This is a genomic window from Curtobacterium sp. MCPF17_031 (assembly GCF_003234035.1).
GTDB lineage: Bacteria > Actinomycetota > Actinomycetes > Actinomycetales > Microbacteriaceae > Curtobacterium.
This window is the reverse complement of the sequence record NZ_QKSG01000009.1, coordinates 1-176,435: the sequence shown is the minus strand read 5'-3', so window position 1 is coordinate 176,435 and position 176,435 is coordinate 1. Positions and strand designations below refer to the sequence as shown.

Sequence of the window (176,435 nt, the reverse complement as noted above, 5' to 3'; positions counted from 1 at the left end):
ACGGGAATCGAGGATCGGCGCTGTGCCGGTTCGCGTCTGTTGAGGGGATGACGTGAATCGAGGATCGGCGCTGTGCCGGTTCGCGTCTGTTGAGGGGATGACGGGAATCGAGGATCGGCGCTGTGCCGGTTCGCGTCTGTGGAGGGGATGACGTGAATCGAGGATCGGCGCTGTGCCGGTTCGCGTCTGTTGAGGGGATGACGGGAATCGAACCCGCGTAGCCAGTTTGGAAGACTGGGGCTCTACCATTGAGCTACATCCCCGCGCCTGCGCACATGTCGCAGCCCCACCACCATACCGGACGAACGACACCCCCATGATCCTGCCGCCGCCGGACGAGTCGTCGCAGCGCACGATCAGGCGCTCCCGGGTGCTGTCGTACGTGCTGGTGGCCGTCGCCGCGGTGGTCCTCTCGCTCCGCCCGGAGTTGTTCGGCGACCCGCAGGCGCAGCCCTGGCATGCACTGCTGCACGTGTGGCGGATCGTCGTCGGGCTGCTCCTCGGGGTGGCCGCCCTGGCCGTCCAGGTCGTCGTCGGCGTGCAGTGGCGTCGGGGTCTGCGGCAGTCCGCGGACGGATGACTTCCCACAACCCGCGGTCCTCCCGGGCGGCGCGCACCTGGAGCCCGCTAGACTCGTCGAGGTCGCTGGGTGGGATTCGTCCTGCCCGCGCGCTGAACGGCGCACGCGACGATCCTGGCCCTCGTACCGGGGCGTAGCTCAGCTTGGTAGAGCGCCCGCTTTGGGAGCGGGAGGTCGCAGGTTCAAATCCTGTCGCCCCGACCAGGTCACATCGAACGTCAACCAACAGGAGAACATCCCTTGGCCACCAGCACCGTCGACAAGGTGAGCGACACCCGCGTCAAGCTCACCGTGAACGTGACGCCGGACGATCTCAAGCCGAGCATCGACCACGCGTACAAGCACATCGCAGAGCAGATCAACATCCCCGGCTTCCGCAAGGGCAAGGTCCCGCCGGCGATCGTCGATCAGCGCGTCGGTCGCGGCGAGGTCCTGAACCACGCCGTCGGCGACGCCATCGACACCTTCTACCGCCAGGCGGTGGACGAGCAGGAGCTGCGCATCCTCGGCCGCGCCGAGGCCGACGTCGCCGAGCTCCCGAACGTCAAGGACTTCTCGGGCGACCTCGTCCTCACCTTCGAGGTCGACGTCCGTCCCGAGTTCGCCCTGCCCGACTACGGCTCCTTCGAGCTGACGGTCGACGCGGTCGAGGTCTCCGACGACGAGATCGACGAAGAGCTGCAGAACCTCCGCACGCGCTTCGGCACCCTCGTGACCGTGGACCGTCCGGCCACCTCGGGCGACTTCGCCCAGCTCGACCTGACCGCCACCATCGGTGACGACGAGGTCGACTCGGCCACCGGCGTCTCCTACGAGATCGGCTCGGGCGACCTGCTCGAGGGCATCGACGAGGCGCTCGAGTCCCTCACCGCAGGCGAGTCCACCACCTTCGAGTCGAAGCTCGTCGGTGGCGACCGCGAGGGCGAGACCGCTCAGATCGCCGTCACCGTCACCGCCGTCAAGGAGCGCGAGCTCCCCGAGGCCGACGACGAGTTCGCCCAGATCGCGAGCCAGTTCGACACGCTCGACGAGCTGAAGGCCGACCTCAAGGAGCAGATCGCCAAGTCGAAGACCTTCGGCCAGGGCGCTGCGGCACGCGACAAGCTCGTCGAGCAGCTCCTCGAGTCGGTGGAGATCCCGATCTCCGAGAAGCTCATCGAGGACGAGGTGCACCGTCACCTCGAGCAGGAGAACCGTCTGGAGGACGACGAGCACCGCAAGGAGGTCGCCGAGTCCAGCGAGAAGGCCTTCCGCTCGCAGATCCTCCTCGACTCCATCGCCGAGAAGGAGCAGATCCAGGTCTCGCAGGAAGAGCTCACGCAGTACCTGATCCAGGCCGCCGCGCAGTACGGCATGGAGCCGGCCGAGTTCATCAAGGTCATCGACCAGAACGGCCAGATCCCCGGCATGGTCGGCGAGGTCGCTCGCTCGAAGGCCGTCGCCACGGTGCTGTCGAAGGTCACCGTGAAGGACACCGCCGGCAACCCGGTCGACCTCTCCGCGTTCACCGCGGGTGTCGCCGAGGGTGACGACGTCGAGTCCGACGAGACCGACGACGAGTCCGCCGAGGCCGACGCGAAGTAGTCGGGAGCCATTCCGCAACAGGAGGCGCGGTGCCAGCTGGCACCGCGCCTCCTGTGCGTCCGCGGTCGGTTTGCGGTCGACCGCATTGCCGACAGCGAACAGGCGCGACCGCGTGCGTTGCAACCGATAAGTTCGACAACAAGCGACAACTGAACGGGAGCTTTTCCATGGCCGAAGCAACACTGAACCCCAGTGTTTTTGACCGCCTTCTGAGAGACCGGATCGTGTGGCTCGGCTCCGAGGTCCGCGACGACAACTCGAACGAGATCGCAGCCAAGCTGCTGCTGCTCGCCGCCGAGGACCCTGAGAAGGACATCTACCTCTACATCAACTCGCCCGGTGGCTCGATCACCGCCGGCATGGCGATCTACGACACGATGCAGTTCGTGCCGAACGACATCGTCACGGTGGGCATCGGCCTCGCCGCCTCGATGGGGCAGTTCCTGCTCTCGTCCGGCACGCCCGGCAAGCGCTACATCACGCCGAACGCACGCGTGCTCCTGCACCAGCCGTCCGGTGGGTTCGGTGGCACCGCTGCCGACATCCAGACGCAGGCGAAGGTCATCCTCGACATGAAGCAGCGGATGGCCGAGCTCACGGCGGAGCAGACCGGCAAGTCCATCGAGCAGATCCTCAAGGACAACGACCGCGACAACTGGTTCTCGGCGCAGGAAGCCCTGGAGTACGGCTTCGTCGACCACCTCCGCGCCTCGTCCGCCGAGGTCGTCGGTGGTGGCGGAACCGTCAACGACGGCGAGACGCAGACCCCTGCGGCCGAGCCCGACGCCCAGTCCTGATCCCCACCGAAGAAAAGGAAACGAGAATGCATCTCCCCATGCTCGGTGGCGCGCAGAACGTCCCGGCCCCCTCTGATCGGTACATCCTCCCGAGCTTCGAGGAGCGCACGGCCTACGGCTACAAGCGGCAGGACCCGTACGCGAAGCTCTTCGAGGACCGCATCGTGTTCCTCGGTGTCCAGGTCGACGACGCGTCGGCCGACGACGTCATGGCCCAGCTGCTCGTGCTCGAGTCGATGGACCCCGACCGCGACATCGTCATGTACATCAACTCGCCCGGTGGCTCGTTCACCGCGATGACGGCGATCTACGACACCATGCAGTACATCCGTCCGCAGATCCAGACGGTCTGCCTCGGTCAGGCGGCCTCGGCCGCGTCGGTGCTCCTGGCCGGCGGTACGCCGGGCAAGCGCCTGGCGCTCCCGAACGCCCGTGTGCTCATCCACCAGCCCGCCGTCCAGCAGGGTGGCGGTCAGGCGTCCGACATCGAGATCCAGGCGGCGGAGATCCTCCGCATGCGGACCTGGCTCGAAGAGACGCTGTCGAAGCACTCGAACAAGACGCCGGCCGAGATCAACCACGACATCGAGCGCGACAAGATCATGTCGGCGCAGGAAGCCGTGGAGTACGGCCTGATCGACCAGGTCCTCACCAGCCGCAAGAACGTCCCCGCGCTCGTCAAGTAGCACCCGGACACACGACGGCCCCGCACCTCATCGGTGCGGGGCCGTCGTCGTTCCCGGGGACCGGCCGTCGTCCCCGGGGTGAGCGGATCTGCCGCGGCGACGCCCCGTTCACCTTCGCCGGGCGGTCACGTGTCGTCGGTACGACGGGCCGAGAACGACCTCTTGTGACCACTCGATGACGGGGCGCGGGAGTGTCAGACGAGCCTTCGAGGCGTCGGCGGCGGACGGGAGGCTCGTCGCGCCTCCGCATGTCCGCAGCCGTCCGCCAGCTGGTCACGACCCACCGCACGCGTTTCGCCGAGTGGTCACGAACGGTCGCTCTGGCGAGACCAGTCCGACGATTCGTGACCGCTCGGGTACCCGGGTTCGGGCACGGCGAGCGGGGTGTGGCGACCGCTCGGGACGAAGCCGGTCGGCCGGCCTGTCAGTCCTCGTCGGCGTCGTCAGCGGCGGGAGCCGGGCGACGACGGACGAGCAGCAGGACGGCGACGATCGCGGCCACGACGACGAGTCCGCCGGCGCCGATCCACAGGGCGTCGGACGCCGCGGACGCCGGTTCGCCGGACTCGGTGCCCGTCGTGCTCGCCGCGGCGGTCGAGCCGTTGCCGGCGTTCGCGCAGGTCGGCGGCTTCGTGGTGCCGGTGGCCGGGGTGAAGCCCGCTGGCGCCTTCCACGTGAAGTCGTACGAGTCGGAGACGGTGTGCCCGTCGGCCGAGATGATCTGCCACTCGGCCTGGTAATCGCCGGACGCGCCGAGGGCCGCCGTGGTGGACATCGTCGGGCCGGTGACGTCGACGCACCCGTCCTCGAAGTACTTCCCGTCCGGACCGACGATCCGGAACGCGAACCCGGAGTCCGTGTCGCCGATGTCCAGCAGTCGGTCGTTCGTGGTGATCGCGAACGTCTTCGGCAACGCGGTCAGCGTGCTGTTCGCCGCCGGGGTCGCCGACACGACGTAGTTGTGCGCGCTGGCCGGTGCCGCGAGGCCGAAGACCGCACCACCCACGAGCGTGAGGGCGGCGAGCGTCCCGGCACCGAGCCTCCCGGTCCGGATCCGGCGGCGCACCGCCGGACGTGCGCCCGGCTGCACGCCAGGCTGCTCGGCGCCCGTCGTCACTTGCTGCTGCCGCGGCGGCGCGTGGCGGCCACCGAGACGACCAGCGCGACGGCACCCAGGAGCAGGCCGCCGAGGCCGAGGAAACGGCCGACCAGGTCCGGGTCCGCCGGGGCTGAGGACGACGAGCCGGAGGCCGTGGTCGCGGTCGACGTGTCGGACTCGGTCGACTCCGTGGTGCCGTGCTCGTCGTCGCCCGATGCGGCGGCGGTCAGGGTGATCGTGGGTGCGGGGTGCTCCGGCTCGGCCTGACCGGCCTTCGTCGCCTGGTCCCACTCGGTGGAACCCTGCTCGCAGGTCTGCGTGACCGGCATCGACACGGTGTCTCCAGCCTTGCCGCCGGGCAGCGCGAACGAGAGCGAGAAGGTGTCGCGCTCGTCGGCGGGCAGCGGGGTCTTCGCGGTGTAGGTGACGCTGGTGACGCGCTCCGCGGCCGCTTCCGCCGCGTCCTCGTCGGATCCGGCCGCGGAACTCGGGGCCGTGTACGGCTCGGTCGCCTTCGTGATCGTCCAGTTCGGGTTCACGGTCGGCGTGACCTCGATCACGGACTCGGGGACGTGGAACTGCAGCTTCGTGGTGGGGGAGCCGTCGCAGCCGTGCGGCACGGAGAACGTGACGGTGGTGTACGAGTTGACGGCGGTCGACGACGCTTCGGCCTCGACGTGGGCGCTGACCGAGGCCGCGGTGCCGAGGACGATGGCGGCGGCGACGCCGAGGGTCACGACACCGCCGGTGACGAGGCGCTTCTGCATGGTTCCTCCAGGAGCCGTTCTCTACAACTTGTAGAGCAACGCCGCTCACGCTACCAGGCCGACCACGCCCTGGGCGAACGAGGCCGGAGGTCCCCGACTGTGTCACCGGGAGCGGTTAGGCTCGGTCCACGACGACCTCGTGGACCGCACTGGCGGTGCACGTCGACCAGGGAAGGCCGAGAGCATGGCACGCATCGGAGAGAGCGCCGACCTCCTGAAGTGCTCCTTCTGTGGGAAGAGCCAGAAGCAGGTACAGCAGCTGATCGCCGGACCCGGCGTCTACATCTGCGACGAATGCGTCGAGCTCTGCAACGAGATCATCGAAGAGCGCCTCGCCGAAGCGGGTGAGGACACCGGCAGCGGTGAGTTCGACCTGCCGAAGCCGCGCGAGATCTTCGACTTCCTGCAGGAGTACGTCATCGGGCAGGACCCGGCGAAGCGCGCTCTCGCGGTCGCCGTCTACAACCACTACAAGCGGATCCGGGCACAGGGGCAGATCACCGCCGCCGAGGACCGCGACGACGTCGAGATCGCGAAGTCGAACATCCTGCTCATCGGCCCGACCGGCTGCGGCAAGACGTACCTGGCGCAGACCCTCGCGAAGCGGCTCAACGTGCCGTTCGCCGTCGCGGACGCCACCGCCCTGACCGAGGCCGGCTACGTCGGCGAGGACGTCGAGAACATCCTCCTCAAGCTGATCCAGGCGGCCGACTACGACGTCAAGCGTGCCGAGACCGGCATCATCTACATCGACGAGGTCGACAAGATCGCGCGGAAGGCCGAGAACCCCTCGATCACGCGCGACGTCTCGGGCGAAGGCGTGCAGCAGGCGCTGCTCAAGATCCTCGAGGGCACGGTCGCCTCGGTCCCACCGCAGGGGGGTCGGAAGCACCCGCACCAGGAGTTCATCCAGATCGACACGACGAACGTCCTGTTCATCGTCGCCGGTGCGTTCGCCGGGCTGGAAGAGATCGTCTCCTCGCGCGTCGGCAAGCACGGCATCGGCTTCGGTGCCCAGCTGCACAGCCCGACCGACCACCAGGACCTGTACTCGGAGGTCCTGCCGGAAGACCTGCACAAGTTCGGCCTGATCCCGGAGTTCATCGGTCGTCTGCCCGTCGTCACCACGGTGTCGAAGCTCGACCAGGCTGCGCTCATGCAGATCCTCACCGAGCCGAAGAACGCCCTGGTCCGTCAGTACCAGCGGATGTTCCAGATCGACGGCGTCGAGCTCGAGTTCGACCACGCTGCACTCGAGGCGATCGCCGACCTGGCCGTCCTGCGCCAGACCGGTGCCCGTGGCCTCCGCGCGATCATGGAAGAGGTCCTCGGGCCGATCATGTTCGACGTCCCCTCGGACGACGACGTCGCCCGCGTCGTCGTCACCCGGGCCTCGGTGCTCGAGAACGCGGCGCCGACGATCGTGCCGCGTTCGGCGCCGAAGCGCGTCGAGAAGTCGGCGTAGCCCAACGCACCCCGAACACAGGAGCGCGCCCCGTCCTCGACGGGGCGCGCTCCTGTGTCGCGTGGCGACCGCCCGCGCTACTCCAGCCCGCGGCGACGCAGCAGCGGGCCGACCTCGGCGTCGCGGCCGCGGAACTCGCGGTAGGCCTCGAGGGGGTCCTTCGCGCCGCCGACGCCGAGCAGCAGCCGTGCGAAGCGTTCGCCGGCCTGGCGGGACAGCCCGCCGTGCTCGCGGAACCACTCCACGGTGTCGGCGTCGAGCACCTCGCTCCAGATGTACCCGTAGTAGCCGGCGTCGTACCCGCCGGAGAACGTGTGCGCGAAGTAGGTCGACGAGTAGCGGGGCGGGACGGCCGGGGCGTCGATGCCGGCGGCGACCAGGGCCTCCCGTTCGAACGCCTCGACGTCCGTGACCGCAGCGGCGTCCGCGGCGCTCAACCGGTGCCACGCCTGGTCGAGCAGCGCGGCGGCCAGGTACTCGGTCGTGCCGAAGCCCTCGTTGAACCCTTCCGAGTTGCTGAGGCCCAGGACGAGCTCTGGCGGCATCGGCGCGCCGGTCTCGTGGTGCCTGGCGTAGTTCGCCAGGACCGACGGCCACGTGACCCACATCTCGTTCACCTGCGACGGGAACTCGACGAAGTCGCGCTCGACGTTCGTGCCGGAGAACCGGGGGTACGTCGTGCGGGCGATCAGCCCGTGCAGGGCGTGGCCGAACTCGTGGAACAGGGTCTCGACCTCGTCCTGCGTCAGCAGCGTCGGCGAGCCGACCGCGGGCTTCGGCACGTTGAGGTTGTTCACGACGACCGGCAGCGTGCCGAGCAGGTGTGACTGCTCCACGACGGGGTTCATCCACGCACCACCGCGCTTGCCGTCGCGCGTGTACAGGTCGAGCAGGTACAGCCCGACGGGGGCGTCCTGCTCGTCGACCACCTCGAAGACGCGGACCTCGTCGTTGTAGCCGTGCAGGTCGGGACGCTCGGTGAAGCGCAGGCCGTACAGGGCTCCTGCGGCATGGAAGACGCCGTCGACCAGGACCCGGTCGGCCTCCAGGTACGGACGGAGAGCACTGCTGTCGGCGGCGAACTGCGCGCCCCGCAGCACCTCCGTGGCGTAGGCCCAGTCCCACGACTCGACCTCGAAGCCGACGGTGCGGGAGCGAGCCTCGCGCTCGTCGCGTGCGTTCGCGACGGCGGCGGTGACGAGCGAGGACAGGAGGCCCGCCACGGCTTCCGGGGTACGGGCCGTCTCGTCCGCGGTGACGACCGACGCGTGGTCGCGGAAGCCGAGCAGCTCGGCCCGTTCGGCTCGGAGGCGGACGATGCGGAGCAGGACCGCCCGGTTGTCGAACGCGTTGCCGCGGCGGCCGCGAGAGAGCGACGCCTCCATGATCCGCTGGCGGAGGCCGCGGTCGGTGAGGGTCGCGAGCCACGGGTGCCCGGTGTACAGCGGCAGGGTGACGAGCCACCCCTCGAGACCACGGTCGGCGGCGGCTGCCGCGGCGGCGGACTTCGCACCGTGGTCGAGGCCGGCGAGTTCGGCTTCGTCGGTGACGTGCACCGCGGCGTCGTTGGTGTCCTCGAGCAGGTTGCGTTCGAACGTCGTCGTCAGCGACGACAGTTCCTGGTTGATCGCGGTCAGGCGCTCCTTGCCGGCGTCGTCGAGCCCTGCACCGGCCAGGGTCATCTCGGTCAGCGTGCGTTCGGCCAGGCGGCGGTCCTCGTCGGAGCGACCGGGGGTGGCGTCGAGCGTGTCGTGCACGGCGCGGACCCGGGCGAACAGGCGGCCGTCCAGGACGATCGCGTCCCGGTGAGCGGCGAGGAGCGGGGAGAGCTCGGCCTCGAGGTCGCGGAGCTCGTCGGTGGAGTCGGCCGAGGTGACGGTGGAGAAGACCATCTCGACACGCTGCAGCAGCTGTCCGGCACGCTCGAGCGCGACGAGGGTGTTCTCGAACGTCGGCGGTTCGGGGTCGGTGGCGATCGCCTCGACCGCTGCGCGGTGTTCGGCCATGCCCGCGTCGAAGGCCGGCCGGTAGTGCTCGGTCCGGACGTCGTCGAACGGGGGGAGGGCGTAGGGGAGGGTGCTCGGTCCATCGAACGGAGTGGCCATCGCCCCAACCTAGCGACGTGAGGGCCGCGCCGGGCGCGCGAGCCCCTCGGTCCTAGTGCGCCGCTGCGTCGATCAGCACCGCGGCTGCTCGGCGTGCGTGCACTGCCGCCTCGGTCGTCCCCGCGATCGCCGCGGTGGTCTGCGCTCCCTCGGCGAGCAGGGCCAGCTGCGACGCGAGTTCCTCCGCCCGGTCGGCGTCGGGGACGGCCCGCGCGGTGATCTTGGCCACGAACCGCTGGAACGAGTCCTTGTGGTCGCGGGCGATCTCGGCGATCGCGGGGGAGGTCGCGCCGAGCTCCCCGAAGGCGTTGATGAATCCGCACCCGCGGAACGTCTCGTCCCCGAACCAGGACTCGAGGAAGTCGTACACGGCCAGCAACTGCGCGCGCGGACCGTCGGCGGCGTCGACCGCGGCCCGGATGCCCTGCTCCCAGAACTCGTGGCGGCCGGCGAGCACGGCGGCGATGAGCTGCTCCTTGCCGGGGAACGCGGCGTAGAGCTTCTTCAGCGAGACACCGGCGGTCGAGCGGATCTCGTCCATGCCGACCGCCTGGATCCCGCGCGTGTAGAAGAGCGCGTCCGCCGTCTCGACGATCCGCGCTGCCGTCTCGGCTTCGACCGTGCTCGTCGCCATGTGCGTGCTCCGTCCGCTCAGTGTCCACCGGCATCGGAGTTGCGCCGGGAACGATCGTTCTCTAGTGTAGGCGAAACCACCGGAGAACGCCCGTTCTCCACGGGGCTCAGTGCACTTCACCAGGAGGAACACCATGGGATCCATCACCGTCGGTACCGAGAACAGCGTCGACATCGCACTGCACTACGAGGACAAGGGCGAGGGGCAGCCGATCGTGCTGATCCACGGGTTCCCGCTGGACGGCAACTCGTGGGAGGGCCAGGTCCCACCGCTGCTCGATGCCGGCTACCGGGTCATCACGTACGACCGTCGCGGGTTCGGGCAGTCCTCGCAGCCCTCTACCGGCTACGACTACGACACTTTCGCCGACGACCTGCACACCGTCCTCGAGACCCTCGACCTGCAGGACGTGATCCTCGTCGGCTTCTCGATGGGCACCGGCGAGATCGCCCGCTACATCGCCCGTCACGGTGAGGACCGGATCGCCAGGGTCGCGTTCCTCGCCTCGCTCGAGCCCTTCCTCGCCATCACCGACGACAACCCCGACGGTGCCGCGCCGATGTCCTTCTTCGAGGGTGTCGCCGCCGACGTGCAGCAGGACCGCTACGCGTACTTCACGAACTTCTACCAGGACTTCTTCAACCTGTCGGAGAACCTCGGCACCCGCATCTCCGAGGAGCAGGTCCGCAACGCCTGGAACATCGCGGCCGGCTCCGGCTCGATCGCGTCCGCGGCCGCACCGCTGACCTGGCCGACGGACTTCCGGAAGGACATCCCGGAGGTCACCGTTCCCGCGCTGATCGTGCACGGCACGGCAGACAACATCCTGCCGATCGATGCCACCGGCCGGCGCTTCACCAAGGCCCTGCCGGCTGCGAAGTACGTCGAGATCGAGGGCGCGCCCCACGGCCTCCTCACCACGCACACCGCCGAGGTCAACGCGGTGCTGCTCTCCTGGCTCGCCGAGTCCTGATCCCTCGGCGATCCCGGACGGGCGTCGGCGCCTGACCCGAGACCGAGCCGGCCTGCACCACGGTGGTCCCGTGCTGCAGGCCGGCTCTCGTCAGCATGTGAGGCGCTCAGTCCTCGGACCCCGCGTCGTCCGGGTCGGCCACCTGCGCGTGCCCGAGCGGGTCCAGGTGGATCGACGTCCCGTCGTCCAGCTCGACCATCGGCTTGCCCTCCAGGAACGTCAGCGTCCAGCGCCACGTCGAGGCGTCGACCGAGCCGGCGGCCAGTTCGTCCTCGACTCCGCGCACGGCGACGACCATCGTCTCGGGCAGTCGCGCGGGTGGTTCCGCGCCGACGTTCCATCTCGTACCCAACTGCATGCGAGCCTCCAGTCCGTGTCGGGGGAGGGCACCGCAACGACGGACGCCCCGCCCGTGTCTCCACGGTAACGGGGCGTCCGGTGTCCGGTCCGGGTCGACTAGGCCGAGGGCTGCTCCGCCAGCTCGATCTCGACGACGGCGAACTCGTCGCCATCGACGAACGACAGGTCCTGGATCCGGCCGACGGCCGCCAGGTCCACGGCAGCCCGCTCGACGAGTTCACGGACGGCGGCGGGCGCCTGCACGACGGCCCGGGTGACCGGCGTCTTCTGGGACGCCTTCGCCGCGGTCTTCGCACCACGGATGCCGATCAGTGCCTGACCGACGGCGGCCAGCAGCCCGGTCTCGGCCTGGTCGACCGGCAGGTCGGCACGGACCGGCCAGGAGGCCCGGTGCACGCTGGTGTCGTGGGTCCAGGCCCACACTTCCTCCGTCGCGTACGGCAGGAACGGCGCCAGCAGGCGGAGCAGCACGTCGATCGCGCCGCGGAGCGCGAGGACCGCGCTCGCCTGCGTCTCGTGGACCGAGTCGGGGGCGGTGCCGTAGGCACGCTCCTTGACGAGCTCGAGGTAGTCGTCGCAGAAGGTCCAGAAGAACCGCTCGGTGATCTCGAGCGCCCGGGCGTGGTCGTAGGCGTCGAACGCGGCCGTGGCCTGGTCGACGACGGTACCGAGCGCGGCGAGCATGTCGACGTCGAGCGCCTCGGTGACCCGGTGGGCCCCGGTGGGCAGTTCGAAGCCGTAGACGAACTTCGCCGCGTTGAGGACCTTGATCGCCAGTCGTCGACCGACCTTGATCTGCTTCGGGTTCTGCGGGTCGAACGCCGCGTCGGTGCCGAGCTTCGACGAGGCCGCCCAGTAGCGGACCGCGTCGGCACCGTGTGCCTCGAGGACGGACAGCGGTGTGACGACGTTGCCCTTCGACTTCGACATCTTCTTGCGGTCGGGGTCCACGATAAAGCCCGAGATCGACGCGTTCTTCCACGGCACCACGTCTGCCTCGAGCTGGCTGCGGAGGACGGTCGTGAACAGCCAGGTCCGGATGATGTCCTGCGCCTGCGGGCGGACGTCGTACGGGTACACCAGGTCGTAGAGCGCCGGGTCGGTCTCCCACTTGCCGGCGAGCTGCGGGGTGAGGGACGAGGTCGCCCAGGTGTCCATCACGTCGAGTTCACCCTGGAAGCCACCGGCGACACCGCGCTGTGACTCGTCGTACCCGGGGGCCGGGTCGGACGACGGGTCGACGGGCAGCTGCGCCTCGGTCGGGACGATCGGCTGGTCGAAGACCGGGTTGCCGTCGGCGTCGAGCGGGTACCAGACCGGGATCGGCACGCCGAAGAAGCGCTGGCGGGAGATCAGCCAGTCGCCGGACAGGCCGCCGACCCAGTTCTCGTACCGGACCTTCATGAAGTCGGGGTGGAACGCGATCTGGTCACCGCGCTCGAGCAGCGTCTTCTTGAGCTGCTCGTCGCGGGCACCGTTCACGATGTACCACTGGCGGGTGGAGACGATCTCGAGCGGCTTGTCGCCCTTCTCGAAGAACTTCACCGGGTGGTTGATCGTCTTCACGTCGCCGACCAGCTCGCCGGACTCGGTGAGGGCGTCCACGACGACCTTCTTGGCGGAGAACACCGTCTTGCCGGCCATCTCGGCGTAGAGCGCACGGCCTTCCGCGGACTCGATCCAGTCCGGCTCGTCGGAGCGGATGCGACCGTCGAAGCCGATGACCGAGCGGTTCGGCAGCTGCAGTTCGCGCCACCAGACGACGTCGGTGGTGTCACCAAACGTGCAGATCATCGCGATGCCCGCGCCCTTGTCCTTCTGCGCGAGGTGGTGTGCGAGCACCGGGACCTCGACGTCGAACAGCGGGGAGCGGACCGTCGTGCCGAAGAGGTCCTGGAACCGCTCGTCGTCCGGGTGCGCGACGAGGGCGACGCACGCCGGCAGCAGTTCGGGGCGGGTGGTCTGGATGACGACGTCGCCGCTGCCGTCGCTCTTGTGGAAGGCCAGACCGTGGTACGCGCCGGGCATCTCCTTGTCCTCGAGCTCGGCCTGCGCGACCGCGGTCCGGAACGTGACGTCCCAGAGCGTCGGGGCGTCGGCCTGGTAGGCCTCGCCGCGCTCGAGGTTGCGGAGGAAGGCACGCTGCGCGCTGGCCCGGGAGGTCGCGTCGATCGTGCGGTACGACTGCGTCCAGTCGACGGAGAGGCCGAGGGTCCGGAAGAGCTCCTCGAACTGCTGTTCGTCCTGCACGGTCAGCTCGTCGCACAGCTCGATGAAGTTGCGGCGCGAGATCGGCAGCTGGTCGGCGGCCTTGCTCGACTTGCCGTCACCGCCGGCGAACGGCGGGGTGAAGTCGGGGTCGTAGGGGAGCGACGGGTCGCAGCGGACGCCGTAGTAGTTCTGCACGCGACGCTCGGTGGGGAGACCGTTGTCGTCCCAGCCCATCGGGTAGAAGACGTGCTTGCCGCGCATCCGTTCGAACCGGGCCTTGAGGTCGGTGTGCGTGTACGAGAACACGTGACCGATGTGCAGCGAGCCGGAGGCGGTCGGCGGCGGGGTGTCGATCGAGTAGACGGCGGACCGGTCACCCGCGGCGTCGCGGTCGAACCGGTAGGTGCCGTCCTGCTCCCACTGCGGCCCCCAGACCTGCTCGAGTCCGTCCACCGATGGCTTGTCGGGCATGGGCTTGGTCATGGCTGCGCCTTCCGTTCGTATGTGCGGCACCGAGTCCGTGATGAGGTGCCTGAGTGTCCCCGCGTGGTGCGGGTGCGATCCTCAGCGTACCGGTGGACCCGCGCTGGACAGCCCACCTGCTAGGCTTCCGGGGTTTGTCCGGCGAGCGCGGTTCGCAGGACGCCAGTGTCGCTGTCTCGCCGGAAGCCCGGCCGTCCCGCCGGGAGCCCGAAGGACGCCACAGCACACCGGAGGAACACCTTGCCAGCCAACGACACACCGAAGCAGCAGCAGGCGGACCGCCCGCTGCGGACGAAGGGCGCCGTGCGGACGAAGGGGGCCGTGAAGCGTGCCCGACGGAAGCTGACCGAGGACGACGTCACCGTCGTCGAGGAGTCGATGCTCAAGCGTGCCGTCGCCGCCGCGGCCCTCGGCAACGCGATGGAGTGGTTCGACTTCGGCATCTTCGCCTACCTCACGGTCACGATCTCGCAGGTCTTCCTGCCGGAGGGTGACCCGGCGTCGAACGTCGTCGCGACCTTCGGCTTCTTCGCGGCCGCGTTCATCGTCCGACCGATCGGCGGCGCCGTCTTCGGTCCCATCGGCGACAAGATCGGCCGTCAGAAGGTCCTCGCGCTGACGATGATCCTGATGGCCGCCGGCACGCTGATGATCGGCCTGATCCCGTCGTACGACACGATCGGCGTCTGGGCCCCGATCCTGCTGCTCGTCGCCCGCTTCGTGCAGGGCTTCTCGACCGGTGGTGAGTACGGCGGCGCCGCGACGTTCATCGCCGAGTACTCGCCGGACAAGCGGCGCGGGTTCATGGGCTCGTGGCTCGAGTTCGGCACGCTCGCCGGGTACGTGCTGGGCGCCTCGATCGTCACCGGCCTGCAGTTCGGCCTGTCCGAGGACGCCCTGCTCAGCTGGGGTTGGCGCATCCCGTTCATCATCGCCGGGCCGCTCGGCCTGATCGGCCTGTACCTGCGGCTGAAGCTCGAGGAGACCCCGGCGTTCCAGAAGCAGCAGGAGCAGGCCGCCGAGCGCGAGTCGCAGAAGACGCCGTTCCTCAAGCTCTTCGCTGAGAACTGGCGTGCCCTCGTCATCTGCATCGGGCTGGTCCTGGTCTTCAACGTGACCGACTACATGCTGCTGTCGTACATGCCGACCTACCTGGAGCAGAACCTCGGCCAGAACGCCACGTTCGGGCTCATCCTGATCGTCGTCGTGATGCTGCTCATGATGGTCGTCATCACGTTCGGCGGTCGGCTGTCGGACCGCTTCGGTCGTCGTCCGGTGCTCGCCGCCGGCTGCATCGGCTTCTTCCTCCTGTCCTGGCCGGCGCTGGAACTCGTCCAGACCGGCACCGGCGTCGGGGTCTTCTCCGGCCTGCTCATCCTCGGCGTGGTCCTGGTGACCTTCACGTCGACGATGCCGTCCACCCTGCCGGCGCTGTTCCCGACGATCATCCGCTACGGCGCCCTGGCCATCGCGTTCAACGTGTCGGTGTCGCTCTTCGGCGGGACCACCCCGCTCGCCACCGCCGCACTCATCAACTGGGCGAAGGACGGCGGCTACGGCTGGGCTGAGGACATCCCCGCCTTCTACCTCATGCTGGCGGCCGTCATCGGGCTCGTCGCGGTGTACTTCACCAAGGAGACCGCCGCCACGCCGCTCATGGGCTCCGGCCCCACTGTCGGGTCTGAAGACGAGGTCGCCGGCGTCATCGACGACTACAACGACCCGACCTCGGAACTCGCACGGTCCGACTGGGCGAAGGAGTTCTCGACGAGCCAGATCCCGGTCGTGACCGCGGACGGTCCGGTCGGCGACGGCGCGCAGGACAGGGCGCCCGCGGGATCCTGACCCGCACCACCCGGCCTGGAGGCCCGACCCGCGTCACGTGGGTCGAGCCTCCGTCGCGTGGGTGGTCGGGTCCGGCACCCGCGCCGACGGCGTGCCCGTCAGGCGGACGGGCCCGCTGCCAGCCGTCCGGCGGCACGGACGAGCCGCTGCGTGACGGGGTGCTCCGGACGGCCGAACACGGCCTCGGCCGGGCCGCGCTCGACGACGGTGCCCTCGTGGACGACGAGCACCTCGTCCGCGAGCCGCCGGACGGCTCGCAGGTCGTGTGACACGAAGACCATCGCGACGCCGGTGTCGTCGCGGAGCCGTTCGAGCAGGCCCAGCACGGCGTCCTGCACGGTGGCGTCGAGGGCGGTCACCGGCTCGTCGAGCACCAGGACCTCCGGCTCGGTGGCCAGCGCGCGGGCGATCGCGAGCCGCTGCCGCTGACCGCCGGACAGGGTGCGGGGCGACCGGGTCCGGAGGCTCGTGTCCAGGTCGACCTGTCGCAGTGCGGCCTCGACACGGTGACCCAGGGCACCGGTCGCACGCCGGGCACGGCCCCCGCTCAGGGCGTCGGCGAGCACGCGGTCGACGTTCCACCGCTCGTCGAACGTGGCGCCCGGGTCCTGGACGACCGCGGCGATCCGGTGTCGCCGGGCACGACGCTCGCGCTCGGGGAGCGGTGCCCACGCCTCGCCGTCGAGCGTGACCGTCCCGGCGTCCGGCGTCTCGAGCCCGAGGAGCATCCGCGCCACCGTCGTCTTGCCGGAGCCCGACGCCCCGACCACGCCGAGCACCCGGCCCGGCGCGACCCGCAGTGCGACGTCGGTGACGGCGGCCACTCCCGGGTAGGAGCGCACGAGGCCCTCCGCGGCGAGCACCGGCTGCTCCGATGCGGACGGGACGCCCACGGCACGGACCGCCGTCGTCGACCGTGTCGCGCGCACCAGGGCCTGCGTGGCGGGGTGGACCGGGGCCTCCAGGACGGTGGCGGTCGGACCCTCCTCGACGATCCGGCCGGCGTCCATCACCGCGACCCGGTCCGCCCAGCCCGCGACGAGTCCGAGGTCGTGCGTCACGACGAGCAGCCCGGTGCCCCGTTGTTGCGCAGCCCGCAGCTGCTCCATCACGCGGAGGGCGATCCCGGCGTCGAGGGCCGTGGTCGGTTCGTCCGCGACGAGGAGCCCGGGCCGGCCGATCGTCGCGGCGGCGATGAGGGCACGCTGTCGCATGCCGCCGGACAGCGTGCCCGCGGTCCGGCCGTCGGTGGCGAGCGCGGGGTCGAGCCCGACGGCCTCCAGTTCGGCACGGACCGCCTCGACGCGGTCGCGAGCCGACAGGTCGGTGTGCAGGCGGAGGGCGTCCGCGACCTCGCGCCCGACCGGACGGAGCGGGTCCAGCGCACCCAGGGCCTCCTGGCCGACGTAGCCGACGTCACGACCGCGGACCGCGCGCCACCGGCGTTCCGACAGGCCACGGACGTCGTGGTGGGCGACGGCGAGCCGGTCGGCCGTCACCACCGCACCGGTGGCGGAGAGGCCGAGTGCCGCCCGGACCGTGACGGACTTGCCGGACCCGGACGCGCCCACGAGCGCGACGCACTCGCCCGGGGCGACGCGGAGCGTGACGTCGGAGACGAGGGGGAGGCCGTCGATCGTGACGGCGAGACCGGCGACCTCGAGGGCGAGGTCGTCGCCGTGCCCGCTCCCCGCGCCGCTCCCCGCGCCGCTCACCGCGCCGCTCCCGCGCGGCGGAGCGCCCGGCCGAGCACCGTCACCGCGGTCGCGAGCACCACGATCGCCAGCCCCGGGAAGGTGCTCATCCAGGGTGCGGTCTGCAGGTAGGTGCGGCCGTCGGCGAGCATCGCACCCCACTCGGGTGCCGGTGGCGGTGTCCCGACGCCGAGGTAGCTCAGCGCCGACGCCCACACCACGGCCTGGCCGATGCCGAGCGTGCCGACCGCGACGACCGGCCAGAGCGCCGCCGGCAACACGTGGCGGAGCACGATGGCGGCGGGGGAACGGCCGAGCAGCACTGCGGTCTCGACGACCTGGGACGACCGCGCGGTGCGGACCAGGCCGCGGACGATCCGGGCGTACCCGGGGGCGGTCGCGAACCCGACCGCGAGCATCGCCGGCACCGGTCCGGGCCCGGTGACGGCGATGACGACGAGTGCGACGAGGAGCAGCGGCAGCGCGAAGGCGACCTCGGTGACCCGCCCCACGACGGCGTCGACGACCCGACCGCCGAGCCCGGCGAGGACGCCGAGGACGACGCCGGTGCCACCGCCGACCAGCGTGGCGACCACGCCGACCAGCAGTGACGCGCGCGTCCCCGCGACCACCCGTGCCAGGACGTCACGTCCGGACTCGTCCGTGCCGAAGGGGTGGTCGGCGCCGGGCGGCAGGAGCGCCTCGGTCGGGTGCACCGCGAGCGGGTGCGACCCGCCGAGCAGCGTCGGCCACAGCGCCGCCACGACGGCGACGGCCACCACCGCCGCGGCGACGGTGCCTGCCGGGCCGAGCGTCCCCCCACGGAATCGCTCGGACCGGCGTCCGGCGCGGGCGGCGCCGGGGTCCTGGGACGGCGTGCTGCCGGGCACGCCGTCGATGCTGCTGCGTCCGGACGGAAGGCTCGGGTCGACGATGCCGCTCACCGCGCCTCCGCCTCGTCCGACGTCGTGCCCCGCGGGTCGACCGCCCGCTCGACGAGGTCCGCCGCGGCGAGCACCACGACGTACGCCGCCGCCGAGACCAGGGCGATCCCGGCGACGAGGGGCATATCCCGCTGCGTCACGGCGGTCACCAGCGCCCGCCCGATGCCGGGCAGCGCGAACACCGATTCGACGACCACGGCCCCGGACACCAGCGACCCGAAGGCCCAGGCGGACAGGGCGATGCCGGGCAGGGCCGCGTGCCGGAGCAGGTGCCGCCCGAACAGCCCCGCGCGGGACTCGCCCCGACCCCTGGCCGCGAGCGCGAACGCCGAGCGCTGCGCGTCCACGACGCCGTCGCGGATCGTCTCGGCCAGGTACCCCGCGACCGGGACCGCGACGACCAGCACCGGCAGCACCCACCCGCGGACGGTCCCGTCGCTCACCGCGGGCACCCACCCCAGGCTGCCGGCGAAGACGACGATGAGCACGCTGCCGAGCCAGAAGTGCGGCATCACGCTCGCGGTCACCGACAGCCCGGTGGTCAGCAGCGCCGCCGCGCGCCCGCGCTGCGTCGACCACCACGCGGCGACGACCGCGAGCACCCAAGCGACGACCAGCCCCGCCACCGCGAGCGTCAGCGTCACCGGGAGCTCCTGCGTCAGCAGCGTCGACACCGGCGTGCGGAACGCGTACGAGTCGCCGAGCTGCCCGGTCGCCAGGCGTCCGAGGAACACCGCGTACTGCGCGAGCACCGGGCGGTCGAGGCCGTACTCGGAGCGGACCTGCGCCACCGCCTCGGCCGAGGCCTGCGAGCCCGGTCCGCCGAGGATCGCGAGTGCCGGGTCACCGGGGATCAGGCGGATCGCGACGAACACGATCGTCGCGACCGCCCACAGGACGCCGACCCCGCCGAGCAGCCGGCGCACCGCCCAACGCGCCCACCGGACGGCGGGCGAGTGGCGTGCCGGACGGGTGCCGGGCCTCCTGGTCGTCGCCACCGGTGCGTCAGCGGGCGAGCCACGCCGTCCCGAACCACGGCGTGGAGACCGACGTGGTCGAGATGCCGTGCACGGCCGAGCGGTACAGGAAGTGGTTCTGCTGGTCGTAGAGGGGCAGCACGGTCCGGCTCTCGAGGATCGTCTTCTGCGCCTGTTCGACCAGGTCGGCACGCTCCGACGAGTCGGCGGTCTGCGCCGCCTGCTCGAGCAGCCGGTCGAGGGCCGGGTCGTCGAGCTGCGCGAGGTTCGCGAAGTACCCGGACGGCGCCGGTGTGATCGACGCGGAGTCGTAGAGGACACGGAGGACGTCCGGGCCGACCTTCGTGTACGGCGCGCTCACGACGTCGTACTGGTTCTCCGCCAGGGCGGCGTACCAGCTGGACAGGTCGAGTTCCTCGAGCTCGACGGTGATGCCGACCTTCGCTTCGGAGGCCTGGATCTGCTGGAAGAGGCTGCGCTCAGCCGGCACCGACTGGTTCGTGGAGACCGGGAACGTGACGGTGAGGGGCTCGCCGTCCTTCTCGCGGGCGCCATCGCTGTTCGTCTTCCAGCCGGCGGCGTCGAGCAGCCGCTTCGCCTCGGACGGGTCGTACGCGAAGAGCGACTCGTCGGAGTACGAGGTCGGCTCCACACTGGACAGCACCGAGTACGAGCGCTTCGCGGTGCCGAGGAACAGGGACTTCAGGCCCGGGTCGATCTCGGCAGCTGCGATGAACGCCTTGCGGACGGACTCGTCCTGGAAGACCCCGTGGCCGGAGTTCAGCTCGAGCCGGTTCGACGCGCCGGGACGCGGGGCATCGAGGTCGCGGATCGCGGCCTTCGACGACGCGGCCCGCAGCTGGTCCGGCTGGGCGTTGTCGATGACGTCGACCTGCCCGGACTGCAGTGCCGCGTAGCGGGAGGTCGAGTCCGGCAGGAACCGCCAGGTCAGACCGTTGAGCCGGGGCTTCGTGGTCGAGTCGCCGAGCGGCGTGTAGTCGGCGTTCTCCGTCAGGGTGACGCGGTCGCCGTGCTTCCAGTCGGTGACCTCGAACGGGCCGGTGCCGACGGGGGACTCGCAGTTCGTGGCCTGCTTCCGCTGCAGGGCCTTCGGCGACTCCATGCCGACCCAGGGCTGCGAGAACGACTCGAGGAGCGCGGCGTCCGGCCGGCTGAGCGACAGGGTGACCGTCCGGTCGTCGGTGGCCGTGGCCTCCTCGATCGACTGCAGGGCGAGGTACCCGGTGCTGGAGGCCGTGGCGGGGTCCTGCACGTGCTCGATGTTCGCGACGACGGCCGCGGCGTCGAACGGGGTGCCGTCGGTGAACGTCACGTCGTCCCGCAGGGTGAAGGTGAGGGTCTTGCCGTCATCGCTCGTCGACCACTTCGTGGCCAGTTCGGGTGTGGGCTCACCGTCGTCGAGACCGACGAGTTCCTCGATGTACTGCGTCGCCAGGAGCGCCTGCGGGTAGTTGCCGCCGACGTGCGGGTCGAGGCAGGTCGGTTCCGCGTCGCCCGAGGCGTACGTCAGCGTGCCCCCACGGACCGGGGTGCTGCTGTCGCTGGGGCTGCCGCCGCCGGAGCAGGCGGCGACGGCCAGGAGGACCGTGGCCGCGCTGGCGACGCCGGTCACGATGCGCCGCAGCGCCGGGCTTTTCTGTACTGGGTCCAAGATCATGGCTCGACGAGTCTAGCGGTTTACTGGAGGGCATGGACCAGCCAACCCGCCGAGGCGGTCGACCGCGACGATCGAGCGCCGAGGTGCTCGCCGACGCCGCTGCCGAGCTCTTCCTCGAGCAGGGGTACGCGAAGACCACCGTGGACCACATCGCCGCCCGCGCCGGTGTCAGCCGCGCGACCTTCTTCAACTACTTCGCCGCGAAGTCCGACGTGATGTGGCTCGACCTCGACGCCGCGGTGGCCGAGTTCCCGCAGCACCTGGCGTCCTCCGCCGAGACGAGCGCCGTCCGCGCCGTGGAGGACGCCCTGCTCGCCACCGCCCGCGCCCACGATCCGGACCGCGTGCCCTGGGCCATCAGCCAGGCCGAGGTGATGGACGTCGGTGCCGAACTCGTCGCGAGCGGTGCCACCCGGGTCACGGGGCAGCACCAGGCGATCGCGTCGTTCGTCGCCGGGCGGACCGGAGAGCACCCGGCGTCGCTCTGGCCGCAGACCGTGGCGGGGTCGATGCTCGGGGCGGCTGCCGCTGCCTTCGGGGTCTGGGTGACCGACGGGGTCGCGCGACGTCCACTCGTGGAGTACGTCGCCGCCGCGCTGACGCCGGTGGTGGCGGGGCTCGACTCGCGCTGACCCGGTGTCGCTCCGCTGGTAGGTTCTGCGTGCGCCGTCCGAGGGGGACGGCCGATGACTCCAGGGGGATCCGTGTCCGAGACACCCGAACAGCAGCCGTCCTCGTCCGGAACGGGTGGTCCGGACCCGGAGCGCCACGAGCCGGACGCCGCGCAGGCCCCGCAGTACCCGGCGCAGGCGCCGCAGGACGGCGGTCAGCCGCAGTACCCGGCGGAGGCGCCGCAGGACGGCGGTCAGCAGACGCCGCAGTACCCCGCGCAGGCTCCTCAGTACCCGGCGGGCCAGCAGCAGCCGCCGCAGTTCGGCGGTCAGCCGCCGCAGTACCCCGGCGCCTCGCAGGGCCAGCAGCCCTGGCAGGGTGCCGGCGCCCCGATGGTCCAGCCCGGGGGAGCCGCAGCGTACGGCGGCCGCCCGCAGCAGCCCCGGGGCCGTCGGGTCCTGGTGGCCGTGGTCGGCATCGTGGCGTTCCTCGTCGCCGGTGCCCTGGTCCGTTGGGGCCTGTCCTCGATCGGCGGCCCGTCGAAGCAGGAGCTCGTCGACCAGGGGGTCGAGAAGATCACCGAGCAGACAAGCTTCCCGAAGCAGGTCGACGAGATCACGACCTGGACCGGGGTGGATGCCGAGGACGAGGCGATCCACTACCGCTACAGCGTCACCGCCGACCCGACCGCGATCTCCGAGCGGGCGATCCGCAGCTCCGTGCTGTCGAACCTCTGCTCGACGACGGCGACGCGTGACATCCTCGAGGAGGACATCGCGATGCGGTACTCGTACGTCTTCCCGGGCTCGACCAAGACCGTCGACCTCGAGTTCACCGACGCCGACTGCTGACGCCTCGGCCGTCAGGGTCGCCCGGGTCGCCCAGGTCTCGCAGGGCGCTCAGGGCGCTCAGGCGCGAAGCGTCCCGGCGCCTCCGGCGGCGACGTCCTCGACCGTCCCGTCCTTGACGACCTCGGGGATCTCGTTGCCCGTCGGCTTCAGGACCGCGGCACCGGGCACGGACAGCGTGAGCACGGCCTCCTCGACGTACTGGCTGTCCTCGAGCGACTGCTCGATCTTCCGGAGCCGGCCGGCGACGTGCTCCTCGGTGTCGTTCCCGACCAGGTCGACCGCGGCGACCATGTACACGCGCGACGGGCCGACGAACTCCAGGTGCAGGTAGCTGACGCTCTCGACCTGCTCGCGGGCGAGCAGTTCGACGAGCACGGCGTTCTCGAGCTCGGGGGAGGTGCTCTCCCCGAGCAGGAACCGGCGGTTGCGGTCGATGAGGACGACGGCGACGACCCCGAGCAGCAGGCCGACGGCGATCGACCCGATGGCGTCGAACACGGCGAGCCCGGTGACCTGGTGCAGGAAGACACCGAGGAACGCGATGACCAGGCCGACGAGCGCGGCGGCGTCCTCGGCGAAGACGGCTCGAAGCGTCGGGTTCGACGACTGCAGCACGTGCCGGAGGACCGGGACGCGGCGCTTCGTCGCGGCACCGTGGGCCTGGCGGAACGCCTGCAGGAAGCTCGTCCCCTCGAGGAGGAACGACACCCCCAGCACGATGTAGTTGAGGACGACGTCCTCCGCCGGCCCGGTGTCCCCGAGCTCGGTGATGCCGTGGTAGATCGAGACGATCGCGCCCGCGGTGAACAGCCCGAACGCGGCGAACATCGACCAGATGTACGTCTCGCGGCCGTAGCCGAGCGGGTGGCGTGCATCGCGCTTCCGGGCACCGCGTCGTTCGGCGATGAGCAGGAAGATCTCGTTCCCGGTGTCCGCCCACGAGTGCGCGGCCTCGGCGACCATCGACGCGGAGCCCGTCAGCATCGCGGCGACGGACTTGGCCACCGCGACGAGCAGGTTCGCGCCGAACGCGATGAGGACGGTGAGCAGGGACTCCGGCTTCGCTTTCGCGCTGCCGGCCAAGGCGTCCGGAACGGTCTCGGGGGTCTGGGATGACGACGACGAGGGCATCGCTCCAGCATGCTCCCGTCCGGTAGACTCGGGCGCACAGGCATCGATCCGGCCATCACCGGGGAGTCATCCGGAAGAACGCGGCACCCGTCGGGGGTCGTCAGTAGAACCGGACGGGTTCGGGACCGTCATCATCCCCGACGCAGAGTGGTCACGAACAGGCGGTCGCGCCGGTCCGAGGCAAGCGAGGTGGTACCGCGGAGCGCAGGCTCCGTCCTCGTGGTCCAGTTCCACCGACCTCCAGGAGCCATCCGGTGCGTTACCCCCTGAACCGCAAGTCCCCGAACGGCGACGTGTCCGCGAGCGGTGCGGGCGTGAACCCGTCCCCGTCCTTCCCCGCGGTCGAGCGGGGGATCCTCGCCTTCTGGAAGGGCGACGACACGTTCCGCGCGTCCATCGCCGAGCGCGAGGGCTGTGACGAGTGGACCTTCTACGACGGCCCGCCGTTCGCGAACGGCCTGCCGCACTACGGGCACCTGCTGACCGGCTACGCCAAGGACGTCTTCCCGCGCTACCAGACCATGCGTGGCAAGCAGGTGCACCGTCGCTTCGGCTGGGACACCCACGGGCTGCCCGCCGAGCTCGAGGCGATGCGCCAGCTCGGGATCACCGAGAAGCACGAGATCGACGCCATGGGCATCGACGTCTTCAACGCGGCCGCGCGCAAGTCGGTGCTGCAGTACACCGACGAGTGGCAGCAGTACGTCACCCGGCAGGCGCGCTGGGTCGACTTCGAGGACGACTACAAGACCCTCGACGTCACCTACATGGAGAGCGTCCTGTGGGCGTGGAAGACCCTGTGGGACAAGGGCCTGGCGTACGAGGGCTTCCGGGTCCTGCCGTACTGCTGGAACGACCAGACGCCGCTGTCGAACCACGAGCTGCGCATGGACGACGACGTCTACAAGATGCGCCAGGACCAGTCGGTGACGGTCTCGTTCCCGCTCACCGGTGCACGTGCACAGGAGCTCGGACTCGACGGCGTCCGTGCCCTCGCCTGGACCACGACCCCGTGGACGCTGCCGACGAACGCCGCGCTCGCGGTCGGTCCGGCGATCGCGTACGCGGTCCTGCCGGCCGGGCCGGGAGGCGCGGCTGACGGGTCCGACGCCGGTTCGGCCTCCTACCTGCTCGCGGCGGACACGGTCGCCGCGCACGCCAAGGACCTCGGGTACGCCTCGGCGGAGGACGCCGTGGGCGCCGTCACGCGGACGATCGAGGGCCGGGAGCTCGACGGCGTCACCTACGAGCGCCTGTTCGACTTCCTCGCGGAGACCGAGGGCATGGAGAACGCCTGGAAGGTCCTGGTCGCCGAGTACGTCGAGACCGGTGAAGGCACCGGCATCGTGCACCAGGCCCCGGCCTACGGTGCCGACGACCAGGAGGTCTGTGCGGCCGCCGGCATCCCCGTGGTGCTCTCGCTCGACGAGGGCGGTGTCTTCACGTCGCAGTTCCCGCTCGTCGCCGGACAGCTCTGGATGGACGCCAACAAGCCGCTGACGAAGGCCGTCCGCGACGCCGGCCGACTGCTCCGCCAGGCGTCCTACGAGCACAGCTACCCGCACTGCTGGCGCTGCCGCAAGCCCCTGATCTACAAGGCCGTCTCGTCGTGGTTCGTCCGGGTGACCGACCTCCGCGACCGCATGGGCGAGCTCAACCAGGACATCAACTGGGTGCCGGACAACGTCAAGGACGGGCAGTTCGGCAAGTGGGTCGGCAACGCCATCGACTGGTCGGTGTCCCGCAACCGGTACTTCGGCACGCCGATCCCGGTGTGGCAGTCCGACGACCTTGAGTACCCGCGCACCGACGTGTACGGCTCGCTCGCGGACATCGAGCGCGACTTCGGCCGACTGCCGCTGAACGCCGATGGGCAGGTGGACCTGCACCGTCCCTTCATCGACGACCTGACCCGTCCGAACCCGGACGACCCGACGGGTGCGTCCACCATGCGGCGGATCACCGACGTGTTCGACGTCTGGTTCGACTCCGGGTCGATGCCCTACGCGCAGGTGCACTACCCGTTCGAGAACGCCGAGTGGTTCGACGCACACAACCCGGCGGACTTCATCGTCGAGTACATCGGGCAGACCCGCGGCTGGTTCTACGTCATGCACGTGCTCTCCACCGCGCTGTTCGACCGGCCGGCGTACACGAACGTCATCAGCCACGGCATCGTCCTGGGCTCCGACGGCCAGAAGATGTCGAAGAGCCTGCGGAACTACCCGGACGTGTCCGAGGTCTTCGACCGCGACGGCGCCGACGCGATGCGCTGGTTCCTGATGTCGTCGTCGGTGATCCGCGGCGGCAACCTCGTGGTCACCGAAGAGGGCATCCGCCAGGGTGTCCGCGAGTTCCTGCTGCCGCTGTGGTCGACGTACTACTTCTTCACCCTCTACGCGAACGCGTCGGGGGAGTCGGGCTACCAGGCCGCCCGCAGCACCGCGAGCACCGACGTGCTCGACCGGTACCTCCTCGCGAAGACGCGCGTGCTCGTCGCCGACGTGACGACGCACCTCGACGCGCTCGACACCCCGCTCGCCGCGCAGGCGATCCGTGACTTCGCCGACTTGCTCACCAACTGGTACGTCCGCCGGTCGCGGGACAAGTTCTGGGCCGGTGCGGAGACCTCCGCGGAGGCCCGTGCCGCGTTCGACACGCTGTTCACGGTCCTCGAGACCCTCGCCCGGGTGGCGGCGCCGCTGGCACCGCTCGTGACCGAGGAGGTCTGGAAGGGCCTGACCGGTGACCGCAGCGTCCACCTGACCGACTGGCCGGACGCGTCCGAGTTCCCCGCGGACGACGCCCTCGTCGACGCAATGGACCGCGTGCGGGACGTCGCCTCGAAGGGGCTCGCGCTCCGCAAGTCGACCGGCAAGCGCGTCCGGCTGCCGCTCGCGACGCTGACGCTCGTCGTGCCGGACCCCGCAGCGGTCGAGCCGTTCGCGGACATCCTCCGCGACGAGCTCAACGTCAAGCGGGTCGTGCTGGAGGCGCAGGCCGAGGAGTCCCTGGCGCAGTACGGCATCGAGCGGAAGCTCACCGTGAACGCCCGCGCTGCCGGCCCCCGCATCGGCAAGGCCGTGCAGCAGGTCATCCCGGCCGCGAAGAAGGGCGACTGGGCCGCGACCGAGACCGGCGTCACCGTCGGTGGCGTCGACCTGGTCGAGGGCGAGTTCACGCTCGACCTCACCGTGGCCGACACGTCGAAGGCCGTGGCGTTCCTGGACGGCGGCGGGTTCGTCGTCCTCGACACCGTCACCACGCCGGAGCTCGAGGCCGAGGGCATCGCCCGCGACGTCGTCCGTGCCGTGCAGCAGGCCCGTCGCGATGCCGGTCTCGACGTCGGCGACCGCATCGACCTGACGCTCCGAGCGGACGAGACGGCCGCTGCCGCGATCGTCGTGCACGAGACGCTCATCGCGAACGAGACCCTCGCCAGCGGAGTACAGGTCGTGCCGACGGCGTTCGGTCAGGACGAGGACACCGTCGCGGTCGGCGACGGAGCGAAGGTGACCGTGGAGGTCCAGCGCGCATGAGCGACAGCAACGAGTACGACGCCCCGGCGGACGACGCGGACGGGATCGAGATCCCCGTCGGCCCGACCGGTGACACCGCTCCCGGCGAGGAGCTGCCGTACGGCGGGGACGACGACGAGGTCCGCCGTGTCGAGGCGGCGCTCATGGCCCGGATCGGTGAACAGTCGCCCGAGCACCGCCTGACCGCGACCCGACGTGCCGTCGAGCTCCTCGGCGACCCGCACCTGGCGTACCCGGTCATCCACATCACGGGGACGAACGGCAAGACGTCGACCGCCCGGATGACCGAGAGCATCGTCCGTGCCCACGGTCTGCGCACCGGGCTCATGACCAGCCCGCACCTGGTGTCGATCCGGGAACGCATCGTCATCGACGGCGAGCCGATCGAGCCGAGCCGGTTCGTCGAGAACTGGGACGACATCACCCCGATCCTCGAGATGACCGATGCCGAACTCACCGCGAAGGGCGAACTGCCGCTGACGTTCTTCGAGGCGCTGACCGTCCTGGCGCTGGCGTGCTTCGCCGAGGCACCCGTCGACGTCGCCGTGATCGAGGTCGGCATGGGCGGCGAGTGGGACTCCACCAACGTGGTGCAGAGCCAGGTGCAGGTCTTCACCCCGATCGCCATCGACCACGCGAAGCAGCTCGGCAACACGGTCGCCGAGATCGCGCGCACGAAGTCCGGGATCATCAAGCCGTCCTCGTCCGTGGTCACGTCGGCCCAGGTGCCCGAGGCGCTCGCCGAACTCGAGCGGGCCGCCGAGCTCACCGAGTCGACGCTGGCGGTCGAGGGAACCCGCTTCCGGGTGACCAGCGACACCCCGGCGGTCGGGGGGCAGCTGATCAGCGTGCAGGGCATCGCCGGGACCTATGACGACCTGTTCGTACCGCTGTTCGGCGCCCACCAGGCCCGCAACGCGGCGGTCGCGATCGCCGCGGTCGAGTCGTTCCTCGGCCGGGGCAGCCAGGCACTCGACGAGGACGTCCTCAGCGAGGGGTTGGCCAACGCGACGAGCCCTGGGCGGCTCCAGCCGATCGCGACCGGTCCGACCGTCGTCGTCGACGCAGCGCACAACCCGCACGGCGCGAAGGCACTCGCCGACGCGCTGCCCGTGGCGTTCCCGTCCGGACACGTCGTCGGCGTCGTCGGGATCCTCCGCGACAAGGACGCGCGCGGGTTCGTCCGTGCCCTCAAGGACACCGTCGCGACCTTCGTCGTGACACAGCCGCCGGGGGAGCGGGCGCTCGACGCCGACGAGTTCGCCCGGCTCGTCGTCGACGAGGTCGGCAACGACCGGGTCGTCGTCGAGCCGTCGCTCGCCGGCGCCCTGCAGGAAGCCCGTGACCTGGCCGACGACGCCGACGCCGAGGACGCGATGGTCTTGGTCGCCGGCTCGATCGTGATGGTGGGTGCCGTCATGGAGATGGTCCACCGCGAAGGCGGAACGAAGTGACGGACGCACCACGGGCCTCCCGTCCGCCCCGCACGCCCCGGATGCGACGTCCGCGTCGGGACCGCGGGGCCCGCGAGAGCCTGCTGTCGATCACCCTCGTGCTCGAGGCGATCATGTTCTTCTTCCCGATGCTCGTCGTCTACGGCAAGCACACCCTGCCGGCCGGACTGGCGTTCGGCGGTGGCATCGCTGCGATCGTCATCCTGGCCCTGGCGTCCCGACTGACCGGCTCCCGTGCCGGTGTATGGTTCGGGTGGCTGCTGCAGGCGGCCATCCTCGCCACCGGGTTCATCGAGCCCTTCATGGTCGTGGTGGGCGTGGTGTTCCTGGCGCTGTGGGTCTTCTGCTTCGTCAAGGGCGGTCAGCTCGACCGTCAGAACGCCGCCCGCCGAGCCGCACTCGGCGAGGACTGACCCACCACCACCTCGAACCGCAGGGAGTCCCGCTGTGTCCGAACTCGAAGAGACCCTCGTCCTCGTCAAGCCCGACGGCGTCGCCCGCCAGCTCACCGGTGAGATCCTCCGCCGCATCGAGGCGAAGGGGTACGAGATCGTCGACCTGAAGATGCTGACCGCGCCGCGCGACCTGCTCGACAGCCACTACGAAGAGCACCAGGGCAAGCCGTTCTTCGAGCCGCTCGTCGAGTTCATGCAGTCCGGTCCGCTCGTCGCCGTGCGCGTCGCGGGCAACGGCGTCATCGCTGGGTTCCGCTCGCTCGCCGGGACCACCGACCCGACCTCGGCCGCTCCCGGCACCATCCGTGGTGACCTGGGCCGCGACTGGGGTCTCAAGGTCCAGCAGAACCTGGTGCACGGCTCGGACTCGGCGGAGTCCGCCGCCCGTGAGCTCGGACTCTGGTTCGCCTGATCCGGTACGACGAAGGCCCCCGCACTCTCGAGTGCGGGGGCCTTCGTCGTCGTGCCGGCGACTACTTGCCGGAGCCGCCGTTCTGCTCCACGAAGGAGGCGAAGGCCTGGGCGTCGGACCAGGCGTTGGTGCCGGTTCCGTTGTACTGCTTGCCGTTCACGAGGACGGTGGGAGTCCCGGTCAGCTTCGGCAGGTCGGAGTTCGGCAGGGGCTCGGTGAGCGCACGGTTCGTGGCGTCGGCGACCCAGCCTGCGAACCGCTGGTCGGTGATGCAGGACTGCACCTCTGCGTTCGTCGCGCCGGCCTTCTTCGCGATGTCGGCGAGCTTGTCGTTCGTCAGACCGCGGGTGTTCTCCGACGGCTGGTTCTCGTAGAAGGCGCTGTTGACGTCGAGGAAGGCGTCGGGATCGTAGTTCGCGACACAGGCGGCCGCGGCGGCCGAGCGGGTCGAGTACTTCGAGCCGAGCGAGGCGCGGTCGAGCAGGTTGAACGGGCGCACCTCGAGCGTGGCGGTGCCGTCCTGCACCCACTGCTTGATCTGGGACATGTTGCCCGTCTCGAACTGGTTGCAGATCGGGCACATGTAGTCCTCGTACACGGTGATGTTCGCGACCGAGTCGTCCTGCTTCGTGGCCGTCGGCTTCCCACCCTCGGGGATGCCCTTCGTCTCGACCGGGACGATCTTGCCGTTCTGCCCCGTGAGCACGATGCCGTCGCTCGCCATGTTCTTCGGTCCGGGCCCGACGGGCTGGATCGAGTTCGCGACCACGAGCACGACGATCGCGACGACCGCGAGCGACGCCACGATGATGCCGCTGATCAGGAACGTCTTGTTCCGACGTCGGCGGGCCTGCTCCTTCTGGCGGGCCTCGCGGGCACGCTCGCGCGCGGCGTTGCGGCGCGCCTTCTTGCTCTCGTTGTCGCTCATCGGGATCGAGCGTAACGGCTCCGACCGCCGGGACCGGGCCCATGTGCTGGGAAGACCCCAGGAATCAGGTGACACGTCACCACCGTGGGCTCAGTCGCGGAGTTCAGAGGGTGGTCAGGAGCGTCGGGAACTGAACGAGGATCACCACGACGATGAACAGGTAGTTCGCGAGCGGGAACGCCCAGCAGAACGGCAGGAGCGCTCGGCCGATCCGTCGTCCCCCGGTGCCGAACGGCAGGTTCCCCTTCGCCAGGTTCCAGATCGTGAAGATCCAGAACAGCGGGATCGTCATGGCCCAGACGAGCATGCACCAGAGGCAGAGGTACCCGATGAACCAGACGGTCTGGGTGAACAGCCAGGTGACGAAGACCCAGGCCAGGAAGAGCCCGGCGTTGAACAGCGTCCAGAACCACTTCGTACCCCGGAACCCTGCCAGCAGCGCGATGCCGACGGCGATCGGTGCCACGAACCCCATCATCCCCAACAGCGGGTTCGGGAACCCGAAGAGGTGCCCTTGCCACGTCGTCATGACGTTCGAGCAGTTGAGGAAGGGGCTGACGTCACACGTCAGCACCTTCTGCGGGTTCTCGTACTTGGCGAACTCGTCGAGCACCAGACTGAACGCCGCGTACAGCCCGACCAGTCCGGTCACGAGCAACAGGATCGCGACGGCGACGGGACGGCGGGGAGCAACAGGCGTCGAACTCACGGCGTCATCTTCGCACGAGGCTCCCGGCGTTCTCCGCGACCGCGTGCGATGATGGACCAGTCACCCGGCCGATCCGGGCGACGACGAGAACTTGCCGGGCCACCGCCCGGACGTGATGGTGTTGTGACAGAGCACCGTGACCGGACGACGCGTCACCTCCGACGCCGAGCCGCCGTGAGCCGGGTGCCCACGACGACCGGGCGTGGACGAGACGCCGGATCGGTCACTGACAGCAGCGAGCGCGGGGGCGGAGTCGCCGCCCGCACCGATACGAGAGAATTCCCGCCACCCACCGGGTGCGTGCGGGGTCGAGGAGTGCACCAGTCCATGGTGGAGCAGAACGAGAACCAGAACCAGAACACCGACGACGCGCCGAAGCGCCGGACCCGCCTCTTCGGCGGCCGTCGCGCCCGGTCCGGCGGCCTGGAGGCGCCTGACCCGTCCGACACGTCGACCGACGCCGTCGAGACGGTCGGGTCCGACGAGCAGGTCGAGTACGACGAGCAGGTCGGGTCCGACGAGCAGCTCGATCCCGACCGGTCGTCCGACGTGGTCGAGGCGCTCGATGTCGCGGACACGGTCGACGCCTCCGACGGTGCCGACGTGAGCGACACCGCTGACGTCACCGACACCGCCGAGGCAGACGTGAGCGACACGACCGAGGTCGAGCAGTCGCCGGACTCGGAGACCGTCGAGGTCGTGGTCGACACCGCGACCGGCACGGTCTCCGTCGTGGTGGAAGCCGCCTCGGGTGCGGGAACCGCGCCGGAGGACGTCAGCACCCTGACCGGTGACCTGCCGGCCGTCGGCCAGGACGAGGTCGGGACGCAGGGCGCGGCGGACGCGAGCGACGTGCCGGAGGCGCGACGGGCCTCCCGTCCGGACGCGGCGTCGGCCCCGGCCGAGCCGTTCGTCCCGAAGGCGACCAGCACGCTCAGCCTGATCTTCCACGCCCCGGTGCTGCCGGAGCTGCCCGCCCGATCTGACCGTGACCGTGATCGGAGCGACCGGTACGACCGTCCGGACCGAGCCGAGCGCTCGGGACGCGGCTCCCGCTCCGGCCGGAGCGACCGGTACGACCGTTCGGACCGGTACGACCGGTCCGACCGTGACGACCGCGACGACCGCCCGGAGCGCGACGAGCGCACCGATCGGGTCGACCGTTCTGACCGTTGGGATGACGAGGACCGCGACGAGCAGGGTGGCAGCCGCCGCCGCACCCGCCGCCGGGGCAGCAGCAGCGACCGCGAGCAGGCCGAACCGCGTCGCCGCGAGCCCGAGCTCATCACCGAGCCGCAGCGCATCAAGGGCTCCACCCGTCTCGAGGCCAAGAAGCAGCGCCGTCGTGACGGCCGTGACGCCGGACGTCGTCGCCAGGTCGTGACCGAGGACGAGTTCCTGGCCCGCCGCGAGAGCGTCGACCGCCAGATGATCGTGCGGTCGAGCTCCTCGACCATCGAGATCGGCGTGCTCGAGGACGGCGTCCTCGCCGAGCACTACGTGACGAAGTCGCAGAACGTCTCGCTCATCGGCAACGTCTACCTCGGCAAGGTGCAGAACGTGTTGCCCTCGATGGAGGCCGCCTTCGTCGACATCGGCCGCGGTCGCAACGCCGTCCTGTACGCCGGCGAGGTCGACTGGAACTCGGTCGACACCAGCCACGGTCGTCGCATCGAGGCCGCGCTCAAGCCGGGTGACAAGGTGCTCGTGCAGGTCACGAAGGACCCGGTCGGCCACAAGGGCGCGCGTCTGACCAGCCAGGTGTCCCTGCCGGGCCGTTACCTGGTCTACGTGCCCAACGGCTCGATGAACGGCATCTCCCGCAAGCTGCCGGACACCGAGCGCGCCCGTCTCAAGAAGATCCTCAAGGAGGTCCTCCCCGAGCACGCCGGCGTCATCGTGCGCACGGCCGCCGAGGGTGCCACCGAGGACCAGCTGACGCGCGACGTGCAGCGCCTCACCAGCCAATGGGAGGCCATCGAGAAGAAGGTCCAGAGCGGCCAGGCGCCGGTCATGCTGCACTCCGAGCCGGACCTGCTGGTGAAGATCGTCCGTGACGTCTTCAACGAGGACTTCACGAAGCTCATCATCGACGGCGAGTCCGCTCGACAGACCATCGACGAGTACCTCAGTGCGGTCGCGCCGGACCTCAAGGACCGGGTCGAGCTCTACCAGGGCCCGGACTCGTTCGAGGAGTACCGGATCAACGAGCAGATCGAGAAGGCCCTCGACCGCAAGGTCTGGCTGCCCTCCGGTGGTTCGCTCGTGATCGACCGCACCGAGGCCATGACGGTCGTCGACGTCAACACCGGGAAGTTCGTCGGCTCCGGGGGCAACCTCGAGGAGACCGTCACGAAGAACAACCTGGAGGCCGCCGAGGAACTCGTCCGCCAGCTCCGTCTGCGGGACATCGGCGGCATCATCGTCGTCGACTTCATCGACATGGTGCTCGAGGAGAACCGGGACCTCGTGCTCCGTCGCCTCATGGAGTGCCTGAGCCGCGACCGGACGAAGCACCAGGTGGCCGAGGTCACCTCGCTCGGCCTCGTGCAGATGACCCGCAAGAAGATCGGTGTCGGTCTGCGCGAGTCGCTCGACGAGGTCAACGCGCAGGTCAACGACAACAACGCGGACCCGGGGCCGACCAAGGGCCGCCGCAAGGCCCGTGGCGGCAACGGCAACGGTGGAGGCACGAACGGCAACGCCGTCGCGGCCGAGTCGAAGTCGTCGCAGGCGCACCAGATCACCGACGACGTCAAGCACGCGTTGTCGCGGATCGCCGCGTCGACCATCCCGCACGAGCAGTCCGACGTGCCGGTCACCGGCGTCGCCGGTGCCGCGTCGCCGGTCACGGCGGCGTCGCCGACGTCGCCGGTCGCCCCCGCGGCCGAGGCGCCGAGTGAGCCCACCGGTGGCTCGAAGCGTCGTCGCCGTCGTGGCAGCCGGGCCGGTGACGCGCAGCAGGTGTCGAGCGACGCGCAGCAGGTGTCGAGCGACGCGCAGCAGGCGTCGAGTGACGCGCAGCAGGGGTCCGCCGAGCAGCACACGTCGCTCGCGACGCCCGCCCCGGAGGCGGTGCTCCCGGGGACGACGACGGGTGTCCACACGCGGTCAACGCGTCCGGAGTCGGCACCGGCGCAGTCGGCCGCGGCTGTCGCTGAGCAGCCCGCCGCCGAGGTGGCGCCGAAGGAGCGTCCCGCCGGTCGCCGTCGGGTCAGCTCGTCGGCCCCGGTCACGCCGGCCGACACCACCGTCGCCATCCTCGACATCCCGGTCGGCGTCGCCAAGCGCGAGCCGCGTCGGGTGAGCGAGGAAGCGGCGGAGTCCCTCCTCGACTCGGTGCTGCAGGCGCTGCCGGAGCCGAAGCAGCCCGGCCAGGGTCGTGCGCGTTCGCGTCGTGTCTCGTCGGGGAGCATCAGCGCCCCGGCGAACCCGACGGCCACCGAGGACGACGGCACCGTCATCCTCGGGCAGTGATGTGACGGACGAGCAGCGTCCGGCTGGTCGTGACCCGGTACCGGGTCATGACCAGCCCCGGACGGGCTGGGGAGCCGTACCACCGCCGGGGGCACCCCCGTCGGCGGTGCCCCCGCTGGATCCGGCCGGTCCTGGTCGGGCCGGTTCGGGTGCTGGTTCTGCTCGGGCTGGGTCTGGTCGGGCCGGCGTGCCCGTCGCCACGTCCGTCCTCGCGCCCGAGGTCTCCATCGTCGCCACGACGGGCGCGGCCATCACCGTGGTCAGCGTCGTCCTGGTCGAGTTCCTGGCGGGCCTGATCGGGCTGCTCGGCACGAGCACGATCGTCGGCCCCTTCCGGAGCCACGGTGGGACGAGCCTGGTCGAGGCCTTCGTGCAGAACGTCTTCGTCGCGCGCTCCCCGTTCGCCCTCGCGGCCTTCCTGGTGCTGGCCTTCCTGGTGCCGGTGGTGCCGCGTGCCCCGCTGCCCGTCGTGCTCCTGCGGAGCGTCCTGGCGGGTGCTGCGGGCACCGTGGCACTCGCCCTGGTCGGCATCGTCACCGCGGTCCACGACGCCGTCCAGCAGGGGAGCGTGGGGCAGGGGCTCGGGCGTCTGCTCGTCGACGTCGTCACCACGCCGCTGCAACTCGGGCTGCCGATGACCCTGATGCTGCTCGGGTCGGCTTCGGCCGCGTGGCTGTGGGTCGGCCGGCATCCGCGCTGACGTCCCGCGACACGCCCGTGTGTGCCCTCCCGGTGACGGATCCGGTCGACGTTCCCGGTGCCGCGGTCAGTCCTGGTCGCGCGCCGTCTTCCGCTTGTCGCGCTGCGGCACACGGAGTCCGCTGGCGATGAGGCGCAGCACCAGCTCGCGCCCGGTCACCGGGGCGGCCCCGGAGGCCACGAGTTCGGCGTACCGGTCCTGCGGCACGTCGTAGTGGTCGTGGTCGAACGCGCGCCGTGGGACCCCCGCCCGGTCGGCGAAGGCATGCAGCTCGTCGTAGGATGAGTCACTGACCAGGTGTGACCAGAGCGTGTCGTGTGCGGGCCAGGCCGGGGGATCGATCAACACGGTCATCCCCCCATGGTACGTGTGTCGGCGTTTGACCCGCCTGGTCGGATCGAGTATTCTCGATCCCTGGTGTCAGCGGGCCGTTCTGCCTGCGTCGCCGATCGTCCCGGGGCAACCCAGGGCGCTCGCGCAGAAGTGGGCACCCGAGACTTCCCTCAAGCAGAGTTACGTAAGGATTCCACGTGGTTTACGCAGTAGTGCGCGCCGGCGGCCGTCAGGAGAAGGTCGAGGTCGGCTCGATCATCACCATCGACCGCATCAAGGCCGACGACAATGGCAACATCGACCTCGCGCCGGTGCTCCTCGTGGACGGGGACAAGATCACCTCCGCCGCGTCCGAGCTCGCGAACGTGACGGTCACCGCCGAGGTCCTGGCCGACCTCCGCGGCCCGAAGGTCGTCATCCAGAAGTTCAAGAACAAGACCGGTTACAAGAAGCGCCAGGGCTTCCGCGCGGATCTCACGCGCGTCAAGGTCACCAAGATCGCATAAGGCGGGAGCAGAGACATGGCACACAAGAAGGGTGCGAGTTCCACTCGCAACGGTCGCGACTCGAACGCACAGCGCCTCGGCGTGAAGCGCTTCGGTGGCGAGGTCGTCAACGCCGGTGAGATCATCATCCGCCAGCGCGGCACGCACTTCCACCCGGGCGCCAACGTCGGCCGCGGTGGCGACGACACGCTGTTCGCCCTCTCGGCCGGTGCGGTCGAGTTCGGCACCAAGGGTGGCCGCAAGGTCATCAACATCGTCAACGCGTAGTCGCTGACGATCAGCTTCAGCGGGAGGGGCGGGCCGTGTGCCTGCCCCTCTTCTGCATTTCCCGAACACCTACAGGAGTGACCCCATGGCGACGTTCGTCGACCGCGTGACGCTGCACCTCACGGCAGGCAACGGCGGCAACGGCTGCGTGTCCGTCCGTCGCGAGAAGTTCAAGCCCCTCGCGGGCCCCGACGGCGGCAACGGCGGTGACGGCGGCGACATCGTCCTCGTCTCCGACCCGCAGGTCACCACCCTGCTCGGGTACCACCGCTCACCGCACCGCTCCAGCCGCAACGGCCAGCCCGGCATGGGCGACCACCGCAGCGGGGTCAGCGGTGACACGCTCGAGCTCCCCGTCCCCGTCGGCACGGTCGTGTACGACGAGAACGGCGACGTGCTCGCGGACCTCACCGAGCCGGGCATCCGCGTGGTCGTCGGTCCCGGCGGCCAGGGTGGCCTCGGCAACGCCGCGCTCGCCACTACCAAGCGCAAGGCCCCCGGCTTCGCGCTCCTCGGCACCGACGGGTGGAGCGGCGACGTCAGCCTCGAGCTGAAGACCATCGCGGACATCGCCCTGGTCGGGTACCCGAGCGCCGGCAAGTCGTCGCTGATCGCCGCGATCTCGGCTGCCAAGCCGAAGATCGCCGACTACCCGTTCACGACGCTGACCCCGAACCTCGGCGTCGTCGAGTCGGGCAGCACGCGCTTCACCGTCGCCGACGTCCCGGGTCTGATCGAGGGCGCGTCCGAGGGCAAGGGGCTCGGCCTCGAGTTCCTCCGTCACGTGGAGCGCTGCGAAGCCCTGCTGCACGTGATCGACTGCGCCACGCTCGACGCCGGCCGTGACCCGATCAGCGACCTCGACGTGATCCTCCGCGAACTCGAGCAGTACCCGGTCCCCGAGGGGCAGGTCCCGCTGCTCGATCGCCCGCAGCTCATCGCGCTCAACAAGATCGACGTGCCCGACGCCGCGGAACTCGCGGCGTTCGTGACCGCCGAGTTCGAGTCCCGCGGCTACCGCGTGTTCCCGATCTCCACCGCGTCGCACAAGGGCCTGCGTGAGCTCACCTTCGCCCTGGCCGACGTCGTCGAGCAGGCCCGTGCCGAGCGGGCCGCCGAGCCCGAGGTCGAGCGCATCGTGCTCCGTCCGAAGGCCGTCAACGAGAAGCCGTTCACGGTGCGTGCCGAGGGCGGCGAGGAGCACCGCTTCTACCGGGTCCGTGGTGCGAAGCCGGAGCGCTGGGTGCAGCAGACCGACTTCACCAACGAAGAGGCGATCGGCTACCTGGCCGACCGGCTCGCCAAGCTCGGGGTCGAGGACGGCCTGTTCAAGGCCGGAGCCGTCGCCGGGTCCACCGTGGTCATCGGTGGCGACGGCGGCATGATCTTCGACTGGGAGCCGACCCTGACCTCCACCGCGGAGCTCATCACCAGCGCTCGCGGGACGGACTCCCGGCTCGACCTCAACGCCCGACCGACGCGCAACGAGCGTCGTTCGGACTACTTCGAGCGGATGGACGGCAAGGCCGCCGCACGTGCCGAGCTCGAGCAGGAGCGGATCGCCGGTCTGTGGGCGGACGACGACGACGCCGAGTCCGACCCGGTCGAGCCGACGACGTCCGAGCGCGACTGAGCGCCGTGGTCGGACCGAACACCGTCGCGGAGCGCGCGGACATCCCGCGCGCCCGACGGATCGTGGTCAAGGTCGGCTCGTCCTCGGTCAGCGGGGACAACGCGTCGCAGATCGGCCCGCTCGTCGACGCCCTGGTCGGCGCGTACCGTCGTGGGACCGAGGTCGTCCTGGTGTCGTCCGGCGCCATCGCCACCGGCTTCCCGTTCCTGGGGCTCGAGGGACGGCCGGAGGACCTCGCCACGCAGCAGGCCGCCGCCGCCACCGGGCAGGCGGTGCTGGTCTTCCGGTACCAGAAGGAACTCGACCGGCACGGGGTCACGGCGGCGCAGGTCCTGCTCACCGCGGGTGACCTGCAGAACCCGACGCACCGGGTAAACGCGCGGCGGGCGATGAACCGGCTGCTCGAACTCCGGGTGCTGCCGATCGTCAACGAGAACGACACGGTCGCCACCCACGAGATCCGGTTCGGTGACAACGACCGGCTCGCCGCGCTCGTCGCCCGGCAGGTCGAGGCGGACGCCCTGGTGCTGCTGTCCGACGTCGAAGCCCTGTACACGAAGCCGCCGGAGCAGCCCGGTGCCACCCGCATCGACGAGGTCCCGTTCGGCGACGAGCTCGCGGGGGTGACCTTCGGCTCGATCGGTGCTGCCGGGGTCGGTACCGGGGGAGCCGGCACGAAGGTCGCGGCCGCCCGCCTCGCGGCCGAGGCCGGCACGTCCGTGCTCGTCACGGCGACGGCCCTCGTCGACCGTGCGCTCGGTGGGGAGCACGTCGGTACCTGGTTCCGGGCCGCACCACGCGCCTGACCGGGGCGGCCCGTCGGACGGGAGGCACGCCTCCCGTCACAGAGGCGCCGCCGACTTAGAATCGGGTCATGTCCCTCACCGCTCCCGCGCAGGCCCAGGCGGGTACGCCGCTCGTCGACACGCTGACGGCTGCCCGCGCGGCCGCGACGGTGCTGGCGACCACGACGACGGCCGTCAAGGACGCCGCCCTGCGGGCGATCGCCCTCGGGCTGCGCGCCGGGACGGCGGAGATCGTCACCGCGAACCACGAAGACCTGATCGCGGGTCAGGACGGTGGACTGTCGTCGGGCCTGCTGGACCGACTGCGTCTCGACGTCGACCGCGTGGACGCTCTGGCCGACGCGGTCGAGCACGTGGTGGGGCTGACCGACCCGGTGGGGGAGCACGTCCGCGGCTCGGTCCTGCCGAACGGGCTGCAGCTCGCGCAGGTGCGGGTGCCGTTCGGGGTGGTCGGCGCCATCTACGAGGCACGTCCGAACGTCACCGTCGACATCGCCGCCCTGGCGCTGAAGTCGGGCAACGCCGTGGTCCTCCGCGGCGGGTCGGCGGCGCTCCGCACCAACGCCGTGCTCGTGCGGCGGATCCAGGACGCGATCGCCTCGGTCGGGCTGCCGCGCGAGCTCGTGCAGACGATCGACCCGCTCGGACGCGCCGGAGCGACCGGTCTCATGCGAGCCCGCGGCCTGGTCGACGTGCTCATCCCGCGCGGCAGCGCCTCCCTCATCCAGACCGTCGTCACCGAGTCGCAGGTGCCCGTCATCGAGACCGGCGCCGGGGTCGTGCACGTCTTCCTGGACGAGTCGGCACCGGTCGACCGTGCCGTGGACATCGTCCTCAACAGCAAGGTGCAGCGGCCGAGCGTCTGCAACGCCCTGGAGACGCTGCTCGTGCACGAGCGGGCGGCCGAGCGGCTCCTGCCGGTGTTGGCCGACCGCCTCCGGGCCGCCGGCGTGACCCTGCGGGGCGACGACGCCACCCGGACCATCGTCCCCGGGGTGCTGCGTGCGACCGAGGCCGACTGGGCCACCGAGTCGATGGACCTCGATCTCTCGATCCGTGTCGTGCCCGACGTCGACGCGGCGATGGCGCACATCGCGCAATGGTCCACACACCACACCGAGTCGATCGTCACGAACGACGTCGACACGGCCGAGCACTTCCTGGCGGGCGTCGACTCGGCGGTCGTGATGGTGAACGCGTCGACTCGGTTCACGGACGGCGGGGAGTTCGGGTTCGGCGCCGAGGTCGGGATCTCCACGCAGAAGCTGCACGCGCGGGGCCCGATGGGGCTGCCTGAACTCACGAGCACCAAGTGGCTCGTGCGCGGGCAAGGACACATCCGCGGCTAGGATGGTCTGGAGTCTTCCTCGATCGATCGGAGCACTGCCAGATGTCACTCCTCGCTGAAGCCGCAGAACATGCGGCCGGCGTCCCCGCGATCGTCTTCCCGATCGTCGCGGCCTGCGTCTTCACCCTCCTCGGCTTCGTCACGTGGAGCTTCCGCGACGTCGCCTACCGCCACTCGCACAAGTTCCAGGCCACCCGGCAGCACGAGACCGGTGTGGACGAGTTCGGCCACTCCAAGATCTGATCCGCCACCCGATGCTCGAGAGCACGGGTCGGCCGCGCATCGGGGTGATGGGCGGGACGTTCGACCCGATCCACCACGGTCACCTCGTGGCGGCGTCCGAGGTCGCGAAGCACTTCGACCTGGACGAGGTCGTGTTCGTCCCCACCGGCCAGCCGTACATGAAGTCCGAGGTCACCGACGCCGAGCACCGGTACCTGATGACCGTGATCGCGACCGCCTCGAACCCGATGTTCACGGTCAGCCGCGTGGACATCGACCGGCCCGGCCCGACCTACACCGTCGACACCCTCCGCGACCTGCACGAGCAGCGGCCCGACGCCCAGCTCGTCTTCATCTCCGGGGCGGACGCCGTCCAGCAGATCGTCGACTGGAAGGACCACGACGGGCTCTGGGACCTCGCACACTTCGTCGCCGTGACACGACCGGGACACCAGCTGAGCATCACCGGACTCCCAGAACGGGACGTTAGTGTGCTCGAGGTCCCCGCGCTGGCGATCTCCTCGACCGACTGCCGTGACCGGGTGCGGAGCGGGTCCCCCGTCTGGTACCTCGTGCCCGACGGCGTCGTCCAGTACATCTCGAAGCACCATCTGTATCGGAGCGTTGCATGAGTCCGTCCGACGCGCAGCCGCCGCTGTCGCGGCGCCAGATGCGTGAGCGCGAGCGCGCCGCCTCTGGCGGTGCCCAGCCCGCGACGCCGCCGCCGACCGTCGCCGCCCCCGCCACACCGGAGGCCCGTCGTCGCCCCGGTTCGCACGTCGCCCCCGGTGCGGCCACGGCCAACCAGGCGGCACCGCGATCCGCGGGAGCCGCCACCGGCGTGTCCGACGTGCCCCCGGCCTCCGCGACCGAGATCGTCCCCGGCACCGGCGGGATGTCCCGCCGACAGCTGCGGCTGCTGCGCGAGGCGCAGCAGCAGGGTGGCCGTCCCGTCCCGCTGCAGAACCCGACCCCGCAGTCGTCCGACCGCACCGTGCAGGACGTCCTCGGCACGCTGACGGGCCCCTCGTCCGTACCCGCACCGGATGCCCAGGTGCCGCCGTTGTCGACCCCGGTCGAAGCCGCTGCCGCCGGCATCGGGGCGCAGTCCTCGCCGCTCGTGCCCCTCGGGTTCGACGCGCCGACCGACGAGCGGTCGACTGACGCCACTGGCGCCACTGACCCCACTGACCCCACTGACGACACTGACGCCGGGGCTGGAGCCGGGGCCGGGCTCGGCGCTGGGGCCGGGCTCGGGGCGACGGAGGTCGCCGACGCTGACGCCGACGCCGACGCTGTTCAGGTCGATGGCGGGTCCGACGACGACGCCGTGCAGAGCCGGGCCGCCGAGGACGACGAGTCCTCGCACTGGCAGGACCCCAACCCGGAGCTCACGCACCTGGAACCCGCCGCTGTCGAGCAGGCCACCGCCGCTGACGGTTCGCCGGACGCCATCGAGCCCCTGGAAGAGGCGGCTGCGCACGGCGAGGAACCCCGCCAGCACCGCACGACCTGGGCGCCGCACGACGCCGACCCCGACGCGATCATGGCCGCGACCGACGACGTCGCCGCGCCCGCCAGCGAGCTGCCCGCCGCGGCTCCCGGCGTGTTCCCGCTCGACCTGGACGACGACGACACGAACGAGGTCCCGGTCGTCGTGCCGGCAGATGCGCCCGTCTCGGGACCGACATCCGCAGCGCAGCCGGGATCGACCCCGCGTCCGACATCCTCGGATGCGCCGCGCGAGCCGAAGCCCGTCACCACGGCGTTCCAGCCTCCGGCCGGCCACTGGTCGACCTTCGCCCACGACTCGAACGACGCCGAGGTGCACGACGAGGAGACCGGCACGCGCCGTGTCGCCGAGTCGCACACGAACGCCCTCATCCTGCCGAACTCGGCGCTGGCCGACCCCACCGGTGCGCTCAACGCCACCGGCGAGGTCATCCTCACCGGTTCGATCGACCTGCCCTCATCGCTGTCCTCGACCGGGTCGCACCGGCCGATCGACGGCGCAGAGGTCGACCGCCTCCTCGAGCAGCACGACGAGCAGCCGGACACGGACGCCAGTCCGGTCCGCGCGAGCCGTGCCGTGTCGAGCCACACGTCGACCCGCCAGGTCGTGCTCGCCGCCGCCAAGCCGAAGGACTCCAAGACGCCGGTCGTGCTGGCCGTCGCCGCGAGTGCCGTCGGTGTCGTCGCTGCCGGTGTCATCGTCGTCGCACTCGTCGCGACGAACTTCTTCGGCTCCTGAGCGAGCCTCGAACTCCGTGGGCATGGCCCGCGTCAGCGGTCTGACCTATGATCGTGACCCACATGAACATCCGGACGCACGCGTCGGGATGACCACCGGAAGGAATCCGTGACCGCCTCCGCTCGCGCACTCGAACTGACGCAGATCGCCGCTCAAGCGGCCGACTCCAAGCAGGCCGAGGACATCGTCGCCCTCGACGTCACCCGACCACTCCAGCTCACCGACGTCTTCCTGCTCGCCACCGGCCGCAACGAGCGCAACGTGCTCGCCATCGCCGATGAGATCGAAGACCGCCTGCTCCAGGTCGGTGCCAAGCCGCTTCGTCGTGAAGGCCGGAGCGAAGGCCGCTGGGCTCTGATCGACTTCGGGGACATCGTCGTGCACGTGTTCCACGAGGAAGAGCGCCAGTACTACTCCCTCGAGCGCCTCTGGTCGGACTGCCCGGTCATCCCGCTCGAGTTGCCGGCCGATCAGTCGCAGGGTGCCGAACAGTCGGCCTGACGCGGGTCTCAGCGCGACGCGCCCGGGTGGCGGTGACGATTTCGTCACCCGGTGTTCGCGTGGTGTACGCTGTACTGGTGCCTCCGGGGAACCGGGGGAACAGAAACCGGCCTTCGGGTCGTTTCGTTCTGGGTCTGTGGCGCAGCTGGTAGCGCACCTGCATGGCATGCAGGGGGTCAGGGGTTCGAGTCCCCTCAGATCCACCAGAAGCAAGGACACCACGAAGAAGCCCCGCCGCTCATGGAGCAGCGGGGCTTCTTCGTGTCGGGGCTTCTTCGTGTCTGGGCTTCTTCGTGTCTGGGCTTTGCGTGCCTGTGCTCGCGTGCCTGTGCTTGCCTGTTCGGGCATGCGGTCCGCGTGCTATCGGAGCCGGAGCCGGAGCCGGAGCCGGAGCCGGAGGCGGGCAGCCGGTCGCCGTCCGACTCGGTGCGTCCCGTTATCGGGCTGGCAACGAGACGCACCGAGTGATCCGCTGGTGACCGTCAGACGCGGCGCCGTGCGCGGGCGAGGGCTCGGAGTCCGAGACCGGCCATCAGCAGGAGGAACGCGCTGATGGCGGCCGCAGCGGTCCCTGTTGCTCCGGTGAAGGCGAGGGCGTGCCCGCGTGAGCCACCCGGATGCGCAGTCGTGTCGCCGTGGTCGTCCGGACCGCTGCCCGTCGACCCGCTGCTCCCGGACCCACCGTCTCCGGACCCGCCGACTCCGGGACCGCCGCTCCCCGCGCCGTCGCCCGGCTCGGGAGACGATGACGGCAGGACGCCGGCATCGATGCGGTCGTTCCGTTCGACGCCCTCGAGCGCCCCGTCCGGGCCCGTCCGCCGGGTGATCGTGATCGGTGCTGTCCGTCCGTCCGCCGCGACGTCGGAGTCGCGGGCGTCGTCGTCACCGACCGAGGGCATCGTGAACGTGCGATCCGGCACCGGTGCGACGGAGACGACGTAGTCGCCAGGGCGCAGGTCGTCCACGCCGTAGTGCCCCTCCCGGTCCGTTCGGGCGACCCGATCGACCTCTCGCCCCCGGTCGTCGGTGCCGTGCAACCGCACCGGGACGTCCGGGATCCCGGGCTCACCCGGGTCCTGTACGCCGTTGCCGTCCGAGTCCGTCCAGACCAGGTCACCCACGGCGCCCGACACGACCCGGACGGTTGCGGGGTTCGACCGGACCGGCAGCGCGAGGTCGGCGGAGCGGACCCCGAAGCGGTTCGTGTACCGGTCACCGTCCCGCTGCCCGTGGGTCGCGATGGACACACGGTGGGACACGGTCTCCCCGGGAGCGATCCCGTTCGGGTCGTCGATCCGGATGGCAGTGACGTCGGCGAGGGTGTCCGGACACCCGGCGCTGCCGAACGCGGTCTCCGCGCACCACGTCGTCGAGCCGCCGGGCTGGTTCGACTCGTCCGCGGGGTCGAGCGACACCGCCTCCGGGTCGGCGGCGGTGTAGACGACGGACTCCGCCGGGCCGGCATCGACGGGACGGGCCAGTTCGACTGCGCCGTGGAACGACGATCCGTCGCCGGCGTGCGGGAGGACGTCGACGAGCTGTACGTCGCGGACGGGATCCGTGTCGGTGTTCGTCGTGTCGAGCGACCACACCAGGTCGTCTCCCGTGACGACGACGGGGGCTTCCGCCCGCTTCTCGACGCGCAGGCCACCACTCGTCACGACCTGGACGGCCCGCGCGGCGGACCGGTACTCGGACGGAGACCGGTCCGTCGGAGCCGAGACCTCGACCCGGTTCTCCAGCGGCCCTGCCGGAGCATCCCGTGCGACGACGGCGGTGTAGGTGATCGGCGCGATGCGGGTGTTCGGCGTCACGTCGTCGATCGCCCAGGTCAGTCGCTGGTGCTCGGTGCCGTCGTCGTCGTCCCGGACCGTGTCGACCGCCGGCTCGACGGACGCGCTGCCCGGGCTGTACGCCATGTGTGCCGGGAGGACGTCACGGACCGTCACCAGTCGTGATCGCCCCGTCGTGTTCCCGTTCGTGAGCGACGGCGTGAGGACGTAGTCCACGGCGTTGCCGGGCACCACGGGAACCGGTGTGTCCGTGTCGCCCGCCGTGGCGGTCGAGGAGCTGGCACGCACCACGGTCTTCCCGATCCGGGCCAGGTCCTCGGTGACGAGCACGCTGTCGGACAACCCTCCGGCGCCGAGTTCGGGGTCGGAGCGGGTGTCGTGCACCCAGTCGGGGTGACGGTCGCTGAAGCGCACGTGCCCGAAGTCGTAGGCACGCGTCCCGTCGGCGACCTCGCGGACCGAGACGAACGAGGACAGCGCGGCAGTGGTGCCACCGACGACGTCACCGCGGGCACGGACGGCGCCGACGGCGTCGATCCCGCCCGGCACCTCCGCCGGGTCCGTGAACCAGGGACCGCGATCGTCGTCACAGGTGGCCCGGCGCTGCCCGTCCTCCGGACCGTCCATGTCGTACGCGGCGTACTCGACCCGCGCCTCGCGCAGCCCGCTGGTCCGGGCCGACGTCCCCTGCACCCGCGTCAGACGCTGCGTGTGCCGGTCGAACGTGTCGCACAGCACGGTGTTCCGGAACGTGTCGAGTCCGGGGTTCGAGGCGCTCACGTCGCTGCGGAGCACCGACCCGGGCGTGCTCCACGGATCACCCCGACGCGCCGAACCGTCGCCGGTCCGACCGCTGTCGTCCAGCACCCTGAGGAGACGCTTCCCCGCGGTCCCGACGGCGTCCGCCACGATGTTCCGTGTCGCCCGGTTGTCCGCCACGGGTTCGGCGTCCCCTGGGAAGTTCGGTGCCCCTGACGCCGCGTGCGTCACGACGTCGCGGAACGTGTTCACCGATCCGAGACTCGTGCCGGCGGGTGGGTTCGGCACCCAGAACGAGATGTAGCCCGAGACCACGAACCCGGGGGTGTTGCCGACGACGGGGCCGCCGAAGGCGTTCTGCGTCGGCATGCGTGACGCGTCGGTGACGGTCCCGGTGATCGCCACGGAGACGTCCTGACCGGCACCGGACTGCTCGCACGTGAACCGGCCGGAGCCGGCGACCGCCCGGGGGCCACCACCGCTCCCCGCCGGCAGCGAGGCGAACCGGGACGAGACGGACGGGTCGTTCGGACCGCACGGCGGAGCGTCCCCGTTCCAGAGCACCGCGCCGGACGGCAGGTCACCGCGCAGCTGCGAGACGTCGTCCGTGAACGTCATCCGCCCGTCACCTGGAGCGAACCCGAGCAGGCCCTGCCCGGGGACGACCGGCTGCCAGTCGACGGCGATCGGGAACACGAGTTGGAAGCCGCGTGTGCCGTCGGGTCCGGTGACGTCCGGGCGCAGCACGGAGCCGACGACCCGCTTGCTCAGGTTGTAGCGGGCCGCCGCCGAGACGGTGAGCCGCGGCGCGGTCGCCGAGACCGGTGCGTCCGCGTCGTCAGCGGTGGCGGTCCCCGTCACGATGACGGCGTCGCCGTCGTCGAGCCCGGCGGAGACGTCGAGGACGACGGGCACCGCGACCACCTGGCCTTCCGCCACGTCCCCGAGGACGCAGGTGAGGTCGCGGCCGTCGATGCCCGAGCCGGACGCCGAACAGCCTTCGGGCAGAGCCGCCCACGACGTCCCGGTCGGCGCGGTGACGGTGAAGCGTTGGCGATGGCCGACACCGCCGTTCGCGTTCACGGTCACCCGGTACGTGACCGAGTCGAGGGTGCGGACGACACCGTTCGTCGGCCCGCTGTCGCCGCCGGGTCGGTCATCGGGGCTGAACGGCCCCGCGCCGTCCGCCAGGACGTCGATCGCCAGCCCGACCTGCGGACGCCCGGCCGGACCCGGGGGAGCGGCGGTCGCTGGTGCGACCGTTCCGATCGCGATGCTGAGCACGGCCGTCGACGCGACGGCGATGCGTGTGGTGATGCGGTGACGCATGAGGATCCTCCGATGGTCAGCCGTCCCTGTTCCCCGTCCCCGTCCGGGCGGTGGAGGTGGTGACGGCGCAGGGAACGTAACCGGACGGCACCCCGGGCACCCAGTACTCGGTATTCCGTACTCCACTGGCGTCCCGATCGCCGCCCGGACGCGGTGCCCCGCTACGCTGAGCGCATGAGCAGCGCTGCGCCCCGGTCCGGAACCCAGACGTCCATCGCCTCCGACGGGTACACCGCCGAGATCGCGAGCGTCGGAGCCACCCTGCGCGCACTGCGGCACGACGGCCGAGACCTCGTCACCACGTTCGACGCCGACGACGTCCGCCCGGTCTTCCGCGGCGCCGTGCTCGCCCCCTGGCCGAACCGCGTCGTCGACGGCCGGTACACCTTCGACGGGGTCGAGCAGGAACTCGCGCTGACGGAGCCGAAGCGCGCACACGCCCTGCACGGTCTCGTGGCCTGGACCGACTTCGCCGTGCTCGAGCAGGACGCCGACCGGGTCGTCCTCGCCACCACCGTGCAGCCTCAGGAGGGCTACCCCGCCCGCGTCGAGGTGCGGGTCGAGTACCGCCTGGACGCCGACGGTCTGCACACCACGATCACCGGGACGAACACCGGGGACGACCGGGCACCCTGGGGGACCGGTCCGCACCCGTACCTCGTCGCCGGCGCGGGCACGGTCGACGACTGGACGCTGACGCTCCCGGCAGCCGAGGTGCTCGAGGTCACCGAGGACCGCCTGATCCCGACCGAGCTGGTCCCCGTGCACGACGAGTTCGACCTCCGCCTGCCGACGGCGATCGGCGCCCGCTTCATCGACCACGCCTTCACCGGCTTCGACCGTGACGCCGAGGGCACCGCCACGATCACCGTCACCGCGGCCGACGGGCACGGCGTGCGGGTCGCCTTCGGCAGGGACTGCGGGTGGGCGCAGGTGCACACCGCCGACCACGTCGTCCCCGAGTACCACCGCTCCGGCCTCGCCGTCGAGCCGATGACCTGCGCCCCGAACGCCTTCAACGCCGACGCCTTCGCCGGTGACGTGGACGCCGGACTCGTCGTGCTCGAGCCCGGCGACGCGCACGCTGCCGCGTGGACGATCTCGGCGGTCTGAGCGTCACGGTGGACCGTCCCGCGGGCGTACCGCGGATCGCGGTCCAGCGGCTCGCCGACGTCCCGGACCTCGGCGAGCTCGCCCGTCGCAGCACCGCCGACCTGGCCTGGCTGGACTCGGCGCTGCCGGTCGACTCGCCCGCAGCGGCGGCCCGCCGTGCGGCGTGGTCGGTCCTCGCCGTCCCGGACGGCCCCTTCGCCGCCTGCCTCCGGCACGAGGACCGGATCGCCCACGTCACGGTGTCGGGGTCGGCCGCCCGGTGGTTCGGGTCCAGCCGGGTCGAGAGCCGACCGGCCTTCGCCGTCCTCGACGAGCTGCTGCGCCGCACCCCGACGCTCGACGAGCCGTTGCCGGGGTGTGCGTTCGCCCTCGGCTGGGTGGGCTTCCTCGGCTACGAACTCGGTCGCGAGGTCGACGGACCCGACCGGACCGCTGACGGACACCCCGACGCCGACCTCCGGTTCGTCGACCGGGCCGTCCTGGTCCACGCGGACGGCTCCTCCTGGGCGATCGCGCTGGTGGACGACGACGCGCCGACTGCCTCGGATGCGAACCGGGCGTGGCTGGCGGAGGTGCGCGCGTCGGCGACGCGAGACGACGTCACGGTGGCACGCCCGGGCCTCCCGGCCGGGGACACGGTCGTCGTCGGGCGCGTCCTGGAGGCCCGTGGTCGCGTCCGCCGCGTCGCCCACGAGCACGCGGTGGACGTTTGTCGACACGAGATCCGCGAGGGCAACGCGTTCCAGGTGTGCCTGACGACCGCCTTCTCGGTGCCGGACGCCCGACCGAGCCGCGACGGCGATCGGTACCTGGCGGAGTACCGGCGCGTGCGCGAGGGGGACCCGGTCCCGTTCGGCGCGTACCTGCGCTGGGGCGACCTGCGGATCGCGAGCCGTTCGCCGGAGCGGTTCCTGCGGATCGACGCCGACGGGAGCGTGCTCGCCGAACCGATCAAGGGCACCCGTCCCCGTCACCCGGACCCGGTGGCGGACGCCGCGACACGCGCGGAGCTCTCCGACAGCGCGAAGGACCGCGCCGAGAACGTGATGATCGTCGACCTGCTGCGGAACGACCTGCTGCGGACGGCACGCCCGGGCACGGTGCGCGTGGAGCGGCTCTGCGACGTCGAGACCTACGCCAGCGTGCACCAGCTGGTGTCGACGGTCGCCGGGGTGCTGCCGGAGGGCACCTCCCGGGCCGAGGTGGTGCGTGCCGCGTTCCCACCGGGGTCGATGACCGGCGCGCCGAAGCGCAGCGCGACGGCGATCGCGGACCGCCTCGAAGCGGCGCCGCGCGGGGTCTACTCGGGGGCGATCGGGTACTTCTCGGCGAGCGGAGCGGTCGATCTGTCGGTGGCGATCCGGACACTGGTGACGGTCCTGCACCGGGACGGCCGCGTGCGGTCCCGGTCCCTCGGGGCCGGCGGCGCGGTGACGTGGTCCTCCACGGCGGCGGACGAGGCGGACGAGGTCGAGACGAAGACCCTGTCGGTGCTCGGGGGGATCGGGGCAGTGGCGCGCTGGTGATCGTCGGGTCCTGAACCGATCGAACGGGTGTTCGAGCGGTTGTCCACCGGATGTCGGTGCCGGTTGACAAGATCGAACACATGTTCGAATATGAGGGCATGCAGACGGCGGCGGCACTCCGGTCGCCCGATGAGCGTGGTGACCGCGGACGCGGGGACCGGGAGCACATCGGGCGGAACGGTGCTGCCCGGGCTTCCGACCACGTCGGTGCAACTCGTGCGGCGCTCGATCGGATCACCGCACTGCGCTCCCGGGTCGCCGACATGGAAGCGACCCGCGTGGACACCGAGGGGCTGCCCACGGCCGATGCCCTCGCGCCGCTGTTGCCCGGCGGCGCCATCCGCGCCGGTGGCACGTACTCCGTGCCGGAGTCGGTGCTGCTCGCCCAGACCATGCTGCAGGCGGCCTCCGCGGCCGGAGCCTGGTGCGCCGTGGTCGGGGTGCCGTCCTTCGGCGTCGAAGCCGCCGCCGCGGCCGGCATCGACCTGGAACGACTCGTTCTGGTGCCGGACCCGGGCGACCAGTGGCTCGCGGTCACCGCGGCGCTCGCCGACGTCGCGCAGATCGTCCTCACCCGGCCGCTCGGCCGCGTGGTGCCCGGTGACGTCGCCCGGCTCTCCGCACGCCTCCGCCAGCGCGGGGCCGCCCTCGTCGCACTCGGTTCCTGGCCCGGCGCGGACGTCACCCTGCGGGTCGCCGAGTCGCACTGGAGCGGCATCGGCCAGGGACACGGGTACCTCACCGAACGCCGGGTGACCGTCACCGCCTCGGGTCGGGCCGGAGCAGTCCGGCCGACCAGCACCGAACTGCTGTTGCCCGCGGCGGACGGGTCGGTGCGTGCGGCGGTCCCGGTGGCGGCCTCGGCCGGTGGGCGGGCCCTGCGTCCCGTGGCGGTGGCATCGTGAGCCCCCGCGGACGTCGGGCTCTGGCCGCCGGCCCACGTGGTGGTGCCGTGCTGCCGAATGTCGGGTCGTCCGGGGTGGGGCTGCCGGGTGCCGGAGCCGTCCGGGCCGACGCGCTCAGCCGTGGTGCCGGTCTGCCGGAACCCCCGCCGACCCGGACGATCGTGCTCTGGTGCCCGGACTGGCCCGTCATCGCCGCTGCCCGGGCTGCGGGCACCCCGCCCGAACAGCCGTTCGCCCTCATCGCGAAGGGCCTGGTCTTCGCGAGCTCCGCCTCGGCTCGACAGGTCGGCGTGGTGCGCGGACTGCGGGTCCGCGAAGCACAGGCACGTTGCACCGACCTGGTCACGCAGCCCTACGACGACGCACTCGACCACCGGGCGTTCGAGCCCGTCATCCGCGCGATCGAAGCCGCCGCGCCAGGGGTGGAGGTCCTGCGCCCCGGGACGATCGCGCTGCGTGCCCGCGGCCCGGCGCGCTACCACGGCGGCGAGCGGGCGGCCGCGACGATCCTGGCGGGCATCGCCGCCGACCACGGCGCACCCGGCGTGCGTGCCGGTGTGGCGGACACCCCGTTCGCGGCGGAGCAGGCTGCCCGGGCACGGCCGACCCGGCCGGGAGAGCGCGTCCGGATGGTGCCGGTCGGTGGATCGGGCACGTTCCTCGCCCCGCTGCCGCTCGGGGTGCTCAGCGACCCTGACCTCGCGATGGTGCTCGGCCGCCTGGGCCTCACGACGCTCGGCGACTTCGCAGCCCTCACCGACGAACAGGTGCGCGACCGCTTCGGCGTGCCCGGGGCATTCCTGCACCGGCTCGCCGGGGGTCGCGACCCGCGGGAGGTCTCCGCGCGGGACGTCCCACCCGACCTCGAGGTCCAGGCGTCCTTCGAGCCGCCGCTCGACCGCGCCGACCAGATCGCCTTCGCCTTCCGTCGTTCCGCCGACGAGTTCGCCGCGAAGCTCCGGGCGGCGGGGCTGGTGGCGACGACCATCCGCGTGGGCATCGTCGACGAACGGGACGTCCTGCTCGAACGGGTCTGGGCGCACCCGCGGTGGTTCGACGCCGCGGACGTGGTGGACCGGGTGCGCTGGCAGCTCGCCGGTGGGGTCGACCCGACCGGGCTCGAGGCTCCCGTGACCACGGTCGTGCTCGAACCGGTCGCGGTGGACGACCTGGCGAACCACGAGCGCGGGCTCTGGGGTTCCGGACCGGACGAGCGGGTCCACCACGGGCTGGCCCGGGTGCAGGGCATGGTCGGACACGACGGGGTCGTCACGCCCCGGATCGGTGGCGGGCGCACCCTGGCCGAGCGCATCGTGCTCGTGCCGTGGGGAGACACGCCGGTCGGTGGCGAGCGTGCCCTCGCGGTCGTGCGGGACCGTCCGTGGCCGGGAAGGCTCTCCGGGCCCCCGCCGGCGACGGTCCTCGAACGACCCCGGCCGGTGGACGTCGTCGCGGCGGACGGCGGATCCGTGGACGTCGACGACCGTGGCACCCTGACCGGCGAACCCGAGCAGTTCCGCTCCGACGGCGACCGCGGGGGACGGTTCACCGCCGTCACGGCCTGGGCGGGACCCTGGCCACTGGTCGTGCGCTGGTGGGAGTCCGGCGGGCGACGGCTGCACCGGTTGCAGCTCGTGGACGCCGACGGGCGTGCCTGGTACCTGGTCCTCGCCGACCACCGCTGGTGGGCAGAGGCGATCGCGACGTGAAGGACGGTTCCTGATGGGGTACAACAACCCGCCGATCCCGTGGTCGCAGTTCGAGCGCGCCCTCTCCGACAAGCGGAGCCCGGGCACGACCCCCGAGGGCGACGGTGGTGACAGCCCGGCCTGGTCGCGGAAGCGTGCGCCCTACCGACCGGCGGACCTCGCCGCGCCCGACGCGCCCCCGGCTGTCCCGTACGCCGAACTCCACGCGCACTCGACCTTCAGCTTCCTGGACGGCGCGAGCCCGCCCGAGCACCTGTTGGAAGAGGCTGCACGACTGGGCCTCCGTGGACTGGCGATCACGGACCACGACGGCTTCTACGGGGCCGCCCGGATGGCCGAGGTTGCCGAGACGTACCCGAGCATCACCACGGTCTACGGTGCCGAGCTGTCCCTCGGCCTCACCGAACCACAGAACGGCGTCCCCGACCCCGAGGGCTCGCACCTGCTGCTCCTGGCCGACGGGCAGGACGGGTACCACCGGATGGCCGGCGCGGTGACGGCCGCGCACCTCGCCGCGGGCTCCGAGAAGGGTCGGCCGCGGTACGACCTCGACGACCTCGCGGAACGCTCGGCCGGCCGGTGGCGGGTGCTCACCGGCTGTCGGAAGGGCAGCGTCCGTCAGGCCCTCGAACGCGGCGGTGAGAGCGCTGCCGAGCAGGCCCTCCGCGCACTGCTGGACCGGTTCGGCACCGGCAACGTGGTGGTGGAGCTCTCCGACCACGGTGACCCGCTCGACAGCGCCCGGAACGACGTCCTCGCCGTCCTCGCCGACCGGCACGCGCTGCCCGTCGTGGCGACCGGGAACGTGCACTACGCGACCCCGGACCGGTTCCCGGTCGCGACCGCCCTCGCCGCGGTCCGGGCCCGCCGCAGTCTCGACGAGATCGACGGGTGGTTGCCGGCAGCCGACACCGCACACCTCCGTTCCGGTGCCGAGATGGCGCGGCGGTTCGCGCGGTGGCCCGGAGCGGTGGAGCGGAGCGTGGAGCTCGCCGACGAGCTCGGGTTCGCGCTACGGACGGCGAAGCCCGGCTTGCCCGACCTGGACGTGCCGGACGGTCACACCCCGATGAGCTGGTTGCGAGACCTCACATGGCGCGGTGCGCGCCGGTTCTACCCCGGGGACGCCGACGGGGTGGACGCCCACAAGCGGGAGCGCATCGAACGCGAACTGTCCGTCATCGAGGACAAGGGGTTCCCCGGTTACTTCCTCATCGTCCGGGACATGGTGCAGTTCGCCCGGAGCCGGGGGATCCTCTGCCAGGGACGCGGGTCCGCGGCGAACTCGGCGGTCTGCTTCCTGCTCGAGATCACCGCGGTCGACTCGATCCGGTACGGCTTGCCGTTCGAACGGTTCCTGTCGTCGATGCGCGACGAGGAACCCGACATCGACGTGGACTTCGACTCCGACCGGCGGGAAGAGGTGATCCAGTACGTCTACGACAAGTACGGCCGGTTCAACGCCGCACAGGTCGCGAACGTCATCACCTACCGGCCCAAGGGCGCCGTGCGGGACATGGCGAAGGCGCTCGGCCACAGCCCCGGCCAGCAGGACGCCTGGTCGAAGCAGGTCGAGCGGTGGGGCTCGGTCACCGAGAGCCAGGACCACGACATCCCGGAACCCGTGGTCGACCTGGCGCAGCAGGTCCTCGGGTTCCCGCGGCACCTCGGCATCCACTCGGGCGGGATGGTCCTGACCGACCGGCCGGTGGGCGAGGTCGTGCCGATCGAGCACGCCCGGATGGACGGCCGGACCGTCCTGCAGTGGGACAAGGACGACTGTGCCTACATGGGGCTCGTGAAGTTCGACATGCTCGGGCTCGGCATGCTCGCCGCGCTGCAGTACTCGTTCGACCTGGCCGCGGACCACTGTGGGGAGCGGTGGGACATGCACGCCATCCCGAAGGAGGAACAGGGCGTCTACGACCAGCTCTGCCGCGCGGACACGATCGGGGTCTTCCAGGTGGAGTCCCGTGCGCAGATGGGCACGCTGCCCCGGCTGCTGCCCCGACGGTTCTACGACCTGGTCATCGAGGTCGCCCTCGTCCGCCCCGGGCCGATCCAGGGCGGCGCGGTCCACCCGTACATCCGACGCCGCACCGGCGAGGAACCGGTCACCTACATGCACCCGGCCCTCGAACCCGTGCTGGAACGGACGCTCGGCGTGCCGCTGTTCCAGGAACAGCTCATGCAGATGGCGATCGCGGTCGGCAACTGCTCCGGGGACGACGCCGACCTGCTCCGCCGCGCGATGGGGTCCAAGCGTGGCCTCGAGAAGATCGACCGGCTCCGGGACAAGCTCTACCGGGGGATGGCGGAGAACGGCATCCTCGGCGAGGACGCCGACGCCATCTACGCCAAGATCCAGGCGTTCGCGAACTTCGGCTTCGCGGAGAGCCACTCGATCAGCTTCGCGCTCATCGTCTACGCCAGCGCGTGGATGCGCCTGCACTACCCGGGAGCGTTCCTGGCGGCGCTGCTCCGGGCGCAGCCGATGGGCTTCTACTCACCGCAGACCCTCGTCGCCGACGCCCGGCGGCACGGGGTCCGTGTGCTCCGGCCGGACATCCTGCGGTCCGAGGTCGACGCGACCCTCGAGCCGATCGACGACCCCGACCACCCCGATCGCCCCGACCGTTCCGCCGGTCACACGGGTCTCGCGGGTTCCGCCGCTCACGCCGCCGGCGGCCTGGGGGACGCGTGCCTGGCGACGGAGCAACCGCCCGTGCTGCCCTTCGACCGGGACGCCGAGGACGACACCGCCGCCCACCGACGGGACGGCGCGTTCGCCGTGCGACTCGGGTTGGCCGAGGTCGCCTCGCTCGGCCGACGCAGCGCCGAGCGCATCGTCACCGAACGGCGGGCGAACGGGCCCTTCACCGACATGTCCGACCTGGCCAGGCGGGTCGGCCTCACCACGGCACAGCTCGAGGCCCTCGCCGCCGCCGACGCGTTCGAGTCCCTGGGCATCGACCGCCGGGCCGGCATGTGGTCCGCAGCGCAGGCGGCGGCGGAGCGGGCCGACCAGTTGCCGGACACTCAGGTCGTCGTGCAGCCGCCGCTGTTCGGGCAGATGACGAGCGGGGACGTCCTCATCGCGGACATGTGGTCGACGGGCATGTCAACCGACGACCACCCGATGGGCCACCTCCGTCCGGAGCTGTCCGACCGTGGGGTGCTCAGCGTCGAGGACACCCGGACGGCGGAGACCGGTCGGCGCGTCGAGGTCGGCGGCATCGTCACGCACCGGCAGCGTCCGGCGACGGCGTCGGGTATCACGTTCCTCAACGTCGAGGACGAGTCCGGGCTGGTGAACGTCATCTGCAGCGTCGGCGTGTGGGGGCGGTACCGGCGGGTGGCCCGGGAGTCGCCGGCGGTCATCGTGCGGGGGATCCTGGAACGCTCGCCGGACGGCGTCGTGAACCTGGTCGCGGACCGGATCGAGCACCTGCCCCTCGCGGTCCGGACCCGGTCCCGGGACTTCCAGTGAGCGCGGCACTTCCCGTGAACGCGGAGCTCCCCGTGAGCGCGGGAGGCCCCGTGAGCGCGGCACTCCCCGGATTCGTCAGCGCGGAGGGTTCGGCGTGACCCGCACCTCAGGGACGCGGATGGTGACCTCGAGCCCGCCGGTCGGGACGTTGCGGAGGGTGGCCGAGCCTCCAGCCCGTTCGGCGACCGCGCGGACGATCGCGAGTCCGAGTCCGGAGCCGCCCGGCATCGGGATGCCGGGCACTGCGTCCGGGTCGCGTCGTGACGTGCGGGCCTCGTCGGGCCGGGTGAAACGGTCGAACGCGACCGGTACGAAAGACTCGGGGACGCCGGGGCCGTCGTCGGTGATCTGCAACACACCCTCGCCGGGGGTGGTCCGCCAGGTGACGACGACGCTGCCGCCGCGGGGGAGTGCGGCGACCGCGTTGCCCGCGGTGTTCGTGACGAGTTGCGCCATCCCGCCGGTGTCGAGCCGGTACCGCGGTTCCACCGTGCCGCCGCCGATGCCGGGGCCCGAGCCACCGACTGCGACGGGCGGGTCGAGTTCGAAGTCGACCGTGACGTCCTTGGCGCTCGCGATGAGCCGGACGCGGTCGACGGCGGCCATGACCTCGTCGCCCAGGTCCGACCATGCGGTGGCCGTCTGCGGGGCGCCGTCCGCCGATCGGCGTTCCGACTCCTCGATGCGGGACAGGGTGAGCAGGTCGTTGGCGAGCCTCGAGAGCCGGGCGACGCTGTTCTTCGCGCGTTCGATGTGGGCGGCGAGGGCCTGGGCGTCGTCCCCGTCCAGGGACGCCAGGTCGAGCTGGGTGGTGAGGATCGCGAGTGGGGTGCGCAGCTCGTGGCTGGCGTCCGAAACCATCTGGCGTTCCCGCTCGGTGGCCTGGCGGGTCCGCGCGAGGAAGGCGTTCAGGGTCGTGGCGAGGGACGCCAGCTCGTCCTGCGCGGGGCCGACCGGCAGCTCGGCGCGCTCCGGGGCGACGGAGAGCCGTTCGGCCTCACGACGCATCCGGTTGACGGGACGCAGCGCCGTGGTCGCGAGCACCCACGAGGCGACGCCGAAGGCCACCAGGATCGCCAGTCCGGTGAAGGACAGCGTCGTGGTCAGGTCGTCGACGACGATCGCCTCGGCCTGCGAGTTGCGGGCGGCGACCACGGTCCAGCGTCCGGCCTGGTTCACCGGGTGTTCGACGACGACGCGGTACTCGGAGTCGCCGACGTCGATCACCGAGGTGCCGGCCGGGGTGGAGCGGAGACTGCCGAGCGCCTGTTCGAGGCGTCCGGGCATCGACGACAGGGTGATGTCGCCCGTGGGGGAGACCACCGCGACGAACTGGGCGTTGCCGGGCGGGGAGAGGTTCGGGTTGCTGTCGACCTCGAGCGTGGCGACGTACGGGTCAGTGTCGGCGTCGAGCAGGGTCTCGGTGGCCCGTGCGACGACGCTGACGACCTGCAGGCGCATCACGAGCACGAGCAGCGCGATGACGACGGCCGCGATCACCGTCGAGCCGATGGTGATGCGGGAACGCAGCGAGAGCGATCGCAGCGTCCACCGGGTCCGCCGCGCGGGTGCTGCCCCGTCCGACCGCGTCACGCGGTCGTCACGCGCCGATGAGGTCGAGTCGGTAGCCGCGGCCACGGACCGTGCTGATGGCGACGGTCGCCTCCTGCGCGACGAGCTTCTTCCGCAGGTACGAGATGTACTGCTCGACGACGTTCGGGTCGACGTGCTGCGAGCCGTCCCAGACCTCTTCGAGGATCTTCGGGCGGTCCACGACCGTGCCGACCGAGCGGGCGAGCAGCCGCAGCAGCGCGAACTCGGTGGGGCTCATGGCGACGCGCTGGCCCTTGATGGACACGCGGCGTGCTTCGGAGTCGATCGAGACGTCGCCGACCTCGATGGTGCGGGGAGCACCGACCGGTTCACGGCGGCCGAGCGCACGGAGCCTGGCGGTGAGTTCGGCGAACGCGAACGGCTTGGTGAGGTAGTCGTCGGCGCCGGCGTCGAGTCCGAACACCCGGTCGTCGACGGCGTCGCGTGCGGTGACCAGGAGGATCCGGACCGGGTCCTCCCGTTCGCGGACGCGTCGAGCGAGCTCGAACCCGGACATGCCCGGCATCATCACGTCGACCACGGCGATGTCGTAGGCCTGCTCACCGAGGGCGATCAGTGCCTCCACGCCGTTCTCGACCGCGGTGACGCGGTACCCCTCGGCAGCGAGCCCGCGCTCCATGAGCGCGCGCATCTCGTCATCGTCCTCGACCACCAACAAGCGCATCTGGACCTCCCGCGACCATCGTGGCACCGAACGGGGTCCGGCGGGCGGATCGGCGGGCGGCAGGCCTGAACACCGTCACAGCACCGACGGCGTCCGTTGCGTCCGGTGGACAGCTCGAGACCGACGGGTACTGGCCGGGACCATCGCCTTGCTATGCTCCGGCCCGGACGCTGTACCCGACAGACCGTCCTGTACTGGGGGGCACCATGCACGACCCGGACCATCCGGAGATCGTCCGCCTGCGCGCCGAACTCGACTCCGCCCGGGAGGGCGTCGTCGGTCTCGGTCCGCTCGACGGACCACATCGCGACCGCGTCGTCGCCGACCTGCTCGCCGCCGTGCTGGACGGTGCCGGCCGTGCCGCGCGCGCAGCCGGCCAGGAGGCCGTGGTCGCCGAGATCCGTCGGTTCGCCGACGTCGAGGTGGTCACGTCCGACCCGTCGTGGCCCGCGGCGGGGGTGTGGGCGGACCTCCTCGAGGCGGCGCACCAGGCGGCGTGCGGCACGGACGAACCCGTCCGCTGACCCGACGTCGGAGCAGGCCGCTCAGTCGTCCTCGCCGAGCAGTTCCTCACGGACGCGACGGACGTCCTCCAGCAGTGCTCCGATGAGCACCCAGTGCCGGGAGTTCGGCCGGACGACCGCGAGCGGCGCGGTCAGCGCGTGCTCGACCGCGGTCTCCTCCGGTCCCTCGGTGAGCTCGCCCGGCGTGAGTCGTGCCGACTCGACCTGCGCGCCGAGGCGGCGGACGTCGGAGCCGATGCGGGCGACCTCGGTGGCGATCCGCCCCACCATCGGGTCGGCACGGAGGTCCGGGGCGGTGTTGTCCCGGACGGCACGTGTCATGCCCGTGACCCGGGTGACGAGGACGCGCAGGTGTTCGGCGACGGCGACGTCCCGCTCGAGGACGGTGTGGTGCCGACCACCGCGGGGGTTCATGGCGAGTGAGTCGCGAGCCGAGGTCAGCGCGGCCTCCGTCCGGCCGTGCTGCTGCCGGAGCGCCCGGGCCTGCAGCAGGGCCGCGTCCCACTGCTCGTGGTCCCACCCCTCGGTCAGACCGACGGCGATGCGTTCGAACGCGGCGGCGGTGTCCCGGGCGAGCCGTGCGACGGCCAGGTGCGCGGGTTCGAGGAGGACCGGCGGCACGATGACGGCGTTCACCACGAGCGCGACGACCGCGCCGATCACGGTCTCGAGGATCCGGTCGGCCGAGTAGTTCGGCGTGACGACCCCGGCGGTCAGCACGAGCATCCCGCTGATGCCGACCTGCGTCGCCGAGGTCGGGGTCAGGCGCAGTGCCCAGGCGAGCAGGATCGCCAGGACGACCACGAGCAGCACGATCCACACCGCGTCGCCGAGGAGCAGGTGCACCCCGGTCGCCAGGACCACGCCGAGCAGGACCCCGGCGCTGCGCTCCAGGCCCTTCACGAACGACTGGTTGATGCTCGGCTGCACGACGAGCAGGGCGGCGATCGCGGCGAAGGTCGGGAACGGTCCACGGATCAGGAGCTCGCACAGCAGCACCGCCGCGACCACCGCCACCGCGGTCTTCACGACCTGGAGGAACGGGGTGCGGCTGGAGCTGCGAAGGCGCCTGACCGGGTTCACCCCTCCACGCTAGCCAGGAGCGGCACGCCGAACCGCTCGGCAACGCGCCGAATCCCCGCACACACGGTTGACTGTGGCCGTGTGGCCCAACCATGAGCGTGTCATCCCCGAGGCCTTCGCCGGGTCCGGGACGTCCGTCGTGGCCGCGCGTGCGCACTCGGTCGAGCCCTCGGGCAACGGCTACCTCTACGGGTACGAGGTCGACACCCTCGACCGGAACGGCCAGCGTGCCACCGTCCTGACGTACGTCGACACCGGCGGCGCCCACGACCAGAACAGCGCCATCGTCACCGACCCCGCGACGGGGGAGCCGGTGTCGGTGTGGGCCTACCCGAACGACCCGGGCCTCCCGGTGCTGCCGCAGGTGACCTACCGGGACGCCGTCGCCGAACTCCTGACCACGCTCGGCATGCCGGTGACGGACCCGACCCTGACGGTGGCCGCCTACCGGCCCGGCAAGCGCGCCGTGGTCCGCGTCGACGCGCCCGAGCGCATTCTCTTCATCAAGATCGTCCGGCCGCACCGGGTCGCACCGATCGTCCGCACTCACGAGCAGTTCGCGGCGGCCGGGCTCCCGGTGCCGCGCGTGCTCGCGAGCCGCGGTGACGGGCTGCTCGTCCTCGAGCTGGTCCGGGGCGTCCCGGCCGGCAGCCGGATCACCGAGATCGCGGACGACCCGCGCTTCGTAGCGTCCCTCGCGGCGCTGACCGGCCGCATCGCCGCGGTCCCGATGACGCAGCAGGCGCGAGCGGACGCGATGGACCACGCGGATTGGCACCGCCGTACCCTGACGACCGCGCTGCCCGCGGACGCCGAGGAGATCGACCGCCTGTACGACGCGATCGGGCGCCGGTCGATCGGCTGGAACGCCGCGCAGAAGCAGGTGGTGCACGGTGACCTGCACCTCGAGCAGGTCTTCGTCGACGAGGACGAGCCGTGGCGCATCTCCGGCCTGCTCGACATCGACACCGCCGGTTGGGGGTACCCGGTGCGGGACGTCGGCGCGGTCGTCGCGCACCTCGTCGTCACCGGGCTGTGGCACCGCTCCCGTGGTGACGTGGACCGCGGTGCCGCCGCCGAGCGCCTCGCGGACGCCGTCGCCCGGGACTGGGCGGCCCGGAACCCGCAGGAGGCCGAGCGCCTCGGGCCGGCGATCGGTGCACAACTCCTCGCGCATGCGGGCGGGCAGGCGACCACCGGGTCGGTGAACGGGATCGCGACGGCGGAGCAGCTGCTCGCGGCGACGCGTGCCGCCCTGGCGGAACCGGCCCCGAGCCTCCCGTCCGGTGCCGGCCGGCCACGCTCCGCACCGCACCTCTGACGCCCGTCCCGTGCGCCCTGCCCGTGACGCGGCGTCCCGGCCGGGAGGCTCGCCACGCGCGGGGTGTGGAGAGTCGCCTCCGTCGGTGCCTGGGGAGTAAACTGACGGCGCACGCACGGCGTGCTCGCATGTCGCGTCGATCCCTGCCGCGACGACCGGTCGCTGGCCGGTGCGGGCCGCAGCCGCGTCGCCTGGTAGGTCAGACCTCCAGGACGTTCTCCGGAGGACCTCCTCCGGGATGGGTGGCGTGCGTGAGACGCCGCCGGACTCCCGAGCAGACCGTCACATCGACCACCGGCCCGCACCTGGGCCCCCGATGCGTCCTGCCGGAACGTGCCGGCGTGCTGCGGGCCACGGCGGCCCGTGGTGGACACCGGTGCGACGGCCACGACACACGGCAGCCGCACCACACGACTTCCGCCCGTACCGGGTGGCTCGCCCCGACGAGGGCGGAACAGGAGGAGCTTTGGCTCGATCAGGTACCCGTCGCGCTGCCGGTGGCACGCGGACGGCTGCGCGCCGGACCCGACCGCTCGACAACGACGGCCTCATCCCCGTCCTCGCCCGCGCCGTGCGCGAGGTCGAAGCCGCCGCGCAGCGAGGCCCCCTCAAGGCGACGAACCGCACGAAGTTCCAGGCTGTCGCCCTGCTCATGCGCGAGGAGCGTGCCCGCGTCAAGGCGGACGCGACCCTCACCGACTCGCAGCGTGCCGAGCAGTTGAAGCGCCTCGACGGAGTCGCCACGATCCTCGCGAAGACCGCTGCGCGGGACACCAGTGTCATCCAGCTCCTCACCGAGGAGGCCTCCGTCTCCGAGGCCACGCGCACGGTGAAGCGCGACATGATGATCGCCGCCGGCATCGAGCTGCAGCCCGAGGACCTGGTCATCGCAGCCGAACCGACCGCTGCGGTCGAGACGCCCGAGCGGTCCGTGGTGCCGCAGTCCGTCGTGCAGCGGCAGCTCGCGAACCCGTTCCTGCCGCCCGACTTCGCGCTCGCCGACCAGCCCGTGGCGCACCCGCGTCGTCTGGCGAACTGGGAGCTCTTCGGTCCGCTGTTCAAGTCCTTCGAGTACGGCGCCGGCGGCGGAGTGGCCTCGATGCCGCTGCCCGAGCCGGCGACGCTGCACACCCCGGCCGGTGCCTCGCTGATGAAGCACCAGGCGGAACTCGTCACCTCGGCGGCGCAGGGGCACCGCACCTTCCTGCTCGCCGACGAGCCGGGCCTCGGCAAGACCGCGGAGTCGCTGCTCGCTGCCGACGCCGCGAAGGCGTTCCCGCTGCTCGTCGTCGTCCCGAACGTCGTCAAGACGAACTGGGCTCGCGAGGCCGAGCGCTGGGTGCCGAACCACCGTGCCACGGTCATCCACGGGGACGGCCAGGACCTCGACGGGTTCGCCGACATCATCATCGTCAACTACGAGATCCTCGACCGGCACGTCGGTTGGCTCGGGACCTTCGGGTTCAAGGGCATGGTCGTCGACGAGGCCCACTTCATCAAGAACAAGGACTCGCAGCGCTCGAAGTTCGTGCTGCAGCTCGCCGAGAAGATCCGCGAGCGCACCGCGAACCCGCTGCTGATGGCCCTGACCGGGACGCCGCTCATCAACTCGGTCGAGGACTTCCGCACGATCTGGGAGTTCCTCGGCTGGATCGACGACAAGAAGCCCCGCGCGCAGCTCATGAACGAGCTCGAGGAGATCGGGCTGACCCCCGCCGACCAGGGCTTCTTCACCGAGGCGCGCAAGGCGGTGATCGACCTGGGCATCGTCCGTCGCCGCAAGGTCGACGTCGCCGCGGACATCCCGGCCCGCCGGATCGCCGACATCCCCGTCGAGCTCGACGGTGACGAGGGTCGTTCGATCCGCGACGCCGAGCGCGAGCTCACCGCGAAGCTGGTCAAGCGGTACCACCAGGCGCTCGCTGCCCGCACCGGCCAGGCGCCGGTCGACGGCATCGACGAGAAGCTCGTCCGCCAGGTCGCCCGCTGGGAGCTCGAGGACCAGGACGCCTCGTCCACCGGGGAGAACGTGTTCTCGATGGTGCGTCGCATCGGTCGTGCCAAGGCGCAGCTCGCGGCGGACTACGCGGCGCAGCTCGCCTCGAACGTCGGCAAGGTCGTGTTCTTCGCGAAGCACCTCGACGTGATGGACCAGGCGGAAGAGGTGTTCGCCCGCCGGCACCTGCGCACCGCGACGATCCGCGGCGACCAGACGCCCGCGCAGCGCACGGCCGAGATCGACTCGTTCGTGAACGACCCCGACGTCGCCGTCATCGTCTGTTCGCTCACCGCGGCCGGCGTCGGCCTGAACCTGCAGGTCGCCTCCAACGTCGTCCTCGCCGAACTGTCGTGGACGAGCGCCGAGCAGACGCAGGCGATCGACCGCGTGCACCGCATCGGTCAGGAAGAGCCGGTCACCGCGTGGCGCATCATCGCCGCGCAGACGATCGACACCAAGATCGCCGAGCTCATCGACTCGAAGGCCGGCCTCGCTGCCCGCGCGCTCGACGGGTCGGACGACGAGGTCGTCGACTCCGGTGACATCCAGCTCGACGCGATGGCGTCGCTGCTGCTCGACGCGCTCTCGCGGTAGGGCGCGGCCGGCCGGCTGGCGGGCGCCGGCTGGCTGGCTCCGTTCGGCTGCGCACAACAGGAACCCGCTCGAACCAGGGGAGTCCGTGGTTCGAGCGGGTTCCTGTCGTGCGGGTCCGGCTTGCGCCGGGCGCAGGGGCGCCGCCGCGGGTCAGACGCGCGACTGCACCTCGGCCAGGGACGGGTTCGTCGCCGTGCTGCCGTCGGGGAAGACCAGCGTCGGCACGGTCTGGTTGCCGCCGTTGACCTCGGCGACCAGCTCGGCCGTGCCGGGCGTGTTCTCGATGTCGACCTCGCGGAACGGCACGCCCGCCTTGGTCATCTGGTTCTTCAGCCGGGCGCAGTAGCCGCACCAGGAAGTCGTGAACATGGTGACGCCGCCGGCCTCGGGCACGAACGCGTCACGGGTGATCGTCTCGCTCATGTGCTCACGGTAACCCCGGTTCCCGGGAGGCGCGTCCGACCCCGCCTCCGACCCTGCCTCCGGCCGCGGCTCCCTGACGAGGCACGACGGCCCGCCGCCGACCCACCCGTGGTGAGGACCACGCCGCCACCCTGGTAGACAAGACCGTGTGAGCGACACCCACCTCGAGATCGAGCGCACCTACGACCTGCCCGACGGCGCCGCACTGCCCGACCTGGTCGGCGCCGGCGGGATCATGCAGACCGACGTCCAGGAGCCCTTCGAGCTCGACGCCACCTACTGGGACACCCAGCGGTACGACCTCGTCGCCGCGCACGTCACCGTCCGACGGCGCACGGGCGGACACGACGCCGGCTGGCACATCAAGCGCTCCGAGTCCGACACCGTCCGCCACGAGCAGCACTTCCCGCTCACCGAGGACCCGGACACCGTGCCCGTCGAGGTCCTCGCCGCACTCTTCACCGAACGCCGCGGCCGCGGACTCCACCCCGTCGTCCGCATCACCACCACCCGCACCGTCACCCGCCTGCTGGACGAGGACGGCGACCAGGTCGCCGAACTCGCCGACGACCAGGTCGTCGCAGAACGCCTCGACGACGACGCGCCGGCGGACCCGAACACCTGGCGGGAGGTCGAGGTCGAAGCCGTCGAGGGCGTCGACCCGCAGATCGCGCACGAACTCTTCGCCGCCCTGGACGGCCGGTTCGCCGCCGTCGGCGCCGGCCCTGCCGCCGTCGCGTCCAAGCTGGCACGCGGGCTGGCGGGGGCACCGGCACCGCGCCTCCAGACCGAGGAGAAGCCGCACAAGGGCACCGCGGCCCGCGCACTCACCAAGCGCCTGCGGAAGCTGCGCGGCACGCTGCTCCGCCTGGAGGCCGGACTCCGGTCCGGCGCACCGACCGACCTGGCCGAGACGGCGGAGACCGCGCTCGGCATCGCCGCCGTCCTCGGGTCGTACCGGCCGGCCTTCGCCGACGGGGACGAGATCGACCGGGCCGCCGCCGCGGCCGACGCACTCGCAGCCGTCACGGCACGAGCCGCGCTCGCCGAGTACCTGGTCGACCGACTGTCGCATGCGTCGAGCCCGGCGCAGGAGGCGCTCGTCGACTCGATCACCCGCGAACGCGTCCTCGCCGCCACTCGCCAGCGCCGCGACGACGCCACCCGCGAGGTCGTCCTGTCCCTGCACGAGGAGTCGTTCCTCGAACTGCTCGACGCCCTCGACGACGCCGTCGAACGCCCCCGGCCGACGGCGTGGGCGCTCCGCGATCCGAAGCGGGTCGCGCAGGACGTCTCGGCGATCGAGAAGCCGCGCGTCCGCGACCTCGTCCGCGTCGCCGTCGGGGACGACCCCGCCGACGAGGCCGGGGACCGCGAGGCGACCCAGCGTGCCTGGCACGCGACGCTCCGCGCCCGGATGGCGATGGACGTCCTCGGCGACGACGCGTTCCCGCACGCGCTGTGGAAGCGCATCGGCACCGCGGCCGACGTGCTCACCGAACGTGTCCGGTCGCTGCACGCGCTGGAGCAGCTGCGCGTGCAGGCGGGCATCGCGGAACGCGCCGGCGAGGGCACCTTCGGGTACGGGGTCCTCGCGGGCGACCGGGTCCGCGTGGCCGAGGAGTCCTACGACGAGGCGGTGCACGCGCTCAACCGCGTGTGACGGCGAAGGCCGGGAACCACGACGGCGCGCACCCTGATCGGGTGCGCGCCGTCGTCGTCGGTCCGGACCGGGTCCGTGCTCCGGGTCAGCCCGCGGCGATCGGGTTCGCGCTCGCGGCTGCGGGGGAGACGTCAGCCAGTCCGAGCACGTCGAGCAGCCAGGCCAGCTCGGACGCACGCTCCTTCCACGAGTCGTACCGACCGCTGACACCACCGTGTCCGGCGGACATCTCGGTCTTCAGGAGCACCGGGGCGCCGACCTCGCGCAGCTTCGCAGTCCACTTCGCCGGCTCGACGTAGAGCACTCGGGTGTCGTTGATCGAGGTCACGGCGAGGATGCGCGGGTACTGCACGTCGTCGCGGACGTTCTCGTACGGCGAGTACTCGCTCATGTACCGGTAGACCTCGGGGTCGTGCAGCGGGTCGCCCCACTCGTCCCACTCGATGACGGTCAGCGGCAGGTCCGGGTCGAGGATGCTGGTCAGCGCGTCGACGAACGGCACCGCGGCGAGGATGCCCGCGAAGCGTTCGGGCGCCAGGTTCGCGACTGCGCCCATCAGCAGACCGCCGGCGCTGCCGCCCTCGGCCACCAGACGCTCGGGCGTGGTCCGGCCGCTGTCGATGAGGTGCTCGGCGACGGCGACGAAGTCCGTGAACGTGTTCTTCTTCGTCAGGGTCTTGCCGTCCTCGTACCAGTGCCGGCCGAGTTCGCCGCCACCGCGGACGTGGGCGACGGCGAAGACGACCCCGCGGTCGAGCATCGACAGGCGCATCACGCTGAAGCCCGGGTCGATCGAGTGCTCGTACGAGCCGTACCCGTACAGGTGCAACGGGGCCGGGGTCTCCGCATCGACGGCGTCCCGGCGCCACACGAGCGAGATCGGGACCCGCGTGCCGTCGGACGCGGTCGCCCAGTCGCGCTCCTGCACGTAGTCGGCCGGGTCGTAGCCGCCCAGCACCGGCTGCCGCTTCAGCACGGTGACCTCGCCGGTCGCCAGGTCCAGGTCGCTGACCTCGGACGGGGTGACGAAGGACGTGTACCCGAGGCGGAGCGTCGGCTGGTCCCACTCGGGGTTGCCACCGAGGCCAGCCGAGAACAGCGCCTCGTCGAAGGGGACCTCGTGCGCGTCGCCGTAGCCGTCGCCCTCGATCGGGATGATCGCGATCCGGGGCAGCGCCTCGGACCGGTACTCGAGCGCCAGGTGTCCGGCGAAGGCGTCGACCGACTCGATGCGTCGCTCGGCGTGGTGCGTGACGACGACGCGGCGGTCGGACTCCGAGGTCGGGTCGTCGGCGGGGACGTCCACCAGCTCGAAGTTCTCGGCGCCGTCGTTGTGCAGGACCAGCAGTCGGTCGCTGCCGCCGACGATCGCGTGCTCGATCTCGTACTCCACGCCCTCGCGACGGGGCCACACCACACGGAACTCACCGGTCGGGTCGGACGCGTCGAGGACGAGCGCCTCGGAGGTGATCTTCGACCCGAGCTCGATGACGATGTACTGCGACGAGCGGGTGACGCCCACGCCGACCCAGTAGCGGTCGTCCGGCTCCTCGAACACCACCACGTCCGCGTCCGCGGACGTACCGACGGTGTGGCGCCAGATGCGGTCCGGTCGCCACGAGTCGTCGACGGTCGGGTAGAAGACGTACCGGCCCGAGGGGTCGAACGTCGCGCCGGCTCCGGTGTTCGGGATCGTGTCGCCGAGGTCCTGTCCGGTCTCGAGGTCCCGGACCGCCAGGGTGTAGCGCTCGTCGCCCTCGACGTCGACGCCGTAGACCAGCCGGCGACCGTCGTCGCTGATGTCGTAGGTGCCGAGCGAGAAGAAGTCGTGCCCCTCGGCCAGGGCATTGCCGTCCAGGACCACCTCTTCCCCGGGCAGGGTGCCGGCGCCCGTCGGCGAGTCCTCGGCTGCCGCCTCGAGCGACGGCGGGGTCCAGTCGTCGGGTCCGCTGATCGGAGCGCGGCACTGCACGCCGTACTGGCTGCCCTCGCTCGTCCGGGTGAAGTACCACCACTGGCCCATGCGGACGGGGACCGAGAGGTCGGTCTCCTGCACGCGGGTCTTGACCTCGTCGAAGAGCCGCTGGCGGAGCCCGCCGAGGTGCTCGGTCTGCCCCTCGGTGTAGCGGTTCTCGGCTTCGAGGTACGCGATGGTGTCCGGGGACTCCTTGTCGCGCAGCCACTCGTAGTCGTCGACGAAGTCGATGCCGTGGTGGGTCCGCGTCCGGGGCCGCTTGGCGGCGGTCGGCGGGATGGTCACGTCGTGCTCGCTGGTCACCTGGCCCACCCTATTCGCTCGGCATGGATGACCGACCCGGCCCCGCCGCTCCGCCCACCGCCTCGGCATCCACCGCCGAGTCCGCCGGCACGGCCGCCGAGGTCGACGACACCACGGCCGCCCGGATGCGTTCCGCGAGCGCGTCGAGCTCCGCCAGCACGTCCGACGCCACCCAGGCCCGGTCCCGTCGCCGCTCGGTGACCGGCCGCAGCACGCCCGCGTCGACCAGGTCGTCGATCACCGCGTCCGTCCAGGGCAGGTCCGGCGGCAGCGCGGCACTGATCGCCGCCTCGGTCAGGACCGGGTCCGCGAGCAGGACGCGGAGCACCGCGGAGTCGTGCGTCACCCGCGGTCCGCAGCTCGTGCTGTGCACCGCGGCACGCTCGTGTTCGATCTCGTCGAGGCGGAGTGCCGCGTACTCGACCTCGTCACACACGGTGCCGATCGCCGCGGCGACCAGGGTCACGACACCGTCGACGTGCCCGTCCCGGTACCGGACGAGTTCGGCGAAGTACCCGGCCCGGTCCGCGACGAGTGCCGCGGCCACGGGGACCACGAGCGAGGACGTCAGACTGCGTCGTCGGAGCACGGCGTTGACGAGGGCGCGGCCGATCCGCCCGTTGCCGTCGGTGAACGGGTGGACGGACTCGAACTGGGCGTGGGCGATCGCCGCCTGGACGATCGGGTCGAGGTCGTCCCGCGACAGGAAGGCGAACAGGTCGTCCATTGCCTCGGCGACGTCGTCGGCCGGCGGCGGGACGTACGCGGCGTCCCGCGGGGACGCTCCGCCACCGATCCAGTTCTGCACCTGCCGCCAGCGCCCCGCGACCGGGCCGTCGACGGGGTCGTCCCGCATGAGCACGGCGTGCGCGTCGAGCACCGAGCGCTCGGTGATGCCGCCCCGGCCGGCGTCGTCGATCATCGCCCTGAGCGCCGAGGTCGCGCCGACCATCGCCGTCGCGCTGCCGTTCGCGCGGATGCCGACGAGGGCTCGGGCGTAGTCGTCCAGCGTGGCGTGCTCGTCCTCGATCCGGGAGGACGAGACGGCCTCGGTCCGGGCGAGCAGCAGGTCGAAGGTCGCGGTGCGGTCACCGAGGCGTCGGTCGAGCTCCGTCAGGCGCTCGGTGACCCGCGACACGAAGTCCGCCGTGGTCGGGGGTGCGGTCCAGGTGCGGTGGGCGATGCGGGGCGGCAGCGAGCACCGGACCGAGCGGACCATGCGGTCGGCTCGGGGCGGTCGTCCACTGCTGCGCCACGGTCGGGTCGCTGTGCGGTGCGCCGGCCAGTCAGGCCGGGGCGACCGGGTGTCGTGGTGGTGCATCCTGCCTCCGCTCGTCGGGTCCCCAGAAGGTACCCACGCACCGTCCTCCACCGCGAAGAACCCGTATGTCGTGTACGAAGACCGAGGCGTCCGCCGATGGGATCGGTACCGTTGTGGAATGACTGACAACTCGTTCGTGATCACCGGTGCCCACGTCGTCCCCGTGGACGGGGCGGAGTTCGACGGGGGAGCGGTCGTCGTCCAGGACGGCCGGATCACGGCCGTCGGACCCGACGTGACGCCTCCCGACGGACTGCCCGTGATCGACGCCGCCGGCGCCTGGCTGCTGCCCGGCTTCGTCGAGGCACACGGCCACGTCGGCATCCACGAAGAGGCGAACGGCTCGGCCGGCAACGACACCAACGAGATGACCGGCCCGAACATGGCCGCCGTCCGCGCGATCGACGCGGTAGACATCGACGACGAGGGGTTCCGCGACGCCCTCTCCGGCGGCATCACGAGCATCGTGGTGAAGCCCGGCTCCGGCAACCCCATCGGTGGGCAGACGGTCGCGATCAAGACCTGGGGTGGCCGGACCATCGACGAGCAGCTCATCTCCGACGCGGTGAGCATCAAGAGCGCCCTCGGCGAGAACCCGAAGCGGGTCTACGGCGAAAAGGGGCAGACCCCCTCCACCCGCCTCGGCGTCGCGAAGGTGATCCGCGAGGCGTTCGTCGCCGCGCAGGACTACCGGGCCGCCCGTGACGCCGCCGCACGGAAGGACGAGCCGTTCACCCGGGACCTCACGAAGGAGGCCCTGGTCCGCGTCCTCGACGGCGAGCTCGCCTGGGACCAGCACACCCATCGCCACGACGACATCGCCACCGCGGTCCGTCTCGCCGAGGAGTTCGGCTACCGCCTGGTCGTCAACCACGGAACCGAGGCCCACAAGATCGCCGACCTGCTGGCCGAGAAGGGCATCCCGGTGATCTACGGGCCGCTGTTCACCAGTCGTTCCAAGGTCGAGCTGCGCGACCGCGGCATCCCGAACCTCACCACGATCGCGGCAGCCGGTGTCCGCGTCGCGATCACCACCGACGCGCCCGTCGTCCCGATCAACATGCTCGTCACCCAGGCGACGATGGCGGTGCGTGACGGCCTGCCGCGGCAGACCGCGCTCGAAGCGATCACCTCGGCCCCGGCCGACATCCTCGGCTTCGGGGACCGGGTCGGGCGCATCGCCGAGGGGCTCGACGCCGACCTGGTGCTCTGGGACGGCGACCCGCTCGACGCCACCAGCCGCGCCCAGCGCGTCTGGATCGAGGGCGAGCAGGTCTTCCGCTACGTCGACGGGCAGGGCGTGACGACACCGCGCTGGTGACCAGCCCGGTGTCGGTGACCGGCTGACGGACGGGAGGCTCGGTGCGGCGCCGCACCGAGCCTCCCGTCCGGCGTCGGGTCCGGCCGGTTCAGTCCTGACGCGACAGGAGGAAGTCGTTGATGCGCTCCGTCATGCCGAGGTCCATCTCCTGCGGAACGCCGTTGACCGTGTGGATCGGAGCGGCCTGCCGGATGCTCGACACCAGCCACAGCGCGTCCGCAGTCCGCAGGTCGTCGAGGGTGACGAGTTCGTAGGCGGTCTCGATGCCCTCCTGCTCGGCGAAGCGGAAGACGTCGGCCTGCGTGGTGCCGTCCAGGATCCCGATGTCGGTCCGTGGGGTGACGAGGCGGCCACCGACCGCCATGATGAGGTTCGCGCGGGTGCCCTCGAGGACGTAGCCGTCGGTCGAGACGAAGAGCGCGTCGTCGGCACCGCGGCGGACGGCCTCGCGGAGGGCGGCCATGTTGATCGCGTACGACAGCGTCTTCGCGCCCTGCAGCAGCCAGGGCGAGGTCCGCTCGACGTCGTGCCGGTAGCCGCGGTCCAGCGTGACGACCCCGATGCCCTCGGTGCGGTCGCGGGTCTGGTCGGCGGAGGGGGCCGCGTAGACCCAGCCGGTCGGACGGCCGAGGCCCTCGACCCCGCGCGTCAGGACGGTCTTCGCGTACGCCTCGCGCACCGGGTCCAGGCGTGCGCAGACCGCCTCGATCGCCTGTCGCCAGGCGTCGAGGTCCGGCTCCGGCAGGTCGAGCTTGGCGGCGGACCGACCGAAGCGGGCGAGGTGCGCCTCGAGTGCCTGCGGACGACCGTCGATGACCGTGATCGTCTCGAACACACCGTCACCCCGGGTCAGGCCGAGGTCCATCACCTGGATGTGCTCCTCGAGCGGCTTCACCCACGTGAAGGCCTCCGCCTCCGGGTCGTGCGGCGCGGCGGCGCGGGAGGGCTGGTTCAGGACGGCGAGGACGGTGTCGGTCATGCCCCCATCCAACCCCAGGCGGGCGTCAGCGACCACCGGGCAGTGCGTCCATGAGCTTCCACACGGCCTCGGTGAGTTCCGGGTGCTGGAGCGCGATGCGGCGGAGGCGGTGGTACTCCTCGCCGTGCTCGGTGCCGTGCCCGGATGCCGGGTGCGACGACCACTGTGCGCTGCGCTGGCCGATGCGGACGTCGAGTTCCATCGCCTCGGCGCGGAGGATCAGCACGACCTGCTCGTCGACGCTCGGCAGCGTGTGCATGAAGTCCCAGGGATCGTCACCCTGCCGACACCGGTGTTCGACGATGACCGAGATCTCCTCGGCGGCTTCGGCGCGCAGCACCTCGAGGCTGCGCCCCGTCCTGCGAGACTCAGCCATGACGCCCCCACAGCACGCCTGCCATGCATCGAGCGTACGTCATCCGATCGGCCACACTGGACACATGACCGAGCGCGACGAGAGCAAGTCCCAGCACCCGGCCGTCGTCGTCGTGTACCTCCTGCGGGACGGCGCGGACGGGCCGGAGGTGCTGCTCGGCGAGAAGCGGCGGGGCCTCGGCACCGGCCGCGTGGTCGGACCGGGCGGCAAGCGCGAGGGTGTCGAGACAGCGGTCGAGACCGCCGTGCGCGAGGTGGCGGAGGAGGTGGGCCTCCGCATCGACCCGGCCGACCTGGAGGCCCGTGGCACGTTGGACTACCGGTTCCCGTTCCGCCCCTCCTGGTCCCAGGTCTCGGACGTCTTCGTCTGCCACCGCTGGCAGGGCGACCCGTCGGGCGGTGACGAGTTGGAGCCCAGCTGGGTGCCGGTGGGCGCCGTGCCGTACGACGCGATGTGGGACGACGCGCGCTACTGGCTGCCCGGGGTCCTGGCTGGCGGGCGGGTCGATGCGCGGGTGGTGTTCGCGGAGGACAACGCCTCGGTCGCCGGGTTCACCGGGACGGGGATCGGCGAACCGGCCTGATCGCGCTGCCCGGTACCGCCGTCCTGACGCTCTGACCGCCGGCGCTCGTCAGCGTGCGCGCTGCGTCGGGGTGTTGCCGGTGCGCGCGGCTTCGGCCTCGGCCATCACGTCCGCGTCCCCGCTCTGTCCGCCGAGCGGCCGGACGAAGAAGTCGACGACGCCGAACACGATCGCGGCGACGAGCGCGAACATCGCCCAGCCGTCCCAGAGCCCGGCGACGCTGCGGCCACCGCTCGGCGCGAGCACGATGCTCGTGACGTAGGACAGCGCCGCGATGACGAGGAAGACGACGACGATCGTCATGAGGAGGCGGTGCCAGGCGGTACGGGTCATGATCGGATCAGGATAGCCCTCGCTCGGGCGCTCATCGACGTGGGTTCAGCGGCTGGTTCTCGAGCCCGTCGCGGCCGCCCGTGAAGACGTCACCGGCGGCGCGTTCGTCCTCCCAGTCGTCGTCGCGCAGGACCTGCAGCGTGCCGGTCTCGGTCGAGATGAGGCCGTTCCGCTCGAGCTCGGCGTCACGCTCACGGCCCAGGAACTCGCGGTTCGCGGTGTTCGCGTCCTGGAACATCGTGGTCCGGCCGGTGACGATCGCGCGGATCCGGCGGCGTTCCCACCACTTCTTGCCGAGGAACATCAGGACGAGCCCGGCGGCGGCGTAGCAGCCCATCGTGACCAGGCCGCGCTCCGGGCCCGGGCCGACGCCGTAGAGCTGGTGCTTGATCATGTCGACCATGCTCGAGCCGACCACGACGTTGTTGAGCCACGCGAACGGCTCCGGCATGAACCACTTCGGGTAGGCGCCACCGGAGGACGGCATCGACAGGAAGACGAAGCAGATCATGGCCGGCGCGGCGATGAACCGGCCGACGAAGTAGCTCAGGCCGTTCACCGCCAGGCCGATCGCCACGATCCAGCCCCAGGCGATGAGGACGAGCGGGATGAAGTGCCCGTGGATCGCGCCGACGACGGGGCCGGCGAGGGTGTTCGTGATGAGCGAGATGACCAGCCCACCGGTGACGATGACCGTCATGCGCGTCCGGTGACGCAGCGGGCCGCCCATGATGCCGATGAACATCGCGACCATGTAGCCGCCGATGCACCACGCGAGCATCACGTACATCGCGACCGTGCCGTACTCGTCGTAGGCCGGCAGGGGAGCGAGCTCGGTCACTCGAGGGGCGGCCAGTCCCGCGCCGGTGAGCACCGCGGTCAGCGTGGCGGGCACCAGGCTCGCGACCTGGAACTGGTGCGCGCTGGCCTTGAACAGCTCGTTGGCCGACGGGTCGTAGGCGACGGCGATCGTCCCGGCGACGACGTCGCGCTTCGCGCCGGCGAGCGAGTCGTAGGACGAGAAGAGGTACTCGCCGGGGAGCGCCTTCTGCACGGCCCCGATGAACGTCTGGTCGCTGCCGACGATGCCGATCGGGACGTCGTGCGGATGCGGGGCGTGGAACGCGAACACGTAGCAGAGGCAGAACCCGACGATGAAGAACAGCGGCATCCACAGCTGGAGCCCGATGAGCTGCAGCGACGGGTGCAACGTGGCGTACCAACGGCGGTAGCGGCCGATGTGTTGCTTCGGAGGCGGAGTGGGGCGCGCCTCCCGGCCGGGGCGGTGGACCGGCCGTGACCGCTCGTGCGCGACCCGCGCTGTGTCGTCGGCGCTGCGCGTCGGGAGGTCGTTGTTCCTGCGTGCTTCGTTCCGCGGCGTGCTCACTCGGCGGTGCGCTCCTGTCTCGTCGTCTGGCGTTCCAGGGTACGCCCGGGCGCCAGGGTGCGGGCAGGTCAGGAACGGCTGCGGGACGCCTGCGCCGAGTCCATCGCGAGCTCTTCAGCGTCGAGGGTCACGAGCACGCGGCGCATGACCTCCTCGTCGAGGTTGCCCTTCTCGCGTTCCTCGAGGACGATCTCGCGTCGGCGGTCGAGCAGCTCGCGGCGGATGTCCTGGATCTGCGTCCCGCGGAGCCGAACCGAGGTCCTGCGGTCCTCGGACTCCTCTTCTTCTGCGTCCTGCCGGAACGTCTCCGCCTGGCGTTCGAGACGGGCCTTCAGACGGGCGAGGACCTTGTCGGTCGCTTCCGGACCGTACCGGGTGCCCCACTCCGGCCGACGTCGGTCGAGCAGCTCGATCGCGGCGACGGTCGTCCGCTGGTTGAGCAGCATCTCGCTGCGTCGGTCCTTGTCGTCCTCGGCCGGGTCCTGCACCCTGAGGGCGCGGATCACGAACGGCAGCGTCAGCCCCTGCAACAGGAGGGTGCCGACGGTGACGATGAACGCGATCACGAAGATCGTGTCCTGCGCCGGGATCTGCGTCGGGCTCGCGACGACGGACACGGCGGCGGCGAGGGTCACCACCCCGCGCATGCCGGTCCAGGAGATCACCGTCAGCTCGCGCCAGTTCAGTCTCGGTTCCGCCGTGCCGCGGATCCAGCGCAGGGAACGGTGTCCTCGGGACAACCGGACGCGCAGGGGACGGATGAAGCGGCCGTGGAGGCGGTTCCGCGCGTACGACTCGAAGATGAACAGCGGTCGGACCAGGATCACGACCGCGAGCACGACGGCAGCGGCGGTCAGGGTCTGGCCGAGGCTGCGTTCACTCTCCACCAGGTCCTGCACGACCGTGTTGAGCTGCAGTCCGATCAGTGCGAAGACGAAACCCTCGAGGATGACGTCGATGCTCGTCCAGAGCGGGCGTTCCTGCAGTCGGGTCGCGTACCCCTCCTTCGGCGAGTTGTAGCCGATGTAGAGCCCGGCGGTGACGACCGCGATCACGCCGGAGCCGGACAGCTCCTCGGCCAGGATGTACGCCACGAACGGCAGCAGGATGCTCATGATCGTCTCGACCACCGGGTCGTTGATCCGCATCCGGATCCAGTGCACGAAGACGCCGAGGACCCCGCCGACGACGAGTCCGACGCCGATCGCGAGGCCGAAGATCGCGAGGTCCTGCCAGATCGTCAACGAGGCCCCGGCGATGATCAGCGTGAACACCCGGACCAGCGTCAGGGACGCCGCGTCGTTGATCAGGCTCTCGCCGGAGAGCACCGTCATCACGCGTCGGGGGAGCCCGAGCTTCCGTCCGATGGCCGCGGCGGACACCGCGTCCGGCGGGGCGACGATGGCGCCCAGGAGGATCGCGGCGGGCCACGTCATGTCGGGGATGATCAGGTACGCGGCCAGCCCGACCGCGAGCGCCGTGACGATGACCAGGAAGATCCCGAGCCGTCGGATCTGCTTGATCGAGCCGCGGAAGCTCTGCCACGACACGTCGAGCGCCGCCGAGTAGAGCAGTGGCGGCAGGACGACCGTGAGGATCACCTCTGAGTCGATCTCGATGTGCGGCAGTCCGGGGATGAACGACACGCCCAGGGCGACGGCGGTGACGAGCAGCGGTGCCGGGAGTCCCCAGGCCCGAGCGAACCCCGTGACGGCGAGTGATCCGACCAGCAGGATGAGCAACTCGGCGATGTCCACGGGGCCATCTTCCCATCCCGGAGCCGCGGACCTGAGCGAACGTGAAGGCCAGATGAACGACAGGTGTCCGTTCGGCTTGCTCGATGCCCGCTCGCCTGGGACACTTGCCCGCGGTGGACATCACGCTCATAGTCGTCCTGGTCATTGCGTTGGCCCTCTTCTTCGACTTCACAAACGGTTTTCACGACACCGCCAACGCAATGGCGACCCCGATCGCGACCGGCGCCATGAAGCCCACGGTGGCGGTCTCCGTCGCAGCGGTGCTCAACCTCGTCGGGGCGTTCCTCAGCACTGCTGTGGCGACGTCGATCTCGCACGGGCTCATCAACGAGGGACCCGGTGGCGTCGCCATCAGTCCGGAGATGATCTTCGCGGGACTGATCGGCGCGGTGGTCTGGAACATGATCACCTGGCTGCGCGGCCTGCCGTCGTCGTCCTCGCACGCGCTCTTCGGCGGCCTCATCGGCGCCGCCATCGTCGGGGCCGGCTTCGACTCGGTGAACTACGCGGCGCTGCTGACGGTGGTGATCATCCCCGCCTTCCTGTCGCCGGTGATCGCGTCGCTGGTGTCGCTGCTCGCCACGCGGATCGCGTACCGGATCACGCGGCGTCCGGTGTTCCCGAACGAGCGCGGCGGGTTCCGGATCGGCCAGATATTCACCTCGTCGATGGTGTCGCTCGCACACGGCACGAACGACGCGCAGAAGACGATGGGCGTCATCACGCTCACACTCATCGCGTCTGGTGCGCAGTCGGCGGACCAGGGCGTGCAGTTCTGGGTCGTCGTGGCCTGCGCGCTCGCGATCGCACTCGGTACCTACACCGGCGGGTGGCGGATCATCCGGACCCTCGGTTCCGGCATCACCGAGATTCGTGCCACGCAGGGGTTCGCGGCCGAAGCCTCGACCGCTGCGACGATCCTGGCCTCGAGCCACCTCGGCTTCGCGCTCTCCACCACGCAGGTGTCCTCCGGGTCGATCATCGGCGCCGGACTCGGTCGGCGCGGGTCGAAGATCCAGTGGTCGACCGCGGGCAAGATCGTCATCGCCTGGTTCATCACCCTGCCGGCGGCGGCTGCGGTCGGCGCGGTCGCGTCGGGCATCGCCCGCTTCGGCGTGATCGGCCTGGTGATCGACGCGGTCGTCGGTGCGATCGTGATCCTCGGCCTGTACCTTTGGTCGCTCCGCAAGCCGCACGAGCACGCTTCGGCCATCGAGATCGACGTCGCCGCGAACGCCGTGCTGACCCGCAAGGAGCAGCGCGGACTGCAGCGCAAGAAGCGTGCCGAGGCCGTCGCCGCCCGCCGCGCCGAACTGAGCCGTGAGCGGACGCTCCGCCGCATGGCCGGACGCAAGGGAGGCCGTCGCTGATGGGCATCGCCACTGACGGACGCCGCGGGGCGTTCCGGCTTGGAAGGACCTGCTGATGGGCATCGCCACTGACGGACGCCGCGGGGCGTTCCGGCTTGGAAGGAGCTGCTGATGGGCATCGCCACTGACGGACGCCGCGGGGCGTTCCGGCTTGGAAGGACCTGCTGATGGGCATCGACTGGGGGGCGTTCCTCCTCGTGGCACTCGTCGCCGTCGTCTCGGCGTGCTTCGTCGTCTCGGTGTACTCCGTTGGCCTCCGCTTCTGGAGCGCCGCCGACACCCGGGCCGGCAAGTACACCGTGAAGGACGACGGCACGATCGGCCCGGCCACCGCAGGATTCCCGGACCCGAACGCTGCGGCGTCGGCCGTCCGGATGCTGCGGGCGCTCGCCGTGGTCTGCTTCGTGCTCTGCGGTGCGGCCGTGCTCTACGGCATCTACCTGATCGTGCCCGCCTTCCACTGAGGCACCGCGCGACCCATCCGACTGCGGTCGGCCTCCGGGCCGGCCGCTGTCGCGTTGCCGGCCGCTGTCGCGTTGCCGGGTGTGCCCGTCCGCTGGGGGCGAGCGGGCGGAATGTCAGGGTGCCTCACCGTCGTACCACGCGTTCCCGCCCGCTCGTCGTCTGCCGGACGGAGGCGGCTGGCGGCCTGGTCCCGCGCCTCCCGTCCGCTCTCGGGCGTGAGCGGGCGGAATGCCAGGGTGCGTGACGGTCGCACCACGGGTTCGTGCCCGCTCGCCGTCTGCCGGACGGGAGGTACGCGGCGGGCTGGCCACGCGCCTCCCGTCCGGCTCACGCGAGCGGGCGGAGTACCAGGGTGCGTCGCGCGCACACTCTGCTCTTGCGCCCGCTCACCAGATGGACTCCGCCTCGAGTGCGAGCGGGCGGAAAGGCGGCGCGCACGCCGTACGCGCGCCGCTTTGCGCCCGTTCGCCTGCCGCCCACTGGGCAGCTGGCGGCCCGGAGGCGCGTGGCGGCCTGGCCCCGCGCCTCCCGTCCCCCGCACGCGAGCGGGCGGAAACGCACTGCCGCGGCGAATGGCACCGCCCGTTTCCGCCCGCTCATCGGAGCGGGCCCCGTTCGAGTCAACACGCGGGTGCGAGCGGGCGGAAACGCGCCGCCGCGGCGAATGGTACCGCCCGTTTCCGCCCGCTGGTCGGAGCGGGCCCGGTTCGAGTCAACACGCGGGTGCGAGCGGGCGGGAACGCGCCGCCGCGGCCGATGGCACCGCCCCTTTCCACCCGTTCACCCCAAGGCGGACAGGAGGCGCGTGGCGGCCGGGTGGTGCGCCTCCCGTCCCCAGGACGGCGAGCGGGCGGAACTCCGTGGCGGGCGGGGAGAGGACCGTTGCATTCCGCCCGCTCGCCCCGTTCCGCACCGGCCGGACGGTCGCGGGCTACCCTCGGAAGGTGACCCGCGACGGAGAGGAACACAACGTGACGAGCGCTGCCACCCGCACCGAGACCGATTCCCTGGGCTCGAGGGAGGTGCCCGTCGACTCGTACTGGGGCATCAACACCCTCCGGGCGATGGAGAACTTCCCGATCGCCTCCGTGCCGATCGCGGTGTACCCGGACCTCGTCGCAGCGCTGGTGACGGTGAAGCAGGCGGCGGCGCGCGCGAACCGGGCGATCGGGGTCCTCGACGACGAGCGCACCGACGCCATCGACCGTGCTGCGCAGGAGGTCCGCGACGGCGCCCTTCGCGACCAGTTCGTGGTCGACGTGGTGCAGGGTGGCGCGGGCACGAGCACGAACATGAACACGAACGAGGTCCTGGCGAACCGGGCGCTGGAGCTGCTGGGCCGCGAGAAGGGCGACTACGCGTACCTGCACCCGATCGACCACGTGAACCGCAGCCAGTCGACGAACGACACGTACCCGACGAGCATCAAGATCGCGATGATCTACGGGGTGCGTCGCCTGGCCGACCAGCTCGAGCAGCTCTCGGCCGCGTTCGCCGAGCGGGGGAACGCCTTCGCGGACGTCCTCAAGGTCGGTCGAACGCAGCTGCAGGACGCCGTGCCGATGACCCTCGGCCAGGAGTTCACGGGTTTCGCGCACACCATCCAGGAGGACGTCGTCCAGCTCCGCCGGGTGGTGCCGCTCCTCTGCGAGATGAACCTCGGCGCGACCGCGATCGGCACGGGCATCACGGCGGACCCGCTCTACCGCGACGAGGTCCGCAGGCAGCTCGCCGACGCGTCCGGCGTCGACGTCGTCACCGCGCCGGACCTCATCGAGGCGACGAGTGACGCCGGGGCGTTCATGACGCTGTCCGGCACCGTGAAGCGCAGCGCGATGAAGCTGTCGAAGATCTGCAACGACCTGCGACTGCTGGCGTCGGGTCCGCAGGCGGGCCTCGGCGAGATCACCCTGCCGCCCCGGCAGGCGGGGTCCTCGATCATGCCGGGCAAGGTGAACCCGGTGATCCCGGAGGTCGTGAACCAGATCGCGTTCGCCGTCGCCGGCGCGGACACCACGGTGACGATGGCAGCGGAGGGTGGGCAGCTCCAACTCAACGCCTTCGAGCCGATCATCGCCCACTCGATCCTGCAGTCGCTGCAGTGGATGGCCCGCGGGTGCGCGACCCTCCGCGAGCACTGCGTCACCGGCATCCAGGCGAACGAGGCCAAGCTCGCCGCGCAGGTCGACACGAACGTCGGCGTCGTCACGGCGCTGACGCCGTACATCGGCTACGCGGCGGCGGCGTCGATCGCGCACACGGCGCTGACGACCTCGACCCCGATCTCGACGCTGGTGATCGCGGCGGGCCTGATGGACGAGCACCAGGTGCACCGGGTCCTCAGCCCGGCGCGGCTGTCCGGCATCGAGCTCGCGACGGGCGCGATGCCGGTGATCACCGAGGCGATGCTCGAGCAGCACGCCCGCGACGTCGCACCGCGTCCGCCGCAGGTCTGACGGCGGGACTCACCGGACGGGAGGCTCGTGGCGACGCCGCCACGAGCCTCCCGTCCGTCAAGCGACCCGACGGGCTGCTCCCGCCGACGCGCAGCTCACGGCATCGGCCGCTCGCCCGCGCGCACCTGCCCTGCCACCCGCCGGAGCTCCTCGTCCCGCGGGGAGCCCTCGTCGTCGGGGAGTTCGGCCGCCGCGGCCCGCACCTGCGCCGCCGCCGCGATGTCCTGGTCCCGCCACCGGGCGAGTGTGAAGTTCCGGGTGACGTCGCGGAGCGGCAGGCGGATGGTCTCGTCGGCCTCGATGCCGGCGAGCAGCTGGCGCATCCGGATCACCTCGGAGTCGAGTTCCCCGCCGACGACGAGCACGAAGTTCGAGATGTACAGGTAGACGAGCAGCAGCAGCGCACCGCCGAGCCAGCCGTACGCCCGGTTGCCGCCGCCGATCGTCTCCACGTACAGCGCGAAGCCGACCGTGGCGAGCGCCCAGGTGCCGATCGCGAAGCCGGCACCGGCGGACACCCACCGCAGCTGCGGCGTCTTGACGTTGGGCGTGGCGGTGTAGAGCACGGCGACCATGACGACCAGGTCAGCGGCGAGCACCGGCCACTTCACCACGTTCCAGACGTCGTCGGCCCAGGACGGCCAGCCGACCTGTCGCACGACGGCGGCGGAGATCATCGGGGTGCCGAGCAGGATCACGAGCGCGACGGCACCGCCGACCATGACCAGCAGCGTGACGAGGAGCATCATGCCGCGGAACTTCCAGATCCGCCGGCCCTCCTCGACCTCGTAGGCGGTGTTCATCGCCCGGCCGAACGCGGTCGCGTACCCCGACAGTGACCACAGCGTCAGGACGAGTCCGACGGTCGCGCCGAGCCACGGGTTGTCGAGCGTCAGCAGCTGCCGGAGCGGGGTCTCGAGGTGCTCGGCGGTCTCCGGTCGCACCAGGACACCGAGGACGCCGACGATGTCCGCCACGCTGTCGCCGCCCTGGTCGACGACCGCGAGGAGCGACACCACGGTCAGCGCCGTCGGGAACACGGTGAGCACGGCGAAGAACGTCAGCGACGCGGCGGAGTCGACGACCCGGTGCCGGATGACCGAGTGGTACGTCCGACGCACCACCGCCCGGACCTCCGAGCGGCGCAGGTCGCGTTCTCGGCTCGCCGGCATGGGTCGACGGTACCGGCTCCGTCAGTTCGCGTTCGGGTGCAGGGCGTCGTACCGCCGGAACGACGGCACCAACCGGAGCAGCAGGGCGACCAGCGCGATGATGAGGACGCCGCCGATGACCGGCGGGTAGGCGAACCCGGCCGCGACGACGAGGCCGGCGTACAGGTCGCCGACGCGCGGGCCTCCCGTGACGACGACGATGAAGATCCCCTGCAGTCGTCCACGCATGCCGTCGGGCGCCGCGGCCTGGAGGATCGTCCCGCGGAACACGCTGCTCACGTTGTCCGCACCGCCGGCCACCGCGAGGAACAGCGCGCACAGCACCAGCGCCGGCAGGATGCCGGTCGAGAAGGTCTCGGACGGCCGCCCACCCAGGAGGTGCGCGCAGGCGACGACGACACCGAACGCGGCGATCGCCCCGCCGTAGACGGTGATCGCCCAGCCGACCGCCTCGCCCTGCCGTCGGACGTGGCCGAGCGGACCGGAGAAGATGCCGGAGAGCAGCGCACCGATCGCGTACGCCGCGGTGAGCGCACCGACGGTGATGGACCCGCCGCCGACCACGAGGGCGCCGATGGCGGGGAACAGCACGCGGGGCTGCCCGAACGTCATGGCGATGATGTCGAGCACGAACGTCATCGTGATGTTGCGGGAGCGTCGGAGGAACTTCGCCCCCTCGATCAGCGACGACAGCCCGGGGCGCAGCGCGTCGTGCTCGGGAGCCATCCGCGGCAGGGTGATGACCCCGAGGAACGCCGCACTGAACAGCACGACGTCGACCGTGTAGGTCGGCGCGAAGCCGAACGCGGCGACCAGCACGCCGCCGACCGCCGGTCCGACGGTCACCGAGAACCCGGCGCTGATGCTGTTCAGGGCGCTCGCCGCCGGCAGGAGCTCGATGCCGACCAGGCGCGGCACGATCGCCGCGCGGGAGGCCCCGATCACGGTCCCGGCGACGGCGTTCACGGTGACCAGGACGTACAGCAGCACGACGCTGTCGAGTCCGAGCCAGGCGTGAGCGGCGATCATCGCGGTGGACACCCACGCCAGGACGGCCGAGACGAGGGCCACCGTGCGGCGGTCGAACGCGTCGGCGAGCATCCCGCCGTAGAGACCGGCCAGGATCATCGGCACCAGGGAGATCACGCCGACGAGCGACACCATGAAGGTGGAGCGGGTGATCTCGTACACCTCGAGGCCCACGGTGACGCTGGTCATCATGGTGCCGATGCCGGCGATCGAACTGCCGATCCACAGGCGCGCGAACGCGGGGGAGCGGTGGAGGGGGGTGAGGTCGGCGAACAGGGAACGGTGGGGCTTCGTGGGGGCGTCCACGGGGGCTTCTGGTGTCACGGTGGAACCATTCTGTGGCCTGGAGGCCGCCTGCGGGGCCGGGTTTCGTTCTCTGGTTGACTGACGAGCATGACTGACCTGAACAGCAAGCCCGAGTTCGACGCCCCCGAGGGCCCGGCGCCCACCGACCTCGTCATCACCGACATCGTCGAGGGCGACGGCGCCGTCGCCGAGTCCGGCTCGACCGTCAAGGTCCACTACGCGGGCGTCGAGTACGAGTCCGGCGAGGAGTTCGACAGCTCCTGGGGCCGTGGCGAACCGATCGACTTCCCCCTCGCGGCGCTCGTCCGCGGCTGGCAGGAGGGCATCCCCGGCATGAAGGTCGGCGGCCGTCGCAAGCTCGTCGTCCCGCCGGAGCTCGCCTACGGCCCGGCCGGCGGCGGACACTTCCTGTCCGGCAAGACCCTGATCTTCGTCATCGACCTGCTCGGCGTCCGCTGATGGCGGGCGTCCCGGAGGTCCCGACCCTCGAGCTGAACGACGGGCACCGCATCCCGGCGCTCGGCCTCGGCACGTACTCGCTCGACGGCGACGAGGGGATCGCCGCGGTCGGTGCGGCGATCACGAGCGGGTACCGCCTGCTCGACACCGCGCTGAACTACGGCAACGAGGACGCCGTCGGTGCAGCGGTCCGCCGCGCCGAGGTCCCGCGCGACGAGTTCGTGGTGACGTCGAAGCTGCCGGGACGCCACCACGGCTACGACGAGGCGCACCGATCGGTGGACGAGACCCTGGCGAACCTGGGGCTCGACCACCTGGACCTGTACCTGATCCACTGGCCGAACCCGTCGGTGGGCAAGTTCGTCGAGACCTGGAAGGCGTTCGTCGACCTGCGGGACAGCGGCAAGGTCCGCTCGATCGGTGTCTCGAACTTCACGCCGGAGCACCTCGACCGCATCATCGACGCCACCGGGGTCGCACCGGCCGTCAACCAGGTCGAGCTGCACCCGTACTTCCCGCAGGCGGAGCTCCGAGCCGTGCACCAGCGGCTGGGCATCGTCACCGAGAGCTGGAGCCCGCTCGCGAAGCAGTCCGAGCTCCTCACCGAGCCACCGGTCACCGCCGCGGCCGGCGCGCACGGGGTGTCGGCCGGCCAGGTCGTGCTCCGCTGGCACGTCCAGCTCGGTGCCGTCCCGGTGCCGAAGTCGGGCGACCCGGACCGGCAGCGCGAGAACCTCGACGTGTTCGGCTTCACGCTGAGCGACGACGAGGTCCAGGCCATCTCCGCGCTCGAGCGCGGTCGGCTCTGGGACGGCGACCCGGACACGCACGAAGAGATGTAGTCGCGGGCGGTCGCGGTCGCGGCTGCGATCGAGTCGAAGCCGACCGGGGCGGGGGGATACGATTGGTCCCCCTGTCCCGAAGGGTTGCGAGTGTCCGAAGCGCGTGTTTCCGAACCCACCGAGATCGACCGTGAACGCGGTTACGTCGACGGTCTGTTCCACCGACTCGACGAGCTGACGGCGGAGGCCGCCCAGCGACTCGCCGAGACCCGTCGACAGACCGTCGGCGGCAACCACCAGAGCCGCAGCGAGCGGGACGCGTTCGCCCGGCTCTACGAGGACACCGTCGCGACGCTCGAACGCGTCGGCGACCGGCTCGTCTTCGGCCGCCTCGAGGTCCAGGACCCGCCGGCCGACGAGGACGCCTTCCGCTACATCGGTCGCGTGGGTCTCCGTGACGCCGACCACCGTCCGCTGCTGCTCGACTGGCGGGTGCCCGGTGCCAGTGCGTTCTACCAGGCCACCGCGGCCCATCCGATGGGCATGCGCGCCCGCCGGCACCTGACGCTCGAGGGCCGAACGGTCGTCGGCGTCGAGGACGAGGTGTTCGACGCCACCCTGTACGACGACGAGCGCACCCACCTGCAGGGCGAGGGGGCGCTGCTCGCCGCGGTCACCGCCGAGCGCACCGGTCGGATGACCGACATCGTCGCCACCATCCAGGGCGAGCAGGACCGCATCATCCGCTCCCCGCTCGAGGGCGTGCTCATCGTCCAGGGTGGGCCCGGGACCGGGAAGACCGCGGTGGCGCTGCACCGCGCGGCCTACCTGCTCTACTCGTACCGTGAGCGGCTCCGGGGCTCCGGGGTGCTCGTGGTCGGCCCGTCCCCGGCGTTCCTCACCTACATCGAGCAGGTCCTGCCGTCCCTCGGCGAGACCGGCGTGGTGATGGCCTCCCTCGGTTCGCTCTACCCGGGGCTGCACACCACCGTGCACGACAGGCGCGACGTCGCCGCCGTGAAGGGCTCGGGCGAGATGGCCGACCTGCTGCGCCGGGCCGTGCGTTCGCGCCAGGTCGTCCCGACCGAGTCCGTCACGCTCGACGTCGAGGGCGAACGACTCGTCGTCCCGCCGCAGCTCGTCGCCGAGGCGATGCGTCGCGCCCAGGACCGCGGCAAGCCGCACAACGTCGCCCGGGTGTCGTTCAACAAGAACGCGCTCGATGCCATGACCCGCCTGCTCGCCGAGCAGCTCCGGCAGCGCGGTACGACGGTGGACGAGGCCGACGAGAAGGTCCTCCGCGAGGACATCCGCAGCTCGTACGACGCCCGCGTCCTGCTCAACACCGCGTGGCTGCCGCTGCCGGCCGAGAAGCTCGTCGAGGACCTCTTCGCCCGTCCGAACTGGCTGGCGTCGCTGACCCCCAACTGGTCCCCGGAGCGCCGGGAACTGCTCCGACGCGAGCGTGGTGCCGCCTTCACGGTGGAGGACGTCCCGCTCCTCGACGAGGCGGCCGAGCTCCTCGGCGAGTTCGACCCGACCGGCGGCGCGGCGAAGCGCCAGGCCAAGGCGAGCCGGAACCGCGACATCGAGAACGCCCGCCAGGCGATCGAGAACATGGGCGTCGAGGGCATCGTCAGCGCCGAGCAGGTCGCCGGGGCCTTCGCGGAGGGCGGCGACCCCCGCTCCACCGCCGAGCGCGCCGCCGAGGACCGCGAGTGGACCTACGGGCACATCGTGGTCGACGAGGCGCAGGAGCTCTCGCCGATGCAGTGGCGGATCCTCGCCCGACGGAACCCGCTGCGCTCCTTCACGATCGTCGGCGACATGGCGCAGGGCTCCTCGCCGGGAGCCGCCCGGACGTGGGACGACGTCCGCGGCGCGCTCTCCCGCCGTCGCCGGGGTCGTGCGCCGCAGGTGCCGCTGGACTCCCGGCTCGAGGAGCTCACCGTCAACTACCGCACGCCGCGCTCCATCGTCGAGGCCGCCGGGGCGTTCGCCGCCTCGGCCGGGCTGACGGTGACCGCGAACGAGGCGGTCCGCGACGGTGACCCGGTCGAGCGGCTGCACGTCGACCGAGCGGACCTGCTCGACACCGTCGCCCGCCGGGTCGACAGCGAGCGTGACCTGATCGGTTCGGGGACGATCGGCGTGATCGTGCCGGAGGCCGACGTCGCCGCCGTGCGCGCGCGGTTGGCCCGCACGGAGGCCGACGTCCGCGGGCTCGGTTCTCCGCGCCCGGGCTCGGTGACGGTGCTCACCGGTGCCGATGCGAAGGGCCTGGAGTTCGACGGCGTGCTGCTCGTCGACCCGGACCGCGTCGGGTCCGACGCCGCCCGTGCGGCTGCGGCGGTCTACGTCGCGATGACCCGCCCCACCCGCCGCCTGACGGTCATCGACGTCGCCTGACGGTCATCGACGTCACCTGAGGAGCACGACGGGCGACGTGGCCGGGAGGCCCGGCCTGCGTCCGTCAGGCCGGCTCGCCCTGGTCCCGCACCTGCGCCACGAGCGTCGCCCAGGGCCCGTCCAGTCGACGACCCGGGATGGTGACCGTGGTCCGGGCGACGGTGACCGTCCAGACGAAGTCGTCCCGGACGGCGTCACCCGCAGCCGGGTCCGTCGCCGGTGCCTGGTCGCGGGGGAGCGCGCCGACGAGCTCGGCCCACCGGTCGGCGTCCGGCCGGTCGTCGGTGTCGAGCCGCCAGGCCCGGGTCATGCCGGCGAACCCTCCGCTGCGGCGCACGACGATCTGCATGCCCCGCAACGTACGCCCTCCGTGCCCGCACCCGCACCCCCGCCGCAGCGTGTGCCGCCCCGCGTCAGGACAGGACGCCCACCGAGCGCCAGGCGTCTGTGACCGCGGCGCGTTCGCGCGAGTCCGCCCCGAAGCGGGTCGCCGCGGCCCGTACCGTGACGGCCGCGAACCCGGCGAAGTCGATGGACGCCGACACCTCGGCCGACGTCAGGGCGTCCCACCACACCTGCCCGGCGCCGACCCAGGCCGGGCCGCCGATCGTGGTCGCGGCGAGGAAGAAGGCGTGGTTCGGGATGCCCGAGTTCAGGTGCACGCCACCCTGGTCCTCGGTGGTCTCGACGTAGTCGGCCATGGTCGCCGGCTGCGGGTCCTTGCCGAGCACCGGGTCGTCGTAGGCGGTCCCCGGCGCACGCATCGAGCGCAGCGCGACCCCGTGCACGGCGTCGGTGAAGAGCCCCTCCCCGATCAACCAGGTCGCCTGCTCGGCGGTCTGCCCGGCCGCGTACTGGGCGACGAGGGAGCCGAAGACGTCGCTCATCGACTCGTTGAGCGCCCCGGACTGCCCCTGGTAGACCAGGTCGGCGGTGTACTGCGTGACACCGTGGGCGAGCTCGTGGCCGATCACGTCGACCGCGACGGTGAAGCGTCGGAAGACCTCGCCGTCCCCGTCCCCGAAGACCATCCGCTGCCCGTCCCAGTAGGCGTTGTCGTACTCCTGGCCGTAGTGCACGGTGGCCTCGAGGGGCAGCCCGGCACCGTCGATGGAGACCCGTCCGAAGACGTCGAGCCAGAACGCGTGCGTCGCACCGAGCCCCGCGTACGCCTCGTCGGTGGCGGCGTCCCCGGTGTCGCCCTCGCCCTCGCGTCGGACGACCGTGCCCGGCAGGGTGGTCGTGCCGGCGGCGGTGGAGATCGTCCGCTGCGGCGAGGCGTCGGGCGTGCCGGCGGTCCGGGGCGCGCGGAGGCCGGTGACCTGCTTCGGCTCCTGGACGCGGTCCATCGAGGCGAGCGCGGTCCGTGCCGCCGAGGCGGCGCGTGGGAAGCGGTCCGCCGGCGCGGCCGCGACGGCGCGCAGCAGGTACGGCGGGACGACGGAACGCAGGTGGCGGCTGGTCATGGCGACATGCAACCACCGGCGGCCGACAGCCGGACCGGTGTCGGGCCTCCCGGCCGTCGTCCGCGCGTCAGCCGCGCTTGCGGTTCGCGACCAGGGCGAGCGCGTACGACTCCCACCACTGACCCGCGGCCGGTCCGCCGTTGCAGCTGCCGTCGCTCAACCCGGGTGTCTTCACCCAGAGCAGCGCGTCGAGCCTGGTCGTGCCGAGCGTGACGTGGGGGAGCTGCCCGAGGCCGGCGCCCCCGGGGTTGCACCAGTCGCCCCGCCAACCCCGGCCGTTCCGTGAGACGTCGATGACGAAGTGCGGGTCCCCGCCGATCGCGTCGGCGAGTTCGTCGGCGTAGGCGCGCTCCTGGTCGACCCGGTAGAAGTTCGACACGTTCGTCGCGAAGCCCTGCACACGGTCGACGCCCGCGCGCCGCAGCCAGTCGGCCATCGTCGCGACCGGCACCCGGTTCTCGTTGCCGCCGTCCAGGTACACCGTCAACCCGTGGCCGGTGAGCGCCGCCACCGCCTTGCGGAGGAGCGGCAGCCGCGTGTCCCGCAGCCGCTCGCAGACCGCGATCTGCGCGATCGAGTCCGGTTCGACCAGGACGACCGCATGCGAGCCCGCGAGTGCCCGGACGACGGCACGGACCCACGGCAGGTAGGCGTCCTCCGCGGTACCGCCCCGTGACCAGTGCCCGCAGTCGCGGTCGGGGATCGCGTACAGCACGAAGACCGGGGTCTTCCGCTGCTCGCGCGCCGCCGCCAGGACGCTCCGCACGGTCGCGACCGTCTCGGGGACGGACGCGCTCGTCAGCCAGGTGGCGATCGGCTGGTCGGCGATCACGGCGAGACGGTCCGCGGTGGAGGCCCGACCCGCCTTCCGCGCGGCCGTCTCGTGCCAGCGTGCCTGGTTCGCGGTCGAGGGCTGGCGGGCGAGGCCGCCGGGCCAGGCCTCGGCGACGCTCCGGCGGTGCGCGACCGGACGGTCTCCGGCGTGCGGCAGCACCACGCTCACCGCCACGACGACGGCGACGACGAGCGCGCCGACGACCCCGATCCAGACCCACTGGCGCGTGGACGAGGTCCGTTGCGGTCTCGGCATCGGCCGTTCCTCCCTGTCGCGCGTCGCCCCCGACCCGCATCCGCTGCTGCCGTCATGTTCCCATCCCATCGTCATGCGATGCCAGGGTGCTGCCCAGCAGTCGTGCCCCAGACTGACCGGATGTTGCGGAAACTCCTCCTCCTGGCCCTGACGGGCGGCTACGCCTGGGTGATCTGGCGGATGACGCTGACCCCGCACGTGTTCACCTCGGCCGAGAACTCCCTCGTCCTGCACGCCGTCGCCTGGGTGCAGCACCTGCCGCACGGTGCCTGGTTCACGTACGACCGCACCGAGTTCCTGGCGAACGTCGCGATGTTCGTGCCGGTCGGGCTCATCGCCGCGCTGTGGCTGCCCCGTCGCTGGTGGATCCTCGGCGCGCTGATCGCCGTCGGGCTGTCGGTCGGGATCGAGTTCGCACAGGCCGAGTACCTGCCGTACCGCGTGGCCGATCCCCGCGACGTGCTGTCGAACGGCATGGGCGGCCTGCTCGGGGCGACGCTCGTCGGGTTCGTGCGGAGTCTGCTCCCGGAGCGTCGTCGGCGCCGCCGGCCTCTGCGGGCGCGGACCGTCTGAGCGACCGGGTCCCGTCGACGCGTTCCTGCTCTGGTATGCTCGTGCGGTTGCCGTCGAACGGCCGCGGATCAAGAGCGCTCACGCATCAGGTGTGGGCACCGCGCAACGGACAGAGCTCTCACGCAGAGCAGGAAAGGGGATCCTCCATGGCACTTGACGCCAAGATCAAGCAGGAGATCATCGAAGAGTACGCGACCCACCCGGGCGACACCGGATCCCCCGAGGTCCAGGTCGCCGTTCTGACGCGTCGTATCAACGACCTGAACGAGCACCTCAAGGAGCACAAGCACGACCACCACTCGCGTCGTGGCCTGCTCCTCATGGTCGGTCAGCGCCGCCGTCTCCTCGGGTACCTCTCCGACGTCGACATCGCCCGCTACCGCACGCTCATCGAGCGTCTCGGCCTGCGCCGCTAGTCGTACCAGGAGCGCTGCCGTCGTGCAGCCCTGCTGATCGGAAGCCCCGTTCCTCTCCGTGAGGGACGGGGCTTCTGTCGTTCCGCGTGCGAGCACCACGGGAATGCGCGTCGGCCTCCTCGGGTTCCTGCTACTGTTCATGCAAACGCATCGAAAGTCGGGAATCTCCATGACCACCATCGCCGTCGTCTCCGCCGGTCTCTCCGAGCCCAGCTCGACCCGCCTGCTCGCCGACCGCCTCGGCGCCGCGACCGTCGAAGCGCTGTCGACCGCCGGCCGCTCCACCGGCGAGCCGGTCGAGCTGCGGAACGTCGACCTCCGACCGCTCGCGCACGAGATCACCGATGCCATGCTCACGCGCTTCGCCGCCCCCGCCCTGGCCACCGCGATGGCGACGGTCGTCGAGGCGGATGCGGTCGTCTTCGTCACCCCGGTCTTCACCGCCGGCATGAGCGGCCTGGCGAAGTCCTTCCTCGACGTCCTCGACAAGGACGCGCTCACCGACATGCCGGTGCTGCTCGGGGCGACCGGCGGCACCGCTCGCCACTCGCTCGCCCTCGAACACGGCATCCGCCCGGTCTTCGCCTACCTCCGTGCCGCGGTCGTGCCCACCGGGGTCTTCGCGGCGACGGACGACTGGGGGAGCGACGACGCGGGCACGCTCGACGCGCGCATCCGCCGGGCCGGAGCCGACCTGGCGTGGATGATGCGGGCCTCCCGTCGTCATCCGCAGCAGGCGGACGCCCTGCCCGAGGTCGTGGACTTCGCGTCGCTGCTCGGCGGGATGCAGCGCCAGCAGTAGCCGCACTGCGTCGGGGTCAGTACCAGTGCGGGTCGACGCTCATCTCGTGACCCCAGGCACCGCACGGCGTGCCGTAGCTGCTCTTGATGTACGCGAGGCCCCAGTTGACCTGGGTCTGCGCGTTCGTCCGCCAGTCCGCACCGGCGGCGGCGAGCTTCGACGCGGGGAGTGCCTGCGGGATCCCGTAGGCACCACTCGACGAGTTCAGGGCGTTCGCGCGCCAGCCGGACTCCTGCGTCCACAGTGACACCAGGCAACCGAACTGGTCGTCGCCCCAGCCGTAGCTGCCGAGCACGCTCCGCGCGTAGGCCTGCGCGCCGGCCGGGTCGACCGTGACCCCCTCGGTGCTCGGGTAGGCGTTGCCGGCCGAAGCCGAACCCCCGGTCGAGGTGGGTGCCGCCGCGGCTGCCGCTGCTGCCCGAGCGGCGGCCCTCGCTGCCGCGGCTTGTGCTGCCGCCTGTGCGGCGACCGCCTGTCCGACCTCGTAGCGACGCTGCGTCTCGGCCGTCGAGTCCCGGAGTGTCGCGAGCTGCGCGTAGAGCTCGTCACTGTGCGATTCGGTCGACGCGACCGCCGCGTCCGCGCGCTGCTGCGCCGCCTTCGCCGTCGCGGCCTTCGCCTCGGCGTCCGCGGCGAGCGAGGCGCGCTCGTCCTCGGCCCGGGCCGCCTGGTCGTGCAGCGAGGACGCCGTCTTCGCCGAGACGGCGGCGTCGTCCAGCACGCCGGCCCAGGTCGTGGACAGCTGGTCGAGCGCGCCCAGCTGGTAGAGCAGGGCGTCCGGGTTCCCCGTCGTCGCGATCCGGGTGGTCATCTGATCGGTCGACCCGTCGCGGTACAGGTCCGCGGCCAGCCGTCCCGCCCGTGTCTGCGCGCGCTCGGCGGTCGCTGCGGCCTGGCGGGCGTGGGCCTGGAGGCTCGTGGCCGTCCGGGTGGCCTCGGCCAGGTCCGCCTCGGCCTGCGTCGCCTCCGCGGACCGGTCGAGGGCGACCTGCGACTTCGCGGCCGCCTCTGCCTGCACCGACTCCAGGGCCGCCTGGACCTTCGCGACCTCGGCTTGCTTGGCCTGCTCGTTCCCCTCCGCGCGCTGCACGTCCTGCCACGTCGGGTAGTCGGTGGCGGACGCCGGTGCGGAAGTGACCACCGGGACGACCAGGGCCCCTACGAGCACGGTCACGGCGAGGAGGACGTGCCGCCCGTGCGGCCGACGGACGAGGGCAGGGTTCCGACGCATCCCTGCAGGCTAGGCGAGGACACGCCCGTTCGCCTGGAGCACCGCCGCTCGTCCATCGCGGAATGCTAAGGTCGCCTGGTCTGGGGACCGTTCCCCGAGACGAATCACGACATCGCACGCAGACCGGCACGAAGCTGGTCATCGGTGGTGGCGTCCGGGCCGGTCCTCGTCCCGTGTGCTTCTACTGCTGGCCAGACATGCGTTCCGCGTCGTGGAGCGCACGTGCACGAGTGTGCCCGAGGCCTGGTCTGCTGCACCACACACGCAAGGAGGCATCCTCTATGGAGGGTCCCGAGATCAAGTTCGCGGAAGCGACCATCGACAACGGTCGCTTCGGCACCAGGACGGTCCGGTTCGAGACCGGTCGTCTCGCGCAGCAGGCACAGGGTGCCGTCGCCGCGTACCTCGACGAAGAGACCATGCTGCTCTCGGCCACCAGCGCCGGCAAGCACCCGCGTGAGGGCTTCGACTTCTTCCCGCTGACGGTCGACGTCGAAGAGCGCTCGTACGCCGCCGGCAAGATCCCCGGCTCGTTCTTCCGCCGCGAAGGCCGTCCCAGCACCGAGGCGATCCTCGTCTGCCGCCTCATCGACCGGCCGCTGCGCCCGTCGTTCGTCGACGGCCTCCGCAACGAGGTCCAGATCGTCATCACCGTCCTGAGCATCGCGCCGGACGAGTTCTACGACGCGCTGGCCATCAACGCCGCATCCGCGTCGACGCAGATCTCCGGTCTGCCGTTCTCCGGCCCGATCGCCGGTGTGCGGCTAGCGCTGATCCCGGGCGCGAACGGCACCGACCAGTGGGTCGCGTTCCCGAAGGCCTCGCAGCTGGCCGAGGCCGTCTTCGACCTCACCGTCGCGGGCCGCGTCGTCACCGACGAAGCCGGCAACGAAGACGTCGCGATCATGATGGTCGAGGCCGAGGCCACCGAGCACAGCTGGGACCTCATCCAGGGCGGCGCCACCAAGCCCGACGAGTCCGTCGTCGCGCAGGGCCTCGAAGCGGCCAAGCCGTTCCTCAAGGCCCTCGTCGAGGCGCAGGCGAAGCTCGCCGCGCAGTCGGCCAAGGAGATCCAGGACTACCCGGTCTTCCCGCCGTACGCCGACGAGGTCTACGCGGCCGTCGAGTCCCTCGCGCTCTCCGAGCTCGGTGACGTCTACAAGATCGCCGGCAAGACCGAGCGCCAGGACGCCGACGACGCGCTCAAGTCGCGTGTCAAGGCCGCCATCGCCGAGCAGGTCTCCGCGGGCACGCTGCCCGAGGTCGCGAACAGCCAGGTCAGCGCCGCGTACAAGTCGGTCACGAAGAAGGTCGTCCGCGGCCGCATCCTGACCGAGCAGGTCCGCATGGACGGTCGTGGGCTCGCCGACATCCGTCCGCTCGACGCCGAGGTCGCCGTGATCCCGCGGGTCCACGGTTCCGCGGTGTTCCAGCGCGGCGAGACGCAGATCCTCGGCGTCACCACGCTGAACATGCTCAAGATGGAGCAGCAGATCGACTCGCTGTCGCCCATCACGAAGAAGCGCTACCTGCACCACTACAACTTCCCGCCGTACTCGACCGGTGAGACCGGCCGTGTCGGTTCGCCGAAGCGTCGCGAGATCGGGCACGGCTTCCTCGCCGAGCGCGCCCTCGTGCCGGTGCTGCCGTCGCGCGAGGAGTTCCCCTACGCGATCCGTCAGGTCTCCGAGGCGCTCAGCTCCAACGGTTCCACCTCGATGGGATCCGTCTGCGCCTCGACCCTGTCGCTGCTCAACGCCGGTGTGCCCCTCAAGGCCCCCGTCGCGGGCATCGCGATGGGCCTGGTCTCCGACACCGTCGACGGTCAGACCCGCTACGCGGCGCTGACCGACATCCTCGGTGCCGAGGACGCACTCGGTGACATGGACTTCAAGGTCGCCGGTACCTCCGAGTTCGTGACCGCCATCCAGCTCGACACCAAGCTCGACGGCATCCCGTCGTCGGTGCTCGACGCCGCGCTGAAGCAGGCCAAGGAGGCCCGCTCGGCCATCCTCGGTGTGCTCAACGAGGCCATCGACGGCCCGGACGAGATGGCCGACACCGCCCCGCGCGTGATCTCGGTCAACATCCCGGTCGACAAGATCGGCGAGCTGATCGGCCCGAAGGGCAAGACGATCAACGGCATCCAGGACACCACGGGCGCCGACATCTCGATCGAGGACGACGGCACGGTCTACATCGGTGCCGTCGACGGTCCGTCCGCCGAGGCCGCGCGTGCGCAGGTCAACGCGATCGCGAACCCGACGAACCCGGAGATCGGGGACCAGTTCCTCGGCACGGTCGTCAAGATCGCGACGTTCGGTGCCTTCGTGTCGCTGATGCCGGGCCGCGACGGTCTGCTGCACGTCTCCGAGGTCCGCAAGCTCGCCGGTGGCAAGCGCGTCGAGAACGTCGAGGACGTCCTGGGCGTCGGCCAGAAGATCCTGGTCGAGGTCACCAAGGTGGACGACCGCGGCAAGCTCTCGCTCGCCCCGGTCGTGGCCGACGAGGTCGACACCGAGGGTCGCGACGACCACGGTACCCACACCGAGGTCCCCGCCGAAGGCTGATCCCTGATCAGCTCGAGCGCCACAACGGCCGCCGTCCTGCTGGACGGCGGCCGTCGTCGTGTGGTGGGGCGGGTCTCCCGGCAGTGCTGGCCGGACCGGACTCGCTCGGGTCAGGACGCGGGGGTCTCCTGGACGCCCACGAGTTGCGCGCGGCCGAGCAGGTGCTCGCGGAACATGAAGCCGACGACGGCGGGGGTCGCCTCGGCGGGCACCTCGAGCGTCGGGACGTCGAGCGCGCTGAGCGTGAAGAAGTAGCGGTGTGGGCCGTGGCCAGCGGGCGGAGCCGCACCGAGGAAGGTGTCCGTGCCGAACTCGTTCCGGCGACGCGTGGCACCCTCGGGCAGCAGTGCGTCATCGGTGCCGGCGCCCTGCGGCAGCGAGGTGACCGAGGCGGGGATGTCCGACAGGGCCCAGTGCCAGAAGCCGGAGCCGGTCGGTGCGTCCGGGTCGTACACGGTGAGGACGAAGCTCCGGGTGCCCTCCGGTGCGCCGGACCAGGCCAGCTCGGGGGAGCGGTCGGCACCGCCGGCGTCGCCGCCGCGGGCCTCCTGCGGCAGGGCGCCGCCGTCGGTGAACTCGGGGCTGGTCAGCTCGAAGGTGGGGACGTCCGGCAGGTTCCAGTTGGGGTCGTTGGTCATGCTCCGAGCCAACACCCGCTGACCCGACGGAACCGGGGAACGTCCGGTCGGACTGCTCAGGCGGCGAGCACGCGTTCGGCCACGCGACCGAGGGCGGCCGTCGCGGCGATCGCGTCGCCGGCGTAGGCACCGCTCATCGCGCCGTCGCGCGCGAGCATGAGTTCGTCGGCGCCGTCGCCGGGAAGCGGGTGACCGGCGTCCTGCAACAGGTCACCCAGTCGCTCGGTGTACCAGTCGCGGTGCATGGCGACGACCTGACGGACCGGGTCGCGGGGGTCGTGGTACTCCGCCGCGGCGTTGAGGAACGCGCAGCCACGGAACTCGGCCTGGTTGACCTCGGTCGCGAGGGCGTCGACCCAGGCGCGGACGGCGGACTCGGGCGCGTCCGCACCGGCGACGATGCGGTCCATCACGGCCTGCTCACGGGCGTGCTGCTCGTGCATGTAGGCGAGGATCAGGTTGTCCTTCGAGCCGTAGTGCTTGTAGAACGTCGCCTTCGTGACGCTCGCCTCGGAGATGAGCCGGTCGACGCCGACGCCGCGGATGCCCTCTTCGTAGAACAGTCGGAGGGCCGTCTCGAGGATGCGGACCTTCGCGCCGCCGGAACGGGGAGCCGGGGGGACGCTCGACCCGTCCGGCGACGGAAGGTTCTGTGTGCTCAGGGCCGGTCCTTGCAGACGCTGACCCAGGAGACGCTGGACGGTCGGTTGGGGGGAATCGACCGTCACAGCGTGGCTCTCCTTGGGTCATCGGCTCCGCGGCGGAGTGGGGGGACTCGTTGCCGCGCAGGACTGATGTCCCGAGCCACCGGATCGGGATCTAGGGGGGCTCTCGATCCGGTGACACCACAGTAGCACAAGGAGGACAGACAGACGAGTCGGTCTGTCCACATTTCTTGTCCCCCATAATGAGTGACGTTCCCCGCCGGGTTGTCAAACTGGGCGACGGGTGTCCGCACTTCAGTAGAGTCATGACGATGAACCGCCCAGTGCCGCTGCCGCTCGAGGCTCCGGAAACGTCCTTCGTGACGTCCGGTGGAGCCCTCGTTCGGCGCACCGTTCTCGCCTCGGGCGTCCGTGTGCTCACCGAATCCGTTCCGTCCGTCCACTCCACGAGCATCGGGTACTGGGTCGGTGTCGGCTCCCGAGACGAACGGGCCGGACAGTTCGGTTCGACGCACTTCCTCGAACACCTGCTCTTCAAGGGCACGACCGAGCGCAGCGCGCTGGACATCGCCGTCGCGTTCGACTCCGTCGGTGGCGAGCACAACGCCGCGACGGCCAAGGAGTACACCTGCTACTACGCCCGGGTGCGGGACACCGACGTCCCGATGGCCGTGGGCGTCATCGGCGACATGGTCTCGAACTCCACACTCGAGTCCTCGGCGTTCGACATCGAGCGCGGGGTCATCCTCGAAGAACTCGCGATGGCCGCGGACGACCCGGCCGACGTCGCGGGCGAGGCCTTCTTCGCCGCCACCTTCGACGGGCATGCCCTGGGACGCCCGATCGGTGGCACCCCGGAGAGCATCCGTGAGGTCCAGCGTGACGAGGTGATGGCGCACTACGCTGAGCACTACGAGCCGAACGGCATCGTCGTCACCGCCGCCGGTGCCGTCGACCACGACCACTTCTGCGCCCTGGTCGAGGCCGTCTTCTCCGACGCGACCGCGGCCGGCCCGCTCGCCCGACGCGAAGCGCAGCCCGCCGCCGACCCGGTGGAGTCGTCGCTCCGGGTCGTGCACCGCCCCACCGAGCAGGTCAGCATGCTCCGTGGCTCGCAGGGGCTCGACCTGCGGGACGACCGCCGGCCGGTGCTCAGCGTGCTCAACGCCGTACTCGGCGGCGGCATGAGCTCCCGACTCTTCCAAGAGGTGCGCGAGCGCCGCGGTCTGGCGTACGCGGTGTCGTCCTTCGCTCCGGCGTACCTCGACAACGGCGCCTTCGGGGTCTATGCGGGCTGCGCGCCCGACAACGTCGCCGGTGTGATCGACATCATCGACGGGGAGTTCCGCCGGATGGCCGACGACGGCATCACGGACGAGGAGCTGCGCCGTGCGAAGGGCCAGATCGAGGGCGCGCTGACGCTCTCGCTCGAGGACTCCGACGCCCGGATGACCCGCCTCGGCCGGGCCGAGCTCGGCACGGGGGAGTTCACCGACCTCGCCACCGCCCTCGAGCGTGTGGACCGCGTGACCGCCGCCGACGTGCTCGACCTGTCCCGCGACCTCCTCACCCGACCGACCGTGACGGCCGTGGTCGGGGACGTCCAGCGCGAGCGCCTGGCAGTGGCGCTCGGGATCGACGGTTGACCTCCACGATGTCGCACTACCTCTACCTCGTCCGGCACGGCGAACACCAGGACGCCGAGCACGGTCTGCGCGACGGCAAGCTCTCGGAACGCGGCAAGCGACAGGCCATGCTCATCGCCGACCGACTGGGGGGCGTGCCCTTCGACGGCGTCTGGCACTCCCCGCTCGACGCCCCGAGCGAGACCGCGTCCTTCCTGCAGCAGCGCCTCCCGGCCATCCAGCCCGAGCCGTCCACGTTGCTGTTCGACTGCATCCCCTCCGGCCCGACGCCCGACATGCCGCACGCCTACAAGGGCTGGTACGGCGGCGTGACGGAAGAGGAGATCGCCGCCGGGCAGGCACAGATGGAGGACGCCGTCGCGGAGTGGTTCACGCCCGCGATGGAGGACCGGCACGACCTCCTCATCACCCACAACGCCGTCATCGGCTGGTTCGTGCGCGAGGTCTTCCAGGCCCCCGAGTGGCGCTGGATGGGCACGAACGTCGCCCACAGCTCGCTGACGATCATCCGGATCCGGTCGGCGAAGCCCGCCGAGCTCGTCACGCTCAACGACCTGGCGCACCTGCCGGTCGAACTCCGCACCGGCCTGCCGGTGCCGCAGCCGCTCTAGACGGAGCCCGTCCGTCGGCGCGACCGGCGCGGTGGACCGGCACCGTGCCTCCCGGGAGGCCCGTGGTGCGTCAGCGGACCGGCTTGCGGTACCAGGCGGTCGCGTTCGGGTTGTCGTTGAAGGCCGGCACGCGGTCGTAGCCACGGCTGCGGTACATCGCACCGGCGGCGACCAGCGCGTCGTTCGTGTCGAGGACGATGCTCGTCGCGCCGAACGCCGCCGCGGCCTGCTCGAGGACGTCCATCACGGCGGTCGCGACACCGTGCCCACGGCCCTCGGGCAGGACGAAGACGTGCTTGACCTCGAACCGGACCTCGTCGCCGTCGTCCGCGATGCGGCGGAGCCCGCCACAGCCGACTGCCGTGTCACCGTCGTACGCGACCACGAAGGTGCCGTTCGGGGGCGTGAGCTCGACGGTCGGCGTGCGCTTCCGGGTGTACGAGCCCTGCGCGCTCGGGAAGGTCGCCGCACGCTCGTCGAGGTACCGGTCGAGCAGGGCGTCGACCTCCGGGGCGTCGGCGGGGACGGTGCGGACGGTGACCTGGCTGCGATCCTCGGGCATGCCCCGATCCTAGGATGGGGGCATGGTCACTCCCGTCGCCGTCGTCGGCGCCCCCGGTCGGCTCGGTGCCCTCGTGGCCGCCGTCGTCGAGGAACTGCCCGACTTCGAACTCGTCGCCCGACTGTCGTCGCGGGACCGCGCGCACGAGGCCGACGGTTCGGTGTTCGCCGGGGCGCGGATCGTCGTCGACGTCACCGTCCCCGCGCTCAGCCCGGCGATCGTCGAGAACGCCCTGGGCACCGGCGCGAACGTCCTGGTCGGTACCTCCGGCTGGTCGGGGGAGCGGCTCGGGAAGCTCCGCGCGTCGCTGGAGGGGCGGCCCGATCAGGGCGCCTTCGTCGTCTCGAACTTCTCGGTCGGCTCCGTGGTCGGCACGCACCTGGCCACGATCGCGGCGCCCTGGTTCCCCTCGGTCGAGATCGTCGAGAGCCACCACGCCGGCAAGATCGACTCCCCGTCCGGCACCGCGGTGCGCACCGCGGAGCTCATCGCCGACGCCCGTCGTGACGTCGGCCCGGTGGAGGCCCCGCACGTGGACCAGCGCGCCCGCGGGCAGCAGGTGGCCAGCGTCCCGATCCACTCGCTGCGGCTCCCCGGCGTGAAGGCCGTGCAGGACGTCGTGCTGAGCGGCCCCGGCGAGACCCTGACCATCCGCCACGACACCGGCGACGACACCGCTTACCTGCCTGGCATCCGTGCGGCGCTGCAGGCGGTCGGGTCGATGCGCGGGCTGACGGTCGGGCTCGGCTCCGTCCTCGGCATCGGGTAGGGGCCGGCCGTGCGAGGCCTCCGGTCACCGCTCTGGGGCGTGCTGCTGATGACCGTCCTGCTCGTCGTGTACATCGTGCTCGTCGGGCAGCGTGCGGTCGCGTTCCTGTCGACGGGGATCCCGGTCGGCATCGGCATCGGGATCGCCCTCGTCGTGATCGCCCTGGTCGGTGCGCTGCTCCTCGTGCTGGAACTCCGCTTCGGGCTGGGCATCACCCGACTCGGAGCCCGGCTCGAGCGCGAGGGTGGTGCCCCGGAGGACGTCGTCGACGTGCGGCCATCGGGACGGCCAGCCCGAGCGGCTGCGGACGCGGTGTTCCCGCGCTACCGCGCCGCGGTCGAGGCGGCACCGGACGACTGGCGCGCCTGGTACCGCCTCGGTGTGGTCTACGACGCGGCCGGCGACCGGAAGCGGGCCCGGGCCGCGATGCGGACGGCGCTCACGCACGCACGCTGACGGTCGTCGCTCAGAACGCGGCGTCGACCGCGTCCTCGGCCCGGGTGTAGCGGAACGCGTAGCCGGACTCGAGCAGCTTCGTCGGTTCCATCCGCTGGTTCGACAGGAGCATCTCGTCGGCCGCGTCCTTGAGGACCGCCCGGAGCGCGAACGCCGGCACGCGGAACAGGTAGGGGCGGTGCAGGTCCTCGGCGACGCGCCTGGTGATCCGTTCGGCCACGGCGGGCTCGGGACCGGCGAGGTTCACCGGGCCGGAGACGTCGTCGGCGGTGGCGAGGTGCACGATCGCGCCGACCTCGTCCTCCAGCGCGATCCACGGCCAGTACTGCCCGCCGGTGCCGAGCCGACTGCCGACGCCGACCTTCGTCAGGGGGACCAGCGGCGCGAGGGCACCACCGCCCTGACCGACGACGATGCCGGTGCGGAGCAGGACGACGCGGACGCCCTCGGGTGCCCGCTCGGCCGCGGCCTCCCATGCACGACACACGTCGGCGAGGAACCCGGTGCCGACCGCCGCGTCGTCACCGAGCACGTCGACGGGACGGTCGCCGTACACGCCGGACGCGGAGCCGGACAGGAAGACCTCCGGCGGGGTGTCCGCGGCACGCATCGCCTCGACGAGTGTCGTCGTCGAGTCGATCCGGGAGGCCCGGATCGCACGACGGTACGAGGCCGTCCAGGGGAGCTTGCCGAGGCTCGCGCCGGCGAGGTTGACGACGACGTCGGCACCGTCCACGACCGCCGGGTCGAGCAGCCGTTCGCCGGGCGACCAGCGGAACTCGGTCGGGGTGCGCGGTTCCCTCCGGACCAGCGTCGAGACGTGGTGGCCGGCGTCACGGAAGGCACGGACCAGGGGCGTCCCGATGAAGCCGGATGCGCCGGCGACCAGGATCGAGAGCGGCTGTTGCGTCATGCCGCCACGGTACCCAGTCAGCTGACCGCGGGCCCGGCGCGGTGTCGCTTAGGCTCGACGTCGTGACCGAGAACCCCACGCCGTACGAAGACCTGCTGCGCCGAGTGCTCGAGGAGGGTTCGCCCAAGGGCGACCGGACCGGCACCGGGACCCGCAGTCTGTTCGGCGCCCAGCTGCGCTACGACCTGTCACAGGGCTTCCCGCTCATCACGACGAAGCGCGTGCACATGAAGTCGATCGCGTACGAGCTGCTCTGGTTCCTCCGCGGCGACTCGAACGTGGGGTGGCTGCAGGAGCACGGCGTGCGGATCTGGAACGAGTGGGCGGGCGAGGACGGCGACCTCGGACCGGTCTACGGCGTGCAGTGGCGTTCCTGGCCGACCCCGTCGGGAGAGCACGTCGACCAGATCGCCCAGGTGATCGAGCAGATCCGGAGCAACCCGGACTCCCGCCGACTCATCGTGTCGGCCTGGAACGTGGCGGACATCCCCAGCATGGCGCTCGCCCCCTGCCACGCCTTCTTCCAGTTCTACGTCAACGACGGCAAGCTCTCGTGCCAGCTGTACCAGCGGAGCGCGGACATGTTCCTCGGCGTCCCGTTCAACATCGCCTCGTACGCGCTGCTGACTCACATGGTCGCGGCGCAGACCGGGCTCGAGGTCGGTGACTTCATCTGGACCGGCGGCGACTGCCACGTCTACGACAACCACGTCGAGCAGGTGCAGGAGCAGCTGTCCCGCACGGCGTTCCCGCTGCCGACGCTCGAGCTCGCCCCGCGCGACTCGATCGACGACTACGAGTACGAGGACATCACCGTCGTCGGCTACGAGCACCACCCGGCGATCTCCGGCAAGGTCGCGGTCTGATGGGCGCAGCCGGGGACGGCACCGCGGTCGGTACGGTCTCCGTCGGTCTCGTCTGGGCGCGGTCCACCGACGGTGTCATCGGTGCCGACGGCGGCATCCCGTGGCACGTCCCAGAGGACCTCGCCCACTTCCGTGCGGTGACCGGCAGCGGCACCGTCGTGATGGGCCGACGCACCTGGGAGTCCCTGCCGGAGCGGTTCCGACCGCTGCCCGGCCGTCGCAACGTCGTGCTCACCCGTGACCCGGACTTCCGCGCCGACGGCGCCGAGGTCGTGCACGAGCTGGGCCCGGCGATCGAACAGGCTCGGGCGTCCGGTGGACCCGTCTGGGTGATCGGCGGTGGTGCCGTCTACCGGGACGCACTCGCACTCGCCGACCGGGTCTCCGAGACGATCGTCGACGTGCAGGCTGCAGGGGACACCGTGGCACCTTCGATCGACGACGCGTGGGAGCTCGTCGACGACGGCCCGTGGCAGGAGTCCCGGACCGGTACCCGCTACCGCTTCCTGGAGTGGCGCCGCCGCTGACCGTCCGGGCGGACGGACGCCGGGAGCGCGCGGGCCGGTACGCTGGTGTCCGTGTCCACGCGTGAGAATCCCTTCGGCCAGGTCCTCGTCGCGCTCGTGACCCCGTTCACCGCCGACGGCGAAGTGGACTGGCCGGGCGTCGAGCAGCACATCGACGACTGCATCACCGCGGGGGCCGACGGCATCGTCGTCACCGGCACCACCGGCGAGACGTCCACCCTCACCGACCCGGAGAAGCTCCGCCTGGTCGAGGTCGGCAAGTCCGTCGCCGCGGGCCGCGCGAAGATCATCACCGGCGGTGGCTCGAACGAGACCGCCCACGCGATCCACCTGTACAAGCAGAGCGAGCGCGCCGGCGCCGACGGCGTCATGATCGTCACGCCGTACTACAACAAGCCGACCCAGGCCGGTGTCCTGACGCACTTCCGGATGATCGCCGACGCGACCGACCTGCCGGTCATCCTGTACGACATCCCGGGCCGCACCGGCATCCCGATCACGTACGACACGATCCTCCGGGCGTCGAAGCACCCGAACATCCTCGCGGTGAAGGACGCCAAGGGCGACTTCGCCGAGGTGTCCCGGGTCCTCAACAACACCGACCTCATGTACTTCTCCGGCGACGACACGAACGTGCTCCCGCACCTGTCGATCGGCGCGACTGGACTCATCGGCGTCACCGCGAACATCACGAGCGCGCCGTACCGCGCCATCGTCGACGCCGTGAACCGCGGGGACCTGGCGACCGCGACCGCCGAGCACAAGCGCCTCGAGCCGCTCGTCCGCGCGATCATGACCCACGTGCCGGGCACCGTGGCGGCGAAGTACGTGCTGCACGGACTCGGCCGCATCGGCAGCCCGCGCGTCCGGCTGCCCCTCGTCGGCCCCGAGGACTCCGAGGCGTACGCCATCGAGACCTCGCTCGAAGCGGTCCACGACGTTCCGGGCGCCGACTTCTCCAACTTCCGCCCCGACCGCAACGCAGCGGCCGGCGGTGCGCTACCGAAGGTGCCAGGCACCACCCGCTAGACGAACACCGCGGCGCACGACGTGCGTCGCCCGAATCCGTAGGACCGAATGCCCACACAGATCTCCGCACCGCAGCCGCTCGAACCCGGAACCCTCCGAGTCATCCCCGTCGGGGGACTCGGCGAGATCGGTCGCAACATGACCGTCTACGAGTTCGAGGGCAAGATCCTCATCGTCGACGCCGGCGTCCTCTTCCCCGAGGAGCACCAGCCGGGTGTCGACCTCATCCTGCCGGACTTCACGCCAATCCGAGACCGGCTCGACGACGTCCTCGGTGTCGTGCTCACGCACGGCCACGAGGACCACATCGGCGCCGTCCCGTACCTGTTGAAGCTCCGCGGCGACATCCCGCTGATCGGTTCCACGCTGACCCTCGCGCTCGTCGAGGCGAAGCTCAAGGAACACCGGATCAAGCCGTACACACTGAACGTGGCCGAGGACCAGACCGAGCAGATCGGTCCGTTCCACCTCGAGTTCGTCGCGGTGAACCACTCGATCCCGGACGCCCTCGCCGTCGCCATCACCACGCCGGCCGGCCGCGTCCTGCACACGGGTGACTTCAAGATGGACCAGCTGCCGCTGGACGACCGGATCACCGACCTCCGAGCCTTCGCCCGTCTGGGCGAGCTCGGCGTCGACCTGTTCCTGCCGGACTCGACGAACGCGGACGTGCCGGGCTTCACCGCCCCCGAGCGCGACATCGGCCCGGTGCTCGAGAACATCATCACGCGCGCCCGCAAGAAGGTCGTCGTGGCGAGCTTCTCGTCGCACGTGCACCGCGTCCAGCAGGTCCTCGACGCCGCCGCTGCCGCGAACCGCAAGGTCGCGTTCATGGGCCGGTCGATGATCCGCAACATGACGATCGCCGCCGAGCTCGGGTACCTCCGCGTGCCGGAGAACGTGCTCATCGACACCAAGAAGGCGAAGAACGTCCCCGACGACCAGATCGTCTACATGTCGACCGGGTCCCAGGGCGAGCCGATGGCGGTCCTGGCGCGGATGGCGAACCTCGAGCACCAGATCGAGATCGGCGAGGGCGACACCGTCATCCTCGCCTCGTCGCTCATCCCGGGCAACGAGAACGCCGTCTACCGGGTCATCGACGGGCTGACGAAGCTCGGCGCCAAGGTCGTGCACAAGGGCAATGCCAAGGTGCACGTCTCCGGGCACGCTTCCGCCGGCGAGCTGCTCTACTGCTACAACATCCTGCGTCCGCGCAACGTGATGCCCGTGCACGGCGAGCACCGCCACCTGTTCGCGAACGCCGACCTGGCGATCCAGACGGGTGTCCCGCCGCGCAACGTGATCCTGGGCGAGGACGGTACGGTCGTCGACCTCAAGGACGGCCAGGTCACCGTCGCCGGCCAGCTCGACATCGCGTACGTCTACGTCGACGGCTCCACGGTCGGCGAGATCACGGACGCCGACCTCAAGGACCGCCGCGTCCTGGCCGAAGAGGGCTTCATCACCGTCTTCTGCGCGGTCGACTTCACGACGGGCCAGTGCGTGATCGGGCCGGAGATCCAGTCGCGCGGGTTCGCCGAGGACGACTCCGTCTTCGACGAGGTCCGCCCACAGATCGCGAAGGCCCTGGCCGAGGCCGCCGCCAACGGCACCCGGGACACCCACGCGTTCAGCCAGGTCGTCCGCCGTACCGTCGGCCGCTGGGTGAACACGAAGCACCGACGTCGTCCGATGATCGTGCCGGTGGTCATCGAGGCGTAGGCACCGTCGTCTCGTCCTGGAGGCCCGCCGTCACGTCCGCCACGGACGCTGCGGCGGGCCTTGCGTCCATCGTCGTCGGCTGGCGTTAGGGTCGACCCCATGGCCGGAGGCACCAAGTCGACCACGCGCACGCGCGCGTCGTCATCGTCGACCCGTGGAGGCGGGCCGCGCGGGACGTCGCGTACCCAGGCCACGACGAAGAAACTGCCGCAGGCGGCACCGTCGCCGGTGTTCCGCGAGCAGAACCCGCTCGTGACCGCGTGGCTGGGCATGGCGCACGGCGTCGGTGCCGGCTTCCGGCTGCTCGGCAAGGAGTCGCTCGAGAAGGACCAGCGCCGCGACGGCTTCCCGTTCCTGCTGTTCGTCCTGGCGATCGCCGGTGCCGTGGTGGAGTGGCTCAACCCGACCAACGCGGTCTCCATCGCACTCGACGCGTACACGTTCGGCGGCCTGTTCGGTCGACTGGCGTTCGCACTCCCGGTGATCATGGTCGTCTTCGCCGGTTGGCTCTTCCGGCACCCGGCGTCCGTGCACGACAACACCCGGATCGGCATCGGTCTCGGGTTGCTGCTCGTCTCGATCGCATCGCTCTGCCACGTCTTCGGCGGCCAGCCGAGCGCAGTGGACGGCATGCCCGCCCTCGCTGCCGCCGGTGGCGTGCTCGGCTGGGTCGTCATCGGGTGGCTCGTCGCGGTCGCCACCGCCTGGGTGGCCGTGCCGGTCGCGATCGTGCTGCTCGCACTGTCCCTCTTCATCATCACCAAGACGCCGCCGAACAAGCTCGGTCGCCGTCTGCACGAGCTGTACGCCTACCTGTTCGGCGCGCCCGGCCCCGCAGCCGAGATGACCGAGGACGACGTCGACGCGGCCGCTGTCGCCACGAAGCCGACCCGGAAGCGCGGTGGGAAGGGTCAGTCGCAGGACTTCCCGCTGTTCGAGGACCTCGGGTTCGACGAGGACGGTGCCCCCGTCGAGCCGGGGGCCGACGAGCACCTGCCCTGGTGGCGGCGAAACAAGTCCGGGCGTGAAGAGGACCCGGCGTACGACAGCCCGGTCATCCCGCCGGCCGGTGCTGCCGCGGTCGGTGCCGGCTCCCGTGCTGCCGGTACCGCCGGGCTGCGCGACCTGACGCCGGCCGAGCCCGAGTCGGTCAACCTCAACGACTCGATCGAGCAGGACGTCGCCGACGACCTCGACCGGGCCGAGCAGGCGCTCCGCGACTTCGGCTCACCAGCGCCGGCAGCGCCGACCGAGGCGTTCCGACCGGACCGTGACGTCGCGGCGGCCGTGGCCACGGGCCTCCCGTCCGCCGCAGCCGTGGCCGCACCCGCCATCGCGCCGGTGCCCGTCGTCTCCGTGCCCGTGGTGTCCGTGCCCGTGGTCTCCGGTGAGTCCGACCTCGGCGAGGTCGGTGTCGAGGACGAGCCCGAGGGACCGTCGCCCGTCGCCGGTGCCGAGGACCCGGCGCAGCCGTACCGCCTGCCCGCCGCGACCACGCTGAGCGCCGGCACGCCGTCGGTCGCCCGCAGCCAGGCGAACGACGAGATCGTCGCGGCGATCACCGGTGTCCTCACCGAGTTCAAGGTCGATGCGAAGGTCACCGGGTTCTCGCGCGGACCGACGGTCACGCGCTACGAGATCGAGCTCGGCCCGGGCGTGAAGGTCGAACGCGTCACCGCGCTGTCGAAGAACCTGTCGTACGCGGTGGCCTCGAACGAGGTCCGCATCCTCTCGCCGATCCCCGGCAAGAGCGCGATCGGCGTCGAGATCCCGAACAGCGACCGCGAGATCGTGTCCCTCGGCGACGTGCTGCGCTCGAGTGCCGCCACCAAGTCGAAGCACCCGATGACGATCGGCGTCGGCAAGGACGTCGAGGGCGGCTTCGTCGTCGCGAACCTCGCGAAGATGCCGCACCTGTTGGTCGCGGGCTCCACCGGCTCGGGCAAGTCGGTGTTCATCAACTCGATGATCACCTCGCTGCTCATGCGGGCGAAGCCGTCGGAGGTGCGGATGGTCCTCGTCGACCCGAAGCGCGTCGAGCTGTCCATCTACGCGGGGGTCCCGCACCTGATCACCCCGATCATCACGAACCCGAAGAAGGCGGCCGAAGCGCTGCAGTGGGTCGTGAAGGAGATGGACATGCGGTACGACGACCTGGCGTCCTTCGGGTTCCGCCACGTCGACGACTTCAACAAGGCCGTCCAGAACGAGGAGATCGTGCTGCCGGCCGGCAGTGAGCGGAAGCTCAAGCCGTACCCGTACCTGCTCGTCGTCGTCGACGAGCTCGCGGACCTCATGCTCGTCGCCCCGCGCGACGTCGAGGAGTCCATCGTCCGCATCACCCAGCTCGCCCGTGCCGCCGGCATCCACCTGGTGCTCGCCACGCAGCGCCCGTCGGTGGACGTCATCACCGGGCTCATCAAGGCGAACGTGCCCTCCCGGATCGCGTTCGCCGTGACCAGCGTCACCGACTCCCGCGTCATCCTCGACCAGCCCGGGGCGGACAAGCTCATCGGCCAGGGCGACGGGCTCTTCCTGCCGATGGGGTCCTCGAAGGCCGTCCGCGTGCAGGGCGCCTGGGTGCAGGAGGGCGAGGTCGCCGAGGTCGTCCAGCACGTCACCCGGCAGGCCCAGCCCGAGTACCGCCAGGACGTCGCTGCCGTGGTCGAGCGCAAGGAGATCGACGCTGACATCGGCGACGACCTCGAACTGCTGCTCGCGGCGGTGGAGCAGGTCGTCTCGACGCAGTTCGGCTCGACGTCGATGCTGCAGCGCAAGCTCCGCGTCGGCTTCGCGAAGGCCGGGCGCCTCATGGACCTCATGGAGTCCCGCGACATCGTCGGACCGTCCGAGGGGTCGAAGGCGCGCGACGTCCTCGTCACCGGGGACCAGCTGCCCTCGGTGCTCGCGAAGCTCCGGGGCGAAGAACCCCCCGCTGCGCCGGCCCCCGTCGCTTCGACAACCGTCGCTTCGACACCCGCTGCGCCGGCCGGTGCTCCGTCCGCCCCCGCTGGCGCGGCAGTCGGGTCGGACGACCGGTACGGCAACGACCCGGTCGCCGGCATGACGCGCGGGTACGATGAAGAGGAAGGCGACACCGACGAGGACGCCTGGGGCCTGACGGGCAGGGAGTGAGACCATGACCGCCTCCGACGGCACGACGAACCGGTTCCCGTGGCGCGGCCGGATCCTGCGCAAGGGTCCCGGCCCCGCGTCGACCGCGAACGTCGCCAACATCATCACCGTGGTGCGCATCCTCATGGCGCCCCTGTTCTTCGTCCTGCTCCTCGCCGACGCCGGCTCCGACGGACCGGTCCGCATCTGGGCCGCCGTGCTCTTCGTCGTGGCGATCGTCACGGACAGCGCCGACGGCATCATCGCCCGCCGGCAGAACCTGGTCACCGACTTCGGCAAGCTCGTCGACCCGATCGCCGACAAGGTCCTGATCGGCGGCGCGCTCGTCGCCCTGTCGATCCTCGGCGAGTTGCCCTGGTACGTGACCGTGCTGATCATGATCCGCGAGATCGGGATCACGGTCTTCCGCTTCGCGGTGCTGTCCGACCGGGTGATCCCGGCCAGCCGCGGCGGGAAGATCAAGACCGTGCTGCAGGCCGTCGCGATCACGCTCGCGCTGTTCCCGTGGTGGAACCTCGTCGGCGACCTCGCGCACTGGGTGAACGGCATCCTCATGACCGCGGCGTTCGTCGCGACGGTCGCCAGCGGGGTGGACTACCTCGTGCAGGCCTGGAAGCACAACCGGACCGTAGCGTGAGCCTCCCGGTCGACGGAGGTCCCGCAGACGGCACCGACGTGGCTGACGTCGCTCGGGCGCTCGTCGCGGAGCTCACCGCGCGAGGCGAGACGGTCGCGGTGGCGGAGTCGCTGACCGGCGGGCTCGTCGTCGCGGAACTCGTCGGCGTCCCGGGGGCCAGCGCCGTCGTGCGCGGGGGAGTCGTGGCCTACGCGACCCCGGTGAAGGCGACGGTGCTCGGCGTCGACGCCGACCTGCTCGCCGAGCGCGGTGCGGTCGACCCGGAGGTCGCGCGCCAGATGGCCGCTGGTGTCCGGATCGCGCTGGCAGTCGACGACGTCCCGGCGACCTGGGGGATCAGCACGACGGGTGTCGCCGGTCCGGACCCACAGGACGGCAAGCCGGTCGGTACCGTGTTCATCGGCATCGCGGGCGGTTCCGGCGCGAAAGCGGTCGAACTGCACCTGGACGGGGAGCGCGGGACGATCCGACGGGCCGTCGTCTCCGAACTCCTGACACGACTGCGATCCAGAGTCCGGGGCGTGGAATAGGTGGCGTGACCGTCAGGTTACATCTCACGCAATCTCCAGCAGGACGGCAGCCGTACTGGCTACCATGCTGCAACCGGCAACGTCACGGTTGCTGAACCCGAGCTCGGTCATCCCGACCGAGCGGGCGCGGAGATGACAGGAAGGAGGAGTTCTCATGGTTCTCGTTCGTCAGGAAATCGGCGATGTGCTGCGGGACTTCCGCTTGCAGAAGGGCCGGACCCTCCGTCAGGTCGCGTCCAAGGCCAGCGTTGCCCTCGGGTACCTCAGCGAGGTCGAGCGTGGTCAGAAAGAGGCCAGCTCGGAGATCCTCGCTTCGGTTGCGGATGCTCTCGACACTCCCATCTCGACGATCATGCGCGAAGTGGGTGACCGTCTCGCGGTGGTCGAAGGACTCACCCGGGTCCCGGACACGCTTCCCGATGAACTCGTCGCCGAGTTCGACAACGACCTCGCGGTGCGCTGACACGTATCGCACGAACGAACGCCCTCGCCGGTCCGCCGGCGGGGGCGTTCGCCGTTGTTAGGGTGGTCCGATGCGCGTGAGTGAGTTCTGGCGAGCCGTCGACCAGGTGTTCGGGGATGCGTACGGGGCGGTCGTCGCGCGGGACGTCGTGCTCGAGCAACTCGGAGGGCGCTCGGCGGCGGACGCTCTCGATGCCGGGATCGACGCACGGACGGTCTGGGAGGCGCTGTGCGACTCGCAGGACGTCCCCGAGGAGCGTCGGCACGGGCGTGGCCTGCAGGAGCCGCGGAGCTGACGGGCTCCCGCGCGCGAGGCGAACGTGTGTTCGGCGTGTCGCTCGAACACGTGTTCGGTCGGTGCTACGTTCCTGCACAGCGACGTTGACCGGATGCTCCATCCACAACCCACGCTCGCCCGGCCAGTGATGTCGGTGGGCGGCCGTAGGTTCATGGACATCGGAACACGTCCGAAGCCTTGTCGCAGAACGAGTGGCCTTGCACCATCGGCCGGTCCGGACGCGACAGCCTACAGGCGGCCGTCACCAGCACGAAGGAGCATCCCATGCCATCAGCAGTAGACCGCGAGAAGGCCCTCGAGACCGCACTCGCCCAGATCGACCGTCAGTTCGGCAAGGGTGCCGTGATGCGCCTCGGGACCGACGAGCGTGCTCCGGTCGCCGTCATCCCCACCGGCTCCGTCGCGCTGGACGTCGCGCTCGGCATCGGTGGACTTCCCCGTGGCCGCATCATCGAGATCTACGGTCCGGAGTCCTCCGGCAAGACGACCTTGACGATCCACGCCATCGCCAACGCCCAGCGGAACGGCGGCATCGCCGCGTTCATCGACGCGGAGCACGCGCTCGACCCCGAGTACGCCAAGAAGCTCGGTGTCGACATCGACGCGCTCCTGGTGTCGCAGCCCGACACGGCTGAGCAGGCCCTCGAGATCGCGGACATGCTCGTCCGTTCGGGCTCCATCGACCTCATCGTCATCGACTCCGTCGCAGCCCTCGTGCCGCGTGCCGAGATCGAAGGTGAGATGGGTGACTCGCACGTCGGTCTGCAGGCACGCCTCATGTCGCAGGCCCTCCGCAAGCTGGCCGGTGGCCTGAACCAGACGCAGACCACGATGATCTTCATCAACCAGCTGCGCGAGAAGATCGGCGTGTTCTTCGGTTCGCCGGAGACCACGTCCGGCGGTAAGGCGCTGAAGTTCTACGCCTCCGTCCGCCTCGACATCCGCCGCATCGAGACACTGAAGACCGGTACCGAAGCAGTCGGCAACCGCACCCGCGTCAAGGTCGTGAAGAACAAGATGGCGCCGCCCTTCAAGCAGGCCGAATTCGACATCCTGTACGGCGTCGGCATCTCCCGCGAAGGCTCGCTGCTCGATTTCGGTGTCGACCACAACATCGTCAAGAAGTCCGGTGCTTGGTACACGTACGACGGTGACCAGCTCGGCCAGGGCAAGGAGAACTCCCGTGCCTTCCTGATCCAGAACCCCGAGATCGCGGCCGAGATCGAGGGCAAGATCCTCGCCAAGCTCGGTGTCGGTGGGGCCAAGGAAGCGGCACCGGTCGAGTCGATCGCGCCGAAGGTCGCGAAGGGCGCGTGACGGCCGGAGAGGACGACGCGGACCTCGCACCCGTCACCGACCTGTTCGGTGCGCGGTCCCGTCGGGGCTCGTCCGCTGCGGCGCCGCGGACGGCTCCTCCACAGTCGGCTGGCCCCGAGGACGCCCCCGAGGCTGACAGCAGCGCCGGCGCCGACCGTCCCGACGCAGACACCCCGGTGCCGCTGCCGATCCGCGGCGTGCAGTCCGAGTGGCTGTCGCCCGTGGTGGGGGACGGCTCCGGACGCACGACTCGTGCCGAGCAGAGCGGGTACGACGGGGAGGAAGCCGATGCCCCGACCGCGTCGGTCTTCTCGATCACCGGCGGGGAGATCGATCCCGCCGACGCACCGCGGCCGCTCGACGAGCAGCGTGCTGACGCCGAGCGCATCAGCATGCGAGCGCTGAGCCGTCGTGGCGTCAGCACCTCCGAACTCCGGGCGATGCTCGTCAAGCAGGACGAGTTCGACCCGGACGTCATCGAGCACGAGATCGAGCGGCTGACGCGGGTCGGGCTGCTCGACGACGTCGCGTTGGCCACCGACCTGGTCGACCGGATGCACTCGCGGAAGGGGCTCGGGCGGCAGGCGATCGTCGCCGACCTCCGTCGTCGGGGTATCGACCAGGCCGCCATCGACGCCGCCCTCGAAGCGGCCGCCGACGACGAGGACGACGAGTTCGTCCGGGCCCTCGAGCTGGCTGCGAAGCGTGCCGGACAGATGCGCGGCCTCGACCGGGCGACCGCAGAACGCCGGCTGTCCGGGTTCCTGATGCGCAAGGGCTACAACGGTGGTGTCGTCCGCGTCGCCGTCGAGCGTGCCCTGGACGGACCGCGACGTCCGACGACCGGGGGCGGGACCGTCCGCTTCGAGTGACGGACGAGTGATGCCTGCCGCGTGACGTGTCAGGAACGGGCCGGAGCGGACGCGCTCCGGCCCGTTCTCGCGCTCCCGGTGCCTCCGCGCGGACGTCCCGGCGCCGCCGCCGGGGTCCCCGAGTCCGGACCTACACTGGACGATCATGGACACCGTCGCCTCGCGCCCGCGTACCTACGAAGTCCGCACGTACGGGTGCCAGATGAACGTGCACGATTCCGAGCGGCTCAGCGGTTCGCTCCGCGCCGCCGGGTACGTCGCCGCCGGATCCTTCGGGTCCGAGGACGAGCAGGCTGACGTCGTCGTCATCAACACCTGCGCGGTCCGCGAGAACGCCGACAAGCGTCTCTACGGCAACCTCGGGCGCCTCGCGTCGATCAAGCGCGACCACCCGGGCATGCAGATCGCGGTCGGCGGCTGCCTGGCGCAGAAGGACAAGGACGTCATCCTCGAGAAGGCACCCTGGGTGGACGTCGTCTTCGGTACGCACAACATGGGATCGTTGCCGACCCTGCTCGAACGAGCGCGGCACAACGGCGAGGCGCAGCTCGAGATCCTCGAGTCGCTCGAGGTCTTCCCGTCGACGCTCCCCACCAAGCGGGAGTCGACCTCCAGCGGCTGGGTGTCGATCTCCGTCGGCTGCAACAACACCTGCACGTTCTGCATCGTGCCCTCCCTGCGTGGCAAGGAGAAGGACCGCCGTCCCGGCGACGTCCTCGCCGAGATCCAGGCGCTCGTCGACGACGGGGCGATCGAGGTCACCCTGCTCGGCCAGAACGTGAACTCCTACGGCGTCGAGTTCGGCGACCGCCAGGCATTCGGCAAGCTCCTCCGCGCCACCGGGCAGATCGCCGGTCTGGAACGCGTCCGCTTCACGAGCCCCCACCCCGCCGCGTTCACGGACGACGTCATCGCCGCGATGGCCGAGACGCCGAACGTGATGCCGCAGCTGCACATGCCGCTGCAGTCCGGGTCCGACCGGGTGCTCAAGGCCATGCGTCGCAGCTACCGCAGCGAGCGGTTCCTCGGGATCCTCGACCGGGTGCGTGCCGCCATCCCGCACGCGGCGATCTCCACGGACGTCATCGTCGGCTTCCCCGGCGAGACCGAAGCCGACTTCCAGGACACACTCCGGGTCGTCGAACAGGCCCGCTTCGCGACGGCGTTCACGTTCCAGTACTCGATCCGTCCTGGCACCCCGGCCGCGACGATGGACGAGCAACTGCCGAAGCAGGTCGTGCAGGAACGGTACGAGCGACTCATCGCGCTGCAGGAGCGCATCACCGCCGAGGAGAACGCCGCGCAGGTGGGTCGCACGGTCGAGGTCCTGGTCGCCACGGGTGAAGGCAAGAAGGACGACGCCACGCGCCGGCTCTCCGGCCGCGCGGAGGACTCCCGCCTGGTGCACTTCGCCGTCCCGACCGGCTCCGAGGTCCCGCGGCCCGGCGACGTGGTCTCGGTGGACATCACCAGGTCGGCACCCCACTTCCTCCTCGCGGATTCCGACGCTCCGTTGCGCATCCGTCGCACCCGGGCCGGCGACGCCTGGGACACCGCGCAGGCCGAGTCCTGCGGCGTCCCGACCCCGACCGTGCCCGGCGAGGGCGCCCGCCCGGTGTCGCTCGGCCTCCCCACGCTCCGTGTCGGCCGCTGACCTGATCGCCGTCGTCGCCGTCGTCGGGGCGACCGGCACCGGCAAGTCCGAACTCGCCCTCGACATCGCCGAGCGGCACCGGGCGCAGGGCCGACGGGCGGAGATCGTCAACGCGGACGCCATGCAGCTCTACCGCGGCATGGACATCGGGACGGCGAAGGTCCCGGAGTCCGAACGGCGTGGCATCCCGCACCACCTGTTCGACGTCCTCCGAGTGACCGACGAGGCGAGCGTCGCCGCGTACCAGCGCGACGCCCGAGCCGTCATCGCGGACATCACGGCGGACGGCGGGGTCGCGGTCCTCGTCGGCGGCAGCGGGCTGTACGTCTCGGCGGTGCTGTTCGACCTCGCGTTCCCGGGCACCGACCCGGTCCTCCGCGAGCAACTGGAGCGCGAGCACCGCGAACTCGGCCCGAACGTCCTGCTCGAGCGGCTCCGCGCGCTCGACCCCGAGGCCGCCGCCGTCATCGACGCGCGGAACCCGCGTCGTCTGGTCCGCGCCGTCGAGATCGCGAGCCGGTCAGACCGTGTCACGCCGAGCCTCCCGTCCGCCCCGCGGTCCTGGCGACCCGCGCAGGTCCTGCACCTGCGTCGCGACCGTGAGCAGCTCGTCGACGCCCTGCGCGTGCGGGCCGAGCGGATGTTCGCCGACGGGCTCGTCGACGAGGTCGCGCGCCTCCGCGACGAGGGGCTCGAGCAGGGCCCGACGGCCCGTGCCGCGATCGGCTACGCGCAGGCGCTGCAGGTCCTCCGCGGCGAGGCGAGCACCGAGGAGGCCGTCGAGGCCACGAGCATCGCCACGCGCAAGTACGCCCGTCGGCAGGTCTCCTGGTTCAAGCGCTACGCCGACGGTGACACGACGCACGTCAGCACGCTCGACGTCACCGGGGCCGGCACGGCGGAGCTGTCCGACCTGGCCCGTAGGATCGTCCCGTGACCGAGCTGCACTTCACCAAGGGCCACGGGACCGGCAACGACTTCGTCCTGTTCGCCGACCCCGACGCCACGGTCGACCTGACCCCCGACCGGATCCGCGCGATCGCCGACCGTCGGTTCGGGGTCGGCGCCGACGGCGTCATCCGTGCCGTGCGCTCCGACGCGATCCCGGAAGGACGGGCCATCCTCGACGAGGACCCCGATGCGACCTGGTTCATGGACTACCACAACGCCGACGGCTCGGTCGCGGAGATGTGCGGCAACGGCATCCGCGTCTTCGCCCGGTACCTGACCGAGGCGGGGCTCGTCGACCTCGAGCCCGGGCGGACGCTGACGGTCGGCAGCCGGAAGGGCGTCGTCGACATCCAGCGCTCCACGAACGGGTTCGCCGCGGACCTCGGGCGCTGGGGACTCGGCATCGACGGCGGGGGAGCGGACGACGTCCTCGTCCGGGCGAAGGACCTGGACAACGCGCGTCCCGGTCTGGGCATCGACGTCGGCAACCCGCACGTCGTCGTCGCGGTGGCCAGCGAAGCGGAGCTCGCGGGCATCGACCTCACCTACATCCCGGTCCTCGACCCGGCACCGGCCACCGGTGCCAACGTCGAGTTCGTCCTGCCCGGTGACCCGCTCGTCACCGACGGCGTCGGCGAGATCACGATGCGCGTGCACGAGCGGGGCAGTGGCGAGACACTGTCCTGCGGCACCGGCGCGGTGGCGGCCGCCCTCGCCACCCGGCACTGGGCTGGAGCCTCGGCACCGAACACCTGGCGCGTCCGCGTGCCGGGTGGCGTGCTCACCGTGCGCATGACGGCGACCGAGGACGGCGAACACGTCTCGCTCGCCGGTCCGGCCGAGCTCGTGTTCTCCGGAGACCTGACGGTCTGAGCGGGTGCGCCGCTCCCGGTGAGGGTGAGGGTGAGGGTGAGGGTGACGGTGCCGTCGGACGGGAGGCCCGGATCACCGGGCGGACGTCGGTGCGGCGATCCGTGCCTCCAGGCTGAGCAGCCCGCGTCTCCATGCCATGACCGCGCACTCCAGCCTGACCGCGCTTCCCGGATGACCGCGCGAGCGCGCTCGTCAGGCTGTGCGGTGCACCCGGATGACGCGGAAGCCCTTGTCGGTCGTCGCCCGCACGACGGTGAAGCCGTCCCCCAGCATCTGCTGCAACCAGCGTTGCAGGGAGTCGCCCCCGAGGTCCTTCGAGACGACCAGCCAGGCGTCGCCGCCGACCGCGAGCCGCGGGATCCAGGTGCGGAGGATGTCGTGCAGTTCGTCCTTGCCGACCCGGATCGGTGGGTTGGACCAGATCGTGGCGAACGTCGTGTCAGCGGGGATCTCCGCGGGCAGTCCGACCGCGACGTTCTCCGCACCGGCGGCGGCCGCGTTGGTCCGGGCCAGGTCGAGCACGCGCTCGTTGACGTCGACGCCCCACACGTGGGCGTCCGGGGACTGCAGCGCCATCGTGATCGCCAGCGGCCCCCAGCCGCAGCCGACGTCGAGCAGGTTCCCGTCCGGCGCGGGAGCGGGGACGTTCTGCAGCAGCACGCTCGTGCCGCGATCGACGCCGTCGGGGCTGAAGACACCCGCCGCGGTGGTGAGCTCGAGCGTCCGACCGGCGAGGGTCACCCGGATCTGCCGCGGTCGCGCCGCGCTCTCCGGGGTGGCCGAGAAGTAGTGGTCGTTCGCCATGGAAGAACCGTACCGGGAACCCCGTGTGTCCTGAGACGTCCGGAGGTAGCCTGTGGACAGCATGACGGATACCCATCAGCAGGACGAACAGACCATCCACGACGACAGCGCAGACGGTGTCGTCGAGCGAGTGCTGCGCAACGCCGACAAGCGCGCCGCCTCCTCCATCTTCGCGCCGGCACAGGCGATCCAGACCCGCTCGGTCGACGAGCAGGGCTGGGACGGCGACGGCGAACAGTACGACCGTGACGACCGCGCGGCGCTCCGCCGGGTCGGCGGTCTCTCCACCGAGCTCGAGGACGTCACCGAGGTCGAGTACCGGCAGCTCCGACTCGAGCGGGTCGTCCTGATCGGCGTGTACGCGCAGGGCGACGCCTCGGACGCCGAGAACTCCCTCCGCGAGCTGTCGGCCCTCGCCGAGACCGCCGGCGCCGTGGTGCTCGACGGGCTCCTGCAGCGCCGTCCGAACCCGGACCCCGCGACCTACCTCGGCAAGGGCAAGGCCCAGGAGCTGGCGATGGTCGTCAAGGCCACCGGGGCGGACACGGTGATCGCCGACACCGAGCTCGCGCCCTCACAGCGCCGTGCACTCGAGGACGTCGTCAAGGTCAAGGTCATCGACCGCACGGCCGTGATCCTCGACATCTTCAGCCAGCACGCCTCCACGCGGGAGGGCAAGGCGCAGGTCGAGCTCGCGCAGCTCCAGTACCTGCTGCCGCGTCTGCGTGGTTGGGGTGAGTCGATGTCCCGACAGGCTGGTGGTCAGGTCTCCGGCGGTGCGGGCATGGGTTCCCGTGGCCCGGGTGAGACGAAGATGGAGCTCGACCGCCGCAAGATCCACACCCGGATGGCGAAGCTCCGTCGGCAGATCGCCGGCTTCACCCCCGCCCGCGAGGCCAAGCGTGCCGAGCGGAACCGCAACGAGGTCCCCAGCGTAGCGATCGCCGGCTACACGAACGCCGGCAAGTCGTCGCTGCTCAACCGCCTGACGAGCGCTGGAGTGCTGGTGCAGAACCAGTTGTTCGCGACGCTGGACTCGACGGTCCGCAGAACGAGTACCGCGAAGGGTCGCGAGTTCACGTTCACCGACACCGTCGGGTTCGTCCGCAACCTGCCGCACCAGCTGGTCGAGGCGTTCCGCTCCACCCTCGAAGAGGTCGGCGACGCCGACGTCATCGTGCACGTGGTCGACGGCTCGCACCCGGACCCGGCGGCACAGCTGGCCACGGTCCGCGAGGTCATCGGCGACGTCGGCGCCCGCGACGTCCCCGAGGTCGTCGTCTTCAACAAGTCCGACCTGGTCGACGACACGCAGCGGATGCTGCTCCTCGGGCTCGCGCCGGACGCCGTGTTCGTCTCCGCCCGCACGGGCGAGGGCATCCCGGAGCTCCTCGACGCCATCGAGGAACGGCTGCCGGAACCCGACGTCGAACTGACCGTGGTCCTGCCGTTCTCGCGCGGAGACCTGGTGTCGCAGCTGCACGACTCCGGCGCGGTCGAGTCGCTCGACTACGTCGAGGAAGGCACACGCCTGCGGGTGCGGGTCTTCCAGCGCGAGGTCGCCGAGCTCGACCCGTACGTGGTCGCGCCCACGCCGTCCGCCTGACGGCTGGTCCGACGGGAGGCGCGGTGCCGGCTGGCACCGCGCCTCCCGTCGTTCGCGCTGCCGGCCGGACGCGATCCGCAGAACGCAACGAGGGCGGCTCCCCGCAACGTGATCCCTTTGCGAGGAGCCGCCCTCGTTGCGTGTTGCGGGGTCAGAGGGAGCGGAGGACCGCCACCACCTTGCCGAGGACCGTCGCCGCGTCGCCGAGGATCGGTTCGAACGCGGTGTTGCGGGGGAGCAGCCAGGTGTGGCCGTCGCGCTGCCGGAAGACCTTGACCGTGGCTTCCTCGTCGAGCATCGCGGCGACGACGTCGCCGTTCTCGGCCGTCTGCTGCGACCGGACCACGACCCAGTCGCCGTCGCAGATCGCGGCGTCGATCATCGACTCGCCGACGACCTTGAGCATGAAGAGGTCACCCGTACCGACCAGCTGACGGGGAAGCGGGATGATCTCGTCGACGTGCTGCTCAGCGGTGATCGGGACACCCGCGGCGATGCGTCCGACCAGGGGGACGAGGGTCGTGGCGTCGACGTCGGGGCCGTCGGAGTCGGGGGTCGGCTCGTCGACCAGGACCTCGAGCGCGCGGGGGCGGTTGGGGTCTCGGCGGATCCAGCCGCCGAGCTCGAGTTGCCCGAGCTGGTGGGACACGCTGGACAGTGAGGACAGGCCGGCTGCGTCGCCGATCTCGCGCATGCTCGGCGGGTAGCCCCGGCTCGCGATCGACGCTCGGATCGCGTCGAGGATCGACTGCTGCTTCGCCGTCAACGGTTTCTGTCCGCGCAGTTCGTCCGCCACGTCTCGCCCTTCGTCCGGAGTGGAACCGGCCTCGCGGGAATGTCAGTGGTCCCGGCGAGACTTGCTCCAGTCGATCGAAACAGTATCCGACCGTGACATGTCGGACAAACACCTGTTCGAGCGTGTCGCAAGAAAAACCCCCACGAATCCCTCCCGAGGGGTTGTGCATCCTCCGAGTCGAACGTATGTTCGGTACACGGCTTCGGACGGCCACGACGGTCGACCGACACCAAGGCAAGCAGGAAGGCAACGACATGAGCACCAACGCCATCGCGGACGTGCAGCACACCGCAGCACCCGTCGCGCACACGCGCCTCCGTCTCACCCGTCGCGGGCGAGTGGTCTTCACCACCCTCGCGGCTGTCCCCGTCCTGCTCTGCGTGGGCATCGCGATGTTGAACGGCGGCCAGGCCTCGGCCGGTGACCGTGCGGCGAACGTGCACTTCGACACCGTGACGATCCAGCCCGGCGAGACGCTGTGGCAGGTCGCCGAGGACACCGCGCCGAACTCCGACCCCCGTGACTTCATCCAGGACGTCGTGAGCCTCAACGCCCTGAACGGGTCCGCCGTGCAGGCCGGGCAAGAGATCTCGATCCCCACGCAGTACGAGCACTGACCCGGTACTGAGGGGTCGGGCATTCCGCGGGCGTTCGCCCGTGGCGTGACCGTCCGGACGGCCGGTCAGCATGCGGGCAGTGCGGCCTACGATGGATCGGTGGCAACCACGCTCGAAGACCTCCCCATCCGAGACGACCTCCGCGGGCAGAGCCCCTACGGCGCCCCGCAGAAGCACGTCCGCGTGCAACTCAACGTCAACGAGAACACGCATCCGGTGCCGCAGGACGTGGCCGACGACATCGTCGCATCGATCCGTCAGGCGCTGGCGACCGTCAACCGCTACCCGGACCGCGAGTTCACCGAGTTGCGGGAGTCCCTCGCCGGGTACCTCGGACACGGCCTGGGCGCCGAGTCGATCTGGGCGGCGAACGGCTCGAACGAGGTCATCCAACAGCTGCTCCAGGCGTTCGGCGGTCCGGGGCGCAGCGTGCTCGGGTTCCCGCCCACCTACTCGATGCACTCGATCATCGCCTCGAGCACGGGCAGTCGATGGATCGCGGCCGAGCGGGACGCCGAGTTCCGCATCTCTCCCGAGACCGCGGTCGCCGCGGTGCGTGCGCACCAGCCCGACCTCGTGTTCCTCTGCGGGCCGAACAACCCGACGGGCACGCCCCTCGCCCTCGCGACCGTCGAAGCCGTCTACGAGGCCACCGACGGCATCGTGATGGTCGACGAGGCCTACGCCGAGTTCATGCCCGCCGGCCAGCCGACGGCCCTCACACTGCTGCCCGGACGCCCGCGCCTGGTCGTCTCGCGGACCATGAGCAAGGCCTTCGCGTTCGCGGGCGCCCGGGTCGGGTACCTCGCCGCCGACCCGGCCGTGATCGACGCCCTGCGCCTGGTTCGCCTGCCGTACCACCTGTCCGCATTGACACAGGCCGCCGCGGTCGCCGCCCTCCGTCACGCCCCGGAGATGCTCCGCATGGTGGACGACATCCGCGGGCAGCGCGACCGGATGGTGACGGAGCTGCGGGCCATGGGGTACCAGCCGCACGAGACGTGGTCGAACTTCGTCCTGTTCGGCGGCGTCGCCGACCCGCGTGCTGCGTTCGAGTCCCTGCTGGAGCGGGACGTGATCGTGCGTGACCTCGGCATCCCGAACCACCTGCGTGTCAGCGCCGGCACGGCTGAGGAGACCACCGCGTTCCTCGACGCCATGCGCGAGGTCGCCGCCGAGCAGCCGCCCGTTAGGGTTGCAGCATGACCGCGCGCACCGCCGAGATCACCCGCTCGACGAGTGAGTCGACCGTCTCCCTGTCGCTCGACCTCGACGGCACCGGCACGTCCGAGATCTCGACGAGCGTGCCGTTCTTCGACCACATGCTCACCGCCTTCAGCAAGCACTCGCTGATCGACCTGCGCGTGCAGAGTTCGGGCGACACGGACATCGACGTGCACCACACGGTGGAGGACACCGGCATCGTCCTGGGCCAGGCGCTCCGTCAGGCCCTCGGTGACCGCGCGGGCATCGGCCGTTACGGCGACGCCCTCGTGCCGCTCGACGAGGCACTCGCCCAGGCCGTCGTCGACGTGTCCGGTCGTCCGTACCTCGTGCACACCGGAGAGCCCGCCGGCTTCGAGTTCCACCGGATCGGCGGACACTTCACCGGGTCGATGGTCCGGCACGTGTTCGAGGCGATCACGATGAACGCGGGCATCACGGTCCACCTCCGCGTCCTCGACGGCCGCGACCCCCACCACATCGCGGAGGCCGAGTTCAAGGCCTTCGCCCGCGCGATGCGCCGCGCCGTCGAACTCGACCCGCGCGTCGACGGCATCCCGTCCACGAAGGGCACGCTGTGAGCACCACCCGCCCGAACGTCGTCGTCCTCGACTACGGCTCCGGCAACGTCCACTCGGCGGCGAAGGCACTCGAACGTGCCGGGGCCGACGTCACCCTGTCGAACGACAAGCAGACGGCCCTGGCGGCCGACGGTCTGCTCGTTCCCGGGGTCGGCGCGTTCGCCGCGGTCGTCGATCAGCTCGAAGGGGTGCGCGGCGGCGAGATCGTCGACCACCGCCTGGCCGGTGGCCGTCCCGTGCTCGGCATCTGCGTGGGCATGCAGGTGCTCTTCGCCCGTGGCGTGGAGCGCGGTGCCGATGTCGAGGGCCTCGGACAGTGGCCGGGTGTCGTCGAGCCGATCAAGGCCGACGTCCTGCCGCACATGGGATGGAACACGGTCCAGGCGCCCGAGGACTCGGTGCTCTTCGACGGCCTCCGCGACGAGCGGTTCTACTTCGTGCACTCCTACGGGGTCACCGACTTCCCGCTCGACGCCTACGGTCCGTTCCGCGCCCCGAAGCTGACGTGGGCCGAGCACGGGGAGCGCTTCGTCGCCGCCGTCGAGAACGGCCCGTTGAGCGCCACGCAGTTCCACCCGGAGAAGTCCGGCGAGCCGGGCATCCGCCTCCTCCGCAACTGGGTCTCGTCGCTGTGACCCCCGATCCCGACGGGACCATGACCGAGCTCTCCACCACCCAGCCCCTCGTCCTCCTGCCCGCGGTCGACGTCGTCGACGGCCAGGCGGTGCGCCTCACCCAGGGCGAAGCCGGCAGCGAGACGGGGTACGGCGACCCGGTCGCTGCCGCGCGCACCTGGCGGGACCAGGGTGCCGAGTGGATCCACCTCGTGGACCTCGACGCCGCGTTCGGCCGGGGTGACAACCGACGGGTCATCGCCCACGCCATCCGGGAGGTCGAGGGCGTGTCCGTCGAGCTCTCCGGCGGCATCCGCGACGACGCGTCGCTCGAGGCCGCTCTGGCGACCGGTGCGGCCCGGGTCAACCTCGGTACCGCCGCGCTGGAGAACCCGGACTGGGCGGCCCGTGTGATCGGGCAGTACGGCGAGCAGATCGCCGTCGGGCTCGACGTCCGCGGGACCACCCTGGCCGCCCGCGGGTGGACCGAGGACGGCGGGGACCTCTGGGAGGTGCTCGACCGGCTCGAGGACGCCGGATGTGCCCGGTACGTGGTCACCGACGTGACGAAGGACGGCACCCTGCAGGGTCCGAACGTCGACCTGCTCCGCCAGGTCTGCGACCGCACCGACCAGCCCGTGGTGGCCTCGGGTGGCATCTCGACGCTCGACGACCTCCGCGCGCTTCGTACGCTCGTGCCGCACGGGCTCGAGGGCGCGATCATCGGCAAGGCCCTGTACACGGGCGCGTTCACGCTGCCGGCCGCACTCGACATCGCGTCGGAGTAGTCCCGTGGCGGGCATCTCGAACGGTCGGGGTGCCGGCCCTGACCCAGACGAGCAGGCAGCAGACCGGCAGGCAGCAGACCAGCAGGCGGCGCACGACCACGCTGGCGACTCCGCCGGCAACCCGTGGGCCGGCCGCACGTTCGACGCGCACGACACGACCTTCACCGAGGACGACGGCCTGGCCGATCCCGCCGTCGTCGCCGCGATCACCGCGGTCGCGTCCGGAGGCCCGCACGGCGCGGTCGTCGACGCCCTCCGCACCGCACGGCTGCTCATCCCGCTCGTCGCCGAGGCCGGTGACGTCGGCGAGACGCCGGACGGCCGCATCGTCGACAAGACCCAGGAGCTCTCGATCGTCACGGTCGCGGGCCCCGACGGTCGTGCGGTGATGCCGGCGTTCACCTCGGTCGAGGCGATGCGCGCCTGGGACGTGGACGCCCGACCCATACCGGTCGAGTCGCGCCGGGTCGCGATGGCCGCCGCGAGCGAGGACACGCAGCTCGTCGTGCTCGACCCGACGGCAGCGACGGAGTTCGTGCTCCGCCGCCCCGCGGTGTGGGCGCTCGGACAGGACCTCCCGTGGACGCCGTGCTCCGAGGACCCGGAGGTCGCGCAGGCCTTCGCCGGCACGATCGAGACCGAGCCGGCCGTGGTCCGCGTCGAGCTGTCGCCGGGGGACCCGCTGTCGCGGTTCGCCGGGCCCGAGTTGACGGTCGGCCTCCGACTCATCGCCGGCCTCGACCGCGAACAGATCACCGACCTCGTCGGGCGCCTGCAGCAGCGGTGGGCCACCGATCCGGTCATCGCGGAACGCGTCGACAGCATGCGCGTCGCCCTCCGCGCCGCCTGATGCCGGCTCTCCGACGGCCGGGAGGCCCGTGGCCCGTCCGCCTCGTCGGCCACCGCCCGGCGGTGCGGCCCGGTCCGGCGCGACTGCGCCGGTACGATGGCCCGGTGAGCAGCATCCCGACGACAGCCTCCGGTACCGGCGACATCGTCACGGGTCCGACCGGTCGGCCCGTGCGGTCGTTCCCCGTGCCGGAAGAGCTGGACGGCCACGGTCCCGCCCGCATCATCTCCCTGTGCAACCAGAAGGGCGGGGTCGGCAAGACCACCACCGCCATCAACCTCGGTGCCGCGCTCGCCGAGTACGGCCGCCGTGTCCTGGCGGTCGACTTCGACCCGCAGGGCGCCCTGTCCGCCGGTCTCGGTGTCCGGACGCACGACATCCCGACGGTCTACGACCTGCTGATGGGTGCCGTGAAGGACCCGAACCAGGTCATCCAGCCGACGAACGTGCCGCTGCTCGACGTCATCCCGGCGAACATCGACCTGTCCGCGGCCGAGGTGCACCTGGTCAACGAGGTCGCCCGCGAGCAGATCCTGGCGAGCGTCCTGCGGAAGGTGTCGAACGACTACGACGTCATCCTCATCGATTGCCAGCCGTCCCTCGGGCTGCTCACCGTGAACGCGCTCACCGCGGCGCACGGCGTGCTCATCCCGCTCGAGTGCGAGTTCTTCGCGCTGCGCGGTGTCGCGCTGCTCATCGAGACGATCGACAAGGTGCGCGACCGGCTGAACCCGGCGCTGGTGCTCGACGGCATCCTCCCGACGATGTACGACTCGCGGACGCTGCACTCGCGCGAGGTCATGGAGCGTGTCGTCGAGACGTTCGGCGACAGCGTCCTCGACACCGTCATCGGGCGCACCGTGAAGTTCCCGGACGCGACCGTCTCGGCGCGACCGATCACGCAGACGGCTCCGGACCACGCTGCGGCCCATGCCTACCGGCAGCTGGCCCGAGAGCTCGTCCAGCGTGGCGCCGTCGCCTGAGGACCCGGCCACGAGCCTCCCGTCCGACGCAGCCGGACACGCCGAGAGCGCGACCGACGCGCCGGTCGGCACCACGACCGCACCCGGGTTCCGGGTGCGCCTCAGCAACTTCGACGGGCCGTTCGACCTGCTGCTGTCGCTCATCACGAAGCACGAGCTCGACATCACCGAGGTCGCCCTGAGTGCCGTCACGGGCGAGTTCATCGCGTACGTCCGGCAGGCCGAGTCGAGCGACGAACTCGACGAGGCGAGCGAGTTCCTGGTCGTCGCCGCGACGCTGCTCGACCTGAAGATCGTCGGGCTGCTGCCGCAGGGCGAACTCGTCGACGCCGAGGACGTGGCCCTGCTCGAAGCCCGCGACCTGCTGTTCGCCCGACTGCTGCAGTACCGGGCGTTCAAGCAGGCCGCGGAGTGGTTCGGTGACCGCTGGGGCGCTGAGTCGCGACGACACGTGCGGAGCGTCCGGCTCGAGGAACGGTTCCGTGCTCGGACGCCCGAGCTGGTGTGGACCCTGTCCGTGCAGGACTTCGCGGCGATGGCGGCGCTGGCCTTCGCACCGCGCGAGATCCCGACCGTCGGCCTCGACCACCTGCACGCCCCCGCGGTGAGCATCCGGGAGCAGGCCGCCATCGTGGTGTCGGTCCTCCGCACCCGCGCCGACGAGGGGTCGCCGGACGTCACGTTCCGCGAACTCATCGCCGGGGTCGACCAGGCGGGTATCGTGGTGGCTCGTTTCCTCGCGATCCTGGAGCTGTACCGGAACGCCTCCATCTCGTTCGAACAACTCGAACCGCTCGGGGAACTCGTCCTCCGGTGGACCGCGCTCGACTGGACGGACGAGAGCCTCGCGAACCTGGGAGCCGACTATGACGGATGACGTGCACGCGCACGGCGCTCGGTCGCGCGCCGGAGGATCAGCCGAGCCGGGCGGTGCGGACGAGATCGAGGACGCCCGCGCCCTCGAGTCGGAAATCCGTGCCGCGGCCGCGGAGCGCTCACCTGACACCTCGCCCGTCGACGTGCCGCCCGTCGCGGCGCCGGTCGACCGGCAGCTCGAAGCCATCCTGATGATCGCCGACCAGCCGCAGTCCCTCGTCGCGCTCGCCGCCGCCGTCGGCGCGCCGGTGCCCGTCGTCCGACAGGCTGTCGACCGCCTCGTCGCGGACTTCGACGGCGTCGAGGGGACGGTCCGCCGCGGCTTCGAGCTCCGCGAGGTCGGCGGTGGTTGGCGGTTCTACGTCCGCGCCGAACTCGACGCCGTCGTCGAGCAGTTCGTCGAGGCCGAGCGCCCCGCCCGGTTGTCCCAGGCGGCGCTCGAGACCCTCGCCGTGGTCGCCTACAAGCAGCCGATCACCCGCTCCCAGATCGCCGCGATCCGGGCCGTCAACGTCGACGGCGTGGTCCGGACGCTCGTCGCGCGCGGCCTCATCGAGGAGTCGTTCACCGACTCCGAGACCGGCGCCATCAACTACGTCACCTCCGAGCTGCTGCTCCAGCAGCTCGGCATCAACTCGCTCGACGAGCTTCCGCTCATCTCGCCCCTCCTGGAGGACGGCGCGGACGGTTTCGGGCAGACCGAAGGGATCCCCGATGGCCGGGTTTGACCAGAACGACCGTGCACGACGAGACGACGACCGCCGCGGCGGGGGTCGCCCGGGCGGTGACCGGCCGGGAGGCTCGGGTCGCCGTGACGACGCACCCCGCGGACGCGACGGGGCCGGCTCCGGCGGGTACCGCGGACGCGACGACCGGGCCGCGGGCGGCGACCGTGGCGGGTACCGCGGCGGGGACGACCGTTCCTCCGGGGGGTACCGCGGGCGCGATGACCGGGCCGGCGGCGGCGACCGTGGGGGGTTCCGCGGGCGTGACGAGCGTGGTGGGGACCGTCCGACGGGTGGGTTCCGCGGGCGTGACGAGCGTGGTGGGGACCGTCCGACGGGTGGGTTCCGCGGGCGTGACGAGCGTGGTGGGGACCGTCCGACCGGAGGGTTCCGTGGCGGCGACGACCGGAGCAGTGGCGGGTACCGCGGTCGTGACGACCGTTCCTCCGGCGGGTTCCGTGGACGTGACGAGCGTGGTGGGGACCGCCCGACCGGCGGGTTCCGCGGCCGCGACGAACGTGGCGCAGATCGGCCGACCGGTGGCTACCGTGGCCGCGACGAGCGCGGCACGGGTGACCGTGGGTACCGCGGTGGCGACGACCGCGCCAGCGGTGGGTACCGCGGGCGGGACGACCGTCCCTCCGCCGGGTACCGCGGCAACGACGACCGCACCAGTGGTGGGTACCGCGGACGTCCGGACCGTGACACGCGCGGCGCCGACCGACGCAGCGACGACCGCGGTGGCTTCGTGAGCCGTGACGACGACCGCGGCCGATTCGTGCGCCGCGACGACTCCGGCGACCGCCGCACCGGCGGACGCGACGACCGTGGCGGGTACCAGGGACGCGATCCCCGTGGTGCTCGCGACGACCGAGGTGGCCGTGACGAGCAGCGTGGCGGGTACCAGGGACGCGACTCCCGTGGTGCTCGTGACGACCGAGGTGGCCGTGACGAGCAGCGCGGCGGGTACCGCGGGCGTGACGACCGCGGGGCCTCCCGCCGCCCGGACGACCGTGGAGCCGAGCGTCGCAGCGACCCCCGCCGCGAGGACCGCCGGAGCCCGGACGGCGCCCCGAGCAGCGTGTGGCACAACGGCCGCCGCTACGTCGGTGGCACGACGAGCCCCCGCAACGACCCGGCGCGCAAGAGGACCACGCCGCTCCCGGCCGGGGAGCGCGACGACGCCGGTCGCCCCGCCGAAGGCACGCCCGAACGCCCGATCATCCCCGACTGGGACCCGGCGGACGGGACGGCGACCGACGGGGGCGAGCCGGACCTCCAGGAAGGCGGTGAGCGCCTGCAGAAGGTGATCGCCGCTGCGGGTGTGGCGAGCCGACGGGTCGCCGAGAACCTGATCTCTGAGGGCCGCGTCACGGTGAACGGCGAGGTCGCCGACATGCTCGGACGCCGCGTCGACCCGGACACCGACGAGGTCGCGGTCGACGGTGTGCCGGTGCAGACCGACACCTCTCGGCGGTACGTCGTGCTCAACAAGCCGACCGGTGTGGTGTCGAGCATGCAGGACGAGCACGACCGTCCCGACCTGTCACAGTTCGTCGACCAGTTCGAGGAGCGGCTGTTCAACGTCGGCCGTCTCGACTTCGACACCGCCGGGCTGCTCATCCTGACCAACGACGGCGGGCTCGCCCACGTCCTGGCACACCCGTCCTTCGGCGTGACGAAGACCTACGTCGCGAAGGTCGACGGCAACATGGTCCCCTCCACGCTGCAGCTGCTGCTCGACGGCATCGAGCTGGAGGACGGCCAGATCGCCGCCGACAAGGCACGGCTGCTCGAGTCCTCGCGCGGGGAGTCGCTCGTCGAGATCACGCTGCACTCCGGCCGCAACCGCATCGTCCGCCGCATGCTCGAAGCCGTCGGACACCCGGTGCTCGAGCTCGTCCGCCGGTCGTTCGGACCGCTGCAGCTCGGCAGCCTGGCGCCGGGGGAGGTGCGCGAGCTGACCACGGTCGAACTCGGCAAGCTGCTCGGCATCGCCCGGACCGCGGACACCCGCACCGGGGACGACGACGCGGAGAGCACCGACTGACCGTCGCGGACCGACAGCGACACGGACGGCGCCGGGACCGGTGGGGACTTCTCCACAGGCCCGGCGCCGTCCTGCTGCCCGGCACCCGCGCTCGATAGGCTTGCCCGGTGACCGACGCCAGCACGACCGCGACCGACAGCCGCCTGTCGCGCGCCGAGACCGACCGGCGCGTCCGCGGGCCGGTGCGGATCGTCGGGGCCGGACTGCTCGGCGCCTCCATCGGACTGGCGCTGCGCGACAAGGGCGTGGACGTCGTCCTCGACGACGTCTCCCCGGCCGCGCTGGCGCTCGCCGTCGACTACGGCGCCGGACGACTCCCGGCAGCGGGTGACGACCCCGAACTCATCGTGGTCGCCGTGCCGCCGGACGTCACCGCGACCGTCGTGGAACGCGAACTCCGCGCGCACCCGGACGCCGTCGTCACCGACGTCGCGAGCGTCAAGTCCGGGCCGCTCGACCGACTCCGCGCCGCCGGAGCGGACGTCTCCCGGTACATCGGCTCGCACCCGATGGCGGGCCGCGAACGCAGCGGTCCGACCGCCGCCCGCGCCGACCTGTTCATCGGTCGCCCCTGGGTCATCGCCGGACACGACGACATCAGCCACCAGCGCGCAGCCGTGGTCGAGCACCTGGCACTCGACCTCGGCGCGACCGTCGTCCCGATGGACCCCGAGTCGCACGACCGGGCCGTCGCCGTGGTGTCGCACGCGCCCCAGCTGGTGGCGACGCTGATGGCCTCGCGCCTGCGGGACGCCCCCGGCGAAGCGCTCGGTCTGGCGGGCGGCGGCGTCCGAGACGTCACGCGCATCGCCGCGAGCGACCCCGGGCTGTGGGTGCAGATCATCGGAGCCAACGCCGAGCACATCCGGCCGGTGCTCGCCGACCTCCGCGACGAACTCGACCGGGTGCTCATCGCGCTCGCCGACCCAGCCGCAGCCGGGTCGCCTCGGGCGATCGCCGAGACCATGGCCTCGGGCAACCGCGGGGTCGAACGGCTGCCCGGCAAGCACGGGTCCACCGCACGGTTCGCCCAGGTCGTCGTCCTCATCGACGACCGACCCGGGCAGTTCGCCGAACTCCTCACCACCATCGGGGAACTCGGCATCAACCTCGAGGACCTGCGCCTCGAGCACTCGCCCCGGGCGCAGATCGGCATCGTCGAGGTGTCGGTCGTCCCGGAGCACGAACAGCGACTCGTCGAGGAACTCGAGGGTCGCGGATGGAGGATCGCAGCAGCATGGGCCTGAACGACAACGACACCACGCTCGAGTCCGGCGTCACCGGCGGCCCGGACGCCCCCGACTCCGGACTGCCGAGCCCGACGGACCAGCCCGGGCCCCTCGGCGGCGGCGACGTCACCGGCGGTCCTGACGGGCAGGGTGCGGGCGAGCTCGGTTCGACCCGCGACCCGATGCCCGCCGGCCTGCCCGCCGGAGCGTTCGTGGCGAAGTTCGTCATCGCCGTGGACGGCCCTGCCGGCAGCGGCAAGTCCAGCGTGTCCCGCGCGGCGGCCCGTGCGCTCGGCTTCGGCTACCAGGACACCGGCGCCGCCTACCGCGCGCTCGCCTGGCACGCGCTGCAGCAGGGCGTCGACCTGGACGACCCGGTCGCGGTGGTCGCGGCCTTCGACTCCTTCGACTACGCGATCGGCACCGACCCCGACGACTACTTCGTCCGCGTCGGCGGTGTCGACGTCACCGACGCCATCCGGACGCCGGAGGTCACCGCGGCCGTGGCGCACATCGCGAAGCTGCCGGAGGTCCGCGCGAAGCTCGTGTCGCTCTTCCGCAAGGTGATGCGGATGGCAGACGGACAGGGCATCATCACCGAAGGACGCGACATCACGACGGTGGTCGCTCCGGACGCCGAAGTCCGGATCCTGTTGACCGCCGACGAATCCGTTAGGATGGCACGTCGGTCGGCGGAGGTCACGACGCAGTCGGCCGAAGAGACCTCGGCCGCCCTGGCCCGTCGGGACGCTGCGGACGCGAAGGTCGTCGACTTCATGAACGCCGCCGACGGCGTCACCACCCTCGACTCCACCGACCTCGACTTCGACCAGACCGTGCAGGCGGTGGTCGACCTGGCCCGCTCGGCCACGAACTGACGACAACCCGGCCACACGGCCGCACCTGAACCACGAACACGCGGCCCACCGGCCGCCGGCAAGGAAACCACCATGGCGCAGCTGGACGACCGAAGTGACGACGACTTCCCCGAGTACGACGACTCGCTCGGAGAGCGGCTCGCCGGCATTGACGACGCCGAAGCGGACCAGCGTGCAAGCGCGCTCCGCGCCGGCCTCGAGGACTACGACCTGGACGACGAGGACCTGGCACTCCTCGAAGCCGGCAAGCTCGGTGTCGACGGCGTCGCGTACCTGCCGGCGCTGCCGGTGCTCGCGATCGTCGGCCGTCCGAACGTCGGCAAGTCGCAGCTCGTGAACCGCATCCTCGGCCGCCGCGAAGCCGTCGTGCAGGACACCCCCGGTGTCACCCGCGACCGCGTCAGCTACAAGGCCGAGTGGAACGACAAGCGCTTCACGATCGTCGACACCGGCGGGTGGGAGCCCGACGCGAAGGGCATCAACGCCTCGGTTGCCGCCCAGGCCGAGGTCGCGATCGACCTCGCCGACGCGGTGCTGTTCGTCGTCGACGTCACGGTCGGCATCACCGCGACCGACGAGCACGTCGTCAAGATGCTCCGCGGCACCGACCGCCCGGTCATCGTCGCCGCCAACAAGTCCGACGACGAGCGCCGTGACCTCGAGGCGTACGCGCTGTGGAACCTGGGCCTCGGTGAGCCCCACCCCGTGTCGGCACTGCACGGCCGTGGCGTCGCGGACCTCCTCGACCTCATCATCACGACGCTGCCCGACGTGTCCGCGGTCGCCAAGCAGGAGATCGGCGGCCCGCGTCGCGTCGCCATCCTCGGCCGTCCGAACGTCGGCAAGAGCTCGCTGCTCAACAAGGCCGCCGGTGAAGAGCGCGTCGTCGTCAACGAGCTCGCGGGCACGACCCGTGACCCGGTGGACGAGCAGATCGAGCTCGGCGGCAAGACCTGGCGCTTCGTCGACACCGCCGGCATCCGGAAGCGCGTCCACCTGCAGCAGGGCGCCGACTTCTACGCTTCGCTCCGCACCACCGCCGCGCTCGAGAAGGCCGAGGTCGCGGTCGTCGTCCTCGACGTGACCGAGCCGGTGTCCGTGCAGGACCTCCGCATCATCGACCTGGTCCTCGAGTCCGGTCGTGCCCTGGTCCTGGCGTACAACAAGTGGGACCTGCTGGACGACGAGCGTCGCCGCTACCTGGAGCGCGAGATCGAGCAGGACCTGGCGCACGTCGCCTGGGCCCCGCGCGTGAACATCTCCGCCCGCACCGGCCGTCACCTCGAGAAGCTCGTGCCGGCCCTCGAGACCGCGCTCGAGTCGTGGGACACCCGCATCCCGACGGGCAAGGTCAACGCCTTCGTCGCCGAACTGGTCCAGGAGCACCCGCACCCGGTCCGCGGCGGCAAGCAGCCCCGCATCCTGTTCGCCACGCAGGCGTCGAGCCAGCCGCCGACGTTCGTGCTGTTCACCTCGGCGTTCCTCGACCCGCAGTACCGCCGGTTCATCACCCGCCGTCTGCGCGAGGTCTGGGGCTTCGACGGCACGCCGATCGTCGTCAACATGCGAGTGCGCGAGCGCCGGAAGCGCTGAGCCGTCATGTCCGTGCCACGAGGGGAGCGATCGACGTCTCGACGTCGATGGCCTCTCGTGGCCGGGCTGGTGCTGCTCGTCGTGGTAGCCGCCGGCGCGGTCGTGCAGTGGTCGGCTGCGGACGGTGCAACGAAGTCGGCGTCGGTTCCTGACCCGTCCCCGAGTGCGGACGACGCCGGGATCTCGATCGGCCACGGGTTCATCCCGGACGAGCCGACCACGGGCGCCACCGGCGAGGCTCCGATGATCGATGCCGCGACCGGGCTCCCCGTCGACGACGCGCAGGCGTCGGGTCCGTGGTGGCGACGGGCACTGCCGATCGCCGGCGACCTCGTCCCCATCCGTGGCGAGGTCCGCGGGAACGTCCGCCTCGAGGACGTCGGCGAACAGGTCGTCCAGATCACCCTGACCGGCGTGCAGGTGACGGCAGGGTCCGGTACGACCGGGTCGCACGTCGGTGCGGTGCGGGTCCAGCTGTCCTCGGGCGACGTCCTGGGGAGCGAACGAGCGCAGTGGACCGGCGACGACGTCCCCGCTGACTTCGGCTCGTTCACACCGGACGGCGAACACCCCGTACTGGTCATCGTCCACTCGCAGGACCTGCCGCCGGTGGTGCACTCCGTCCTGTTGGTCGATGCCGACACCGGGGACCTGCTCGGCGGCGCCGAGCTGCTCCCCGTCTTCTGACCGGGTGAGCACGGCGGGGGAGGGCGTGCCTCCCGGCAGACCGCACTCCGGCAGACCGGACTCTCAGCCGCGTCGGTGGCCCGAGGCAGCAGCGAGCCGTCGGGTACGGCACGATGGGACGGTGACGCAGCGACCATCCGGCCTGGCAGCGACCGCTGACCGGGCGTGGAACCGGCTCCGCTTGGACCGCCTGGCCGGCGGCCGGCAGGGCGGCTACGTCATCCGCGAGGACATGCTCGCCCATCCCGACACGGTCCGCTCGTTCCGGTGGATCCGGTGGCTGCTCGTTGCCGAGACGATCGTCGGACTGACCGCGATCGTCGTCGCCGTGCTGCTGACCCGTGCCGGGGAGGTCGTCCCGTGGGCGGTGTGGTTCCGAGCGACGGTCGTGCTGCTCATCACCCTGACGCTCTACGTGTTCGCGTGGCGCGCGCAGCTCGGGTACTACTGGGCGTACCAGCGGCTGCGGCTCTTCAGCCGGGTCTTCCCGATCGTGACGCTGGTGATCGCGGCGATCCCGGGCCTCTACCCGTTCTGGATGGTCATCGAGCAGATCCTGTTCTCGGTGCTCATGGTCGGGATCGGCGACGTCCTGACGAGCGACCACATGCGACTCACGTTCCCGAAGCCGGTACGTCGGACTGTTCGGTAGCGGAGTGCGCTGCCGCCGTCCGTGTCGCGGCGAGCGAACCGAGCAGCGCGAGCCCGCGTGCCGACGGCGAGCCCGGCTCCGCGTGGTGCACGACGAGCAGCTGCCCGTCGGTGCCGCCGACGGCCAACTTCTCGCGGCGGAGTTCCAGGTCGCCGACCTCCGGATGCCACATCCGCACCGCGCCCCCACCGAGGGGCCGCACGTCGTGGCGGGCCCAGAGTCGCCGGAACTCCTCGCTGCCGAGGGACAGCTCGCCGACCAGCTGGACGACGTCCGGGTCGTCGACGTCCGCTCCGATCGACGTCCGGAACGCGGCGACCATCCCCGCCCGCTGCTGTGGCCACTCTGGGTACCGCTCGACCTCGTCGTGGTCGAGGAACATCGTCCGCAGTCGGTTCTCGCCTGCTCGGAGGCCCGGGGCGAGTTCGGTCGCCAGGCTGTTCGCTGCGAGGATGTCGAACGCCCGGTTCTCGACGAACGCCGGCAGCCCGATCACGTCGAGGAGCTGGCGGGTGCCGGCCGGCACCACCTGGCGGTGTGGGCGGGAGCGTCTGGCGGGGACGGTCGGGCGGATGCCAGCCAGGCCGAGCAGGTACGCGGTGGCGGTCGTGTCGAGCCCCAGGACCCGGGCGAGCGCCTCCAGGACCTGCGGTGAGGGGTTGCGGTCCCGCCCCTGCTCCAGGCGCAGGTAGTAGTCGGCGCTGACACCGGCGAGCGTCGCGACCTCCTCCCGGCGGAGGCCCGGGGTGCGTCGGACGCCCGTCACGCGGATGCCGACGTCCGCCGGCTGCACCAGCTCGCGGCGGGCGCGCAGGTGGTCGCCGAGGGGGTTGTCGCTCACGGTGCCGATCGTAGGCGCAGTGCCGGGGTCCGGTCCTGGTCCCCGTGGTCCCAGGATCGTCGGGGATCTGGGCAGCACGGGTGACGGGGAGCATCGTGGAGGCCATGACCACGACATCGCTCCCCGGCGGCACGTTCCGCCTCGCCGACGACCTCGAACTCACCCGCGTCGGGTACGGCGCCATGCAGCTCGCCGGACCGCACGTGTTCGGTCCTCCGGCCGACCGCGACGAGGCCGTCCGGGTGCTCCGGACTGCCGTCGAGCTCGGCATCACGCACATCGACACCGCTGAGTTCTACGGCCCGCACGTCACGAACGAACTCATCCGTGAAGCGCTCTCGCCCTACGAGGACGACGTGCACATCGTGACGAAGGTCGGATCGGTGCGGGATGCCGAGGGCAACTGGGTGCCGACCCGGCAGCCCGACGACCTGGTGGCGCAGGTGCACGAGAACCTCCGCACCCTGGGGCTCGAGCAGCTCGAGGTCGTGAACATCCGGATGGGCGGCTTCGATGCTCCGGAACCGGGCTCGATCGCCCCGCAGGTCGAGGCGCTCGCGCGCCTCCAGGCGGACGGGCTCGTCCGCCACATCGGTCTGTCGACCGTCAGCGCGGAGCAGCTCGCGGAGGCGCAGAGCTACGCACCGATCGTCTGCGTGCAGAACATGTACAACGTGGCACGCCGCGAGGACGACGCCCTCGTCGACCTCACCGCGTCGCAGGGCATCGCCTACGTGCCGTACTTCCCGCTCGGTGGGTTCTCGCCGCTGCAGTCCGGGGCACTCGACCGGGTCGCGGAGCGCCTGGAGGTCTCGCGCCTGACCGTCGCGCTGTCGTGGTTGCTCCAGCGCTCGCCGAACATGCTGCTGATCCCGGGGACGTCGTCGGTCGACCACCTGCGGGACAACGTGGCGTCCGCGGGCTTCGTGCTGCCGGACGACGCCGTCGCCGAGCTCGACGCGATCGGTTCGGCCGAGTAGTCCGACCGGGATCGACCCGGCCTCGGTCCCGCCGACCCGGTCCCGCCGGCCGAGCGGGCGGGACCGGGCGAACTGTCAGGCCACGGTGGCGAGCGCGAACGGCAGCACGGCCGACACCCCGGCCCGTCGGAGTTCCCGCCCGGCGACGGTCATCGTCCACCGGCTGTCGACCAGGTCGTCGACGAGCAGGACCGGCCCCGCGTGCGCCTGCAGCGCCGCCGCGAGCTCCGGTCCGACGACGAACGTGTCCCACACGCCGGACAGCCGGTAGGCGCTGTTCGTCGCACCGTCACCACGCGGCACCCCGCCCTCCCGGTCGAGGGTGCCGAGGTGCTGCAACCGACCGATCGAGGACAGCGCCTGGGCGAGCGAGGCGACGAGCTGCGGGCGGGAGCGCGAGGACATCGCGACGACACCGGTCGGTCGGGTCTCCCACGGCCAGTCCTTGAGCGCACGGACGCAGCCGTCGACGAGTTCACGGGACACCGGTGCGTCCGGGGTCCCGTTCGCGAACAGGGCACGCAGCGGACCACCCCAGCCGAGGTCGGTGAGCCGGGCGACGGCCCGACCCGGAGCGACGAGTTCGCCGACCGGGATCTTGCCCTTGACCGCGACGCCCAGCGAGGACATGCCCGAGGGCCACTGCGCACGCGGGGCGATCTCGACGCCGACCTGGTCGAGGGCGTTCGCGGCACCCGTGCGGTCCGCGTCCGAGACGTCCGTCGGGTACCAGGCGCCGGCGCAGTTGTCGCACCGGCCACAGGGTTCCGCGGTGGGGTCGTCGAGGTCCTGCTGGAGCAGCTGCATCCGGCACGCGCTCGTGGACTCGTAGGTGAGCATCGACGCGGCCTCGGCGGCACGGGCGGCCGCGACCCGCTCGTAGCGGGCGGCGTCGTACTCCCACGGCCGACCGGTGGCGACCCAGCCGCCGCCGACCCGACGGACGGCGCCGTCGACGTCGAGCACCTTGAGGAGCAGTTCCAGCGTGGATCGCTTGATTTCGACGAGCCCTTCGAGGGCCACGGTCGACATCGCGGTGTCGACGGAGAGCGCGCCGAGCACCGCCGAGGCCCGGGACTCGGTCGGCATCGAGGCGCTGGCGAAGTACTGCCAGATCTCCTGGTCCTCACGCCCGGGCAGCAGCAGGACGTCGGCGTTGTCGGTGGCGCGGCCGGCACGACCGATCTGCTGGTAGTACGCCACGGGGGAGGACGGCGCCCCGATGTGCACGACGAAGCCCAGGTCGGGCTTGTCGAACCCCATGCCGAGGGCGCTCGTGGCGACCAGGGCCTTGAGTTGGTTGTCCTTCAGCTGCCCTTCGAGCTGCTCGCGTTCGTCGTTGTCGGTCCGGCCGGTGTAGGCGCGGACGGCGTACCCGGACTCCCGGAGGAGCCTGGCGATGTCCTCGGCCGCCGAGACGGTGAGCGTGTAGATGATGCCGCTGCCGGGCAGGTCGCCGAGGTGGGCGAGCAGCCAGCCGAGGCGGGCGCGGGCGTCCGGCAGGGTGAGCACACCGAGCCGCAGCGAAGCGCGGGCGAGCGACCCGCGGATGGTGAACACCGGGTCCTCGGGCCCGGCGGTCAGCTGTTCGGCGACGTCCTCCACCACCCGCTCGTTCGCGGTCGCCGTCGTCGCGAGGACCGGCACGCCGTGCGGCAGGGACCGGATGAGTTCGGCGAGGCGGCGGTAGTCCGGCCGGAAGTCGTGACCCCAGTCGGAGATGCAGTGCGCTTCGTCGACGACGAGCATGCCCATCCGCCCGATGAGCGCGGGCAGCTGTTCGTCACGGAACTTCGGGTTGTTCAGCCGTTCCGGGGAGACCAGCAGCACGTCCACCTCGTCCCGGGCGAGGGCTGCCTGGGTCTCCGTCCACTCGTGGGCGTTCGCGGAGTTGATCGAGACCGCTCGGACCCCGGCTCGGGCCGCTGCGGCGACCTGGTCACGCATCAGGGCGAGCAGCGGCGACACGAGGACGGTCGGCCCACCGCCCCGACGCCGGAGCAGCAGCGTGGCGAGGAAGTAGACGGCGGACTTGCCCCACCCGGTGCGCTGCACGACGAGCGCTCGCTGCCGGTGCTCGACCAGCGCGGAGATCGCCTCGAGCTGCCCCGGGTGGAAGACCGCATCGACCCGACCCGTCAGCGCCTGCAGGGCCTCCTGCGCCTCGGCCACGATGTCAGCAGACGGCACCGCGTCAGCAGTCGGCACCGCGTCGGCAGACGGCACCGCAGCAGGCGGGACGGGGGAGGCAGCAGCTGAACTCATGCCCCCATGCTGTCAGGACCGACCGACGAACCCGGCCACGGGCCTCCAGTCCGTGGAGAACCCGCGACCGTTCACTGGTAGGTGACCAGCGAGGGCGTCGGCTGCACCTCGGACATGGTCTGCTCCGGCGTCAGCACCGGGGTGTCCTCGTCGAAGAAGTTCTTCCACCCCGGCGAGCCACCCCGGCGAGCCATCCCGACACGCCGTTCACCTCCCGCGCGCTGACCGTACCGATCTCGAAGGCGGGCGTCACGGGCACGTCGGACAGCCCGCGGTACTGCTCCGCCAGCTTCCGGGCCCGCGCGACACTCGCGGCCGGGTCCTGCTCGCCGAGGACGCCGAGCACCGGCGCCCCGGGCGCGCCGTAGAGAGCCGTGTACCGGTGGCCGTCGAACGGACGCTGCCCACCCCCGCCGATCCGGTACCCGTTCTGCGCGGCCCGGACCACCCACTCCGGATCGCCGAGGTCCGCGAACGACGCCCCGAGCAACAGCGTCGGCCGCCCCTGCGCACCGTGCAGCGCGCGGACGACCGACCCCGACGCAGCCGGGTCCGACACGCCCGAGGGCATCTCCACCACCTGAGCGTCGGCAGCGCGGGCCGTCGCCACCGCGGCAGCGTCGTCCGACCGGTCCGCGACGAGCACCGTCTGCCGGGAGGCCCGGCCCGCTTCCGCCCGCCGGCCCACCTCCGGCACGTCCCGCTCCTCGATCTGCGTGTCGAGGGTCACGTCGCCGAACGCCCGGTACCAGGACGCCCCGAGACGCTCGAGTTCGTCGGTCGCGGCAGTGGTCGCCTTCTTCGATCCGGAGTCGACGAGCAGGGCCGGAACGTGCGCGCGGACCGCGGCGGCCGCCCCGTCGCGGACGGCATCGGCGTCTCCGACGGGCGCGACGACAGCACCCGGCGCGGACCGGAAGAGGGCACGACTCGTCCGGACCGAACGGTCCGCGGCGGACCGTTCCGCTACCACGGTCACGGTGTCCGACGACGCCCGGGCGAGCGTCGGACGGGGGGTCGGAGCCGCAGCCGAACAGGCGGTCACCCCGAGCACCAGACCGGTCACAGCGAGCGCGAGCAGGGCCCGGGCGGGTCGAGAACGCATCGGGCCACGCTAGGAGCCGAGCCGACGTCACCCTGAGAACCGCACCCGTGCCGTCTCGTAGAAGGGGAACATGCACCGACAGGCCGACGACCGACCGATCATCGGGCCGGTGGCCGCTCCCGACCTGCACTGCATGACCCTCAACCTGCGCCGCAGCGTGCCCCGACCCACCGGCCACCCCGACTCGTGGGAACACCGCCGCGACGCCGTGGTGGCACTCGTCGCCTCCGAGGAGCCCACCGTCCTCGCCGTCCAGGAGGCCCTGCGCCCCCAGGCCGTCGACCTCGCCACCGGCATCGGGTCGCGCTGGGAAGCGGTCCTGCTCGGACGCGACCGTTTCGGCGACGGGGAGGCCGTCGGACTGCTGGTCGACACCGAGCGCTGCACCGTCGTCGAGCGCCGGTCGTGGGCGATGTCCCGCACACCGTTGCGCCCCGGCTCCCGCTCATGGGCGACCGCCTTCCCCCGGCACGCGGTCGGGGCCGTCCTCGACGACCATGCAACCGGACGACGGTTCCTGGCACTGGCCACGCACCTCGACGTCGCATCGCCCTGGGCCCGACTCCGCTCGGCGCAACTGCTCGGCCGGATCGTCGCCCAGTCCGGCCTGCCCGCCGTCGTGATGGCCGACTGCAACGCGTCGGCCGGGTCGGCACCGTGGCGAGCACTGGCGGAGGCGGGCATCACGGACACCTGGAGGCGGGCCTCCCGCCTGGAGACGGCGGAACTCGGCACGTACGCCGCCTACCGGGAGCCGCGCGCCGACAAGCCGCGCATCGACGGCGTGTTCACCACCGCGGACGCCGTGGTGTCCCGCGCCGCGATCTCGACCCGGCGGCCCGGGGGAGTGTGGCCGTCCGACCACCTCGCCGTGCAAGCCGTGCTGTCCTTCGGGGCGACCGCGTGATCGACGCCTTCGGGCCGACGTTCCTCCGACGGCCGCACGGCGCCGTCTGGGCCGCAGACGTGCTGCGGATCGTCACCCTGGTGAGCGTGCCCGTCGCCGCCGTGGGCTGGGGAGCGGTCGCGTTCGCCGTGACGACCCTCGCGCTCCTCGGCACCGTCGTTCCGCGCATGCTCGGGCTGCGACCGACGTTCGACGCGGCCGTCGTGCTGCTCTGCCTGGTCGCCGCCTGGAGCAGCGTGCTCGACTGGTACACGACCGTGTTCCTCTGGGACAAGCTCGTCCACGTCATCCTGGTCGGGCTGCTCGCGGCGTTGCTCGTCGTGATCGCCTCGGACGCCGGCGTCGTCGTCTCGGCCCCGCGCGCCGGCGTGCTGCTCTCCGCCCTCGTGGCGCTCGCCGCCGGGATGGCGATCGGCTCGGTGTGGGAGATCGGCGAGTGGCTCGGGCACAACCTCGTCGACGACACGATCTTCGTCGGGTACGACGACACCATCGGCGACCTGGCGGCGGACGGACTCGGGGCGTTGCTCGCCGGGTTCGCGCTGCCCTGGCTGTCGCGGGAGCGCCAGGTCGTCCAGCCGATGCACCTGCGGGGGTGACGCGCGCGGGTCCGTCGTCGTGGCGCGGTGGGGCTCCCGCTTCCGCTATGCTTGACGGGCTGCTCCACGCTCGGTCGGGTGTGGGGCGGGGCTCGCAGTCTCCCTCGTGGGGGCGGGGTCTGGGTCCTTCTGGGACTCGCGGGCTGTGGCGCAGCTTGGTAGCGCACTTGACTGGGGGTCAAGGGGTCGCAGGTTCAAATCCTGTCAGCCCGACCGAAAAACCGCAGATCAGAGGCCGTATCTACTTTGAATGGATACGGCCTCTGTCGCGTTTACGCCAGCCCGTACGCCAGTGGGGCTCGCTACGCCGAAAGGGCACCGTCGTACCGGCCTTCCGGAATCCGAGGTCTTCGCCGAGACGCGGTAGGACACCTTGGCAGCGGGGCAGGGCTGGAGTACGGCTGGCAAGAGGCTACCGACGGCGTGCGGCCGAGTCCGTGGCTCACGACCTGCTGGCCGTTCGCGTCCGTCACGACGTTGACGCTGCCCGTGATGAACGGTGCCGAGGTGCTCGGGGTCTGACCCGATGAGGCCGATCGGCACGGAGCGCAAGACACAGCAGGGTTGCGTGCTACTATCACCGCGACGCCTCGTGGATTCGAGGACGTCTCAACTGGACGGCTGGAAGCCGTGCCTCGAATAGAAGGAACTGAAGACAGATGACTGATGTCATGAGCGTGATCGTTCACGCACCTCTCGTCCGACGGCTGCCTGCCCCAAAGGGCGCACCGTCCGACTTCGCCTCCGTCGACACCTATCTGATGCGTGTCCGGGCCAACGAGCTGCCTGCTGGCATCCCTGACGACGCGAACCCCCGGGAGCCAAACCTGAATCGTCGGGTCTACCGGCGAGTTCGTTCGTCTCTCATGGGTGAGCAGGGCGTCGGGTCGTTCCACCTGAAGCACGGCGGCATCGTGGTCATCGCTGACCGCGTCGAAAAGATCGACGAGGAGCGCTACCGCCTCTGGTTCGACCCTGACAAGAAGCAGGGCATCGCCAACGGGAACCACAGCTACACGCTGATCCTCGACGCGCAGAAGGATGGCATCCCCGAGGAGCAGTTCGTCGAGGTCAAGGTCCACACGATGGTTCCGGTCGATGCTGTTGCCGACCTCGCGGATGGCCTGAACACGTCCATGCAGGTCCGTGAGGAGTCCCTGGCGGACCTCCGCAATCAGTTCGACTGGTTGAAGGCGGCACTGGGCGAACACGCCAACGGCATCGATGCGGTTGCTTGGCACGAAGGCAACGAGGGCGAGTACGACGTCCGGGAGGTTCTCGCCATCCTGATGGCGTTGGACCCGAGCCGCTACAGCCTCGCCGACCCGGTAGGGATCGAGAACACCTACGCGCGTGTCTCCTCTGTGTTCAACTCCTACTTGGGCGCCCCCGAGGCGGTCGAGCGCTTCGCGCCGATCGCCTTGGAAGCCATGGAGCTGTACGAGTACATCCGCCGTACGGCGCTCGACGTGTGGAACGCGAGCGGTAACGGTCGCTTCAAGAAGACGAGGTTGGCCGACAACGCGGGCACGTACACCTACCCGTTCACGCTTGATGGGGCCGGACACGCATTGCAGACCGACGCCCGGCTGACCAAGGCGGCCGCTATGCCTTGCCTCGCAGCTTTCCGAGCTTTCGTCGAAGTGCCGAGCGATGGGACGGCTGTTCGCTGGCGCTACGAGTTCGACGAGATCAAGGCCATGTGGGATCAGTACGGCGCCGAGCTGCTTCGCGAGGTCTACGAGGCGATCACCCGTCAGCACAACGGGAACACCCACTACGCCGGGCGGTCGCCCATGTTGTACCGTGCGACGACGCGCATCCTGGAGCTCGCCGATCTTCGTCGTCGGGTAGCTGACTGACTGACAGACGGCGAGGGTTGTCGCTGGCCCCTACTCGCTCACGCGGGTAGGGGCCTTTCTGTGCTTCACGGCGGCACGCCAGACCCAGGCGTCGAGGGTCAGCCCGTCGTCCCGATCCCAGCGCACGAGCACCGCGTTGGGAGTCGCCGAGACCGCGACCCCGTCCACGCGGAAGAGCCCGTCCGGCGTCTGGACGTACGCACGAACGGGCAGGAGCCCGGCGCCGACGACCGGGCCCCCGTACGCCTCCGGGGAGAGGCTGAAGGGGGTCCCGGTCACCGGAGGCTGAAAGCGGTCAGGGCGTCGGCGTGCCACGTCACCATGCTGGGCGTCACCGCCGACGAGATGCGCTGCTCAGGGCTGAGACGCGAGAGCGAGCGAGGGCTTGGAGTACGAAACCCACTCGCCGGCGCGCGGACCGTTCTTGGCGATGAAGGAGACCTTCTCCAGAGCGAGGCATGCGCGCACGGGTGTGGGGATAGCTGCGAGCTGCTTCGCGGTCCCATGCCGAGCTAGATCGGTAGCCCAGTTCCACGAGCGTGATCTCAGACAGAACCGACCGACCTCGGGAGCCGCTGCGAGGCGGAAGGTCAGATCGATTAAGGGCTCCGGACCGCGGAACGGGGCGGGGGTCTCGTCAACGAGCTCCTCGCTCCCGTCGGAGTCGATCACGAGCTTCCCGGCGCGGCTCCAGAGCACCATGCGCTGACGGAGCTTGCTCGCGTCCTCGATCAGGACTTCGACCTCCGGAACGGCGGTGAAGACCTCGATCGAGTCCTCGCCCTTCGTCTGCCAGTCCTGCGGCTCATGGCCGCCGAAGAGGTCGTAGACCTTGTCGGCGACCTCGGGGTCGCCGGTGGTGATCCGCCAGTCTTCGAGCGTCGCGGGGCGCTCGGAGAGCTGGTGGCCGGAGCGGAAGCGCCCCACGACGTCGTCGGCGGGCGGAAGTGAAGGGCAGGCAGGAGTTCTCATTCGAGAAGAGTCCCATTCGAGGAGCGTGAGCTGAATCCCGAGGTGACGCAGGTGTCACCAGCGTCGTAGGGTCTGGTACCGTCACGTCGACTAATTCAGATGCGATTGCGGGGAGGCAACGTTGGCTCCGAGCACCCCGAGAGACGTGGCGGACGACGGCCAAGGCCACGGTTTCGAACACCTCACGGTGGAGAGCGACGATCTGTGCTGGTGGTGCAGGAAACGTCCCGCGACAACCGGCGAGCACAAGTATAAGCGAACTGATCTCACTCGGCTGATGAAGGGCGATTCGCTGGTCTGGGTCGGGGACAACGAGACCCGCGAGATACGGGGTTCCAGCGGTGTTCGCCGGGATCGCTATGGAGTCGTGAAATTCCCGAAGTCGATGTGCGCTCCCTGCAACAACGCCAGATCGCAGCCGTTCGACTCGGCCTACGACCGCTTTGCCGCCTACCTGGCGGCGGGTGGAGTAAGGCGTCGAGACGGAGTGCCCCTGGCCAAAATCTATGGTGACACATGGCGCCAGGACAACCGTTCGCTGGCTCGGTACTACGGCAAGCACTTCGGCTGCCGACTGCGACAGCTCAACATGCCGATTCCAGATTCTCTCCGAGCGTTTCTCGACGGGGCAGACAGCATGCATGACGCGCACATGGCGCTGATTACCACGGACACCGTCCATCGTTACGCGCGGGATGGCCTGGTTCTCAGCCCGGACTTCATCATGACCGATCCGGCGCGCGAGCACGTTCGCGGCTTCGTCATGGCTTCGTACGTAGCGTCAGTCGGAGTGCGGTTTCAATGGTGGGCGCAGGCGAGCGAGCCGCCTGTCGAACTCTCGCAATTCTTTGACTTTCCCATGCCCTTACTCAACCGCTTCGTTGACGAAAAGGCGATGGGAAGTGGGTTGACGCGCCCACCGCTGATCAAGCGAGCCCTTGCTTGGCGTCCTCGTCGATCCACGTCGCCACCGCACTTCTGACGGTCACCGGGCCGCGCTTCGGTTGAAGGCGCAGTCGAATGCGGCGACGAGGTACTCGTCGGCTTCGTCGAGAAGGGGGCTCGACGCCCAGTCGAGTACGTAGGACCCGTCGGAGTAAGTAGTCAGTACGCGACCTTCGGCGTCGCGAGTGATGGTGTAGGAGCGGGCGGTGCGGGCCATGAGGCGCCCCCGGGTGGTCGAGTTGTGATGTTGCGAAAACTCTCGCACGAGTTGCAGGTTTCCGCAACACGGATATTGTTGCTCCATGGCTGAGCCTCGAAAGCCCGGTCGGCCTCGCGCTGACAATCCCAAGAGCATCACGCGATCCGTGCGCTTGACAGAGAAGGAGCTCGCCGAGCTGCAAGGCGCGGCCGACGAAGACGGAGGCGCTCCGGTTACCCGATGGATCGCGGAGGCCGCGCTAGAGAAGGCCCGGCGCAGACGCTCCTGACAAAGACCAAACGCCCCCGCCCCGGGTTCATCCCAGGGCGGGGGCGTTTTGGCGATTGTCAGGCTGGCTGTAGGGCTCGTCGGGAGCGGAGGAGGAAGTCCATCGCTTGGAGATCGCCCTTCACGCTGCCGGTTGACGGGAGCTCGAAGATGAGCTTGTCATCCCCGCCGCGCCGACGGAGGCCGTCCTCGATGCTCTCGACGAAGCCGCGCGGAGCGAGCCGGTCGATCTCGCTCGGGGAAACCCACGACTCCCGGAGGCTGTCCTCAACGGAAGCCGCGCCGCGCTCGCGCATGGCGCGGGAAGGGCTGTGAACGCCGAGGAACGCCTTCACGCCCTCAACCGAGTAACGGATCGCCGCGAGGAGCACGTCGGCGATCCGCTGCGTCGTCGCCTTCACGCCGTCTACGAAGCCCTCCACGATGAAGCGGCCGACGTCGGCAAGCCACGACCCGGCGCCGGATACTGCGCCTCGCACGGTCGAGCCGAGCCCGGAGGAAGTCGAGCACCGCGCCCGCGCCGTCCTCGACGCGGCTCCGGAGCCCGTCCGTCATGGAGCTGGGGAGCGCGGCCGCGCCGTCCCAGGCGGCGCGGAAGAGACGGTCGAGGTGGCTCGCTCCGGCACCGATCGCGGCGACGACGAGGTCGAGCGCCCCGCGGAAGACACCCGAGGAGCGCCCAGACACCGGAGAGGATCGTCCCGAGCCCATACCAGACCAGGCTCCAATTGCCGGAGATGACGCCGTGGCGACCTGGAGGACGCCTTCGACGACCTGGAGAGCGGCGGTCACGACGGAGACCACGAGCGCCGTCGCGTCCTGGAGGACAGGCGTCAGCCCCTCGATCATTGGCAGGAGCACGCCGAGGAGCACGCCCACGACGGGGCCGACCGCGGCGATCAGCGTCGCGACGTCCCTCAGGACCGCTCCGCATCGGAAGGGGGGTCTTAGTCGTTGATCGGGCGCCAGACTTGGCGCATGAGTTTTCTGAATGATGGCGAATTGGCAAAGCTCGCCGCTGTGGCGGTAGCTGAGGAGCGGGCTCGCGATGGTTGAATCTCGGGTATGCCGCAGTGGTTGCAGGATCTACTTCAGGACATCGGGCGTCGAGAGCTGACGGTCGACGGCGCGTCACTCCTTGCGTCGCTGTACGCGGCGGGGATCATCGCGGCGGGCATCGAGGTTCGCGCCCTCGCAAAGGTCGGGCGGCATCGTCTTCCCGGCGGAATCCATGACCGAGCGTCCGGCGGCGCCATTGCGACAATGGCGTTCCCGGCTTTTCTGTCGATCCCGCCACTCGCGCAGTCGGTTGCAATGGGAGTGCCGCTGCGAGGCGGATGGGCCGTCGCCGTCACCGCGTCTGGTTACCTAATGTTTCTTGGGCTGATTCCTTTAGTGATCGAGTTCGTCGCGCTGGCGCGCCAGACCGACCGGACTGAGCCACCGCGAGCGCAGGCGCAGGAGGTTGTGCTCGTCGGCGACCGGCGGCCAGGCAGGCTGAAGAAGCCCCGACCATTTGGTTCTCGTGCACCGAGGCTCCGATCTCGCCGCCCGCGATGAGGCTTAAAAAGGAGCCGGTGAGTGCTGCTCGTCGAGAGGGAGCTCGGGCTCGGGTGGTCGACTGCTCACCGGGCGGCTGGCGCGCTCGCGGAGCGCGGCGAACCGATCGGTGGCGAGTACCGTCACGACGGCGTCCGTCGCTGGGTCGATCCGGATGCGGGCACGCAGCCGGTCGACGTACGTCGCACCCAGGCGCTCCTCATTCAGCCTAATTTCTGAGAACGCTGCCGCCGACGGGCGTCGAGAGTACGCCTCGACGAGAGGCGCGAGCATCCGCACGCGAAGCCAGTCCGTCGAGGTGAAGAGCTGGCCTTGGGCGGATCGGCGCCAGGTGTCGTACCAATTGCGTGTAAACGGGCCGAAGTCGCCGACGAGCTCGGGCCCGCGGACCTCGCCGTCGTCGACGACGATTGCGGTTGCGCTCTGGCGCGCTCGGGTGGTCCGTTCGCGCTGTGTGACGGGGGACGGGAGCGGGCCTCGTCCAGGCATATGGGCCTCCTTGGGCTCGAGTGTTTGTTCGCGACCTGTGACCCCGGCGCACAGGGAGGCGCTATGCCGGTTCGGTAGGGAGCGCACCCCCGGGAGGGGAGTCGGTCCCCACCCCTCCGCGGCGCCGAGAGGGCCGGTCACCCTCCCACTGAGCGACGGCGCCCTCCAAGGTGCGGAGCGAGGCTTCGAGGGCCCGAGCCGTTCGCTCCAGCATGAGCTCCGACTCGGCTGCACGACGCGCAAGCGTGAGCCGGTCAACCGCCGCGACGGTCTCGCCGACCGGGTCAGGGATGCCGAGATCGTTCGTTGTCCGGACCGTCGTCCTGGCCTGGCTGGACGTCATCGCTTCGTCGACGGCGGCGAGGGCACGGCTGAGCTGGAGTGCGACGGTCGCGTGACGTCGCACCTGAGCGGGCAGTGCCGGCCGGGTCGGGACCGGGCGAGCGAGGGTGGCGGGGGTGAGTGTGACCGTCATGCGAGGCGGGTCCTAGCCGCCGCCGAGCGCGTATCGCACGCTCGGCTGTCGAGAGGGGAGAGGGGGTGGAGGGGCCGCCGGGTGAGCGGCCCCTCCGGGGTCAGGAGCGGGCGGCGCGCAGGGCAGCGAGGACGGCTTCGGTCGCTTCGTGTGTCTCCCGCGCCTTCACGCGCTCGCGGCGCATGGTCGCGAGAGCGGCTTCCGGCGTAATGCCTTGCCATCGGGCCTGTACCTCGATGGCCTTGCGATCGTCCGGCGAGAAATCGTCGAGCGTCGCGGGCAGCGGGTTTGCGTCCTCCACGGCACGCACCGTCGCCTCGATCGATTCTTGCGAAAGGCTCATGCGGTGGCCCCCTGTGCGGCAGCGGCACGAGCGAGGTGCTCGGCGGGGAACTCCGCCACATGCTCGTCGAGCTGGCGGACGATGTGGGAGAGGTCGATCCTCACCACGCCCGATGCCTGGATTGCCTGCTCGGGGCCTACGGAGGGGTCGCCGGCGCGCACCGTCACAGGAATGGCGTTGTACGCCGTGTTGCGGTCGCCGAGTGCCTTCAGGGTGGTTCGCCACGCCGATACGAGCGTCTCGTGCGTCTCTCGCGCTGCTGCCAGTGCCAGGGCCCCGCGCTCTTCACGCCCGACTCCGTCGATCAGCGAGCGATAAGTCGCCCGCGCGGCCGTGACCGCGGGGTCCTCGCGCGTGACAGCGATCTTCGCGGTGTCGGCGGCAGCCTTTGCCGCGTCGACGTCGGACTGTGAGCGCCCCGGACGCGCAACCCATTGCACGTTTCCGTCGCCGTCACGCTGAGACTTCACCAGGCCGAGGTAGGCGTCCGTCAGCGCTCGCCATTCGGCGTGCAGCCCTCGACGCTGTGCCGCTGCCTTCGCTTCCGCCGCTTCGAGGGCGGTATGCGCTTCGCGAGCTCCGGGTACGGCGTCGATCAGCCAGCCGGGGTCGCCCGCCGGGGCGCCGAGGGTGGGGATGCGGACGAAGGAGCCTGCAATGTCGCGCTGTTGCTCTGTCATGGATGGCCTTCCAGTCAGGGGGTTGGGCCCGGCGCTTGCCGGGCAGTTCAGGAGCGCGCGCCAAAGAGCTCGGCGGCGCGGTGGTCGATTTGGTCGAGGAGGCGATCGGCCTCGGCGACGGCGGCTAGGTCGTCGGCGATGACGGCCGAGAAGCGGGCGCGGGTGATCTCGGCTTGACGCATGAGGAGCGCGTGCACTTCGTCTGCGCGGCGTGCTCGCCAAGCGGCGGCGCGGCAGCGCGGCGCGCAGTAAGCGGCATCGGCGCGGCTGGCGCCGAGACCGGCGCCGCACTGTTCGCAGGTTCGCACTCGCGCTCCTTCCATAGGCGTCCGAACGGCTACGGCCCAGGAAGAGGCGCCCGTCACAGACGGCGAGGACTGCGACGGGCGCGACTGGGGGCCAGTCCCCGAGGCGACTTCGCTTCTGGTGGGGACAGAAGAGAAGGGGGCCAGCGCTCCGGCGGACTATGCGGGAGGCCGGCGCGGTCGCCGACGGCAGGAGCGGCAGCGCCGTTCCAAGCCGTCCTCAGTGGAAGCGTCGAAGCCGAACGCTGTCAGGGGCTTCGCCTCGGTGCACCACGCGCACGTCTTCCGAGCTGCCGCGCGGCGGCGCTGACGCCGGGCAAGCCCCGCGAGCGCGATCGCCGTAGCGACGCCGGGCTCGTCCGGGTCCTCGAAGGCGATCGCGGCGGCACGGACGAGGTCTTCGGGAGTCACCGGGGCCCGATCCGGTAGGTCCGCACGCCGCGGACGCGCACGCGCGGACCGAGGATGCGATCGGCGACCTCGTAGAAGGTCGTTCGGCCCGCGAACTCGTCGCCGAGGTCATCTTCCGCGAGCTCGAAGAGGACGGTAGCCGGGACGGCCCCGGTCAATTCGCCGTCGGCCTCCAGGTCCGACAGCCACTCCTCCGCGAGCGCGATCCGCGCGGCGCGGTCGTCGGCGCGGATGGCGCGGAGCTGGGCGGCTCGACTCGGAGCCTCCACCGTCGCGGGGTGCCAAGTGACGTCAGAGCCCTCTACGTCTGTTGTTGTGCTGAAGGGAGGAGAGCTCTTAAGAGGAGAACAGTAGAGGGGGGTACTGACGCCACTTGGCACCCCGGCGTCGTTCACGACAGCCCTTCCACGTAGGCGCGCAGGTCGGCGCTCCGCACCCGGCGAGCCGACCCGATCTTGACCGAGCGCAGCGCGCGGGACGCGAAGAGCTCGTAGACGGTCGATCGCCCGACGCCGAGCTCGGCGGCGACCTGCGCGGGAGTGAGGAGGAGGGGAGTGGTGGTCTGCATGGGATTCTCTCTGAACGGCCGCGGACGGCGGCGGACTGGGACAAAAGAGAAGGGGGCCAGGTCGGCGTAGCTGCTCACTCCTGTTAATCTGTGACCCCTTAACACGATCGGAGGAGGCGCGGTGGCAGGGCGAAGAGGCAACGGCGAGGGGTCGATCTCTCGGCGGAAGGATGGACTCTGGGAGGCGCGATTCACCTTCGAGGACCCGACCACGGGCGCCCAGAAGCGGGCGTCCTCCTACGGGAAGACCCAAGCCGAGGCGCGCCGGAAGATGCGCGAGAAGCGCGAGCGCGTCGAAGCGGGGCAGCCGGTCCGTGACTCTGCGGAAACGATCGAGGTGTTCGCCGAGCGATGGGCCGGCAGCACCCTTGCGGTGTCGCCCCGAAAGGAATCAACGAAGGAGACCTACCGGGCGCTGCTGCGCTCCTACCTCTACGGCTCGCGCCTCGGTGGCGTCACCTTCGAGCGTCTGAAAGCGACGGACGTCGAGGTCTGGCTGTCGGAGCTCACGACCAAGGCAGGAGAGCCGGTGTCAGCAGCCACCCGCCGACAGGCCTACACCGTTCTTCGCGCCGTTTTGGACACTGCTCTACGTGACGGGCTGGTAGCGCGCAACGTAGCCGCGACCGTCGACCGCCCCAGGGTGAATCGACCGGAGGAGCGTTTCCTTACCCCGGAGGAGACGACGCAATTGCTTGAGTCCGCCCGGGCGGCGAGCCCGCGCTATGCGCCCATCCTGGAACTCCTGGTGCGGACGGGACTGCGGCGGGGTGAGGCGCTCGCCTTGCAGTGGCGGGACGTCGACCTCGATGCGGGAACACTTCGCGTTCGGGGCACGCTAGCCCGAGTCGGGGGAGGGCTGTCCATCACTGAGCCGAAGACCGAGAAGAGCCGCCGCGTGATCTCTATTGGACCCCGAGCCGTCGAGCTTCTGCGCGCACGCCGATCGGAGCAGGGAGCGAATCGAGCTGAAAATGCCGATCTCTGGCACGAGAGTGGGCTCGTGTTCACGACGCCGACTGGGACGCCCGTGGAACCGCGCAACGTCTTACGTGCGATTGGCGTGGCGGCGAAGCGCGCCGGTCTCGCTAACGTGAAGGTCCACACGCTGCGCCATAGCGCCGCAAGCATGATGCTCGGACGGGGGGAGAGTCTCAAAGCGGTGTCCGAGCACCTTGGGCACTCCTCAATTGCGATAACCGGCGACGTCTACGGGGCGCTCGCGCCGGACGTGAAGCGCTCCGCGGCGTTGGCCCTGGACAGCGCCTTTTGAGGCCGTCCACTACGCCAATAGGTACGCCAACCCGGACCCGCGAGCGCCAGCGGACGTCGGTAGACGGGTGCGGACACTGACGGACCTATCGCCGCGTCTGAACGGGCTTTTCTTGCCTGCCGGGCAGCTTTGAGCGGACGGGAGCGGAAGCTAGCGGACGGCGGAGTTGTAGCTGGGGGTCAAGGGGTCGCAGGTTCAAATCCTGTCAGCCCGACCGACAAACCCCGATAGAACCGCAGTTCTGTCGGGGTTTCTGTCGTTTGGGAATTTGAAACGCCTCCGCTACCCCTCCGCGTTCCTCGCCTCCACGTGGGGGCCGTCGCGACCGGAGGCGTACTCCCGCCCGGCGCTGACCAGAACTCGGCGGCGCGGTCGCCGTCCTCTCCCTTGAGTCGCCGGGTACCGGTGGAGTCCTGAGGCTGTGCCGGGACGGCACAGCCTGTCAACGGGACCGACAGCACCGCGATCAGAGTCGCGATGCCCAACCGGCGTCTGCTCACCACTTCACCTTCTCCGTCCGTGTGGATCGCTCTGTGATCCACGAGAGCGGGCCGTGGTCTCCAGCGGCCCGGTTCAACACGTCGTAGTCGAGCCCGGGGATCCGCAACGCGGACCCGAGGGTGGTCTCGTTCGTCGCGGTGTACTCGATCACAGCGGTTCCGTCGTCGCCCTTCGACACGACGTTCGCATCGATGTCGTACGTCCGAGAGCCACCAAGGTGCTATCGGGCCCGAACGAGAACACCACCGGACTGCTCCGGGAGTACGAACTCGACACAACCACCCGTTACAACGGCCCCTTGGAACCGCCATCGGCTACCGAACCGCGTGTGCTCTCTTCCTGCTCGTCGGGTCTAGCCCTGTCCCTGATCCCACAGGCGCCAGCCGTCGGCGGTGTGCACCCAGCACCAACTCCAGCTCAGCTCGCCAGGGTCCGCGCCGCTCATCCACCGCTGCATGATCGTGGACTGCACGCACTCCTGAGCGTGCCCGGCAACGCCCTTCGTGACCAGTTCCGGCTTCCCGACATCGCGGTACGACTGCAATTCCGGATCACCGTCGAACCATCCGTGCGGAGCTGCGCCGCACCAGGCGAACGTGTTCGGAGTCGTGAGCAGTCGGGTGAGGGCGCAGTCGTGGTCCTTCGCCGCGCGCAGGTAGGTCTTGGTCATCACCTCGACCGAGGTATCCGGGGCCGGTACCTCGGAGGCTGCAGCGGCTTCGGCCAGGCTGTGGGCGTGGGCGTGGGTGACAAGCGCTTGGACGCTGACGCCGGCGGCAGCGATGATGCCGATCCCGGCGATGACGACGAACGTCCTGGTGCGCATGGGATCAGCGTCGCACTTCCGTCAGCTTCTTCACGAGCCCCCGACGAGGTCTCGTTGCACTTGCGACGCACCGCGCCGTCGTCCCGACAGACGGTGGTCCATCGCGACGAGTAGATGGCTGCCCCTCAATCCCACTGACCGGATGAGGATCGCTGTGGGGAATCGGTTCAACCGCGCGCCGGACACGTGTCCAGGGGGGGGCCACCGTCCGTGCTCCCTGCGGCTTTCCAACTGCTGAGCTCCGTCGCCGTCCAGTCGCCGGAGACCCTCTTCACGGTGTTCGTGGCTTCCGCAAGTTCCGGGTCGACGCAGCCACAGGCCCGTGGTGGGGCACTTCGGGGACGCTGTCCGGCCGGCCCAACCTCTTCACGTTCTCATCGTGCTTCTGCTTCTGTGTGCAGCACGAGGGACGGCGTGCAGTGGGACGCCGCGGGAGGGATGCAAGACCGTGACGGAGACAACACCGATCGGCTACACACGCACCCGGCCAGCTCCGGCCGGATCACACAGCGGCACCTCGAGGTACTCCGGCCTGCTGAAGCAGGTCAAGGCCCGCGGGTTGCTGGAGCGCCGCACCGGCTACTACTGGACCGTCTTCGCCGTGCTGATCGTGGTGCTGGGGCTTGCGTGGACGGCGTTCGTGATCCTCGGCGCGTCGTGGTGGCAGCTACTCGTCGCCGGCGTGCTGGGCGTGCTGTTCACCCAGTTCGCGTTCCTGTCCCACGAGGCGGCCCACCGGCAGGTGTTCACCTCCAACCAGTGGAACGACCGCAGCGCCCAGTACGCCGGGACGTTCCTTGCCGGGGTGAGCTATTCGTGGTGGATGAACAAGCACACCCGCCACCACGGCAACCCGAACACGGTCGGAAAGGACCCGGACGTGTCCTTCGACGCTCTGTCGTTCCGGGAAGAAGACGCCGCGAAGCGACGCGGGTTCCTTCGCCTGCTGGTCCGGGTGCAGGGGTACGCGTTCTTCCCGCTGCTGCTCCTCGAAGGTGCCAACCTGCACTGGCAGTCCGCGAGGGTCCTCGGCAACATGAAGGAGATCCGGGGACGCCGCATCGAGGCGGCTCTGTTCCTGCTCCGCTTCTGCATCTACCTGGGCGTGGTGTTCTGGTTCCTGCCCGTCGGGATGGCGTTCGCGTTCCTCGGCGTGCAGCTCGCCGTGTTCGGGCTCTACATGGGTGCTTCGTTCGCGCCGAACCACAAGGGGATGCCGCTCATCCCGCACGATCAGAAAGTCGACTTCTTCAGCCGTCAGGTGCTGACTTCCCGCAACATCCGGGGCGGCTGGTTCATGGCCCACTTCATGGGCGGACTGAACTACCAGATCGAGCACCACCTGTTCCCGAACATGCCCCGCCCGCACCTCGCTGCCGCTCGCCAGATGGTCCGGGACTACTGCGCCGAACACGACGTCCCGTACACCGAGACCACGTTGATCGATTCGTACCGGATCGTGGTGGCGTACCTCAACCGCGTCGGGCTCGCGGCCCGGAACCCGTTCGAGTGCCCTCTCGTCGCAGAACGCCGCATCCGATAGCGTTGGCCGGCGTTGTCAGAGCCCCGCTGAGGGATCTGCCATCCAGAGTGCGGACCGCTCGTCGCGAAGGTGACCGGTGGAGGGCCGCGATCCTCGATGTCGCCACAGTTCTCCGCCCCCGAAGGGCACAAGCGGTGCTGCGCGTGTCGGATCGGAGTGCAGAGAGACCCTGCTGAGGCCGGTGCCGTCGATCATTGCTCCACCAGGGGTGGCGCGGACAGGTTCGAGACGTACACTCATCGCAATCGCTTCAGTACCTGGACCCCGCGCTGCAGCCCATCCCGATGGGAGCGCCCATGCTCAGGTCCGATGATGCAATGCAGCACCCGCCGGACGACCTCACCGGCCCGTTCGTCAACTCCCTCCCGGTTGCGGCAGCGGCGATCTCCACCTTCGGGGGGATCTTCGGAACGGCGCTCGTCGCCGCATCCGGCCCGAGCGCTGCAACCGCCGACGAACAGCAGGTCGCACTCGGGGAAGGCCCGGGTTGGTCAGCGCTCCGGGATCGGAGCCCCGTCACCGTGTACGACTTCGCCACTGCCAACGCGGAAGACTGGCCGACGGCCCTCGTGATGTTGCAACGAACGGGCTGGTCGGGGGTGCTGTCCTTCCCCCTCTTCACCAGCTCACTCGACATCGGCGCTGTCACCCTGTACCTGGCTGACACGAAACCGCTCTCATCGGCAGAGATCACCAACGCGACACATCTGGCCGGCCTCACCGCGCAACGGATCCTCGCCGGCGCCGTCCGCGACATGGACACCCGTGCCACCCCTACCGCCGCGTCCGTCACGCACCCGTCCGGGCGACACGTCCAACAAGCGACCGGGATGGTGGCAGCGCAACTCGACGTGTCGGTCGAGAACGCGCTCCTCATCATCCATGCACGTGCGTTCGCGAACGCTCAACCGCTCCACACCCTCGCCGAAGCGATCCTCGACCGCCGCGTCAACCTGCACCACGACGAAGACGACCAGCACCGAACCGGCTGACAACACCCGAAACGCACCCGCCGCGTCGGTACCGCGTTCATCTCCAGGGCAACATGCCTCGTCGCCGATCTGAACGCTCCACGCGGGCTGCTGGCTGTCATCGCCTCTTCTCGGGCGTCGCACACTCACATGTGTCGGCTCCCAGAAGTAGGTGACAACCTGCTGTCCGTTGGCTCGGGCCCTGCGCGGCTCGCTCCATCGAGATGCCGGTCTCGTTCGAACTCAGGACCTGCCTGAAGCGCCTGAGCAGCTACTCGAGGGTGTGCCCCTTCGCCTGTTCCACGCGAACGGCCACGAGCACCCGACTTTCGGTCGCGGCCGTTCGCCACCTCACCTGCAACCGATCGGATCCGCATGGCTCTCTCCAACCTTCCCTACGACGATCGAGCGATCGTGGACGGTGTCAAGAACGTCACCGTCCATGCGGAGCAGATCAGTCAGGTCGCCGTGAACTTCATCGCGGACGATCTCAGTGACAGCACGACCGCTACGGTCACCGCCACGATGACCTGGGTCATCAGCTCAGCTGACGCCGTCCGGCTGCTGGACGCCGCACGGCCGACGGGATCACTCAACCCGGCAGGCGACGCACGGACGCTGACCGGTCCTGCCGCAAGGGAATCCGACCTCGACGAAGGCCCCCAGTGGGCCGACGCCAACTAGCGAACCAGTTCGCTCCACCGGGGCTTCGCTCCAGACGTCTCCGTGCTGCCCGAGCTGGTCCGCAGGCCTGGCGGCTGGCTTCCGAGACGTCACTGCAACCGCGTACCACGACCGGAGAGAAGAACCACATGGGGTACTTGATCTACGACGGCCAAAGCGCCGAGATCCAGATGGACGACCGCACCCTCGCGCACCTCCAGATCGTCATCATCAGCAAGCTGCGCCGTCAGGAGAGCTTCGCGTTCTCCTGGAAGGAACCCGTGTCGAAAGGTGATGGTCGGAGCACCATCTGGATCTTCCCGACCGTGAGCCTCCGTTTCAAGTTCGAAGGCAGCAGGGCCCCGGCTGTCAACGAGGCGTGGCTCGACGTCCTGAAGCGGTCGGTCAACAGCAACGGTGGGCTCCAGATGATCCCTGAACCGACCGGATCAGGGAGTGTTGACGGGCAATGACGCGTCGTCGTGACGCTTACTCGATGGCGTCCTCGTCCTCGTCCTCGACGACGTACTCGTCCTCGAACGCGGGAGACGGATCCGCTGCGTCGAGGGCCTGGGTGACCTGTTCCAGCGACCGGGCGAGGACGTCGTTGTCCTCCTTCGGTAGGTGGTCGATGATCTCGACCACGACCCGGTGGTACCGGGCGTAGGCGTCGTCGATCTTCTCTGCGGCCTGCACGGTCGGCTCCAGCACCTGCGCCCGCCGGTCCGTGGGGTGCTGCGCGCGGACGAAGTCCCCTTTCGCCACGAGTCCGTCGACGATCTTCGTCACCGACGCGTTCGACACGTTGAGCATCACGGCGAGGTCCTTCGGCCCCATGATCCGGCCGTCGCGGTGGGCCTGGAGCATGTACCGGACCGCGTGGAACTCGTTCTTCGTCAGGCCGGATTCCTTCCGGGCCTGCTCGAGCTGTTGCTCTTCCGCGTGCTGGAGGCGCAACAGCGCTTCGACCGCGTTCTTCGCGGCCCGAGAGCGTGGCTCCCGCGCGTAGAGGTGCATGTGCTCACGGCGGACGACGGTCAACGGCACGACGAATCCTCCGAGGAACGGGGTGCGGATCCGACCATGTCAGACGGTGGGTGCGGCGAAGAAGTCCGCGTACGACGGCCCGGTGCTCCCACTCAGCAGCGACGGGTCCTCCGCCCGGCGGGACGCGTACGTCTCGATGACCGTCGGGTCCGTCAGGCCGTAGCGCCGGTGCGCGCCCGCCGTGTGCGTCGTCCGGGGCATTCCCTGGTACGTGCTGTGCATGTTCCTCGCCACCTTCTGCTGCTCGATGCCCGGCCTTCGATGCCCGGACACCAGAATCCTTCACGACCTGAACGGTTTTCGCAACTGAACATTCAGGGACGTGTACCGTTTGCGCACCGAACCATGTGAACGCATGAACGGGATGGCACTGCTGAGGGCAGGAACGCTTCTGATCTGGTTGCCCCGCCGAGTCGCATCGACCCAGCAAGCCGCCTTCGGGTGAGGAGGCCGCCGAGAAAAGGTGGCTGTGCACGCGGCTCCTTCCAGCCTGAGGGGCAACCAGCCGTCCGGCGGCGGGGCGGGCATCTCGATCGCCACAGGGCAGGAGGTCACCGGCCTCGAGGTGTTCAGTGATGCCACCCGCCCGGCAGTACGAACCGGTGGGGGATCGCGATCTCCCTCGCCGCGAGGGAGGGGACTCGCGGGAGGCCGGCACGGCGACGGTGCACCTCTGGATGCTCGACGAGCAGCAGGACCACGACGAGCACGCGATGCGGCGGACGATCTCGAGGATCGGGACGGCCCTCACCGGCACGACGACCACATGACCACGTTCCACCTGGGCCTCGCTCTCGGGCGCTTCATCCCGCCCGTCCCCATCGCCATCGCCATCGCCATCGGCCCGCGCCTCGCCCGACTGGCCACGCGGCCACGCGGACGATCTGCTGTGGCCGACGGGCCTCCCGACCTGATCGTCGAGGACATCGACCTGCCCGCGACCGCTGGCTCACCGGGGATGCGCATCCGCCTGTACCGCCCCCGAACGGCACGCGGTGTCGTGCCGTCGCTGGTCTGGGTGCACGGCGGCCGGATGGTGCTGGGCGACCACCTGCAGGACGAGCGGGCGAACGTGTCGATCGCCCGCCCCTCGGCATCACGGTCGGTACTCCACGAGCGAGACCGGCACGGACTCGGAGGAGCTCGACTTCCTCCGCGTCCGTGCCGTCCAAGTAGCGTTCCCCACCGGAGCCTGACGGTCCCTTCCTCGTGGTGATCGACCGCGCCCGTCCCAGTTGACGGCGGTGACCACGAGCCGGACCGAGCCTGGGTGCCTCGGTCCGGCCGGACCTCCCGTCAGACGGCCTCGGCGAGCACCGCTTCCGCCCGCTCGGCGCTGCCGGTGGCCAGCCCGCGATCGATGCGGCCACGCGACGCGAGCCAGATCCCGACCCCGGCGACGAACACCAGGACCTCGGTGACGGTCAGCGCCCAGATGATGCCGGCGAGCCCGAACCAGAGGTTGCCGAGCAGGACGATCGGGATGAACAGCACGCCCTGCGACAGGGACATCGCGATCGCCGGGGTGGCGAGACCGGCCGCCTGGAACAGCGAGGTGAACAGCCCGGTGAAGCCGTTCACGACCGTGGCGACGAGCTGGGCGACCAGGATCGTCAGGCCGATCGCCAGAACTGAGTGGTCGGAGGAGAAGACCGTGAATACCTGCTCCCGGAACACGAACACCGTGCCCGAGAACAGCAACACGATCGCCCCGACCGTCAGGGCCGACGCCCGGAGTGCCGAGCGCAGCCGCTCCCGGTCGCCCTTGCCGTACGCGTAGGCGAGCAGCGGCAGGACGCCGATCGTGACGCCCATCACCAGGAACTCCGGCACCTGGGCGATCCGGACGGCGACGCCCATAGCGGCGAGTGGGTCGTCGCCGTACTGCGCTGCGAGGTTGTTGAGCACCAGGGTCGTGACGATGAGGAACCCGGCCTGCAGCAGCTCACTGACGCCGATGCCGAACACCGGCCCGAGGACCGATCGACGGAGCGTGAACCAGCGGAGCGAGAGGCTGACGTTCTCGCTGTGCTTCCCGAGCCACAGCACCCAGTAGACGATGCTGACCAGGTTCGCCAGGCCGACCGCGAGCGCGGCTCCCGCGACGCCCCAGTGCAGCACCAGGATGAACAGCACGTCGAAGACCAGGTTGCCGATCGTCGACAGGACCAGCCCGATCATCGCCTGGCGGGCGGCACCTTCGGCGCGGACCATCTGCTCCAGGCAGAACGCGGCGGCGAGCACCGGCACGAAGACGAGCATCACGCTGACGTAGGCGCTGGTGGCGGGCACGGCGGCGGCGTCCGCTCCGAGCAGGCCGACGAGTGGGTTGAGGAACAGCAGCCCGAGCCCGCCGAGCACGATGCCGGTGACGACCGAGCCCCAGACGGCGAACGAGGCGACGTGCTTGATCTCGCCGGCCTTCGCCGGGTCGTGTTCGGACGCGCCGAGCAGCCGCGACATCAGGGAGCTGCCGCCGACGCCGAACACACCGCCGACGGCCATCACCAATCCGAGCAGCGGGGTGCCGAACGTGATGGCGGCGAGCAGGGCGGTGTCGTGCTGGGCGCCGATGAACCCGGCGTTGATGACGTTGTACAGGGCGCTGACGACCATCGCCGCCGCCATCGGCACGCAGAGGTGCACGAGGGCTCGGAGGATCGGGGCGGCGGAGAGGTACCAGCGGTTCTTCTCCGCTGCGGTGTCCGTGGGCTGTGTGGTGCTGCTCATGACTGTCCCCTTCCGGGCAGGACCGAGCGCGCGACGGCAGTGCCGTCACGGCATGGCGATGGGACGCGTCGGCGGGTGCCGTCGCGTGGGCAGGCTCGCGCCTCCGGCGGACGGCCGGGAGGCTCTGCTGCGGTTACCGGGTGGGTTCCGGCAACTCCGCGGTCACCCTGAGCAGGAGGTCGCGGAGCGTGGCGCGCTCGTCCGGACTGAGCGGGGCGAGCAGGCGGTCGTCGAGGGCGAGCATCGCGTCCTCGAACCCGGCGATCAGGTCGATGCCGGTGGGGGTGGCGTACACGAGCTTCGTCCGGGCGTTCCCGGCGTCGGCACGTCGTTCGATGAGGCCCCGTTTCTCGAGCCCCTGCAGGAGGCTCGACACGCTGGCCGCACTGGTCCGGGTCATCTCGGCGATGTCGCGCTGGATGGCGCCCGGGTTCTGCTGCAGGTAGCCGAGCACGAAGCTCTGCTCGTGCGAGAGGTCACGCTCACGCACCCACTCGTCGGCGGCCTTGCGCTGGGCCCACCCGATCCAACGCATGAGCTGGAGGGGCGTGTCGAAGTGCGGTGCCTGCATGATTAGAACTCTAAGTGTTCGAGCTCTAACTGTCAACGAGGAGCCCGGGCCCATGCTGCGATCGGGCAGTGGGGCGACTGGCATGCTGGCCTGGTGCACATCACCCTGGACTCCGCGACCGACGTCGTCACCGGCATCCGCTTCCCCGAGGGGAACCGCTGGCACGAGGGCCGGCTCTGGTACTCGGACATGCACACCGGCGAGGTCTTCTCCATCGACCCGGACGGCGGCGCGGACGCCGCCCCCCGTCTCGAGGCCACGGTCGCCGGGCAGTCGTCCGGCCTCGGCTGGCTGCCGGACGGCCGCCTGGTCGTCAGTTCGATGGAGTCCCGCACGGTCGTGGCTGTCGAGGGTGACGGCACGACGAGCGTCTTCGCGGACCTGTCGTCGGTCGAGTCGTCGCTCGTCAACGACCTGGTCGTCGACCCCGAGACCGGTCGGACCTACATCGGCGCGTTCGGCTACGACCTCTACGCCGGCGAGGAACTCCGCCCGGGCCCGCTCTACGTCATCGAGCAGGACGGTTCGTTCCGCCTGGCGGCAGAGGGTCTGGTCTTCCCGAACAGTGCGAACGTCCTGCCCGGCACCCGCACCCTGGTGGTCAGTGAGACGTGGGGTGGAAAGCTGACGGCGTTCGACATCGAGCCCGACGGGTCCCTGACCGGGCGCCGCGAGTGGGCAGCGCTGCCCGAGGGTGTCACCCCGGACGGCAGCACGGTCGACGCCGAGGGGGCGATCTGGGTGTGCTCGGTCGACACGGGGGAGTTCCTCCGGGTCGTCGAGGGGGGCGAGGTCACGGACCGCATCGACGCTCCCGGTCGGTGTGCGATCGACTGCGCCCTCGGTGGCGAGGACGGGCGGACGCTGTACCTGGCGACGGCGGACAGCTACGACCCGGCGACCACGGCCCGGACGCACGCCGGACGCATCAGTGCGGTGCGGGTTCCGGTGCCCGGGCACTAGTCACCCTCGACCAACGACGTGCTCCGGCGTACGATGGCTCTGGTTAATCGTTTAAACAAACGATCGGCCGTCCACCGAACAACGACGCTCGGAAGGAACCACCATGCACATCAGGTCCATCTCCAGGAGGCGGCGCATGGTCGCCGCCACCCTCGGAGCGCTCGCTCTCGTCACCGGGAGCCTCTTCGCCGCGACCGCTGGCGCCGGCAGTGCTGCCGCCGCCACCAACGGCCCGTGCGACACCTACGCCGGCGCGGGCACGTCGTGCGTCGCCGCCTACAGCTCGACGCGAGCGCTGTACGCGTCCTACAACGGCCCGCTCTACCAGGTGCAGCGCGCCTCCGACGGGGCCACGACGAACGTCGGCCTGCTCGCCGCTGGCGGGTACGCGAACGCCGCGACCCAGGACACGTTCTGCGCGGGCACCTCCTGCACCATCCCGAAGATCTACGACCAGTCGCCGAACCACAACGACCTCACCGTGGCCGGCGCCGGGGACGCCGGCCCGGCGAACCACGCGGCCGACGCGGCAGCGCTGCCGATCACGGTCGCCGGGCACAAGGCGTACGGCGTCTTCATGCCGCAGCAGGTCGCCTACCGGATCTCGAGCACGGTGGCGAAGGGCACGGCGCGAGGGGCCAGCCCCGAGTCGATGTACGAGGTCGCGAGCGGCACGAACGTCAATCACGGCTGCTGCTCCGACTTCGGCAACGTCGAGACCCAGTCGAAGGACACCGGCAAGGGGCACATGGACGCCCTGAACCTGTCGATGCTCAACGGCAAGGGCAGTGCCGGCCGCGGGCCCTGGGTGCAGGCGGACCTGGAGAACGGCGTCTACGAGGGCAAGACCGCGATCAACACGGCGAACACGGGCAACAGCTCGAAGTTCGTCACCGCGTTGCTCAAGAACGACGGCGTCGCGAACTTCGCCCTCAAGGGAGGGAACGCGCAGTCCGGCGCCCTGTCCAAGTGGTACGAGGGCGCCCTACCCACCGACCGGGACGGCGACGGCCAGGGCTACACCCCGATGAAGCTCGAGGGCTCGATCGTCCTCGGTGCCGGCGGTGACAACTCGAACCGCGGCACCCAGTCGTTCTTCGAGGGCGTCATGACCACCGGGTACTCGACCGACGCGGCCGACACCGCCGTGCAGGCGAACATCGTCGCGCAGAACTACCAGGGCGTCTCCACCGGTGGGGGACCGGGCGCTGCGATCACCGCGCCCGGTGGCAAGTGTGTCGACGCCGCCGGCGACGACGTCGGTGGCAACGGAGCCGTCGTGCAGCTGTACGACTGCCAGACGCTCGCCGCGGACCAGCACTGGTTGGGCAGCGTCTACGGTGCTCACACCCTGAGCACGCTCGGGCGCTGCCTCGATGCGAACGGCAACGGCACGGCCAACGGCACCCACGTCGAGCTCTACGACTGCAACGGCGTCGGCGGCCAGCAGTGGATCGTGCAGCCGGACGGGTCGATCAAGAACCCGCAGTCCGGTCGCTGCCTGGACGTCCCGTCGGGCAACACCGCGAACGCCACCGCACTGCAGCTCTCCGACTGCACCGGGAACGCCGCGCAGAAGTTCGTCGCGGCGGTGCCGATCGGCACCATCGGCGGCAAGTGCGTCGACGTGGCCGGCAACGACCTGCAACAGAACGGCCAGCAGGTGCAGGTGTTCGACTGCCAGACCATCCTGACGGACGAGCAGACGACCGACCAGCAGTGGGCCTACAGTGCCGGTGACCACACCATCCGGACCCTCGGCCGGTGCCTGGACCTGGACGGCAACGCCACCGCGAACGGCACGCACCTGGAGCTGTACACGTGCAACGGCGTGGGCGGGCAGCAGTGGATCCCGCAGGCCAACGGGTCGGTGCTCAACCCGCAGTCCGGCCGGTGCCTCGACGTACCGTCGGGCAACACCGCGAACGGGACCGCCCTGCAGCTCTACGACTGCAACGGCGCGGCACCGCAGGTGTTCCGGCTGAACTGACCGGGACCGGTCGCGGACGACCGCGGACGGGAGGCTCGGTGCCGGTCCGGCACCGAGCCTCCCGTCTCGGCCCATGTGGCTCCGCAGAAAATGGCGGAAGGGCTTGCTTCATCGATTAAGCAGGTGCAGGATGGCAGCAGAGTTAATCGATAAAGCGCCGGCTTCGGCCGCGCTCACGACGAGGAGGCGACACCATGCCGAAGTCCGTCACCCTGAAGGACGTCGCCGCGAAGGTCGGCGTCACCTCGGCCGCCGCGAGCATGGCGCTCTCCGGCCACGAGCGCATCAGCGAGAAGACCCGAGCCGCCGTCAAGCAGGCCGCCGAGGACCTGGGCTACGTCCCGAGCTCCGCCGGCCGCGCCCTCCGCAGCCAGCGGGCGGACGCCGTCGCCCTGGTCGTCCCGAACTCCTCCGCGCACGTCTTCGGCCACCTGTACTTCATGCACGTCCTGACCGGCATGTCCACGGCTGCGAACGCCCACGACGCCCAGGTCATCGTCTCGACCAACGCGGACACCTCGAACGGCGGCGTCGCCTACGAGCGGGTCATGCGCTCCCGGACCGCCGACGGAGCCATCGTCACCAGCGCCGCGATCGACGACCACCACGTCGAGGGGCTCGTCGCGAGCGGTCTGCCGGTCGTCCTCATCGGCAACTACCCACACCTCGCCGACGCGGTGAGTGTCGGGATCGACGACGTCGCGGCGACCGAGCGGCTCGTCGAGCACCTCGTGACCCAGCACGGACGGCGTCGACTGCTGCACGTGTCCGGCACACTCGACCACCAGACCGGCATCGACCGGCGCGACGGCTTCCTCCGGGCAGCCGAGACGCACGGCCTGACCGAGATCGCCGTCATCGAGGGCGACCTGGCGGAGGAGTCCGGCGCAGCAGCCGTCGAGCAGGTGCTGCGCGAACGACACGACGACGACGCCTTCCCGTTCGACGGCATCGTGTTCGCCAACGACGACATGGCGGTCGGCGGCCTCGCCGTGCTCCGACGGGCCGGCATCGACGTGCCGGGGGACGTCGCGGTCGTCGGGTTCGACGACTTCGGCTTCGCCCGCGTGACCACCCCGGGCATCACCACGATCCGGGTCCCGGCCGAGGAGATGGGGCGGATCGCCACCGAGCGGCTCTTCGACCTCGTCGACCGGCGCCCCGGTGGCCACGCCCACACCGAACTCGACGTCGAGATCGTCCTCCGCGGCTCGTGCGGCTGCGACCCCGACGGCTCCTGATCCGCCGACCCCCACTGACCAGAACGACACCGAACACGAACACCGAGCACAACACCCCGAACACCCCGAACACCCGCACCACCCCACAGCACCCGTAACGCAAAGGAGCGTTCCCCGATGAAGCACGCACGCACGACCCTCGCGGTCGTCTCCGGTGCCGCCGCACTGGCACTGGTCCTCACCGGTTGTTCCGCCGGCGGCAACGCCGCCCAGGACGGCCCCGCCACCCTCAAGGTCTGGACCGGGTTCACCGGTGGCGACCGTCCGGGCTACGCCACCATCGTCAAGGACTTCGAGAAGTCGCACCCGGACATCAAGGTCGAGATGACCGTGCAGCCCTGGGACACGATCCAGCAGAAGCTGCCGTCGGCCTGGCTCACCGGTCAGGGCCCCGACGTCGCCGCGGTGTCGTCCGACCCGAACGCCGTCGCTCAGTACGTGAAGACCCGCTCCGTCCTGCCCATCACCGCCACCGGCGAGGGCAGCGGCAAGATCAACACCGGGTCGTTCGCCCCGGGCACGGTCGAGGAGTTCACCTACGACGGCAAGCTCTACGGCGTCCCCGCGAACTTCGCCACGTTGAGCCTGTACTACAACAAGAAGCTCTTCGCGGACGCCGGCATCACCGACCCGCCGAAGACCGTGCAGGAGATGGCGGCGGACGCGAAGAAGCTCACCACCGGCGGCAAGTACGGCATCGCACTCGCAGACAACCAGACCATCCAGATGTGGCCGGTTCTGCAGTGGCTCGAAGGCGGCGACATCGTCAGCGGCAAGGGCTGCAGCGTCGTCCAGACGTCAGCCGGGCAGAAGAGCCTGTCGACCTGGGCGGACCTGGTCGCGAAGGACAAGGTCAGCCCCGTCGGCCTCACCGGTGCCGAAGCGGACTCGCTGTTCTCCGCCGGCAAGGCAGCGATGGAGATCAACGGGCCCTGGGCAGCCTCCGGGTACAAGGACGCCGGCATCGACCTCGGCATCGTGAAGGTCCCGGTCGGCGTGGACGGCAAGTCGAGCACGCTCGGCTCGATCGCACCCCTGTCCATCTCCGCGAAGACGAAGTACCCGAAGCAGGCGCAGGAGTTCTTGGCGTACTGGACGTCGAAGACCGCCCAGCAGAAGTTCTCGCTGCAGACCGGGTTCCCGCCGCTCCGCACCGACCTGTCCGACGACCCGAAGCTGACCGCCGACCCGACGGTGTCCGTCTTCGCCAGCCAGGTGCCGGACGCCCGCCTGTACCTGCCGCACGTGACGAACGCGACGAAGGTCGACTCCGACGCCTACGTCCCGCTCATCGGCGAGATCACCCGCGGCAAGTCCGTCGCCGACGCCACGAAGAGTGCCGGTCAGGCGATCGACGGCCTCACGGGCTGCAGCAAGTGACCGACCAGCTCACCGGTTCGGCCCCGCCACGCGCCCCGCGCGGCGGGGCCGCCGCCCCAGATGGGAGGGAGGCCCGCTCCGCCCGCCGCCGAGCGCGCCGGTTCCAGCCGGCCTGGCTCTTCATGGCCCCGTCGCTGCTCATCCTCGGCGCGTTCGTGGTCTTCCCGATCCTCCGGTCGCTGTACTACTCGTTCTTCGACTGGACCGTCGGTGCGGCGACCCAACCGTTCGTCGGCTTCGGCAACTACGTCACGCTGTTCCACGACGGGCAGTTCTGGAACGCACTGCGGATCACGCTGGAGTTCACGATCGTCTCGGTCGTGCTCCTGGTGGTGTTCGGCTTCGTCGCCGCGCTGCTGCTCCAGCAGGACACCCTGGCGAACCGGATCGTCCGCTCGGTGTTCTTCTTCCCGACGATCGTGTCACTCGTGACGATCGGCCTGGTCTGGAAGTTCCTGCTCGACCCCGACATCGGCCTGGTCGGTGGCATCACCGCGGCACTCGGGCTGCCGAGCGTCGCCTGGCTGCAGTCGACGACGCTCGCTCTGCCCACGATCGTCTTCGTGTCGGTGTGGAAGAGCATCGGGTTCGCGATGATCCTGTTCGTCGCCGGGCTCAAGGGCGTGCCGGCCGAACGCTACGAAGCGGCACGGCTCGACGGCGCGAACACGTGGCAGACCATCTGGGGGATCACCCTGCCGAGCATCCGCCCGACCATGCTCTTCACCTCGATGATCCTGACGATCCAGTCGTTCCAGGTCTTCGACCTCGTGTACGTGATGACCGGCGGCGGTCCGGTCTTCCACACCGACACGCTCGTGAACCTGCTCTACCGCGACGGGTTCGTCAACTACCAGACCGGCTACGCGTCGGCGATCTCCTGGGTCCTCTTCGTGATCATCATGCTCATCTCCCTCCTGCAGCTCCGGCTCTTCCGGTACGACGATGTCGACTGACGCGCGCGTGGGGCGGCCGTCCGTGACGGAGCCGACCCGTGCCTCCAGTCCGACACCGGCCCGACAGTCCACCAGCCGTGGCGGAGCCCGACCCCGGGTCCGGCGCACCGACACCGCGCGAACCGGGTCCGTCCTGAAGTGGGTGTACCTCGGCATCGGACTGGTGTTCGCCCTCGTGCCGTTCATCTGGATGGTCAGCGGGTCGTTCCGCTCCGAGGCGGACCTGTTCGGCCACCCGGCCAGCCTGTTCCCGACCAGCACCACGCTGCACGGCTACGGCGGGGTCTGGCAGCAGCTGCCGTTCCTGCGCCTGCTGGCGAACTCGTTCGTGTTCACCATCGTCACCACGGTGTTGACGCTGCTGTTCGACTCGATGTGTGCCTACGCCCTCGCGCGGATGCGGTTCGTCGGCCGGAACGTGGCGTTCGTGCTGGTCATCGCGACCCTCATGGTGCCGTTCCAGGTGACGCTCATCCCGGTGTTCGTAGAGCTGTTCCACCTGGGGTGGTTGAACACCTACCAGGGGCTCATCATCCCGCGGGCGACCAGTGCGTTCGGCATCTTCCTGTTCCGACAGTTCTTCATCGACATCCCCGTCGAGCTCGACGAGGCGGCGCGCATCGACGGCGCCGGGCACTGGCGGATCTACTGGCAGGTCATCCTGCCGTTGGCGAAGCCCGCCATCGCGACGGTCGCCGTCCTCAACGGCATGGCGCTCTGGAACGACCTGCTCTGGCCGCTCGTCGTCACCACGTCGAACGACATGCTGACGCTGCCCGCCGGACTGACACTGTTCGGCGGAGCACATGTGACCGACCACGCCGTCCTGCTCGCCGGTGCCGTGATCTCGCTCGTGCCCATCGCGCTCGGCTTCTTCTTCGCGCAGAAGTACTTCGTCGCCGGCGTCGCCACCACGGGGTTGAAGTGAGTGCCGCGGGCACGGTGTTCCGTGCCGGGACGTTCACCTGGATCGCGGGCATCGAGGACACCTGCGTGCACCCGCCGGAACGCTTCGCGATGGCGCCGCTCGACGAGCACGAGCTCACCGGACACGACACCGCCTGGCGCGCGGACCTGGACCTCGTCTGCTCCCTCGGCGCGACCGCCCTGCGGTACGGGGTCGACTGGCCACGTGTGCACCTGGCACCGGGTGTCTTCGACTGGGCCGTCCTCGACGAACGGCTGGCGTACGCGGCGGACATCGGGCTCACCGTGATCGCGGACCTGGTGCACTACGGCACCCCGACGTGGCTCGACGACTCGTTCGCCGACCCCGCCTACCCCGGGGCGATCGCGTCCTTCGCCGGTGCCTTCGCCGCCCGCTACGCCGGCGTCGTCGATCACGTCACACCCCTCAACGAGCCGATCACCACGGCGTCCTTCGCGGGCCTCCGCGGGGTGTGGCCGCCGGCCCTGACGGGCTGGGACGGCTGGACGGCGGTGGTCCTCGGCATCGCCCGCGGCATGCAGCAGAGCGTCACTGCAGTCCGGTCCGCCAACCCCGACGCGACGATCGTCCACGTCGAAGCCACCTCGATGTTCAGCGCCGCCGACCCCGGGCTCGGAGCCGAGGCGGCGCTCCTCACCGAACTCGGGACGGTCCCGACCGACCTGGTGCTCGGCCGCGTCGACCCCGGCCACCGTTCGTACGGCTGGCTGCTCGAGCACGGAGCCACCCCGGCCGGCCTCGCCGCGCTGGTCGACGGCGGCGTCACGCTGGACCTGCTCGGGGTGAACTACTACCCGGACCTCTCACCGCGACGGCTCGAGTCCGGGCCGGACGGCACCGTGCAACACGCCCACGACCGGTGGACAGCTGGACTCGTCGAGTCACTGACGGGCTTCGCCGAGCGGTACGGGCTGCCGATGCTCGTCACCGAGACCTCGATCGAGGGTGATGACGACCTCCGCTCCCGGTGGGTGCAGGACTCCTCCGCTGCGGTCACGGCGCTCGCCGACACCGGGGTCGACATCCGCGGATGGACGTGGTGGCCGGTCTTCGACTTCGTCGACTGGTCGTACGCCTCGGGCGGGGTGAACGTCGAGGAGTTCGCGGTGGCACCCGAGGTCCTGGCCGCCCGCCAGCTGGTCGGGGGAGCGAAGGAGCCGTTCCTCCGACGGATGGGACTGGTCCGGCTCGAGGAGCGGGCGGACGGCACGCTCGAGCGCGTCGAGACGCGTGCTGCGGCGGCGTTCCGTGCCGTCGCGACGGCGACGAGCGTCAGCCGTCCCTAGCCGGGGGCGGACGGGAGGCTCGGCACGCGACGGTTCCGAGCCTCCCGTCCGGCTCCTGGTTCCCGTCCGGCACCGCGCCGGCCGGGACCGCGCCGGCCGGGACCCGGTCAGTCCGCCGCTGCGGTCGCGACCGGTGCGGTCGCGGGTGCGGCGGCGACCTCGGGCACGGCGCTCGACCGTCGCGAGCCGAGCGACAGGAGCACGACCGCGCCGATGACCGCGACGGCACCGGCGAACCAGAAGTCGGCGGCGAGCCCGAAGCCCGTCACGGCCACGCCCCCGACCACGGAGCCGGCCGCGATCGCCAACTGGATGGTCGTGACGAACAGGGCCAGACCGCTCTCCGAACCACCGGGGGACGCGGTCGACATCCACGTCTGGGTCCCGAGCGGCAGGGCGCCCCAGACGAAGCCCCACACGACGAGCAGGGCGAACACCCCGACGACCGAGTGCGCCGCGAGGGGCAGCAGGACGACGGCTGCGGCCAGGACGATCTTCGACACCCCGATCGTGCCGATGACGTTCCGGCTCAGCGTCACGCCCGAGACGAAGTTCCCCGCGATGCCGGCGACACCGAACACGAGCAGCGCCAGCGTGACGGTGTCCGGGCCGACGCGCACGGACTCCTGCAGGTACGGCGCCACGTAGGTGTACGCGGCGAACTGGGCGACGAAGAGGAACGCCGTCGCGATGAGCCCGACCCGGGCGCGCTGCACCCGGAGCAGGCCGCCGAGCGTCGCGAAGCGCACCCGCTGGACCGACGGGATGCGCGGCAGCATCGCGAGCTGCAGCACGAGTGCGACGATGCCGAGCGCGCCGCCGATGACGAACGCCAGCCGCCAACTCGCGAGCGACGACACGAAGGCGCCGAGCGGCAGGCTCACCACCGTCGCGACCGAGACCCCGGCCGTGATCAGCGACGTGGCTCGGATGACGGACGCTGGCGGGACGAGGCGGCCCGCGATCCCGGCCCCGATCGCCCAGAACCCGCCGATGCCGACCCCGAGCAGCATGCGTGCGACGAGGAGGACCCAGAACGTCGGGGCCAGTGCCGCCAGCGCGTCCGCGACCACGAGCAGGACCGTCAGACCGAGCAGCACGGTCCGACGATCCAGTCGCGACGTGGCGACGGTCACGACCGGGGCGGCGACCGCGCCGGTGAGGCCCGTGAAGACGACCATGAGGCCGGCCGTGCCGATGCCGACGTGCAGGTCGTCGGCGATGGCGGGCAGGAGCCCGATGGGCAGGAACTCCGAGAGCACGAGGACGAACGAGCCGAGGGCGACCGACAGGACGCTGAGCCATCCGCGTCGATCCGCTGGTGAGGTCATGGACGCGACAAGCGCGCTCCGGCGCCGTCCATTCCGGTGTGACGGTCGCTGCCCGTTCGTACCCCCCGAGACGCGCTCGGCTGCGGCGGGCCTCCCGGACGCCAGCGGCCGAGGTGGGCAGGATGGAAGGCCGGGACAGGGGGAGAACATGACGGGTCCAGCAGCGCCGTGGCCGGACGAGGAGCACGTGGGGGCGAGGGCGGCAGAGCCGTCGACGGGGCCGGGTGCGGGCTCGTGGGTGTTCGCGACGATCGTCCTGGCCTTCGTGCTGGCCCTCGCGCGTCGGGATCTGCGGCGGCATGTCGTGTCGGAGGCCGACGCGGACAAACGCGCCGACGCGTGTCCGGAGGTCGGGGCGTGACCCGACCTGCTCGACCCGGGCAGCCCGGGCGGCGGCCCGCTCGTCGTCGACGTCCTCGCCGACCGGCGGAGCCGCTCACCTGGCGTCGGTTCGGAGCCGGGGTGTGGCAGCTCCTGCCGAACCTGCTGGTGTACTTCGGCGCGCTGGGCCTGTTCGTCACGGTGTTCGGACTCGGTCCGGCGGTCGCGGCGCACGACCAGAACGTGGAACTCCATCGCATGGGCGTGCGCGCCACCGCCGAGGTGGTGAGCGTCCGGAAGCAACACCACCACGGTCGGCACAGCAGCTGGGACGAGTGGATCCCGACCACACAGCAGACCGTCGACGGGTGGAGCAGCACCACCGAGCTCGAGCGGTACTCGTCGCGCGACGAGGACGCCTTCCACCGCGGACAGCGGTTCGCGGTGCTCGTCGACCCGGGCGATCGCGACTCCGTGGTGCCGGCGTCGAACGCTGCGCGTGATCGGAAGACCCGCGCGCTGCACCGGTCGGTGGGGGTGGCGATCGGCACCGTGGTCTTCCTGGGCGTCGGCGTGCCGGTGGTGGTGCACCGTCGGCGGCACGACCCGAAGCTGCGGCGGCGTCGGGAGAAGGCGGCTCGGCAGAAGGCGCGTGCGCGTGCGACGCGGGAGAAGGCCCGTCGGGGCTGAGCTCGGACCGGGCTGAGCTCGGACCGGGCTGCGCTCGGACCGGGCTGCGCTCGGACCGGGCTGCGCGCGGGCAGGTCAGTGCTGCCGCGAGGACCTCACCCGCCGAACGCCGAGATCTCCTCCAGCAGCGGTTCGTGCATGGCCCGTCGGAGCACCGCGGCTCCGGCGAACACGGTGACGCGCTCGTCCTCCCCGATGCCGGCGAGGAGCTCGACGATCTCGACGCGACGGCGCTGCATGACGTCGGCGACCAGCGCGCGACCCTGATCCGTGGCGCCGACGAGCACCTCGCGGCGGCTCTCAGCGCTCGGCAGTCGTTCGACCCAGCCGTCGGCGACGAGCCGGTCGACGTTGCGGGTGAGGGTGGACGGCCCGACCGCCAGCCGTTCGGCCAGGTCGCCGGAGCGGGTCGGGCCGAGGGTGGTGACGAGGACGATCAGGCGGAACTGCGGAACCGTGACGTCCTCGAGCGTCGGAGCCAGGGACCGTGCGACGACTCCGAGAAGTCCTCGCGAGGCTGCGAGCAGTTCGTCGATCCCCTCGGGAGGTGCATCAGACATGCGACCATCCTGCCGCCCGCGACGGCCCGGACGCACATCCGCGTGGAGCAGAGATGCCGCGGAGGCACCGAGACGCCGCCGCGATGCCGCCGAGGTCCCCGGCGTCTCGGTGGTTCGGGGGCGTCCCGCAGTGACGCCGGCGTCCGGGCGGCCCCGGTGGCCCGGCGGCCCGGTCGTCCGCATGGCGCTGACTTCCGGCGCAGTTCACCCGGCCGCCTCCGACGTCACGTAGCGTCCCGCCCAAGAAGAGAGTTCGTCTCGCGTCCCGCAGTCCGCGGGTGGTCGCAGGCCCCGTCTTCCGGAGCCGGACATCGCCAGCGGAGGGTGGGCGCCGTGAACAGGGAGCACGCCATGACGAAGTACGAATCGAACCACGACGTGGAGCCGCTCCGCGTCACCACCTACCGATACGCCCGCAAGGCCGCTCGGCGCGGCTGGGCGATCCCGGCGGACCTGCCCGTCCCGTCCTTGGACGACCTCTGGCGCACCGGCACCACGGAGCGCGTCCGCCGACGGTGACCGACCGCCGACGGTGACCGACCGCCTGCGTCCTCGACGTCATCCGTGACGGCCGGGAGCCTGCGCCACTTCGGTCAGGGTGCCACCGGTCCGCGGATCGCCGTGAGCACCACGTCGAGCGCCCGGTCGAGTTCCGGCAGCGTCACCGCTCCGTACCCGAGCACCACTCCGTGGCCGAGCGCAATCCCGTAGCCGAGCGCCGCCCCGGGGCCGAACCGCTCGGTCTCGTAGTCCGCGAGGTCGGCCACGAGGACCCCTGCCGCAGCTGCCTGCGCTGCCACGTCCGCGCCGGACGGAACGGCCGCACCAGCGCCGGTCGCAGGCGCACCGGCCTCCGGAGCCGGCCACGTCAGGACCGCGTGCAGCCCACCGGTCAGGGCACGAGCCTCCAGGCCGGGGACCCCGCTGTCCGTCAGCCGGAGCGCGATCCGCTCACGGCGGTGCGTGTAGTCCCGCCGGACCCGGCCGAGGTGCCGCCGGTACGCGCCGGTCCGGAGCAGGTGTGCGATCGCGACCTGCACCGGCTCCGCCACGACCGGACCACGCGCCGTCCGCGCGGCGAGGACCGCATCACGGAGTGAACCGGCCCTGCCTGGCAGCACGACGTAGGCGCACCGCAACCGCGGGTCGAGGGTCTTCGAGAACCCGCCGAGGTGCACGACCACCCCCTCGGTGTCGAGCGCCGCGAGCGCCGGAACGGGTGTGCCGCGGTGTCTGAGCTCGGAGTCGTAGTCGTCCTCGACGACGACCGTCCCCGTCACGGCGGCCCGCGTGAGGAGTGCCCGCCGGTGACCGACCGGCATCACGGACCCGAGCGGGTACTGGTGCGTCGGCGAGACGACGACCGCGTCGGCCGAGGTCGTCGCGAGGACCGCCAGGTCGATGCCGTCCGGTCCGACCGGCACGGCGACGAGTTCCGCGCCTGCACTCGTCAGCGCGCGGTGGCCGGAGCGGTAGCCGGGGTCCTCGACCGCGATTCGCGGGGCACGACCGAGCCGGGACCGGAGTGCCTCGACGAGCAGCGAGAGCGCCTCCGAGGTCCCCGCTGCGACCACGACGTCGGACACCGGCGGGCTGAAGCCGCGCGCCAGACCGAGCTGCGCGACGACCTGCTCCCGCAGGGCGGGGAGGCCCAGCGGGTTCGACAGTTCGTTGCGCAGCGGTGCCTCGGCTGCCGCCCGCCATGCCGCCCGCCAGTCGCGCGCGCTGATCGCGGTGACGGCGGGGATCCCCGGCCGGCAGTCCAGCGCCGGCCCCGGCCGGGAGGCACGGTGCACGTCCGTCCCGCCGCCGACCCGGGGAACCGGATCCACATCGGACGCCTCCGGCCGCGTCCCCGCGCCGGAGGCCGCGCCCCCGACCACCCGCGCCGCGGCCCCGTGACGCGTCCGGATGTAGCCCTCGCCGTCGAGCTGCTCGTACGCCGCGACCACGGTCCCGCGCGCCACCCCGAGTTCGGCCGCCAGGGCACGAGTGGACGGCAGCGGGTCGTCGGCGCCGAGCGTCCCGTCATGGACCAGCCGTCGGACCCGGGCGACGACGGCTGCCACCTTGCTCGACTGGTCCATTCGAACTGCCCCGATCTGGTCTACGTGCTGATCCAGTCCCGACCCTAGCGTCGAGGCGTGCCCACCGACGACGCCCTGCCCTCCCTGACCATCCGACGCCTCCGCGACCGCCAGCAGACCGACCCCGAGGTCCTCCGCCAGGTCCTCGCCGAGGGCTTCGTCGCCCACGTCGGCCTGGTCCGCGACGGCTTCCCGATCGTGCTGCCCTTCCTCTACGGCGTCGGCGACCTCGGTGCCGGACCGGTCCTGCTGCTGCACGGCTCGACCGGCGGCGGACTCTTCCTCGACGCCGGGGCCGAAGGGGTCCCCGTCTCGGCGACGATCACCCACGTCGACGGCATCGTCTTCGCCCGCTCGACCTTCGACAGCTCGGCGAACTACCGCAGCGCGATGGTGGTCGGACGGGCGACCGTGGTGCCGGCCGAGCTCCGGGCGGACGCGCTCCGCCAGGTGTCCGACCACCTCATGCCGGGTCGTCGGGCGGAACTGCGCGAGATGACCGCGAAGGAGGTCCGCCAGACCCAGGTCCTGCAACTCCCGCTCGACGCCGCCAGCGTCAAGGTTCGCGCCGCCGGCGTGGGGGAGTCACCCGACGACGGCGAGGACCACCGCACCTGGGCCGGCGTCCTGCCCGTCGCACTCCGGGCGGGGGCACCGGTGCCCGGCGCGCTCGCCGCGGACGCGGCAACCCCGGTCGATGCCTCCGTGGTCGCGCTCGCCGCACGACTCGACGCGCTCGCCGAGGGACGGGAGGCCCGGCTCGCCTCCGCATGACGAGTTCCGCCAGCGAGACGCGTCGGGCCGACGAGACGTGTCGGTCCGGGGAACCTGTGACGGACCGCAGGTTCGCGGCCCGGTTCCCCAGGCGAGATCAGGTTCGTGACCAATACGTTATCTTCCCGAGTCGCCGCTCGGACCGGGCGGCTCGGACCCGGAAGGAACCATGGGACGCCACGCTCTGCCCGCACTCGACGACGACCGTCGAGCCGCACCCGTCCCGACCTCCACACCCGGACCGCGCACCCGCGGCCGCCGCTCCGCAGCGGGTCCGGCCGTCGCCCGCTCCACCTTCGTCGAGCACCAGCGCCCGGCCCGCGTGGTCGCGCTCGCTCCCGCCCGAGCCGTGCAGCCGACGACGAACGCGTTCGTCTCGCGGAACGCCGCACTCCGTGCCGAGCGCGTCGCCGACCCGCGCCACGTCCGCCGCGCCGCGAACGCCAAGCGTGCCGCGCTGCTCCTCGCCCCGGCGCTCGCGATCACCTCGACCCTGTCGCTGTCGATCCCGGCGGAGGCGGCGACGGCCGTCCCCGCTCCGGCGACCACCACCACGTCGCAGGACCTGCAGACCTACACGGTCGCCCACGACGTCCAGGTGCCGATCGTGTCCTCGGACGGTGTGACGACCACCTCGATCGTGTCGTACCCGACCCTGGTGCTCCGCTTCGGCGTGACCGAGACCCAGGCGAAGTCGGCACTGTCGGCTGCGCTCTCGGCCGGCGGCGACCGCGCCACCGTGCTCCAGACGGCACTGCAGTACCTCGGCGACCCCTACGTCGAGGGCGGTGCCAGCCACTCGGGCATCGACTGCTCCGGGCTGACGATGGTGGCGTACCAGGCCGTCGGTATCCAGCTCGCCCACTACGTCCCGACACAGGACGCCGTCGCGACGACGGTGCCCGAGTCCGAGGCGCTGCCGGGCGACATGGTGGTCTACGACGACGAGGACCACGTCGGCCTGTACCTCGGCCAGGGGCTCGTGCTCCAGGCACCGCACCCGGGCGAGGTCGTCGACATCGTCCCGATGTACCCGGCCGCGCACCACTTCAGCCGGCTCCTGCCCGCCGGTTCCTGAGCGGCGACCACCCCCTCCCCTGACCAGGACACGGACCCCGGGGGCGGCGACCACCTGACGGGCCGGACCGGCGCGCTCGAGGGGTTGCGGGCCTCCCGTAAGCTGGAGTGATGGCCACCGACACCCGCACACCGTTCGAGGAGCAGCGCTCTGCCCGCCCGCAGGTGCGCCCGCGCACCGAAGGATGGCAGCAGGCGACCGGGACCGACGGTCGACCGCTGCTGCAGTTCGCGTCCCCGAAGCGGGGCAAGCCGCCGGTGCACCTGGCGGACCTGACGGTGGCGGAGCGCGAAGCCAAGGTGAAGGAGCTCGGGCTGCCCGGGTTCCGCGCCAAGCAGCTCGCGACCCACTACTTCACGCACTACACGTCCGACCCGGCGAAGATGACCGACCTGCCGGCGGCCCAGCGCGAGGAACTCGTCGCCGGGATGCTGCCGCCCCTGCTGACCGAGACCCGTCGTCTCGAGACCGACAAGGGCGACACGATCAAGTTCCTCTGGAAGCTGCACGACGGCGCCCTGGTCGAGTCGGTGCTCATGCGCTACCCCGGTCGCATCACCCTCTGCGTCTCGTCCCAGGCCGGCTGTGGCATGAACTGCCCGTTCTGCGCGACCGGACAGGCCGGCCTCACCCGGAACATGTCGACGGCCGAGATCATCGAGCAGATCGTCCGCGCGAACGCCGCCATCGCCGCCGGGGAACTCGGGGGAGACCCGCGCAAGGGCGGGCAGGACCGTGTCGACGCCGAGCGCGTGACGAACATCGTGTTCATGGGCATGGGGGAGCCGCTCGCGAACTACAAGCGCGTGATGGACGCCGTGCGGATCATGGTCGCTCCGCAGCCGAACGGCCTGGGCATGAGTGCCCGCGGCATCACGATCTCGACTGTGGGGCTGGTGCCTGCGATGCTGAAGCTCGCAGAAGAGGACATCCCCGTGACCTTCGCGCTCTCGCTGCACGCACCCGACGACGAACTCCGCGACGAGCTCATCCCGGTGAACTCGAAGTGGAAGGCGGACGAGGCGATCGACGCCGCCCACAACTACTACGTCAAGACCGGCCGGCGAGTGTCGATCGAGTACGCGCTCATCAAGGACATGAACGACCACGCCTGGCGAGCCGACCTGCTGGCGGAGAAGCTCAACAAGCGTGGCAAGGGCTGGGTGCACGTCAACCCGATCCCGCTGAACCCGACGCCCGGCTCCGTGTGGACCTCGTCCGAGGTCCACGTGCAGGACGAGTTCGTCCGCCGACTCAACGCCGCCGGCATCCCGACGACCCTCCGCGACACCCGCGGCAAGGAGATCGACGGCGCCTGCGGGCAGTTGGCCGCGGCCGACTGACGGTCCGTTCTCGATGCCGGTCGCCATGGCGACGGGTCTGCCAGGAGGCGCGGTGCGAGTTCGCACCGCGCCTTCCGGCGTTCCTGGGGGCGCGTGCCCACGACCCCGCGTAGAACGCGACACGCCCGGGCGTCGGGCTGGCTTGGCGCTGCCGTTCACCCGTGCGTAAAGTAATCACTCGTTGCCGCTGAGGCGGAGAACGGAACGGCCGAGACACTGACCGGGTCACTGACCTGGAAGATGCAGTCCGGCCCCGTGCTTCCCCGGGCAACGAACCAGCCTCTCTGGCGTGACATCGTGTTGGTGTTGTGTGGGGAGTGCGTCTGGTCCTTGAGAACTCAACAGCGTGCACATTGTCAATGCCAATTTTATTGACCTCGTGCTCGATCGGTTTCGGCTGGTCGGGTCATGAAGCAATTCC

General features: G+C 70.9%; 165 protein-coding genes and 4 tRNA genes. 108 read left to right on the top strand and 61 right to left on the bottom strand.

Annotated elements, in window-relative coordinates; all coding sequences use genetic code 11:
* Positions 1–192: 192 nt before the first annotated feature.
* A tRNA-Gly gene (locus DEJ31_RS13685) sits at positions 193–263 on the bottom strand.
* 53 nt (positions 264–316) lie between these two features.
* Between DEJ31_RS13685 and DEJ31_RS13680 the strand changes: the two genes are divergently transcribed.
* From DEJ31_RS13680 to DEJ31_RS13660, 5 genes are all read left to right on the top strand, one after another.
* Positions 317–580, top strand: coding sequence for a hypothetical protein (locus tag DEJ31_RS13680; protein ID WP_111122127.1), 264 nt, complete (start codon positions 317–319; stop codon positions 578–580).
* Positions 581–707: 127 nt separating this feature from the next.
* Positions 708–784: transfer RNA gene (locus DEJ31_RS13675), tRNA-Pro, on the top strand.
* A 36-nt stretch (positions 785–820) separates the two neighbouring features.
* Positions 821–2,164, top strand: a complete 1,344-nt coding sequence (tig, locus tag DEJ31_RS13670) for a trigger factor (RefSeq protein WP_111122126.1) — start codon at positions 821–823, stop codon at positions 2,162–2,164.
* A 167-nt stretch (positions 2,165–2,331) separates the two neighbouring features.
* Entirely contained in the window at positions 2,332–2,961 is a 630-nt protein-coding gene (locus DEJ31_RS13665) for an ATP-dependent Clp protease proteolytic subunit (protein ID WP_110903999.1), read from the top strand.
* A gap of 26 nt (positions 2,962–2,987) precedes the next feature.
* Positions 2,988–3,647, top strand: a complete 660-nt coding sequence (locus DEJ31_RS13660) for an ATP-dependent Clp protease proteolytic subunit (protein WP_110903998.1) — start codon at positions 2,988–2,990, stop codon at positions 3,645–3,647.
* A 424-nt stretch (positions 3,648–4,071) separates the two neighbouring features.
* Here the strand turns inward: DEJ31_RS13660 and DEJ31_RS13655 are convergent, their stop codons facing one another.
* Both DEJ31_RS13655 and DEJ31_RS13650 read right to left on the bottom strand, forming a co-directional pair.
* Positions 4,072–4,737, bottom strand: coding sequence for a copper resistance CopC family protein (locus DEJ31_RS13655; protein WP_181433533.1), 666 nt, complete (start codon positions 4,735–4,737; stop codon positions 4,072–4,074).
* Positions 4,738–4,760: 23 nt separating this feature from the next.
* Positions 4,761–5,513, bottom strand: coding sequence for a YcnI family protein (locus DEJ31_RS13650; RefSeq protein WP_111122125.1), 753 nt, complete (start codon positions 5,511–5,513; stop codon positions 4,761–4,763).
* Between the two features lie 184 nt (positions 5,514–5,697).
* Here DEJ31_RS13650 and clpX point away from each other — a divergent pair, with 184 nt between their 5' ends.
* On the top strand, positions 5,698–6,978 hold the full coding sequence (gene clpX, locus DEJ31_RS13645; protein WP_110903996.1) for an ATP-dependent Clp protease ATP-binding subunit ClpX: 1,281 nt from the start codon (positions 5,698–5,700) through the stop codon (positions 6,976–6,978).
* A gap of 77 nt (positions 6,979–7,055) precedes the next feature.
* Here clpX and DEJ31_RS13640 read toward each other — a convergent pair whose 3' ends face one another.
* The gene (locus DEJ31_RS13640; RefSeq protein WP_111122124.1) at positions 7,056–9,083 is read right to left on the bottom strand and encodes a M3 family metallopeptidase; all 2,028 of its coding nucleotides are present in this window, start codon (positions 9,081–9,083) and stop codon (positions 7,056–7,058) included.
* Positions 9,084–9,135: 52 nt separating this feature from the next.
* A complete protein-coding gene (locus DEJ31_RS13635) occupies positions 9,136–9,717 on the bottom strand; it encodes a TetR/AcrR family transcriptional regulator (RefSeq protein ID WP_111122123.1) in 582 nt (193 codons plus the stop codon).
* Positions 9,718–9,850: 133 nt separating this feature from the next.
* Between DEJ31_RS13635 and DEJ31_RS13630 the strand changes: the two genes are divergently transcribed.
* Entirely contained in the window at positions 9,851–10,690 is an 840-nt protein-coding gene (locus tag DEJ31_RS13630) for an alpha/beta fold hydrolase (RefSeq protein ID WP_110903993.1), read from the top strand.
* Between the two features lie 106 nt (positions 10,691–10,796).
* On the opposite strand, the gene DEJ31_RS13625 is transcribed toward DEJ31_RS13630, so the two are convergent.
* Entirely contained in the window at positions 10,797–11,048 is a 252-nt protein-coding gene (locus tag DEJ31_RS13625; RefSeq protein WP_111122122.1) for a hypothetical protein, read from the bottom strand.
* A 98-nt stretch (positions 11,049–11,146) separates the two neighbouring features.
* Positions 11,147–13,744, bottom strand: a complete 2,598-nt coding sequence (valS, locus tag DEJ31_RS13620; protein ID WP_258366310.1) for a valine--tRNA ligase — start codon at positions 13,742–13,744, stop codon at positions 11,147–11,149.
* A 240-nt stretch (positions 13,745–13,984) separates the two neighbouring features.
* Between valS and proP the strand changes: the two genes are divergently transcribed.
* Positions 13,985–15,589 (top strand): glycine betaine/L-proline transporter ProP, encoded by a 1,605-nt coding sequence (gene proP / locus DEJ31_RS13615; RefSeq protein WP_258366309.1) that lies wholly within the window; start codon positions 13,985–13,987, stop codon positions 15,587–15,589.
* Between the two features lie 98 nt (positions 15,590–15,687).
* Here the strand turns inward: proP and DEJ31_RS13610 are convergent, their stop codons facing one another.
* From DEJ31_RS13610 to DEJ31_RS13595, 4 genes are all read right to left on the bottom strand, one after another.
* Positions 15,688–17,304 carry an ABC transporter ATP-binding protein gene (locus DEJ31_RS13610; RefSeq protein WP_111122121.1) on the bottom strand — a complete coding sequence of 539 codons (1,617 nt, stop codon included), beginning with the start codon at positions 17,302–17,304 and terminating at the stop codon, positions 15,688–15,690.
* Positions 17,301–18,227 carry an ABC transporter permease gene (locus DEJ31_RS13605; protein WP_110903990.1) on the bottom strand — a complete coding sequence of 309 codons (927 nt, stop codon included), beginning with the start codon at positions 18,225–18,227 and terminating at the stop codon, positions 17,301–17,303. Before DEJ31_RS13605 ends, DEJ31_RS13610 begins: the two co-directional genes overlap by 4 nt.
* Entirely contained in the window at positions 18,224–19,153 is a 930-nt protein-coding gene (locus DEJ31_RS13600; RefSeq protein WP_258366308.1) for an ABC transporter permease, read from the bottom strand. Before DEJ31_RS13600 ends, DEJ31_RS13605 begins: the two co-directional genes overlap by 4 nt.
* Positions 19,154–19,232: 79 nt before the next feature.
* Positions 19,233–20,882 carry an ABC transporter substrate-binding protein gene (locus DEJ31_RS13595; RefSeq protein WP_111122120.1) on the bottom strand — a complete coding sequence of 550 codons (1,650 nt, stop codon included), beginning with the start codon at positions 20,880–20,882 and terminating at the stop codon, positions 19,233–19,235.
* 32 nt (positions 20,883–20,914) lie between these two features.
* Here DEJ31_RS13595 and DEJ31_RS17285 point away from each other — a divergent pair, with 32 nt between their 5' ends.
* Both DEJ31_RS17285 and DEJ31_RS13585 read left to right on the top strand, forming a co-directional pair.
* A complete protein-coding gene (locus DEJ31_RS17285) occupies positions 20,915–21,514 on the top strand; it encodes a TetR/AcrR family transcriptional regulator (protein WP_111045161.1) in 600 nt (199 codons plus the stop codon).
* Positions 21,515–21,586: 72 nt separating this feature from the next.
* Positions 21,587–22,345, top strand: coding sequence for a hypothetical protein (locus DEJ31_RS13585; protein WP_111122119.1), 759 nt, complete (start codon positions 21,587–21,589; stop codon positions 22,343–22,345).
* A gap of 57 nt (positions 22,346–22,402) precedes the next feature.
* On the opposite strand, the gene DEJ31_RS13580 is transcribed toward DEJ31_RS13585, so the two are convergent.
* Positions 22,403–23,476 carry a cation diffusion facilitator family transporter gene (locus DEJ31_RS13580; protein ID WP_110903986.1) on the bottom strand — a complete coding sequence of 358 codons (1,074 nt, stop codon included), beginning with the start codon at positions 23,474–23,476 and terminating at the stop codon, positions 22,403–22,405.
* A gap of 254 nt (positions 23,477–23,730) precedes the next feature.
* Here DEJ31_RS13580 and ileS point away from each other — a divergent pair, with 254 nt between their 5' ends.
* Genes ileS through ndk form a run of 4 tightly spaced genes read left to right on the top strand, consistent with a single transcriptional unit; the run spans position 23,731 to position 29,336 of the window.
* On the top strand, positions 23,731–27,015 hold the full coding sequence (gene ileS, locus DEJ31_RS13575; RefSeq protein WP_181433532.1) for an isoleucine--tRNA ligase: 3,285 nt from the start codon (positions 23,731–23,733) through the stop codon (positions 27,013–27,015).
* The gene (locus tag DEJ31_RS13570) at positions 27,012–28,469 is read left to right on the top strand and encodes a folylpolyglutamate synthase/dihydrofolate synthase family protein (RefSeq protein WP_111045164.1); all 1,458 of its coding nucleotides are present in this window, start codon (positions 27,012–27,014) and stop codon (positions 28,467–28,469) included. Before ileS ends, DEJ31_RS13570 begins: the two co-directional genes overlap by 4 nt.
* Entirely contained in the window at positions 28,466–28,882 is a 417-nt protein-coding gene (locus DEJ31_RS13565) for a DUF4233 domain-containing protein (protein WP_146240699.1), read from the top strand. The genes DEJ31_RS13570 and DEJ31_RS13565 overlap by 4 nt, the downstream gene beginning before the upstream one ends.
* Before the next feature lie 34 nt (positions 28,883–28,916).
* Positions 28,917–29,336 (top strand): nucleoside-diphosphate kinase, encoded by a 420-nt coding sequence (gene ndk / locus DEJ31_RS13560; RefSeq protein WP_110903983.1) that lies wholly within the window; start codon positions 28,917–28,919, stop codon positions 29,334–29,336.
* Positions 29,337–29,397: 61 nt separating this feature from the next.
* Here ndk and DEJ31_RS13555 read toward each other — a convergent pair whose 3' ends face one another.
* Positions 29,398–30,264, bottom strand: a complete 867-nt coding sequence (locus tag DEJ31_RS13555) for a thioredoxin domain-containing protein (protein WP_111122118.1) — start codon at positions 30,262–30,264, stop codon at positions 29,398–29,400.
* Between the two features lie 103 nt (positions 30,265–30,367).
* A complete protein-coding gene (locus DEJ31_RS13550; protein ID WP_110903981.1) occupies positions 30,368–30,973 on the bottom strand; it encodes a vitamin K epoxide reductase family protein in 606 nt (201 codons plus the stop codon).
* A gap of 327 nt (positions 30,974–31,300) precedes the next feature.
* Here DEJ31_RS13550 and DEJ31_RS13545 point away from each other — a divergent pair, with 327 nt between their 5' ends.
* Both DEJ31_RS13545 and DEJ31_RS13540 read left to right on the top strand, forming a co-directional pair.
* A complete protein-coding gene (locus DEJ31_RS13545) occupies positions 31,301–34,450 on the top strand; it encodes an Rne/Rng family ribonuclease (protein WP_111122117.1) in 3,150 nt (1,049 codons plus the stop codon).
* Between the two features lie 187 nt (positions 34,451–34,637).
* A complete protein-coding gene (locus DEJ31_RS13540; protein WP_111045168.1) occupies positions 34,638–35,150 on the top strand; it encodes a hypothetical protein in 513 nt (170 codons plus the stop codon).
* 66 nt (positions 35,151–35,216) lie between these two features.
* On the opposite strand, the gene DEJ31_RS13535 is transcribed toward DEJ31_RS13540, so the two are convergent.
* The gene (locus DEJ31_RS13535; protein WP_111045169.1) at positions 35,217–35,504 is read right to left on the bottom strand and encodes a DUF4031 domain-containing protein; all 288 of its coding nucleotides are present in this window, start codon (positions 35,502–35,504) and stop codon (positions 35,217–35,219) included.
* Positions 35,505–35,680: 176 nt separating this feature from the next.
* Between DEJ31_RS13535 and rplU the strand changes: the two genes are divergently transcribed.
* The 10 genes from rplU to DEJ31_RS13485 all read left to right on the top strand — a co-directional run bounded on the left by rplU (position 35,681) and on the right by DEJ31_RS13485 (position 43,223).
* Positions 35,681–35,989 (top strand): 50S ribosomal protein L21, encoded by a 309-nt coding sequence (gene rplU, locus DEJ31_RS13530; RefSeq protein WP_110903978.1) that lies wholly within the window; start codon positions 35,681–35,683, stop codon positions 35,987–35,989.
* 15 nt (positions 35,990–36,004) lie between these two features.
* Positions 36,005–36,256, top strand: coding sequence for a 50S ribosomal protein L27 (gene rpmA / locus DEJ31_RS13525; RefSeq protein ID WP_110903977.1), 252 nt, complete (start codon positions 36,005–36,007; stop codon positions 36,254–36,256).
* 85 nt (positions 36,257–36,341) lie between these two features.
* The gene (obgE, locus tag DEJ31_RS13520; RefSeq protein WP_111045170.1) at positions 36,342–37,889 is read left to right on the top strand and encodes a GTPase ObgE; all 1,548 of its coding nucleotides are present in this window, start codon (positions 36,342–36,344) and stop codon (positions 37,887–37,889) included.
* A 5-nt stretch (positions 37,890–37,894) separates the two neighbouring features.
* The gene (gene proB / locus DEJ31_RS13515; protein WP_110904032.1) at positions 37,895–38,695 is read left to right on the top strand and encodes a glutamate 5-kinase; all 801 of its coding nucleotides are present in this window, start codon (positions 37,895–37,897) and stop codon (positions 38,693–38,695) included.
* Between the two features lie 68 nt (positions 38,696–38,763).
* Positions 38,764–40,044, top strand: a complete 1,281-nt coding sequence (locus tag DEJ31_RS13510; protein ID WP_111122116.1) for a glutamate-5-semialdehyde dehydrogenase — start codon at positions 38,764–38,766, stop codon at positions 40,042–40,044.
* 41 nt (positions 40,045–40,085) lie between these two features.
* Complete coding sequence (locus DEJ31_RS13505; protein WP_110903974.1) at positions 40,086–40,286, top strand: hypothetical protein; 201 nt, start codon at positions 40,086–40,088, stop codon at positions 40,284–40,286.
* 11 nt (positions 40,287–40,297) lie between these two features.
* On the top strand, positions 40,298–40,897 hold the full coding sequence (nadD, locus tag DEJ31_RS13500) for a nicotinate-nucleotide adenylyltransferase (protein ID WP_110903973.1): 600 nt from the start codon (positions 40,298–40,300) through the stop codon (positions 40,895–40,897).
* On the top strand, positions 40,894–42,516 hold the full coding sequence (locus tag DEJ31_RS13495) for a hypothetical protein (protein ID WP_111122115.1): 1,623 nt from the start codon (positions 40,894–40,896) through the stop codon (positions 42,514–42,516). The genes nadD and DEJ31_RS13495 overlap by 4 nt, the downstream gene beginning before the upstream one ends.
* 108 nt (positions 42,517–42,624) lie before the next feature.
* Entirely contained in the window at positions 42,625–43,017 is a 393-nt protein-coding gene (gene rsfS, locus DEJ31_RS13490; protein ID WP_111122114.1) for a ribosome silencing factor, read from the top strand.
* A 130-nt stretch (positions 43,018–43,147) separates the two neighbouring features.
* Positions 43,148–43,223 (top strand) — tRNA-Ala (locus tag DEJ31_RS13485).
* A 276-nt stretch (positions 43,224–43,499) separates the two neighbouring features.
* On the opposite strand, the gene DEJ31_RS13480 is transcribed toward DEJ31_RS13485, so the two are convergent.
* Entirely contained in the window at positions 43,500–46,898 is a 3,399-nt protein-coding gene (locus DEJ31_RS13480) for an SdrD B-like domain-containing protein (RefSeq protein ID WP_181433531.1), read from the bottom strand.
* Between the two features lie 174 nt (positions 46,899–47,072).
* On the opposite strand from DEJ31_RS13480, the gene DEJ31_RS13465 reads away from it, so the two are divergent.
* The 5 genes from DEJ31_RS13465 to DEJ31_RS13445 all read left to right on the top strand — a co-directional run bounded on the left by DEJ31_RS13465 (position 47,073) and on the right by DEJ31_RS13445 (position 55,641).
* On the top strand, positions 47,073–48,011 hold the full coding sequence (locus DEJ31_RS13465; RefSeq protein ID WP_110903968.1) for an aldose 1-epimerase family protein: 939 nt from the start codon (positions 47,073–47,075) through the stop codon (positions 48,009–48,011).
* Entirely contained in the window at positions 47,990–49,537 is a 1,548-nt protein-coding gene (locus DEJ31_RS13460; RefSeq protein WP_111122112.1) for an anthranilate synthase component I family protein, read from the top strand. Before DEJ31_RS13465 ends, DEJ31_RS13460 begins: the two co-directional genes overlap by 22 nt.
* 80 nt (positions 49,538–49,617) lie before the next feature.
* Positions 49,618–50,442: a hypothetical protein gene (locus tag DEJ31_RS13455; RefSeq protein ID WP_258366307.1), complete on the top strand. Its 825-nt coding sequence runs from the start codon at positions 49,618–49,620 to the stop codon at positions 50,440–50,442.
* A 47-nt stretch (positions 50,443–50,489) separates the two neighbouring features.
* Positions 50,490–52,151, top strand: coding sequence for a DNA polymerase Y family protein (locus tag DEJ31_RS13450; protein WP_258366306.1), 1,662 nt, complete (start codon positions 50,490–50,492; stop codon positions 52,149–52,151).
* Between the two features lie 13 nt (positions 52,152–52,164).
* On the top strand, positions 52,165–55,641 hold the full coding sequence (locus DEJ31_RS13445) for an error-prone DNA polymerase (RefSeq protein ID WP_111122111.1): 3,477 nt from the start codon (positions 52,165–52,167) through the stop codon (positions 55,639–55,641).
* Positions 55,642–55,716: 75 nt separating this feature from the next.
* Here DEJ31_RS13445 and DEJ31_RS13440 read toward each other — a convergent pair whose 3' ends face one another.
* Complete coding sequence (locus tag DEJ31_RS13440; RefSeq protein ID WP_110904029.1) at positions 55,717–57,234, bottom strand: cell wall metabolism sensor histidine kinase WalK; 1,518 nt, start codon at positions 57,232–57,234, stop codon at positions 55,717–55,719.
* A gap of 7 nt (positions 57,235–57,241) precedes the next feature.
* Entirely contained in the window at positions 57,242–57,919 is a 678-nt protein-coding gene (locus DEJ31_RS13435; protein ID WP_110903965.1) for a response regulator transcription factor, read from the bottom strand.
* Positions 57,920–58,125: 206 nt separating this feature from the next.
* On the opposite strand from DEJ31_RS13435, the gene DEJ31_RS13430 reads away from it, so the two are divergent.
* Positions 58,126–58,443: a hypothetical protein gene (locus tag DEJ31_RS13430; protein ID WP_110903964.1), complete on the top strand. Its 318-nt coding sequence runs from the start codon at positions 58,126–58,128 to the stop codon at positions 58,441–58,443.
* A 21-nt stretch (positions 58,444–58,464) separates the two neighbouring features.
* On the opposite strand, the gene DEJ31_RS13425 is transcribed toward DEJ31_RS13430, so the two are convergent.
* The gene (locus tag DEJ31_RS13425) at positions 58,465–59,526 is read right to left on the bottom strand and encodes an aromatic acid exporter family protein (protein ID WP_110903963.1); all 1,062 of its coding nucleotides are present in this window, start codon (positions 59,524–59,526) and stop codon (positions 58,465–58,467) included.
* 79 nt (positions 59,527–59,605) lie between these two features.
* Between DEJ31_RS13425 and DEJ31_RS13420 the strand changes: the two genes are divergently transcribed.
* Positions 59,606–60,847 carry an aminoglycoside phosphotransferase family protein gene (locus tag DEJ31_RS13420; protein WP_146243160.1) on the top strand — a complete coding sequence of 414 codons (1,242 nt, stop codon included), beginning with the start codon at positions 59,606–59,608 and terminating at the stop codon, positions 60,845–60,847.
* A 466-nt stretch (positions 60,848–61,313) separates the two neighbouring features.
* Positions 61,314–63,440: a DEAD/DEAH box helicase gene (locus DEJ31_RS13415; RefSeq protein WP_111045178.1), complete on the top strand. Its 2,127-nt coding sequence runs from the start codon at positions 61,314–61,316 to the stop codon at positions 63,438–63,440.
* Between the two features lie 150 nt (positions 63,441–63,590).
* On the opposite strand, the gene DEJ31_RS13410 is transcribed toward DEJ31_RS13415, so the two are convergent.
* Positions 63,591–63,863 carry a mycoredoxin gene (locus DEJ31_RS13410; RefSeq protein ID WP_110903960.1) on the bottom strand — a complete coding sequence of 91 codons (273 nt, stop codon included), beginning with the start codon at positions 63,861–63,863 and terminating at the stop codon, positions 63,591–63,593.
* A 148-nt stretch (positions 63,864–64,011) separates the two neighbouring features.
* Between DEJ31_RS13410 and DEJ31_RS13405 the strand changes: the two genes are divergently transcribed.
* Positions 64,012–65,526, top strand: a complete 1,515-nt coding sequence (locus DEJ31_RS13405) for a CYTH domain-containing protein (RefSeq protein WP_110903959.1) — start codon at positions 64,012–64,014, stop codon at positions 65,524–65,526.
* Between the two features lie 85 nt (positions 65,527–65,611).
* Here the strand turns inward: DEJ31_RS13405 and DEJ31_RS13400 are convergent, their stop codons facing one another.
* A complete protein-coding gene (locus DEJ31_RS13400; RefSeq protein ID WP_258366305.1) occupies positions 65,612–67,804 on the bottom strand; it encodes a S9 family peptidase in 2,193 nt (730 codons plus the stop codon).
* 10 nt (positions 67,805–67,814) lie between these two features.
* Entirely contained in the window at positions 67,815–69,023 is a 1,209-nt protein-coding gene (locus DEJ31_RS13395) for a Fic family protein (RefSeq protein ID WP_181433530.1), read from the bottom strand.
* A 220-nt stretch (positions 69,024–69,243) separates the two neighbouring features.
* Here DEJ31_RS13395 and DEJ31_RS13390 point away from each other — a divergent pair, with 220 nt between their 5' ends.
* A complete protein-coding gene (locus DEJ31_RS13390) occupies positions 69,244–70,446 on the top strand; it encodes an amidohydrolase (RefSeq protein ID WP_111122107.1) in 1,203 nt (400 codons plus the stop codon).
* A gap of 88 nt (positions 70,447–70,534) precedes the next feature.
* Here DEJ31_RS13390 and DEJ31_RS13385 read toward each other — a convergent pair whose 3' ends face one another.
* Both DEJ31_RS13385 and DEJ31_RS13380 read right to left on the bottom strand, forming a co-directional pair.
* The gene (locus DEJ31_RS13385; RefSeq protein WP_111045181.1) at positions 70,535–71,425 is read right to left on the bottom strand and encodes an aminodeoxychorismate lyase; all 891 of its coding nucleotides are present in this window, start codon (positions 71,423–71,425) and stop codon (positions 70,535–70,537) included.
* A 25-nt stretch (positions 71,426–71,450) separates the two neighbouring features.
* Positions 71,451–71,801 carry a tryptophan synthase subunit alpha gene (locus DEJ31_RS13380; protein WP_110904027.1) on the bottom strand — a complete coding sequence of 117 codons (351 nt, stop codon included), beginning with the start codon at positions 71,799–71,801 and terminating at the stop codon, positions 71,451–71,453.
* 64 nt (positions 71,802–71,865) lie between these two features.
* Here DEJ31_RS13380 and DEJ31_RS13375 point away from each other — a divergent pair, with 64 nt between their 5' ends.
* Positions 71,866–72,384, top strand: coding sequence for an 8-oxo-dGTP diphosphatase (locus DEJ31_RS13375; RefSeq protein ID WP_181421589.1), 519 nt, complete (start codon positions 71,866–71,868; stop codon positions 72,382–72,384).
* A gap of 48 nt (positions 72,385–72,432) precedes the next feature.
* Here DEJ31_RS13375 and DEJ31_RS13370 read toward each other — a convergent pair whose 3' ends face one another.
* The 3 genes from DEJ31_RS13370 to DEJ31_RS13360 all read right to left on the bottom strand — a co-directional run bounded on the left by DEJ31_RS13370 (position 72,433) and on the right by DEJ31_RS13360 (position 75,861).
* Positions 72,433–72,717, bottom strand: a complete 285-nt coding sequence (locus DEJ31_RS13370) for a hypothetical protein (RefSeq protein ID WP_110903955.1) — start codon at positions 72,715–72,717, stop codon at positions 72,433–72,435.
* 31 nt (positions 72,718–72,748) lie between these two features.
* On the bottom strand, positions 72,749–73,927 hold the full coding sequence (locus DEJ31_RS13365) for an ABC transporter permease (protein WP_146243158.1): 1,179 nt from the start codon (positions 73,925–73,927) through the stop codon (positions 72,749–72,751).
* Between the two features lie 245 nt (positions 73,928–74,172).
* Positions 74,173–75,861: a sodium:proton antiporter gene (locus tag DEJ31_RS13360; RefSeq protein WP_111122104.1), complete on the bottom strand. Its 1,689-nt coding sequence runs from the start codon at positions 75,859–75,861 to the stop codon at positions 74,173–74,175.
* A 113-nt stretch (positions 75,862–75,974) separates the two neighbouring features.
* Here DEJ31_RS13360 and DEJ31_RS13355 point away from each other — a divergent pair, with 113 nt between their 5' ends.
* The 3 genes from DEJ31_RS13355 to DEJ31_RS13345 all read left to right on the top strand — a co-directional run bounded on the left by DEJ31_RS13355 (position 75,975) and on the right by DEJ31_RS13345 (position 80,152).
* Entirely contained in the window at positions 75,975–77,231 is a 1,257-nt protein-coding gene (locus tag DEJ31_RS13355; RefSeq protein WP_110903952.1) for an inorganic phosphate transporter, read from the top strand.
* 167 nt (positions 77,232–77,398) lie between these two features.
* Positions 77,399–77,695 (top strand): hypothetical protein, encoded by a 297-nt coding sequence (locus tag DEJ31_RS13350; protein ID WP_110903951.1) that lies wholly within the window; start codon positions 77,399–77,401, stop codon positions 77,693–77,695.
* 945 nt (positions 77,696–78,640) lie between these two features.
* Positions 78,641–80,152: an aspartate ammonia-lyase gene (locus DEJ31_RS13345; RefSeq protein WP_258366304.1), complete on the top strand. Its 1,512-nt coding sequence runs from the start codon at positions 78,641–78,643 to the stop codon at positions 80,150–80,152.
* Positions 80,153–80,247: 95 nt separating this feature from the next.
* Here DEJ31_RS13345 and DEJ31_RS13340 read toward each other — a convergent pair whose 3' ends face one another.
* Both DEJ31_RS13340 and DEJ31_RS13335 read right to left on the bottom strand, forming a co-directional pair.
* Positions 80,248–81,324 (bottom strand): YihY/virulence factor BrkB family protein, encoded by a 1,077-nt coding sequence (locus DEJ31_RS13340; protein ID WP_111122103.1) that lies wholly within the window; start codon positions 81,322–81,324, stop codon positions 80,248–80,250.
* A gap of 21 nt (positions 81,325–81,345) precedes the next feature.
* Positions 81,346–82,659, bottom strand: a complete 1,314-nt coding sequence (locus DEJ31_RS13335; protein ID WP_258366303.1) for an MFS transporter — start codon at positions 82,657–82,659, stop codon at positions 81,346–81,348.
* A gap of 87 nt (positions 82,660–82,746) precedes the next feature.
* Here DEJ31_RS13335 and DEJ31_RS13330 point away from each other — a divergent pair, with 87 nt between their 5' ends.
* The 3 genes from DEJ31_RS13330 to DEJ31_RS13320 all read left to right on the top strand — a co-directional run bounded on the left by DEJ31_RS13330 (position 82,747) and on the right by DEJ31_RS13320 (position 86,309).
* A complete protein-coding gene (locus tag DEJ31_RS13330) occupies positions 82,747–83,118 on the top strand; it encodes an FKBP-type peptidyl-prolyl cis-trans isomerase (RefSeq protein ID WP_111045050.1) in 372 nt (123 codons plus the stop codon).
* Positions 83,118–83,960 (top strand): aldo/keto reductase, encoded by an 843-nt coding sequence (locus tag DEJ31_RS13325; protein WP_111045051.1) that lies wholly within the window; start codon positions 83,118–83,120, stop codon positions 83,958–83,960. Before DEJ31_RS13330 ends, DEJ31_RS13325 begins: the two co-directional genes overlap by 1 nt.
* 90 nt (positions 83,961–84,050) lie before the next feature.
* Positions 84,051–86,309, top strand: coding sequence for an ATP-binding domain-containing protein (locus tag DEJ31_RS13320; RefSeq protein WP_111045052.1), 2,259 nt, complete (start codon positions 84,051–84,053; stop codon positions 86,307–86,309).
* A gap of 64 nt (positions 86,310–86,373) precedes the next feature.
* On the opposite strand, the gene DEJ31_RS13315 is transcribed toward DEJ31_RS13320, so the two are convergent.
* The 3 genes from DEJ31_RS13315 to DEJ31_RS13305 all read right to left on the bottom strand — a co-directional run bounded on the left by DEJ31_RS13315 (position 86,374) and on the right by DEJ31_RS13305 (position 88,865).
* Positions 86,374–86,658: a protealysin inhibitor emfourin gene (locus tag DEJ31_RS13315; protein WP_110904781.1), complete on the bottom strand. Its 285-nt coding sequence runs from the start codon at positions 86,656–86,658 to the stop codon at positions 86,374–86,376.
* A gap of 64 nt (positions 86,659–86,722) precedes the next feature.
* Positions 86,723–87,775, bottom strand: coding sequence for a M4 family metallopeptidase (locus tag DEJ31_RS13310; RefSeq protein ID WP_111122101.1), 1,053 nt, complete (start codon positions 87,773–87,775; stop codon positions 86,723–86,725).
* A gap of 67 nt (positions 87,776–87,842) precedes the next feature.
* Complete coding sequence (locus DEJ31_RS13305; protein ID WP_111122100.1) at positions 87,843–88,865, bottom strand: glycoside hydrolase family 6 protein; 1,023 nt, start codon at positions 88,863–88,865, stop codon at positions 87,843–87,845.
* Between the two features lie 120 nt (positions 88,866–88,985).
* On the opposite strand from DEJ31_RS13305, the gene DEJ31_RS13300 reads away from it, so the two are divergent.
* The 3 genes from DEJ31_RS13300 (at position 88,986) to DEJ31_RS13290 (ending at position 90,656) form a co-directional block, all read left to right on the top strand.
* Positions 88,986–89,438, top strand: a complete 453-nt coding sequence (locus DEJ31_RS13300) for a VanZ family protein (RefSeq protein ID WP_110904778.1) — start codon at positions 88,986–88,988, stop codon at positions 89,436–89,438.
* Between the two features lie 146 nt (positions 89,439–89,584).
* Positions 89,585–89,854, top strand: coding sequence for a 30S ribosomal protein S15 (rpsO, locus tag DEJ31_RS13295; protein ID WP_110904777.1), 270 nt, complete (start codon positions 89,585–89,587; stop codon positions 89,852–89,854).
* A gap of 169 nt (positions 89,855–90,023) precedes the next feature.
* A complete protein-coding gene (locus DEJ31_RS13290; RefSeq protein WP_181433529.1) occupies positions 90,024–90,656 on the top strand; it encodes a CE1759 family FMN reductase in 633 nt (210 codons plus the stop codon).
* 16 nt (positions 90,657–90,672) lie between these two features.
* Here DEJ31_RS13290 and DEJ31_RS13285 read toward each other — a convergent pair whose 3' ends face one another.
* A complete protein-coding gene (locus DEJ31_RS13285; protein WP_110904776.1) occupies positions 90,673–91,887 on the bottom strand; it encodes a lytic transglycosylase domain-containing protein in 1,215 nt (404 codons plus the stop codon).
* Positions 91,888–92,168: 281 nt separating this feature from the next.
* Between DEJ31_RS13285 and DEJ31_RS13280 the strand changes: the two genes are divergently transcribed.
* On the top strand, positions 92,169–94,457 hold the full coding sequence (locus tag DEJ31_RS13280) for a polyribonucleotide nucleotidyltransferase (protein ID WP_110904775.1): 2,289 nt from the start codon (positions 92,169–92,171) through the stop codon (positions 94,455–94,457).
* Between the two features lie 110 nt (positions 94,458–94,567).
* On the opposite strand, the gene DEJ31_RS13275 is transcribed toward DEJ31_RS13280, so the two are convergent.
* Entirely contained in the window at positions 94,568–95,095 is a 528-nt protein-coding gene (locus DEJ31_RS13275; protein WP_110904774.1) for a YbhB/YbcL family Raf kinase inhibitor-like protein, read from the bottom strand.
* 56 nt (positions 95,096–95,151) lie between these two features.
* A complete protein-coding gene (locus tag DEJ31_RS13270; protein WP_110904773.1) occupies positions 95,152–95,823 on the bottom strand; it encodes a TetR/AcrR family transcriptional regulator in 672 nt (223 codons plus the stop codon).
* 248 nt (positions 95,824–96,071) lie between these two features.
* Here DEJ31_RS13270 and DEJ31_RS13265 point away from each other — a divergent pair, with 248 nt between their 5' ends.
* Positions 96,072–97,406, top strand: coding sequence for a pitrilysin family protein (locus tag DEJ31_RS13265; protein WP_110904796.1), 1,335 nt, complete (start codon positions 96,072–96,074; stop codon positions 97,404–97,406).
* A gap of 8 nt (positions 97,407–97,414) precedes the next feature.
* Positions 97,415–98,017 carry a histidine phosphatase family protein gene (locus DEJ31_RS13260; protein ID WP_111045055.1) on the top strand — a complete coding sequence of 201 codons (603 nt, stop codon included), beginning with the start codon at positions 97,415–97,417 and terminating at the stop codon, positions 98,015–98,017.
* Positions 98,018–98,087: 70 nt separating this feature from the next.
* On the opposite strand, the gene DEJ31_RS13255 is transcribed toward DEJ31_RS13260, so the two are convergent.
* Complete coding sequence (locus tag DEJ31_RS13255) at positions 98,088–98,579, bottom strand: GNAT family N-acetyltransferase (protein ID WP_110904771.1); 492 nt, start codon at positions 98,577–98,579, stop codon at positions 98,088–98,090.
* Between the two features lie 22 nt (positions 98,580–98,601).
* Here DEJ31_RS13255 and DEJ31_RS13250 point away from each other — a divergent pair, with 22 nt between their 5' ends.
* Positions 98,602–99,348: a 4-hydroxy-tetrahydrodipicolinate reductase gene (locus DEJ31_RS13250; protein ID WP_111122099.1), complete on the top strand. Its 747-nt coding sequence runs from the start codon at positions 98,602–98,604 to the stop codon at positions 99,346–99,348.
* 48 nt (positions 99,349–99,396) lie between these two features.
* Positions 99,397–99,804, top strand: coding sequence for a tetratricopeptide repeat protein (locus DEJ31_RS13245; RefSeq protein WP_111122136.1), 408 nt, complete (start codon positions 99,397–99,399; stop codon positions 99,802–99,804).
* Positions 99,805–99,814: 10 nt separating this feature from the next.
* On the opposite strand, the gene DEJ31_RS13240 is transcribed toward DEJ31_RS13245, so the two are convergent.
* The gene (locus DEJ31_RS13240; RefSeq protein WP_111122098.1) at positions 99,815–100,717 is read right to left on the bottom strand and encodes a TIGR01777 family oxidoreductase; all 903 of its coding nucleotides are present in this window, start codon (positions 100,715–100,717) and stop codon (positions 99,815–99,817) included.
* A 62-nt stretch (positions 100,718–100,779) separates the two neighbouring features.
* Between DEJ31_RS13240 and DEJ31_RS13235 the strand changes: the two genes are divergently transcribed.
* The 14 genes from DEJ31_RS13235 to dapF all read left to right on the top strand — a co-directional run bounded on the left by DEJ31_RS13235 (position 100,780) and on the right by dapF (position 115,593).
* Positions 100,780–101,583 (top strand): thymidylate synthase, encoded by an 804-nt coding sequence (locus tag DEJ31_RS13235; protein WP_111045058.1) that lies wholly within the window; start codon positions 100,780–100,782, stop codon positions 101,581–101,583.
* Complete coding sequence (locus tag DEJ31_RS13230; RefSeq protein WP_111122097.1) at positions 101,583–102,110, top strand: dihydrofolate reductase; 528 nt, start codon at positions 101,583–101,585, stop codon at positions 102,108–102,110. Before DEJ31_RS13235 ends, DEJ31_RS13230 begins: the two co-directional genes overlap by 1 nt.
* A 51-nt stretch (positions 102,111–102,161) precedes the next feature.
* Positions 102,162–103,139, top strand: a complete 978-nt coding sequence (dapA, locus tag DEJ31_RS13225) for a 4-hydroxy-tetrahydrodipicolinate synthase (protein ID WP_110904766.1) — start codon at positions 102,162–102,164, stop codon at positions 103,137–103,139.
* Between the two features lie 48 nt (positions 103,140–103,187).
* The gene (locus DEJ31_RS13220; protein ID WP_110904765.1) at positions 103,188–104,864 is read left to right on the top strand and encodes a ribonuclease J; all 1,677 of its coding nucleotides are present in this window, start codon (positions 103,188–103,190) and stop codon (positions 104,862–104,864) included.
* Positions 104,865–104,963: 99 nt separating this feature from the next.
* Positions 104,964–107,999, top strand: a complete 3,036-nt coding sequence (locus DEJ31_RS13215; protein ID WP_110904764.1) for a DNA translocase FtsK — start codon at positions 104,964–104,966, stop codon at positions 107,997–107,999.
* Positions 108,000–108,003: 4 nt separating this feature from the next.
* A complete protein-coding gene (gene pgsA / locus DEJ31_RS13210; protein ID WP_110904763.1) occupies positions 108,004–108,636 on the top strand; it encodes a CDP-diacylglycerol--glycerol-3-phosphate 3-phosphatidyltransferase in 633 nt (210 codons plus the stop codon).
* A gap of 38 nt (positions 108,637–108,674) precedes the next feature.
* Positions 108,675–109,166, top strand: coding sequence for a CinA family protein (locus tag DEJ31_RS13205; RefSeq protein WP_111122135.1), 492 nt, complete (start codon positions 108,675–108,677; stop codon positions 109,164–109,166).
* Between the two features lie 154 nt (positions 109,167–109,320).
* Entirely contained in the window at positions 109,321–109,629 is a 309-nt protein-coding gene (locus tag DEJ31_RS13200; RefSeq protein WP_110823882.1) for a helix-turn-helix domain-containing protein, read from the top strand.
* Between the two features lie 70 nt (positions 109,630–109,699).
* On the top strand, positions 109,700–109,924 hold the full coding sequence (locus tag DEJ31_RS13195; RefSeq protein WP_110904762.1) for a DUF3046 domain-containing protein: 225 nt from the start codon (positions 109,700–109,702) through the stop codon (positions 109,922–109,924).
* A gap of 266 nt (positions 109,925–110,190) precedes the next feature.
* A complete protein-coding gene (gene recA / locus DEJ31_RS13190) occupies positions 110,191–111,243 on the top strand; it encodes a recombinase RecA (protein ID WP_110904761.1) in 1,053 nt (350 codons plus the stop codon).
* Positions 111,240–112,115 carry a regulatory protein RecX gene (locus tag DEJ31_RS13185; RefSeq protein WP_111122096.1) on the top strand — a complete coding sequence of 292 codons (876 nt, stop codon included), beginning with the start codon at positions 111,240–111,242 and terminating at the stop codon, positions 112,113–112,115. The genes recA and DEJ31_RS13185 overlap by 4 nt, the downstream gene beginning before the upstream one ends.
* A gap of 145 nt (positions 112,116–112,260) precedes the next feature.
* Positions 112,261–113,769 (top strand): tRNA (N6-isopentenyl adenosine(37)-C2)-methylthiotransferase MiaB, encoded by a 1,509-nt coding sequence (gene miaB / locus DEJ31_RS13180; protein ID WP_111122095.1) that lies wholly within the window; start codon positions 112,261–112,263, stop codon positions 113,767–113,769.
* A complete protein-coding gene (gene miaA / locus DEJ31_RS13175; RefSeq protein WP_258366302.1) occupies positions 113,756–114,706 on the top strand; it encodes a tRNA (adenosine(37)-N6)-dimethylallyltransferase MiaA in 951 nt (316 codons plus the stop codon). The genes miaB and miaA overlap by 14 nt, the downstream gene beginning before the upstream one ends.
* Positions 114,703–115,593 (top strand): diaminopimelate epimerase, encoded by an 891-nt coding sequence (dapF, locus tag DEJ31_RS13170; protein WP_110904758.1) that lies wholly within the window; start codon positions 114,703–114,705, stop codon positions 115,591–115,593. Before miaA ends, dapF begins: the two co-directional genes overlap by 4 nt.
* A 192-nt stretch (positions 115,594–115,785) precedes the next feature.
* Here the strand turns inward: dapF and DEJ31_RS13165 are convergent, their stop codons facing one another.
* Positions 115,786–116,397, bottom strand: a complete 612-nt coding sequence (locus tag DEJ31_RS13165; protein ID WP_111122094.1) for a class I SAM-dependent methyltransferase — start codon at positions 116,395–116,397, stop codon at positions 115,786–115,788.
* Between the two features lie 61 nt (positions 116,398–116,458).
* Between DEJ31_RS13165 and hflX the strand changes: the two genes are divergently transcribed.
* Positions 116,459–118,003, top strand: a complete 1,545-nt coding sequence (gene hflX / locus DEJ31_RS13160; protein ID WP_110904792.1) for a GTPase HflX — start codon at positions 116,459–116,461, stop codon at positions 118,001–118,003.
* A gap of 151 nt (positions 118,004–118,154) precedes the next feature.
* Here the strand turns inward: hflX and lexA are convergent, their stop codons facing one another.
* On the bottom strand, positions 118,155–118,799 hold the full coding sequence (gene lexA / locus DEJ31_RS13155; protein WP_110904756.1) for a transcriptional repressor LexA: 645 nt from the start codon (positions 118,797–118,799) through the stop codon (positions 118,155–118,157).
* Between the two features lie 254 nt (positions 118,800–119,053).
* On the opposite strand from lexA, the gene DEJ31_RS13150 reads away from it, so the two are divergent.
* The 15 genes from DEJ31_RS13150 to DEJ31_RS13080 all read left to right on the top strand — a co-directional run bounded on the left by DEJ31_RS13150 (position 119,054) and on the right by DEJ31_RS13080 (position 133,146).
* Entirely contained in the window at positions 119,054–119,416 is a 363-nt protein-coding gene (locus tag DEJ31_RS13150) for a LysM peptidoglycan-binding domain-containing protein (protein WP_111122133.1), read from the top strand.
* 99 nt (positions 119,417–119,515) lie between these two features.
* Entirely contained in the window at positions 119,516–120,622 is a 1,107-nt protein-coding gene (locus DEJ31_RS13145; RefSeq protein WP_111122093.1) for a histidinol-phosphate transaminase, read from the top strand.
* Positions 120,619–121,221: an imidazoleglycerol-phosphate dehydratase HisB gene (gene hisB / locus DEJ31_RS13140; protein WP_111122092.1), complete on the top strand. Its 603-nt coding sequence runs from the start codon at positions 120,619–120,621 to the stop codon at positions 121,219–121,221. Before DEJ31_RS13145 ends, hisB begins: the two co-directional genes overlap by 4 nt.
* Entirely contained in the window at positions 121,218–121,856 is a 639-nt protein-coding gene (hisH, locus tag DEJ31_RS13135) for an imidazole glycerol phosphate synthase subunit HisH (protein ID WP_111045064.1), read from the top strand. Before hisB ends, hisH begins: the two co-directional genes overlap by 4 nt.
* 20 nt (positions 121,857–121,876) lie before the next feature.
* The gene (priA, locus tag DEJ31_RS13130; RefSeq protein ID WP_111045065.1) at positions 121,877–122,623 is read left to right on the top strand and encodes a bifunctional 1-(5-phosphoribosyl)-5-((5-phosphoribosylamino)methylideneamino)imidazole-4-carboxamide isomerase/phosphoribosylanthranilate isomerase PriA; all 747 of its coding nucleotides are present in this window, start codon (positions 121,877–121,879) and stop codon (positions 122,621–122,623) included.
* Between the two features lie 4 nt (positions 122,624–122,627).
* Entirely contained in the window at positions 122,628–123,473 is an 846-nt protein-coding gene (locus tag DEJ31_RS13125) for an SseB family protein (protein ID WP_111045066.1), read from the top strand.
* Between the two features lie 104 nt (positions 123,474–123,577).
* On the top strand, positions 123,578–124,456 hold the full coding sequence (locus DEJ31_RS13120; RefSeq protein WP_110904750.1) for a ParA family protein: 879 nt from the start codon (positions 123,578–123,580) through the stop codon (positions 124,454–124,456).
* Positions 124,440–125,333: a ScpA family protein gene (locus DEJ31_RS13115; RefSeq protein ID WP_181427457.1), complete on the top strand. Its 894-nt coding sequence runs from the start codon at positions 124,440–124,442 to the stop codon at positions 125,331–125,333. Before DEJ31_RS13120 ends, DEJ31_RS13115 begins: the two co-directional genes overlap by 17 nt.
* Positions 125,323–126,060, top strand: a complete 738-nt coding sequence (gene scpB / locus DEJ31_RS13110) for an SMC-Scp complex subunit ScpB (RefSeq protein WP_111045068.1) — start codon at positions 125,323–125,325, stop codon at positions 126,058–126,060. Before DEJ31_RS13115 ends, scpB begins: the two co-directional genes overlap by 11 nt.
* 1,294 nt (positions 126,061–127,354) lie before the next feature.
* Positions 127,355–128,107 carry a pseudouridine synthase gene (locus tag DEJ31_RS17635; RefSeq protein WP_258366311.1) on the top strand — a complete coding sequence of 251 codons (753 nt, stop codon included), beginning with the start codon at positions 127,355–127,357 and terminating at the stop codon, positions 128,105–128,107.
* A gap of 107 nt (positions 128,108–128,214) precedes the next feature.
* Positions 128,215–129,354: a prephenate dehydrogenase gene (locus tag DEJ31_RS13100; RefSeq protein WP_111122091.1), complete on the top strand. Its 1,140-nt coding sequence runs from the start codon at positions 128,215–128,217 to the stop codon at positions 129,352–129,354.
* 164 nt (positions 129,355–129,518) lie between these two features.
* On the top strand, positions 129,519–130,214 hold the full coding sequence (gene cmk / locus DEJ31_RS13095) for a (d)CMP kinase (RefSeq protein WP_111122131.1): 696 nt from the start codon (positions 129,519–129,521) through the stop codon (positions 130,212–130,214).
* A gap of 72 nt (positions 130,215–130,286) precedes the next feature.
* Positions 130,287–131,807: a ribosome biogenesis GTPase Der gene (gene der, locus DEJ31_RS13090; protein ID WP_111045071.1), complete on the top strand. Its 1,521-nt coding sequence runs from the start codon at positions 130,287–130,289 to the stop codon at positions 131,805–131,807.
* A 57-nt stretch (positions 131,808–131,864) separates the two neighbouring features.
* On the top strand, positions 131,865–132,494 hold the full coding sequence (locus tag DEJ31_RS13085; protein ID WP_111122090.1) for a hypothetical protein: 630 nt from the start codon (positions 131,865–131,867) through the stop codon (positions 132,492–132,494).
* Between the two features lie 121 nt (positions 132,495–132,615).
* Complete coding sequence (locus DEJ31_RS13080; RefSeq protein WP_111122089.1) at positions 132,616–133,146, top strand: hypothetical protein; 531 nt, start codon at positions 132,616–132,618, stop codon at positions 133,144–133,146.
* On the opposite strand, the gene DEJ31_RS13075 is transcribed toward DEJ31_RS13080, so the two are convergent.
* The gene (locus tag DEJ31_RS13075) at positions 133,109–133,987 is read right to left on the bottom strand and encodes a helix-turn-helix domain-containing protein (RefSeq protein WP_258366301.1); all 879 of its coding nucleotides are present in this window, start codon (positions 133,985–133,987) and stop codon (positions 133,109–133,111) included. The two genes, DEJ31_RS13080 and DEJ31_RS13075, sit on opposite strands and share 38 nt — an antisense overlap.
* Positions 133,988–134,091: 104 nt before the next feature.
* On the opposite strand from DEJ31_RS13075, the gene DEJ31_RS13070 reads away from it, so the two are divergent.
* The gene (locus DEJ31_RS13070; protein ID WP_111122087.1) at positions 134,092–134,967 is read left to right on the top strand and encodes an oxidoreductase; all 876 of its coding nucleotides are present in this window, start codon (positions 134,092–134,094) and stop codon (positions 134,965–134,967) included.
* Positions 134,968–135,042: 75 nt separating this feature from the next.
* On the opposite strand, the gene DEJ31_RS13065 is transcribed toward DEJ31_RS13070, so the two are convergent.
* The gene (locus DEJ31_RS13065; RefSeq protein WP_258366300.1) at positions 135,043–137,232 is read right to left on the bottom strand and encodes an ATP-dependent DNA helicase RecQ; all 2,190 of its coding nucleotides are present in this window, start codon (positions 137,230–137,232) and stop codon (positions 135,043–135,045) included.
* 130 nt (positions 137,233–137,362) lie between these two features.
* Positions 137,363–138,337: a hypothetical protein gene (locus tag DEJ31_RS13060; protein WP_146243157.1), complete on the bottom strand. Its 975-nt coding sequence runs from the start codon at positions 138,335–138,337 to the stop codon at positions 137,363–137,365.
* Between the two features lie 70 nt (positions 138,338–138,407).
* Here DEJ31_RS13060 and DEJ31_RS13055 point away from each other — a divergent pair, with 70 nt between their 5' ends.
* From DEJ31_RS13055 to DEJ31_RS13040, 4 genes are all read left to right on the top strand, one after another.
* Positions 138,408–139,244 carry an endonuclease/exonuclease/phosphatase family protein gene (locus DEJ31_RS13055; RefSeq protein ID WP_111122085.1) on the top strand — a complete coding sequence of 279 codons (837 nt, stop codon included), beginning with the start codon at positions 138,408–138,410 and terminating at the stop codon, positions 139,242–139,244.
* Positions 139,241–139,843: a hypothetical protein gene (locus DEJ31_RS13050; RefSeq protein WP_111122084.1), complete on the top strand. Its 603-nt coding sequence runs from the start codon at positions 139,241–139,243 to the stop codon at positions 139,841–139,843. The genes DEJ31_RS13055 and DEJ31_RS13050 overlap by 4 nt, the downstream gene beginning before the upstream one ends.
* 139 nt (positions 139,844–139,982) lie before the next feature.
* A tRNA-Pro gene (locus DEJ31_RS13045) sits at positions 139,983–140,056 on the top strand.
* A 446-nt stretch (positions 140,057–140,502) separates the two neighbouring features.
* Positions 140,503–141,705 (top strand): AIPR family protein, encoded by a 1,203-nt coding sequence (locus tag DEJ31_RS13040; RefSeq protein WP_111122083.1) that lies wholly within the window; start codon positions 140,503–140,505, stop codon positions 141,703–141,705.
* Positions 141,706–141,735: 30 nt separating this feature from the next.
* Here the strand turns inward: DEJ31_RS13040 and DEJ31_RS13035 are convergent, their stop codons facing one another.
* Positions 141,736–141,984: a hypothetical protein gene (locus tag DEJ31_RS13035; protein ID WP_111122082.1), complete on the bottom strand. Its 249-nt coding sequence runs from the start codon at positions 141,982–141,984 to the stop codon at positions 141,736–141,738.
* A 75-nt stretch (positions 141,985–142,059) separates the two neighbouring features.
* Positions 142,060–142,677: a hypothetical protein gene (locus tag DEJ31_RS13030; RefSeq protein ID WP_146243156.1), complete on the bottom strand. Its 618-nt coding sequence runs from the start codon at positions 142,675–142,677 to the stop codon at positions 142,060–142,062.
* A gap of 145 nt (positions 142,678–142,822) precedes the next feature.
* Here DEJ31_RS13030 and DEJ31_RS16945 point away from each other — a divergent pair, with 145 nt between their 5' ends.
* Positions 142,823–143,659: a hypothetical protein gene (locus tag DEJ31_RS16945; protein WP_146243155.1), complete on the top strand. Its 837-nt coding sequence runs from the start codon at positions 142,823–142,825 to the stop codon at positions 143,657–143,659.
* 3 nt (positions 143,660–143,662) lie between these two features.
* On the opposite strand, the gene DEJ31_RS16940 is transcribed toward DEJ31_RS16945, so the two are convergent.
* Both DEJ31_RS16940 and DEJ31_RS13020 read right to left on the bottom strand, forming a co-directional pair.
* Positions 143,663–143,926 carry a hypothetical protein gene (locus tag DEJ31_RS16940; protein WP_146243154.1) on the bottom strand — a complete coding sequence of 88 codons (264 nt, stop codon included), beginning with the start codon at positions 143,924–143,926 and terminating at the stop codon, positions 143,663–143,665.
* Between the two features lie 242 nt (positions 143,927–144,168).
* Positions 144,169–144,510, bottom strand: coding sequence for a hypothetical protein (locus tag DEJ31_RS13020; RefSeq protein WP_146243153.1), 342 nt, complete (start codon positions 144,508–144,510; stop codon positions 144,169–144,171).
* 664 nt (positions 144,511–145,174) lie between these two features.
* Here DEJ31_RS13020 and DEJ31_RS16935 point away from each other — a divergent pair.
* On the top strand, positions 145,175–145,669 hold the full coding sequence (locus DEJ31_RS16935; protein ID WP_146243152.1) for a hypothetical protein: 495 nt from the start codon (positions 145,175–145,177) through the stop codon (positions 145,667–145,669).
* 3 nt (positions 145,670–145,672) lie between these two features.
* Here DEJ31_RS16935 and DEJ31_RS13015 read toward each other — a convergent pair whose 3' ends face one another.
* The 6 genes from DEJ31_RS13015 to DEJ31_RS12990 form a co-directional block, all read right to left on the bottom strand.
* Positions 145,673–146,158, bottom strand: coding sequence for a hypothetical protein (locus DEJ31_RS13015; protein ID WP_111122078.1), 486 nt, complete (start codon positions 146,156–146,158; stop codon positions 145,673–145,675).
* 575 nt (positions 146,159–146,733) lie between these two features.
* Positions 146,734–146,976 carry a hypothetical protein gene (locus DEJ31_RS13005; protein ID WP_111122076.1) on the bottom strand — a complete coding sequence of 81 codons (243 nt, stop codon included), beginning with the start codon at positions 146,974–146,976 and terminating at the stop codon, positions 146,734–146,736.
* Positions 146,973–147,656, bottom strand: a complete 684-nt coding sequence (locus DEJ31_RS13000; protein WP_111122075.1) for a hypothetical protein — start codon at positions 147,654–147,656, stop codon at positions 146,973–146,975. Before DEJ31_RS13000 ends, DEJ31_RS13005 begins: the two co-directional genes overlap by 4 nt.
* 47 nt (positions 147,657–147,703) lie before the next feature.
* Complete coding sequence (locus tag DEJ31_RS17630) at positions 147,704–147,838, bottom strand: hypothetical protein (RefSeq protein WP_258366299.1); 135 nt, start codon at positions 147,836–147,838, stop codon at positions 147,704–147,706.
* Positions 147,839–148,368: 530 nt separating this feature from the next.
* Complete coding sequence (locus DEJ31_RS12995) at positions 148,369–148,767, bottom strand: hypothetical protein (RefSeq protein ID WP_146243151.1); 399 nt, start codon at positions 148,765–148,767, stop codon at positions 148,369–148,371.
* Positions 148,764–148,940: a helix-turn-helix domain-containing protein gene (locus DEJ31_RS12990; RefSeq protein WP_111122073.1), complete on the bottom strand. Its 177-nt coding sequence runs from the start codon at positions 148,938–148,940 to the stop codon at positions 148,764–148,766. The genes DEJ31_RS12995 and DEJ31_RS12990 overlap by 4 nt, the downstream gene beginning before the upstream one ends.
* A gap of 271 nt (positions 148,941–149,211) precedes the next feature.
* Between DEJ31_RS12990 and DEJ31_RS12985 the strand changes: the two genes are divergently transcribed.
* Positions 149,212–150,213, top strand: coding sequence for a site-specific integrase (locus DEJ31_RS12985; RefSeq protein ID WP_146243150.1), 1,002 nt, complete (start codon positions 149,212–149,214; stop codon positions 150,211–150,213).
* 496 nt (positions 150,214–150,709) lie between these two features.
* Here DEJ31_RS12985 and DEJ31_RS17280 read toward each other — a convergent pair whose 3' ends face one another.
* Entirely contained in the window at positions 150,710–150,865 is a 156-nt protein-coding gene (locus DEJ31_RS17280; RefSeq protein WP_181433528.1) for a hypothetical protein, read from the bottom strand.
* A 201-nt stretch (positions 150,866–151,066) separates the two neighbouring features.
* Positions 151,067–151,540 (bottom strand): hypothetical protein, encoded by a 474-nt coding sequence (locus DEJ31_RS12975; RefSeq protein WP_111045076.1) that lies wholly within the window; start codon positions 151,538–151,540, stop codon positions 151,067–151,069.
* A 448-nt stretch (positions 151,541–151,988) separates the two neighbouring features.
* On the opposite strand from DEJ31_RS12975, the gene DEJ31_RS12970 reads away from it, so the two are divergent.
* From DEJ31_RS12970 to DEJ31_RS12955, 4 genes are all read left to right on the top strand, one after another.
* Positions 151,989–153,083 (top strand): acyl-CoA desaturase, encoded by a 1,095-nt coding sequence (locus DEJ31_RS12970; RefSeq protein ID WP_258366298.1) that lies wholly within the window; start codon positions 151,989–151,991, stop codon positions 153,081–153,083.
* A 317-nt stretch (positions 153,084–153,400) separates the two neighbouring features.
* Positions 153,401–154,075 carry a GAF and ANTAR domain-containing protein gene (locus DEJ31_RS12965; RefSeq protein WP_111122070.1) on the top strand — a complete coding sequence of 225 codons (675 nt, stop codon included), beginning with the start codon at positions 153,401–153,403 and terminating at the stop codon, positions 154,073–154,075.
* A 354-nt stretch (positions 154,076–154,429) separates the two neighbouring features.
* A complete protein-coding gene (locus DEJ31_RS12960) occupies positions 154,430–154,738 on the top strand; it encodes a hypothetical protein (protein ID WP_110905207.1) in 309 nt (102 codons plus the stop codon).
* A 128-nt stretch (positions 154,739–154,866) separates the two neighbouring features.
* Complete coding sequence (locus tag DEJ31_RS12955) at positions 154,867–155,190, top strand: ATP-dependent DNA ligase (RefSeq protein ID WP_111045078.1); 324 nt, start codon at positions 154,867–154,869, stop codon at positions 155,188–155,190.
* A 16-nt stretch (positions 155,191–155,206) separates the two neighbouring features.
* Here the strand turns inward: DEJ31_RS12955 and DEJ31_RS12950 are convergent, their stop codons facing one another.
* A complete protein-coding gene (locus DEJ31_RS12950; RefSeq protein ID WP_111045079.1) occupies positions 155,207–155,764 on the bottom strand; it encodes a MarR family winged helix-turn-helix transcriptional regulator in 558 nt (185 codons plus the stop codon).
* A gap of 39 nt (positions 155,765–155,803) precedes the next feature.
* On the bottom strand, positions 155,804–156,037 hold the full coding sequence (locus DEJ31_RS16930; protein WP_111045080.1) for a hypothetical protein: 234 nt from the start codon (positions 156,035–156,037) through the stop codon (positions 155,804–155,806).
* A 302-nt stretch (positions 156,038–156,339) separates the two neighbouring features.
* Here DEJ31_RS16930 and DEJ31_RS12945 point away from each other — a divergent pair, with 302 nt between their 5' ends.
* Positions 156,340–156,534, top strand: a complete 195-nt coding sequence (locus DEJ31_RS12945; protein ID WP_111045081.1) for a hypothetical protein — start codon at positions 156,340–156,342, stop codon at positions 156,532–156,534.
* Positions 156,531–156,980 (top strand): hypothetical protein, encoded by a 450-nt coding sequence (locus DEJ31_RS12940; RefSeq protein WP_111122069.1) that lies wholly within the window; start codon positions 156,531–156,533, stop codon positions 156,978–156,980. Before DEJ31_RS12945 ends, DEJ31_RS12940 begins: the two co-directional genes overlap by 4 nt.
* 80 nt (positions 156,981–157,060) lie before the next feature.
* On the opposite strand, the gene DEJ31_RS12935 is transcribed toward DEJ31_RS12940, so the two are convergent.
* Positions 157,061–158,494, bottom strand: coding sequence for an MATE family efflux transporter (locus tag DEJ31_RS12935; protein ID WP_110905202.1), 1,434 nt, complete (start codon positions 158,492–158,494; stop codon positions 157,061–157,063).
* Between the two features lie 133 nt (positions 158,495–158,627).
* Entirely contained in the window at positions 158,628–159,065 is a 438-nt protein-coding gene (locus DEJ31_RS12930) for a MarR family winged helix-turn-helix transcriptional regulator (RefSeq protein WP_220033229.1), read from the bottom strand.
* 93 nt (positions 159,066–159,158) lie between these two features.
* Between DEJ31_RS12930 and DEJ31_RS12925 the strand changes: the two genes are divergently transcribed.
* The 7 genes from DEJ31_RS12925 to DEJ31_RS12895 all read left to right on the top strand — a co-directional run bounded on the left by DEJ31_RS12925 (position 159,159) and on the right by DEJ31_RS12895 (position 167,830).
* Positions 159,159–160,028, top strand: a complete 870-nt coding sequence (locus DEJ31_RS12925) for an SMP-30/gluconolactonase/LRE family protein (RefSeq protein WP_181427456.1) — start codon at positions 159,159–159,161, stop codon at positions 160,026–160,028.
* 103 nt (positions 160,029–160,131) lie between these two features.
* The gene (locus DEJ31_RS12920) at positions 160,132–162,018 is read left to right on the top strand and encodes an arabinofuranosidase catalytic domain-containing protein (protein ID WP_111122067.1); all 1,887 of its coding nucleotides are present in this window, start codon (positions 160,132–160,134) and stop codon (positions 162,016–162,018) included.
* Positions 162,019–162,212: 194 nt separating this feature from the next.
* Positions 162,213–163,259: a LacI family DNA-binding transcriptional regulator gene (locus DEJ31_RS12915; RefSeq protein ID WP_111045086.1), complete on the top strand. Its 1,047-nt coding sequence runs from the start codon at positions 162,213–162,215 to the stop codon at positions 163,257–163,259.
* Between the two features lie 117 nt (positions 163,260–163,376).
* Positions 163,377–164,639, top strand: a complete 1,263-nt coding sequence (locus DEJ31_RS12910; RefSeq protein ID WP_111045087.1) for an ABC transporter substrate-binding protein — start codon at positions 163,377–163,379, stop codon at positions 164,637–164,639.
* On the top strand, positions 164,636–165,595 hold the full coding sequence (locus DEJ31_RS12905) for a carbohydrate ABC transporter permease (RefSeq protein ID WP_220033231.1): 960 nt from the start codon (positions 164,636–164,638) through the stop codon (positions 165,593–165,595). Before DEJ31_RS12910 ends, DEJ31_RS12905 begins: the two co-directional genes overlap by 4 nt.
* Complete coding sequence (locus DEJ31_RS12900; protein ID WP_220034872.1) at positions 165,585–166,523, top strand: carbohydrate ABC transporter permease; 939 nt, start codon at positions 165,585–165,587, stop codon at positions 166,521–166,523. Before DEJ31_RS12905 ends, DEJ31_RS12900 begins: the two co-directional genes overlap by 11 nt.
* Positions 166,520–167,830 (top strand): family 1 glycosylhydrolase, encoded by a 1,311-nt coding sequence (locus DEJ31_RS12895; RefSeq protein ID WP_111122066.1) that lies wholly within the window; start codon positions 166,520–166,522, stop codon positions 167,828–167,830. Before DEJ31_RS12900 ends, DEJ31_RS12895 begins: the two co-directional genes overlap by 4 nt.
* Positions 167,831–167,937: 107 nt before the next feature.
* Here DEJ31_RS12895 and DEJ31_RS12890 read toward each other — a convergent pair whose 3' ends face one another.
* Positions 167,938–169,161: an MFS transporter gene (locus DEJ31_RS12890; RefSeq protein ID WP_111122065.1), complete on the bottom strand. Its 1,224-nt coding sequence runs from the start codon at positions 169,159–169,161 to the stop codon at positions 167,938–167,940.
* 238 nt (positions 169,162–169,399) lie between these two features.
* Here DEJ31_RS12890 and DEJ31_RS17625 point away from each other — a divergent pair, with 238 nt between their 5' ends.
* Positions 169,400–169,522 carry a hypothetical protein gene (locus DEJ31_RS17625; RefSeq protein ID WP_258366297.1) on the top strand — a complete coding sequence of 41 codons (123 nt, stop codon included), beginning with the start codon at positions 169,400–169,402 and terminating at the stop codon, positions 169,520–169,522.
* A 101-nt stretch (positions 169,523–169,623) separates the two neighbouring features.
* Positions 169,624–170,172, top strand: a complete 549-nt coding sequence (locus tag DEJ31_RS12880; protein ID WP_111122063.1) for a hypothetical protein — start codon at positions 169,624–169,626, stop codon at positions 170,170–170,172.
* 95 nt (positions 170,173–170,267) lie between these two features.
* Here the strand turns inward: DEJ31_RS12880 and DEJ31_RS12875 are convergent, their stop codons facing one another.
* Positions 170,268–170,732 carry a MarR family winged helix-turn-helix transcriptional regulator gene (locus tag DEJ31_RS12875; protein WP_181433527.1) on the bottom strand — a complete coding sequence of 155 codons (465 nt, stop codon included), beginning with the start codon at positions 170,730–170,732 and terminating at the stop codon, positions 170,268–170,270.
* Between the two features lie 351 nt (positions 170,733–171,083).
* Here DEJ31_RS12875 and DEJ31_RS17275 point away from each other — a divergent pair, with 351 nt between their 5' ends.
* Positions 171,084–171,251 carry a hypothetical protein gene (locus DEJ31_RS17275; protein ID WP_181421711.1) on the top strand — a complete coding sequence of 56 codons (168 nt, stop codon included), beginning with the start codon at positions 171,084–171,086 and terminating at the stop codon, positions 171,249–171,251.
* A gap of 74 nt (positions 171,252–171,325) precedes the next feature.
* Here DEJ31_RS17275 and DEJ31_RS12865 read toward each other — a convergent pair whose 3' ends face one another.
* Positions 171,326–172,819 carry a PLP-dependent aminotransferase family protein gene (locus tag DEJ31_RS12865; protein ID WP_111122061.1) on the bottom strand — a complete coding sequence of 498 codons (1,494 nt, stop codon included), beginning with the start codon at positions 172,817–172,819 and terminating at the stop codon, positions 171,326–171,328.
* Between the two features lie 57 nt (positions 172,820–172,876).
* Between DEJ31_RS12865 and DEJ31_RS12860 the strand changes: the two genes are divergently transcribed.
* The 3 genes from DEJ31_RS12860 to rlmN all read left to right on the top strand — a co-directional run bounded on the left by DEJ31_RS12860 (position 172,877) and on the right by rlmN (position 176,014).
* On the top strand, positions 172,877–173,593 hold the full coding sequence (locus tag DEJ31_RS12860) for a pyridoxamine 5'-phosphate oxidase family protein (protein ID WP_111122060.1): 717 nt from the start codon (positions 172,877–172,879) through the stop codon (positions 173,591–173,593).
* 169 nt (positions 173,594–173,762) lie between these two features.
* On the top strand, positions 173,763–174,671 hold the full coding sequence (locus tag DEJ31_RS12855; protein WP_110905193.1) for a C40 family peptidase: 909 nt from the start codon (positions 173,763–173,765) through the stop codon (positions 174,669–174,671).
* Between the two features lie 110 nt (positions 174,672–174,781).
* Positions 174,782–176,014: a 23S rRNA (adenine(2503)-C(2))-methyltransferase RlmN gene (rlmN, locus tag DEJ31_RS12850; protein WP_110905192.1), complete on the top strand. Its 1,233-nt coding sequence runs from the start codon at positions 174,782–174,784 to the stop codon at positions 176,012–176,014.
* Positions 176,015–176,435: the final 421 nt, after the last annotated feature.

Coding starts and splice junctions, on each gene's coding strand:
- DEJ31_RS13680 (WP_111122127.1), top strand. CDS start 317: ATGATCCTGCCGCCGCCGGACGAGTCGTCGCAGCGCACGATCAGGCGC.
- DEJ31_RS13665 (WP_110903999.1), top strand. CDS start 2,332: ATGGCCGAAGCAACACTGAACCCCAGTGTTTTTGACCGCCTTCTGAGA.
- DEJ31_RS13660 (WP_110903998.1), top strand. CDS start 2,988: ATGCATCTCCCCATGCTCGGTGGCGCGCAGAACGTCCCGGCCCCCTCT.
- DEJ31_RS13650 (WP_111122125.1), bottom strand. CDS start 5,513: ATGCAGAAGCGCCTCGTCACCGGCGGTGTCGTGACCCTCGGCGTCGCC.
- clpX (WP_110903996.1), top strand. CDS start 5,698: ATGGCACGCATCGGAGAGAGCGCCGACCTCCTGAAGTGCTCCTTCTGT.
- DEJ31_RS13640 (WP_111122124.1), bottom strand. CDS start 9,083: ATGGCCACTCCGTTCGATGGACCGAGCACCCTCCCCTACGCCCTCCCC.
- DEJ31_RS13635 (WP_111122123.1), bottom strand. CDS start 9,717: ATGGCGACGAGCACGGTCGAAGCCGAGACGGCAGCGCGGATCGTCGAG.
- DEJ31_RS13630 (WP_110903993.1), top strand. CDS start 9,851: ATGGGATCCATCACCGTCGGTACCGAGAACAGCGTCGACATCGCACTG.
- DEJ31_RS13625 (WP_111122122.1), bottom strand. CDS start 11,048: ATGCAGTTGGGTACGAGATGGAACGTCGGCGCGGAACCACCCGCGCGA.
- valS (WP_258366310.1), bottom strand. CDS start 13,744: ATGACCAAGCCCATGCCCGACAAGCCATCGGTGGACGGACTCGAGCAG.
- DEJ31_RS13595 (WP_111122120.1), bottom strand. CDS start 20,882: ATGATCTTGGACCCAGTACAGAAAAGCCCGGCGCTGCGGCGCATCGTG.
- DEJ31_RS17285 (WP_111045161.1), top strand. CDS start 20,915: ATGGACCAGCCAACCCGCCGAGGCGGTCGACCGCGACGATCGAGCGCC.
- DEJ31_RS13580 (WP_110903986.1), bottom strand. CDS start 23,476: ATGCCCTCGTCGTCGTCATCCCAGACCCCCGAGACCGTTCCGGACGCC.
- DEJ31_RS13570 (WP_111045164.1), top strand. CDS start 27,012: ATGAGCGACAGCAACGAGTACGACGCCCCGGCGGACGACGCGGACGGG.
- DEJ31_RS13555 (WP_111122118.1), bottom strand. CDS start 30,264: ATGAGCGACAACGAGAGCAAGAAGGCGCGCCGCAACGCCGCGCGCGAG.
- DEJ31_RS13545 (WP_111122117.1), top strand. CDS start 31,301: ATGGTGGAGCAGAACGAGAACCAGAACCAGAACACCGACGACGCGCCG.
- DEJ31_RS13535 (WP_111045169.1), bottom strand. CDS start 35,504: ATGACCGTGTTGATCGATCCCCCGGCCTGGCCCGCACACGACACGCTC.
- rpmA (WP_110903977.1), top strand. CDS start 36,005: ATGGCACACAAGAAGGGTGCGAGTTCCACTCGCAACGGTCGCGACTCG.
- obgE (WP_111045170.1), top strand. CDS start 36,342: ATGGCGACGTTCGTCGACCGCGTGACGCTGCACCTCACGGCAGGCAAC.
- DEJ31_RS13510 (WP_111122116.1), top strand. CDS start 38,764: ATGTCCCTCACCGCTCCCGCGCAGGCCCAGGCGGGTACGCCGCTCGTC.
- DEJ31_RS13505 (WP_110903974.1), top strand. CDS start 40,086: ATGTCACTCCTCGCTGAAGCCGCAGAACATGCGGCCGGCGTCCCCGCG.
- nadD (WP_110903973.1), top strand. CDS start 40,298: ATGCTCGAGAGCACGGGTCGGCCGCGCATCGGGGTGATGGGCGGGACG.
- DEJ31_RS13495 (WP_111122115.1), top strand. CDS start 40,894: ATGAGTCCGTCCGACGCGCAGCCGCCGCTGTCGCGGCGCCAGATGCGT.
- DEJ31_RS13480 (WP_181433531.1), bottom strand. CDS start 46,898: ATGCGTCACCGCATCACCACACGCATCGCCGTCGCGTCGACGGCCGTG.
- DEJ31_RS13465 (WP_110903968.1), top strand. CDS start 47,073: ATGAGCAGCGCTGCGCCCCGGTCCGGAACCCAGACGTCCATCGCCTCC.
- DEJ31_RS13455 (WP_258366307.1), top strand. CDS start 49,618: ATGTTCGAATATGAGGGCATGCAGACGGCGGCGGCACTCCGGTCGCCC.
- DEJ31_RS13445 (WP_111122111.1), top strand. CDS start 52,165: ATGGGGTACAACAACCCGCCGATCCCGTGGTCGCAGTTCGAGCGCGCC.
- DEJ31_RS13435 (WP_110903965.1), bottom strand. CDS start 57,919: ATGCGCTTGTTGGTGGTCGAGGACGATGACGAGATGCGCGCGCTCATG.
- DEJ31_RS13430 (WP_110903964.1), top strand. CDS start 58,126: ATGCACGACCCGGACCATCCGGAGATCGTCCGCCTGCGCGCCGAACTC.
- DEJ31_RS13410 (WP_110903960.1), bottom strand. CDS start 63,863: ATGAGCGAGACGATCACCCGTGACGCGTTCGTGCCCGAGGCCGGCGGC.
- DEJ31_RS13395 (WP_181433530.1), bottom strand. CDS start 69,023: ATGGTCCGCTCGGTCCGGTGCTCGCTGCCGCCCCGCATCGCCCACCGC.
- DEJ31_RS13390 (WP_111122107.1), top strand. CDS start 69,244: ATGACTGACAACTCGTTCGTGATCACCGGTGCCCACGTCGTCCCCGTG.
- DEJ31_RS13385 (WP_111045181.1), bottom strand. CDS start 71,425: ATGACCGACACCGTCCTCGCCGTCCTGAACCAGCCCTCCCGCGCCGCC.
- DEJ31_RS13380 (WP_110904027.1), bottom strand. CDS start 71,801: ATGGCTGAGTCTCGCAGGACGGGGCGCAGCCTCGAGGTGCTGCGCGCC.
- DEJ31_RS13375 (WP_181421589.1), top strand. CDS start 71,866: ATGACCGAGCGCGACGAGAGCAAGTCCCAGCACCCGGCCGTCGTCGTC.
- DEJ31_RS13370 (WP_110903955.1), bottom strand. CDS start 72,717: ATGACCCGTACCGCCTGGCACCGCCTCCTCATGACGATCGTCGTCGTC.
- DEJ31_RS13350 (WP_110903951.1), top strand. CDS start 77,399: ATGGGCATCGACTGGGGGGCGTTCCTCCTCGTGGCACTCGTCGCCGTC.
- DEJ31_RS13340 (WP_111122103.1), bottom strand. CDS start 81,324: ATGCCGGCGAGCCGAGAACGCGACCTGCGCCGCTCGGAGGTCCGGGCG.
- DEJ31_RS13330 (WP_111045050.1), top strand. CDS start 82,747: ATGACTGACCTGAACAGCAAGCCCGAGTTCGACGCCCCCGAGGGCCCG.
- DEJ31_RS13325 (WP_111045051.1), top strand. CDS start 83,118: ATGGCGGGCGTCCCGGAGGTCCCGACCCTCGAGCTGAACGACGGGCAC.
- DEJ31_RS13315 (WP_110904781.1), bottom strand. CDS start 86,658: ATGCAGATCGTCGTGCGCCGCAGCGGAGGGTTCGCCGGCATGACCCGG.
- DEJ31_RS13310 (WP_111122101.1), bottom strand. CDS start 87,775: ATGACCAGCCGCCACCTGCGTTCCGTCGTCCCGCCGTACCTGCTGCGC.
- DEJ31_RS13305 (WP_111122100.1), bottom strand. CDS start 88,865: ATGCCGAGACCGCAACGGACCTCGTCCACGCGCCAGTGGGTCTGGATC.
- DEJ31_RS13300 (WP_110904778.1), top strand. CDS start 88,986: ATGTTGCGGAAACTCCTCCTCCTGGCCCTGACGGGCGGCTACGCCTGG.
- rpsO (WP_110904777.1), top strand. CDS start 89,585: ATGGCACTTGACGCCAAGATCAAGCAGGAGATCATCGAAGAGTACGCG.
- DEJ31_RS13290 (WP_181433529.1), top strand. CDS start 90,024: ATGACCACCATCGCCGTCGTCTCCGCCGGTCTCTCCGAGCCCAGCTCG.
- DEJ31_RS13285 (WP_110904776.1), bottom strand. CDS start 91,887: ATGCGTCGGAACCCTGCCCTCGTCCGTCGGCCGCACGGGCGGCACGTC.
- DEJ31_RS13280 (WP_110904775.1), top strand. CDS start 92,169: ATGGAGGGTCCCGAGATCAAGTTCGCGGAAGCGACCATCGACAACGGT.
- DEJ31_RS13275 (WP_110904774.1), bottom strand. CDS start 95,095: ATGACCAACGACCCCAACTGGAACCTGCCGGACGTCCCCACCTTCGAG.
- DEJ31_RS13265 (WP_110904796.1), top strand. CDS start 96,072: ATGAACCGCCCAGTGCCGCTGCCGCTCGAGGCTCCGGAAACGTCCTTC.
- DEJ31_RS13260 (WP_111045055.1), top strand. CDS start 97,415: ATGTCGCACTACCTCTACCTCGTCCGGCACGGCGAACACCAGGACGCC.
- DEJ31_RS13255 (WP_110904771.1), bottom strand. CDS start 98,579: ATGCCCGAGGATCGCAGCCAGGTCACCGTCCGCACCGTCCCCGCCGAC.
- DEJ31_RS13250 (WP_111122099.1), top strand. CDS start 98,602: ATGGTCACTCCCGTCGCCGTCGTCGGCGCCCCCGGTCGGCTCGGTGCC.
- DEJ31_RS13245 (WP_111122136.1), top strand. CDS start 99,397: ATGACCGTCCTGCTCGTCGTGTACATCGTGCTCGTCGGGCAGCGTGCG.
- DEJ31_RS13240 (WP_111122098.1), bottom strand. CDS start 100,717: ATGACGCAACAGCCGCTCTCGATCCTGGTCGCCGGCGCATCCGGCTTC.
- DEJ31_RS13230 (WP_111122097.1), top strand. CDS start 101,583: ATGGGCGCAGCCGGGGACGGCACCGCGGTCGGTACGGTCTCCGTCGGT.
- DEJ31_RS13220 (WP_110904765.1), top strand. CDS start 103,188: ATGCCCACACAGATCTCCGCACCGCAGCCGCTCGAACCCGGAACCCTC.
- DEJ31_RS13215 (WP_110904764.1), top strand. CDS start 104,964: ATGGCCGGAGGCACCAAGTCGACCACGCGCACGCGCGCGTCGTCATCG.
- pgsA (WP_110904763.1), top strand. CDS start 108,004: ATGACCGCCTCCGACGGCACGACGAACCGGTTCCCGTGGCGCGGCCGG.
- DEJ31_RS13200 (WP_110823882.1), top strand. CDS start 109,321: ATGGTTCTCGTTCGTCAGGAAATCGGCGATGTGCTGCGGGACTTCCGC.
- DEJ31_RS13195 (WP_110904762.1), top strand. CDS start 109,700: ATGCGCGTGAGTGAGTTCTGGCGAGCCGTCGACCAGGTGTTCGGGGAT.
- recA (WP_110904761.1), top strand. CDS start 110,191: ATGCCATCAGCAGTAGACCGCGAGAAGGCCCTCGAGACCGCACTCGCC.
- miaB (WP_111122095.1), top strand. CDS start 112,261: ATGGACACCGTCGCCTCGCGCCCGCGTACCTACGAAGTCCGCACGTAC.
- DEJ31_RS13165 (WP_111122094.1), bottom strand. CDS start 116,397: ATGGCGAACGACCACTACTTCTCGGCCACCCCGGAGAGCGCGGCGCGA.
- hflX (WP_110904792.1), top strand. CDS start 116,459: ATGACGGATACCCATCAGCAGGACGAACAGACCATCCACGACGACAGC.
- DEJ31_RS13150 (WP_111122133.1), top strand. CDS start 119,054: ATGAGCACCAACGCCATCGCGGACGTGCAGCACACCGCAGCACCCGTC.
- hisB (WP_111122092.1), top strand. CDS start 120,619: ATGACCGCGCGCACCGCCGAGATCACCCGCTCGACGAGTGAGTCGACC.
- priA (WP_111045065.1), top strand. CDS start 121,877: ATGACCGAGCTCTCCACCACCCAGCCCCTCGTCCTCCTGCCCGCGGTC.
- scpB (WP_111045068.1), top strand. CDS start 125,323: ATGACGGATGACGTGCACGCGCACGGCGCTCGGTCGCGCGCCGGAGGA.
- cmk (WP_111122131.1), top strand. CDS start 129,519: ATGCCCGCCGGCCTGCCCGCCGGAGCGTTCGTGGCGAAGTTCGTCATC.
- der (WP_111045071.1), top strand. CDS start 130,287: ATGGCGCAGCTGGACGACCGAAGTGACGACGACTTCCCCGAGTACGAC.
- DEJ31_RS13070 (WP_111122087.1), top strand. CDS start 134,092: ATGACCACGACATCGCTCCCCGGCGGCACGTTCCGCCTCGCCGACGAC.
- DEJ31_RS13065 (WP_258366300.1), bottom strand. CDS start 137,232: ATGAGTTCAGCTGCTGCCTCCCCCGTCCCGCCTGCTGCGGTGCCGTCT.
- DEJ31_RS13060 (WP_146243157.1), bottom strand. CDS start 138,337: ATGCGTTCTCGACCCGCCCGGGCCCTGCTCGCGCTCGCTGTGACCGGT.
- DEJ31_RS13055 (WP_111122085.1), top strand. CDS start 138,408: ATGCACCGACAGGCCGACGACCGACCGATCATCGGGCCGGTGGCCGCT.
- DEJ31_RS13040 (WP_111122083.1), top strand. CDS start 140,503: ATGACTGATGTCATGAGCGTGATCGTTCACGCACCTCTCGTCCGACGG.
- DEJ31_RS13030 (WP_146243156.1), bottom strand. CDS start 142,677: ATGAGAACTCCTGCCTGCCCTTCACTTCCGCCCGCCGACGACGTCGTG.
- DEJ31_RS16940 (WP_146243154.1), bottom strand. CDS start 143,926: ATGGAGCAACAATATCCGTGTTGCGGAAACCTGCAACTCGTGCGAGAG.
- DEJ31_RS16935 (WP_146243152.1), top strand. CDS start 145,175: ATGCCGCAGTGGTTGCAGGATCTACTTCAGGACATCGGGCGTCGAGAG.
- DEJ31_RS13015 (WP_111122078.1), bottom strand. CDS start 146,158: ATGCCTGGACGAGGCCCGCTCCCGTCCCCCGTCACACAGCGCGAACGG.
- DEJ31_RS13005 (WP_111122076.1), bottom strand. CDS start 146,976: ATGAGCCTTTCGCAAGAATCGATCGAGGCGACGGTGCGTGCCGTGGAG.
- DEJ31_RS13000 (WP_111122075.1), bottom strand. CDS start 147,656: ATGACAGAGCAACAGCGCGACATTGCAGGCTCCTTCGTCCGCATCCCC.
- DEJ31_RS17630 (WP_258366299.1), bottom strand. CDS start 147,838: ATGCGTCAAGCCGAGATCACCCGCGCCCGCTTCTCGGCCGTCATCGCC.
- DEJ31_RS12990 (WP_111122073.1), bottom strand. CDS start 148,940: ATGCAGACCACCACTCCCCTCCTCCTCACTCCCGCGCAGGTCGCCGCC.
- DEJ31_RS12985 (WP_146243150.1), top strand. CDS start 149,212: ATGCGCGAGAAGCGCGAGCGCGTCGAAGCGGGGCAGCCGGTCCGTGAC.
- DEJ31_RS12975 (WP_111045076.1), bottom strand. CDS start 151,540: ATGCGCACCAGGACGTTCGTCGTCATCGCCGGGATCGGCATCATCGCT.
- DEJ31_RS12965 (WP_111122070.1), top strand. CDS start 153,401: ATGCAGCACCCGCCGGACGACCTCACCGGCCCGTTCGTCAACTCCCTC.
- DEJ31_RS12960 (WP_110905207.1), top strand. CDS start 154,430: ATGGCTCTCTCCAACCTTCCCTACGACGATCGAGCGATCGTGGACGGT.
- DEJ31_RS12955 (WP_111045078.1), top strand. CDS start 154,867: ATGGGGTACTTGATCTACGACGGCCAAAGCGCCGAGATCCAGATGGAC.
- DEJ31_RS12945 (WP_111045081.1), top strand. CDS start 156,340: ATGCCACCCGCCCGGCAGTACGAACCGGTGGGGGATCGCGATCTCCCT.
- DEJ31_RS12940 (WP_111122069.1), top strand. CDS start 156,531: ATGACCACGTTCCACCTGGGCCTCGCTCTCGGGCGCTTCATCCCGCCC.
- DEJ31_RS12935 (WP_110905202.1), bottom strand. CDS start 158,494: ATGAGCAGCACCACACAGCCCACGGACACCGCAGCGGAGAAGAACCGC.
- DEJ31_RS12930 (WP_220033229.1), bottom strand. CDS start 159,065: ATGCAGGCACCGCACTTCGACACGCCCCTCCAGCTCATGCGTTGGATC.
- DEJ31_RS12920 (WP_111122067.1), top strand. CDS start 160,132: ATGCACATCAGGTCCATCTCCAGGAGGCGGCGCATGGTCGCCGCCACC.
- DEJ31_RS12915 (WP_111045086.1), top strand. CDS start 162,213: ATGCCGAAGTCCGTCACCCTGAAGGACGTCGCCGCGAAGGTCGGCGTC.
- DEJ31_RS12910 (WP_111045087.1), top strand. CDS start 163,377: ATGAAGCACGCACGCACGACCCTCGCGGTCGTCTCCGGTGCCGCCGCA.
- DEJ31_RS12900 (WP_220034872.1), top strand. CDS start 165,585: ATGTCGACTGACGCGCGCGTGGGGCGGCCGTCCGTGACGGAGCCGACC.
- DEJ31_RS12890 (WP_111122065.1), bottom strand. CDS start 169,161: ATGACCTCACCAGCGGATCGACGCGGATGGCTCAGCGTCCTGTCGGTC.
- DEJ31_RS12875 (WP_181433527.1), bottom strand. CDS start 170,732: ATGTCTGATGCACCTCCCGAGGGGATCGACGAACTGCTCGCAGCCTCG.
- DEJ31_RS17275 (WP_181421711.1), top strand. CDS start 171,084: ATGACGAAGTACGAATCGAACCACGACGTGGAGCCGCTCCGCGTCACC.
- DEJ31_RS12865 (WP_111122061.1), bottom strand. CDS start 172,819: ATGGACCAGTCGAGCAAGGTGGCAGCCGTCGTCGCCCGGGTCCGACGG.
- DEJ31_RS12855 (WP_110905193.1), top strand. CDS start 173,763: ATGGGACGCCACGCTCTGCCCGCACTCGACGACGACCGTCGAGCCGCA.
- rlmN (WP_110905192.1), top strand. CDS start 174,782: ATGGCCACCGACACCCGCACACCGTTCGAGGAGCAGCGCTCTGCCCGC.